The sequence below is a fragment of the Mesorhizobium sp. M0904 genome (genome assembly GCF_040319475.1).
Classification (GTDB): domain Bacteria; phylum Pseudomonadota; class Alphaproteobacteria; order Rhizobiales; family Rhizobiaceae; genus Mesorhizobium.
The window spans coordinates 1-185,007 of record NZ_JAMYOC010000013.1 but is presented as its reverse complement, the minus strand read 5'-3'; the positions used below and the strand labels follow the sequence as shown (position 1 = coordinate 185,007).

The 185,007-nt window shown below is 61.1% G+C and carries 151 protein-coding genes, 16 pseudogenes, 1 riboswitch and 1 other annotated feature; of the genes and pseudogenes, 101 read left to right on the top strand and 66 right to left on the bottom strand.

The features are described 5' to 3' along the window. Positions 1-129 precede the first annotated feature (129 nt). Together NKH80_RS16055 and NKH80_RS16050 are read left to right on the top strand one after the other, a co-directional pair. Positions 130-468, top strand: a complete 339-nt coding sequence (locus NKH80_RS16055; RefSeq protein WP_352992469.1) for a transposase — start codon at positions 130-132, stop codon at positions 466-468. After that, complete coding sequence (locus NKH80_RS16050; RefSeq protein WP_352992467.1) at positions 410-724, top strand: transposase; 315 nt, start codon at positions 410-412, stop codon at positions 722-724. Before NKH80_RS16055 ends, NKH80_RS16050 begins: the two co-directional genes overlap by 59 nt. 414 nt (positions 725-1,138) lie before the next feature. On the opposite strand, the pseudogene NKH80_RS16045 reads toward NKH80_RS16050, so the two are convergent. The 3 genes and pseudogenes from NKH80_RS16045 to NKH80_RS16035 form a co-directional block, all read right to left on the bottom strand. Beyond that, positions 1,139-1,577: pseudogene (locus NKH80_RS16045) on the bottom strand (DUF1403 family protein); the annotation flags it as partial. A gap of 413 nt (positions 1,578-1,990) precedes the next feature. After that, the gene (locus NKH80_RS16040; protein WP_352992465.1) at positions 1,991-2,584 is read right to left on the bottom strand and encodes a type II toxin-antitoxin system VapC family toxin; all 594 of its coding nucleotides are present in this window, start codon (positions 2,582-2,584) and stop codon (positions 1,991-1,993) included. After that, positions 2,574-2,870 carry a hypothetical protein gene (locus NKH80_RS16035; RefSeq protein ID WP_352992463.1) on the bottom strand — a complete coding sequence of 99 codons (297 nt, stop codon included), beginning with the start codon at positions 2,868-2,870 and terminating at the stop codon, positions 2,574-2,576. The genes NKH80_RS16040 and NKH80_RS16035 overlap by 11 nt, the downstream gene beginning before the upstream one ends. A 269-nt stretch (positions 2,871-3,139) precedes the next feature. Between NKH80_RS16035 and NKH80_RS16030 the strand changes: the two genes are divergently transcribed. Next, complete coding sequence (locus NKH80_RS16030) at positions 3,140-4,270, top strand: site-specific integrase (protein WP_352992461.1); 1,131 nt, start codon at positions 3,140-3,142, stop codon at positions 4,268-4,270. 41 nt (positions 4,271-4,311) lie between these two features. On the opposite strand, the gene NKH80_RS16025 is transcribed toward NKH80_RS16030, so the two are convergent. Both NKH80_RS16025 and NKH80_RS16020 read right to left on the bottom strand, forming a co-directional pair. Continuing rightward, a complete protein-coding gene (locus tag NKH80_RS16025) occupies positions 4,312-5,004 on the bottom strand; it encodes a nucleotidyl transferase AbiEii/AbiGii toxin family protein (RefSeq protein ID WP_352725240.1) in 693 nt (230 codons plus the stop codon). Beyond that, on the bottom strand, positions 5,004-5,234 hold the full coding sequence (locus tag NKH80_RS16020) for a hypothetical protein (RefSeq protein ID WP_352992489.1): 231 nt from the start codon (positions 5,232-5,234) through the stop codon (positions 5,004-5,006). The genes NKH80_RS16025 and NKH80_RS16020 overlap by 1 nt, the downstream gene beginning before the upstream one ends. Before the next feature lie 702 nt (positions 5,235-5,936). Here NKH80_RS16020 and repA point away from each other — a divergent pair. From repA to NKH80_RS16000, 4 genes are all read left to right on the top strand, one after another. Then, positions 5,937-7,151, top strand: a complete 1,215-nt coding sequence (gene repA, locus NKH80_RS16015; RefSeq protein WP_352725238.1) for a plasmid partitioning protein RepA — start codon at positions 5,937-5,939, stop codon at positions 7,149-7,151. Positions 7,152-7,168: 17 nt separating this feature from the next. Then, positions 7,169-8,248 carry a plasmid partitioning protein RepB gene (gene repB, locus NKH80_RS16010; protein ID WP_352992458.1) on the top strand — a complete coding sequence of 360 codons (1,080 nt, stop codon included), beginning with the start codon at positions 7,169-7,171 and terminating at the stop codon, positions 8,246-8,248. A gap of 157 nt (positions 8,249-8,405) precedes the next feature. After that, positions 8,406-9,611, top strand: coding sequence for a plasmid replication protein RepC (repC, locus tag NKH80_RS16005; protein WP_352992456.1), 1,206 nt, complete (start codon positions 8,406-8,408; stop codon positions 9,609-9,611). Between the two features lie 119 nt (positions 9,612-9,730). Next, complete coding sequence (locus tag NKH80_RS16000; RefSeq protein WP_352992487.1) at positions 9,731-10,000, top strand: type II toxin-antitoxin system Phd/YefM family antitoxin; 270 nt, start codon at positions 9,731-9,733, stop codon at positions 9,998-10,000. 178 nt (positions 10,001-10,178) lie between these two features. On the opposite strand, the gene NKH80_RS15995 is transcribed toward NKH80_RS16000, so the two are convergent. After that, positions 10,179-10,319: a hypothetical protein gene (locus NKH80_RS15995; RefSeq protein WP_352992454.1), complete on the bottom strand. Its 141-nt coding sequence runs from the start codon at positions 10,317-10,319 to the stop codon at positions 10,179-10,181. Between the two features lie 145 nt (positions 10,320-10,464). Between NKH80_RS15995 and NKH80_RS15990 the strand changes: the two genes are divergently transcribed. Continuing rightward, positions 10,465-11,463, top strand: a complete 999-nt coding sequence (locus tag NKH80_RS15990; protein WP_502900962.1) for a DUF1403 family protein — start codon at positions 10,465-10,467, stop codon at positions 11,461-11,463. Positions 11,464-11,467: 4 nt separating this feature from the next. Then, positions 11,468-12,157, top strand: a complete 690-nt coding sequence (scpB, locus tag NKH80_RS15985; RefSeq protein ID WP_352992453.1) for an SMC-Scp complex subunit ScpB — start codon at positions 11,468-11,470, stop codon at positions 12,155-12,157. Positions 12,158-12,270: 113 nt separating this feature from the next. Here the strand turns inward: scpB and NKH80_RS30120 are convergent, their stop codons facing one another. Together NKH80_RS30120 and NKH80_RS15980 are read right to left on the bottom strand one after the other, a co-directional pair. Then, the gene (locus NKH80_RS30120) at positions 12,271-12,471 is read right to left on the bottom strand and encodes a hypothetical protein (protein WP_502900963.1); all 201 of its coding nucleotides are present in this window, start codon (positions 12,469-12,471) and stop codon (positions 12,271-12,273) included. An 89-nt stretch (positions 12,472-12,560) separates the two neighbouring features. Further along, positions 12,561-12,830 (bottom strand): hypothetical protein, encoded by a 270-nt coding sequence (locus tag NKH80_RS15980; RefSeq protein WP_352992451.1) that lies wholly within the window; start codon positions 12,828-12,830, stop codon positions 12,561-12,563. A 46-nt stretch (positions 12,831-12,876) separates the two neighbouring features. On the opposite strand from NKH80_RS15980, the pseudogene NKH80_RS15975 reads away from it, so the two are divergent. The 4 genes and pseudogenes from NKH80_RS15975 to NKH80_RS15960 all read left to right on the top strand — a co-directional run. Further along, positions 12,877-13,190: pseudogene (locus tag NKH80_RS15975) on the top strand (Mu transposase domain-containing protein); the annotation flags it as partial. Then, a pseudogene (locus NKH80_RS30115) lies at positions 13,190-13,426 on the top strand (ATP-binding protein); the annotation flags it as partial. The pseudogenes NKH80_RS15975 and NKH80_RS30115, both read left to right, overlap by 1 nt. A gap of 221 nt (positions 13,427-13,647) precedes the next feature. After that, a complete protein-coding gene (locus NKH80_RS15965) occupies positions 13,648-14,685 on the top strand; it encodes an SIR2 family protein (protein ID WP_352992447.1) in 1,038 nt (345 codons plus the stop codon). Further along, positions 14,682-16,430: an ATP-binding protein gene (locus NKH80_RS15960; RefSeq protein ID WP_352992445.1), complete on the top strand. Its 1,749-nt coding sequence runs from the start codon at positions 14,682-14,684 to the stop codon at positions 16,428-16,430. The genes NKH80_RS15965 and NKH80_RS15960 overlap by 4 nt, the downstream gene beginning before the upstream one ends. 78 nt (positions 16,431-16,508) lie before the next feature. Here NKH80_RS15960 and NKH80_RS15955 read toward each other — a convergent pair whose 3' ends face one another. Then, a complete protein-coding gene (locus NKH80_RS15955) occupies positions 16,509-16,922 on the bottom strand; it encodes a hypothetical protein (protein ID WP_352992443.1) in 414 nt (137 codons plus the stop codon). 736 nt (positions 16,923-17,658) lie between these two features. Between NKH80_RS15955 and NKH80_RS15950 the strand changes: the two are divergent. Then, positions 17,659-17,880, top strand: a pseudogene (locus tag NKH80_RS15950) (transposase); the annotation flags it as partial. A gap of 295 nt (positions 17,881-18,175) precedes the next feature. On the opposite strand, the gene NKH80_RS15945 reads toward NKH80_RS15950, so the two are convergent. The 10 genes and pseudogenes from NKH80_RS15945 to NKH80_RS15900 all read right to left on the bottom strand — a co-directional run bounded on the left by NKH80_RS15945 (position 18,176) and on the right by NKH80_RS15900 (position 33,538). After that, positions 18,176-21,565 carry a UvrD-helicase domain-containing protein gene (locus NKH80_RS15945; RefSeq protein ID WP_352992441.1) on the bottom strand — a complete coding sequence of 1,130 codons (3,390 nt, stop codon included), beginning with the start codon at positions 21,563-21,565 and terminating at the stop codon, positions 18,176-18,178. Continuing rightward, positions 21,565-24,221: pseudogene (locus NKH80_RS15940) on the bottom strand (PD-(D/E)XK nuclease family protein). Before NKH80_RS15940 ends, NKH80_RS15945 begins: the two are co-directional and overlap by 1 nt. Before the next feature lie 217 nt (positions 24,222-24,438). Next, positions 24,439-24,879 (bottom strand): ubiquitination-like system serine protease family protein, encoded by a 441-nt coding sequence (locus NKH80_RS15935; protein WP_352992439.1) that lies wholly within the window; start codon positions 24,877-24,879, stop codon positions 24,439-24,441. Next, complete coding sequence (locus tag NKH80_RS15930; RefSeq protein WP_352992437.1) at positions 24,876-26,048, bottom strand: ThiF family adenylyltransferase; 1,173 nt, start codon at positions 26,046-26,048, stop codon at positions 24,876-24,878. The genes NKH80_RS15935 and NKH80_RS15930 overlap by 4 nt, the downstream gene beginning before the upstream one ends. Continuing rightward, entirely contained in the window at positions 26,023-26,769 is a 747-nt protein-coding gene (locus tag NKH80_RS15925) for a multiubiquitin domain-containing protein (RefSeq protein ID WP_352992435.1), read from the bottom strand. Before NKH80_RS15925 ends, NKH80_RS15930 begins: the two co-directional genes overlap by 26 nt. 80 nt (positions 26,770-26,849) lie before the next feature. Further along, the gene (locus NKH80_RS15920; protein WP_352992433.1) at positions 26,850-30,248 is read right to left on the bottom strand and encodes a UvrD-helicase domain-containing protein; all 3,399 of its coding nucleotides are present in this window, start codon (positions 30,246-30,248) and stop codon (positions 26,850-26,852) included. Between the two features lies 1 nt (position 30,249). Continuing rightward, positions 30,250-30,828 (bottom strand): hypothetical protein, encoded by a 579-nt coding sequence (locus NKH80_RS15915; RefSeq protein WP_352992431.1) that lies wholly within the window; start codon positions 30,826-30,828, stop codon positions 30,250-30,252. After that, a complete protein-coding gene (locus NKH80_RS15910) occupies positions 30,825-31,682 on the bottom strand; it encodes an RNA polymerase sigma factor (protein WP_352992429.1) in 858 nt (285 codons plus the stop codon). Before NKH80_RS15910 ends, NKH80_RS15915 begins: the two co-directional genes overlap by 4 nt. Continuing rightward, positions 31,679-32,741 (bottom strand): annotated as a pseudogene (locus NKH80_RS15905) (nucleotidyl transferase AbiEii/AbiGii toxin family protein). Before NKH80_RS15905 ends, NKH80_RS15910 begins: the two are co-directional and overlap by 4 nt. After that, positions 32,738-33,538 (bottom strand): DUF6088 family protein, encoded by an 801-nt coding sequence (locus NKH80_RS15900; protein WP_352992427.1) that lies wholly within the window; start codon positions 33,536-33,538, stop codon positions 32,738-32,740. Before NKH80_RS15900 ends, NKH80_RS15905 begins: the two are co-directional and overlap by 4 nt. Positions 33,539-34,094: 556 nt before the next feature. Between NKH80_RS15900 and NKH80_RS15895 the strand changes: the two genes are divergently transcribed. Together NKH80_RS15895 and NKH80_RS15890 are read left to right on the top strand one after the other, a co-directional pair. Beyond that, positions 34,095-37,175, top strand: a complete 3,081-nt coding sequence (locus NKH80_RS15895; protein ID WP_502900960.1) for a class I SAM-dependent DNA methyltransferase — start codon at positions 34,095-34,097, stop codon at positions 37,173-37,175. A 797-nt stretch (positions 37,176-37,972) separates the two neighbouring features. After that, positions 37,973-40,552, top strand: a complete 2,580-nt coding sequence (locus NKH80_RS15890) for an AMP-binding protein (RefSeq protein ID WP_352992423.1) — start codon at positions 37,973-37,975, stop codon at positions 40,550-40,552. A 715-nt stretch (positions 40,553-41,267) separates the two neighbouring features. On the opposite strand, the gene NKH80_RS15885 is transcribed toward NKH80_RS15890, so the two are convergent. Together NKH80_RS15885 and NKH80_RS15880 are read right to left on the bottom strand one after the other, a co-directional pair. Next, complete coding sequence (locus NKH80_RS15885; protein WP_352992421.1) at positions 41,268-41,561, bottom strand: hypothetical protein; 294 nt, start codon at positions 41,559-41,561, stop codon at positions 41,268-41,270. 587 nt (positions 41,562-42,148) lie between these two features. Then, a complete protein-coding gene (locus tag NKH80_RS15880; protein ID WP_352992419.1) occupies positions 42,149-42,379 on the bottom strand; it encodes a hypothetical protein in 231 nt (76 codons plus the stop codon). A 362-nt stretch (positions 42,380-42,741) separates the two neighbouring features. On the opposite strand from NKH80_RS15880, the gene NKH80_RS15875 reads away from it, so the two are divergent. The 3 genes and pseudogenes from NKH80_RS15875 to NKH80_RS15865 all read left to right on the top strand — a co-directional run. Continuing rightward, entirely contained in the window at positions 42,742-43,941 is a 1,200-nt protein-coding gene (locus NKH80_RS15875) for an IS256 family transposase (protein ID WP_352992417.1), read from the top strand. A 539-nt stretch (positions 43,942-44,480) separates the two neighbouring features. After that, a pseudogene (locus NKH80_RS15870) lies at positions 44,481-45,462 on the top strand (HPP family protein); the annotation flags it as partial. A gap of 3 nt (positions 45,463-45,465) precedes the next feature. After that, positions 45,466-45,663, top strand: a pseudogene (locus NKH80_RS15865) (transposase domain-containing protein); the annotation flags it as partial. 199 nt (positions 45,664-45,862) lie between these two features. Here NKH80_RS15865 and NKH80_RS15860 read toward each other — a convergent pair. Further along, complete coding sequence (locus tag NKH80_RS15860; protein WP_352992415.1) at positions 45,863-46,798, bottom strand: LysR family transcriptional regulator; 936 nt, start codon at positions 46,796-46,798, stop codon at positions 45,863-45,865. Positions 46,799-46,906: 108 nt separating this feature from the next. Here NKH80_RS15860 and lysA point away from each other — a divergent pair, with 108 nt between their 5' ends. The 13 genes from lysA (at position 46,907) to NKH80_RS15795 (ending at position 63,790) form a co-directional block, all read left to right on the top strand. After that, positions 46,907-48,262 (top strand): diaminopimelate decarboxylase, encoded by a 1,356-nt coding sequence (lysA, locus tag NKH80_RS15855; RefSeq protein WP_352992413.1) that lies wholly within the window; start codon positions 46,907-46,909, stop codon positions 48,260-48,262. Further along, complete coding sequence (dapF, locus tag NKH80_RS15850) at positions 48,259-49,140, top strand: diaminopimelate epimerase (RefSeq protein ID WP_352992411.1); 882 nt, start codon at positions 48,259-48,261, stop codon at positions 49,138-49,140. The genes lysA and dapF (NKH80_RS15850) overlap by 4 nt, the downstream gene beginning before the upstream one ends. An 80-nt stretch (positions 49,141-49,220) precedes the next feature. Continuing rightward, on the top strand, positions 49,221-50,216 hold the full coding sequence (locus tag NKH80_RS15845; RefSeq protein ID WP_352992409.1) for a M14 family metallopeptidase: 996 nt from the start codon (positions 49,221-49,223) through the stop codon (positions 50,214-50,216). Positions 50,217-50,486: 270 nt separating this feature from the next. Beyond that, positions 50,487-51,737 (top strand): sarcosine oxidase subunit beta family protein, encoded by a 1,251-nt coding sequence (locus NKH80_RS15840; protein ID WP_352992407.1) that lies wholly within the window; start codon positions 50,487-50,489, stop codon positions 51,735-51,737. A 10-nt stretch (positions 51,738-51,747) separates the two neighbouring features. Continuing rightward, the gene (locus NKH80_RS15835) at positions 51,748-52,038 is read left to right on the top strand and encodes a sarcosine oxidase subunit delta (protein WP_352992405.1); all 291 of its coding nucleotides are present in this window, start codon (positions 51,748-51,750) and stop codon (positions 52,036-52,038) included. Next, a complete protein-coding gene (locus tag NKH80_RS15830) occupies positions 52,035-54,968 on the top strand; it encodes a sarcosine oxidase subunit alpha family protein (protein WP_352992403.1) in 2,934 nt (977 codons plus the stop codon). The genes NKH80_RS15835 and NKH80_RS15830 overlap by 4 nt, the downstream gene beginning before the upstream one ends. Continuing rightward, entirely contained in the window at positions 54,961-55,527 is a 567-nt protein-coding gene (locus NKH80_RS15825) for a sarcosine oxidase subunit gamma (RefSeq protein ID WP_352992401.1), read from the top strand. Before NKH80_RS15830 ends, NKH80_RS15825 begins: the two co-directional genes overlap by 8 nt. A 642-nt stretch (positions 55,528-56,169) precedes the next feature. Further along, positions 56,170-56,976, top strand: coding sequence for a diaminopimelate epimerase (gene dapF, locus NKH80_RS15820; RefSeq protein ID WP_352992399.1), 807 nt, complete (start codon positions 56,170-56,172; stop codon positions 56,974-56,976). A 92-nt stretch (positions 56,977-57,068) separates the two neighbouring features. Further along, complete coding sequence (locus NKH80_RS15815; RefSeq protein WP_352992397.1) at positions 57,069-58,172, top strand: ABC transporter substrate-binding protein; 1,104 nt, start codon at positions 57,069-57,071, stop codon at positions 58,170-58,172. Positions 58,173-58,270: 98 nt separating this feature from the next. Beyond that, complete coding sequence (locus tag NKH80_RS15810) at positions 58,271-59,257, top strand: succinylglutamate desuccinylase/aspartoacylase family protein (RefSeq protein WP_352992395.1); 987 nt, start codon at positions 58,271-58,273, stop codon at positions 59,255-59,257. A 115-nt stretch (positions 59,258-59,372) separates the two neighbouring features. Then, a complete protein-coding gene (locus NKH80_RS15805) occupies positions 59,373-60,464 on the top strand; it encodes an ABC transporter substrate-binding protein (protein WP_352992393.1) in 1,092 nt (363 codons plus the stop codon). 469 nt (positions 60,465-60,933) lie between these two features. Beyond that, complete coding sequence (locus NKH80_RS15800; protein WP_352992391.1) at positions 60,934-62,703, top strand: ABC transporter permease subunit; 1,770 nt, start codon at positions 60,934-60,936, stop codon at positions 62,701-62,703. Next, complete coding sequence (locus NKH80_RS15795; protein WP_352992389.1) at positions 62,669-63,790, top strand: ABC transporter ATP-binding protein; 1,122 nt, start codon at positions 62,669-62,671, stop codon at positions 63,788-63,790. The genes NKH80_RS15800 and NKH80_RS15795 overlap by 35 nt, the downstream gene beginning before the upstream one ends. A 135-nt stretch (positions 63,791-63,925) precedes the next feature. Here the strand turns inward: NKH80_RS15795 and NKH80_RS15790 are convergent, their stop codons facing one another. From NKH80_RS15790 to NKH80_RS15780, 4 genes and pseudogenes are all read right to left on the bottom strand, one after another. Then, the gene (locus NKH80_RS15790) at positions 63,926-64,387 is read right to left on the bottom strand and encodes a RidA family protein (RefSeq protein ID WP_352992387.1); all 462 of its coding nucleotides are present in this window, start codon (positions 64,385-64,387) and stop codon (positions 63,926-63,928) included. Between the two features lie 136 nt (positions 64,388-64,523). Beyond that, positions 64,524-64,664, bottom strand: a pseudogene (locus NKH80_RS30110) (IS1595 family transposase); the annotation flags it as partial. Between the two features lie 105 nt (positions 64,665-64,769). Next, the gene (locus NKH80_RS15785) at positions 64,770-65,777 is read right to left on the bottom strand and encodes a proline racemase family protein (RefSeq protein WP_352992385.1); all 1,008 of its coding nucleotides are present in this window, start codon (positions 65,775-65,777) and stop codon (positions 64,770-64,772) included. Between the two features lie 167 nt (positions 65,778-65,944). Next, positions 65,945-66,635, bottom strand: a pseudogene (locus NKH80_RS15780) (bifunctional hydroxymethylpyrimidine kinase/phosphomethylpyrimidine kinase). Between NKH80_RS15780 and NKH80_RS15775 the strand changes: the two are divergent. The 5 genes from NKH80_RS15775 (at position 66,634) to NKH80_RS15755 (ending at position 72,444) form a co-directional block, all read left to right on the top strand. Beyond that, positions 66,634-67,671 (top strand): IS110 family RNA-guided transposase, encoded by a 1,038-nt coding sequence (locus NKH80_RS15775; RefSeq protein WP_352907941.1) that lies wholly within the window; start codon positions 66,634-66,636, stop codon positions 67,669-67,671. The pseudogene NKH80_RS15780 and the gene NKH80_RS15775 sit on opposite strands and share 2 nt — an antisense overlap. Before the next feature lie 425 nt (positions 67,672-68,096). Continuing rightward, positions 68,097-69,527: a KamA family radical SAM protein gene (locus NKH80_RS15770; RefSeq protein WP_352992382.1), complete on the top strand. Its 1,431-nt coding sequence runs from the start codon at positions 68,097-68,099 to the stop codon at positions 69,525-69,527. 47 nt (positions 69,528-69,574) lie between these two features. Further along, positions 69,575-69,898, top strand: a complete 324-nt coding sequence (gene fdxA / locus NKH80_RS15765; protein ID WP_352992380.1) for a ferredoxin FdxA — start codon at positions 69,575-69,577, stop codon at positions 69,896-69,898. Between the two features lie 20 nt (positions 69,899-69,918). Then, the gene (locus NKH80_RS15760; protein WP_352992378.1) at positions 69,919-71,247 is read left to right on the top strand and encodes an aspartate aminotransferase family protein; all 1,329 of its coding nucleotides are present in this window, start codon (positions 69,919-69,921) and stop codon (positions 71,245-71,247) included. A gap of 141 nt (positions 71,248-71,388) precedes the next feature. Continuing rightward, positions 71,389-72,444, top strand: coding sequence for a GlxA family transcriptional regulator (locus NKH80_RS15755; protein ID WP_352992376.1), 1,056 nt, complete (start codon positions 71,389-71,391; stop codon positions 72,442-72,444). A gap of 41 nt (positions 72,445-72,485) precedes the next feature. Here the strand turns inward: NKH80_RS15755 and NKH80_RS15750 are convergent, their stop codons facing one another. Beyond that, positions 72,486-73,391, bottom strand: coding sequence for a LysR substrate-binding domain-containing protein (locus NKH80_RS15750; RefSeq protein WP_352992374.1), 906 nt, complete (start codon positions 73,389-73,391; stop codon positions 72,486-72,488). Between the two features lie 138 nt (positions 73,392-73,529). After that, positions 73,530-73,961 (bottom strand): Lrp/AsnC family transcriptional regulator, encoded by a 432-nt coding sequence (locus NKH80_RS15745; RefSeq protein ID WP_031194117.1) that lies wholly within the window; start codon positions 73,959-73,961, stop codon positions 73,530-73,532. Between the two features lie 128 nt (positions 73,962-74,089). On the opposite strand from NKH80_RS15745, the gene NKH80_RS15740 reads away from it, so the two are divergent. From NKH80_RS15740 to NKH80_RS15675, 14 genes are all read left to right on the top strand, one after another. Continuing rightward, a complete protein-coding gene (locus tag NKH80_RS15740; RefSeq protein WP_352992372.1) occupies positions 74,090-75,205 on the top strand; it encodes a saccharopine dehydrogenase family protein in 1,116 nt (371 codons plus the stop codon). 380 nt (positions 75,206-75,585) lie between these two features. Further along, positions 75,586-76,983 (top strand): 2-oxoadipate dioxygenase/decarboxylase HglS, encoded by a 1,398-nt coding sequence (hglS, locus tag NKH80_RS15735; RefSeq protein ID WP_352992370.1) that lies wholly within the window; start codon positions 75,586-75,588, stop codon positions 76,981-76,983. A gap of 436 nt (positions 76,984-77,419) precedes the next feature. Then, complete coding sequence (gene amaB, locus NKH80_RS15730) at positions 77,420-78,976, top strand: L-piperidine-6-carboxylate dehydrogenase (RefSeq protein WP_352992368.1); 1,557 nt, start codon at positions 77,420-77,422, stop codon at positions 78,974-78,976. A gap of 209 nt (positions 78,977-79,185) precedes the next feature. Next, positions 79,186-80,043 (top strand): CoA transferase subunit A, encoded by an 858-nt coding sequence (locus NKH80_RS15725; protein ID WP_352992366.1) that lies wholly within the window; start codon positions 79,186-79,188, stop codon positions 80,041-80,043. Next, positions 80,040-80,834, top strand: coding sequence for a CoA-transferase subunit beta (locus NKH80_RS15720; protein ID WP_352992364.1), 795 nt, complete (start codon positions 80,040-80,042; stop codon positions 80,832-80,834). The genes NKH80_RS15725 and NKH80_RS15720 overlap by 4 nt, the downstream gene beginning before the upstream one ends. Before the next feature lies 1 nt (position 80,835). After that, positions 80,836-82,041 carry a 3-oxoadipyl-CoA thiolase gene (pcaF, locus tag NKH80_RS15715; RefSeq protein WP_352992481.1) on the top strand — a complete coding sequence of 402 codons (1,206 nt, stop codon included), beginning with the start codon at positions 80,836-80,838 and terminating at the stop codon, positions 82,039-82,041. Between the two features lie 464 nt (positions 82,042-82,505). Beyond that, the gene (locus NKH80_RS15710; protein WP_352992362.1) at positions 82,506-82,796 is read left to right on the top strand and encodes a hypothetical protein; all 291 of its coding nucleotides are present in this window, start codon (positions 82,506-82,508) and stop codon (positions 82,794-82,796) included. Positions 82,797-82,892: 96 nt separating this feature from the next. Beyond that, positions 82,893-83,666 carry an SDR family NAD(P)-dependent oxidoreductase gene (locus NKH80_RS15705; RefSeq protein ID WP_352992360.1) on the top strand — a complete coding sequence of 258 codons (774 nt, stop codon included), beginning with the start codon at positions 82,893-82,895 and terminating at the stop codon, positions 83,664-83,666. Between the two features lie 196 nt (positions 83,667-83,862). Then, entirely contained in the window at positions 83,863-84,933 is a 1,071-nt protein-coding gene (gene torT, locus NKH80_RS15700) for a TMAO reductase system periplasmic protein TorT (RefSeq protein ID WP_352992358.1), read from the top strand. Positions 84,934-85,007: 74 nt separating this feature from the next. After that, positions 85,008-86,510: a sugar ABC transporter ATP-binding protein gene (locus tag NKH80_RS15695; protein WP_352992356.1), complete on the top strand. Its 1,503-nt coding sequence runs from the start codon at positions 85,008-85,010 to the stop codon at positions 86,508-86,510. Beyond that, positions 86,507-87,481, top strand: coding sequence for an ABC transporter permease (locus NKH80_RS15690; RefSeq protein WP_352992354.1), 975 nt, complete (start codon positions 86,507-86,509; stop codon positions 87,479-87,481). The genes NKH80_RS15695 and NKH80_RS15690 overlap by 4 nt, the downstream gene beginning before the upstream one ends. Further along, positions 87,474-88,463 carry an ABC transporter permease gene (locus NKH80_RS15685; RefSeq protein ID WP_352992352.1) on the top strand — a complete coding sequence of 330 codons (990 nt, stop codon included), beginning with the start codon at positions 87,474-87,476 and terminating at the stop codon, positions 88,461-88,463. The genes NKH80_RS15690 and NKH80_RS15685 overlap by 8 nt, the downstream gene beginning before the upstream one ends. Before the next feature lie 16 nt (positions 88,464-88,479). Beyond that, a complete protein-coding gene (locus NKH80_RS15680) occupies positions 88,480-90,540 on the top strand; it encodes a hydantoinase/oxoprolinase family protein (RefSeq protein WP_352992350.1) in 2,061 nt (686 codons plus the stop codon). A gap of 30 nt (positions 90,541-90,570) precedes the next feature. After that, positions 90,571-92,364: a hydantoinase B/oxoprolinase family protein gene (locus NKH80_RS15675; protein ID WP_352992348.1), complete on the top strand. Its 1,794-nt coding sequence runs from the start codon at positions 90,571-90,573 to the stop codon at positions 92,362-92,364. A 44-nt stretch (positions 92,365-92,408) separates the two neighbouring features. Here NKH80_RS15675 and NKH80_RS15670 read toward each other — a convergent pair whose 3' ends face one another. The 4 genes from NKH80_RS15670 to NKH80_RS15655 all read right to left on the bottom strand — a co-directional run bounded on the left by NKH80_RS15670 (position 92,409) and on the right by NKH80_RS15655 (position 96,388). After that, positions 92,409-93,092, bottom strand: coding sequence for a GntR family transcriptional regulator (locus NKH80_RS15670; protein ID WP_023685589.1), 684 nt, complete (start codon positions 93,090-93,092; stop codon positions 92,409-92,411). 172 nt (positions 93,093-93,264) lie between these two features. After that, positions 93,265-94,497: an aspartate aminotransferase family protein gene (locus NKH80_RS15665; RefSeq protein WP_352992346.1), complete on the bottom strand. Its 1,233-nt coding sequence runs from the start codon at positions 94,495-94,497 to the stop codon at positions 93,265-93,267. 35 nt (positions 94,498-94,532) lie between these two features. Continuing rightward, on the bottom strand, positions 94,533-95,510 hold the full coding sequence (locus NKH80_RS15660) for a transketolase family protein (protein WP_352611104.1): 978 nt from the start codon (positions 95,508-95,510) through the stop codon (positions 94,533-94,535). Further along, positions 95,507-96,388 (bottom strand): transketolase, encoded by an 882-nt coding sequence (locus NKH80_RS15655; RefSeq protein WP_352992344.1) that lies wholly within the window; start codon positions 96,386-96,388, stop codon positions 95,507-95,509. Before NKH80_RS15655 ends, NKH80_RS15660 begins: the two co-directional genes overlap by 4 nt. Before the next feature lie 98 nt (positions 96,389-96,486). On the opposite strand from NKH80_RS15655, the gene NKH80_RS15650 reads away from it, so the two are divergent. Together NKH80_RS15650 and NKH80_RS15645 are read left to right on the top strand one after the other, a co-directional pair. Beyond that, positions 96,487-97,866, top strand: coding sequence for an aminotransferase (locus tag NKH80_RS15650; protein WP_352992342.1), 1,380 nt, complete (start codon positions 96,487-96,489; stop codon positions 97,864-97,866). Between the two features lie 179 nt (positions 97,867-98,045). Continuing rightward, positions 98,046-99,503, top strand: coding sequence for an NAD-dependent succinate-semialdehyde dehydrogenase (locus tag NKH80_RS15645; RefSeq protein WP_352992340.1), 1,458 nt, complete (start codon positions 98,046-98,048; stop codon positions 99,501-99,503). Between the two features lie 151 nt (positions 99,504-99,654). Here the strand turns inward: NKH80_RS15645 and NKH80_RS15640 are convergent, their stop codons facing one another. Beyond that, a complete protein-coding gene (locus NKH80_RS15640; protein WP_352992337.1) occupies positions 99,655-102,195 on the bottom strand; it encodes an AMP-binding protein in 2,541 nt (846 codons plus the stop codon). Between the two features lie 439 nt (positions 102,196-102,634). Beyond that, positions 102,635-102,895 (bottom strand): annotated as a pseudogene (locus NKH80_RS15635) (transposase); the annotation flags it as partial. A gap of 949 nt (positions 102,896-103,844) precedes the next feature. Between NKH80_RS15635 and NKH80_RS15630 the strand changes: the two are divergent. The 5 genes and pseudogenes from NKH80_RS15630 (at position 103,845) to NKH80_RS15610 (ending at position 107,386) form a co-directional block, all read left to right on the top strand. Next, the gene (locus NKH80_RS15630) at positions 103,845-104,927 is read left to right on the top strand and encodes an HPP family protein (RefSeq protein ID WP_352992335.1); all 1,083 of its coding nucleotides are present in this window, start codon (positions 103,845-103,847) and stop codon (positions 104,925-104,927) included. A gap of 192 nt (positions 104,928-105,119) precedes the next feature. Next, positions 105,120-105,194, top strand: a pseudogene (locus NKH80_RS30105) (4-hydroxythreonine-4-phosphate dehydrogenase PdxA); the annotation flags it as partial. Positions 105,195-105,202: 8 nt separating this feature from the next. Then, a complete protein-coding gene (locus NKH80_RS15620; RefSeq protein WP_352992333.1) occupies positions 105,203-105,463 on the top strand; it encodes a pantoate--beta-alanine ligase in 261 nt (86 codons plus the stop codon). 292 nt (positions 105,464-105,755) lie between these two features. Next, positions 105,756-107,102 carry an FAD-binding protein gene (locus tag NKH80_RS15615; RefSeq protein ID WP_352992331.1) on the top strand — a complete coding sequence of 449 codons (1,347 nt, stop codon included), beginning with the start codon at positions 105,756-105,758 and terminating at the stop codon, positions 107,100-107,102. Next, on the top strand, positions 107,081-107,386 hold the full coding sequence (locus NKH80_RS15610; RefSeq protein WP_352992329.1) for an FAD-binding protein: 306 nt from the start codon (positions 107,081-107,083) through the stop codon (positions 107,384-107,386). The genes NKH80_RS15615 and NKH80_RS15610 overlap by 22 nt, the downstream gene beginning before the upstream one ends. 78 nt (positions 107,387-107,464) lie before the next feature. Here the strand turns inward: NKH80_RS15610 and NKH80_RS15605 are convergent, their stop codons facing one another. Beyond that, positions 107,465-107,869: a hypothetical protein gene (locus NKH80_RS15605; protein WP_352992327.1), complete on the bottom strand. Its 405-nt coding sequence runs from the start codon at positions 107,867-107,869 to the stop codon at positions 107,465-107,467. Here NKH80_RS15605 and NKH80_RS15600 point away from each other — a divergent pair. The 19 genes from NKH80_RS15600 (at position 107,849) to NKH80_RS15510 (ending at position 127,476) form a co-directional block, all read left to right on the top strand. Then, complete coding sequence (locus tag NKH80_RS15600; protein ID WP_352992325.1) at positions 107,849-108,253, top strand: hypothetical protein; 405 nt, start codon at positions 107,849-107,851, stop codon at positions 108,251-108,253. The genes NKH80_RS15605 and NKH80_RS15600 overlap by 21 nt on opposite strands. A 192-nt stretch (positions 108,254-108,445) precedes the next feature. Next, complete coding sequence (locus NKH80_RS15595) at positions 108,446-109,015, top strand: NAD(P)H-dependent oxidoreductase (RefSeq protein WP_352992323.1); 570 nt, start codon at positions 108,446-108,448, stop codon at positions 109,013-109,015. 29 nt (positions 109,016-109,044) lie between these two features. Next, positions 109,045-110,145, top strand: coding sequence for a dimethylsulfone monooxygenase SfnG (gene sfnG / locus NKH80_RS15590; protein WP_023722893.1), 1,101 nt, complete (start codon positions 109,045-109,047; stop codon positions 110,143-110,145). 55 nt (positions 110,146-110,200) lie between these two features. After that, positions 110,201-111,103, top strand: coding sequence for an ABC transporter ATP-binding protein (locus tag NKH80_RS15585; protein WP_352992321.1), 903 nt, complete (start codon positions 110,201-110,203; stop codon positions 111,101-111,103). Beyond that, positions 111,103-111,999: a branched-chain amino acid ABC transporter permease gene (locus NKH80_RS15580; protein WP_352531515.1), complete on the top strand. Its 897-nt coding sequence runs from the start codon at positions 111,103-111,105 to the stop codon at positions 111,997-111,999. Before NKH80_RS15585 ends, NKH80_RS15580 begins: the two co-directional genes overlap by 1 nt. Positions 112,000-112,002: 3 nt before the next feature. Continuing rightward, on the top strand, positions 112,003-113,040 hold the full coding sequence (locus NKH80_RS15575; protein ID WP_352992319.1) for a branched-chain amino acid ABC transporter permease: 1,038 nt from the start codon (positions 112,003-112,005) through the stop codon (positions 113,038-113,040). A 50-nt stretch (positions 113,041-113,090) separates the two neighbouring features. Next, positions 113,091-114,422 carry an ABC transporter substrate-binding protein gene (locus tag NKH80_RS15570; protein WP_352992317.1) on the top strand — a complete coding sequence of 444 codons (1,332 nt, stop codon included), beginning with the start codon at positions 113,091-113,093 and terminating at the stop codon, positions 114,420-114,422. 64 nt (positions 114,423-114,486) lie between these two features. After that, positions 114,487-115,278 carry an ABC transporter ATP-binding protein gene (locus NKH80_RS15565; protein ID WP_352992315.1) on the top strand — a complete coding sequence of 264 codons (792 nt, stop codon included), beginning with the start codon at positions 114,487-114,489 and terminating at the stop codon, positions 115,276-115,278. Then, the gene (locus tag NKH80_RS15560) at positions 115,275-116,522 is read left to right on the top strand and encodes an SfnB family sulfur acquisition oxidoreductase (protein WP_352992313.1); all 1,248 of its coding nucleotides are present in this window, start codon (positions 115,275-115,277) and stop codon (positions 116,520-116,522) included. Before NKH80_RS15565 ends, NKH80_RS15560 begins: the two co-directional genes overlap by 4 nt. Before the next feature lie 32 nt (positions 116,523-116,554). Further along, positions 116,555-117,730, top strand: a complete 1,176-nt coding sequence (gene ssuD / locus NKH80_RS15555) for an FMNH2-dependent alkanesulfonate monooxygenase (protein WP_352992311.1) — start codon at positions 116,555-116,557, stop codon at positions 117,728-117,730. Further along, positions 117,727-119,157, top strand: a complete 1,431-nt coding sequence (locus NKH80_RS15550) for an FAD/NAD(P)-binding protein (protein WP_352992309.1) — start codon at positions 117,727-117,729, stop codon at positions 119,155-119,157. Before ssuD ends, NKH80_RS15550 begins: the two co-directional genes overlap by 4 nt. A 27-nt stretch (positions 119,158-119,184) precedes the next feature. Continuing rightward, positions 119,185-119,691 (top strand): flavin reductase family protein, encoded by a 507-nt coding sequence (locus tag NKH80_RS15545; protein ID WP_352992307.1) that lies wholly within the window; start codon positions 119,185-119,187, stop codon positions 119,689-119,691. Between the two features lie 140 nt (positions 119,692-119,831). Then, positions 119,832-121,232 (top strand): LLM class flavin-dependent oxidoreductase, encoded by a 1,401-nt coding sequence (locus NKH80_RS15540; RefSeq protein ID WP_352992306.1) that lies wholly within the window; start codon positions 119,832-119,834, stop codon positions 121,230-121,232. A gap of 16 nt (positions 121,233-121,248) precedes the next feature. Further along, positions 121,249-122,016 (top strand): ABC transporter ATP-binding protein, encoded by a 768-nt coding sequence (locus NKH80_RS15535; RefSeq protein ID WP_352992304.1) that lies wholly within the window; start codon positions 121,249-121,251, stop codon positions 122,014-122,016. Positions 122,017-122,023: 7 nt separating this feature from the next. Next, on the top strand, positions 122,024-122,905 hold the full coding sequence (locus NKH80_RS15530; protein WP_352992302.1) for a branched-chain amino acid ABC transporter permease: 882 nt from the start codon (positions 122,024-122,026) through the stop codon (positions 122,903-122,905). A 2-nt stretch (positions 122,906-122,907) separates the two neighbouring features. Continuing rightward, positions 122,908-123,966 carry a branched-chain amino acid ABC transporter permease gene (locus NKH80_RS15525; protein WP_352992300.1) on the top strand — a complete coding sequence of 353 codons (1,059 nt, stop codon included), beginning with the start codon at positions 122,908-122,910 and terminating at the stop codon, positions 123,964-123,966. Positions 123,967-124,060: 94 nt separating this feature from the next. Continuing rightward, complete coding sequence (locus tag NKH80_RS15520) at positions 124,061-125,401, top strand: ABC transporter substrate-binding protein (protein WP_352992298.1); 1,341 nt, start codon at positions 124,061-124,063, stop codon at positions 125,399-125,401. Between the two features lie 28 nt (positions 125,402-125,429). Further along, positions 125,430-126,200, top strand: coding sequence for an ABC transporter ATP-binding protein (locus tag NKH80_RS15515; RefSeq protein WP_352992296.1), 771 nt, complete (start codon positions 125,430-125,432; stop codon positions 126,198-126,200). 46 nt (positions 126,201-126,246) lie between these two features. Beyond that, positions 126,247-127,476 (top strand): acyl-CoA dehydrogenase family protein, encoded by a 1,230-nt coding sequence (locus NKH80_RS15510; RefSeq protein WP_352992294.1) that lies wholly within the window; start codon positions 126,247-126,249, stop codon positions 127,474-127,476. A 75-nt stretch (positions 127,477-127,551) separates the two neighbouring features. Here NKH80_RS15510 and NKH80_RS15505 read toward each other — a convergent pair whose 3' ends face one another. From NKH80_RS15505 to queC, 10 genes are all read right to left on the bottom strand, one after another. Further along, positions 127,552-127,776, bottom strand: coding sequence for a hypothetical protein (locus NKH80_RS15505; RefSeq protein ID WP_352992292.1), 225 nt, complete (start codon positions 127,774-127,776; stop codon positions 127,552-127,554). 67 nt (positions 127,777-127,843) lie between these two features. Next, positions 127,844-128,608, bottom strand: a complete 765-nt coding sequence (locus NKH80_RS15500; protein ID WP_352992290.1) for a hydroxymethylpyrimidine/phosphomethylpyrimidine kinase — start codon at positions 128,606-128,608, stop codon at positions 127,844-127,846. Continuing rightward, positions 128,599-129,204: a thiamine phosphate synthase gene (locus NKH80_RS15495; RefSeq protein WP_352992288.1), complete on the bottom strand. Its 606-nt coding sequence runs from the start codon at positions 129,202-129,204 to the stop codon at positions 128,599-128,601. The genes NKH80_RS15500 and NKH80_RS15495 overlap by 10 nt, the downstream gene beginning before the upstream one ends. Next, positions 129,201-129,974 carry a thiazole synthase gene (locus NKH80_RS15490; RefSeq protein ID WP_352992286.1) on the bottom strand — a complete coding sequence of 258 codons (774 nt, stop codon included), beginning with the start codon at positions 129,972-129,974 and terminating at the stop codon, positions 129,201-129,203. Before NKH80_RS15490 ends, NKH80_RS15495 begins: the two co-directional genes overlap by 4 nt. A gap of 2 nt (positions 129,975-129,976) precedes the next feature. Next, positions 129,977-130,174, bottom strand: a complete 198-nt coding sequence (gene thiS / locus NKH80_RS15485) for a sulfur carrier protein ThiS (RefSeq protein ID WP_352992284.1) — start codon at positions 130,172-130,174, stop codon at positions 129,977-129,979. After that, a complete protein-coding gene (gene thiO, locus NKH80_RS15480) occupies positions 130,143-131,144 on the bottom strand; it encodes a glycine oxidase ThiO (RefSeq protein ID WP_352992282.1) in 1,002 nt (333 codons plus the stop codon). The genes thiS and thiO overlap by 32 nt, the downstream gene beginning before the upstream one ends. Next, positions 131,141-132,976, bottom strand: a complete 1,836-nt coding sequence (gene thiC / locus NKH80_RS15475; RefSeq protein WP_352992280.1) for a phosphomethylpyrimidine synthase ThiC — start codon at positions 132,974-132,976, stop codon at positions 131,141-131,143. The genes thiO and thiC overlap by 4 nt, the downstream gene beginning before the upstream one ends. Before the next feature lie 102 nt (positions 132,977-133,078). Next, positions 133,079-133,195, bottom strand: a riboswitch (TPP riboswitch). Positions 133,196-133,472: 277 nt separating this feature from the next. Continuing rightward, positions 133,473-134,210 (bottom strand): 7-carboxy-7-deazaguanine synthase QueE, encoded by a 738-nt coding sequence (queE, locus tag NKH80_RS15470; protein WP_352992278.1) that lies wholly within the window; start codon positions 134,208-134,210, stop codon positions 133,473-133,475. Continuing rightward, positions 134,207-134,563 (bottom strand): 6-carboxytetrahydropterin synthase QueD, encoded by a 357-nt coding sequence (queD, locus tag NKH80_RS15465; RefSeq protein WP_352992276.1) that lies wholly within the window; start codon positions 134,561-134,563, stop codon positions 134,207-134,209. The genes queE and queD overlap by 4 nt, the downstream gene beginning before the upstream one ends. Next, positions 134,563-135,261 carry a 7-cyano-7-deazaguanine synthase QueC gene (gene queC / locus NKH80_RS15460; protein WP_352992274.1) on the bottom strand — a complete coding sequence of 233 codons (699 nt, stop codon included), beginning with the start codon at positions 135,259-135,261 and terminating at the stop codon, positions 134,563-134,565. The genes queD and queC overlap by 1 nt, the downstream gene beginning before the upstream one ends. A gap of 1,131 nt (positions 135,262-136,392) precedes the next feature. Here queC and NKH80_RS15455 point away from each other — a divergent pair. Both NKH80_RS15455 and NKH80_RS15450 read left to right on the top strand, forming a co-directional pair. Then, the gene (locus NKH80_RS15455; RefSeq protein WP_352992272.1) at positions 136,393-138,351 is read left to right on the top strand and encodes a putative bifunctional diguanylate cyclase/phosphodiesterase; all 1,959 of its coding nucleotides are present in this window, start codon (positions 136,393-136,395) and stop codon (positions 138,349-138,351) included. A 22-nt stretch (positions 138,352-138,373) separates the two neighbouring features. Continuing rightward, a pseudogene (locus NKH80_RS15450) lies at positions 138,374-138,523 on the top strand (class I tRNA ligase family protein); the annotation flags it as partial. A gap of 1,313 nt (positions 138,524-139,836) precedes the next feature. Here the strand turns inward: NKH80_RS15450 and NKH80_RS15445 are convergent. Then, positions 139,837-141,492 carry an MFS transporter gene (locus tag NKH80_RS15445; RefSeq protein WP_352992270.1) on the bottom strand — a complete coding sequence of 552 codons (1,656 nt, stop codon included), beginning with the start codon at positions 141,490-141,492 and terminating at the stop codon, positions 139,837-139,839. A 334-nt stretch (positions 141,493-141,826) separates the two neighbouring features. Here NKH80_RS15445 and NKH80_RS15440 point away from each other — a divergent pair, with 334 nt between their 5' ends. After that, the gene (locus NKH80_RS15440) at positions 141,827-142,138 is read left to right on the top strand and encodes a hypothetical protein (protein WP_352992267.1); all 312 of its coding nucleotides are present in this window, start codon (positions 141,827-141,829) and stop codon (positions 142,136-142,138) included. A gap of 130 nt (positions 142,139-142,268) precedes the next feature. Here the strand turns inward: NKH80_RS15440 and NKH80_RS15435 are convergent, their stop codons facing one another. The 6 genes from NKH80_RS15435 to NKH80_RS15410 all read right to left on the bottom strand — a co-directional run bounded on the left by NKH80_RS15435 (position 142,269) and on the right by NKH80_RS15410 (position 148,674). Then, a complete protein-coding gene (locus tag NKH80_RS15435; RefSeq protein WP_352992265.1) occupies positions 142,269-143,744 on the bottom strand; it encodes an NAD-dependent succinate-semialdehyde dehydrogenase in 1,476 nt (491 codons plus the stop codon). 249 nt (positions 143,745-143,993) lie between these two features. After that, positions 143,994-144,194 carry a hypothetical protein gene (locus NKH80_RS15430; RefSeq protein WP_352992263.1) on the bottom strand — a complete coding sequence of 67 codons (201 nt, stop codon included), beginning with the start codon at positions 144,192-144,194 and terminating at the stop codon, positions 143,994-143,996. 52 nt (positions 144,195-144,246) lie between these two features. Continuing rightward, a complete protein-coding gene (gene nadC, locus NKH80_RS15425; RefSeq protein ID WP_352992261.1) occupies positions 144,247-145,128 on the bottom strand; it encodes a carboxylating nicotinate-nucleotide diphosphorylase in 882 nt (293 codons plus the stop codon). Next, on the bottom strand, positions 145,128-146,669 hold the full coding sequence (locus tag NKH80_RS15420; protein ID WP_352992259.1) for an L-aspartate oxidase: 1,542 nt from the start codon (positions 146,667-146,669) through the stop codon (positions 145,128-145,130). Before NKH80_RS15420 ends, nadC begins: the two co-directional genes overlap by 1 nt. Further along, positions 146,666-147,640: a quinolinate synthase NadA gene (gene nadA, locus NKH80_RS15415; RefSeq protein WP_352992257.1), complete on the bottom strand. Its 975-nt coding sequence runs from the start codon at positions 147,638-147,640 to the stop codon at positions 146,666-146,668. Before nadA ends, NKH80_RS15420 begins: the two co-directional genes overlap by 4 nt. A gap of 65 nt (positions 147,641-147,705) precedes the next feature. Further along, positions 147,706-148,674, bottom strand: coding sequence for an NUDIX hydrolase (locus NKH80_RS15410; RefSeq protein ID WP_352992255.1), 969 nt, complete (start codon positions 148,672-148,674; stop codon positions 147,706-147,708). Between the two features lie 323 nt (positions 148,675-148,997). Between NKH80_RS15410 and panB the strand changes: the two genes are divergently transcribed. Then, positions 148,998-149,822, top strand: a complete 825-nt coding sequence (gene panB / locus NKH80_RS15405) for a 3-methyl-2-oxobutanoate hydroxymethyltransferase (protein ID WP_352992253.1) — start codon at positions 148,998-149,000, stop codon at positions 149,820-149,822. Positions 149,823-149,838: 16 nt separating this feature from the next. Continuing rightward, on the top strand, positions 149,839-150,732 hold the full coding sequence (panC, locus tag NKH80_RS15400) for a pantoate--beta-alanine ligase (protein WP_352992477.1): 894 nt from the start codon (positions 149,839-149,841) through the stop codon (positions 150,730-150,732). Here the strand turns inward: panC and NKH80_RS15395 are convergent. Next, a pseudogene (locus tag NKH80_RS15395) lies at positions 150,682-151,598 on the bottom strand (substrate binding domain-containing protein). The gene panC and the pseudogene NKH80_RS15395 overlap by 51 nt on opposite strands. Positions 151,599-151,768: 170 nt before the next feature. On the opposite strand from NKH80_RS15395, the gene NKH80_RS15390 reads away from it, so the two are divergent. The 3 genes from NKH80_RS15390 (at position 151,769) to NKH80_RS15380 (ending at position 155,104) form a co-directional block, all read left to right on the top strand. Beyond that, the gene (locus NKH80_RS15390; protein WP_352992251.1) at positions 151,769-152,680 is read left to right on the top strand and encodes a DMT family transporter; all 912 of its coding nucleotides are present in this window, start codon (positions 151,769-151,771) and stop codon (positions 152,678-152,680) included. Between the two features lie 487 nt (positions 152,681-153,167). After that, positions 153,168-154,820 carry an MFS transporter gene (locus NKH80_RS15385; RefSeq protein WP_352992249.1) on the top strand — a complete coding sequence of 551 codons (1,653 nt, stop codon included), beginning with the start codon at positions 153,168-153,170 and terminating at the stop codon, positions 154,818-154,820. A 35-nt stretch (positions 154,821-154,855) separates the two neighbouring features. Then, on the top strand, positions 154,856-155,104 hold the full coding sequence (locus NKH80_RS15380; RefSeq protein ID WP_352992247.1) for a DUF982 domain-containing protein: 249 nt from the start codon (positions 154,856-154,858) through the stop codon (positions 155,102-155,104). A 177-nt stretch (positions 155,105-155,281) separates the two neighbouring features. Here NKH80_RS15380 and bioZ read toward each other — a convergent pair whose 3' ends face one another. From bioZ to bioB, 5 genes are read right to left on the bottom strand one after another with little or no spacing between them, the layout of a single operon-like run. After that, positions 155,282-156,265, bottom strand: coding sequence for a 3-oxopimeloyl-[acyl-carrier-protein] synthase BioZ (gene bioZ / locus NKH80_RS15375; protein WP_352992245.1), 984 nt, complete (start codon positions 156,263-156,265; stop codon positions 155,282-155,284). After that, the gene (locus tag NKH80_RS15370; RefSeq protein ID WP_352992243.1) at positions 156,262-157,527 is read right to left on the bottom strand and encodes an adenosylmethionine--8-amino-7-oxononanoate transaminase; all 1,266 of its coding nucleotides are present in this window, start codon (positions 157,525-157,527) and stop codon (positions 156,262-156,264) included. Before NKH80_RS15370 ends, bioZ begins: the two co-directional genes overlap by 4 nt. Beyond that, positions 157,524-158,162, bottom strand: a complete 639-nt coding sequence (gene bioD / locus NKH80_RS15365; protein ID WP_352992241.1) for a dethiobiotin synthase — start codon at positions 158,160-158,162, stop codon at positions 157,524-157,526. Before bioD ends, NKH80_RS15370 begins: the two co-directional genes overlap by 4 nt. Next, on the bottom strand, positions 158,159-159,307 hold the full coding sequence (locus tag NKH80_RS15360) for an 8-amino-7-oxononanoate synthase (RefSeq protein WP_352992239.1): 1,149 nt from the start codon (positions 159,305-159,307) through the stop codon (positions 158,159-158,161). Before NKH80_RS15360 ends, bioD begins: the two co-directional genes overlap by 4 nt. Then, complete coding sequence (gene bioB, locus NKH80_RS15355; protein ID WP_502900957.1) at positions 159,304-160,308, bottom strand: biotin synthase BioB; 1,005 nt, start codon at positions 160,306-160,308, stop codon at positions 159,304-159,306. The genes NKH80_RS15360 and bioB overlap by 4 nt, the downstream gene beginning before the upstream one ends. 255 nt (positions 160,309-160,563) lie before the next feature. Here bioB and NKH80_RS15350 point away from each other — a divergent pair, with 255 nt between their 5' ends. After that, positions 160,564-161,349 carry a GGDEF domain-containing protein gene (locus tag NKH80_RS15350; protein ID WP_352992237.1) on the top strand — a complete coding sequence of 262 codons (786 nt, stop codon included), beginning with the start codon at positions 160,564-160,566 and terminating at the stop codon, positions 161,347-161,349. Positions 161,350-161,638: 289 nt separating this feature from the next. Here NKH80_RS15350 and NKH80_RS15345 read toward each other — a convergent pair whose 3' ends face one another. Next, positions 161,639-162,457 carry an IS3 family transposase gene (locus NKH80_RS15345; protein WP_352948465.1) on the bottom strand — a complete coding sequence of 273 codons (819 nt, stop codon included), beginning with the start codon at positions 162,455-162,457 and terminating at the stop codon, positions 161,639-161,641. Next, the gene (locus NKH80_RS15340) at positions 162,436-162,786 is read right to left on the bottom strand and encodes a transposase (RefSeq protein WP_023680086.1); all 351 of its coding nucleotides are present in this window, start codon (positions 162,784-162,786) and stop codon (positions 162,436-162,438) included. Before NKH80_RS15340 ends, NKH80_RS15345 begins: the two co-directional genes overlap by 22 nt. Positions 162,787-163,323: 537 nt before the next feature. Between NKH80_RS15340 and NKH80_RS15335 the strand changes: the two genes are divergently transcribed. Beyond that, on the top strand, positions 163,324-163,536 hold the full coding sequence (locus NKH80_RS15335; RefSeq protein ID WP_352992235.1) for a cold-shock protein: 213 nt from the start codon (positions 163,324-163,326) through the stop codon (positions 163,534-163,536). A gap of 214 nt (positions 163,537-163,750) precedes the next feature. On the opposite strand, the gene NKH80_RS15330 is transcribed toward NKH80_RS15335, so the two are convergent. Next, the gene (locus NKH80_RS15330) at positions 163,751-164,068 is read right to left on the bottom strand and encodes a Ros/MucR family transcriptional regulator (protein ID WP_352992473.1); all 318 of its coding nucleotides are present in this window, start codon (positions 164,066-164,068) and stop codon (positions 163,751-163,753) included. Between NKH80_RS15330 and NKH80_RS15325 the strand changes: the two are divergent. Further along, positions 164,067-165,296: pseudogene (locus NKH80_RS15325) on the top strand (IS3 family transposase). The gene NKH80_RS15330 and the pseudogene NKH80_RS15325 overlap by 2 nt on opposite strands. Next, positions 164,351-164,467 (top strand) — a sequence feature (AL1L pseudoknot). Its footprint overlaps the pseudogene before it by 117 nt. A 36-nt stretch (positions 165,297-165,332) precedes the next feature. Here the strand turns inward: NKH80_RS15325 and NKH80_RS15320 are convergent. After that, positions 165,333-165,536, bottom strand: a complete 204-nt coding sequence (locus NKH80_RS15320) for a MucR family transcriptional regulator (protein ID WP_502900956.1) — start codon at positions 165,534-165,536, stop codon at positions 165,333-165,335. Positions 165,537-165,747: 211 nt separating this feature from the next. Between NKH80_RS15320 and NKH80_RS15315 the strand changes: the two genes are divergently transcribed. The 4 genes and pseudogenes from NKH80_RS15315 (at position 165,748) to NKH80_RS15300 (ending at position 170,608) form a co-directional block, all read left to right on the top strand. Next, positions 165,748-166,944: a DUF932 domain-containing protein gene (locus NKH80_RS15315; protein WP_352992233.1), complete on the top strand. Its 1,197-nt coding sequence runs from the start codon at positions 165,748-165,750 to the stop codon at positions 166,942-166,944. A 273-nt stretch (positions 166,945-167,217) separates the two neighbouring features. Beyond that, positions 167,218-169,365 (top strand): annotated as a pseudogene (locus NKH80_RS15310) (ParB/RepB/Spo0J family partition protein). Between the two features lie 118 nt (positions 169,366-169,483). Further along, entirely contained in the window at positions 169,484-169,876 is a 393-nt protein-coding gene (locus tag NKH80_RS15305) for a hypothetical protein (RefSeq protein ID WP_352992231.1), read from the top strand. A gap of 132 nt (positions 169,877-170,008) precedes the next feature. Next, complete coding sequence (locus NKH80_RS15300; protein ID WP_352992229.1) at positions 170,009-170,608, top strand: DUF1419 domain-containing protein; 600 nt, start codon at positions 170,009-170,011, stop codon at positions 170,606-170,608. A 187-nt stretch (positions 170,609-170,795) separates the two neighbouring features. Here the strand turns inward: NKH80_RS15300 and NKH80_RS15295 are convergent, their stop codons facing one another. Continuing rightward, positions 170,796-171,254: a hypothetical protein gene (locus NKH80_RS15295; protein ID WP_352992227.1), complete on the bottom strand. Its 459-nt coding sequence runs from the start codon at positions 171,252-171,254 to the stop codon at positions 170,796-170,798. Between the two features lie 229 nt (positions 171,255-171,483). On the opposite strand from NKH80_RS15295, the gene NKH80_RS15290 reads away from it, so the two are divergent. Further along, a complete protein-coding gene (locus NKH80_RS15290; RefSeq protein WP_352992225.1) occupies positions 171,484-172,164 on the top strand; it encodes a transposase in 681 nt (226 codons plus the stop codon). A 35-nt stretch (positions 172,165-172,199) separates the two neighbouring features. On the opposite strand, the gene NKH80_RS15285 is transcribed toward NKH80_RS15290, so the two are convergent. Further along, positions 172,200-173,393 carry a DUF1173 domain-containing protein gene (locus NKH80_RS15285; RefSeq protein ID WP_352992223.1) on the bottom strand — a complete coding sequence of 398 codons (1,194 nt, stop codon included), beginning with the start codon at positions 173,391-173,393 and terminating at the stop codon, positions 172,200-172,202. 185 nt (positions 173,394-173,578) lie between these two features. Here NKH80_RS15285 and NKH80_RS15280 point away from each other — a divergent pair, with 185 nt between their 5' ends. From NKH80_RS15280 to NKH80_RS15245, 8 genes are all read left to right on the top strand, one after another. Continuing rightward, complete coding sequence (locus tag NKH80_RS15280; RefSeq protein WP_352992221.1) at positions 173,579-178,117, top strand: strawberry notch-like NTP hydrolase domain-containing protein; 4,539 nt, start codon at positions 173,579-173,581, stop codon at positions 178,115-178,117. 12 nt (positions 178,118-178,129) lie between these two features. After that, on the top strand, positions 178,130-179,185 hold the full coding sequence (locus NKH80_RS15275) for a DUF7146 domain-containing protein (RefSeq protein WP_352992219.1): 1,056 nt from the start codon (positions 178,130-178,132) through the stop codon (positions 179,183-179,185). A 248-nt stretch (positions 179,186-179,433) separates the two neighbouring features. Beyond that, positions 179,434-180,375 (top strand): DUF2493 domain-containing protein, encoded by a 942-nt coding sequence (locus tag NKH80_RS15270; protein ID WP_352992217.1) that lies wholly within the window; start codon positions 179,434-179,436, stop codon positions 180,373-180,375. Between the two features lie 63 nt (positions 180,376-180,438). Next, positions 180,439-180,699: a type II toxin-antitoxin system prevent-host-death family antitoxin gene (locus NKH80_RS15265; RefSeq protein WP_057143280.1), complete on the top strand. Its 261-nt coding sequence runs from the start codon at positions 180,439-180,441 to the stop codon at positions 180,697-180,699. Beyond that, positions 180,689-181,087 (top strand): hypothetical protein, encoded by a 399-nt coding sequence (locus tag NKH80_RS15260; protein ID WP_352992471.1) that lies wholly within the window; start codon positions 180,689-180,691, stop codon positions 181,085-181,087. The genes NKH80_RS15265 and NKH80_RS15260 overlap by 11 nt, the downstream gene beginning before the upstream one ends. Positions 181,088-181,385: 298 nt before the next feature. Then, positions 181,386-181,913: a hypothetical protein gene (locus NKH80_RS15255; protein WP_352992215.1), complete on the top strand. Its 528-nt coding sequence runs from the start codon at positions 181,386-181,388 to the stop codon at positions 181,911-181,913. Between the two features lie 711 nt (positions 181,914-182,624). Continuing rightward, on the top strand, positions 182,625-182,948 hold the full coding sequence (locus NKH80_RS15250; RefSeq protein ID WP_006205585.1) for a DUF736 domain-containing protein: 324 nt from the start codon (positions 182,625-182,627) through the stop codon (positions 182,946-182,948). Positions 182,949-183,005: 57 nt separating this feature from the next. After that, a complete protein-coding gene (locus NKH80_RS15245; RefSeq protein ID WP_352992213.1) occupies positions 183,006-183,347 on the top strand; it encodes a hypothetical protein in 342 nt (113 codons plus the stop codon). Between the two features lie 117 nt (positions 183,348-183,464). On the opposite strand, the gene NKH80_RS15240 is transcribed toward NKH80_RS15245, so the two are convergent. Next, a complete protein-coding gene (locus NKH80_RS15240; protein WP_352992211.1) occupies positions 183,465-183,872 on the bottom strand; it encodes a hypothetical protein in 408 nt (135 codons plus the stop codon). Then, entirely contained in the window at positions 183,869-184,549 is a 681-nt protein-coding gene (locus NKH80_RS15235; RefSeq protein WP_024927363.1) for a nucleotide-binding protein, read from the bottom strand. The genes NKH80_RS15240 and NKH80_RS15235 overlap by 4 nt, the downstream gene beginning before the upstream one ends. Positions 184,550-185,007: the final 458 nt, after the last annotated feature.

The following is a 185,007-nucleotide window of genomic DNA, read 5'->3' as shown; positions in this document are numbered from 1 at the left end:
CAGCCGCGACAACTGACTGGGTCCTAGGACTTGAAGGAGACGACTTTTATACCTCGAAGGTTACGTCGAATGTGCTTGATCGCTTTCTCAAAGGGAAGCAATAACTCACAAGGGAATCGGGCTGCCTGGATGGCCAAGATCGGCAAGAAGACCAAAGTCTACTCGTCCGATCTGACGGATCAGGAGTGGGAGCAGCGCGGTCCGATGGTGCCCAAAGGAGGGCGTCGCAGTCGTCCGGGCGAGGTTGATTTCCGTGAGGTGATCAACGCGGTTCGCTACCTTGTGGGCTCGGGTTCGCGGCTGGCGGATGCTGCCGATCCTTTTCGGCGTGCCTGGCAGACGGTCTACGGCTGGTTCCGCGAGTTGGCGCGGCGGTTTTTTTTACAGACCGTCCAGGACATGGGCCCTGATGCTGGACCGCGAGCGACCCGGGCGCAAGGCCAGTCCCACGGCGGGCGTTATCGATAGCCAATCGATCAAGGCTCCGGAAGCGGCAACAAGAGGGTACGACGCCGGCAAGAAGATTGTCGGCCGCAACCGCCACATCGCCGTCGATCCGTTATGGGCGGCTGGTAATGGTCAACCTCACCCCTGCCGATATCTCCGACAGTGTCGGGGCTCAGTCGATTCTGGATGGCATCCGCAAGCGCTGGCTCTGGTGAAAGACCTGTTCGCCGACGGCGCCCACGATCCGCTCAAGCTGATGGAGAAGGCCCTACCTTGATTTTGTGGTCGAGATCATCGGCCGATCCGCTAACCACAAGCTCCTCGAAGTCTTGCCCCGCGGCCCGGTCGTCGAGCGAAGCTCCGGCTGGATGACGCGGTGGCGCCGGTTCGTGCGCGACTGCGAGAAGCGCATCGATGGTCTGCTAGAGAAATTCAAACGGTACTCACGCACCCTTGTCATCAATACAACGTGACGTAATGTTTGCAGTAAAGTCGCTCCTTCGTCAAGAAGCCTTAGTGTTTGAGTGTGCCGGTTTTCCCGCTGTGGCGGATGTGGTGTGTCGGGAAAACGGGCCTTCCTGTTGCGGACTACGTGACCTTGGCAAATATGATTTATGACCTCAGTCCAACGCCGCAGAATGAGGTCTTAGAGCACGCCGTCATATCCGGCGGCCCGAAAGTAGTTGGCGCATTCGGCCAGCACCGCGGCAAGGCTTTTCTCCTCCAGCAGCTCCTCTGCGGGCTGGGCGGCCACCCGGCGCCAGGCGAGGAGCAAAAGACCGGCGGGCCCGACATTGTCGCCCGGCCGCGTGAGCAGCACGGCATCGCGCAATGCCGCTTCATCCTCGACGGGGCCGGCCTGCCTCGGCGTTACCGCGGCAGCCGTTAGCGCCAGGCGCTGCCGCCCAGGCACCGGCCCACCGCCTTTGGCGGCGAACCACCGCGTCAAGCGCGCCGATGGCAGCGCCCGCTGTGAGCGCGACGTCCTCAACGTCTTTGCTCGCAAGGCTTTGCGCATCCGGGATGGCGCGGCGCAGCCAGGCCGGCACCGTTGCCATCGGCGCGTCGTTCGAAGGGGCACCGCCAAGCGTGGCGTAGTGGCGCGGAGAGGGTTTGGGACGCAGAATCATCGCAAACACGATGAATCATGGCGGCGCTTCTGGCAATTGATTTGCCTGACAACCGCCGCACCTGTCGCGTATTTAACACGAATGATAATGTTGCATTATCGGTCGTTTTGAAAAGCGGCCGCAAAATGCCTCAGCCGCCCTGATTTTTCACCGGAAATGAGATACATGTCGCGGCACGAAAGCTGCCGACTGTCGCCATCCCGCCGACATATTATCTTGCCTGGCGCTCGGGGTTGTCGGCTGCCAACAGCCTTGGACCCGACCAAGATGGAACGATCACAGCGTTGTCCATCTCAAGGCAGCGTATAGCGCATTTTTGGCTTTTTCGCAACCGTTCACCCTTTCATTGTTCGCTGCGTCACTCCCCTCCCCCACGGCGCCGATGTGCACGCGCCTATCTCCCAGCAATGCTTTCAACCTTGCGAGGGCAAGCCTGCAGCCGGCCGGTAGAAAATTACACGCACCGACGGGACAAGCTGATTGAGGGGATCGAAATCCCGGATGTTCCCGGTCAGAACCGTGGCTCCCAGCAGACCGGCCTGGTGAAAGATCAGCGCATCGTTGAGGAAGCGGCGTTCGTGTCCCTCCCCTTTCGGCAGATGGCTGAGCCGGAACAGCAGACCGGCAAGCATGCCAGCCCGTCCCCAGGCGGTGGCGTCGGGAGCATGCAGCCGGTGTGCTGGAATATCCTCGATCGTTTCCGCTACCACTTTCAGGACCGACTTCGTCGTGGGATGCACCGGGTCGAGCCTGCCGAAGAGGTGGCTGAGCTCGGCAAGGCAGACGGCCGAGTGGTGGCAAAGCCGATAGCTGAGAAGGTCATCAACCACTTCGGGCGTGCGTCCCTGCAGGACATCCAGATAAACGCTGGCGTCCAATAGCAGCGCGCCGCCGACAGGCTGCTGGTCCCCTGCCCAGGACAGTGCGGAATCCGGCCGCCGTTCCAGCCCGCCGGCACGCCGCTGTGGTTTGAGAGAACGCAACGCGCTCCCGAGATCAAACGCCAAGATCGATGTCCGCCGGGATGCTGCCCTTGCGGCCGACGAGCCGGATGCCAAAATCATCCTCGAGGGCTAGCCGCGACAAGGCGAGCTCAAGCAGCTCAGTATCGGAGGTGACATGAGCGCGCTTCTTTGCCGCCTCGATCAATTCCGCCGGCACCCTGCCGGAAAGGCGTGTGTTCTTGGCCGCGCCAAGAAGGCCGACCGCCCTCGCCTGCTCAAGCACCAGACGGTTCCGGGTGTGGGCGATCCGCTCCTCGCTTTCGGCTGCCGTTGCGCTACGTATGCTCATCCTGGATTCTCCTGTTGAACGAAACATAGAGAATGTTGAACGCAAAGGCAATGAACGGCAAGGGAGGCGAGCCCTGGAAGCAATCGCCGCTCGTCCATACGTGCCCGCCCGGCGCCGCGAGAAGCGTGCCCAGCCCATTGTCGTGCGTCGCGGGAAGTAAAACGCGGGGCTATCGTCAGGTGTCTCGCGGTGGACAATTCGGCGGTTGGGTCGCACGTTGTGCTCTTCGAATCGCACCACTGCGACATTCCAAGGAACGAGAGCCCCCAATGAGCAGTGCCCGTAATATCATGACGCCGCTCGACGCGATCGCCGCCGATGACCTGCCGGACATTGTCGACGTCGTCATGGAGATGGGGCGCTCGGATCAACCTCCCTCCCCTCCCCCGCAGGTCCTTGATTCGCGACAAGCATCACTGCCTTCGCATCTCGAAAAGCTGGCCGACCGTGCGCGCGATTATGTCGAGGCGGCAAGTTCGGCAAATACCCGTCGCGCCTATGCGGCCGACTGGAAGCATTTTTGCGCCTGGTGCCGGCGCCAGTCGTTTGATCCGCTGCCGCCAGATCCCCAAGTTGTCGGCCTCTACATCACGGCCCAGGCCTCGGGATCGGCAAGGGACAAAAAGTCTGTGTCGACTATTGAGCGCCGCCTGTCGTCCCTGACCTGGAACTATACGCAACGCGGTCAACCGCTCGACCGGAAGGACCGGCATATCGCCACCGTGCTCGCCGGCATCCGCAACAAACACGCCTCCCCTCCCCGTCAAAAGGAAGCCATCCTGCGCGACGATCTTGTCGCCATGCTGGAGACGCTCGACCGCGGCACGCTGCGCGGTCTGCGTGACCGCGCCATGCTGCTTTTGGGCTTCGCCGGCGGCTTGCGCCGCTCCGAGATCGTCGGCCTTGATGTTGCGCGCGATCAAACCGAGGACGGCCGCGGCTGGATTGAATTTTTCCCGGACAAGGGCGTGCTGGTTACGTTGCGCGGCAAGACCGGCTGGCGCGAGGTGGAGATCGGCCGTGGCACAGCGGACAGCACGTGCCCGGTCGTTGCCCTGCAGACCTGGCTGAAACTGGCCCGCATCGCGCATGGCCCACTCTTCCGCCGCGTCACAGGGCAAGGCAAAGCGGTGGGCACCGAGCGGCTCAACGATCAGGAGGTGGCGCGGCTGGTCAAGCGCGCAGCCTTGGCCGCCGGCGTGCGCGGCGACTTGTCGGAGGGGGAGCGCGGCCAAAAATTTTCTGGCCATTCGCTGCGCGCAGGCCTCGCTTCCTCCGCGGAGGTTGATGAACGCTATGTGCAGAAGCAGCTTGGCCACGCCTCGGCGGAGATGACACGCAAGTACCAGCGGCGTCGCGACCGCTTCCGGGTCAATCTCACCAAGGCGTCCGGGCTTTGAAAAGCCCTCCCCTTCCCCGGTCGATCCCTAGGGTGAGGCGGTCAGGTTCTTTGAGGTGATGACAACACCTCGTCGAGCACAGCGATCGCTGCGACCAGACTGTCGGCCGCCGACGCTTCGTAGTCAGGCATGATCATGAGTTGCGCAATGGCACGGCCCACGAATTCCGGGTTGAGCTTTTCCATCCGCTCTCTGGTGCGAGCGACGTGTTCGGGGAGCGTGCGCAGGGCGTTGACGACCTCGCTTAATTGAGACCGGGCAGCAGCAGCGATGTCGAAAATGTCACGCGGCTTGGCTTCCGATCCCCGGTAATAGACCTTCTTGGCGATAATTTCCGGAATGGTTTCAAGACGCACCGTCCTGCCTTCCACCACACGGGTTTCGAACGGCGTCGTCGTTAGCGCTCCGGCAACGATGAAGTCGATTTCGCCAATGCCTTCGAAGGCGAATTTCTGAAACCGAAGCCCATCACCCTGATAATCCGATGGCACCAGATCAAAACGCAGGCGGCTTTTGGACGGGTCAATGAAGCCGAGCAGTTGAGGGTCATCGAGGAAAATATCGATGTCATGGCTTTCACGATGACCGATCTGGATCATCATAGCCGTGCCGCCGCCAAATGACCATTCGAAGTCATAGCCGCCGGCATTCTCTCGAAGCTGGTCAATCAGATCGACGGCGATGCGAAAAAGCCGCCGCCATTCGGAAGGGCGCCGGCTATCCTGTTCGGCCATCACGCAGCAAGCGGATAGCTCTCGCCGGACCAGGCGGAGAACGCAGCGGCGAAGGCTTTCAGGTCGGGGACCTGGATATGATGCACCACAGCGAACTCGACCTGCAACGCGGGGGGAACTTCACCGAGAAAGGCGCTGACATGGCCGGGGTGCTGTTTGGCCAAATCGAGATCTGCAAGGCAATGCGCCAGCGTCGCGTCGCCCAGCTGCACGCTGTAGGGCCCGTTCACAGTCGTCAAGACAGATGCCAAATGCTTGCTCATGATAGCCGTAAGGTAGTCTTTTCGGGCCGATGACACAAGTTGCCACCTCTTTCGCCGTCGGGAATTGCGCGACGTTATCAAAGGATCGGGTATCCTGATCCCCTGTGTTTGAATCTCCGCCCTCAAGAGCGCATTCTCAGGCCCTCTAATCCAGGCAAAATCGCGGCAAATCGGCTACGCGCGGTTCTGTCACATTGAGCCCCGTCCTGCCTTACCGAGGTTCCTGCGCAATCTCGACGCCAGCGACGCCGGCGATGGTGCGCCTCGACCATCTGGCGTGCTAACCACCTGATCGAGACGATCGACGACTTCATAGCCAAGAATGCCCATTTCCGGCCACTTCGGGAGCCGATCGACACCACGGCAGGGCAGGCATGTTCTTGCTGCTGACCATCGGTGCTGTGGCGTAGCTTAAGCGCGCGCTCCGAACGCATCAAAGGCCGTAATCGTCGTGAAACGCCTACCCGTAGGCACGTTCCTGGACACCCCGGTGCGTTCCTGGGAATCGACGGCGTAGCTGCCAATGAGTTTACGGCCGTAAACGACGCCGCAGAGCAATGCGTTAAGCTTTCGTTAACTTTAAAGTCCTTGCAAGGATCCACAGAATCGGGCCTAAGTGCGATAAATGGACTAATGCGGATAAATATTCGCACTTACAGGTTTCAGCTTATGAATATCGCATTCGACGCCAATAAGCCTCTTTTGGATTTTGATCAGCTGATCCTGAAGCAGGGCGCGGCGCTTTCCAGCCGCCTTGAAAAGCATCGTCTCGACAACTTTCCTCCAGACGCGGTGAAAACGCTTCGGCAGTTCCAGTTGTCCGAAGTCGCCTCCTACCTCGGAATCAGCGCTGGCTATCTCAAAAACTTATCATTGAACGGCAAAGGGCCACAGCCGACTGTAACACCAACCGGGCGCCGCTCCTATACGGCCGAGCAGATGCTCGAAATGCGTCATTACCTCGACCAGAAAGGGCGGTCGGATTCTCGCATGTATGTTCCTCACCGCAAGGATGGTGAACACCTACAGATCGTAGCTGTCGTCAATTTCAAGGGTGGCAGCGGTAAGACTACCACCACTGCACATCTTGCCCAGCATCTTGCGTTGACTGGCCATCGGGTTCTTGCAATCGATCTCGATCCGCAGGCGTCTCTGACCGCATTGCACGGTATCCAGCCTGAACTGGATCAATTCCCGTCGCTCTACGAAGCCATCCGATACGATGAACATAAGAAACCAATTAGCGCGCTGATCCGGAAAACCAACTTTCCCGGTCTCGATATTATTCCGGCAAACCTCGAACTTCAGGAATTTGAATACGATACTCCGCTGATCCTCGCCGAAAAAGGCACCCGGGACATGGGGCGGCTGTTTTTCACGCGTCTCGATGCAGCTCTCTCCGATGTCGGAGACAAATTCGATGTCGTCGTCCTGGACTGCCCTCCCCAGCTTGGCTACCTGACCCTCACCGCCCTATCCTCTGCGACGGCGGTACTTGTAACGGTCCACCCGCAGATGCTGGACGTTATGTCGATGTGTCAGTTCCTGCTAATGCTTGGGGAGATACTCGATCCCATCAAGCGCGGCGGTGGAAACATGAGCCTTGACTGGATGCGCTATCTGGTTACCCGATACGAACCTGGCGACATCCCGCAGTCGCAGATGGTTCATTTCATGCGGTCGCTGTTCGGAGGTTTTGTCCTCAAGAACGAGATGGTGAAATCCACGGCAATCTCTGACGCGGGCATCACCAAGCAGACCCTGTACGAGGTCGAGAGGGGTCAACTCACCCGGTCAACGTATGATCGTGCCGTGGAATCCCTGCATTCCGTGAACGGGGAACTGATGTCGTTGATCCACAGAGCTTGGGGGAGGGCAAGCTGATGGCTAGGAAGGGTATCATGGCAGGCCTGCTGAATGAGGGCGCCGATGACGAGTTTACGCCCGTAAACTCATTCGGGAACAAGGCGTCTAATGAGCAGAACAGGGACAGCGACTCCCAACTTAACGTTGCAAACGCGATGGCTTCCAAGCCGACTACATCCGCCGGGGCTCCCGGACGCCGTGGCGCTTTCGGGATGATGAGCCGCGCCGCCGACGAGATGGCCGCCAAGGTTGCAGCTGCCGAGGAAATCGAGAAGCAGCTACTGTCCGGCACCCAGATCATCAAACTGGACCCCGACCAGTTGGAAGCCTCGTTCGTCGTCGACCGTCTTGATGGCGATGACGATTCAAGCCTACAGGAACTGATCCAGGCCATTGCGGAAAGGGGACAGGACAGCCCGATCTTGGTACGGCCGATATCAGGTTCCGAAGGTCGGTTTCAGATCGTTTTCGGGCATCGTCGAGCCAAGGCCGCGAAAGCGCTCGGCATCAAGGTGAATGCAGCAGTCAGGCAGCTCTCCGATCAGGAACACGTAATCGCTCAAGGGCAGGAAAACACTGCTCGTGCCGATCTCTCATTCATTGAGCGGGCGCTGTTCGCAAGGAAATTGGCCGAACAGTTTGACAACGCGACGATCATGTCTTCGCTGGCGATCAATAAGACCGTTTTGTCCAAACTGCAGTCTGTAACCACCAACATCCCGGAAGCCGTGATCTACAAGATCGGAGCTGCGAGGGGAGTTGGTAGGGACAGGTGGTACGATCTATCCATCCTCCTCAAGAGCAGCAATGTCGATGGCCTCGAACATCTGTTGGGGCAGGACAAGTTCAAGAAAGCCAGTTCCAACGACCGCTTTCTGATGGTCTTCAATCTCGCGAATAAGGCCAACAAGACAGCCTCGACGAAGAAGGTGAAGGCGGTAGCTGCCAACTGCTGGGCTCCTAGAGACAAATCAGTCAGCATCATCACCAAATCACGTCCCAAGGATTTCTCGCTCGTGCTCACGGAAAAGGAGGCGAAGCCCTTCGGCGAGTGGATTTCAAGCAATCTGGGCGAACTCTACGAAGCGTTCAGAAAGTCGAAACAGGAGAACTGAAACCGCAAAAGAAAAAGGCCCCCGAACGTCACCGTCGCGGAAGCCCTTCTCAACCATAAGCAAGCTGAGAATCACATTTTCGCGAATCAGTGTCAAGAGTTTTAAGCGTCGGTTCGGCGGACGGATTTCTTTTGCCTAATTGAAGGCGAAGGAACAAATGGAGACGGGTATTGCAACGACGCCCTTTGGGCGGCGGCCGATGTCGCTTGCCATGCTGGCAGCGCAAAACGAGTCACGTGAGATCCCCAAGGGCAGGGTCGTCGACAAATGGCAGGTCTATCGCAACCTCTGCGAGGGCAAGAGCATCGTCGGCATCGGCGATCGCGCTCTGGCCGTCCTGAATGCGTTGCTATCATTCTATCCTGACAGCGAACTGAGTGAGGAAAACAGCCTCATCGTGTTTCCCTCGAACGCACAGCTGTCCCTTAGAGCTCATGGAATGCCCGAACCCACGGCCAGGCGACACCTGGCGGCTCTTGTTGACTGCGGGCTGATCATCCGTCGAGATAGCCCGAACGGTAAGCGCTACGCCCGCAAGGGCAGGGGAGGGGAGATTCAGGAAGCGTTTGGCTTCTCCCTGGCGCCCCTGCTGGCGCGTGCTCACGAGTTCGAGGCGGTGGCTGAGCGTGTTCGCGCCGACAGCCGGGCGCTCAGGCTTATGCGGGAGCGGATTACCTTGCACCGCCGTGACATCCACAAGCTGATCGAGGCGGCGGTTGACGAAGATGTGCCGGGCGACTGGGGAGGCCTGTGGAAGCGTTTCCGCGGCATCGTGGAGGCAATTCCGCGCCGAGCCTCCATCATTGAGCTCGAGCCGATCGTGGGCGATCTGGCCGTATTGCATGACGATGTGGATAAACTGCTGGAAACTCATATGAAATCCACGAATCCGAACGGCAATGACTCTCAAAACGAGCGGCAGCAATCTGATTCAAATACCGACTCTACTTTTGAATTTGAACCTGCTTTAGAGAAAAGCGGGGCGACGGCCGAGCCCAGGACGAGGACCGCAGAGGCGCCGAAAACATACCCGCTGGGGATGGTGCTGAAAGCTTGCCCGGAAATTGCTGACTATGCAGTCGACGGGATCAGTAACTGGCGCGATCTCATGATAACCGCCGCCCAGGTGCGGGGATATCTCGGTGTTTCGCCGTCAGCGTATGAGGAAGCCTGCCATGCGATGGGTCAGGAGACTGCGGCGATGGTGATCGCCTGTATCCTGCAACGTGCTCAGCACATCAATTCCGCCGGCGGCTACCTTCGGGCGCTGACTGATAAGGCCAAGGCGGGGACTTTTTCGGTCGGGCCGATGCTGATGGCGGCGCTCAAGGCCAAGGGCGCCACAGCAAGGATGACGGGATGATGATCGCCAATCCCGCAGCTTATCGCTTTGCGCCCAGCTCGAGCGCGAACTACGATGGCCGGCTGATACCTGTGGAAGCCCGGAAAAGCCGTATCTTCCGGAAGAAAAGAGTTCAGCCGATGACCACCACCGTCGCCGCCGCCGCCGTCTCGAAAGACTTCGGCGCCTATCAAGATGCCGCGGTTCGCGACCCTGTCATCATCACCAAGAACGGCCAGCCGTGCACCGTGCTGCTGGCTTACGAGGATTTTGTCCGGCTGTCGAAGCGCGACCGCCAGGTCGATCTGACCGCGGAACTCAGCGCGGACGAAATCGCCGCTGTCGAAGCCGTCGAAATGGACCCGGGCCTTGACCATCTCAACAGCGAGCTTCCTCCGGCAAAGGTCTGACGGATGGAAGCTCGCTCCTCTCCGGCTCTTTCCAGCGCTAGGCTGGTCTTGCCAAACCTGACGCGGTCCGCGCAGCGACACGGTGTCCAGCGATTCCGTGAGTTCGGCCGCGGAGCGGCGCCCAGTCATCCTTGCAATCGTGGAGTGCCACTCCTATTTTGCAAGGAAAAATCGAAGCTCACGCCGCGTCGGCTGCTGCCGTCGAGCATTCCAGAATCGCGATCAGATCATCCGGCGGCACCCCCTCTTCTGAGGCGAGTGCGGCGTGTTTGTTGCGCCTGCCGGCCATGACCGCGACGATATGATTGTTCTTGCCCAACGCGCATTTCCGGGTTTTGATCGACGAGAGAGAGCATCTCCTCTAGAAAGATCAAAAAGAAAGGGCGGTTTATCGTTCGTTTTTAACTGTCGACGGGCACGGCGGCTTTCGGCCATTTTCGTTGCCAGAAGCGCCGCGATGATTCATGCTGTCGACGATGATTCTGCGCCCGAAACTGCTTCGCCATGCACCTGTGGTCGTCACCTGTGCAGCCCCGGCTGTGCTGGCCACTCCCGTGCCGACCTGGCTGCGCGCCGTGGCGGCCGGTCCGGACTCGATTGAAAACGCTGCGTTTGCCGCGGCCGCGGCGCTGACCGCCCTCGATGCGGTGGTGCGCCGGCAGGAGCGATGGGCCGGCGCCTGGCGGCAGCGCCTGGCACTCGGGGCAGCGGCGGCAACGGCCAAACGCGCCGGCCGGGTCGAGGACGAGGCGGCGCTGCGCGACGCGCTGCTGCTCACCCGTCCCGGCGACGACGTTGGACCCGCCGGCCGTATGCTGCTTGCCTGGCGAACGCTGGCATCGCGTCCGGTCGCGACGTTGGTCAGCGAGGCGGTATTGGTCGATGTCGCCGCGGATCTGGGGAGCGCGCTTGACGACGCGGCGGCCGGCCAAATCGGCGACGAAATCCAGGCGATGGCTGGCGCGGTCGGTAACGCAGTCGCTGGCGCGGTCGACGCGATGGCCGTGCTCGAGCGTCATCACGGTCGCGCCGCGCGCGAGCTTGGACCGTGGCTTGCCGACGCTGTTCTGGCCGACCGGCTAGGGTGGGCGCATGCGGTGCCCCTGTCCGGCTTGCACCCGGTGGCGGGCGGTCGTCGGTCACCCCATGCCCAACGGGAATCCGGGCAGGCGTCCCGGCAACGCATTTGGGCGGCTTATGCCCAGGCGGCGCTGCAGGCGATGGATCTTGCGGCCGAGCTCGGCCGCCGCGCCGACCGCCTGCTGGCTGTCGCCCCAAAGCTGCGGGCGAAAGGGGCGGACAATGTCGTCGAGAAGCTGCTGTCCGACGACGCGATCGTCGCATCCTCAAACATCGCCGGCATAAGCGACCGCGGCCTGCGCCGCCTGTTCGACCGGCTGATCGAACTTGGCGCCGTGCGCGAGCTGTCCGGCCGTCCGACCTTCCGCATCTACGGGCTGTGAGACGATGGAGCAGGCGAGGGGGAAAAGGGCGAAGGAGCGATCAGATGACCACCTGTTCGACCGCGAACTGGATCACCTGCCGCCAGAAGTACGTTGGCGCGAATGGATGAACCGCGTCGAAGCAACCATCTTCGCCGCCAGCGAACCGGTCAGCCGCGAGGTGCTTACCCGCATCGTCGGCAAGACCTGCAGCATCGACCTTTTGATCGACGACATCCGCGAGGAGCTGCGGGGCCGGCCCTACGATCTGGTCGCGGTCGCCAGCGGCTGGAAGCACCTGACGCGGCCGGCCTATGCCGACGCCATCCGTACGGCCGTAGGCTCTAGCGAACGCGCCGTCGACCTCACGCAATCCGAAGTGCTGGTCTTGATGTGCATTGCCTTCTTTCAGCCGATGACGCGCGCCGAACTCTCGTCATTCTTCGGCAAGGAGATCAGCCGCGACCTGATCGGCAATTTGCGCTCCTTCGGCCTGATCGCCTCAGGCCCGCGAAGCCCGACGCCCGGCGCCCCTTATACCTATGTGACGACGAAACAGTTCCTGCTGGAATTCGGGCTTGAAACCTTGCGCGATCTTCCCGACTTCGAGGCTCTCGAGGATGCGGGGCTGCTGTCGAAGGAAAAGCTTCTGGCGGGCGACATCATGCCGGGGTTTTTCGCCCCCGGCGAGAGTGATGCCGACGCCGACGAATAGAGCGCCTGTGCCTGGCCGAATGAACGCCATCGTCACCGCAACGAGCGATATGACGGCGAGATCGATTTTCCGCACGAGGTCCCTCAACGGCGCACAATCCGGATAGTGTTGCATCAGCATGGACTGTGCGAGGCGGAGGTCCTCGATGTGTTGTTCGCCAGCTTCTGGCGTTCCTCCGGCGGAATTCTCTCCGCAGTAGAGGTCGAAAACACCTCATCGGGCATGGCCGCCCGATCGTGTTCGCATTGAGCCCAGTCATCAAGCTCGCTTCGGACTGCATCAACGCGCTTGCACACGCCCGCGCGCGCCCGCATGTCGGTCAGCACACCCTTCAGCAGGGTTGTCTATCCTGGCATGCCCGTCCACGGGCATCGCCGCCTCCGGACGCCGCCGCCGCTTGCAACTAGCTAAACGGCAGCCGGTACTCGACAGCGGTATTGGGACCGCCTGGCGCGGTAGCTTTTCGTTGAACGTTTCTCGCGAGCTTCGCCTCGGCTTTAGCCTTCTCTCCCGGAGTCACAAAAGGAGCGTGACCGTCGATGGCGACCCGGTCACAATTCGCGGGCACGATCGGTGAAGGGCCTTTGGAAAGCGCCTTGAGAAGCCCATCAAGCGAATATCCCTTCGACGCATCGGCATACAGGTAAAGTTCACAGCTTCCCGGATAGTACATCCGCGCCCATTCCGGCCTTGCGAGCGACCAGTTGTGTCGCCTCGCCCAGCTGCGGGATCTAGTCCGCAACGCCTGCAATCGACCTGGATACGAACAGCTACTCGGTCCCTTGGCGCCTGATCGGTGAAAGCGTCCAGGTCGTGGTGCTGGCAGGCCGCGTGATCATCCGTCATGCCGGCCAGGTAGTGGCCGACCACGCCCTGTGCCGAAGGCGACGACAGCGCATCGTGGACCGAATGCATTTTGTCGGCGTTGCCGGCTTCGAAGGGCCGGTGCGCGCCGAGCGCATCGAGATCACCCCCGGCCACCTTGCTGCGGCCACTCGCCGAGTACGAAGCGGTGGTCGGAGGGGGCTGGTGATGACGACCCTAGATCATGACCTGCTGATCGCAATCCTGGATCGGCTGAAGTTGACGGCGATCCGCGACCAGCTCGACACGCTGCTGGACGAAGCGGCCCGTTCAAAGATGACCTTGCGTGAGGCCTTGGCTTTCCTGGCGTCGAGCGAGATCGCACGGCGCGACGAGCGACGCATCTCCATGTCGAGCAAGATCGCGCAGTTCCCGTTCGTCCGCGAACTCGACGGCTTCGACTTCACGCGCAGCCATCGGTCTGCTTCAGCCAAACGTATTCATAGTTATAGGACAGGCCTTGCTATGTCCGAACGTCACTGCGCGGCAAAAACGTTGGAATTCTCGAGAAATAAGGTATTGGACAGTGCCCAATTTACCCTCGGAAAAGTTGGATATGGCGTTTCGTTATCGATGAGGGCGGTGTAGAGCCCAAGTCAATTTTAACAAGTATCTCGGGGGAGATCTTGGATCTGCACGACCTAAAGTCGCTGTTGCAGCGGCATTTCAGCGATGGGCTTGTGACCATCGTCGGCTCAGGCTTGTCTTGCGCTGAGGGTCTGCCAGGCATGGCCGAAATCGCGCAACATCTTCAGGCTGTACTAGTAGACGATCTCACCCCCTTCGATGCAGAACAATGGGCGGTTCTTAGCCCACTCATCGCTGACAAGGGACTGGAGGCCGCTTTATTGGAAGTGGCCCCAACTCCAGCACTGGAAACGGCAATCGTTGCGCGGACGGGGCAGTTTATCGCAAATCGGGAGCGCGAAATCGTCGAAGAGGTTTTTGCAAAGTCCAGAACGCTGCGTTTCACGCGACTGTTGGCGCATCTCCTTAAGCCGGATAGCGGCACCCCAATCATAACCACGAATTACGACCGATTGATCGAGATTGCCGCCGAAGAAGCAGGACTTGGCGTGGATACGATGTTTGTCGGCCAGTTTGCAGGCATCCTCAATGAACATGAAAGTCGTCTCGGCTTTTGTCGCGAAGTGAGCCTCCGCGGAAAGCAGGTTCAATGGAGATACCGCCAGCGGGTGAATGTGTTTAAGCCGCATGGCAGTCTCGATTGGTACCATCGAGACGGTCGGCCAGTGCGCTATGCTGGCGATTTGACATCGCCACGTCTGATCATAACTCCTGGATTGAATAAGTTCCGCAATGGCTACGAGAGCCCTTTTGATCGGCATCGAGAGAGGGCGAATTCTGCAATCGATCGCGCTAGCCGTTTTCTGGTCATTGGCTACGGGTTCAACGATGATCACCTCGAGACTCACCTCACGCCTCGTATTCGTAGCGGTGTTCCGACGCTGTTACTGACGCGCGGGTTGTCTCCCAACGCGATGAAACTCGTTGAAGAGTGTCCGAACGTAGTAGCGATTCAGCACGCCGTGGTCGGAGGCAGTCAAGGTTCATCGGTGTTTGTGGATAGGGCGGAAATGCAGGTACCGGACCTCGCCCTTTGGGAACTGAACTCCTTCATTTCTGAGGTGCTTGAACCATGACCGAAGCCGCATTGCAGTTTTCCGATGGCGACCGAATTGGGCGTGTCGCCTCCGTCGATACCAGCCGTGTTGCAGTCGACGTCACCAATTCGGTCCTGCTCACCCGCATTGGCATAGGCCAACTCGTTGCCATTCGGGGGGCGACTGAGAGGGAGTACCTGATTGCGATGACAGAGCGGGTTACGCGCAGCATGCGCGAGGAACTGCCTGCGCAGGGCAGTGACGACGAGACTGGCGCACTTCTCGCCGCAGTGCCGACCGACATTCTGCAAGGTGTCCTTATAGGCACATTCCGAACTGTCGAAGGGGCGAAGATCAATACATTCAAACGAGGTGCCGACAGCTTCCCGCAGATTGATCGTGAATGCTACGTGATCGAAAGCCTAAACCTACAAAGGTTTATGGGAATCTTGGGTGCGGGATTCTCCGAAGACGAAAGGCTAAAGCTAGGTGTCTTCGTTGCTGATCCTTCGGCCGATGCCATTGCCAGCGGCGATAAGTTTTTCCAGCGCCATGCCGCAATCCTCGGCAGTACAGGGTCAGGAAAGAGTTGGGCCGTCGCACTGATCCTTGAACGCGCAGCCAAGCTCAAATTCCCAAATATAATCGTATTCGACATGCATGGGGAATACGCACCTTTAGCGGACAAAGCCGCTGGCGGATTCGCCGAGCGTTTCCGCATCGCTGGTCCAGGCGATCTTGAGAAACCCGGGGATGATGTCCTGTTTCTTCCGTACTGGCTGCTAAACCGCGACGAAATGTTGTCGATGATCCTCGATCGCAGCGATCAGAATGCGCCAAATCAGGCTTCACGGTTCACGCTACACGTTCGCAATCTGAAAGGGCGAACGTTGGATAACGAGGGCAAAGCCAGCGTGAAGAAAACTTTCACCGTGGATTCGCCTATCCCATACAACGTAAGAGAATTGTTCGGATTATTAGATGCTGACAACAGCACCAAGGGAATGGGGAAGACGGGTCCTATTAAGGGTGAATGGGAGGATAAGCTGACCCGCTTCCTTTCACGTCTAGAAGCCAAATTAGATGATCGACGCTACGGATTCATGTTCGCGCCCTCAGAAGCAGCCTCTAGTTACGAGTGGCTTGCAAAACAGGCGCTGAAGCTTCTGAGTGCCGGAGATGGATCTGGAATCAAGATCATCGACTTTTCGGAGGTACCTGCGGATGTGCTACCTGTCGTAACTGGCACGCTCGCTCGGCTCCTGTATGATGTCCAGTTCTGGATGGGTGGGAAAGCGCGCACGCCAGTCACCCTGCTTTGCGACGAGGCGCATCTGTACCTTCCTGTTCGCGACGATGCCGATGCCGTGCAACGACAGGCGCTGGGTTCTTTCGAGCGCATAGCAAAGGAGGGACGAAAGTACGGCTTCTCTCTGCTGGTGGTGAGCCAGCGACCCTCGGACGTAAGTCGAACGATCCTCAGTCAGTGCAACAATTTTCTTGCGTTGCGGCTTACCAATGAGACTGACCAAGGTGTGATCAAGCGTCTCATGCCGGATTCGTTAGCTGGCCTCACGAGCATCCTTCCCTTGCTTGACGTGGGGGAGGCGCTTTTGCTCGGGGACGCAGTACTGTTACCCACCCGAATTCGGCTTGATGTTCCAAAGATCAGGCCGGACAGCGCGACGCGCGATTTTTGGACCGAATGGGGCTCGGTTAGGCCAGATGTCGCTGCGATAACGGCAGCGGTGGAATGCCTACGTAGCCAATCACGCAGAGAATGAACTTGGGTAACACTCCCACCTCCGGCAACTATAGAGGCGCAGGTACGGCATCGGACTTTCCATCGGCCGTGTCGGCGTTCAGCCCCGTTTAGATTGGTCCGTAATGATTTTTAAGAGGTAATCAGCGTCTACGACGTGGATGTGTTGTGCGCCAGCGCGCTCCACGATTCCGTCCAGTACGATTTCCAAATTCTCCAATTCGCCAGTCAGCGAAAACACTGCTCCGCCGCTGTAGCCATCGACAACCGGCCGCTCGCGAACATTAAGGTAGCGCCGGTAAAATTCGACATTTGTGAGGTAGCTCTTGTCTAGATCGCAGTCAGAGATCGCTCGCTTGATGTGAATGGAGCCAGGTTGTTCGGGGACGAAACCTTCTAGGTACTCATCCATCACGATTGTCGGGTAGCCGACCAAGAAGGACTTGACCCGGTTGGCCCTAGAGAATGGCGCAAGAGGATAGAAAAACGGCTGGTCAGAATGCTGAGTTTCCAAGTGTCCGCCGCCTTGAAAAGCAGGACGTCGTGGTACTCTTCGTCCTCATTCGAAAGTTCGAAGATGCAGGCCTTTAGTGGGATGTTTGAAAGTAGCCGCTTGCCGCTCCCTATCCTGATCGTATCGAGAATGTCCGTTGGCACGCTTGCACCACGGGCTATGCCCAACTGATGTCTCGTGGCGACGACGTAGTTCACACCCGTATCGGACCAACGTTGCTGAGCCAGCGCGGCCTAGTGGAAGCGACCGGTCGCTGGCCTCATGAAAGACCATGCGACAGGATTGCGTGATTGTCTCGTAGACATCTCCCGGCTTAAGAAAAAGCCGTCCTACTTTGACGGCATTGATGCCGGGGTAATCTCGAATGAACATCACGGTCGACTTTCCAAAGGCGGGCCTTTGTCGACGATCTTCCCCGCTTCCTTCCGAGATTGATCAGATCTTCGCGAACGCATTCGGTCGCAATCATCACGCTGTAGCAAATCTCCGAAAGATCGTGCCGACTGAGGCGAATTTGCTCCCGAGGCTAAACACCGTTGTCCGCTCAACTTCGCGTAAAGGATCGCTTCTCCCTTTTCGACATAAAGCGTTCGTCACGATACGGCGCTGAGGTTGCATCTTGTCCATCCTCCAGCATCAATGACCTCGTGCGCCAGCGTAGCACGAACGGCTTGACGTTGCCCCTTTGGCTTAATCCGGTTTGAAGTTCGCTCTGGCCCAACGCGAGGACCAGAGAATGAAGCGCAGCCGTTTCAGTGAAGAGCAGATCATCGAGATTTTGAAGGAGCACGAGGCCGGAGTTTCGGTGGCCGATCTATGCCGCAAGCACGGGGTCAGCGACGCCAGCATCTACAAATGGAAGGCGAAGTATGGCGGCATGGACGTGTCGGAAGCGAAGCGGCTGAAGACGCTGGAGGACGAGTACGCTCGTCTGAAGCGGCTCCTGGCGGATGCCATGCCGCCATACTTTGCCTGCCAAATCGCTCCCCCAAATGTACCAGTTCATGCCTTTTGTCGACGGCGTGCTGAGGCTCGGTTAAGCCGACCAAATCAATGCAGACAATGTTGCTCTTCAAGTCCGCCATCGTGGGGGGCTGCGGCAGAACTCGGCCAATCAGTGAGATCACGGCAGCTGGTATTGAGCCTTAGCATTCGCAAAAAACCGAGAGGAGGCGGCAGATCGTCGATAACGGCGGCAAGCCCTCAATGCGTCGACCGTCGCTAAGCGTTGACGGCATGCACAGTCCCTCCAATCAGGCCGCCATTGGCTGGGCTGTCGGCCCGACACCGATCACCGCACCTGTGGTCATTAGCACGATCAGACCGCGCTCGGCTCCGGTCATGTCGAGATAGGCCCGAACCTGCGCGCGGTAGTGGTCGAGTGTCTGGGGATCGGGGGCCACATCGCTCTTCCAATCGACGACGACGGCTGGACGGCCTTCAGACGTCAGAGTTAGGGCATCCGCGATTCCGGTCGTTGCCGTTTCCATCCGATCGTCCGCATGCGCGGCGTAGACGGGAAACTCGGCCAAGAGTGCCGGCCGCAAGGCCGCGATTTGGGGCAGGGCAAGGGTCTGGACGACACAGCCCGCCAGTTCCTCGGCAGACAGTCCCGTCGCCGGGTCGGCGACCGGAAACCGGCCGAGGGCGCGGATGAGTATGGTGGCTCGGTCTGCAAGGGCTGCCTTTGCCTCATTGGTTTCCCTGGTCAGCATCTCTTCCATGAGCTTGTGCAGGATCAGTCCGCGTTCGCGGCTTCCTTGAACCAGAACAACGGCTTGCAGTTCGGCTGGCTGGTCATCAGCCGATCCGGTCCAGATCCCGGCCTCTTCTTCCTGCAGCACGACTCCGGCGGTGTTCTCATCCCGGCTTGGCGCAAGCCAGATCAGCCGCGCCTGGCGCTCGGTAATGGCTTCGGCTTCCGTGGCGAAGATTGCGCGAGTTTGGGTATTGGCCGCTCTGTTGGCTGTCGCGACGTCGGCGGGTAGATGCGAGAGGTCCAGGCCGGGGAGTTCGGCCAGCGAAAGATCGACGAGACCGATCCAGGCGGACTTCGACGGCGTTGTGTCCAGCCGGGGCAGGACGAGAAGTTCGCGGGCGCGCGTGGCGGCCACGTACCAGAGGCGGACGCGCTCCCGATCCAGCTCGTCTTTCTCAGCCTGGCGCGCGGCTTCGTAGCCGTCCGGCGCGACGCCCAGGACCGGGCAATAGAAGGTGTCCGTCTGACGGTCAATGACCGCACTGTCGGGCGCCATGACGCCCGTCATGGTGTTGACCGGGATGACGATTGGCCACTCGAGGCCTTTGGCCGCGTGCATGGTGAAGAGCGCGACGGCTTCTTCCTGCGCATCTGGCCGACCCTCCACTGCGCGCGCCTCGTCGGTCCAGGCTGCGGTCATCGCCTCGGCGAAAGAGCGAAGGCCGCGAACGGAGTAGCTGGTCGACAGGCTCAAATAGAGATCAACATTGGCGAGCGCGCGTTCGGCCTGGCCGCGATGACGCGCGAGAAGGAGCGGCTGAACCCGCATCATGTCCACGGCCTGCGAGAGCAACTCGTGGGGCGTCGTGCTGTTGCTGCGGCGGTAGAGCGTCTGCAGCTTTTCGATGGTCTCTCGTGCAAGCGGATGAACGATGGCGGCGGGATCGACGCCGAGGTCGAGACGGGGAATTCGGTCGGGCTGTTCTTCGGAACGCGGCAGCGCCCAGACAATGTCGAGAAGTTCCTCTTCGGTGAGGCCGACTAGCGGGCCGCGCAGCAGTGAGCCAAGCGCCAGCGTGTCGCGCCGGTCGGCGAGAACGCGGGTCAGCGCGATCAGGTCCTGGATTTCCTGGCCTCGGAACAGTCCCTTGCCGGCTTGTGTCGCCACCGGAATGCCGCGACGTTCGAGCGCCTCCTCATAGCGCCACAGCTCTGCGCCGGTCGGGGCCAGCAAAGCGATATCGCCGGGCTGGCAAGGACGTTCCGTCCCGCTGCGCCGGTCGACAATCGGGCGGGTATCAATCAGGCGCGCGCACAGATGGGCGACGGCATCGGCCTCGGCATCGCGCTGCCGCTCGGCGCTGGCCTTGCCGTTTTCGTCCGCCACGGCCACGTCGAGGGCCGCCACGCACAGGTCGCCGCGATCGTCGTGAAAAGGGTCGAGAGCGGTAAAACCGGGCTGGCCGTCGGCCGAGAGCACCGTCTCGAAGCGCTCGTTGACGAAGGTGAGGATCGAGGCGCAGGAACGGAAATTGGTGGAGATCGACAGAAGGCTGTCGGGGTCCTGCGTGCGAAAGGCATCCCGAGCCTGCACATAGGCGCCGATGTCGGCGCCGCGGAAGCGATAGATTGCTTGCTTGGGGTCGCCGACCAGAAACAGCGCACCCGGCCGGATCCGGAACCGTGTCCAGTCGCCAACGTCGTCGACCGGATCGCCGCACAGCCGCCAGAAGATCTCGGTTTGCAGGGGATCGGTGTCCTGGAACTCATCGACGAGGACACGCGCGAAGCGCTGTCCCAGCGCGCGCCGGACATCGTTATGGTCGCGCAGCAGGTCGCGCGCCGCGAAGATCAGGTCATCAAAGTCGAGTTGGGCGCTCGCCCGTTTGTAGTCGCGATAGCGCTGCAGGATCGGACGCGCGTCGTCGATCAGCGCCTCCAGAACCTGGCCGGCCGCAGCTTGAAGAAGCAAACCCCAGGCCTCGCAGCAAGCGTTGTAGCAGACCTCCGCAGCATCGTTCAGCCGATCTCCATCGGCCTTGGAGAGGCCGGCCTGCTTCGCCGCGGCAGCCCATTTTCCCTTCTTGCGATAGGAGGCGAAAGCGCCTGCCTTGGTACAAAGATCCGGGTGCGGACGCAAGGTCAGAAGCTGGACCAGGCCGGAGGGCGTCGCGGGATCGGGACCGGCAGCCAACGCAGTCGCCATCTCGGCCAGCCGCTGGACGATCGCGAGCGTTTCCGGCTCGGTCGCCGCCGCCCCACGCATGAAGGCCGCGAAATCCGCCGTCGCCTGCCGAAAGGCTGTCAGATGACCGTCAAGCGGCGAGACGGGTGGCGCTGCGAGGGTGCGGCAGCGGCGCAGGTTCTCAGCGACTTTGTGGACGAGCGCCACGGTTTCACCGGGGTTGTGCAGCACCATTTCGGCTAGGATGCCGTCCTGATCGCCGGACAGACGCTCGCGCAGCCAGCCATCGACGATCTCAAGGAAGGTGAGATCGGCCTGGTTGCGGTCCATGACGCCAGCGCCAGGATCGATGTAGGCTTCGGCCGGATAGGGCTTTATCAGACGCTGGCAGAAGCCGTGAATGGTCGAGCAGGTGATTTCGTCGATCACGGCGGTCGCGGCGGCCAGATTGTCGCGCTGCGCCTGCGACAAGCCACCGGGCAGCGCCACGCGCAGCTCGGTCGAGATGTTGCCGACCGCAAGATCGGCAACAATTTCGCGCACCCGCGAAAGCAGCTCACTGGCTGCTAGCTCTGTAAAGGTGACGGCGGCGATGGCGTGTGGGGGAACGCCCTCCGCGAGCATCACGGCGATGCGTCCGGCCATGACGGCAGTTTTGCCCGAGCCTGCGCCAGCTTCGACCAGGATCGAGCGATCATGGAGACTGAGCGCGTAGCGTCGCGCGTCGTCATCCTTAAGGGCCCTAGACACGCTGCTCATTATTCCGCCTCCCAGATTTGAGCGACCTGACCGAGCCGTTCGGTCGCGGCCGGCATCTTGCGTTTGCAATAGGTGGCGCTGGCATTCGCCGGCAGGGCAAAGGCGAGATCGTCGTAGTCGCCGCCGGTGTCGGGGCCTGGCAGCGCGGCACCACCGGCGAAGCTGCTCCTCGCCGCGCGCAGATAGTCAGTGATCTCAGCGAGGACCGCGTCCGGATCTTCGAGCTGGAGGTTAATTGGCTCACGCGGGTAGAGCAGCGAGGCGCTGATCGTGACATCATCGCCCAGCAGCGCCTTCACCGCGAAGGCATAGAGGCAGCGCTGAAGCTCGCGGCCGCCGTTCAGCCGGATGTCGCCTCGCGGAGGACGGCCGGTCTTGTAGTCGCGGACCAGCGCGCGCTTGCCGTCGCCTGCGATGTCCAGCCTGTCAATATAGCCGGCGACATTCAAACCCGTGTCGGGAATCGTGACCGGCACATTGGGGTCCCACGGCGTCTGCGCGTCCGACTTGGGCTCGGCCCCGCCGAACGGCACCTCGCTATAGGAGCGGGCACCCAGCAGAAGCACATCGCCATAGGCAAGAGCCCGCTCCGCCGTCAGCCGGGCATCACCCAGGGTGCGCCCCCAGATGACGGCCGGCGGGACCGCACGTTCGCTTTCCCAATCGGCGCGACAAGCGCCGCGGCCCGGTCAACCGTCGCTGTGATCGCCGCGGCGTCGGCGGACACCAATCCACCGGCGCTCTCCAGATCGCGTAAGGCGCGATCGAGAACCATGTGAACCAGATCGCCGACGCCGAGTGCGTCGAGCACGAGCGGTTCGATGGTGCTTTCTGGCACGCGCCAGCCGAAGGCATAGACCCAGGCAAAGCTCAGCGGGTTGCGCAGCAGACGCCGGAGTGAGCTGGCCGATTGGGTGCGGGCCAAGATCGCGAGAATGAGCGGATGATCGGGCCGGATGAGGCCGTCATGCGGTGTGATCTCGGTGCGCCGCCAGTCGCGCCAGCAGCCTTGCGCGCTGAGCGCCTGCTGGTCGGCGCTAAACTCCTGCGGCCTGGCCATGAGGCGGTCGGTTTCGCTAAACGCATGGATCGGAACGGCGTTGCGACGGAGATAGATTTCCGGACCGTGCGCAGAGAGGAGGGGGCTGCGTCCCAGCAGCCGTCCGTCGCTGTCGCGACGGGCGCGCGAGAGGACGATTTCGCCGGTCGTCGTTGCCAGGATCGTCTCGAAGTCTCGGCGATCGGCCAGGCTCACCGGGAGCGGGTCGAGCTCGGCAGTGGGGATGATATGGTCCGGGATCAGCCGGTCCTCGGCAATTCCGCGCGGCCAGTGCGAAGAGTTGAGGCCGATCAGCCGCACAAAGCGCCGCGGCGAGACTGCTAGCGCGCTCGCAGGCATCCAGCCGACGGACACGCACGCCTCCAGCCCGTCATCCTGCTTCAGGGTTTCGAGGGTGGTGTCGATCGAGACCGCCGGCCCGGCGAGGAGGCCCTTGCGCCAGATGGCGAGCGCACGGCCCTTAAGAAAGGCCTTACCGATCTCCGGTGCTGCGTCGGCCCCCTTGGCGAGCAGGTCGATGGCCGCGCGCAAGGCCGGGGCGTGATCCGCGTCGTGCGGCCAGTCTTCGGGCTTCAATCGCGCCAGCAGGCGGTCCCAGGCGTTGGGCGTCGACATCGGCGCATCGGCCGGCAGGATCCGCAGCCAGCCTTCGGGAAGTGACGCAAAAGGCGTGGAATCCCGACACAGGGCGGCGAGACGACGGATCCGGGACTGCGACAGACCGCGAACGACGATGTCGGCTAGCGCGGCGGCGGCCTGGCCATCGCGGGTGGTGACGATCTTGACGCCTTGGACGAAGTGCAGGTCGATGTTGGCGTCCGCGCGCAGGCCGAGGAAGTGATCGTCGTAGTCGGCGGGCGAGGCCGTGGCGATCGCGATATCGGACGGCGCCGCACGCCCGGAGGCGAGAAGCGACCGCGCCCAGCGCATGGCCTCGATGGCTTCGTGATAGGCCGTAGCCGCGCTGACGGTGCTGACTTCCGGAGTCTGCGACGGCGCGCGCAGCACCCCGATACCCGTGCCCTCCAACCAGGCCGGCGCCGGCCTCGGCCCGGCCGTCCATCGCACGGGAATGTGTGCGGTGAGCGCTTTCAGGAGCGGCCGCCAGCAGGGCGAGAGTTCGGTGAGGCCAGCGATCTCCATCGGGCCGAGAACGGCGGGCGCATGGGTGATACGGCTGGTAGCGCCGGCGACGATGTCGATGGGCCGCATCATGGCGGCTGGTAGCTGCGCCAGGACCGCCGACTCCAATCGAGCGATGGCGTCGAGTCGCGGATGCTCGACCGCGCGCGCTGCAAGGTCGATATCAGCGCGCCAGGCCTTGTGCAGGGTGTCCGCGGCTGCGTCTATCATCCCGGGCAGCGACTTGATGCTCTCCAGCTCGCCCATCGGCGTTGCCGGCAGGACCGTCTGGATCGCCACGCGAAGGCTTTCATCATCAATTGGGCGGACGAAACCTCCAGCGAGCCGCACCGCCGCCTGCTCGAACGACATGACCTGCAGGCCATGACGGCGGTCGCGCGCCGCCGCCAGGCGGCCTTCCCGCATGGCGAGGCGGCCGTGAACGACGAGGGTGGATCGGCCCGAGATGGCCATGGTGGTTCCCTCCTTTCGAGGTCAGTTCTCATTCGGGCGCCGGCTCAGAGCCGGCGCTGCCGCGCTGGCGAGCGCGTGAATGTTGCGTCGCGGTATTTTGTGGCAGGCTACTTTGTGGGAAGTCTGTCAAACCCGCTCACAGGGGCTCTCTATAGCAGGTAAACAGTAGAATACCGGGCGAGATGCTTCTGATGGAATGTAATCCACAAGTTTATCGTTAGAATCGATTGGATATACGGCTCCAAAGGCGCCGCCAGAAGCCTGGTGTCGCTTTGGGCGGAACGGGTCGAGCAGAAGGTTCGACCGTGGGCGACTGCCCGTAGAAACGAGCTTTAGCAGCGCGATCACGGCGACGCTCTGACTCCACTTGCTCGTCGCTCCACGGGCCGGCTTCGACCACCTTGCCGCGGTCGATCACATAATGTGACCGGCACTTCAACGTCCAGTTGCCGATCGACGGATGAAGGGAGATGGCCTCACCGTCGAAGGTCATCTTCCAGTCTGTCGGCGTGAACGGCGTGACGAGTTCCTCGCCGCAACCGCAGCAGCAGCTGTGGGCCGATGTCGCATATTGCATCGACACGTAAAGCACGCCTGCCCCAAGGCGCTCGGGGATATGGTCGACGAAACGATGCTCGAGTCGCTTGTGCCGTATCACGTGAGATCCCCATTGATCAGCATGTTGCCGTCGGTGGTGTAAGTGCAGTGATGCTCCTGTTCGAGGTCTCGGTAGAAGCCGCGGATTTTCTTCCACTTCACCACTGCCAGGACAGCATTGAGGGCATTGAGATCCGCAACCTGAATGTTGGACGCATAGATGTCTTCCACGCCGCCACCGACGAATGAAATGCGCTGAGGCACATGATCCCGCTTCTGAGGCGTGCTGGCGGTCACCCGCAGGATGCCGCCGAGTGATCCTTCGTCGAGCTCAAGGCCCATGCCGACATCGACGAACGCAGCGCCAATCGTCTCGAGCTTCTCCACGATTAACCGCTTCGCGTCACCGGCATCGAGGGACAGGAACGCGAAGGTGACGCTGTTGAGAAGCTCGAGGTTGGCCGGGCCAAGCGCCACATCATGCGCCACAATGTTGCGATGCATCCGGCTATAGATACCCTTCAGATATTCGACTTTCTTTGGCGCCTCTCGCAGTTCCTCCAGGCTCGGAGCGCCCGGCGCCCGAAACGCGTTGTGGGTCAAGAACTCGTCGCTTTCGAAGAGTCGGATCTCGCGAACCGGCGTCTTGGCGACGAAGTCCAGAATGTAGCCGCCAGTGCCGCCGACGCCAATGATGGCAACCCGCTCGCCGGCCAGCCGCTCGGCCAAGGCGCCGATCCCGACACGGTCGGAGGCGGTCTCGACATAATTGAAGACGCTGTCCTCCTCCGCTTCAGGCTCACGGATGGTGCGGGCCGTCGTGCCGGGGTTCAGCACCGCGGCCGGACCGGCGATGATGTTGGCGTAGCTGGTCATCTTGTGGTGATAGTCCGTATAGGCCTCGGCCGGCTTGCTTGAGAAGGCATGGGTCGCCTTCAGGCCATGGCCGAGATCGAAGGCGCCGGTCTGGTGCGCGATGCCCTGGATGGGCGACCCATCGGCGTGACACGGGAAGTCGCCATTCCAGTGGGCGACATGGGTGTCAGGCTTGCGCGTCCGGTCCCCGGCCAGCGTGAGGCTGGAGATCAGCGTGCCGATGCGCAATTGCCGGTGCGCATCGACATAGGGTACCTCGCGCATGACGAGATACCCACCGCGCTGTTGGACAAAGTAGCCCTCGTCCCGCAGCCGCTTGAGGTCCGGATTAAGATTGAACAGTGCGTGTGACATTGAAAACCGTCCCCTTCTTCTTGACGTCGACAGAGCCGCCAGCGCCGAGCTCACCGGCGTGCGGTATCGATGCCGCGTGCCGGTAGGTCATCGAGAAGACGACGTTGGATTCGTGCTGGCCCGGGAAGGCGAGCTGGACGATCTGTTCGAACGTCACCGTGCGGGCGTTCACCCTGCGCGGCCGCGAATTGACGATGATCTCGAACGTCAGCCGCGCGGTGATGAACCGCTCGATTCCGGGCTCGGCCAGATCGATCAGCTCACTAAGCTCGATCAAGCGGTCTTCGCCGCCGGGGACCACAAGGAAAACGCCATCGCCATCGCCGGGCTTGGCAAGGCCATAGAGCACCGCCCCGCTGATGACGGGCTTGCCCCAGCGCAGCTCGTCGTCGTTGAGCGTCAGCTTGAAGTCGCGATCAGTCAGGAAGGCGACGAAGCGTTCGGTACCGTGCTCGCGTAGGTCGAAGGGTTCGTCCAGCCGCACGTCCTCAAAATCGCCCGAGGGCAGGACTGCGAAGAGGCTGTAGCCATCCTGAGGGTCCAGAGCGGCGGCTTCGAGCAGCTGGCGGCCGAGCGGCACAGGATCGCTCACTTGGCGTGACAGGAAGTTGAGATCGCCCTGGGCGAGGAGGAAGCGATATCCCCGCGCCGGACGCAGCGACCGCCCTTCGCGCAGGGCGTCGCCGACGTCGTCGGAGTCGAGAAGTTCTTCAGTGTTCATACGATTGGTCCTTAGGTTGGGCCGAGGCGGGGCCACGGCTCTAAGGGTCCAATCGGATCGAGTTTCGCCGACCGGTAAGGTCAGGCGAACTTTTTTTGCAGGGGGCCGTCGGGTGTCGGTCCGCAGATGAAGAAGGCCGGGCAGTTGGGGCAGGTGCGCGACGAGACCTCGGCCGGGAACCGTCCAGCGCGGATGTCGGCGAGAAACTTTGAAAGCTTGTCCGTGCGTCCCTTCAACTCGCGGTCTGAGAGGGAAAGCTCGGATGCCTCGCCATCGGAGAGATGGACAAGCTCGGCAACAGCGCCGGGATAGGCCTGTTTGACCGCCAGGATCAGCGCCGCGGCGGCGCCATCCTTGCTCTCGGCCGATCGCATGTGACCCGTGCGGACGCGGCGCACGGCCCGGATACCGTCGGGCCGCATCAACACCTCGTCCGGCTGGACGAGGATCTCTTCGCCGCCGAGGTTGATACTGACCGCCACCGGCGCCTCAGCGATCGCGCCTGTGCGGCCCGACAGAAAGAAGCGCAGCATCGCCAATGCGAGATCGCGGAATTCAGCGCGGAAGCCATGCTCCCCCAGTCCCTCGCCGGCAAGCGCAGTATCGGTGCGATCAGTGAGTTCCTGCTCGGTCACAGGCACGTCCGACACGATCACCGCCTCGACTACCTGGCGAACCGCCTCGTGCAAGTGCATAAAGGCCGTAGTGGTTCGGCGCCCACCGACATGCAGGACATGGGTGTAGAAAAAGCGTCGCGGGCAGGATTCATAAAGCGCAATTTGCGGGGCTCCGAACCGCAGCCGTCCGTTGACCATCAACTCGATGCCCTGCGCTTCCGCCGCCATGGGAAGCGGCCGCGCCGGCACGACCGAGCTGCGCGTCAGGGTTGCTCCGAGACGGTCGAGGAAGGGCGACAGCGGTCGATTGTGGCCGTTGCTCTTCTCGGTCGGGGCATAGAGGATCAGGCGATCGCGGGCGCGCGATTGCGCCACATAGAATAGGCACTCCTGCTCCTCGGCCTGGCCCGCGCGGAACGCCTCCAGCCCGCTGCCTTCGGCCCCAGCAATCAAGCCCTCGGGCGCCGGACAGGGCGGTGCCGGTGGCGTGCGCGGGATCGTATCGCTGTTGAGCCCCGGAATATGCACACCGCCGAACTCCAGGCCCTTGGCACCGTGGATGGTCATAAGCCGCACGGCGTCGAGATGCTGGGCAGCTGCCGGAAGCTGACGCAGGTCGCGATCGTCGCCGAGACGGACAAGCCTGCGCACCCGATCGAGCACACGCGTGATCGGCAGGCCGCGGCCGGCCGGCTGGACGCGCATGAAGTTGAGGAACTGCCAGATCGCGATGCCGCGCGTACGGTCGGCGAGCTCTGCGGATGCGCCAAGGCGCGCCGCGATGCGGGTACGATCAAGCAATAGCATCGCGAGCACGGTCCAGGGCGAGGCTGTCTGGTCGAAGCCGTTGAGCGCGATCGCGAGCTTGGAGAGTGCCTGATGGCCGGCGTCGCTTACGCCGGGGATTGCATCCACCTGCTGAAGCCAGCTGCCAGGGTGCTCGGCTGGCCGCAGGTGCTCAAAGATCGCCGCCACGTCAGAGAAGGAAGTTGTGAAGTCTGGCCAGCACGCAATACGCAGTAGGCCCATGGCGCGCCGATCGACGAGAACGGAGAGCAAGGCCAGGAGATCCTTGACCTCGGCCCGCTCGAATAGGCTGCCCAGAAACAAGACGGGGACACCAAGCCGTTCGAGGTCCTGCCCGATCGTCGACAGCTTCTCGTTGCCCGTGCATAGGACCGCCTGGTCACGGTAGGCAAAGCCCTCACTGCGAAGCTGCTCGATCGCGTCTGCAAGAGCAACTTGCTGCTGCTCGGCCCGCTGCACGGTCCGCAGTTCGGGCTTTTGACCATTGCCGTCGCGATCCGCGTCGAGACCGCTGTCCGGGTCGCCCGCGCGCATCATGTTCCCGAAGCCGGAGAAGCTGGCGACGATCTCCGGCGCCGAACGATAGTTGCGCTTCAGCCGACCGCGCTTGCCGCCAAGAAAATCGTCTTTGCCAAATCGGGTCATATTGAAGGACGACGCGCCCCGAAACCGATAGATTGACTGCTTGGCATCGCCAACCATCCAGAGATTGCGGCCATTTTTCCGCAGCGCGCTCAGCAAGCGCACACTGCTGCGGTTCACGTCCTGGTACTCATCTACCAGCACATGGTCATATTGCGCCTGTAGCGTTGCGCAGATGGCCGCGTCGGTCTCAAGCAGCTGTACCGGCAGAGTGACGAGATCGCCGACATCAACACAATGTGCGTCGCGCTTGAGCTGTTCATAGGCGGCGTAGACGCGTGCAACTTCGCCGGCGCGTTCAGCGACCTCGCGCGTATTCGAGTCCCCGGCTTTCGCAAGCATGGCGTCGGCCAGCGTGGCGTAGGTTTCGGCGTCGACCACCTCGTCTTTTGCCCGTGAGACGGCGGCCAACATGTCGGCGATGATCTGGGTCGGATCGTAGAGATTGCGGTAATGAACAAGCCTCAGGCGCGGGAACTCCTCCTCGAGGAGCTCGACCGCCTCGCTCCGATCCATCATCCGCGGGTCTTTCGGCAGGCCCAGTTCTACATGGAAACGACGGATGATATCGAGACCGGATGCATGGAACGTGCCGATCCACATCGCTGCAGCAGCCTCGGGCCGCTTGCGGGCGATCCGCTCCGCCATCTCGCCCGCCGCCTTGTTCGAGAAGGTCAGAAGCAAGATGCGCCGCGGATCGACACCCTCGTCCAGAAGGCCTTCGACGCGAGCGATCAACGTCTGCGTTTTGCCAGTGCCAGGACCGGCCTCAAGCAGATAGGCTTCGCCGCGATGTGCCGCCGCCGAGGCTTGCAGTGAATTCAGCGGCCGCTCGACATGCGTCGTGACTGTCGCGGGAGGCACCGGCGGCAGCAGCAAGGCGTCGAACAGCTGCTGCGCGACGACCTCGAACGGTGCGCCGAATTTCGCGGCAATGGCAGACGCGGAGAGCCCTTCATCGATATGAAGTGCGCGCGCCAGGGTGCGCGGTAGCAGCAGCTCGCGTGCAAACAGGTCCATCTGGACCTCACGGCGTTGCCTGCGGCCATAGTCGACAACCCGATCCATTCCAACCGGCGACGGCTCTGCGGCGCGGCTGGGATCAATCGTCGGTACTGGCTCGCCCTCAGGATCGTCGCCGAGCTCGACATGGCCAATCTCGTGCGCGACCAGGAAGGCCTGCTCGAACGGCGAGCCGACACTCTCGTGAAGGATCAGATCGTCGGCGGCGACGAAGGTCGCGCGGCCGCCATTGAGGACGGCTGCCCCGGCGGCCGTCGGTTCGACATCAATCCCCCGTCGCTTGGCCTCGGCGACAGCAAAGTCATAGGGCGACCATGGATCGGTGCCGGAAGCAACGAGGCGAGCATGAAGCTCGGCGGCGACTTGCCTGGCGAGCTCCACGCTGTCCATATCAATCCGCCTCTGCCAACAACCGAGCGCGCTTCTCTACCGGGACGCCTGCGTCGATCAACACCTGCTCGAACGTGACCTGCCCGCCGACCGCCGGCTTGCCGTCGGCCTTGTAGCTGCGCCCGGCAGCTAGCTGCGCGGGCCCCCAGGACAATTCCAACTGTGTGACCGAACTGCTCACCGCCTCGGCCAACATCCCGAGAAACCGTCGCGGGATACTGATGAGGGAGATCCGTCGCTCGCGCAGCGCGGTTACGACCTGCCGGGGCACGTCAAGACGCTGGGCGACGGCACGCCAATCGGCGACCGTCAGCGCCGCGAAGGGGTCGGTCATCGGCGCCGGCATGGCCGCCGCGTGTTGCGACCAGGCAGCGTCGAGGAGGGCCTGATCGGCAGCGGCCAGCGGCGCGTCATCGTCGTAGACTTCGCGGCTAAGCTCGCGCGACAGGTCGACGAGCTCTCGGGCATATTCCGGATAAAGCCGCAAATAGCGATCCAACGTTGACCGGCCAGGCTCGCCTTCGACCGCGAACGCGTCGAGCACAGACTCGCGGGTTGGACGTTCTCCTGCGGGGCTCACCGCTCTTCTCCATCGGCCATGGCGGCCCGCAGGGTGGCGAAGGCTTTGTCGCGATAAGTTCGAACGGTCTTTTCGGAGCGGCCTAAGGCCTGCGCGATGGTCATGACGTCCGGCTCCTTTGAGTCAATGGGGAAGCCCTGTCTCAGCATGTGAATGATCCTGCTTTGTTCTATCGGTAGAGCCGCAATCGCCGCATCTAGGCGCAACCGGTAAGCCGGATCGTCTAAATCCGACAAGGCGAACGGGTCGTGAGCCCCGGCAGCCGCCTCGACCTCCGGTGACAGCTCACCGCTTTCCTCGCCATATTCGAGCGGTCGGGAACGGTTCTCGTCGCGCCAGGCCTGCTCCTGAGCATCGCGCCGCAGGCTAGCCAGCGCGCCGTCGAAACGCACCTCGAAGTAGTCCACCTTGTCGACATAGGCGGCGCGATCCGCCGACAGCAGCTCGACGAACCGGCCGAACACCTTGTCGCGCACGACCCCCCGCGTCAACGATACCGTCTTGCCATCAGGGCTTTCAGCCCTGGACAAACTACGCATTACCCGTTCAATCAGGATCCGATAGAGGCGCTCAAACCACATCTCGTTGTTGTCGCGACGGCTCGCGCGGATGAAATAGACGAGACATTCGCTGGGGATGTAGGCTGGGTCGGAGCGCCTCCTGATTGCAGCCCTGGCGATCAACTCGTCACGCGACAGGGCCGCCAGTTCGGCGATGAGCGCTTCTACCCTCTGGTCGCGCTTGTAGAGTTCGCCGCTGAGGCGTCGCTTGCGCAGCGGTGTTACTGCCGCTTGGCGCATGCGCTGCGCGTCTGCCTCTTGCCCTGCGTCGGCAGCTCCCTCCAGCTGGTTCATCGCGCCGCCTCCCTTTCCATATCGCCCCTCTCGTTCAGACTCGCCTCAAGCGAGCGGATGCTGTCGAGCACCGCCTCGAACTCAGGAGGATCGCCGAAGACCATACCCTTCATGGCTCTGTAATCGACGCGCAACTATTCTATCATGGCGTCATGCGGTGCAAGCGCGAACGAGCCAGGCACGGCGCTCGCGAGATCGAAGTCCGGTCGATTGAAGAACATCCGGGCATGCGCGACGCAGTCCGCGAGCGCGCTGTTAGCGATGGCGGCGTCGCCCACCGGCGTCGCGCCGAGTTGGTGCAGATCATAGTAGTGTCGAGACACGCGCTGGCCTCTCCGCGCTTGTCGAACCAGCGTCGCAGCCCATGGAGGATGACGATCTTATCCCAGAAGGTGCGTTCAGGGTCGACCGTTCGCACGGCCGGCACGGTCAGGTCGAGGGTCGGCAGATCATCATCGACATAGGGTTTGATCGGCACTTCGCTATTGTGGTCAAGCGCGGATTTCGCGCCAGACTCGATCTTGATCGCCACTCGTACATAATCCGATCGCGGTGTCGCCGCCGGATACCAGATCAGCAGCGTCTGCCCATCGGGATCGGCATCGTCGGCGTCCACTCGTCCCGCCCCGGTATTGAGGCCGGCGGCCTTGAGCCTTTCTTGTAGGATCAGAGTCAACTCAGCGCGCAGCGGGCCGTTGATGTAGGCTTGGCAGGCGTCCTTGATCGCATCAAGGCGCGCCTTGCGTTTCTTACCGCTCAGCGCGTCGAGCTCCTCGATGGTCGCCGGTTCGCCAATGTCGTCCCGAAACACCGTGACGTCGATATCTTCTGAGAAGCGGTTGATCAGGCCGAAGCCTTTGGACAAGGAGGTTCCGCCCTTGAAAAGGAGGCGGGGTCCCCCTCTTTCAGTCCATTGAACAAGGCATCCAGCGTCCAGCAGACCCAGAAGTCCTTTTCGATATTCTGGGATGCCGTGCCGAGGCGCAGCGCTGTCGTATCGAAGGCGCTTAACATCGTGTCCGACCCTGCCGCCAGGAGCTCGTCGAAAGCCGCATTCATGTCTTCGCGGTCCGGGTTGCGCCGCGCTTGGCGGTTCGTGTCTTATCGGTAGAGTGCCGTTTCGGCTTCCGTCGGCCGATGGCTGCGTGATCATCGTCGCCGTCCCTCGTTCGTTGTCGCTGACGATCATGATCAGCATCGGCACCAGCATGATCATCATCACCGACATGCCAACGACCAACGCAAGCGTCGTTTTCGACAAGCGGCTTGAGAAACACCCACATCCAGGTTGGCAGCGCCGTCACACCCGTATTGATGTCAGCTTTCAGCGCTAGGCCCGCAACGGGATCCTCGAAGAGCTTGGCGAGCTTGCGCTTGACGTGGTCACTCTCTCCTTCACGGACCAGGAGATCGCGGAGCCAGTGAAGCGCCTGGACGACGCGCATCGCCGGTCGCCCGGCCCAGAACAGCTTGCTGGCCGCCGTCGGACGGAAGGTGATCGTGACGTTACCGAGCTTGATCGCGCGACGGCGGGCGTCTGTGTGCACCACGATTTTTGCCGGGACCGCGTCGGTCAGGCCCAGATCGTTTGCTGCTGTCATGCCATCGACAAGCATCCGGGTTTGGTCGCGTCGACCAACGGCATCGATGACCGAGCGCGGATCGGGCGGGTTGGTTTTTTGGGTGAGCTTGTTGAAGCCAGGCTGATCGTAGAGTCCTCGATCGATTCGCCTGAGGATTTGCGCCTTCGTCAACCGCTGCAACGCCTTATCGACGGCGTCCCGCGAGGCGAGATCCACGAAATCACTGGGCGTCCATACCTTGCGCGGCGCGTCGGCACGGATGCGGTCAAGCATGGCTGTCTTCAGATTGGGTGAGTCGCTGCGCATGTCCGAAAATTGTAGAGGTTTTTCGGACGGAAGGCAAATCGGCGTCCGAAATACCTCTACAAACTTCGGACATGGCCTAAGAAAGCCGCCTGCCAAAGCGCACCTTCCATATCGCGCAGGGGTCTCTCTATCTGGGCCAGTGACACGCCGTCCGCACCTGAATTGAGCCTTCCCATACACCACTTCGAACTTGCGAAATTATCAGCGAAGGAGCTAAACAAGCGGGGTTGTGACTCCGCGACCGACCTCTGATGATCACTTCGCCCCTCACGTCGGCAAGCGGATTGCTCACCGATGTCGAAAGCTGCCATTGCCGTATGCCACTCTGTTGCATAGTTGATCCTCAAACAGTCTTTTCGTTGTTCGCCAAGCCGAATACACGACCAAGAGCCATGAATAGCAATAACGGAGGCGTTTAGATGCGCGGCATGATAGTTCGCCTACAATGCTCTTGAGGCCACCAGCAACGGATAGGGTGCCGGCATCTGTCGATGCCTTTATCCAGCGATGGAGCGGCACTGGCTTGAATGAGAAGCAGGCCGCGCAATCCCATTTCATTGAACTATGCCGTGTTCTCGATGTCCCTACCCCGACTGAAGCCGATCAGTCTGGGACCTCCTATTGTTTCGAAAAAGGTGCCACGAAGGCGACAGGTGGCGAGGGTTGGGCTGATGTCTGGCGTCGCGGGCGATTCGCCTGGGAATACAAGGGGCCGCGCAAGAACCTTGCCGAAGCCTTCCGGCAGCTACAGCAATATGTAGGTGCGCTTGAGAACCCACCATTGCTCGTGACATGCGACCTCCAACGGTTCGAGATCACGACCAACTGGACCAACACGGTCAGCGAAAAGCACGTCCTGACGCTTGAGGATCTGCGCGACCCAGAGAGCCTCAATAAGCTTAGGGCCGTCTTCTCCAATCCCGAACAGCTCCGGCCCGGCCGCACGCGCCAAAAGCTGACTGAGGATGTGGCAGGCGAGTTCGCAACCCTGGCCCAACGGCTCCGTGAGAGACCCTTAAAGGATGGCGCAGAGCCCACCGCGCTCGACGTCGCACATTTCGTTATCCGTCTTATGTTCTGTATGTATGCTGAGGACGCCGAATTGCTGCCCAAGCGGCTCTTCAACGAGCTGCTGATCTCCTTGAAGCAGGATCCATTGGAATCCGCTGATGCCTTCAGGAACTTGTTCGCTGCGATGCGGCGGGGCGGACGGTTCGGTGCTCACCGCCTACGTCACTTTAACGGAGGTCTGTTTGGCCCCACGAAAGCTGCCGAGCATCCAGACGATGTGGCTTTTGCGCTCAATCCGGGCGATCTTGATATCTGTATCGCGGCCGCGGAGGAGGATTGGAGTGAGATCGACCCATCGATCCTCGGAACGCTCTTCGTCCGAGGTCTCGACCCGACCAAGCGAAATGAACTCGGTGCTGAGTATACCGACTACGACACGATCAAGCGAATCGTAGATCCCGTGGTGGTGCGCCCGCTCCTTAACGAGTGGCATGATGTACGCCGTTTGATGAAGAGCCTCATAGACCCGGCACAGGCAGCACTGACCGCTGAGATCGAGGCCTCCATGGATGTGCCCGAACTGGAGGAAGAGGTGCGCGAAGTACGCACGCGCATCGGAGGCAAGACGCAGATGGAACTGTTCGAGGAACAGCCGAAACAGCGCCGCGTTCGTTCCGTCGATCGTCTCCGCAAGGGCCTGCGTTCTGCGGCTGCCGATCTCGATAAGGCACGCAGCCAAGCCGACGAACACTACCACACCTTCATGGCCCGTCTTCGTGCAATCCGGGTGCTAGATCCAGCCTGCGGTTCGGGCAACTTCCTCTACGTCGCGCTGGCCGAGCTGAAGAACATCGAGCGCCGCGTAATGATTGAGGCCGAGCAGCTAGGCTACGAACTTGGATTCCCTCGGATCGGGCCGGAGAACGTGTTCGGCATCGAAAAAAACGCCTTCGCAGCCGAACTCGCGCGTGTCTCCGTCTGGATCGGTGAGATTCAGTGGATGAAGCGCAATGGCTTCAGTGTCGGGCGCGACCCGGTTCTGCGCCCACTGGAAGACAACATCTGGCACCGCAACGCGCTCGTCGATGAGGACGGCACCAAAGTCGTGTGGCCCGAAGCGGAGTTGATCATTGGCAACCCACCCTACAAAGGCGCTAAGCTGATGAAGCGTGACCTCGGCGTTGCCGAGACCGAACGAATCCGAACCGCCTTCAAGGGTCGCTTACCCGGTTTCACGGATCTTGTCTGCTTCTGGTTCGAGAATGCGCGGGAGATGATCGAGCGCGGTATCGCCGAACGCGCTGGATTCGTGGCGACAAACTCGATCCGCAAGAATACCAATCTCACCGTCATGCTGCGGATCGCTGAAACCACTACGATCTATGACGCTTGGCCGGAGGAACAGTGGATCAACGAGGGCGCGCAGGTTGACGTGTCACTGATTTCGTTCGGTAACTCTGGAGGAGAGCCCCTTCGTCTGAAGGGAGAGACCGTTAACCAGATCAATCCGGATTTGACGGCCGGTATCAATCTTACCTCGGCTCGTGATCTGCTTGAAAACAGGGGACTTGCTGCGCTCGGCATCCAGAAAAGCGGCCCTTTCGACGTTCCTGGTGACGTAGCAAGGACTTGGATGGCTGAGCCGGCGAACGTGAACGGGGCGCGAAACTCCGAGATCCTTAAGCCTTTCCGGAACGGGGACGACCTTACGGAACGCCCACGCGACATGTGGCTTATTGATCTTCCGCTGAACCTGAACTGCGAGCGAGCTCAAGAATATGCTTCAGTCTACGAATACTTGAGGACCGCAACAAACGACGATGGACTGACGGTCGCGCAGACGCGTGCAGCTCTAGGCGATCGCGCCCACGAGCGCTGGTGGGAACCCCATTGGCCACGTCCCGAGATGCGAACGAGGATCCAGCAGCTCTCGCGATACGCGGTTACGGCCCGAACCTCTAAGCATCACATTATTCAGTGGCAGGCGTGGCCGACCCTGCCGGATGAAAATCTTGTCTTGTTCCTGCGGGAGGACGACCTCATGTTTGGCCTACTCCAGAGCCGGTTCCATGCGCTCTGGGCATTGCGTAAGGGTTCCGACTTCGAGGATCGGCCGCGTTACACACATACCTCTGTAACGATGACATTTCCGTTCCCCCCGGGGATGACGCCCGACGTACCCGTCGCAATCGCGCGGGCGCATAAACATGCAGCTTCTATCGAAGAGGCTGCTCGTGAACTATATCTGAAGCGTGAGGAGTGGCTCTGGCCCGAAGGCTCATTCATTGAGGTGCCCGAGGACGTAGACGCCCTTGCGGAGGTGGGGCCCAATGGCTACCCCCTACCGAAACCGGAAGCAGAACGCCTCCTTCCTTTGCGGCGAATTCCAGCGAACGAGCGATCGGCTAAACAACTTGCGTCCCGCGGATTCACTAAACTCTACAACGAAAACCCGGCATGGCTGCAGTCCAAACACTCCGCGCTCGATGACGCGGTGGCCTCGGCCTACGGCTGGAACCCGGGTATTTCTGGCGAGGCCGCTCTCGAAGAGCTACTCAAGCTTAACCTTCAGCGCTCAGCCCATCAAAGCTAAGTTCGTTGGTGATAACTGGACTAGGATGTTGGCGGTGATTGGCCGCAAATTCGCGTGGCTGCTGTTCGGTTCGTCTTTCGGACGGGCACGTCTAGCCCTTCGACCTATCAAGATATTCTGGTCAAACTCCCACGAGCGTCCGATCGGTGAGGAGTGCGGAAGAATATCGGGCTATGCAACGTGCGGGTCTTTAGTTCGGTCACTTCCAAGTCCCTGGTCGCAACTGATGTTCGCTTTTGTGCTTAAAATGTTGCATAAAAGGGCAATGTGGAAATCAATCCCAGACGTCGATGCCCCGCCTGATCTGCAGCAAGTGCTAATCTAGCGCGTCGCCATCGCCGCAGCGGCCGTGCCGCTCTCGTGGCTCCGGCCAAGCGCCAAGATGTAGATCCTGTGCGGACAGCTGAAACGACTGCGATCGGTTCTGGCGACGCGCCGGAGACGGCGCTGCTGGTTGGTGCTGGCCGCATCGACCGACTGGTTTGAAGCTGGCCCATGCCGAACCAGTGTGGCTGTTCAGACCTCCAGGTGATGTTTGGCGACTACACTTTGGCAGAGCGCTGGTCGCCTTCCATCCCCATAGGATGTTCAGCAAGTCGGTCATTGAGGTGATCTTTGCTGTTGCCCGCTAGCAGACGTTGCCGGCGACCACGCTGGACATCGTAGTTTCGCCCTCCGCTCGCGTGCGAAGACATCCCGTAAAAGTTGATGCAAGCAGTCAAGAAATGTGATAGCCGCCGTCCCCGACTGCACTAATGGCTGCAATAAGCCTCTTCAGATTGACGGAGATCAGGGGAATGGGGTTAACCCGGCGCTTGGAAGAACACGGCGATCGTCCGGCGCTGATCTTTCCCGGACGCACGCCGATCACTTACCGCGATCTTGCGCGGCGTGTCACAGCGTTGGCAGCCGAGTTCGGACCGGAGAAGAAGCTGGTCGCGGTAGCAGCCGAGCCGACGGAACACGCGGTCATCTCTTATCTGGCAGCCATGCACGGCAAGCACGCCGTCGCATTGATCCCGCCCTGCAACGCATCGGCTCTGGACGACTTCGTCGCCGACTATTCGCCCGAAATCATCTGCAGACGCGTAGACGCCCGCTGGCGCTGCCGCACGGAAGCTGGGGAGTCCAATGGCCCACTGCATCCCGATCTCGCCGTGCTGCTCGGCACCTCCGGCAGCACCGGCAAGAGCCGGTATGTTCGCCTGTCAGCCGCCGCAGTCGAGGCCAATGCTAGAGCAATAGTCAGCTATCTGGAACTCAGCCATCGGGACCGGGCGGCGCTCATCCTGCCATTCCACTATTCTTACGGCCTCTCGGTCCTGAACTCTCATCTAGAGGCAGGTGCCAGCATTTATTTCCCGAAACACGGTGCCTCCCACTCCGCCTTTGCCCAAGAGACGCGCGAAGCGAGCTGCACCAATATCAGTGGCGTTCCCTACTCCTTCGAAATGATGGACCACGCCGGCTTCCGGAGGCACGACTTGCCTGAGTTGCGTTTCATGACGGTAGCCGGCGGACGCATGCAACAAGCTCTGGCCGAGACCTTTCGGCGCCATCTCGCGGACAACTCTGGCTGCTTCTTCATGATGTATGGGCAGACCGAGGCAACCGCTCGCATCGCCTATGTTCCCCCCGGCGAGATCGAGGGCAATCTGGGCAGCATCGGCATTGCCATCCCGGGCGGCAAACTCTGGTTGGCTGATGAAGACGGCCGGCCAATCGAACAAAATGGGGAGCCGGGCGAACTCATGTACAGCGGTCCCAATGTGATGATGGGCTATGCCCATCGACGGGCGGATCTGGCAACGGCGCACGAAGTCGCGGATTTGCCTACAGGCGACATCGCAAAGCGTGATGATCGCGGGTTCTATTCGATAGTCGGTCGCCGCAAGCGGATGTCGAAGATCGCGGGCCTACGCCTGAGCCACGACGCGATCGAAACGGCGCTTGAGAAAGCTGGGATCGCCGCAGCAGTCGTCGGAGACGATGAGCGCATTCTGGCGATGGTGACGACACCCAATATCGACGACAACGAGGTGCTCCAGGTCATGATGGCTGCAAGCGGACTGCCAAGGCCGCAGCTCGAAGTCGCCAGGGCGACGTCGTTGCGGAAACTCGCCTCGGGGAAGATCGACTATGCTTCACTCCAGGCTCGCCTGCTAGCTCCGCGCCAGCAGATGGCCACGAATGTCCTGGACGCCTTCAGGAATGCGTTCTATCCGCGTCAAGTTGGTCCCAGCGACACTTTCGAAAAGCTCGGCGGCGACTCGCTGCTCTATGTGCAGCTCTCGCTGACCCTCGAACGTGAACTCGGGAGCCTGCCGGAGGGATGGGAAACCATGCCCCTTGGCGACCTTGCCCGAACCGCCGAACCCAGGAACCATAATCGGTCCATCGATAGTCAACTGGTCCTGCGTGCTGCCGCGATCCTGCTGGTTGTTATCCATCACGCAACGCTCTGGCCCATTCCGGGCGGAGCCGCCACACTCGTGATGCTGGTCGGGTTCAGCCTGGCTCGCTTTCAGCGCCAGCGGCTGTTCGCCGGCGATGGTCTAGCGGTGTTGCGGCCGCTGGCAGCCAACCTTGCACTCTATGCGCCCATCGTCGCGGGCTTCTCCCTGGCGCGTGGCGAGGTGCTATGGCCTTCGGTCTTCCTGGGTGGCAATCTCGGCTTTGCCGCACCGCCGCACATGGTGCCGTATCTCTACTGGTTCGTTGAGGCCTATGCGCAGACCATTCTTCTATGGGTGATCCTGTTTTCCATTCCGCAGGCGCGGCGCATCGCACATGCAATGCCGCTCGTTTCTGGCATTTTCGCGCTGGCAATTGCTGTAGCAGCCAAGTTCCTCACGCCCCTCGTCTGGTACATCGGCGGGCCGCAGATATTCACACTGCCCGACATCCTTTATTTGGCCATCCTAGGCTGGTGCCTGTACTTCCTCGACACGCCGCCGAAGCGGAAGGCGTTCTTTGCCGTCGCCACTGTTCTTTGCCTGGTGCTGGCCTGGTGGGGCGGCAATTGGACAGGTTCCTGGGTCAAGTTCATGCTGGTGCTCGGCGCGGTGTTCGTCCTGCTTTTCATTCCGCGCATTACATTGCCCGGTTGGGCGGCGCGCCTCATCCTGCCGGTTTCTGCCGCCAGCTATCACATCTATCTTTTTCACCGCGTAATCCCCGACTGGCTGCTTCCGCAACTCGACCTGGGCACGCAGCAGCCTTCCGGGCCGGCAGCGGCCATTTCGATTGGTCTCGCATCAGGCCTGGCAGTATTCTGGTTGCAAAAACAATTTATTGGCTGGCTTGCGTATCGGCGAGCCTCCCGCCTCGGTTGGCGGAGCCATGGCGTCGGTGGCCCATTGGAAGCAGCCGAATAAGACAGATTGGCCGGAGAACGGGGACGCCACTTCGACAAAGTCGGCTTGGCCGATCTTGGCCATGGCGACGAACAGGAGGAATTGGGAAATGGTTCGCGCAGAACGCCGGCAACAACCGTCAGCGGATCAATCACCACGCGATCATGCAGGATGTCAGCTTCGGCTCCGCTTGCGGGGCCTCGATATCCGCGTCCAGCCGGTGCCGAGAGGTGCCGGACCCGCTTGGCTTTGGAGTTAGCTCCAGGACTTAGCGTTGAAAAATCGGCTCACAGCTCGGCCACGACGTGAGTGTTCTCGGGTGCGAACGCCCGACGCGAAGGACGCCAGAACCTGCCGATTCGCTCTCGGCCCCTAGGTCGCGGAGCAGCAATGCGCCCAACGCCGACATGGCGTGGCAGCGCCGTCTATACCACAAGCTACCGTTGGCCAATACGAGGTTCTGATTGAACGCGGTCATTGAACAAACGTTCGGAACGTCGGAAAAGCCTTCACTTGTCCTTCGGGCAGAATGCTTGCGAAAAACTGCCGAACGACGATGGCCTTACTCCGGTGGAGGCGATGTGGTGTACCGTATGAGCTTTTGGTCGCGCGGGGATGTAACCTTCAGCTTTTGCTTGATCTGCAAAGCTGAGATCAGAAGCTAATTCGCGAGCATTGCTACGCACAGAGCGAACCTTGTGCGTGGCGTCATTTGCTCCGGCCCCATACCGATTAGCTAAATGGTCGACAGTTCGTTGCATTGCTTGGCGATGTCCTCGTCATCGAACGAGAGCTGTAGATGGTGGTGTGCGACCGTATTGCGGATTTCAGCAAACTTTCCGTAGGTCGTTGTACCAACCCTTGGTATCAGCCCCAGCACATAGCAAAGGTCACCTCGGGCGCTCAGCGCACCGAGAATGCCTGTATGCCCCAGCATGCGTTCGCTCGTGCTACCTTCTAAAAAGTGGTTTCCCAGGATGGATTTCAGGCAGGCATCTAAGAAGCTCGTGGCTATCAGAATGACCGCCAAGTCCGCCCGTGATTTAACAGGTCGAAAAGCTCCCTCGTCTCCTGTGAGAGCTGTTCGGGTGGGATTATCGGCTTTGGTGCCATCTCTAAATCATTCCGCCGCCTCTCGAAGGGGTCTTCACCCGTTGAGCGGCCATCCCTGACGCGCAGTGGGGCCGTTCCACCACATCAGCTTCGGGCCGGTCAGGTCTCATATGAACTAGGACCCCTCATAGTGCGTCGCAACATTTTGATGCTGCACTGCGGAACTTTCCGGTAAAGATGCAGTTCTCTAAGCTTCTAGCACGCGAGGGCTCGATGAGGCGCTACAAGATTCTGCCGTCGGAATCAGGGTTGTGGTCGGTGATCGATAGCCTGACAGGGCTTCCCGCCGAGAGATACGGTCGGCCGCTCACCGGGCTGACCCGGTACGAGGCTGAAGAGGCTGCCTTTAACCTCAGCGAGAGCACTCCGCCATGGATGGCCGGGGTCAAACATCGCACACGTTAATCAAGGCAGCCGATTCCACAGATGGTCGGACGCGATGCGCCTCCACTCTCATCACACCCGATCGCGTAGCCTCTCACCTCTTCCTTCTGGATGAGCGCATCATGGCAGGGGGGCGCATGTGCTCTCCAGTTCGCCGTGCCATAAGAGATCCGGATCGCGGTGCGCCATCACATGGTTGGCGATCTGGCCGGAACCGTCGCCCGTTCTCTTGTCGATGAAGTGCGGGGTGACCGACACCGAAATGGCGCGCGAGCTCCCGAACCTTCTGCCGATCCTGACACGGGCGATCGACTTGAACCTGATCGAGCAGCAGTCCGGCGCGAAATCCACGAGGGGCCGACAGCTTCCTGAGCGCGAAGCGGACCGTCCGTTTCTCAGGAGCCGGCTTTCGGGCTCATTCGGCTTTCGGCCGAGTCCCATCATGTTGGCGAGGGCACGGCGAGCTGCATCAGTGTTGTCGTCGCTTTCTGCTTCACAAAAAACTCTCTTGGCAAGCGAAATTAGCCGGCTTAGCGCCGTCTCATAGTCGCGCTCGGTCGCGTCCCCACAGGTGGTGTAGCTCGGCGGTAGCGAAGCCGCTCGCGAGCGCGCTCTCGATAGCGCTGTAGCGAGCGAGTGGCTTTGCGGTGGTCATCGACGGTTCGCCGGTAAGGTCGGGTTGCTGACACCAACCTGATTCGAAGGAACCATCGATGACCGACGACATGATGAACCTGCGCGCGCTCGTGGAGAAGACTCCGGATTCCGATCTCTTGCGCGAGATGATCGGCTTTGCCGCCGAGCGGCTGATGGAGCTGGAGGTTGGGGCCGCCACCGGCGCCGCCTATGGCGAGAAGAACCCATTGCGCACGGCCCAGCGCAACGGCTATCGCGAGCGCGACTGGGAGACGCGGGCCGGCACCGTCGAGCTGCGCATCCCCAAGCTCAGGAAGGGCTCCTACTTCCCCGGTTTTCTCGAACCGCGCCGCATGGCCGAGAAGGCTCTGACCGCCGTCATCCAGGAAGCTTATGTGCAAGGCATCTCGACCCGGTCGGTTGACGACCTGGTCAAGGCCATGGGGATGAGCGGCATCTCCAAGAGCCAAGTCTCGCGGCTGTGTGAGGAGATCGACGGCAAGGTCAAAGCGTTCCTTGAAAGACCCATCGAGGGCGACTGGCCATATCTGTGGATCGACGCCACCTACCTGAAGGTGCGCCGCGGCGGCCGCATCGTCTCGGTCGCCGTCATCATCGCTGTCGGCGTCAATGCGGACGGCCGACGCGAGGTGCTGGGCATGGAGGTCGGCACGTCTGAGGCCGAGCCGATCTGGACGGAGTTCCTGCGCAAGCTGACCCGCCGTGGCCTGCGCGGCGTCAAGCTTGTCGTCTCCGATGCCCATGAAGGCATCAAAGCGGCCGTCACCAAGGTGCTGTGCGCGACATGGCAGAGGTGCCGCGTCCACTTCATGAGGAACGTGCTGGCCCATGCCGGCAAGAGCGGGCGCCGCGTCGTCTCCGCTTTCATCGCCACCGCCTTCGCCCAGGAAACGCCCGGGGCCGCAAGCACGCAATGGCGCGCCGTCGCCGACCAGATCAGGCCGAAGGTGCCGAAGCTGGCGACAATCATGGACTACGCCGAGCCCGACGTGCTTGCCTACATGACTTTCCCTAAGGAGCACCGCGCCAAGCTGCACTCGACCAACCCGATCGAGCGCCTCAACGGCGAGATCAAGCGGCGCACCGAGGTCGTCGGCATCTTCCCAAATGATGACGCCATCGTCCGCCTGGTTGGCGCGATCCTGCTCGAACAGAACGACGAATGGGCCGTGCAGCGCACCAGATACATGACGCTGGAAACCATCAGCCAAATGAGCGATGATCCTCTGATCAGCCTGCCAGCCGTGGCACGCTGATCAGCCCGGCCCCATGCCGGAGAACGCGGCGACCAAGCCGTCAGCTACACCACTTCCTGGGACACGATCTCGCGCTCTTTTTTCGAATGCAACGAACCGCGGTAGACGGCAATTTGTGGCTTTGAATTTCACCGTGGAATGCTGTGAGGATACACGTCCGCGGCGGCGGCATGAATGGGCTCGGCGCGCAGGGCCGGTCGAGCCGGAATGGCCGAAGCATCAAATCCGCTGACGTCCGCAATAAGCTCGGTCGCGTCGTTAGTCGCCGGTTGGCAACGGCCGCAAAGGGTCCGAAAGCTGGATTTAAGCTTCCGGCTGCCCGGGGCACGGTAGCCCTTCGCCTCTTGCTGCGCTCGAGCGGATCAGCGTGCCGTCCGCCTCTCCTCTGGCTGATCAAATGTCTGCACCCATTTGGGAATGGCCGCTGCGCGCAAAAGTATTCCCCCGTGAGCCGACTTTCCGAATTGGCTTAACTTCCAAATCTGTGGCTTTGCCTGCATTGCGGACCTCTTAGTTCCCGACCACTCGCAGGGCATGCCATGGCGTTTCGTCTCTTTGTTCCGATCCTTGCCGGTGCAACGCTGCGCGAGCGGCTGCTCGCCTGCATCGGGGCTATGATCGGCATCGCCTTGACCGGAGTGATCAGTGCGCTGGCGAACGGATCTGGCCCACATGTCGCACTGCTGGTTGCTCCAATGGGAGCATCGGCCGTGCTGCTCTTTGCCGTGCCTTCAAGCCCGCTGGCGCAACCTTGGTCGATTATCGGTGGCAATACGATTTCGGCGCTGGTCGGGGTGATCGTGGCGCATTTCGTGGATGAACCCGTCCTTGAACTGGCATTGCGGTGGCGCTGGCCATCGCCGCTATGTCATTCTCGCGCTGCCTGCATCCGCCGGGCGGCGCCGCCGCCTTGACCGCGGTGTTCGGCGGACCGGCCGTCTTCAGCTCCGGTTTGCTGTTTCCCTTCGTTCCGGTGGCGCTGAACTCGATCATGCTGGTCGCACTCGGCTACGGCATCCATAAACTGTCACGGCGCAACTATCCGCATGTGGCGGCGCCTACCCTTAAAAGCTCGCATGGAACCCTCGACCCGCCGGCGCGGGAGCGGGTCGGCTTCCGGCCCGAGGATATCGATGCCGCGCTCGGCGCGCTGGAGGAAACCTTCGACATCGACCGCGACGATCTCGAGCGGCTGCTGCGGCAGGTCGAGTTGCAGGCCATGGTGCGCTCCCACCGGACCCTGCTGTGCGAGGACATCATGTCGCGCGATGTGATTTCGGTCGATGAACATGCGCCTGCCGACCAGGCGCGTCATTTGCTGCTCGATCACAACATCCGGACGCTGCCGGTGACCGACACCGAAGGCGGGCTGGTCGGCGCGAGCTGACGAAGGCGACCGACACGGCGAGGGCTGTGATGTCGACAGCTGGCACCACCTCTCCCGACACGCCGGCGATGAGCCTGCTGCCGGTGCTCACCGACGGCCGCAGCCATGCCGTGGTCATCGTCGATGCCGAGCGACTCGCTGGCTCGGACGGCGGCGCCGAGCATTGGGCCGTCATCGCTTCGCTGATCGAAACCTGCAAACTCAACGGTGTCGAGCCGCTCGGCTATCTCGCCGACGTACTCACCAGGATCATCGACGGCCATCCGAACAGCCAGATCGACGACCTGCTGCCTTGGGCCTACATCCGGGCGGCCGAGCTAAAGGCCGTGGCCTGAGAACATCGCTTACCATAGGAAATTGCGGGCGTCGTCACATCGTGGTCTGGGGCCCTGTGGATCGGTCAGATCGACCCAGCATCTGCTGGCTTGTTCTCTGGCGCCCAGGTCCCACGGGGTTGTCCGCGGCGATGCGGTTGAAGCATTTAACACATAGCCCTCGGGCGGGAGGGTTGCGCCGTGAGGTGTTCTGTCTCGATCAATCTGCCAATAACAGCTTGATTCGCTGCTTCATCTCTTCAGTGACCTGGCGCAACACTCGAACAAACTGATCCGCCAGCGCAGAGCGAAGTCCCTTTGCGGGTCTCCATAGGTACACATGGTAGGGCACACGAACGCTCAGCTTGCGCAAGACGATGCCTCTCTTCGCGTAATGCGCGGCAGTGAACGGATTCACAATCGAAACGCCCACTCCAGCGGCCACCATTGAGCAAAGCCCGGTGGCAGTGGTCGTTTCGACGGTGTAGTGACGCGCAACCCCTGCAGCATCGAAGACCTCGTCTAGCTTGCGCCTGTAAGGATCATCCTCGGAGTAATAGACGAAGTCGACCCCTTCGAAGTCCTGTGGATCGATAATTGCCTTTGCCGTCAAACGATGTCCCGCAGGAAGAACGCAGAGGAGTTCACCCACATCAATGTTTTCAGAAGTCGCCTCGTCATAGTCGTAGCTCCCTTCAGTTAGACCGATGTCGAACAATTGCGTCGTCATGTCATGCCGGAGTGCTACTTCACCCAGCGAATGCACTAAAAGATGAACTTGGGGACGGGTCTTTAAAAAACGGTGTGCCACATCAGGCAAAAGCGCTTCCGCGTAGGCCGGAAGGCAGGCGATTCGAAGGTGCGCGGCGTTGCGTCCTTTGATAGCTGTGGCTACCCGGCTGATTTCTTCCATCCCAACAAATGATCGTGCAACAGCCGAATGCAGCAGTTGCGCCTGGTTTGTCGGCGTTAGGCGCTTGCCGAACCTGTTGAACAGATCAAAACCTATTTGCTTTTCAAGTTCGCGCAACTCGCGACTTACGGTTGGCTGAGACGTTCTCAAAACCGCCGCCGCTGCCGTCACGCTCTTATGCACCATGATGGCATTGAAGATTTCTATCTGGCGCTGATTAAGACGCACGCTGTCGCCCCCCATATATCAAAACTAAATTAGAGCCCTATGACAATCTATTTTTCTGGCCAAGGGTTTTCTGCAATCATCTCGTCGAGAATGCAAAGCAAGCGCAAATTGACAGGACCCCGGATGGCTGAACATGCCATAGCAATGGTTGCCGCCGCAGGCGCGGGGGCCGGCTCTAAACAGCTGGCCTATCGCGATCAAGCCCTGCACATGGAGCGCGTTTGCATCGACACAATCGCGACGGCAGTTCCCACGCCATTCTATTGCTACTCCTCTGACGCGATTAGAACGGCATACCTTACACTAAGCGCCGCGCTTAAGCCTATTGGCGCCTCAGTCTGCTTCGCGGTGAAGGCGAACGGAAACCTGTCCGTTCTCGGACTGTTGGCAGCTTTAGGAAGCGGCATGGACATCGTGTCGGGCGGCGAACTCGAACGCGCGGTATCGGCGGGTGTCCCTGCATCGAAGATCATCTTCTCCGGTGTTGGTAAGAAGCGTTCCGAAATCGCCAGCGCACTGGAGGTGGGCATCCACCAGATCAACGTCGAATCTGAAGCGGAACTCGACGCTGTCATTGAAGCAGCGGGGGTATTGGGCGTGCGTGCAGCAGTTGCGCTGCGAGTGAATCCAGATGTGGACGCCGGGACGCATGCCAAAATCAGCACAGGCAAGAAGCATGACAAGTTTGGTATCCCCTTCGAAGACATACCGGCTCTTTATGCCAAAGCCTTAGCTGCTCCAGAGCTCGATCCGGTAGGGCTTGCCATACATATCGGATCGCAAATTCTTGAACTTTCGCCTTATCGCGCGGCTTATTCTCGCATTGCTGACCTTGTAAGATTGCTGCGTTCCCAAGGTATGCCCGTTCGTCGCCTTGATCTGGGTGGCGGCATCGGCATACCGTACGATCATGGCAGCGGTCCTAACTTGGGCGAGTACGCGACGATCGTGCGCGAAACAGTTGGCGGTCTCGATTGCGAGCTGACGGTCGAACCAGGACGTTGGTTGGTTGGGCCGGCCGGGATTCTTGTGACCGAAGTGCTTTATATAAAAGAGACCGCCGACCGGCTTACCGCCATTGTCGACGCGGGCATGAACGATCTTATGCGGCCTGCGATGTATGGGGCCGTTCATCCAGTTTTTCCTCTGAAGCAGGTTCGGCAAGGCTCGCACACCTATCAGATTGCCGGTCCCGTTTGCGAGAGTTCGGACATCTTCGGTACCTATAGAGATCTGGCTTCGCTGCGATCCGGTGACCGCTTGGCTTTCGGATGTGCCGGCGCCTACGGCGCCTCAATGGCATCAACCTACAATGCGCGCGATCTAGCAGCTGAAGTCCTTGTCGACGGGGATCAGTTCCGGGTGATCCGGCGTAGGCAGACCACCGAAGCCTTGCTGACGCTCGAGGAAGAGACAGAGTGGCAAGGATCTTCTGTCCAATCGGCGACAGATCTCAGACACGAATGGAAAGAGATATGAAGCATACGGATCTTCTCTCGCTACCTTCTCCGGTTGAGTTGCCGCTCCAGTGGCCATTCATCAAGATGCACGGTCTGGAGAACTACTTTGTTATTCTCGACCGGCGCGACGGCAACAAACCTCTAGATGCTGACGACATAGTGCGCATATGCAGCACCAACATCGGCGTCGGGGGCGAGCAGCTGCTAACCATTGAACGGGCCTCACACGAGGGCGCCTACGCAGCAATGAGGATTTTTAATATCGACGGCAAGGAAGTTGGCGCATGCGGCAATGCCACTCGCTGCATGGCATATCTGCTGCTCGAGGAATCCGGCAGGGATGAGGTGGTGATGGAGTTGGCGGGGGGCGTTGTCCTCTGCCGCAGGGCAGGGCCAATGGAGGTCAGCGTCACGCTCGGACCGATCAGCATGGATTGGCGCAAGATTCCATTATCGCGAGAGGTTGATACGCTGCATTTGCCGATCGAAAGCGGGCCGCTCTCGGATGGCGTCGCCCTCTACATCGGCAACCCGCATGCCGTCTTCTTTGTCGATCAACTCGATGGCGTCGACCTTGCTCGTTATGCGCCTCCAGTGCATAACGCCCCTCTTTTCCCAGAGGGAGCCAACGTGGGCGCAGCTCAGGTCCTTGACGGACAGACCCTTCGGCTCGAGGTCTGGGAACGGCAAGGAATAATAACCAGGGCCTGTGGAACTGGCGCATGCGTTGCTGCTTATGCGGCGCTTAAACGAGGCCTCGTCACCTCCAAGACAATCGCAGTCCATCTTCCGGCCGGGAAGCTCGATATCGAACTTCTGGAGGACGATAGAGTCCGCATGACCGGACCAGTCGCATTTTGCTGTCATGGTTTTCTCGAAGCGGGCAAGAAGCCATAGCCGATATGCCATAGGCCAGCATCGTAGGTGCAGAAGCACCCCGCCAGTAAAGCGCGAGCATCAGACCGGAAGATAAAACAATGGAAATTACCCCTTCAAACGATAGCTGCGCCTATGGGCAACCTGGCATTTTCCGAGGGCATTTGCGTTTCGAGAATCCCCGTCTCGCGGATTACAGCTGGCCACTTTGTGAAATCCACGGGAGAAAACCCGGCCCGCGGCTATGCGTATCTGCTGGAGTTCATGTCAACGAGGTATCCAGCATCGAAGCTGCTGTTCGCTTGCAACGAATGATCGATCCGGAGGCGATCCAGGGTTCTGTCTCCATTATTCCGCTGATCAACCAGCCGGCGTTCTACAAGTATACCGAATTAGTCTGTCCGATTGATGGCCGAAACATCAATTTCACTTTCCCAGGCGATAGCGAAGGAACCTTCTCCCAAGCGCTGTGCGATTCTATCATGAACGAATGGTGCGTAGGCGCTGATTGCTACGTCGATATGCACGGCGGAGACCTGCGAGAGAACGTCTCAAAATTCTCGATCTTCCAGCGCACTCATAATGTCGAGCTCGACGCTATGGGACGGCGGATGGCAATGTGCTTCGACGCCGAGATAGTGATGGGTTTACCGACTGCGCATATGGAGAAGTCGGGTCGGGCTCCGACGGGTTTTGCTCGTCACAACCGGCTCGCCTTGATGTCGGAAGCAGGTGCGAATGGACTTCTGGATGAGGGTTCGATCTCCTTCCATCTCGAAGGAGTCCTCAACGTCGCGCGCACTCTTGGGATTATCGATGCGCCCCTGGCACCGTTCCTGAACGCCCGAATTTCATGTGATGAGTATCTCTGGCTTGAATGCCCGGTGGATGGGGAGTTCCACGCTGAGGCCGAGCCGGGAGATCGGGTCACCAAGGGCCAACGTCTCGGCACGATCCGCAATCTCTTCGGCGAGACGCTGGCTGAAGTCGCCGCGCCGGAGACAGGTTTTCTTCTGTGGCGCATGACTCATCCCACGATTCCAAAGGGATCGCCCATAGGCGCGGTTGCAGTCGAGGAAAGAACGGTTGGCCAGTAAAGATGATGAACTTCAGGATTGCTTCCAATAACTCGCTGGAACTCAGCACCATCGCTGGGGAGCGGCCTGAGGCTGGCAGGCATCGCGATGGAACGGCCGCTCATCCGGCATGCCCGGCATAGCCGACAAACAACTCAATCGGGTTGAGAAAAACGAAAGGCCGCGAAGAACCGAGGGCCGGCCCGTCGGGCTGCTCCCCAACGTAGATTGGCACTTCATTTGCTCGACTGTCACCAATTCGGAGCGTGTCGAAAAAGAGGACTTTTAGGAATGAAATTCTCGGGCTTCCGCGTATTTGCCGAAGCGCTCAAAGGGAATACGGGGTGGCGCCCGCTTTGGCGCAATCCTGAGCCCAAATCACACTATGATTATGTGGTTGTCGGAGGAGGCGGTCACGGTCTAGCGACTGCCTACTATCTGGCCAAGACGTTTGGGCAATCCCGTATCGCTGTCCTGGAGAAGGGCTGGTTGGGGTCGGGGAATATTGGCCGCAACACGACCATTATCCGTTCAAACTACCTGCTTCCCGGTAACCAACCATTCTACGAATTTTCGATGAAGCTTTGGGAAGGTCTTGAGCAGGAGCTGAACTTCAACGCGATGGTCTCACAGCGCGGAGTAATCAACCTACTCCACTCGGATTCGCAGCGCGATTCATTTCGACGCCGCGCAAATGCAGTGATACTCGCCGGAGCTGACGCCCGTCTGTTGAGCCGTGAAGATTTGCGCGCGATGGTTCCCTTTCTGAATTTCGACAATGCGCGCTTTCCAATCCGTGGCGGTTTGTTGCAGCCGCGCGGGGGAACGGCGCGTCATGATGGTGTCGCGTGGGGATACGCTCGTGGCGCCGATCTGCATGGTGTGGACCTGATCCAGAAGTGCGAGGTGACAGGCTTCCGGATTGTCGATGGCAAGATCCGCGGTGTCGAGACCTCGCGCGGCTATATAGGTGCCGGTAAGGTGGGTGTTGCGGTGGCTGGCTCTTCGGGTCGGGTCATGGCGATGGCGGGGATGCGACTTCCGATCGAGAGCCATGTCCTGCAGGCGTTCGTCTCGGAAGGTCTAAAGCCCATCCTTCCCGGAGTAATCACCTTCGGGGCGGGGCATTTCTACATCAGCCAGTCGGACAAGGGCGGCCTCGTCTTCGGTGGCGATATAGATGGCTATAACTCCTACGCCCAGCGCGGCAACCTGCCTGTGGTCGAGCATGCGGCCGAATGCGGCTTGGCGCTGATGCCAATGATCGGGCGCGCACGGCTCCTGCGCATGTGGGGCGGCCTGATGGATATGTCGATGGACGGCTCGCCCATCATCGACCGCACGAACATTGACGGCCTCTTCTTCAACGGCGGCTGGTGCATTGGTGGCTTCAAGGCGACACCCGCCAGCGGCTATGCCTTCGCTCATCTTCTTGCGACCGGCTCCCCCCACGAGACTGCGCGCGCTTACCGGCTCGATCGGTTTGCGCGCGGGTATGTGGTTGATGAAACCGGCACCGGGGCGCAGCCCAACCTGCATTGAGGTCAACTAAATGCTAATTCCCCATCCGCTTCTGGGCCCGCGCGATGCGCGCGAATTCACCTATCTGGGCGACGTTCGCCTCATCGACCGTCCAAATCCTGACGCGCCCGATGCCGCTGACGCTTTTTGCGATTACGTCTTCCTGCGCGACAACCCCGCAGGGGTGCATAGCGAGTTATGGTTTCACGAACAAGGCGACCGGTCTTGGCTCGTGGTCATACGCAACACAGTTACCCATGAAATCCTCGGCGCTGACTTGGCACGCGATGTGGCGGTGGCGCGGAAAAGGAGTGGTCAATGACCCGGTTGTCCGGCGGGCTGGTCGACCGCTCGCAAAGCCTGAACTTTAGCTTCGACGGCAAACGGTATCGCGGCCATCCAGGCGATACGCTCGCCTCCGCACTTCTGGCCAGTGGCGTGCGCCTGATGGGTCGCAGCTTCAAATATCATCGTCCGCGCGGTGTGCTCTCGGCGGGGTCCGAGGAACCGAACGCATTGGTCGAGCTGCGGTCGGGCGCTCGTCAGGAGCCGAACACGCGTGCCACCGTCGTGGAACTGTTCGAGGGGCTCGTGGCGCGAAGCCAGAACCGCTGGCCCTCACTCAGCTTCGATGCATTTGCGGTCAATGATCTGCTTTCGCCGTTCTTCACGGCTGGATTCTATTACAAGACCTTCATGTGGCCGAAAGCCTTCTGGGAAAAGCTTTACGAGCCCGCGATCCGCAAAGCGGCAGGCCTCGGAAGCTTGTCCATGCAGGCGGATCCGGATGCCTATGACAAGGGCTTCCTGCATTGCGACCTTTTGGTCATTGGCGGGGGGCCGGCCGGACTTGCGTCGGCACTGACGGCGGCGCGCTCGGGCGCCCGTGTGATCTTGGCGGATGAAGACTTTCGTTTGGGCGGCCGACTGCTGGCCGAAACGGAAATGCTGGACGGAGCGTCGGCGACCGGCTGGATCTCCGCGTTGGAGGCTGAATTTGAGGGTCTACCTAACATTCGTGTGCTGCGTCGCACCACAGTGTTCGGCGTCTATGATCACGGAATCTACGGCGCGGTGGAACGGGTTTCCGATCACCTTGCGGAGCCGGGCGCCAACGTCCGTCAGACACTTTGGCGCATTACTGCCAAACGCGCGATATTGGCGGCGGGCGCGACGGAGCGTCCTATAGCCTTCGCCGACAATGACCGACCAGGCATCATGTTGGCCGGTGCGATGCGGGCTTACGCCAATCGCTGGGCGGCGTGCCCGTCTAAGACGATCGCGGTATTCACCAACAACGATGACGGTCATCGCACCGCCCGTGATCTCGCCGCCAAGGGCGTTCATATTGCGGCGGTAATCGACGCGCGCCTAGAGGCCAGAGCCTCGGCCGACTACCGGGTGATCGCAGGTGGGATGGTCACCGCCTCACGCGGGCGCCTCGGGCTGACAGCGATAGAGGTTTCCGCGAACGGCCGCCGCGAATGGATCGAGTGCGGCGCGCTGGGTGTTTCGGGGGGCTGGAACCCGAATGTTCATCTGACCTCGCATCATCGCGGTCGGCCTGTTTGGAATGAACCGCTGCAGGCGTTCCTACCAGGCGAGGATGGTCCTCTGGGATTAATATCGGCAGGTGCGGCGGCGGGCCATTTTTCGACAGCCAAGACACTTCGTTCGGGCGCGGAGGCGGCACTACGCGCCCTTGACGAACTCGGAATCGCGGCAGCCCTGCCCATTCTGCCAGGATCGGAAGAGTCGCGTTACGGAATCGCGCCGATCTTCCACGTGCCGGGCAAGAAACGCGCCTGGGTCGATTTCCAAAACGACGTGACGGTGAAGGACATCAAGATCGCCGATGCCGAGAACATGCGACCGGTAGAGCATTTGAAACGCTACACGACTCTCGGCATGGCGACCGACCAGGGCAAAACCTCAAACGTGACCGGACTAGCCGTGATGGCGGAGCTCACCGGGAAATCGATTCCCGAAACTGGAACGACAATTTTCCGCCCGCCCTACACTCCAGTGACGATCTCGGTTTTGGGCGGGGGCGATATAGGCCCGCATTTCCAGCCGCGCCGCCTGACGCCAACGCACGGTTGGGCTGAAGCGCAAGGTGCAGTATTCGTTGAGTCCGGTCAGTGGATGCGAGCGGAATATTTCCTGCGTCCGAACGAAACTCACTGGCGCCAAAGCGTGGATCGTGAGACCAAGGCGGTGCGCAGCGCGGTGGGCTTGTGCGACGTCTCGACACTCGGCAAGGTCGACGTGCAAGGCGCCGATGCGGGCGCATTTCTCAACCGGCTCTACAGCAACGTGATGGACACGCTGAAGGTCGGTCGGGTCCGCTACGGGCTAATGTTGCGCGAAGACGGCTTTGCCTACGACGACGGCACCTGCGCTCGGCTGGCCGAGGATCACTATGTGGTCACCACGACGACCGCCAACGCCGGGCTGGTTTACCGCAACATGGAGTTTGCGCGGCAATGCCTTTGGCCGGATCTCGATGCGCAGATCATCTCCACTACGGACGCTTGGGCGCAGATCGCCGTCGCTGGACCAAAATCGCGCGCCTTGCTTGCCCGCATCGTAGACGGGTTCGACCTGTCGAACGAGGCGTTCCCCTTTATGGCCTGCGCAGAATTGACCGTTTGCGGTGGGTTGCGCGCGCGGCTCTTCCGGATCTCGTTCTCCGGTGAACTCGCCTACGAAATCGCGGTGCCCGCCCGCTACGGCCATGCGCTGATGGAACGGCTGATGGCGACGGGAGCCGATCTGGGAGTGACCCCCTACGGAGTTGAAGCGCTATCCGTTCTGCGTGTCGAAAAGGGCCACGTCGGTGGCGCCGAACTGAACGGCCAGACCACGGCCGCCATTCTTGGGCTCGGCAAGATGGTGTCGCAGAAGAAGGACTCCATCGGCGCGATCATGTCCCGGCGTGAAGGCATGGTGGCAGACATGCGCCGTCTTGTGGGTCTGCAGCCGGTCGAGCGTGCGGGCAAAGTTGTTGCAGGGTCACATCTCTTCGCCGAGGGCTCAGCACAAAATCTCGACACCGACCAGGGCTGGATCACCTCGGCCTGCTACAGTCCCCATGTCGGATCTATGATCGGACTCGGATTTCTGGAAAACGGCGATATGCGCATGGGCGAGGTAATCGTTGCGGCGAACCCGGTCGAAGGCGAAAGCGATCGCCTGCGCATCGTGCCGGCGCCTTTCATCGATCCTGAAGGAGCACGTCTGCGTGACTGACCTTAGAGCCCTCCCGGCGCTCGGCGCCGCCCCGCCGCCCGTGGCATCTTTTGGGGCATTGGACATTGGGGAGAATCCGGATCTGGCGCTTGCTTCTTTGGCGCTGCGCCGCGGTGCCACAAAGCCCAAGGCCTTGGGGCTGGATCTTCCGGGGCCGGGCGCCTGGGTCGCAGGGCAGGGGGCGTCAGCCTTTTGGGTCGGCCCGGACCAATGGATGATCGAGGCCGAAGGCCGTGCCAAGGAAAATTTCGCTGCCCATCTAAAAGAGACCGCGCCCAACTTTGCGGTAACCGAGCAGACCGATGGCTGGATCGTATTGGAGATTGTTTCGCGAGCAGGCACGGCGCCTCTCGAAGCGCTGTTGTCGAAGCTCGTCAACATCGATTTCGCGCAGTTTGGTCCCGGCCGCGCGACCCGTACCGGCCTCGAGCATATAAGCTGTTTCGTAATCCGCCGGAGCGAATCCCATGTCGCTGTGGTGGGCTCGCGCTCGTTCGCCGCATCGCTCTGGCACGCGGTGGAAATGGCGGCAAAGCGGTTGGAGGAGAAGGTAGCGTGACCACATAGGCGACATGTCTGGACGGCAGGCGCGCGTTTCGGCATCGTGCCGCGGTAAGCTGGACGTGCCGCAAGGTTTGGTTGTTGCGGACGATCTGCCGGCGTCTGCTCGATGTGCGCCAGAGGCGTTGCTGCGTGATAATCCGGCGGCCATTGTATTGGGACAATTAATTCGCTGTCCGCGGATGAACCCCGGAAAACCAAGCAGCGCTGTAGTCACTGAAGCGGCAGATTTCCGCTGATCGGAACCGTTCGGTCTTGGTCGCCGCGAGTGCGGTGACCAGCTCCTGCGCGCTTCGGCCACGGGATTTGTTCCTGTTGGCAAGCCACTTCCGGCACCCTGACTCTGCCGCCGCTTCAAGGGCCAATTGCGTTGATCGGCTCAGGTTGGCAGCCGAGTTGCGATAACCCTCGTTATATATCGAGATTGAATTAAAGGGCCATAAAATTCTATTTTCCAACCTAAGAAATCTATGGAAATCTCTGGCTTGAGCTCGAGGAAAGAAACGCAGTGGCAACTATCTCGCTCCGCCCTTGCCGCGGATGCTAGCCACGAAGGTTGGTTGATTGGCCGATGATACACACGGGTCTTCTCTCGCTCCCTTCCCCGGTCGGATTACCGCTCCAGTGGCCATTCATCAAGATGCACGGTCTGGAGAACTACTTTGTTATTCTCGACCGGCGCGACGGCAACAAACCTCTAGATGCTGACGACATAGTGCGCATATGCAGCACCAACATCGGCGTCGGGGGCGAGCAGCTGCTAACCATTGAACGGGCCTCACACGAGGGCGCCTACGCAGCAATGAGGATTTTTAATATCGACGGCAAGGAAGTTGGCGCATGCGGCAATGCCACTCGCTGCATGGCATATCTGCTGCTCGAGGAATCCGGCAGGGATGAGGTGGTGATGGAGTTGGCGGGGGGCGTTATCCTCTGCCGCAGGGCAGGGCCAATGGAGGTCAGCGTCACGCTCGGACCGATCAGCATGGATTGGCGAGAGATTCCATTATCGCGAGAGGTTGATACGCTTCATCTGCCCATAGAAAGCGGGCCGTTCGCAGATGGCGTCGCCCTTTACATCGGCAACCCACATGCCGTCTTCTTTGTCGATCAATTCGATAGCGTCGACATGGGCCGCTACGCGCCCCCCGTGCAGAATGATCCTCTTTTCCCAGAGGGTGCTAATGTGGGCGCAGCTGAGATTGTCGACGACCAAACACTCCGGCTCCAGGTCTGGGAACGGCCAGGCGTACTCACGAAGGCATGTGGAACCGGCGCATGCGTTGCCTCTTATGCGGCGCTTAAGCGGGGTCTCGTCACCTCCAAGAGCATCGCCGTTCATCTTCCGGGCGGGAAGCTAGATATCGAACTTCTGGATGGCGATAGGGTCCGCATGACCGGACCAGTCGCATTTTGCTGCAATGGTTTCATAGAAGGAGGCAAGTAGCGCCACCGATGTGCCGCAGGTCAAGGCTCAGATCGTGCGGGACCGACAAGAGGCAGTGAGAGCCACCATTACAAAAACAGGGGAATGAGATTATGAAAACAACGACAACGTATTTTGCACTCAGTGCGGCGCTGCTATGGGTTGCGTTGCCCTTTTCGGCGCAATCTCAGGAGATTCCTGATAACCTCAAAGGTACCGGGGAAGTCGTTTTTGGATCCCTCGGAGGGACTTTAGAAGCAGCGGAAAAGAAGGCGTTTTTCGATCCGTTCGCGCGCGACACCGGCATCAAGGTCGTACTAGTTGCAGAGGATAGCGCAAAGCTGTTGGCCTCGGTGAAGCTCGGGCAGCCCGCATATGACATCGCTGACATTGCGGGCGGTCAGCTTGCGAGTTGGGTCGCCAACGGCGCTATTGAGAAGATAGACTACAGCTACTTCAGCAAAGAGAGCCTGGCCAGTATACCGGAGTTGTTGAGAACCGAGTTCGGGGTCGGTAACTATACTTATTCGTCCGTCATCGCCTACAACACCAAAAAATACCCGGAGGGCGGGAAGCACCCAAAAAACTGGGTGGACTTCTACAATGTCAAGGACTTTCCAGGGAAGCGTGGGCTGTCGAAATGCGAAAAGATTGTTGAGGGTGGCTTGCTCGAAGGGGCGCTCCTTGGTGACGGGGTCCCAGTGGACAAACTGTATCCTCTCGATATGGATCGCGCCTTTGCCAAAATCAAGGAGCTGATGCCGCATGTGGGTCGGTGGATGGTCGCCGGTGGCGACGGGCCCCAGGCTCTTATCGACGGCGAGGCCGACATGGTTTCGAGTTTCAACGGGAGAATTGTGGCTGCGAAGAAGGAAGGCGCGCCGGTTGCGATGTCGTGGGATCAGTCGCTACTGGAATATGGATACTGGGTAGTCGCAAAGAACACTCCCAATAAGGAAAATGCCGCGAAACTGCTGGCCTACATGTCCCGCCCCGAGGCGCAGGCAGTATTTGCGGAGGCGATTTCCTACGGTCCGGTGAACCCAGATGCGTTCAAGTTTCTTCCGAAGGAATTGGCCGAGACGTTGCCCGGCGCCCCTGACCTTGTGAAGAACCAAGTCTTCCAAAATTACGAATGGTGGGGCACGAACGGCCCCGATGGCCGCACCAACTACGATGCTGCGATGGAACGCTGCGTTGCTCTTCTAACGCAATAATCGACCTGCCGCTGCAGGCGCGGATGTGCCTGCAGCGGCGATCATACCAGCGGCATAGCTCGGGTAAGCGAACGCTGTACATTGAAAGTAAGAGGAAAATGGAAGTCATCGCACTCAACAATAGCTGCGAATACGGTCAACCCGGCATTTTTCGTGGTCACCTACGTTTCGAGAGTCCGCGGCTCGCAGGCTACAAATGGGAGATTTGCGAGATCCGTGGAAAAAAGCCCGGTCCGCGACTTTGCATATGCGCCGGTATTCACCCCAATGAGGTGTCGGCGATAGAAGCCGCCGTGCGACTTCAAAGATTGTTCGACCCGGAAAATATGGAAGGCAGCGTTTCGATCATTCCCCTCATAAATCAGCCGGGGCTCTTTCAATATCCCCAATATGTTTGCCCGCTTGACGGCAAAAATATTGAGCACACGTTTCCTGGCAAAAAGGACGGAACGTTCTCCGAAGCGCTTTGCGATGCCATCATGAACGAATGGTGCACCGGCGCGGATTGCCTTATCGACATGCATGGCGGCGACTTGCGAGAGAATGTCTCGAAGTTCGTCATGTACCAACATACGGATGACCCTCAGCACAATGCCCGGGGGCGACAGATAGCGATGTGCTTTGACGCCGAGTTTGTTCTTGCTCTGCCGACGCGCTTTATGGATAAACCAGGAACGTATTCTCCCTCGGCTTTCGCCCAGAATGGCCGACTCGCCGTGCTTCCAGAGGCTGGAGCGAACGGTCTATTGACCGAAGATACGATCTCGTTCTTTGTCGAGGGAGTTTTGAACGTTGCACGCACTCTCGGTATCATCACCACACCCCTTTCAGAAATCCGAAACGCTCGGATCCATTGCGATGATTACCTCTGGGTCTATTGCCCAGCGGGCGGGGACTTTCACTCTGCGGTAGAACCCGGTGACCGGGTGACTAAGGGCCAGCGTCTTGGCACGATCAGTGATCTGTTTGGCGAGACATTAGCCGAACTTAGCGCGCCAGATGCTGGTTTCGTTCTCTGGCGTATAACGCACCCCTCAATCAAAGAAGGTTCTTTTGCGGGAGCAATAGGTATCGAGGAAAATTGATCGTTATGATTTAGACGCAGAAACTTCCGCCACCGCGCACGACGGTTCGGGATGTCGCGGCACAGACAACGAGGCAGAGCAAACAAAAAAGGGGAATGAGGTTATGAGAGCAACGATGACATATTTTGCATTCAGTGCGGCGCTGCTGTTGGCAGCATTGCCCTTTGCAGCGCAATCGCAACAGATTCCTGATAACCTCAAAGGCTCCGGCGAGGTTGTTATCACGTCGGGTGGCGGGACCTGGGAAGCGGCCCAGAAGAAGGCGTTCTTCGATCCTTTCAGTCGCGACACCGGTATCAAGGTTGTGCTTGTTCCCGAGGATCAAGCGAAACTGCTGGCATCTGCAAAGCTCGGACAGCCCGAAGCCGACATTACCTCAATTGAGGGGGGGCAGCTTTCGAGCTGGGTGACCAAAGACGCTGTCGAGGATATGGACTACAGCTTCTTCGCCAAAACAACACTGGCGAGCATCCCCGAGAAACTGAAGAACAAAGATGGCGTCGGAGCCCTTCTCTATTCCTTGGTTGTTGCCTACAACACCAAAAAGTTTCCAGAGGATGGGAAGCACCCAAATAATTGGGTCGACTTCTATAACGTCAAGGAATTTCCCGGGAAGCGCAGTCTGCCCAAATGCGAAAAAATAGTTGGTGGCGGTTTGCTTGAAGGGGCGATCATGGGTGACGGCGTGCCCGCCAACGAGGTGTATCCGATCGACATGGATCGAGCCTTCGCCAAAATTGCAGAGTTGAAGCCTGATGTCGGGCGCTGGTGGGTGGCTGGCGCTGATGCTCCGCAGAGCCTCATTGACGGTGAAGTCGACATGGCAGCAGCCTACAACGGCCGAATTTTTGGCGCAAAGGCCCAGGGCGCGCCGCTCGCGCTGTCTTGGGAGCAGTCCCTACTGCAATACGACTACTGGGTGATCGTGAAGGGATCGCCTAATAAGACAAATGCAGCTAAGTTTCTGGCTTATATCTCACGTCCTGAACCGCAGGCGACTTTCGCGGAAGCGATTTCCTATGGCCCGGTAAACAATGACGCGTTCAAGCTCGTTCCGAAGGAAATGCTCGATGTTCTGCCTGGCGCGCCAGAACTCGCGAAAAAGCAGCTCTTCCAGGATTATGATTGGTGGAACAAGACGGGTGCCGACGGCCGTACCAACTATGACGTTGCGCTGCAACGCTGCGTAGCGCTGCTCTCGCAGTAAACAAGGTGCCGCTGCGGGATATTGACTTCCCGCAGCGGCAGTCAACGTGTGGTCGGATTGCCCTGGTGTCGAAGGCGGGGCGAACGGGCACCGGGATGAGGCGGCATATCCTTCCCGTCGAAGACTGCCGAACATCGCGCGCGCCTTGGGCATCTTCGATACGCCCAGGTGCTGCAGCTCACCACAGTGGTGAAGGTCGGCGGCCACGTGACGAAGCGCTAGCGTCTTGGCACGATCTGTAGCCGGTTTGATGAGACGCTGATGGAAATCAGCGCGAGAGGAGGCGATCCTACGCGCAAGACGCGTCGAGGTGTCCCGAAAGGAGGTTCGGTGCTGGCCGCCGCCGTCCCGGAAATATTATTGGCGGTATGGGATGAAAACCAGGAGCGACATTTGTATGAGTGTGATGTTGACAACAGAAATAGCCACTGGTTCGGCCGCATCACTCGCGGACAAGAGGCGAAATCGCATGAGCATCTTCCTGGCAAAGCCCTTGATTCGCGGCAGCATCATTGCTGGTCCGCTCGTTGTGCTTTTGATCGGTTTCCTCGTCATTCCGCTGTCGTTTATCCTGTGGGGCAGCGTCGAAGGTACCAAGCTGAACTTTGCGCACTACGCGCGCACACTCTCCAACGAGACCAACCTTAAGATCCTGTTGTATACCCTGAAGATTGGGCTGATCGTGACCGTAGTGTCACTGGCCGCAGGATACCCGGTTGCGTATCTGCTCACGAAGATGAGGCCGCGCGCATTATCGATTGTGACCATATTCATTCTGATCCCGCTATTCACCGCCTTTCTTATCCGGACCTATGCTTGGATCATAATCCTTGGCCGCGAGGGGATTATCAACAACGCACTTCTCCGGCTCGGCTTTGTCAGCGAGCCACTGCCCCTCCTTAATACGACCTTCGCAGTGATCATCGGCATGACACACGTGTTCATCCCCATGGCGATCTTCACGATGTATTCGTCGATGGTGCGGATCGATCATGATTTCGCTCGTGCAGCGCAAATTCTTGGTGCGAAACCGGCGCAGGCATTCCTGCGCGTCTATTTCCCGATGTCGCTTCCGGGCGTCTTCTCCGCCGGGATCCTGATCTTCATCGTTGCGATCGGTTTCTACATCACGCCGGCCCTTCTCGGCGGGCCGAGCGACACCATGATATCGCAGCTGATAGTCACGCAGATGACGACGCTGCTGAATTTCGAACTCAGCTATGCGTCGTCGATCGTGCTCCTGCTAGTGACAATCGCCACGCTCTTCCTCGCAAGCCTCTTCATTCCGCTCGAAATGATCTGGTCTCCATCGATCGCCGACCTATCGAACCGGCCGCCTGGTGCGAGAACCCGCGCCTTAAAGGGCGCGAAACGGACTTTGGACCCGCTCCTGGTTGCTGCCGAAACTCTGGTTCATGCGATGACTAAGCCGCTTTTGACCCGCAAATCGCGCTGGCTTTGGATCTACACGATCGTCGTCCTCGTGTTTCTTACGGCGCCCCTGATCGTCATTGTCGTCCTTTCGTTCAGTTCGTCCCCTTTCGTCGTCTTTCCTCCCCCAGGCTTCTCGCTGCAGTGGTGGCAGAAGTTGGCGAACGCCACGGACTGGCAGGCATCCTTCCTCTTCTCGACTAAGCTCGGGCTCACCTCTGCGCTACTCGCGACGATCATCGGCACCATGGGCGCCTTCTGGCTGGTCCGCACTACGCTGCCAATCAAGAGGGTACTTTTCCTATTCTCGCTTTCGCCTCTCATGGTGCCGGTCGTCATCGTCGCGACGTCGCTCTACGTCTTCGAAGCGCGCATTCACCTGCTCGGCAGCTTCATTGGGCTGGTGATTGGACACGTTCTTCTGTCGGTGCCCTATGTCATTGTAGTCATGGCTGCCGCGTTGCGTGGTTTCGACCAATCGCTCGAGAGGGCTGCGGCGGTCCACGGCGCGCGTCCAACGCAGGTGCTTCGCCTAGTGACGTTGCCGATCCTCAAGCCGGCGCTGATTACCGCGGGTCTTCTCGCCTTCTTGACCTCGTTCGACGAACTGCTCGTCAGCATCTTTCTGCTTGGACGACAGACGCCAACGCTGCCGATGAAATTCTGGGGCGACATCAAGTTTCAGGTTAACCCGCTACTCAGTACCGCCTCGACCTTCATCGTCGCGCTCGTAATCGTATCGATCCTGACCGTTCAGTGGATCAGGGTACGGCATGAAAACCGCACCTCAATCAGTGCCAGAAAATGAACGATCGGAGGCAATGATGTCCACCAGCCTTGAGATGAAGAAAATCCAGAAGTGGTATGGGGCGCTCCACGTCGTGCGCGACTTCGACCTCTACGTTAAGCCGGGCGAGTTCCTGACCTTTCTTGGTCCGTCCGGTTCCGGCAAAACCACCGCGCTGAAAATGATCGCCGGCTTCGAATCGCCGAGTGGTGGCGACATGTTGCTCGGCTCGCGCTCCATCGTGGACGTGCCGCCTTATGAGCGCGGCATCGGCATGGTGTTCCAGAACTATGCGCTCTTTCCACACATGACCGTGGCCGAAAACGTCGCGTTTCCCCTTACGGTCCGAAGGGTTGGGCGCGCCGAGACGGAGGAAAAAGTCCTGCGCGCTTTGCAATTGGTCAAGATGGTCGAGTACCGCGACCGCTACCCTAATCAGCTTTCCGGGGGACAGCAGCAACGCATTGCCCTTGCACGCGCCGTCGTCTTCAATCCGAGCATCCTGCTCATGGACGAACCGCTCGGTGCTCTCGACCGCAATCTGCGCGAACACATGAAAATCGAAATCATGCGCATCCAGAACGAACTGAATATGACCGTCGTCTTCGTTACCCACGATCAGGACGAAGCGCTTACCATGTCCGACCGCGTAGCTGTCATCAATGAAGGCAGGCTCGTTCAAGTAGCCGACAGCAGGAGCCTCTACTACAGTCCGCAAGACCGCTTCGTCGCGTCGTTCGTCGGTGAGTCCAACCTACTCCCCTGCCGTGTCGACCATATCGAAAATGGCGCGGGCAAAGTGACTATCGGCGGCCTTACCTCAGGCGTCGCTCGCTTGTCCGGGCAATTGGGGGGCGAAGCGGGATGGCTCTTTGTGCGGCCGGAGCATGTTGATATTAGCCCGCGGGGCCTAGTCCCAACCACCCAGAATTTCCTCAATGGGGTCGTTGAGGATGCACTGTTTCTGGGCGAAATGACGCGATATGCGGTTCGCTGCGAACATGAAACCATTACGGTCAAACAGCAGAATCGGGGGCAGACCCAACTTGCCGACGGAACTCCAGTCACTGTATCCTGGGATGCGGAAAACTGCATCGTGTTGAACTGAAGCGGCTCGGGAGCGTTGCACGACAGCTTTTTAGAATCGCTCATCTGCTATGGGAATGCGGTCACTCCCTTTTAACTTGTTGGCATAGCGGGGAACATTATCCTTGAGGACCTGGGTACTCATCACTGTCCCCCTTCAGTCCCGGACCAGGAGAATGGCTTCGATTTCGACGGTCATTTGGTTGGGCAGTGAGCCCATGCCGACGGCCGAGCGGGCGTGCCGGCCGGCATCACCTAGCACCTCGACCAAAAGATCAGAGCAGCCGTTAATGACCTTGGGGTGTTCAGGGAAATCAGGTTCGGCATTCACCATACCAAGCAGCTTTGCTACGGAGTCGATGCGGCTGAGCTCGCCCAGAGCCGATTTCGCGACCGCCAGCAGGTTGAGCCCGGTCAGGCGTGCATCCTCATAGGCCTCCTCGATGGTAACATTGCGGCCGAGGCGGCCTGGCCGATAGCTGCCGTCGGCTCGTTTGGGCCCTTGGCCCGAGAGGTAGAGGAGATTGCCGGCAAAGCGGTAAAGTACATAATTGGCGGCCGGTACGGGAGCCTTCGGCAGCACAAGACCAAGGGAGGCGAGCTTCTCTTCAGGCGTCATCGATGGATTTTTCTCAGTTTTGTGATTTCATATTCAACGCACCAAGTACGGGCACTGCACAGGAATTCCGCCAAGCGGGGACTCTTAGTGTTGCAGAAGATCTCCGAAGGAGCCCTGCTATCAATTATCAATCGGCGTCAAGGGCCTGCTCGCGCCCGACCATAAGGCGCAAGGCAATGGCCCATGTGCCAAGCCTTCGGCTGACTGACACCGAGGGCCTCGGCCAAGATGGACGAGTTCCCTTGTCTATTGGTAGCATCAGCCAGAGGCCTGATAACCGGATCGTAAAGTGAGCTGGTAGTAAGAGCGCCGCACTGAGTGCACAATTCACTGCGGTAGTTTCCCTCGTCTATTCCCTGTCATTGATGGTGCCTCTTTGGTGTTAGGCGGGCATGATGAACCCGCGCGCAAATGGATCTGCCGGGTCGATCACGAAATGGCTGATCCCCATCATATAAGACTTGGTTCCTACCACGGGATTTATGCCCAACCCGCCTCGGCTGAGGGTGCATGCTGTAAAATGTCCTCGGAATGTCATCCCGAGCACGCTCTCCTGGATAAACAGATCACCGTCCTTCAGTTCGCCCTGAGCTGCGCGTAGCGCCATATGTGCACTGGTACCGGTTCCGGAAGGGGTGCGCCCCATACTACCTGGAGGGTACACATTCGCGACAAGATAGTGGCAGCCTGTCTCCGAACTCTGGCGCCTTACAAACGTGAAAAGATCCAACTTTGCATTACGGTCCATCTCATCGTCCTTGATGGCCAACTCTTGTCCCAGATTGCGCCAAAGTTCCTGAGCGATAGAGACTATTTGGGGTTCAGCTTCCGGCGCCAACTCAAGCCCGAGCGCGTCGGCGTCGATAAAACCATAATAAAGACCGCCGAAAGACACATCTATGGTGATCCTCCGTCTATCTTGGAGTGCTGCTTCGAAGCTACCAACGCAGTACGAGGGAACATTCCCAAAGCGCACCTCGGACACCACTCCACCGTTCACGTCGGCTTCGATATGCAACGGTCCAAGGACGCTATCGATAGTAAAGCGAGTGATCGGTTCTACGGCCTTCACGAGACCACTCTCAATGGCGGCCGTGGCGGTCGCAAACGTGCTGTCACCACAGCCGTCGAACATCCCTGATGGGTGCAGGAAAATGACTCCGAATGCAGCCTCGTCGGAAACCGGATCTGTGACAATGGATCCGAGCATATTGCGATGCCCACGCGGCTCACGGAGTAGGCTTTCATGAATCCAACTCATGTTATCGGAGTAATACGCAGCTTTCTCCCGCATAGTGGCGCCGCGTATAGATGGGTAGCCAGACAAAATCGTCCGACTTGCCTGACCGTGGTGATGATCAATCGCGAATACCTGGTTACAAATATGCATTGTATAAGCGCCCCACTGTTCAAGCCGTCATAGCAGCTCAGTGTTATTTCATATCCACGAAAGTATGACCCCGGTCGGAGTTCCCGACGTGTCGCAGATGCGCTTTCTCAGCGCTGTGGAATCATTTCAGAAATGAAACAGCCTGGAAAATATATAGTCGGCATGGGTTAATTCATTCCTGATATATGCATAGCTTGAAAATAAGCGTGGCGTGATGCGGCCTCCCATCCGGTGCGAACCTCGTGGTTCGCGGCTCCTATCGCGCTAGCCAGGGCACAGCCGGTGCCGCGGATTGCTGCCAGTCGGGGAGTATCGAAGCGCATGGGTCCTTGATTGGGACGAATGAGAATGTCTACCGAACGGGGTCCCGCAGCGTGCTCCCACTTGATCAGCAGGGCTTGCGTGCCAGCTGCCAGCAATTTCCGTCCCAGGCTCACCGCTCTCGTCTGCCGCCAGTTCCGCGTCAATAAGGAGCGCCAACTCGATGAGATTGGGGGATGAGAGAGCAAAGCGGTAACAGATCACGTTTCGTGGCGGCGATGGCGCCTGTTTCCAAACAGAGCCCGGCCTGAAGTCAGCCACCGGGTCGAGCACTGCCGACACCTGCGGAACGTCGCGCAGCACGGTGGCAACGGCAGCGATGATCTCGGCCGTTGCGAGCATGCCGATCTTGATGGCCGCCACCTTGTTGGCTTGCAACGTAACGCGCATTTGAAGGCTGACTGTATCATCGCCATTCTGCCAACGGATGGGGTGATTGGGGTCTCGGCCGACGCCGGAAGAGGGCGGCTGCTCCTGTCGTGATGTGAGAACGTGGTCGATGTGGAATCGCCACAAACATCGGGAAGGAGCAGCCATGAAGTACTTTGCCGGACTGGACGTGTCTTTGGAAGAGACCGCGATCTGCGTCGTCGATGAGAGCGGTCGCATCATGAAGGAGGCTCGAGCGGCGAGCGAGCCGCAGGCTTTGGCCGAGGCATTGCGTAAAGTCGACCTGGTGCTGGAGCGCGTCGGGCTGGAAGCCTGTTCACTGACGGCATGGCTTCACGACGGATTGCGCGCCGAAGGGCTGCCGGCGATCTGCATCGAGACGCGGGCTGCCAATGCGGCCATGAAGACGATGCCGAACAAGACCGACAGGAACGATGCCCGCGCGCTGGCGCAGATCATGCGCACCGGCTGGTACCGGCAGGTGCATGTGAAGAGCAGACAATGCCGGCTGTGGCGCTCGTTGCTGGTCGCCCGCCGGACGGTTCTCAACGAAATGCGCACGATCGAGAACGTGGTGCGTGCCATGCTGCGCGAAGCCGGCGTCAAGCTGGGCCTGCCGTCGCGGTCCGCCTTTGCCGGGCGGGTGCGCGAGCTGGTCGGCGCCGACGCCGAAGTGATGGCGATGGTCGAGCCGCTGCTTGCGATCCTCGGCGCCATGCTCAAGGAGTTCGCCCGGCTGACCAGGCAGGTTCTCGACATCGTGCGCAAGGAGGAGGTCTGCCGGCGGCTGATGTCGGCGCCCGGCGTCGGCCCGATCACGTCGCTCACCTTCCGCGCCACCATCGACCGGCCGGAGCGGTTCGGCTCCAGCCAAGCGGTTGGGGCGCATCTGGGGCTGACGCCCGCGCGCTACCAATCGGGTGAGACCGACATCCAGGGCAGGATCAGTCGCTGCGGCGACGAACTCGCCCGCACGGCCCTCTACGAGGCAGCGCATTCGCTGCTCGTACGCTCGAAGAAATGGTCGAGCCTGAGGGCATGGGGCATGAATGTCGCCAAGCGCCGTGGCATGGCGCGGGCGCGTGTGGCGGTGGCCCGTAAGCTGGCGGTCATCCTGCACCGGATTTGGGCCGACGCGACCGAATTCCGCTTTGGAAAGGAAATTGCCACCCCGGCGGCGTGAACCCGCCGCAAACATTGAAGGAGTAAGAAAGGAGCTTTCGCCCGAACGGGCGACGTCCAGATCGTTCCGTGGGGACGATGGGCGAGGCGATCTCGTTGAGAGACCCGAACCTGCCGCTAAACCCGGCAAGGTCGTGAAACAGATTGAGACACCTCGCTCTCCTGACCCCATCATGCGGCGGCCAAGGCGCCGACCGCGAAGAGAAGCGAGTGACCTGCGGAACGGCCCAGGAAAAAAGTACAGGAGCACCTTGACCTCAACCACCCCAATCAGAGAGGTCTCTCATGAGTGCTGGTCACTGAATGGTGACATATATGCGTTTGTAAGTCGGTCGGAGGCATCTGACACTGAGGCAGTAAAAGTAAGACGTCGCTCCGGAACCTTCTGCGCCGGAATGGAATACTTCAGCTTTGGAGGTGCGCGCTGTGAATACCGTCGAAAAATACATGCCCACGCAGCGTGAGCAGTCGTTTCTGGAAAAAGTGGTCAATGGCAAATACGACCGGCAGATCATCACTGGCATAGCCAAGTTCGCTAGCGGTGACGTGTCCCAGGACATGCGGGGGTTCTATTCCCAAGAAGAACTCGACCGGATCCTCGAACTGAAAGGCACCGTGAAAGATCTGGAGGCCCGGATGCCGATCAAGATTACGCGGCACTACTATGAGCAGGCGCAATACAGCCGACCCATGCAGACGCTGGTGAAAGCCAGCCCGAAAGAAACCTACGATCTCGACGGTGCCGAAGATCCGGGCAAGCAAATGACCTACAGCCCGCGCGAAGGGCTGATCCATAAGTATGAGCTTGGTCTGCTCTACGTGGCGTCCACCTGCTCCGCCCACTGCCGCTTCTGCTATCGCGAGGAACTGATCGGCCGCAAGGAGATCGCCCGCGAGGATGGGACGGTTGCTCCTAAAGGCTTGGCGCAGCTCGGAGAGATTGTCGAATACATCCGCGAACACAATAGGGCGGTGGCGGCGAATGGCGGTCGCCATCCAGAAACCGGCCGTGAGAAACTTCGCGAGATCCTGATGTCAGGCGGCGATCCCATGGTTCTGGGCAACAAGAACATCGCTGCATGGTTGGCCGGGCTCACGGAAGCCGGTGTCGAGAATATCCGCATCGGGACCAAGGAATTGGCTTTCCATCCGCAGCGGTTCGACCAGACTTTCTTTGCGATGCTCGACGCCTTCCATGAGGCCTATCCGGACGTCAGCCTGCGAATGATGGTGCACTTCAACCATCCTGACGAGTTTCTCCGCAAGACACCGGATGGCGGTTATCTCGACAATCGTGGTGGTGGGCTCGAATGGATTGCTGACACGCGGGTTGCGGTCAAGGAACTCGCCCGGCGCGACTGGATCACCATCCACAATCAGTCGCCGATCATCCGCGATATCAACGACGATGCCGAAGCGCTGCGGATTATGCAGCGCGAGATGGTTCGAAACGGCATCAACAACCATTACTTCTTCTGTGGTCGCGACATAGTCGGGCACAAGGCGTTCAATGTCCCGATCGAGCGTGCATGGCAGATTCTGAACGAATCGCAGAAGGGCCTGTCGGGCGTCGAGGCCCATGCGCGGCTTTCGATCACTCACTACAAGGGCAAGACCGAAGTGGCTGCGGTCACCAACGAGCCCGTGCCGGGTGTCCCTGGCGGTGAAAAAGGCGTCGTGATCTTCAAGCTGTTGCGTTCGGCTGCTGATGCCCACGACCGGTGCAAGGTGACCATCGTCGGCCGAAACCCGGACGCTATCTGGTTCAACGGCTATGATGATCGCGTCATCTTCGACGAGGCTGGCCTCTATTCCATGTATGGGATCAACCCCGCATTCCTGCAGGCGGCGGAGTAGCTGCGCGGACAAGATATCCGGGATTTCCAAACGGATGGGGACCAGACATGACCTATGTCGTCACCGAGAACTGTATCAAGTGCAAATTTACCGACTGCGTCGATGTGTGCCCGGTCGATTGCTTTTACGAGGGGCCGAACTTTCTCGTTATTCACCCTGACGAATGCATTGATTGCGATGCCTGTACACCAGTGTGTCCGGCAAAAGCGATCTATCGGGATACGGACCTGCCGGCGGATATGAAGCACTTTTTGGAGCTCAACGAAGAGCTTTCGCGATTGTGGCCCAACATAACTGATTCCAAGGAACCACTTCCCGACGCAGCGGCCTGGGATGGGGTGCAAGGCAAGTTCAGCCATTTGGACCGCTAGCTGCTATCGGGAGATGCCTTGTGGACGCGAATTTGCATACGGATATTTCGAAAAGCGCAGCCCTGTTTGAGCGCGCCAAGTCCATTTTGCCGGGCGGATGCAGCCGAAACACGATTTTGCGCAAGCCGCATCCGATCTACGCCGAGAGGGGGCAGGGGTGCTACGTCTATGATGTGGAGGGCGTCCGTCGCACCGACTTTGCGAATAATATTGCCTCGCTGATTCACGGGCATGCACATCCGGCGATCACTGCTGCTGTCAGCGAACAGCTGCAGAAAGGAACCGCGTTTACGCTCGGCACCGAAGTCGAGATCGATTATGCCGAGTATATTCGCAGCCGCAATCCTGCCTTTGAGCGAATCCGCTTCGTCAATTCGGGAACCGAAGCGGTCATGGCGAGCCTCAAGGCTGCCCGGGCATTCACCCGGCGGCCCAAGATCGCAAAGGTCGAAGGGGCGTATCACGGCCTCTACGACTACGCCGAGGCAAGCCAGACAGCCAAGCCGGACAATTGGGGACAGCCGGAGCGCCCGTCTAGCGTTGCAGTGTCGCGCGGGACGCCTCAGCGCTTACTCGACGATGTCGTTGTGATCCCATTCAACGATGTGCAACGCGCGCTCCAAATACTCGACGAACATCGCGACCAATTGGCGTGCGTGCTGGTCGACCTGCTTCCTCATCGCATAGGAGTAGTACAAGCGGCCGAAGATTTCATTCAAGCGCTGAGACGCTGGACCGAGCATAACGGGGCGCTCTTGATCTTCGACGAAGTGATCACTTTCCGGTCCAAATTTGGAGGGGCGCAGCAATGGTATGATGTCCAGCCGGACATCACGGCCTTAGGCAAGATGATAGGGGGCGGCTTTCCCGTCGGGGCCATTGCCGGTAGTACTGAGGTGATGGAAGTCCTGAACCCCCTCAATGGTCCGGCGCCTTTCCCGCTTTCTGGCACTTTCTCGGCAAACCCAATCACGATGATCGCCGGCCATACGGCGATGAAGTTGTACGACCGGGAAGCTGTTGACAGGCTCAACGCACTGGGCGACCGCGCACGCGGCTCGATCGGCGAGGCTATCAAGACTGCCGACGTGCCTGCTTGTGTTACCGGCAGAGGCTCGATGTTTCGTATCCACCTATCCGCGGACGCGCCTGAGAACTACCGGCAAGCTTACCTGTCGCCGGAGAAAGCTGCACTTCTTTCATCATTCGTCGGACATCTCTTCGACGGCGGCCTGCTCATGGTCGAAACGGGTACTGGTTTCCTGTCAACGGCAATGTCTGAGCATGACATCGATGACATGGCGGCTGTGGTTCTCATCGCTCTACGAAAGATGAAGCCTCATTCGTAACACGCCTCTGGGGCGCGGAATGTGGAGGCAACGTGCGGCTGGAAGGTCAAGGTCGCTGACCGTCACGCCGCTGCTAAGTGGGGTCTGAGCCTACAACCTTAGCGACCTTATAGCAGCGAGGCGGAAACGAAGGGCCTGACCATGGTTGAAACCGCCAATATAGGCTTGCCCGCACCAGACCTCGACTACGACGCAGTCTCATCGGAAGGAAAGGCATCATCTGAGAGCACGCTCAGGCTCAACATCCTTGTTCTGCCAGGGTTCTCGCAGCTTAGCCTTTCTTCGTTCGTAGAACCGTTTTATCAAGCGAATTGCAGCGCCGGCGAAAAGTTATTTGGCTGGCGAATCATCGGCACAGATATGTCCCCCGTGCTGAGCTCGAGCGGCATCGCAATTTCGCCCGACATCGACATCAATTGCTACAGAAACAACGATGACGATTCACCGATTGTAATAATCGGTGGAGAGCGCATCGAAGAGCAAAAATCACGTCTGCTCTCCGCTCTCTTGCGCTCGAAAAGTCGCCGCAAATTGCCAATCTGTGCGATTGGAACCGCTGCTTGGTTGCTGGCTGACGCAGGGATCTTACATGGCAGCATGCGATGCACGATTCATTGGTCGAAACTTGCAGCTTTAGGGGAAAAGTTCTCGGACTTGGTCACCGAAGATTGCCTCTTTGTCCAGCATGCCTCCGTTACAACTTGCGCCGGTGAGTTCGCAGCGTTCGATCTTGCAGCTGAAATGATCCGCCTTCGGCACGGAGAGGACCTGGCCCGGCGAGTTTGTGGTCAGTTGAGTGCGGACAGATTTCGTACAGGTAACCATTGCCAATCGGTGCCGCTTGGAGTGCGCTATAGCGGTGCCGTCGAAAAGCTCATTCGCGTGATCAGGCTGATGGAGGGGCATGTAGAGGATCCGTTGCCACTCAAGAAAATCGCTCACTCAGTGAGTTTATCGCGCCGCCAAATCGAGCGTCTATTCTCAAAGCATCTGAAAACTACCCCGATGACTTATTACTCTCAGGTTAGGCTCAAAAAGGCGCGGCAGCTTCTCGAGACGACAGACATGTCGGTCATCGAGGTGGCAATAGCCTGCGGATATGTTTCATCTTCGCATTTTTCGAAAGCCTTCAAAGATCATTTCGGAAGGCTGCCAAGTCATGTTCGTCCCTGGGCATGCTCGGTCGTGTCGAGATAGGCATCCTAAATGCAGCGCAGTCTTAGGTGAATTGTGAGAAGCTATGCTGGTGGCCGGTGGGCGCGTTTGGCCGCCGCCATCAGCCAGCGTGTAAAAGCGTTTACCTGTGGATTGACGTCGCCAGCCGCGCTGACAACAAAATAGCTGTTATGCGTCTTTAAGGCCATGTCGCTTAGCGGGATCAGAATTCCCCCCTCGAGCTCAGTTTCGATCAGATACTTGGGTAGAAGCGCGGCGCCAAGGGAGGCCACGGCAGCCGAGATGATCATGGAAAACTGATCGAAATGCCGGCCGGTCAGCAGCCGCTTGTCGCGGATGTTGTTCATGGCAAACCAGTCAATCCATGCGCTCTCGCGGGTAATGAGGTGCAGCAGCGGAGCCTCCGCGAGACGCGCCGGCTCGGTGGCCATGCGCGTGTCGCGGAATTTGGGAGATGCTACCGGCAGCATTTCCTCATCAAACAGCTTGGTCATACGGGCGTCTGGCCAGTCGGCCCTTCCAAAATGGATGGCGACATCGAAGCGTTCTCGGGTGAGATCGAACGGTACGGTGCGGGTTTCCAGCCTGATTTCGATATTGGGATGATCGCCCAGGAACGTCGCTAGTCTGGGGATCAGCCAACGACTGGCAAATGTTGGCAGTATGCCGATGCGCAACGTCGACATTCGCTCGCCGACTGCAATCGCCCGCACCACCGATTGCTTGAGGTTCTCGAGATCGATCGCCAGGTCCGCCGCAAACCGCCTGCCAGCCTCGGTTAATACGACCCGTCGTCCAACCCGCCTGAACAATGTCGCGCCCATCATGTCTTCAAGCTCTTTGACTTGTCGGCTGACTGCGCTTTGCGTGAGATGAAGCTCCTCGGCCGCCTGTGTAAAGCTTTCGTGACGCGCAGCGCATTCAAAGCTGCGCAACAGGGCATAGGAGGGGAGATTGTGGTGACCCACCGAATGCAAACCCTACCACCTTCTGTGAGCGGAACTCATGCTTCGTATCTAGTACGTTCATCCAGTTCATTTCAACAGCTCTCGGCAGCTGTTGGCTGCTTGGGTCGCCGGCGCCGCCGCACGGCACCAGTCCGGTGCCTATCGCTGGAATCGCGTCGAAAGGATGATCGACGACTGGGTTTTTTCGACACCCTCGACGTCACCAATCACGTCGATAGTCTTGTCAAGCTCGCTGATCGATGGCGCGGCAACGTCGGCGATCAGGTCGAAGCCCCCGCTGACCGAATGGACGGACATGACTTCCGGAAGAGCACGAAGCGCGCGAACGACCGCGCCGAGCGCCTTGGACTTGAGGACAATCATGACATGAGCTCGAACCAGGCCGTGCTCGTAAGTGTCTGACAGCCGCACGCCATATCCGGCGATGACCCCCTCCTGTTCAAGGCGGTCCAACCGAGTCTGAACGGTTGTTCGTGAGAGGTCCAGCTTGCGGGCAAGCACGGCGATGGGCGTGCGCGCGTCTTCGGCAAGCAGCATCAGAAGTTGGCGATCTTTTGCCGAGACCTGCATTTTGTCAAACTGTCCCTGCGATATGCCCAAAATGAATAGGAGTTTTATGAAATTCATCGCTGCAAATCAACCGCGCGACCTGAGAGACATGACGCGCTCGGACCTAAGTCGTGTTGCAGGAGGAAACAATGAAAGACGTCGTCGTCATCGGATCAGGAAAGATCGGATCCACGATCGCTCGGTTGCTCGCGGATACCGGGGACTATCATGTGACAGTCGTTGACCGAAGCGCGGATCAACTGGCGGAAATTGAAAGTGGTCCCGCCCTTTCGACGGCAATCCTCGATATCACCGACGAAGCAGCTTTGTCGGCCCAGTTGACCGGCAAATTTGCTGTGCTAAGCGCGGCGCCCTTCCAGCTTACAGTTTTCATCGCCACTGCCGCTGCCAAAGCTGGGGTGCATTATCTGGACCTCACGGAGGATGTAGAATCTACTCGGCAGGTGAAACAGATCGCCAAGACAGCCAAGACAGCGTTTATTCCACAATGCGGTCTGGCGCCCGGTTTCATCTCCATCGTGGCGAGCGACCTTGCCCGCAAGTTCGACAGCCTCGACAGCGTGCGGCTGCGCGTTGGCGCACTCCCGCAGTTTCCGAGCAACGCCTTGAACTACAACCTCACCTGGAGCACGGACGGGGTCATCAACGAGTACATCCAGCCCTGCGAGGCCGTCGTCAACGGCGAGTTAATTGAAGTGCCGGCACTGGAGGAGCGGGAAGAATTCTCGCTCGACGGCGTAACCTATGAGGCCTTCAACACCTCCGGCGGATTGGGGACGCTGTGCGAAACGCTGAAGGGCAAGGTCAATACGCTCAACTATCGAACCATCCGCTATCCTGGCCACGCCGCGATCATGAAGGCGCTTTTGCACGACTTGGGGCTACGGCACCGCCGCGAGGTATTGAAGGATATACTCGAAAACGCCCTGCCGACGACGTTACAGGACGTCGTGATCGTGTTTGTCACGGTTTCCGGGCGCAGAAGCGGCCGCCTGATCCAAGAGACCTATGCGAACAAGATCTACAGCACGCAGATTGGCGGCCGCACCACGAGCGCGATCCAGGTTACGACCGCTTCCAGCATCTGCGCGGTACTCGATCTGCTTGCTGATGGCGATATTCCGGCCTCCGGCTTCGTTCGCCAGGAAGACATTGCCCTCGATGCATTTTTGCGAAACCGCTTCGGCGTCTATTACCGCCAGGGAGAACCGGTGAAGGGCTATGGTGTTACTGTCGCCGCATGACCAGGCGTCTCCCCCTTCCTTCCTTGTCGGTCGGCGGAAGTTCCACGCTTAGACCTCGCCTTAACCCCAGGCGGGGGGCCTGGTGTTCACGGCGAAATTGCTCCGGGCTCAAGCTGTCAAATCGACGCGTGAACGCGGTGCAACATGTAGATTAATCTGAAGTTGCGTGACGCTGTCGATCGAGCCGTCTCAATTTGTATTCATTCCAATTCGGAATGAACTTCTGAATAGATGTCGATATCGAAGCCGGCAGAAGGATGGTTTGATCGCATCCAGATCCCTCGAGCAGTCGCAAGCGTCGGCTGCTTCTTTCTCCGGTTGGCATTCAGGAGGTCCGTATGACCGTGCATGCTCAGATAAAGTCGTTCAGGATATCTTCGATGACGGTACACGCCGACGAGATCCGGTCGCTGTTTTCGAACGCCATGTCGGAGATGTACCGCACCGAGGTGCCGCAGTATGGCACCCTCATTGGGCTGGTAACCGACATCAACACTGCAACGATGGCGAGTGACCCGGAGCTGGAACAGGCATTGCGCCGCAGCCACGAGTTGGACCGGCTCGGTGTCGAGCGTCACGGCGCCATTCGTCTCGGCACGCCGGAAGAACTCTTCAACATCCGCCGCATCTTTGCGGTGCTCGGCATGCATCCGGTCGGCTACTACGATCTGTCGGTCGCTGGCGTGCCTGTCCATTCCACGGCCTTTCGCCCTGTCGAAGACGAAGCGTTGCGAAACAACCCGTTCCGCGTTTTCACCTCGCTTCTTCGCCTCGAGCTGATCGAGGACGAAGCGCTGCGCAAAATGGCGGCGTGCATACTAGCGCAGCGACAGATCTTCACCCCGCGCTCACTCGAACTCGTCGAGGTCTTCGAGGCCGAGGGCGGCCTTGAGCAGGCTGAGGCCGAGGAGTTTGTACGCGAGGTTCTGGAGACTTTCCGCTGGCATAGCGACGCCACCGTGACGCTTGCCACCTACAACAAGCTGCACGGCGCTCACCGGCTGATTGCCGACGTCGTGAGTTTCCGCGGACCGCACATCAACCACCTGACGCCGCGCACGCTTGACATAGACGCGGTGCAGGCCAGCATGCCCAAACGCGGCATCACGCCCAAGGCGGTCATCGAGGGCCCGCCGCGTCGCGAGTGCCCGATCCTGCTTCGCCAGACCAGCTTCAAGGCGCTCGAGGAGCGAATCGAGTTCAAAGCAGCAGAAGGGGCCTTGGTAGAGGGCAGGCACACGGCCCGGTTCGGTGAAATCGAGCAGCGCGGTGTTGCGCTTACGCCGAAGGGACGCAAGCTCTATGACAGGCTCCTGGCGTCGGCTCGCCGCCAGGTCCAGGTTGGCGTGGCAGGCTATCATGCCGGTACCTACGAGAGCCAACTGACAGAGCGGTTCAAGGAGTTTCCCGACAGTTGGAACGCACTTCGCGAACAAGGGCTCGCCTATTTTCGCTACGCACCGACTCGGGAAGGCCTTGCCGCTGCTGCAAGCAAGCAGATCCTGCGATCAGTCGATGAGCTCGTCGCGAGCGGCCATTTGCATTTCGATCCGATCATCTATGAAGATTTTCTGCCGGTCAGCGCCGCGGGAATCTTCCAATCGAATCTCGGTACCGACGAGCAACGGAACTATTCGGAATGTTCCAATCGGGGCGTTTTCGAACAAGGCTTGGGAGTTAAGGTCGCCAACGAACTTGATCTCTACGCCGAGGCGCAACAGGACTCGATCGACGAGGCATTGGCGCAGTTGAGCAAAGCAGCACGCAAAGCGCCATGAACACAGTGCAGCGGATCGGAAAGGCCGCGACGGCCGATTTATTGCGGATCTTTGGCGCGCTGGGGCGCTCCGGTTGCTGTGGCGACTTCCCGCCCAGCCTCGCTAGCCGAATTCTGCTCGCCGCCAACGACAGCATCTTTCTTATCGTACCGGTCACGGTTCTTCATCCACGTGAGGAAGACGACTTAGACCGCGTTATTACTCCTGCCGCTTCAGGCGATTTTGAGCGCACACCGCTTTCGGGCCGTGGCGGTGGAAACCGGCATCAACAGTCAGTTGCCGACGTCGGTGTGGCCATTGAAAGGTCGCGGAACAGGAACCTGCTCAAGCGAGGCTTCTTGCTGAAGCAGGTACGCTCCCGGTGCCACCAACTTACCGCATCTCTGTCACGCACCTGTCGCCGCCAATACGCATTCCTAACATTTGGAGGAACACCATGACTTCCCACGCCACGCAGATCGCCCGTCCATCGCTCGCCGACGAGGTCGCCGCGATCCTCAATCGCTGCGGGGTCGATGTCGCCGCCCTGACCGCTGGCGAGCTCATCGTGAGATCACCCATTTCGGGCGAGACGCTAGCGCGAGTGAAGACGGTCGATACCGCAAACGCCAACAAAGCCATTGAGAACGCGCATTCGGCCTTCCTCGAGTGGCGACTGGTGCCCGCGCCTAAGCGCGGCGAACTGATCCGTTTGCTTGGCGAGGAGCTCAGGGTGGCCAAGGCTGACCTCGGACGTCTTGTCTCGATAGAAGTGGGCAAGATCCCTTCGGAGGGCCTGGGCGAGGTCCAGGAGATGATCGACATCTGCGACTTCGCGGTCGGCCTGTCCCGTCAGTTGTACGGCTTGACGATCGCTACCGAGCGTGCCGAGCACCGCATGATGGAAACCTGGCATCCACTCGGCGTCACCGGCATCATCTCGGCATTCAACTTCCCTACCGCCGTCTGGTCGTGGAACGCGGCGCTTGCCCTGGTCTGTGGGAACTCTATCGTCTGGAAGCCGTCGGAGAAGACGCCGCTAACCGCGCGAGCGACTCAAGCCTTGTTCGGCCGGGCGGTCAAGCGCTTCCAGGATGAAGGCGGAAGCGTGCCACATGGACTTGCGAGCGTGCTGATCGGCGCCCGGGATATCGGCGAGGTGCTGGTCGACCATCCGATGGTGCCGCTGCTCTCCGCCACCGGTTCGACGGCGATGGGCCGCGCGGTCGGTCCTCGCGTCGCCTCCCGTTTCGGTCGCTCAATCCTGGAGCTGGGTGGAAACAACGCGGCAATCGTCACCGCCACCGCGGATCTAGACCTGACCCTGCGCGGCATCGCCTTCTCAGCGATGGGCACCGCCGGGCAACGCTGCACCTCGCTGCGGCGCTTGTTCGTGCATGACAGCGTCTATGACAGCTTCATTCCGCGACTGAAGAAGGCCTATGCCTCCGTTTCGGTCGGCAACCCTCTCGAATCGGGAAACCTCATCGGCCCCTTGATTGACAAGGCAGCCTACGACGCACAGCAGGCCGCCCTTTCCGACGCAAGGGCCGCTGACGGCAAGGTCTTTGGCGGCGAGAGGCTCGATGCCGGCTTCGGCAAGGACGCCTACTACGTCCGCCCTGCGCTGGTCGAGATCGCCGAGCAGACAGGTTCGGTTGAAAAAGAGACCTTTGCCCCCATCCTCTACGTGATTCGTTACAGTGATTTCGATGAGGCCCTGCGGCTGCACAACGCCGTTCCGCAAGGCCTGTCGTCGTCGATCTTCACCAATGACCTGCGCGAGGCCGAGACTTTTCTTTCCGTGCGAGGTTCAGACTGCGGCATCGCCAATGTGAATATCGGCCCATCCGGCGCCGAAATCGGTGGCGCGTTCGGCGGCGAAAAGGAAACTGGCGGCGGGCGCGAATCCGGCTCGGACGCTTGGAAAGCGTATATGCGCCGGGCCACCAATACCATTAACTACGGTCGCAGCCTGCCGCTCGCTCAGGGCGTGACGTTCGAAGTCGAGTAGGCAGCGAAGAGGTCGCCGCCCGAAGCCACGCTTGGCTGTGATGTCCAGGCGCCACGGTCGCGATGTATGGGCGGTGAGCCCTGCCGGTGTCCTCCCCACCGGCAGGGCGCTTCTAACATGAGACGACATCGAAGATGGCGCGAGCAACCGCTTTAAAAAGCGTGCAGATCCCCTGCACGCATGTTCCACTTTTTTGGAGTGTTCCTGCGATGGTCAAGTTCCTGCCGCTGAAACAAGCCGTTGCGGAGAACTTGAACAATGGCGACTCCGTTGCCTTCGAGGGTTTCACCCATCTGATCCCGACAGCCGCCGCGCATGAGGCGATCCGCCAGGGGTTTCGCGACCTGACCCTGATCCGCATGACGCCGGACCTGATCTACGACCAGATGATCGGGATGGGCATGGCGAAAAAGATCATCTTCTCCTATCTCGGCAATCCCGGCGTCGGCCTGCTGCGGCGCGCCCGCGACGCCATCGAGAACGGTTATCCGCGCGCGCTCGATGTCGAGGAGCACAGCCATGCCGGCATGGCCAACGCCTATGAGGCAGGTGCTGCCGGTCTGCCTTGCGCGGTGTTTCGCGGCTATCGCGGCGCCGGGCTGGCGACGGTCAATCCGAACATCAAATCGGTGGCTTGTCCGTTCACCGGCGAGGTGCTGGCGGCCGTTCCTTCGATCCGGCCAGACGTCACCTTCATCCATGCGCAGAAGGCCGACAGGAAGGGCAATATAATGGTCGAGGGCATCATCGGCATCCAGAAGGAAGCTGTGCTGGCGGCCAAACGTGCTGTGGTGACGGTCGAGGAAGTGGTCGACAATTTCGACGATCTGCACCCCAACCTGACCGTGCTGCCGCGCTGGACGATCGCGGCGATATCCGTCGTGCCCGGCGGTTCGCATCCGTCCTACGCGCATGGCTACTATGCGCGCGACAATGCCGCCTATCTCGAATGGGACGAGATCGCCGCCGACCGCGAGAAATTCCAGGCGTGGATGCAGGCCAACGTCATCGAGAAGAGCGCCGACGATTTCGCGGCCCGCGTCGCGCATCTGAGGAAAGCGGCATGAGCGAGCTGTCGTTCAGCCCCAACGAGATGATGACCATCGCCGCCAGCCGTGCGCTGCGCAATGACGATGTCTGCTTCGTCGGAATCGGCGCACCGTCGGCCGCTTGCAATGTGGCGCGGCTGACGCATGCGCCCGACATCACCTTGATTTACGAGAGTGGCACGATCGGCACTGCGCCAGACGTGCTGCCGCTGTCGATCGGCGACGGCGAATTGTGCGAGACCGCCGTGACCACCGTCGCGGTGCCGGAGATGTTCCGCTACTGGCTGCAGGGCGGCCGTATTTCGATCGGCTTCCTCGGGGCGGCGCAGCTCGACAAGTTCGGCAACATCAACACCACGGTCATCGGCGACTATTTCCACCCCAAGACCAGGCTGCCCGGCGGCGGCGGCGCGCCGGAAATCGCGACGTCGTCGAAGGAGATCTACATCACCATGGCGCAGACCAGGCGCGGCATGGTCGAGAAGATCGATTTCTTCACCTCCTTCGGCCATGGCGAGGGCGGCGATCATCGCAAACGGCTTGGCATCGACACCGCAGGCCCCACACTATTGATCACCGATCTCGCCATCTGGAAGCCGGATCCGGTGACGAAGGAATTCACTGTCGTCTCGCTGCATCCCGGCGTCACGCGCCAGCAGGTGCAGGAGAGCTGTGGCTGGGTGGTTAGGTTCGCCGAGGCGCTTGACGAAACGCCGACGCCAAGCGAACTCGAACTCACGACATTGCGCGACCTGCAGGCCCGCACCAGGGCGGCGCATGAAGGAACCGGAAAAGCAAAGGCTGCATGACATGGCCGAGGCCTATATCTGCGATTACATCCGCACGCCGATCGGCCGTTTTGGCGGTTCGCTGTCTTCGGTACGATCAGACGATCTCGGCGCCATCCCGCTAAGAGCGCTGGTCGAGCGCAATCCCGGCATCGACTGGCAGGCGGTCGACGATGTCGTCTATGGCTGTGCCAACCAGGCCGGCGAGGACAACCGCAACGTGGCGCGCATGGCGTTGCTGCTGGCCGGACTGCCGAAGGAGATTCCCGGTTCGACCGTCAATCGCCTGTGCGGCTCCGGCATGGATGCGCTGACCATTGCAGCCAGGGCCATCAAGGCCGGCGAGGCGGAGCTGATGATCGCTGGCGGCGTCGAATCGATGAGCCGCGCGCCCTTCGTCATGCCCAAGGCCGACACGGCGTTCTCGCGCAATGCCGAGATCTACGACACCACCATCGGCTGGCGCTTCGTCAACCCGCTGATGAAGAAGCAGTATGGCGTCGATTCGATGCCGGAGACCGGCGAGAACGTCGCGGAAGAGTTCGCCATCTCCCGCGCGGACCAGGATGCCTTTGCCGCGCGCAGCCAGGACAGGGCAGTCGTCGCGCAAGCCAATGGAAGGCTGGCCAAGGAGATCACCCCAGTGACGATCCCGCAGCGCAAAGGCGATCCGGTTGTCGTCGCCAAGGACGAGCATCCCCGAGCCGGCACCACCGTCGAGGCGCTGGCCAAGCTGCCGACGCCGTTCCGGCAGGGCGGTACGGTGACGGCCGGCAACGCGTCGGGCGTCAATGACGGGGCGGCGGCGCTCATCGTTGCCTCGGAGGCCGCCATGAAGAAATATGGCCTGACGCCGATCGCTCGTATCCTTGGCGGTGCCGCCGCCGGCGTGGCGCCGCGCATCATGGGCATCGGCCCGGCGCCGGCGACGCAAAAGCTCTGCGCCCGTCTCGGCCTGACGCCGCAACAATTCGATGTCATCGAGCTAAACGAAGCCTTCGCCTCCCAAGGCATCGCCGTGCTCCGCCAACTCGGCATCGCCGAGGATGCCGAGCACGTCAACCCGAATGGCGGCGCCATTGCGCTCGGCCATCCGCTCGGCATGTCGGGGGCGCGCATATCAGGCACCGCGGTGCTGGAATTGCGCGAACGCGGCGGCCGCTATGCGCTCGCCACAATGTGCATCGGCGTCGGCCAGGGTATCGCGATCGCGTTGCAGCAGGTGTAACTCTCCGGTGATCAGTACAGCGGACCGACGTAATTCTCCGCAAATAACTTTGCGTTATTTGCCAAACCGGCGTTCCTTGAGCGCATCGCCGATTGGCATTCGATCAATCCGCAGCCAAGATTGCCGCCATTTCAGGGTGGTCTTGGTAGCGCTGTCGGGTCGTCAGTCACTCGATGGGCCGGGTTGTCTTCAGGTGGAGTTTGAACCAAATACCGGTCATCCCATGTTCATGGTCTGTGCCTCGAAAGTCGCATAAAAAGGCAGTGTGGAACGCGCTCGCGCGGCACCGTCGTCATGTTCCCGGCAGCCGTCGCAGGCCGAAGGCGCCCCTATTCCAATCTGGAAAAACGCTCCCGTTGACAGAGAGCGTATAAGTTATAAGTTGGGCATGTCGCAGCGTTTGTTCCTTACCCGCAGTGGGGCCGCATCTCGTGATCCTCGCTTTCAGAAGCTATTCGTGGCGAATGATGAGCAGCATCGTCGGGATCGTCGAGCATCAGCGGGGTCTTCGTCGCATTCCGGCGAATGAGCGGTTCCACGAGAACAATTTTCAGTGGTTCGGCCTGACGATGGATTCCTTCGAAGCTTACGATCGTGATGCCAACGTCGTGCTATTCCCGGATAGGCAAGGCAAGGTCACTGAACGTCCGGGTTTCACCATTTTCTTCGGTGCCTTGGCGATGCCGGACCGCCGCGGTTCGTCATGCCACGACGCGGGACGCCACGCCCTTCAACACGATCGGCGCGCGCCGTGAGCCGCCCCAACGTGGGCGGGAACCGAATTGCGCGAGCCTCGCTAGAAGCGTCACAGCGCAATCTGGCTCGTTGAGCCGATCATTCATAGGACTACCATGAGCGAGACAGAAAACATCTATGTCGTAACCGGCGGTACGCATGGCATTGGCGCCGCCTGTGTCCGGCGCCTTGCCAAGCAGGAGAACGCGGCCGTCGTCTTCATCGGTCGCGACCAGGCTGCCGCGCGAGAAATCGTGTCCAGTGTCGCCAATGCGCGTTTCATTGCCTGTGATGTGCGCGACGAAGGCGAATGCCGAACCGCCATCAATGCCGCGATGACACTCGGGAATGGAAAGATCGCCGGACTGGTCAACAACGCCGGCATGACGGGGCGAGGGGCTTTCGAGAGCGCCACCGTCAGTGACTGGGACGAGATCATGACGGTGAATGCACGCTCGTCGTTCATCTTTACCAGCGCGGCGCTGCCAGGACTGCGCGCTGCGCGTGGATCGGTGGTAATGATGTCATCGGTGGCCGGGCTGATGGGCGAGGAGGGTTTGGCCATCTACTCGGCCTCCAAGGCCGCGCTGATCGCCTTGACCCTATCGCTGGCATTGGAAATCAGCGACGTGCGCTTCAACGCCGTCTGCCCCGGCCAGATCGCAACCCGGATGATGGCGGGCACGCTAGCCATTCCTGGCCGCAAGGCTCTGCTGGAAAGCCGCATTCCAGTGGGTCGTTTGGGAACTCCCGAAGACGTCGCCGAGGCCGTGGCCTGGCTGTTGTCGCCGGCTTCATCCTTCGTCAACGGCATCGTCATGCCGGTCGACGGCGGCGAGAGCGCGGGGTTGAAGGCGCTCACCCTGCCTGAAATCAGCAACGGCTTGTGAAAGCCAGTTGACTTATAACTTATAAGTAGTACGGTGGCTTTGTGAGTGAGCGACAGCGCGGACGAACCCTAAGGCGCATTCGCCGAAACGGTGACTTCCACGCATCAGCAGGTATCTCTGCTCCCAAGGCAGACCGGGGAGCCGGCGAATTTGCCGGCTCCCCACCCGGGAACACACGAAACAAATGGGGAATCACATGACCAAGACTCGCGCTTTCCAATCCATGCTCGCGGCGGCTTTCGTCACCAGCGTGGCCGTCCTGCCCAACGCCGCCCAGGCCAAGGATTGGTGGCCCTTCAAGATCAACGCGGCCAAGGGCGGCGATCTGAAAAAAGTCGAGGCACTCGACTATGTGCCGCTGGAAAAGGCCGAGAAGCCCTGGAACCTGTGCGTCTTGTTTCCGCACCTCAAGGACAGCTACTGGGTCTCGGTGGACTACGGTATCGTTGAGGAAGCAAAGCGCCTGGGTGTCAAAGTGACGGTCCTTCAGGCTGGCGGCTATGACGCGCTGCCCAAGCAGCTGTCGCAATACGACGATTGCGTCGCATCCGGTGCCCAGGGCATCCTCGTCGCAGCCATCTCGGAAGCCGGTCTGGCGGCCAAGCTGAAGGAGGGCGACGCCAAAGGCCTTGTCCAGATCGCCGTCGCCAATCCCATCCTGCAAACTCCGATCACCGCGCGCATCACTCCCGATACCTACCAGAAGGGCTTTCAGGAGGGTGAGTACCTCAAGAAGTACCTCGGCGACAAAAAGACGACCGCGATCGGCCTGCCGGGTCCGCAGGGATCGGGCTGGGCGGAGAGCTATATGGCGGGCTTCCGCGACAGCACCAAAACCGGCAACATCAAGCTCGCGGCCGAGCTCTATGGGGAGCCCGGCGTTCCGCAAAGCCTGCGCATCGTCGAGGACGCGTTGCAGACCTATCCGGATCTCAATGTCATCTGGGGCGGGGCCGCGGCGGCGGAAGCGGCCGTCAGTGCCGTCGCCGACGCCGGCCGCGACGATGTCGTGATCATGTCGTCCTACGAGAACCAGACGATGCTGAAGCTGGTCAAGGAAGGCAAGGTGCTTGGCTTTGCCGCCGAGTATCCGGTCATGATGGGCCGCATCAGCGTCGACCTCGCGGTGCGCGCCTTGGAAAAGAAGGACTACGAGAAGGTTCTGCTGGTGGCGCCGGGTATCGTGACCAAGGACAACGTCGACAAGATCGACCCGACGCAGATTTTCGCGCCCGATGGGTGGAAGCCTGAATTTTCGGTACAATAGTCCCATCTTCGATGGGCGGCAGACCTCGGCCTGGCCTGCCGCCCTTTTTGCTTCGATCTCGGTGGTGTCAAAAGATGCTTGAACTTACGGGTATGACGAAGCGTTTCGGGGGTGTGGTGGCGCTTGACGGCGTTGATTTCACGCTGCTGAGCGGTGAGGTCCATGCCCTTCTCGGCGAAAACGGCGCCGGCAAGTCGACGCTCATCAATCTGATAGCGGGAACCTACGGCTGGACCGAAGGCTCTTGCCGTATCGACAGCCAAACCGTTTCCGCGCTGACCCCACAGAAATCCCGCGATGCCGGCGTCGCGGCGGTATTCCAGGAATTCAGTCTCGTCCCCGACCTCACGGTCGAGGAGAACCTGTTTCTCGGACGCGAGTTGAAAGGGCGGCTTTTCCTGAACCGGCGCTCGATGCGCGCCCGCGCCGAGGAACGCTTCCGCGAAATTGGCTTTCACGTCGAGCTGGACAGCAAGATCGAAACGCTGACCCGGGCGCAAAAGCAGATGGTCGAGATTGCCAAGGGCATGCTTTCGGATGCCAAAATCCTCATCCTCGACGAACCGACCGCGTCGCTCACCGACGGCGAAGCGGAAAAACTGTTCGCCGCCATCGCAGGCCTCAAGGCCCGCGGCGTCGGCATCATCTATGTGTCGCACCGTATGGCCGAGATCCGTCGGCTCGCGGATCGTGTCACGGTGCTGCGAGGAGGGCGTAAGATCGACACCGTGGCCATCGCCGCGGCATCGGACGCGACCCTGATCGAGATGATGGTCGGCCAGCCGGTCGAACGACTTTATCCGTCAATCAGCCAGCGCCCCGCCGAAATCGTGCTGGCGACCAAGGGGCTGCGCGTCTCCGGCACCGTATCGGATGCCTCCATCACGGTCAGGGCTGGAGAAATCGTCGGCCTGGCGGGCCTGGTTGGCTGCGGTCGTAGCGAACTTTGCCGGGCCGTGTTCGGCCTGGAGCGGGTGTCGTCCGGTGAGATCGAACTCCATGGCGCGGTGGTTCGAGCGCCAGTGCCGCATAGCATGTTGCGTGCTGGACTTTGTTACTATCCGGCGGATCGCGGCGCCGAGGGATTGGCGCTTGGCCGTCCGGGCCGCGAGAATGTGACCATGGCGGCGCTCGACGATCCGAGACTGTCCCAGGGCGGACTGCTCAAGTCTTGGCGCGAGCGCCGGGCGATAGCCGCTCCGTTGAAGAAACTGGGTCTACGACCGATGGCGCCGGAACGCGCGGCGTCGTCGTTTTCGGGAGGAAACCAGCAGAAACTCGTGCTGGCGCGCGGTCTGATGCGCCCGGTCTCGGTCCATATCTTCGATGAACCGACGGTCGGCATCGACGTCGGCGCCAAAAGCGAGGTCTACCGGCTTATGAAAAGCCTGGTGGAGAATGGCGCGGCTATTCTGCTGTCCTCGTCCGAATTGCCAGAGCTCGTTCACCTGGCCAACCGCGTCTATGTCATGCGCGAAGGGCGCATAGTCGCCGAACTCAAAGCCGACGGCATCACCGAGGCCACTGTGCTGCGTCACTATTTCGACGCCGAAACCGGCGCCACGGAGGCGGCATGAGCGCTGACACGCTGCGGCGCCGTTTTCTGGAAACAGGCGGGATCGTCATCCTGCTTCTGGTCGCGGTCGCGGCGGCGGCCGCGATCGTCGAACCGCGTTTTCTGAACCGCCTGAACATCCTCAACGTCCTGCGCAATTTCTCCTTCCTGGCGGTTCCGGCGATCGGCCAGATGATCGTCATGACCACCGGTGGCTTTGATCTGTCGGTCGGCGCCACCATGGCCTTGGCCTCAGTGGTCACGGCCGCGGCGATGGCCACGATGCCCGATGCGCATGGGCTCCAGCTGCTGGTGCCCGTGATGCTGGCCTTGGCCAGCGGCGCCTGTGTTGGCCTGGTAAACGGCACGCTGGTGGCGCGCCTTTCCCTCTCACCTTTCATGGTGACATTGGCATCGTTGTCGATCGTCTTGGGACTTACGCTCTATTACACGCAGGGTATCCCGATCTATGGCGTTTCCGACGCTTTCGTCGATGCCATCGGGCGAGGCCAGGTGCTTGGCCTGCCGCCGGTCTTGCTGCTGGCGATCGCGGTGATCGCCATCGCCATCATTCTGCAGCGTCGGACCGCGCTCGGGCGTCACTTCTACGCCGTCGGCGGCAATGTCGGTGCCGCCCGGCTGTCGGGAGTGCGCACACACCGTGTGCTGATAACCGCCTATGTGCTCTCCGGTCTCCTGGCCGCGCTCGCCGGCGTGCTGATCACCGCCCGCATCGGTTCCGGCCAGTCGGCGATCGGCGGTACGCTGGGACTGGAGACGATCGCCGCAGCGGTGATCGGCGGCGTTTCATTGCGCGGCGGCTCAGGCCGCGCCGAGAACGTCGCCATGGCGGCGCTGTGCCTGGCGATCATCGCCAATGCGATGAACCTCACGCAGATCGACAGCAAGTACCAGACGCTGGTGCTGGGCTCGGTGCTCATCGGCGCACTGGCTTTCGACCGAATTGTTCAGGGGAGGCGGGCCAATGTCTGATCGTCCAGACATGGCGGCTCCGGTTGTTCTTGACCGCGCTCGCCCGGACATCCGCCAGTTCGCGGCGCAGGCCAAGCTGCCGGGGCTTGTATTCCTGGCCCTGCTGGTTCTCGGTCTGCTTGACCCGCGCATTGTTTCAAGCGGCAATCTCTGGAACATCGCGATCCAGACCAGCTATCTCGCACTCTTCGCCATGGCGCAGACCATGGTGCTGCTGACGCGCGGCTTCGACCTTTCGCTTGGTTTTACTGTCTCGCTCGTCAGCGTCATATCGGCGATGGTGATGACCGGAAGCGGCGATATGCCGATCCTGTGGGGAATCGTCGCCGGCCTTGGCGTCGGGCTGCTGATCGGCGGGCTGAATGGCTTCCTCATCGCCGGTGTCGGCATCAATCCACTCGTGACGACGCTTGGCATGGCCAACATTGTCATGGCACTGGCATCGACCGTCAGCGGCGGCTTTCCCGTGCCGGGCGTTCCCGAGGCCTTCACGGACGCCTTGGCGGAGGGACGGCTGATCGGCATTCCGGTGCCCATCCTGTTCGCCGCGCTGTGTTTCGCACTGCTGTTCCTGGTCCTGCGCTTCACCGTATTCGGGCGCGGCCTGTATCTCATCGGCGCCAATCCTCGCGCGGCGAAGGCGGCGGGCGTTCGAACCGGACGCGTCGTTGCGACCGACTACGTGGTCTGCTCGCTGCTGGCCGCGATTGGCGCCATGCTGCTCACCGCGCGCACCGGATCGGGCGAGCCCAATCTCGGCGGCAACCTGACCCTGGAATCGATAGCGGCGGCGGTGGTCGGTGGCGTCCGGCTGACCGGCGGAGAGGGAGGCGTCACCGCGGCTCTGCTCGGTGCCCTGTTCATCACGGCCATTTCCAACGCCATGAATCTCATGCAGGTCGACGGGTATCTGCAGCAGGTTCTTTTGGGCCTCATCATTCTGGCCAGCCTGATACTGGGCCGCGATCACAAGAAACGCTAACAGCTTCGGACCTTAAATGGCATATCAAGTCTGCATCGATATCGGTGGAACCTTCACCGATTGCCTGGTTTCCGAGCCCGGTGGGAACATCTCGATCTTCAAATCGCCCACCACGCCCGGCGAATTCGAGAAGGGTTTCATCAACGTGCTGCACGTCGCGGCCGCCGGATACGGGCTCGATCCCGCGGCGTTCATGACCGCGATCGAATTGATCGTACACGGCTCGACCGTCTCGACCAACGCGCTGGTCGAGCGCAAGACCGTCAAGGTCGGCCTGATCCTCAACGAAGGACATCAGGACATCCTCGTCCTGCGCGAAGGCCCGCGCAAGGGTGCCTTCCAGTGGCGGCTCGACTATCCCGAGCCCTACGTTCCGCGCCACCTGACGAAGACGGCGCGGGGCCGCGTCGATGCGCGCGGGCGGGAGCTCACGCCTTTGTCGAGATCCGATGTCGAGGCGGCGATAGCGGACTTCCGGCGCTATGGGGTCGAAGCGATAGCGGTCGGTCTGCTTTGGTCGGTCGTCAATCCCATCCATGAAACAACGGTGCGCGATATCATCGCGCAGGCATGGCCGGAGATCCCGGTGACGCTTAGCCATGAAGTCAATCCGATGTCGCGCGAGTACAAGCGCATCATCGCGGCCGCCATCGACGCGTCGATCAATCCGATCGTGCGAACCTATATCGAGGACTTGCGGCAAGCACTTTCGCAGGCTGGTTTCCAGGGCGAGCTGCTGCTGGCCAACTGCGTCGGTGGAATGATGCCTCCCGCCGAGATGCTGCGGCGGCCAATCTACAGCGTCATGTCGGGGCCGACGCTGGCGCCGATGGCGGCGCTGGCGCTGAGCGACGAAGCCAATGTCATCGTCGGTGACATGGGCGGCACCACATTCGACGTCTCGGCTTTGCGTGACCACCAGATCATCGTCACCCCGGACAGCATGATCCACGACGACTCGCTGGGGATCGCGAAGGTGGATGTGAGATCGGTCGGCGCCGGCGGCGGGTCGATTGCCTGGGTCGATGATGGCGGCCTGCTGCGGGTCGGACCTCAGAGCGCTGGAGCGCGGCCGGGGCCGGCATGTTACGGAGCGGGCGGCACCGCGCCGACGGTCACCGATGCCAATGTCGTGCTCGGCATCATCGACCCGGATTATTTCCTCGGCGGCCGGATTAAGATCAGCCGCGATCTGGCCGAGAAAGCGGTCGCGAGCATCGCGACGCGGCTCGGCATCCCGCTGCTCGACGCGGCTTACGCCATCCAGACCACCAGCAACCACAACATGGTCGGGGCCATCGAGGAAATCACCATTCGCGAGGGCATAAACCCACGCGACAGTTTCTTTGTCTGCGGCGGCGGTGCAACCGCCATCCACATCGCCGAGATGGCCGACATATTGGGCTTGAAACGCTACATGATCCCGCGCTTCATGGCCGGGCTGAGCGCGTTCGGCGGGTTGATCTCGGATATCACGCGCGAGGAAAGCGCGGTTTTTCTAACCTCGACCCGGCGCTTCGACGCCGCCGGCGTCTCCAACATCCTGGCGCGGTTGAAGGTGTCGGGCGAGGCATTCCTCGAACAGGCCGGCGTTGAGCCAGATCTCCGGCGTTTCGAGTTCTCCTTTCTTGGTCGCTACGAATACCAGTCCTGGGAGATCGAGGTCCATTTCGAAGCCAACGAGGCGCGTCTCGACGCGGCGAAACTGCCAGGTCTCGTCGAAGCGTTCCATCAGATGCACGAACGCATCTATTCGATCAGATCCGACCGCGACATTGTCGAATTCACCAACTGGAAGCTGCGCGCGGTGGGCAAGCGGGCCAATCAGGATGCCTGGAAGGATTTCAGGCTGGCCGACCAGGCGACGGCGCCGGTCGCCAAGACCCATCGGTCAGCTTATTTGCATGAAACCCGGCGGACGAGCTCTCTGCCTGTTTACGACATGGACCAGCTGGGCGCGGGGGCGGCGCTTGATGGGCCATGCCTGCTGGAGGCGACGACGTTCACCGCCTTCCTGAAGGACGGACATCGCGGGCGCGTCGACCCGCAAGGCAACATCGTAGTGACCGTCGATTGACACCAACCTTCCCGAACAAGGCATCATAAAATGAATTCACCTGTGATTCGCCTGGAGACGCCAACGCGCCGCGTCGATCCGTTCCTGATGTCGGTTCTGAAAAGCCGGTTCGAGGCGGTGGTGCGGGAAATGACGCTGGTCGTGATGCGGGCCAGCCGCTCGGCGGTGATCAAGAACGCCCGCGACCTGAGTTGCGCGATCCTGACCTATGATCACCGCCTCGTTTCCACCGAGGACGCGCTGCCGATCCACGTCATGTCGATGGATCTGGCGACCCGTCCGATGACGGAGTTGTTCGACGATATCGCCGACGGCGACATCTTCCTCAACAACTGCCCCTACACGGGTGGCACCCATCATGCAGACCTGATCATGGCGATGCCGATCTTTTTCGATGGCAAGCCGCTGTTCTGGGCCGTGGCGCTCTCCCACCACGCCGATACTGGCGCGCCGACGCCTTCGACCTATCTGCCATTCGCCAAGAACGTTTATGAGGAAGGGATCCACTTTCCCTGCGTGCGCGTGGTCGAACAGCACAGGGAGAAGCAGGATATTCTGCGCATCGGCATGATGCGCAACCGTGTTCCAGACATCTGGCTGGGCGACGTGCGCGCCCAGATCGGCGCCTGCAGGACCGGTCGACGCCGTCTATTGGAACTGTTTGAAAAATACGGCCGCGACACGCTGCTGGATTTCGTCGAGGACTGGTTCGACTACGGTGCGCGTCGCGCCATGGCCGAGATCGCCAAATTGCCGAAGGGCAAGTTCTCCTACGAAGTCCGCCATGACCCGGTCCCCGGCGTGGCGGAGGAGGGCATCCCGGTCAGGATCACCATCGATGTCGACCCTGAAGCCGGCGAGATCACGGTCGATGTGCGTGACAACATGGACAACGTCCCTGGCGGTCTCAACCTGTCGGAAAACACCTGCACGGGCTCGTGCCGCATTGGCGTCTTCAACAATCTCGACGACGGCATCCCGCACAACGAGGGTGCCAAGAGCCGGATCAAGGTGTTGATGCGCGAGGGAAGCGTGGTTGGCAAACCCCGCTACCCCGTAGGCACTTCGGTGGCGACCACCAATGTCAACGACCGCTTGATCATCGCCGGCAATTGCGTGTTCTCGACCATGGGAGAACCCTACGGCCAGGCCGAGAGCGGCTCGCACCTGCCGGCCGGCATCGGCGTGATTTCAGGCAAGGATCCGTTCAAGGATGGGCAGCCCTACGTCAATCAGGTCTTCATTGGCTACGCCGGCGGCGGCGCGCGTCACGGTTACGATGGCTGGCTGACATATTGCGGGCCGGCGAATGGCGGCCTGATCGCGCTGGATTCCGTCGAGGTGGACGAATCCATGTACCCCATCATCATTGAATCGCGCGGCGTGGTGGCGGACACGCAAGGCATTGGTGAGTTCGAGGGCGCTCCCGCCGTGGGCGGTGTCTTCTATCCCGTCGACCACGAAATGACACTGGTCTACTCGGCCGATGGCACAACCTTTCCGCCGCGTGGCGTGCTCGGCGGCGGTGACGCCAAGGCCAGTCATAGTGCCAAGCGCGGCACGGACGGCAAGCTGGTGGAATTGCCTGCGTTCCATGAGGAGGCGTGTCGCGCCGGCGAGCGCATCGAGTTCGTTGCCTGTGGCGGCGGTGGCTACGGCGACCCGACCAAGCGCGATGTCCGCCGTGTCGCGGCCAGCGTTGACCGCGGCTGGCTGACGGGCGAAGCGGCTCGCCAATCCTACAAGGTGGCCCTGGTGCTGGACGCCGAGCAGGGCGTCTGGGTCGTCGACCAGGATGCCACCGCGCGCCTTCGGGCGGCCTGAGCCAGCGCGAAGAGAGGTCGCCAGCAAATGACCGGCGGCTTCGATCACGCCCGCTTGGCGGCCGCGTCCTGCTCGTCGAAATACCGCAACAGGTTCATGCCACCGCGCACGATGTCGCGTTCGATCGCCTTACGCGCCACCTTCTTGTTGCGGGTCCGGAACGCTTCGATCAGCGTCTCGTGCTCCTCCGCGCCGATGTAATCGTTCTCGGCCTGCAGATAATACACGTTGAGGATAGGGCCCATCGAGACCCACAGGCTTTCGATCTGGGCGATCAGCATATCCATCTTGGACAGGCGGTAGACGCCGAAGTGGAATTCACGATTGGCGCGACGGGCGCGGTCAGCATCGCCGGACGTTTCGCCGGCCACGAAATCGCGATGGATCTCGACAAGCTTTTCGATGTCGGCCTCCGAAACATGTTCGACAGCGAGTTCGGCCGCTAGTCCCTCGAGCGCGATGCGAATGAGCCGGACCTGCCAGTAACGCGACCGCGTCAGCTCTGGAACGGTGATGAACCGCCCGGACCGCAGTTCCAGCGCCTGCTCGCTGACGAGCCTGAAACAGGCCTCGCGCACAGGCGTGACGCTGGTGCCCAGCCGTTGCGCCAGATCCTGCATCAACAGCCTTTCGCCCGGCCGGAAATTGCCGGCGATCAGGGCTTCGCGCAGCGAGATATAGGTTCTCGCCGACAGACTGCCCTGCTCGATTGGCTGCATCGTGCTCATGGTCCACCGCTGCAATGTTGGCCGCACCGAATCGGCAACGATAGGGTACGAGACGCTCTTATATCCTATAAGTCCGGTTGCGAAACATGGCTAGGAGCTGGCGGGTTTCCGAGCGGAGAGCTTGCGCAGGATTGTCTCGATGATATCCAGCGACTTCTCGACCGTCGCCCGGTCATGGCTCCCTGATAGGTAGAGACGCTTGAGCGGAAGCGGCTGACCGATCAGCCGGTTCACCACCATCTCCTTGCGGAATGCGAGATCGAAGACATCGTCGTTGCGCAGCAAGTCCTGGTAAGTCGCGGTAAGGACCGCTGAGGAAATAGATCAACCAGACCGAGCCAAACCCGGCGCTCTGCGCGGGCAGGCGGAGGCGAGTTATTATTCCGTCCAACTCCGTCCGCATGAAAGCGCCAAGGGCGAAAAGACGGTCGTAGAAGCCTGGTTTCGCCAGCTCCTCCATCGTCGCCTGCATGGCGGCGAGCGTCGACGGCGTGCCGTTGAAAGTACCGCCCATGAACACGGATCCTTCCCCGGTCCGGCCGACGAGCTCCATGAGATCGCGACGACCGGCCACCACGCCGACCGGATAGCCTGACGAGGCCGCCTTGCCGAAGGTCGCGAGATCAGGCGTGACGTCGGCGATCGACTGATAGCCGCCGAGCGCGTGGCGAAAGCCGGTGATGACCTCGTCGAAGATCAGCACGACACCATGATCGCTGGTCAGGCGACGCAGGTCGCGCAGGAAAACATCCGTCGCCATCACCGACCCGATATTGTGAGCGATTGGCTCGATGATGATCGCCGCGACCTTGCCTGGATTGGCCTTGAGATAATCCTCGACGGCGCCGGCATCGTTGTAAGGCAGCACGATTGTGTGACGGGCGGCATCATCGAGGATGCCGGCGCTGATCGGGTCGTACTTGCCGATCGCCTGCGCGTGCGACTGTACGTTCATGGCGACATAGTCGTGCCAGCCGTGATAGCCGCCTTGGAACTTGATGATGCGCTTGCGACCGGTGGCGGCACGGGCAAGGCGCAGGGCGTGATAGGTCGCCTCCGATCCGGAATTGCAGAAGGCAACGAGATCCGCGCAAGGGATGCAGTCGACCAGCGCCTCCGCCACCTCGATCTCCAGCCGCATCGTTCCCGCACCGACAAGATCGATGTCCTGGGAGACCGCAGCGATGCGTTCACGCACCGCCGGATGACAGTGGCCAAGCACATTGGCGCCGAAGCCGCAATGGAAGTCGGTGTACTGGTGTCCCTCGACGTCGTAGAGAAACGCACCCTGCGCCCGGGCAAAGACATGCGGCGCGCCGAGCCTGCGGCTCGGGCTGAGCAATCCGCCCGGCATCACCGCACCGGCGCGCTCGATGAGTGAGGTGGTGTTATTCTGATCGTTCATCGTAATGTCCGTGCATGCCCATGGTTGTCCGCCGCTCAGCCGAGGGCCTCGCGGACGGTGGCCTCGATTCCCGCCGCGTCCAGACGGTAGTGCTTGTAGAGATGCGTCGGCGGCGCGATCAGGCTGTATTCGTCGCGGATGCCATGGCGTATCAACCGCGCCGGGCTGCCCGCCTCAGCCAGGATTTCCGCCACGGCGCCGCCCAGACCGCCGAGGATATTGTGTTCCTCGATGGTCAGAATGAAGCGGGAGTGAGCCGCGGCCGAGAGCACTGCCTTGGTATCCAGCGGCTTGATCGTATGCATGTCGATCAGCCCGACGGATTTGCCCGCCGCGCGCAGCGCGCGGTAAGCCTCCCGCGAGGGATGGACCATCGAGCCGCAGGCGATGATGGTCAGGTCCGATCCTTCGCCGTGAACGATCGCCTTGCCGAACTCGAAGTGGACGCCGTCTTCATAGACCACCGGTTCCTGGCCGCGGCCAATGCGGAAGTAGATCGGCTGCGCATGATTGACAGACGCCTTGACCGCGGCCGCCAGTTGCGGGCCGTCGGCCGGCGCGACGACCGTGAGGTCGGCAATGCTTCGCATGATGGCAAGATCCTCCGTCGCATGGTGGGAAGTGCCGTAGAAGCCGAGTGAAATACCGGCATGATGACCGATCAGCCGCACCGGCAGTGCCGAATAGGCGACGTCAGTTCTGATCTGTTCGCAGCACAGCAGCGCGAGGAAAGAAGCGAATGTAGCGACGAACGGCATGGCGCCTGTGCTGGCCATGCCGGCAGCAGCCGAAACCATATTCTGTTCGGAAATGCCAAATTGGGTGAAGCGTTCGGGAAAGCGCTGCGCGAACCGCACCAGCCCGTTCGAATACTGCAGGTCGGCCGTACCCGCCACGACCGGATAACCCTCTTCGACCAGATCAATAAGCGCATTGGCCAGGTAACTCAGGCCAGGCGCGCGCGCGTTGATCTGGCGGTACTGCCAGGAGTTGGTATCGATCGGGCCGTTCATTGTGCTTTGCCTCCGCGCTTGATCTCTTCGGCGGCCAGGGCCTCGTCCGATGGCGCGAGATAGCCCAGATGCCAGCCGGGTTCGGTTTCCATGTAACCAACGCCCTTGCCTTTAGAGGTCTTGGCAATGATGCAGACGGGCCGGGTGCGATCTGCCTCGGCCTTCAACTGTCGCAGCAGCGTCGCGAGAGCGACGACGTCGTGCCCGTCGACCTCGTGCACCCGCCAGCCGAACGCCGCCCATTTGTCGGCCAACGGTTCGATGCCGATGATGTCGTCGACCTGCCCGTCGAGCTGGTATCCGTTACGATCAACGATGGCGATCAGATTGCCGGCCTTATGGTGGGCGGCAGATAGTGCCGCTTCCCAGACCTGGCCCTCCTGCATCTCGCCGTCACCGAGCAGGACATAGACATCGAAGCGCCGGTTGGCCGCACGGGCGCCGAGCACCATACCGAGGCCGCCGGACAGGGCATGGCCGATCGACCCGGAGCTGAAGTCGACGCCGGGTACCTTGCGCATGTCGGGATGATCGCCAAGCGGATTGCCGAGCCGGGTGTAGCCATCGAGGACATCCTTGGAGAAGAAGCCCCAGTCGACCAGCAGCGGGTAAAGGCCGACCGCGGCGTGTCCCTTGCCCATAAGGAAGCGGTCGCGGTCCGGCCATTGCGGCTCGCCGCGCCTCAGCCGCATCGCATCGTAGTAGAGCGTGGCGAATATTTCCGCGCAGGAAAACACTGACGAATAATGCCCAACCTTGGCGATCTGGATGAGGCGCAGCGTCTCGAGCCGGACGAACTCTGCCCTGTCGCGCAACAGGGCGATCCGCTCCGCGTCGGGTCGTAAGGCGATATCTGATGGGGTGGGTGGCTTGGGCATTGAGCGCGACTCCGAGGATCATTTTTTCTCGACAACTTATAAGTTATAAGATATTCCTCGCCGAAGCAACCGCCTATCTGGTCGCAAGGAGAATTTTGATGAACAACGAATCGCGCGTACTGGATATGGCCAGGCACTTTCATTCCCAAACCGATCCACGCCTGCATGAGGATCATGGGCCGTTGACGATCGTCGCCGGCGAAGGCGCGACCGTCACGGATGACGCGGGCAACCGCTATATCGAGGGCATGGGCGGACTCTGGTGCGCCTCGCTTGGCTTCAGCGACAGCCGGCTGGCTGCCGCTGCTGACCGCCAGATGCGCAAGCTGGCCGTCTACCACACTTTCAATCACCGCTCGAATGAGTCCACCGTCGAACTCGTCGAACAGCTTACCGCGTTGGCGCCGTTCGACAACGCGCGCGTCTTTCTGGTTGGCTCCGGTTCGGAAGCCAATGATACGATGGTCAAGCTCGCCTGGTATTACCAGGCCGCGCGGGGGCGTCCGGAGAAACGCAAGATCATCAGCAGGTTTGGCGCCTTCCACGGCAGTACGATCATGGGTGCGGCGCTGAGTGGCCTGCCGCATATGCACAAGTCCTTCAACCTGCCGCCGCTTCCCATCATATTCGCCGCGCGTCCGTTCCACTATCTCGATAGTCTGCCGGGCGAGGCGGAGCATGACTACGCCACGCGCCTGGCCCAGGAACTCGAGGCCCTGATCCTGGCGGAGGGGCCAGAGACGATCGCCGCGATGATCGCAGAGCCAGTCATGGGCGCCGGCGGCGTGCTGGTGCCGCCGGAGGGTTATTTTCCAAAGGTTCAGGCGGTGCTGCGCAAATACGACATCCTCATGCTGTCCGACGAGGTGGTCTGCGGCTTCGGACGCACCGGAAACTGGTTCGGCAGCCAGACATTTGGCATGGAACCCGACATGCTGTCGGTCGCCAAGGGGCTTTCATCCGGTCACCTGCCTATTGGCGGCGTCATCATCTCCGACAAGGTCTACCAGTGCGTCGCCGACGAGGCACACAAGGTCGGCGTGTTCGGTCACGGCTTCACCTATTCCGGCCATCCGGTGACAGCGGCCGTCGCCGCCGAGGCGATCAGGATCTACCGCGAGATCGATCTCGTGAGCCAGGCGCGCCGTCTCGGCGACTACCTGCATGCAGCGCTCGCGGACGCGCTAGGCGACCATCCGCTGGTCGGCCAGGTCCGCGGCCGCGGTTTTATAGCGGGGATCCAGATCGTCGAGGATCGCGCCACCCGTCGCGCCTTCGCGCCGGAGCTCCGGATTGGCACGGATGTCGAGCGGCGGTGCCGCGATCATGGCGTCATGATCCGCAACATGGGCGACGTGCTGGCGATCTGCCCGCCCTACGTTATCACCCCGAATGAGATTGATGCCATGGTCGATGGCATTCGCGCGGCTCTTGATGAGACGCCAGCGGCATATCCGCGGACCGACCAGTTGGCATGAAGACGTGGGGGCGGCGCGAGACGTCGCGCATAGGGCTGGAGCGCGGCCGGGGCGTCGCTACGCGATCGCCCGCCAGCAGGCTCTCGAGCGCTTCGTTCTGCCGCGATAAGGCGCTTCGCTAAGGCGCGAGCCGCAGCATATCGCATCCTGAACACAATAAGCCGAGCGGAGGCTAGACCATGCTTCAGAAAACCAGCCATTTCATGCGGCAGGCCAATCTCATCAATGGCGAATGGGTGCAGGCCGATTCAGGCCAGACGGTCGACGTCAACAATCCTGCCACCGGCCTCAAGATCGGCACAGTGCCGAAGTCGGGCAAGGCCGAGACCCGCCGCGCCATCGAAGCCGCCGACGCTGCCTTCCAGACATGGCGCAAGACCACCGCGCTCGAACGCTCGAAGCTGTTGCGCAAGCTGCACGACGCGATGATGGACAATCAGGACGTGCTGGCCGAACTACTAACCATCGAGCAGGGCAAGTCGCTGTTCGAATCGAAGGGCGAGATCGGCTCGGCCGCGTCCTACATATTGTGGTTCGCCGAAGAAGGCCGCCGCACTTATGGCGACGTCGTGCCGTCGCCCTGGGCGGACCGCCGTATCCTGGTGACCAAGGAACCGGTCGGCGTCATCGCCGCTATTACGCCATGGAATTTCCCGTCCTCGATGCTGGCCCGCAAGCTCGGTCCGGCGCTTGCCGCCGGCTGTACCGCCGTGGTTAAGCCGGCGTCGCAGACGCCTTATTCCGGCCTCGCCTGGGGCGCGCTCGCCGAGGAAGTCGGTTTCCCCAAGGGCGTCATCAACATCCTGACGGGCGCCGCCGGCGAGATCGGCGACGAGATCTGCGCCAACCCGTTGGTCAAGAAGATCACCTTCACCGGCTCGACCGAGGTTGGCAAGATCCTGATCCAGAAGTCGTCGGTGACCGTCAAGAAGGTGTCGATGGAGCTCGGTGGCAATGCGCCGTTCATCGTCTTCGACGACGCCGACATCGAGCGGGCCGTCGCTGGCGCCATCACCGCCAAGTACCGCAATTCCGGCCAGACCTGCGTCTGCACCAACCGCTTCCTGGTGCAGGCCGGCATCTATGACCAGTTCGTCGAAAAGTTGGCTGCCGCGAGCGACGGACTGAAGGTCGGTTCCGGCCTCGAAGACGGCGTCCAGCAGGGGCCGCTGATCGACGAAAAGGCGGTGGAGAAGGTCGAGGAGCTGATTGCCGACGCTACCGCCAAGGGCGGCAAGGTCGTCGCCGGCGGCAAGCGCCACGCGCTCGGCGGTTCGTTCTTCCAGCCGACGGTGATTGCCGATGCGACGCCGAAGATGCGCTTCATGAAGGAAGAGATCTTTGGCCCGGTTGCGCCGGTGTTCAAGTTTGAAACCGAAGAGGAAGCCGTAGCACTCGCCAACGACACCGAATTCGGCCTCGCCTGCTATTTCTACACCGGCGATCTCGGTCGCGCCTTCCGGGTCATGGAAGGGCTGAAATACGGCATGGTCGGCGTCAATGAAGGCCTCATCACCACGCCTGAGGCGCCGTTCGGCGGCGTCAAGGAATCGGGCCTCGGCAAGGAAGGCGGACATCAGGGCATCGAGGACTATCTCGACACCAAATATGTCTGCATCGGCGGACTTGGTCTCTAACGGGGCTGGCTTTGCTAGCGCACCCACATCCCCGCCGGCGACCAGCCGCTTGAGGCATCACCAAAATCGCTGGCCGGCAAGCGCCGGAAGCGGACGTTGGTGCAGCTGTTCCGAACAGCGACGTAGAAACTTTCGAGCTACCGTCGATGTCTCAGCTGATCGGCTTGGCTGTCGCCAGCCACTGGAGCGCGATTTTCAGAATTTCGTGCACCAGCAGTCCGATAGTAATGCCGCCGATGATCGCCGTGGTCGTCAACAGCGCCGCAGGCAGGTTCCCATCCATTGGCAGCAGGATCAGTTCGGGGACGAATCTGTGGAACAGGTAGATGTGATAGCTCGCCGCGGAGATCGGCAATACCCACGCGACAATCTTTCGCGGTAGCTCGATGCGCGGAGCAAAGAGAAGCGCCGCAAGGCAGGCAAATTGCAGGAGATATTTTATCCAGGAGCCGATCCAGTTCCCGCCGAAATAAGCGACGAGCGGAAAGATCGCTGCTCCGGCGCCGAGCAGCAGGAGTTTCTTCGACAAATTGTCTGCGAAGAACAAGGACCATCCGAATGCCGACAAGTAGAGCACCCAGGGAACCGTGAAAATCTGCCGGTCCCCGGTCGGCCAAGCCAAGGGGCCTATAAAACGAAGAGCCAGCGCTGCGACGAGAAACGCAACGCCGAACCAAAAGGGGTCCTGGCGCGCGAAGCGTCTGACGGCCGGAATGGCGAAAAGCCCTGCCCAGATCAGCGTCATTTGGACGTAGGCTTCCACGAACCAATAGAGGAACGGAAGCATCGTGTGATCGGCCGGATCGGCGGTTCCGAAGTTCCCGACCAAAAAGACTGATGCCCAAGGTACTTCTCCCCACGCAATAGTGTACCCGGCAACAATCAGGTAGTACGGCGCAAGGACCGCCGCCAGCGGCCGAAAGACGCTGGCATGATGGCCGGCCAATAAGTTGCCACTCTGGAAACGGGCCAGACTGTAACCGATCAGCATGACCATGGCCGCGGCACCACCGGGCACAGGCCAAAGGGCGGCGTGCTGGATTACAACGAGTAGAATTGCCGAGACCCGGATGATCAGATCTGTCCCAAGCGACTGCGTTTCGGTCTTTTCCCGGCGCATCACGGCAAGTTTTGCGATCGGCTCGCGTTCCCAGTCCTCGGGGAGGTAGCCGAGAATGCGCTCCAGGCTGAGCGACAGCTGGACATACCGGAGAGAACCGCCGCCCAGTGATACGAAACTGTCGTCATCGCAGACGCGGTGCGGGAAAAAGGCCTCGCGGAATGCGTCATGCACACTTTTGACGTGACGGACTTGCTGCTGGCCCAAGCTTGTCCGAAGAGGTTCATAGTCAATCTTGCCGGACGCGAGGCGCGGCAGGGCCTCGACTGATTGGGCTCGGATATGCAATGCGGTCAAACCGCTCGCATCGAGCAGAGCCTGACGCACCGCATCCTCTGAATGCCCTGATGTATAGACCGCGTGGATCGATTTGTCGTCGCCGCTAACCGCCGCGTTGATGCCACGCACAGATAGTGCGTGCTCGAGCGCGTCATGGCCGATGCGAAGCCCTGCAATCTTCGACAGCCTGCTCCGGCGGCCCACGATCCGATAGAGCCCGCAGTTCTTGCGTACGGCCAAGTCACCCGTCTTGAGTATCGTCAGTTCCGCACCGCGGCCGAGATCGGCCCGGCTCGAAGCGTAGCCCATCGTGACATTGGGGCCGGAATAGACAAGTTCACCGACGGTATCCGCCGCACCAATGGTTCTTCCGTTCTCGTCGACCAGGCTTAGTTCACCATCGGGGATCGCAACGCCAATGCTGTCAGGATTTTCGCCCACCAGCTCTGGCGGAACAAAGGCAATCCTAGCGGTCGCTTCGGTCTGACCATACATGACAAACAGTTCCTTGTCGTCTTTGGACAGGTGGCTGTGGCAAAGCCGAACAAGGTTTGGTGAGAGTTTGCCGCCGGCCACGGTCATCATTCTCAGGTCCGGAAGAGACTCGTCCCGGAACCCGATTTGTTCAAGCAGTTCGAATGAATAGGGAACGCCGGCAAGATTGGTGCAGCGGTTTTGGCGAAGGCCCTCGATGAAGCCGGGCTCAAGGATGGACTTCCCTGAAACGAAGAGGCTGGCGCGCGCTGCCAGATGCGAATTGAGGACGGACAGCCCGTAGGAGTAATGCAACGGTAGGATCAACGCGCCGCGATCGCTAATGGTGAGACCCAGGTACTGGACGATAGCCTCGGCGTTAGCGGAGATATTCTTCTCCGACAGCCGCACAAATTTGCCGAGCCCCGTGCTGCCCGATGTCGAAAGAAGAACGGCGAGGTCCGGGTGTAAGCGATCAGCGGATGGAATCCCTGAGTGGTCGGTGCGCCACCGTTCACCGATTCTGCGGAAACCAATATCGGGGTGATATTGCTCTTCGAAGCGGGAAGCAGCCGCCACATCGCCCGGAGGCAGAAGTGCCACGGCATGCCCTCGCTTCAGGGCTGCCAAATATGCGATGATGGCATGCTCGGAAAGATAAGTTTCGATGGCTATTAGGCGTTTTTCTGAGCCAAACAGCTCAGCCTGTTCCCCGACCCGGCGCGCGAGCTCACCGTAGGTGATTACCGGTCGGCAGGGAAAAAGCAGAGCCGGCGCATTGCCGCCGCTTGCGAGGGCCTCGACGAAACTTGGCACCATCGATCGCCTAACCTCATATTTCGAAAAACAAGTCGCCTCTAAAGCGTCAGCTGCGCGTTAGATAACTGGAGTAGTGTAGTCAACTATCGTTGACCCGATCACTCTCGCGTGCGCGTGATTACCTTCGCCCCCGTAGAACCGCATCAGGCAGCAACATCTCGGATGGCGTGGGGCGAAATTAATTCTGCGCAAACCTCGACGCAGCGTGCGGTCAAAGTCTTCTGGACAATTGGCCGCCCCTTGCCCGACTAGGCTACATCTGGGCTGACGCGCACGGTGTTGGCCGGCCGGTGTAAGGGGACCTGTGCGCGGGAAGCGTTTTGTGTCGATTTTGTTTGACTTTTTGGGCTTTCCGGGAAAGTGCGCAAGGCCGTCAGCAGCAACGTCGTCGGCTGTGGTTTGTGACAATCTCGTGTGAGCGTCAGCGGTGTTTTGGCTGCTATCCAGCCATAGCGATGACCTTCAAACTGCGTTTCAAATTGTAGGCGATGGCAGTGAGGCGAATTTGAACGCCTGCCTTTGCAAGCCCTCGCCATCGCATCCGGCGAAGGCCGTAGCTTCGTTTCCATGTGCCGAAGATCTTCTCGATACGGCCACGAACACGGTGGATCGGTTGGGTTCCAGGCCTCAAGACGTGCAGTTGTTTCAGCTCCGTCCCCACATACCGGTAGCGACGATGCGTGGCATTCCTCCCTTGGCGCGCACCGCATCGCCGAAATGGTTGCCTCGAAAGGGGCTGTCGGCAAACACCTCGCCTGAACTGTCGGGCAGAGCATCAGTACCGGCCTTGCCGTCGTTGATGTGGGCGGGCGTGACGGCGATCTCCTCGACCAGAGCCGTGTAAGCGTCGGCGCGACATTGGCTTTGAAGCCATGAACCGCTGGTCGGCCTTTATGCCTGACCGATGGCCCTCTTCATCATCCTCACTGGCCGAGGCGAAATCGTCGCATCCATATACGTGCCGGTCTTCACCTGGATCGCTTTGGCCTGAGCAGGCGGGTGATCTCGGTCGAACCGGGCCTTGTCCTACGTCGGTTCATGCCGCGCGCCGCATGGCGAGACTGGTTCGGAGCGGTGCCGCGAACAGTTCGACTGCGTCGTAAGCGCAGTGCCGATGTTGAGCTTTGCAATGGAACAGCGCGTTTCATTGCTCGGGAATCGAGCCACCTAAATTGTGCACGAGATTGCCATGTCATCGGACCCGCCGTCGCCGGAGGCATCAATGGGCTCGGCGCGCAGCGCCTATTCGGGGCAGCAGCGGTTGTCTATCTGACGGCGCTCTGCGGTAGCCTGTCGCTATTCCGTGCGGTCGAGCCGGAATAGCAGAAGCATCAAATCCGCTGACGTCCGCAATAGGCTCATCGCAAGGTTCATAGCCGGTTGGCAACGGCCGCAAAGGGTCCGCAAGCTGGATTTGGGCTTCCGGCTGCCGGGGCACGGTAGCCCTTCGCCTCTTGCTGCGCTCGAGCGGGTCAGCGTACCGTACGCCTCCTCTGGCCGATCAAATGTCTGCACCCATTTGGGAATGGCCGCTTCGCGCAAAAGTATTCCCCCGTGAGCCGACTTTCCGAATTGGCTTAACTTCCAAATCTGTGGCTTTGCCTGCATTGCGGACCGCGGAGTTCCGAACACTCGCCCAAGGGCATGCCATGGCGTTTCGTCTCTTTGTTCCGATCCTTGCCGGTGCAACGCTGCGCGAGCGGCTGCTCGCCTGCATCGGGGCCATGATCGGCATCGCATTGACCGGCGTGATCAGTGCGCTGGCGAACGGGTCTGGCCCACATGTCGCACTGCTGGTTGCTCCAATGGGAGCATCGGCCGTGCTGCTCTTTGCCGTGCCTTCAAGCCCGCTGGCGCAACCTTGGTCGATTATCGGCGGCAATACGATTTCGGCGCTGGTCGGGGTGATCGTGGCGCATTTCGTGCATGAACCCGTCCTTGCTACCGGCATTGCGGTGGCGCTGGCCATCGCCGCTATGTCATTTACGCGCTGCCTGCATCCGCCGGGCGGCGCCGCCGCCTTGACCGCGGTGTTCGGCGGACCGGCCGTCTTCAGCTCCGGCTTGCTGTTTCCCTTCGTTCCGGTGGCGCTGAACTCGATCGTGCTGGTCGCACTCGGCTACGGCATCCACAAACTGTCGCGGCGCAACTATCCGCATGTGGCGGCCCCTGCCCTTAAAAGCTCGCATGGAACCATCGACCCGCCGGCGCGGGAGCGGGTCGGCTTCCGGCCCGAGGATATCGATGCCGCGCTCGGCGCGCTGGAGGAAACCTTCGATATCGACCGCGACGATCTCGAGCGGCTGCTGCGGCAGGTCGAGTTGCAGGCCATGGTGCGCTCGCATCGGACCCTGCTGTGCGAGGACATCATGTCGCGCGATGTGATTTCGGTCGGTGAACATGCGCCTGCCGACCAGGCGCGTCATTTGCTGCTAGATCACAACATCCGGACGCTCCCGGTGACCGACGCCGAGGGCGGGCTGGTCGGCGTAGTTGGCCTGCGCGAGCTGACGAAGGCGACCGACACGGTGAGGGCTGTGATGTCGAAGGCTGGCACCGCCTCTCCCGATACGCCGGCGATGAGCCTGCTGCCGGTGCTCACCGACGGCCGCAGCCATGCCGTGGTCATCGTCGATGCCGAGCGACGCACTCTTGGGCTGATCACCCAGACCGACCTGCTGGCGGCGGCAGCGCGCGCGCACATGGCAGACACAACGCTGGCAGCGGCATAAAAGTGTGATCCGGATTGCTCAATCCGGGAACCCGATGGGGTGCCAGTGAATATCGGGATGGCGCGGAAGATAGTCCGGAGATTACTGACGGCCTAGTCAAGTCCGGCGACCGCTACGATGTACACGAAAAGCCCGTCGCGCTGACGATGGGCGAGCCTGTAGGGATAGGAATGGAGATATCCCTCTGAAGACCTAGATGTCGACAGCGGCGTCAACGTCACGATGGGCCTTCCATTCGTGCGGACGTCGCTGGACCATGGAACGGCTCCGACCGGGTGATCGTGACGCTCTTCGTCAATCCGAAGCAGTTCAACAGCCAGGCCGAGCTCGCCGCATATCCGCGCACCGAGGACGAGGATGCCGCCAAGCTGGCGCCGCTTGGCGCACCTGCTTTATGCGCCGGATGGCATCGAGATAACCCGGAAGGATTCGCCACCACTGTTGCCGTGAACGACATCAGCGAAGGGCTGTGCGGCGCGTTCCGTCCGAGATTGGAACAGCTCTTGTTCCGCCACGATCTATCCCGGTTTCAATAAGCATGCTGGCCGCAGGCAATTTATTGCGTGTCCATGTTCCGCTGGTCCCTAAGATGGGGCGAACCATCAGGGAACCGCCGTGATAAGACCGCCACGGAAGCCTTCAAGGCTGTTCCGCTGTCGCGGCCGATTTGATCCCCCAACGCAATTTGAAAGAGCGAGGCCGGCATGGGCACCCCAATCAAAGAATCTGACAGTCGAGCAACGACGGTCTCGATCGTACAGAGCCGCTCAGAAGTCCGGCGCGACTTCCAAGGCCGATGTGCTAGTAATCGGCAGCGGCGCCGCTGGATTGTCGGCAGCGCTCTACGCTGCGAAGGCCGGGTTGCGGGTCGTTGTCTGTGAGAACTCGGCAAGGCTTGGTGGCACGACGGCGCTTTCGAACGGTATGATCTGGATTCCGCGTTCGCGTCAGGCGGCGGCCGCGAAAATCGACGATACAATTGAGAAGGCCAACGTTTATCTGCAGCACGAACTGGGCAACTATTACAGGCCGGATTTCATCGACGTCTATCTCAACGATGGACCGACTGCCATAAAGGAGTTGGAGAACGACACTGAGGTCGAATTCACGCTGGCGTCGGCGCCCGACTATCATTCAAGTCAGGTCGGTAAGGGCCGGGCGCTCAGCCCAGCACCTTATGACGGCCGCAAGCTAGGCAAGGACTTCGACCTCATCGGCGATCCTATTCGCGTGGAGCTCGGTGGCATGATGATCTCCTCCAGCGAGGTCGGAAAGTTCCTCAACCCGTTCCAGTCGTTTGCCGCCCTCAGCCATGTCACCCGCCGCGTTGCACGCTACATCACGGACCGGTTTGGTTATCGGCGTGGAACCGAGCTCAGCGGCGGCAACGCGCTGATTGCCCGGCTGCTCGTCAGCCTGCGTCAGCGAGGCGTAGAGATATGGACGAACTCGACTGCCACCGAGCTCCTCACGACAGGTGATCGCGTCACCGGCGCGGTGGTCAGCCGCAGCGGTCAGACGTGGCACGTTAACGCATCAAGTGGCGTGGTTCTGGCGACCGGTGGCTTCGCGCGCGATGCTCGCCTCAGACGCGAATTGAGCGGCGCCCACCAACATGACGAAACACTCGCGCATCCGGATGTGACCGGCGACGGCATTGACCTCGCGGTTGCTGTCGGTGCTGCGGTCGACAACGATGTCGCCAGCGCCGGCTTCTGGACCCCGGTGTCGTTACTTAAGACGCCCAAGGGCAATGAGATCGTCCCTTATGGTTGGCTGGACCGGGGAAGGCCCGGAGTAATCGCTGTCGGACCGAACGCGAGACGTTTCGTCAACGAGTCAAATTCATATCACGATATCTGCCTGGCGATGTTCCAGCACGGCTATCCAGAAGACCGACGGTTTTACTTCATCTGCGATCATGACTTTGTCCGCAAGCGCGGCATGGGCCATCTGCTGCCTTGGCCCTGGACTTTGAGCATCGGCAAGTACGCGCGCAACGGCTATATCCAGGTCGCCCAAACGATCAATGCGCTCGCTCTCAGGATCGGTCTCGATCCGGACTCACTGGAAAAGACAGTCAAGCAACACAATCGAAATGCCGAGACCGGTTTGGATCCCGATTTCCACGAGGCGAATCCGCCTTCAACCGCATGCTCGGCGACCCGACTGTAGGCAAGAAGAACCCTAATCTGGGCCCAATCCGAAATGGACCGTTTATCGCGCTGAGAATTGTACCTGCGACGCTTGGCACGGCGACGGGCCTGGCGACCGATAATGAGGCCAGGGTTTTGGACACAGCGGGAAAACCAATCGCTGGTCTTTATGCCTGCGGCAATGACATGACCTCCCCCATGCGCGGGCTCTATCCCGGGGCTGGAATCACGATCGAGCCGGCAATCGTCTTCGCCTACCGGGCCGCAATGAGTTTGAACACCGCCGCAACTGAAGCTGCCTGAAACCTAAGATACCTGAGCCGCCTACAACCCTTAGGGTAGTACGAACAGAGGATCCAAGGTGCGTCCCTTTGCATCTGGTCAACGCTCGGACATCAGCATGTGGGCGCCATGCTGAGACCAGCGCATCTGCTGCTTCTTCACCATGCGCTTGGCGACTAGCGAATTGACCGCCGACTCGGCAAGGGTCGTGGCGACGCGAAGACCGGCTCGGTAGCGTTTGCCGTAGTTGATGATCGCACCGCGGTTCGAGCGGATGTAGGTGAGGAGCTGCGCGCCAAGGTTATGAAGGCGCGCGACTGCGAGTGCCCCTTCTTCCTGCCAGGCCTTGAATTCCGCTACAAGCCGCTCGAGATCGCGGATCGCTCGATCCACGCGACCGTGCCACAGACGCCACTTCACCGCTCTGATGTCCCTGTCGATGGACGGGAGCACGCCGGCGAGATCAGAGCGGGATCGAATCATGTGATCCGCGATCTGCTGCATGGGCTGAATATTCATGGCGATGTGAAACCAGTCGATGATGTGGGTGTCGGCTTCGGCATCGCACGAGGTAACCGTTTGAGGATCTCGCAACGATGTCGAAATTTCCTGCTGAGTGTGCATCCCAATATCAGGGAAACGATCCTCATCGAGTTCGTCACCCGGCTGGGATATGCGTTCTTCTCGATCGCGACGCTGAGTTTTCTCGGTCTCGGCATCCAACCGCCTTCCGCCGATTGGGGGCTAGCCGTCGCCGACGGCTACGGCTTCCTGACCGGCGGAAAATGGTGGGTCGTCGTCTTCAACTCCGGAGCCATCGTCTCACTGGTCGTGGCAACGAACCTTATTGCCCAAGGCATAGGCGCGTTTGAAAATGTCGATGGATGAATGCGAGCCGTTTTGATCCTTCTTGGCCATCGCCAGATGGACGTTGCTACCGAACATTAGCAGAACTGGATTTTTCTCCTCAAAGGCGAAAAATCGAAACCTTGTTCCTTATCTCTATAGATTTTGTCGAATATCGTCTGCCCCGGTTTGGAAATGACCCAATGCGCATGCAGGGTCTGGGAGATTGACGAATTGGCACGGCTATCGGTTCTCGGGATATCTGGCGGCGTAAGCACGCCGTCGCGCACGACTGCGGTAGTGAACGCGCTGGTCAAGGCAGTCGCACTGCGCCTCCCGGCAGACACCGGCCTGATCGAAATCACCGAGGCGGCGCCTTCGATTTTCGCCGGGCTGTCTCGTGGCGCGCTTGGCGCGTCTGGCGAAGCGATCATCCAGCGTGTCGAGAAGGCCGACCTTCTCGTGGTCGGAACGCCCGTCTATCGGGCTTCCTACTCCGGGGCCCTGAAGCACCTGTTTGACCTCGTCGACTATCGTGCGCTGGCTGGCAAGACCGTGCTTCTCGCGGCAACAGGCGGAAGTCCATACCATGGCCTGGTTCTCGAACACCAGCTCCGGCCATTGTTCGGTTTTTTCGGGGCCGTCACCGTCCCGACCGGCGTCTACGGCGCGCCCGACGATTTCGTCGATGCCAAGATCGTCGGCGCGACGATTATCGATCGCATCTCACGGGCCGCTACCGAAGCGGTCTCCTTGCTTAATTCCAGTCGTGCAAACGCTGCCGTCGCCACGCGCGTCGGTTGAAGCCAATCAAAAGGGGAAAACGAAACGAAATGACCTCGAATTCCGACAACGTGAAATTCGCTTACTGGGTCCCGAACGTTTCGGGCGGCCTTGTCATCTCCAACATCGAGCAGCGGACGGGTTGGGACATCGACTACAACCGCAAGCTCGCCCAGATCGCCGAGGCCAACGGCTTCGACTATGCGCTGAGCCAGATCCGCTTCACGGCCGGCTATGGGGCCGACAACCAGCACGAATCCGTATCGTTCAGCCACGCCTTGCTTGCCGCGACCACAACGCTGAAAGTCATCGCGGCGATCCTGCCCGGCCCATGGAATCCAGCGCTGGCGGCCAAGCAGATAGCCACCATCAACCACCTGACCAATGGCCGTGTCGCGGTCAATGTCGTGAGCGGCTGGTTCCGCGGTGAGTTCGCCGCCATCGGCGAGCTGTGGCTCGACCATGACGAGCGCTATCGCCGCTCGGAGGAATTCATCCGTGCGCTGCGCGGCATCTGGACCGAGGATAATTTCACGTTGAAGGGCGACTTCTATCGCTTCACCAACTACTCGATGAAGCCGAAGCCGATCGATCCGCAGCCGGAGATCTTCCAGGGCGGCTCATCGCGCGCGGCGCGCGACATGGCTGCGCGGGTTTCCGACTGGTATTTCACCAACGGCAACACGCCGGAAGAGATCAAGAAGCAGGTTGACGACATCAAGACCAAGGCGAAGGCCAATGGCCACAAGGTGAAGATCGGCGTCAACGCCTTTGCCATCGCTCGCGAAACCGAGGCAGAAGCGCGCACCGTGCTCGACGAGATCATCGCCAAGGCCAATCCGGAGGCGGTTCAGGGTTTCGCCGATCAGGTCAAGAATGCCGGCAAGGCCTCGCCGGAAGGCGAGGGTAACTGGGCGAAATCCTCCTTCGAGGACCTTGTCCAATACAATGACGGCTTCCGCAGCAATCTCATCGGCACGCCGGAACAGATTGCCGAACGCATCCTCAAGCTGAAGGATGCCGGCGCGGATCTGATCCTGCTCGGCTTCCTGCATTTCCAGGAAGAGGTCGAGTTCTTCGGCAAGCGCGTCATCCCACTGGTGCGCGAACTGGAAGCGGCGCGCGACAGGGAGCTCGTCGCCGCGGAATAGGACAGGCGCGGCCTTCAGGCCGCCGCCCGCACGCCTTCAAAATCAGGAACGTTTCATGATTGGTGCTTCGCTGGGAGCCGCCGCATACGAGCGCGCGCCCGAAATTTCCGGCATTCTTGCTGGTGCTGGTCCCGTCGAGGACACGCGCCCGGCGCGCCTGTCGGCAAAGGCTGATGCGATCCTGGCGCTGGGCGGGATCAGCATTTCCTTTGGTGGCGTCACGGCACTGCGGGATGTCGACCTCGAGGTCAAAAGCCGCGAGATTCGCGCTGTGATCGGTCCCAATGGCGCCGGCAAATCCTCGCTGATCAATATCATCAGCGGCCTCTATCACGCCGATCAGGGCAAGATCGCGATGGATGGCCAGTCCTTTTCCCGGGTGTCGGCAAGCCGTCTGGCACGGCTCGGCGTCGCGCGCACCTTCCAGAACTTGGCACTGTTCGGTGGGCTTTCAGTGCGCGACAACATCGCGTCGGGCCGCGTCCACACCCGGCGCGCCAGCTTCGTCGAACATATTGCCGGTCTGCCGCGCGCCCGGCGCGAAGATGCCGCGATCGCTGAAAAGGTCGACCAGACAATCACCTTCCTGCATCTCGAGGCCGTCGCCGATCGCCTGGTCGCGACGCTGCCCTACGGCCTGCAGAAGCGGGTCGAACTGGCGCGCGCGCTCGTCGCCGAGCCGAAGATCCTGCTGCTCGACGAGCCGATGGCCGGCATGACGGCGACCGAGAAGGCCGAGATGGCCGGTTTCGTGCGCGCAGCGCGCGACCGGCACGACGTCACCATCATCCTGATCGAACACGATATCGGCGTGGTCATGGGGCTCTCCGACCGCGTCGCCGTGCTCGACTACGGCCGCAAGATCGCCGACGGGACACCGGCCGAGGTCAGGGCCAATCCGGCGGTGATCCGGGCCTATATCGGCACCGCCGAAGGCGAAGATGGCGAGGGCATCTGATGAGCTACTATGATTTCCTCTTCGTCATCGAGGTGCTGGTCGGTGGCTTGCTCTCAGGCGTCATGTATTCGCTCGTCGCCATCGGTTTCGTGCTGATCTACAAGACGTCGGGCGTGCTGAACTTCGCGCAAGGGTCGATGGTGCTGTTCGCCGCACTCACCTTTGTCAGCCTTGTCGAACGCGGCATCCCGTTTGCGCTTTCGCTGCTCATTACCCTCGCGGCCATGGTTGCGCTGGGCTTCACCATCGAGCGAACTGTGCTGAGGCCGCTGGTCAATCGCTCGCCGATGACGCTGTTCATGGCCACGCTTGGCCTGTCTTACATCATCGAAGGCGCTGCCCAGTTGGTGTGGGGCACGCAGGTGCACGGGCTCGATCTCGGCATCGACGACACGCCGTTCGAGGTCGGCGGCATCCTGATCTCGTCGTTCGATCTTCTTGCTGCAGGCATTGCCGCGGCGATGGTCGCCGGCTTGAGCGCATTCTTCTATTGGACCCGCATCGGCCTAGCGTTTCGCGCCGTCGCAGACGACCAGTTCGCGGCGCTCGCCGTCGGGCTGCGGCTGCCCCGGATCTGGGGAACGGTGTGGACGGCCGCGGGGTTCGTGGCGCTGGTCGCGGGGCTTTTGTGGGGCGCGCGCCTCGGCGTCCAGTTCTCGCTGTCGCTGATCGTGCTGAAGGCGCTGCCGGTGCTGGTGCTTGGCGGCTTCGATTCTATCCTCGGCGCCATCGTCGGCGGCCTCATCATCGGCGCCAGCGAGAAGCTCGCCGAGGTCTACCTCGGACCCTTTGTCGGTGGCGGCATCGAAGGCTGGTTCGCCTATGCGCTGGCGCTGGTCGTCCTGCTGGTGCGCCCCTCCGGCCTGTTTGGCCAGAAGACTGTCGAAAGGGTCTGACCGATGGCCGTCCAAGCGCTCGATGCCGCAAGGCGTCCAATCGACTGGCAGAAGTTAGCTCTGCCGGCCGCCCTGATTGCCGTCGCTTACGGCCTGATCCCCGCCTATGCGTCGAGCTATCTCGTCGAGGCGATCCTGTTGCCGTTCCTGGCGCTCAGCCTGGCGGCGGTCGGCCTCAACCTTTTGACCGGCTATTGCGGCCAGCTTTCGCTGGGCTCCTCCGCCTTCATGGCGGTCGGCGCTTTCGCCGCCTACAATTTCAACCTTCGGGTCGAAGGACTGCCGCTGGCTGCAACCACGATCCTGGCCGGGATTTCGGCCGCCGGCATCGGCGTCGTGTTCGGATTGCCGAGCCTGCGCCTGCGCGGCTTCTATCTCGCCGTCTCGACGCTCGCCGCCCAGTTCTTCGTGCAGTGGGCGCTGACCAAGTTCGGCTGGTTCTCCAACGACAACCCATCCGGAGTGATCTCGGCGCCGCACCTTGCCGTCGCCGGGCTGTCGCTCGACGGCGCGACAGGCCGATACCTGCTCTCGGTCACCACGGTCATCGTGCTCACGGCGCTGGTCTGGCGCCTGGTCAACAGCGCGACCGGCCGCAATTTCATCGCCGTGCGCGACAACGAAACCGCCGCGCGGGTGATCGGCGTCCCTGTGCTGAAGACCAAGCTGCTGGCGTTCGCCATCTCGTCCTTCATCATCGGCGTCGCCGGCGTGCTGTGGGCCTTCACCTATCTGCGCACTGTCGAGCCGGCCGGCTTCAATCTAGACCGCTCGTTCCAGATCCTGTTCATCATCATCATCGGTGGGCTGGCCTCGATACGCGGCGCGTTGCTGGGGGCGGCGTTCATCGTCGTCCTCCCGCTCTTTCTGTCCCGGCTCGGCGCCTTCGTGTTCGGTGGCCTGTTCGATTCGGGTGTGCTCGACATGAGCCAGCGCATCGTCCTCGGCGCGCTCATCATCATCTTCCTCATCGCGGAACCGAACGGGCTGGCGGCCCTCTTCGACCGCCTGAAACGACGGATCGGCTCAAGGTCCAGCTGAGCGTCGCTCGACATCCTCTCACGGACCACAAACCTCAGGAGACGCAACCCATGACCCTCTTCAGTCACCTACGAAAAGCGGCGATCGCCACGGCCTTCGTCCTCGGCGCGACGGCGGTTCACGCCGACGAACAGTATTTTCCTCTGCAGAGCTACCGCGTCGGCCCCTATGCCGCCGGCGGCACCGGCTTCTTCGGTGGCTTCATCGACTATCTCGACCTGATCAACATCCGCGACGGCGGCGTCAACGGCGTCAAGCTGACCTGGAGCGAAGGCGAGACGCAGTATGAGGTCGAGAAGGGCGTCGAGGTCTATGAGCGGTTGAAGAGCAATCCCGGCATCGCTGCCTGGAACCCGCTTTCGGTCGGCATCGCATACGCCATGATCGACCGTATCACCGACGACAAGGTGCCACTGATCACCATCAACCACGGCCGCACTGACACGACCGACGGGCGCGTGTTCCCTTATGTCTTCCCGCTGCTGCTCAATCCCTACAGCGAGACCTCCGGCATCGTGAACTACATCGCCTCCAAGGAAGGCGGCCTGGACAAGCTCAAGGGCAAGAAGATCGTGGTGCTCTATCACGGCTCGCCCTACGGCAAGGAGACGATCCCGATCTATGAATTGCTGTCGCAGAAATACGGCTTCGAGCTGTCGCAGATCGAGGTGCCGCATCCCGGCAACGAACAGCAGGCGCAGTGGCTGACGATCCGGCGCGAGCATCCCGACTATGTCGTGCTGCGCGGCTGGGGCGTGATGAACCCCGTCGCCCTGAAGACTGCCCAGAAGACCGGCTTCCCGGCCGATCACATCGTCGGCAATGTCTGGTCCAACTCCGAGGAGGACGTCATCCCGGCCGGCGACGCCGCCAAGGGCTATACGGCCATCACCACCCAGGCGTCTGGCGAGCAGTATCCGGTTGTCCAGGAGATCGTCAAAACAGTCTACGGCGCCGGCAAGGGCAATCTCGAGGACAAGAGCCGCATCGGCTCGGTCTACCACAATCTCGGCATCGTCAACGGCATCCTCAATGTCGAGGCGGTCCGCATCGCACAGGCCAAGTTCGGCAACCGCACGCTCACTGGCGACGAAGTGCGCTGGGGCTTCGAGCATCTCAAGCTTGACCCGGCCCGTGTCGAGGCGCTGGGCGCCAAGGACCTGTTCCACTCGATCAACGTCTCCTGGGACAATCACGAAGGTGACGGCTACGTGACCTTCCAGCAGTGGGACGGCAAGAAGTGGAACGTCGTCTCCGACTGGATCGCGCCCGACTGGAAGCTGCTGCGCCCGATCATCGAGAAGTCGTCCAAGACCTATGCCAAGGAAAAGGGCATCAAGATCCGCACGGCCGAGGATGCCGAAGCGGTGGTCAGCAACTGAGTTCGGCATGGCGCGGCCGACAATCTGGCCGGCCGCGCCATCCATCCTCCCAGCGGAGTCAACAATGTCCAGCCCGGAAACCCCGATCCTGTCGGTCACCCGCGTGGAGGCCGTCTACAACGGCGCCATCGCCGCGCTCCACGGCGTCGATCTATCAGTCGGCAAAGGTGAGATTGTCGCCTTGCTTGGGTCCAACGGCGCCGGCAAGACGACGCTGTTGCGCGCCGTATCCAATCTCCTCCCGGCCGAACGCGGCACTGTTACCGCCGGCCGGATCACCTTCGATGGCGAGGATGTCTCGAGGGCAAGCCCCTCGCACCTCGTTCGCCGTGGCCTGGTCCAGGTTCTCGAGGGACGGCACTGTTTCCGCTCGCTAACGGTCGAGGAGAACCTTCTGACCGGCGCGCTCGGGCGTTCGTCCTCCCGCACCGGCGTCAAGGCCGACCTCGACCGCGTCTATGCGCTTTTCCCCAGGCTCGCCGAGAAGAGGCGAACTCGGTCCGGCCTCACCTCCGGCGGCGAGCAGCAGATGACGGCTATCGGCCGGGGCCTGATGTCGCGGCCGAAACTCTTCGTGCTGGACGAGCCGTCGATGGGGCTCGCGCCGCTGATCGTCGATGAGATCTTCAGCGCCTTGAAGCGGCTCAACCGCGACGAAGGCCTGTCGATCCTTGTCGCCGAACAGAATTCGGCGGTTGCGCTGAAATATGCCGACCGCGCCACAGTGCTCGAAAACGGAAAAAGCGTGCTGGAAGGATCGGCTGCCGACCTGCGCCAGCGCGACGACATCAAGACCTACTATCTCGGCGGCGCGCCGCTCCCATTGCAACACTTTCCCCAGGAGACAGCAGCATGACCATCCAATCGAAGCAGCCGTCCGATATCCGCAGCGCCGTCCCCCCGGTCGAGCGTCCGTCGGCCAGAGCGCATGTCATCAAGACCGACGCCGAGGCGATCGCTGTGGCGGAAAAACTGGCCGCAGACTTCGCCAGGGACGCCTCCAGGCGGGACCGCGAGCGCATCTGGCCGAAGGAAGAGCTCGATGCGTTTTCGCAGAGCGGCCTGTGGTCGATCAACGTGCCGAAGGCCTATGGCGGACCGGAACTCTCCTATGTGACGCTGTCGAAGGTGATCACCGTCATCTCGGCGGCCGATCCGTCGCTCGGCCAGATTCCGCAGAACCATTTCGGCGTCGTCGCCGCCATCCGCACCGTCTCTGACGAGGCCCAGAAGAAGTTGCTCTTCGCCGAAGTTCTGTCCGGCACGCGGTTCGGCAACGCATTCTCCGAGTTCGGCTCCAAGCGGGCGGCCGACTTCGAGACCAAATTCGTCGACGCTGGCGACCACGTCGTGGTCAATGGCCAGAAATTCTATTCGAGCGGCGCGCTGCTCGCCCATCTGGTGCCGATCGTGGCGCTCGATGACGAAGGCCGCGCCTGGTATGCCATCGCCGACCGCGGTGCGCCCGGACTGACTGTCATCGACGACTGGTCGAGCTTCGGCCAGAAGACGACACTGTCCGGCACCGTTCTGCTCGACAATGTCAAGGTGCCGAAGACGCATCTCGTCCCCGGCTACAAGGGCTACGACAGGCCGACGGCCGACGGCGCCATCTTCCAGATCATCCAGGCCGCGGTCGATCTCGGTATCGCCAAAGCGGCGATAGACGAAACCGTCAACTTCGTGCGCACTAAGTCGCGTGCGTGGATCGACAGCGGCGTCGATCATGCCTGGCAGGATCCCTATACGATCCAGGCGGTCGGCGACCTCCGCCTGCGGGCCAACGCGGCCGAGGCGGTTCTGGACAAGGCCGGCCTTGCGGTCGATCGCGCTGTGCTCGACCCCAACGAGAAGACCGTCGCGGAAGCGCAGATCGCTGTGGCGGAATCCAAGATCCTCACCACCGAGATCGCCATCAACGCCACCAACAGACTTTTCGAACTCGCGGGCACGCGCTCGACATTGGCCGAGCACAATCTCGACCGGCATTGGCGCAACGCCCGCACCCACACGCTGCACGATCCGGTGCGCTGGAAATACGCGATCCTCGGCAATTACTACCTGAACGACGTCAATCCGCCGTTCCATGCCTGGAGCTGAGCGAGACGCCGTCAAGTCATAGAGGACTATTCATGAGCATTGCCATCCCCGACAGGATCAAGGTCCTGTGGTTTCTCCCGACCCATGGCGACAGCCGCTATCTCGGCACCTCCAAGGGGGGCAGGGCGGTCGACTTGCCCTACCTCACCCAGGTCGCCAAGGCGGCCGACGCCATCGGCTACTACGGCGCGTTGCTGCCGACCGGGCGCAGTTGCGAGGACAGCTGGGTGGTGGCGTCGGCGCTGGCGCCGCTGACGCAGCGGTTGCGCTTTCTTGTTGCCGTCCGTCCCGGGCTGCAGTCGCCGACGCTCGCGGCGCGGATGACCTCGACGCTCGACCGCATTTCCGGCGGACGCCTGCTCATCAATGTCGTCACCGGCGGCGACCCGGTCGAGAACAAGGGCGACGGCATCTTCCTCAGCCATGACGAGCGCTATGAGGTAACACGGGAATTCCTCGACATCTACAAGGCGGTACTCAGTGGCGAAACTGTCGCCTTCGAGGGCAAACATTTCCGCATCGCGGACGGCCGGCTGCTGTTCCCGCCGGTGCAGACGCCGCACCCGCCGCTCTATTTCGGCGGCTCGTCGGAAGCGGCGAATGCGGTCGCCGCCGAGCAGATCGACAAATATCTGACCTGGGGCGAGCCGCCGGCGGACGTCGCCGCCAAGATTAGTCACGTGCGCGACCTTGCCGAAAAAGCCGGCCGCGAAGTGAGCTTCGGCATCCGGTTGCATGTCATCGTCCGCGAAACCAATGACGAGGCTTGGGCCGATGCCGACCGGCTGATCAGCCGGCTCGACGACAAGACGATCGCCGAGGCGCAGAAGGTTTTCGCGCGCATGGATTCGGTCGGCCAGTCGCGCATGAGCCGCTTGCATGGCGGCAGCCGTGACAAGCTCGAAATCAGCCCGAACCTGTGGGCCGGCGTTGGCCTGGTGCGCGGTGGCGCCGGCACCTCGCTGGTTGGCGATGGGGCAACCGTGGCGGAGCGGATCGACGAATACCGGCGCATTGGCATCGATACGTTCATCCTGTCCGGCTATCCGCATCTGGAGGAAGCCTATCGCTTCGGCGAACTGGTGCTGCCGCTGTTGCCGCTGGATCATGAAATCTCGACCCGGCCGACGACTGTGAACATGGGACCGTTCGGCGAGACCGTGGCCGGCGATCACCGACCATCGGCGCTGCGCGCGAGCCAGTCTTGAGCGCTTCCGACATGGTCAGCAAACCGGCGGTTGCCATTATCGGTGGCGGCTTTTCCGGCGCCGCAACCGCCTTTCACCTGGCGCGGCTTTTGCCGACCGGCACGGCCGATATCGTTGTCGTCGAACCGCGCGAGGCGCTCGGCCACGGATTGGCCTATTCCACGGCCGATCCTTCGCACCGCATCAACGTGCGGGCGTCCAGGATGACGCTGATCTCCGCTGAGGCCGGCCATTTTTCCGACTGGCTGGAGCAGACCGGCGCCATTCTGGACGACATGGAGGCGGTCGTCGCCAGCGGCGCGATCTACCCGCAGCGTCGGGTCTTCGGCCGCTATGTCGAATCCCACCTGCAGCCCTTCCTGCAGAGCAAAGCGATCCGCCATGTCAGGGCCGAAGTTGCTTCGGTCGAGCGCAATGGCGAGGGCTACCGGCTCGTCCTGTCCGATGGCGCAACGCTTGCCGCCGAGGCTGTGGTGATCGCCGCTACGCATCCATTGCCGGCAGTGCCGGCGCCGCTGCGCAGTGTGGCCGCCGTCGCCGGGTTGGTGGCCAATCCCTACGATCTCGAACGACTGCAGGCGATCGGCCGCGATGACCATGTTCTCATCGTCGGCACCGGGCTGACCTCGGCGGACGTCATCGCCACTCTCGACCGCAGGGGACATCGCGGCCGCATCACGGCACTGTCGCGCCATGGCTATCGCTCGCATGTGCAGGCAGCGATGCAGGGCGACCCGGTCGGCGATTTCACGACCCTGCCTTCGCGCAGCGCCACGGTGCTGCTCAGGCAGATCCGGGCTACGATCGCAGCAGCAACGCAACAAGGTGAAGGCTGGTATCCCGTCCTCGACGCTGTCCGGCGTCAGGGGCAGTTCATCTGGCAGACCTTGCCGCTGGCCGAGCAGCGCCGCGTGGTGCGCCATCTTCGCGCGCTCTGGGACGTGCATCGCTTCCGCATCGCGCCACAGGTCGCGGCCGTGCTGGATCGCCGCCTTGCCGAGGGCACGCTCGCTTATCGCGCCGCGTCGATTGTCAAGGCCGAAGAAGCCGATGGGCGTATTCGCGTCACGCAGCGGCCACGGCGCCAACATAACCTCATCGTCGAAGCGTTCCACAGCGTGATCGTGACGACTGGGCCGGCGCACGCCGATATTCTTCGCACCAACACGGCGATTGCCACCCTTGGACATCTGGGCTTGGTCCATCTTGACCCGACCGGTCTCGGTCTGGAGACCGACAGGCAGGGCCGCGCGGTCAGCGCGTCAGGCAATCCGACCGACAATATTTTCGTCAGTGGACCACTGGCGCGCGGCAGCGTCGGCGAGCTGATGGGCATCCCCGAAGTCACCGCCCATGCCGAGAGGATCGCCGCCGAAATTCACCAATGGTTGGGATACCAAACCGCGTTGCGTCGCAAGGCGTCGTGACGCTGCAAACACGATGAGGCTGTCCAGATGACACTGACCGAACGCATTCTGCTGGATGAAACCCCCATCCCGCTCAAAGTAGCGATGCGACACCTGGCCGGAGCCGTGTCCGTGGTCACCGCAGGTATCGGCGACGAGCGCACCGGCGCAACCGTTACCACCGCCCATTCCTTATCGGTCGAACCGGAGGTGATGGTCGTCAGCATCAACCTGAGTTCGTCGACATGGGCAGCAATCAGCCGGTACCGGCATTTCTGCGTAAATGTGCTGCGTGCCGACCAAATTGGGATTGCCGACCGCTTCGCCGGGCGCGGCGGCCTGAAGGGGTCTGCGCGCTATGATGGCGCTGGCTGGTCCAGTCTTGCAACTGGTGCACTAGCACTCGACGGCGCGCTTGCCGCCGTCGACTGCACAGTCCAGGACACGATTGTTCGTCACAGCCACGCGCTGATCCTCGGCAGCGTCAGGCATGTGGTGAGCGGCGAACCCGGGCCAGCGCTGATCTACCATCACGGCACATATGGATCGTCGTGAGTCCGCGCCGCTTATGGGTACCACGATCCGACCCAAGGACAGAATAATAATTCTCCATCAAATCTATAGAAAACATCTGATATCTTAATCGGCCCTCGCCTTGTCGGTAGTGTCCCCGCAGTCTATCAAAGGAGTGAGGGATGGGTCGTCGTATTCGCTTCAACGCTTTCGACATGAATTGCGTTGGCCACCAATCCCCGGGCCTGTGGAAGCATCCGCGCGACCAGTCGTGGAAATACAAGGATCTGGACTACTGGCAGGACCTAGCCCGGACGCTCGAGCGCGGTATTTTCGACGGCATATTCATCGCCGACGTCATCGGCTATTACGATGTCTACAAGGGCTCGAACTACCACGCGATCGAGCAAGCGGCGCAAATTCCGGTCAATGATCCCTTGCAGCTCGCCGCGCCGATCGCGCTTGCCACCGAACATCTCGGCATCGGCATTACCGCCTCGACCTCGTTCGAACACCCTTACACATTCGCCCGCCGCCTTTCGACCGCCGACCACCACACCAAAGGTCGTGTCGGCTGGAACATAGTCACTTCATATCTGGAAAGTGGCGCCAAGAATGTCGGCCAGGGCGGCTTGAAAAGCCATGACAACCGATATGAGGTCGCCGCCGAGTATGTCGAGGTGCTCTACAAGCTGTTCGAAGGCAGTTGGGAAGAGGGTGCGGTACAGCGTGATCCGGTCCGAGGCATCTTCGCCGACCCAAGCAAGGTTCATGAAATCGGCCACAAGGGCAAATTCTTCGACGTGCCTGGCTACCATCTGTCGGAGCCGTCGCCGCAGCGCACCCCGGTTCTCTATCAGGCGGGCGCCTCCGGTCCCGGCAAGGCCTTCGCCGCTGCCCATGCCGAGTGCGTCTTCGTCGGCGCGCCGACCAAATCACTGCTCAAGGCCTATGTTTCCGAAATCCGCCAAAAGGCCGCTGCGGCCGGCCGCGATCCGAAGAAAGTTCTGATCTACAACCTCACCACACTGATCATCGATGAAACGGATGAAAAGGCCCGGAAGCGTTTCGAGGAGTATCAGAGCTATACGTCCTATGACGGCTCGCTGGTGTTCATGTCCGGCTGGAGCGGCATCGACTTCGGCCAGTATGCGCCGACCGACGCGCTCAAGAAGGTCGAGACCAATGCCATCGTTTCGATGGTCGAGCATTTCGCCGGCAAGGACAAGGCCTGGACCGTCGAGGAATTGGCGAAATGGGGCGGCATCGGCGGCGTCGGGCCGGTCTTCGTCGGCTCGCCCGGCACCATCGCCGACATCCTGCAGGAATGGGTTGATGAAACCGGTGTCGACGGCTTCAACCTTGCTTATGCGGTGACGCCCGAAAGCTTCGAGGCCGCCGTCGACTTGCTCGTACCGGAATTGCAGAAGCGCGGCGTCTATCCCACGGCCTACAAGCCCGGCACATTGCGTGAGAAGCTGTTCGGCGACGGACCCTATCTTCCTGCGACGCATCCCGCCGACGGCTACCGTAACATCGAGGCCGTCAAGCGTCGCGAAGTCGACCGTGCTTCGGCGGCCTGAAATACGTGAATGCGTGATGAGAGGCTTGCTGGAACTCCACGACGTGTCGCTGTCCTTCAAGGGCGTACGTGCCCTGAATGAACTGAGCTTCAGCGTCGCCAAGGGTGAAATCTGTGCCTTGATCGGGCCGAATGGCGCCGGCAAGAGCTCGCTTCTCAATGTCATCAATGGCGTCTATCGCGCCGACGCCGGCGACATTGTCTTCGACGGTTTGCGCTTCGAGGCGATCCATCCGCAGAAGGCAGCCCATCTCGGCATCGGCCGGACCTTCCAGCACAATGCGTTGTTTCGGCGCCTATCGGTGCGCGAAAACGTGCTGGCCGGTCTTTCTCGTCATGGCACCGCCAGCTTTTTCGAAAACATCTTCCGGCTGGGCAGGGACAGCGCCGAGCGCCACGGCTTCCTTGCCCGTGCCGAGCGCACCATGGCTTTCCTCGGGCTCGACCGTCACGCGGACAGCATAGTTTCGACACTTCCTTACGGACTGCAGAAACGCGTTGATCTCGCCCGCGCACTGGTCTCAGGCCCCAAGCTGCTGCTGCTCGACGAACCGATGGCCGGCATGAACCAGGAGGAGAAGGAGGAGATGAGCCGCGTGATCCGCGAGGTCAATCGCGTCTTCGGCTCCACCGTGGTGCTGATCGAACACGATGTCGGCATCGTGCTCAATCTCGTCAGCCATGTGGTGGTGCTCGACTACGGCCGCAAGCTCGCGGACGGGGCACCCGACGAGGTGCGCAAGAACCCCGACGTGATAGCCGCCTATCTCGGCACAGTTCACTGAGGAACTCATGTCCTATTTCTTTGAAACATTGGTCAGCGGTCTGTTTGCCGGAGTGATGTACTCACTCGTCGCGATTGGCTTCGTGCTCATCTACAAGGCATCGGGAGTCTTCAATTTCGCGCAAGGGGCGATGCTGCTTTTCTCGGCGCTGACCTTCGTCACCCTGACCGAGAAAGGCATGCCCTTCGCCCTGGCCTTCATCGTCACATCCCTTGTCATGGTGGTGATGGCGATGCTGATCGAGTGGCTGGTGCTGCGGCCGTTGCGAAACCGTGATCCGTTGACCCTGTTCGTGGCCACTTTGGGATTGAGCTATGTCATCGAGGGCCTTGCCCAACTGCTGATGGGCATGGATGTTCACATGCTCGATCTCGGCATCCCCGATGTCGCCGTACCGGTCGGCAGCATCTACGTCAGCCAGTTCGATATCATTGCCTCGTTGATTGCACTGACGCTGGTCGCCACGCTGGCCATCGCTTTCAACAAGACGCGCATGGGCATCTCGCTTCGGGCGGTGGCTTGCGACACGCTTGCGGCGCAGTCGATCGGCATCCGCCTGCCTGTCATCTGGCGCATCGTCTGGAGCGTCGCCGGCATCGTGGCCCTGGTTGCCGGCCTTGTCTGGGGATCGCGCCAGGGCGTGCAGTATTCGTTGTCGCTGGTGACGCTCAAAGCGCTGCCGGTGCTGATCATCGGCGGCTTCTCCTCCATCCCAGGCGCGATCGCCGGTGGCCTGCTTGTCGGCGCGACCGAGGCGTTGGCCGACATCTACGTCGGCCCGCTGGTCAATGGCAGTGTTTCCACCTGGTTTGCCTACATCCTCGCTGTCGGCTTCCTGCTGATACGCCCGGCCGGTCTGTTCGGCGATCGCGAAATCGAAAGGGTGTGATCATGACCACGCTGCAGGAATCTGCTCCGTCCAAGCCGCTCCGCCAGCCTGCATTCGGGGTTGGCACCCTTGCCGTCGTCGCTGGCCTGATTGTCGCCTTTACGGTGCCGACCATTGCCGACGACTACTGGCTGAGCTCGATCATCATCCCGACGGTGATCATGGGGCTTGCCGGGATCGGCCTGAACCTGCTGATGGGTTATACCGGGCTTGTGTCGATCGGTTCGGCTGCCTTCATGTCGATAGGTGCCTTCTCGACCTACAATCTGCTGCTGCGCGCGCCATTCTTGCCGCTGCCGGCGGTTCTGATCATTGCCGGTCTGATCGCGGCGATTGCCGGCGTCATCTTCGGCTTGCCGTCGCTGCGCATCAAGGGCTTCTATCTCGGCGCATCGACCCTCGGTGCACAGTTCTTGTTCGAATGGCTGTTCACCAATTTCAGTTGGTTTTCGAATGACAGCCAGTCGCTGACCATCTCGGCGCCTCGACTGCAGATCCTCGACTACGATCTGCAGACGGCCACCGGCCGCTACTATCTGGTCATTGCAACCACGGCGCTGCTCATCGCTCTGGCCTTCGCAATCGTCAAAAGCCGAGTCGGCCGCGAATGGATGGCGATCCGCGACATGGATGTTGCTGCTTCGGTCATCGGCATCCGGGTTGCGCGCCGCAAACTGCTGTCCTTCGGCATAAGTTCATTTTTCCTTGGTGTCGCCGGCGCGCTCTGGGCGTTCGGATATCTCGGCACCTCGGATGCGCATGCGTTCAATCTCGATAAATCGTTCCAGATCCTGTTCATCGTCATCATTGGTGGTGTGGCAACCATCTTCGGCAACTTTCTCGGCGCCGCCTTTATCGTGCTGACGCCGATCCTGCTCGACCGGCTGTCGCTGATCATTGATTTGTCATTTCTCGGTGATCAGGGCGCGCTGGCAAACCTGCAGCACATCATCTTCGGCACGATCATCATCGTGCTGCTGATCAAGGAACCGGATGGATTGTCAAGCCTCGGAAGGCGCGGCGTGGAAGCCCTTCGCTCGCGAGCACGATCATCCAACTGAACTCAGACAGACGAAACACCTCGGCGCCGGGTCTTTCGCCTCCTCCCAAGCATCAGTCGTCACTTTCTCAAACCAATCAAACAAGGGTTGCACCATGTCATTGCTAACCAAGACCATGTCGCTGGCGGCCGCTGCCGCGATGGCCGTCACGCTGATGAGCAGCGCGTCCTTCGCCGAAGACGGCACGGGCCAACAGCTCTATCCGCTGTTTACCTACCGCACCGGACCCTATGCCCCATCGTTCATTCCGTTCGGTGCCGGCAACATCGATTATCTCCGCTACATCAATGAGGTCGAGGGCGGCGTCGATGGCGTCAAGATCCTGGTCCAGGAATGCGAGACGGCCTACACGATCGAGCGCGGCATCGAATGCTACGAGCGCTACAAGAATGGCTACAACGGCGCGCTGACGGCGGCAATTTATCCGCATTCGAGCGGCCTCGACGTCGCCCTCACAGACAAGGCTCGCATCGACAAGATCCCGATCGTCAGCCCTGGCGGTGGCCAGAACATCGCCACCGACGGTCGCGTCTTTCCCTACCAGTATCCGTTGGTATTCGACTATTGGAGCGAAGCCCAGATCATCGTCGATTACATCGCCCAGCAGGCGGGTGGCTATGACAAGCTCAAGGGGCTGAAGATCGCGACGCTCTATCACGATAGCGGCTATGGCCGCGATACGATCGAGCCGCTCGGCATCCTCGCCAAGAAATATGGCTTCGAGGATATCCAGATCCCCGTCCCGCATCCCGGCGAACAGCAGCAGACACAGTGGCAGCAAATCCGCCGTGCAAACGCCGACTGGGTCTTTCTGCGCGGCTGGGGCGTGATGACGCCGGTGGCGATCAAGACCGCGGCCCGCGTCGGCTTCCCCGCCGATCGGATCATCGGTGATATCTGGAGCGGTTCGGAAGACGACGCCCGCCCGGCGGGTGCCGCCGCCAACGGTTACCTCGCAGTCTCGGTTTTCCCGCCGGGCACCAACTACGGCATCTTGAAGACGCTGAAGGACAATATCCTCGACAAGGGCAAGTCCGACCTGAAGGACAATTCGAAGTTCGGCACGGTCTACTACAATTATGGCGTGATCGAAGCCATCACCTTCGTCGAGGCGCTGCGCACCGGCCACAAGAAGTTCGGCAACAGGCCATTGACCGCCGCCGAAGGCCAGTGGGCGCTCGAAAACCTCGACATCGATCAGAAGCGGATCGCCGAGCTTGGCGCGGAAGGCCTCATTAGCCCGCTGAAAACCTCCATCGACAACCACAAGGGCGAAACCATCGCTGCCAAGATCATCCAGTGGAACGGTCACTCCTGGGACACCTGGACCGACTGGATAAAGGCCGACGCCTCGCTGTTTGCCGACCTCATCAAGGCAAAGGCAGCCGCCTACGCCAAGGAAAAGGGCATCGAGCCCCGCGTTGCAACGAACTGACACCAACCCGCACGGACAGGATCGACCTATGACCATTGCAGCAAAAGGCTTCCTTGAGGTCCAGAATATGGAAGCGCTCTATGGTCAGGCGATCCTCGCTGTCCGCGACGTGTCGCTAAAGGTAGAGCAGGGCAAGGTCGTTGCCTTGCTCGGCGCCAATGGCGCGGGCAAAACCACCACGCTGAAGGCGGTTTCCAATCTGCTTGGACCAGAGCGCGGCAAGGTCAGCCGCGGCAGCATCCTCTGGCAGGGCGAGCCGGTCAGCGGCCTTTCCGCTTCTCGGCTCGTCGCCAAAGGTGTCGTGCAGGTGCTGGAAGGCCGCCATTGCTTTGCGCAATTGACGGTCGAAGAAAATATCCTCTCCGGCGGCTTCGTCCGCAAGCCGAGCCGGGCAGACCTGCACGGCGACGTCGAACGGATCTACACATGGTTTCCGCGTCTCAAGGAGAAGCGCAAGGTCAAGGCCGGCCTGACCTCCGGAGGTGAACAGCAGATGTTGGCCATCGGCCGCGCGTTGATGACCAAGCCGAGCCTTGTGCTGCTGGACGAGCCCTCGATGGGTCTCGCGCCGATCATCGTGCAGGAGATCTTCGAGATCATCCACATCCTCAACCGTGAGCAGGGCGTCAGCTTCCTGCTTGCCGAGCAGAACGCCAATCTCGCGCTTCGCTATGCTGACTTCGGCTACATCCTCGAAAACGGTCGCGTCGTTCTGTCGGGAACGGCAGAGGAATTGCGAGCCCGTGAGGATGTCCAGGACTTTTATCTGGGCGGTGCCAATGTTGCCAAACGACACTGACCGCCTCGCCCGGCCCGGGTGGAAGGCTAATTCCAGGACAATGAAAATGACACAGATCGACACGGCCTGGGGTGCAGGCCCCAGCGCTCGCTATGAGACGCTGGCCGAACGGTTCCGGCCGATATTTGCACAGACTGCCGCCGGCGCGGTTGAGCGGGAGCTTGGCCGCGAATTGCCAGTGGCGGAGATCGCGAAATTGAAGCAGGCGGGTCTGGGCGCGCTGCGCATACCCGAAGCCGAAGGTGGTCTTGGCGCGACGCTGCCTGAATTGGCCAACATCCTGATCGAACTGTCGGAGGCCGATTCCAATATCACCCAGGCGCTGCGCGGTCATTTTGGGTTTGTCGAGGATGTCGTCAACAAGACGGCCGGCGAGAGCCGCAAACGCTGGACCGAGCGCATTGCCCACGGCGAGATCGCCGGCAATGCCTGGACCGAGATCGGCGATGCCAAACAGGACGTCTTCTCGACCCGCATCTCGAAGAAGGGCGACCGGCTGGTGCTCAACGGCACCAAATACTACACCACCGGCTCGCTGTTTGCCGACTGGATCGATGTCGGCGCGACGGGGCTTGACGGCGAAGGCATCGTCTTGCAGGTGCGTCGCGACGATCCGGGCGTCGATGTCATCGACGACTGGGATGGTTTTGGCCAGACGCTCACGGCCAGCGGCACCACGATCTTTACCGATGCCACCGTCGACCCCGAGGATGTCGTAGTCGACGATGACAAGTTCCGCTATGGCGCCGCCTTCTACCAGCTGGTGCATCTTGCCACCCTTGCCGGTATCGGCCGGGCGATTGCCAACGAGACTGCTGCCGCCGTTGCCGTGCGCAAGCGTTCATACTCCAATGCCGCTGGCCCGCGCTCAAGCCAGGATCCGCAGGTGCTTCAGGTCGTCGGCCGCATTCGCAGCAACGCCTATGCGGCTGGCGCCATCGTTTTGCAGGTCGCGCAGGCCATCGAACGCGCTTACCAGGCACACTTCGCCGGCAACGCCGACGCGGAGGAAAAGGCCAACGCTATCGCCGAACTCGAGACATCGCAGGCGGTGACGGTTGTCACAAACCTGGTTCTTGAGGCATCGACGATTATCTTCGATGCGTTGGGTGCATCCTCGACCAGGAAGCCGATCGGCCTCGATCGCCATTGGCGCAATGCCCGTACCCTGTCGTCCCATAACCCGCGCATCTACAAGGATCGCATCGTCGGGGACTACGCAGTGAACGGCACGCCACCACCCTATCAATGGCGGATCGGGCGCAGCCCGCTGTAGGCTAGGACGTCATTGTAGTAGCACCCCCGGCCGGCGCCGGTGCACGAGGAGCAATGACGGTACTCTTCGAGACGGCTAAGGCGCGCAGTCGAACGCCGCAAGGTGCAAAAATCGCACGATTGATCCCAATGGTTGGCGAAGCCTTAAAATGTTTTTTGTGGCGATTTTCCCTGTAAAATCAAGTGCGTAGCGCTCATCGACCATTGAACGCCGTGGGTCCTTGGTGGTGCAGCGCGAAAAATGCCGCGCGACAGGATTGATATCGCCATTCTCGAGCCTTTGCAGAAGGACGGCGGACATCTAACTATGCGCGGACAGAGCGCTGGATATTGTTGGGCGGTCGCGATTAAGATTGGCTGAGGCAACGTCAATGTCTCCGGCTAAATTTCTTTTGAAGCTTCTCGAACACAAACAGCTTGCCTTTGCGCACGCTGTCTTCGAGTGAGCTCGCATTCGCCAGATGCGCCGCAATCGCACTGGCCAGCATGCAGCCCGTCCCACGCATCGATACGGCAAGGCGGGGTGTCTCGAAGCGGATTGGTTCTTGATCGGAGCACAACAGAATATCGGTCGATCGGGGTTCCGCCGCGTGGCCGCCCTTGATCAGCAGGGCCTTCGCGCCGGCTGCCAGCAATTCCTTGCCTTGCCTGATTGCGCCGTCCTCGTCGGTCGCTTGCTTCGCAGCTAGAATCGACAGTTCGATGAGATTGGGTGTGACGAGGCGGCAAAGCGGGAGTAGATCGCGTTTCATGGCCGCGATGGCGCCTGCTTCCAGCAGCGCCCGGCCTGACGTCGAGGCCAGCACGGGGTCGAGTACTGCCGGAACCTGCGGATTTTCGCGCAGCACAGCCGCGACGGCAACGACGATCTCGGCCGTTGCGAGCATGCCGATCTTGATGGCCGCCACCTGGTTGGCCTGCAGCGCAGCGCACATCTGATCCGCCACCAGGCTGGCTTGCATATGATGGATTTCCGTGACGGCTTCGTGAGTCTGCACCGTTAGCGCGGTGACAGCAAGGCAGGTGCGCACGCCAATAGAAGAGATCGTCTCGATGTCGCGCGCAATTCCGGCACCCCCGCTGGAGTCCGACCCACCGACGACAAGCACATGCGGTTCTCGCCTCAGCGCCATCGGTCTGTCTTTTCGATCCATTCTCGCGTGCGCGCTTCGGGATCGGCATTCAACGTGATGTCGGTGACCACCGCCGCGCTGTCCGCACCAGCCTCGAAGACACCGTCGAGCCGGTCGGGGTTGAGGCCGCCTATTGCGACCAATGGGATCGGTGCGACCCGGCGCTTCCACTCGCTGATCCGTTCGAGCCCTTGCGGCGCCCATTTCATCTGCTTCAGGATGGTGGGATAGATGGGGCCGAGCGCGATATAGTCGGGCTCGGCAGCGATAGCCGTTTCCAGTTCGAGATGATCGTGCGTGCTGAGCCCGAGCTTCAATCCGGCGTACTTAATCGCCAGCAGGTCGGCCGCAGCCAAATCCTCTTGGCCGAGATGGACGAAGTCGCAGCCTTCCTCGATTGCCGTGCGCCAATGGTCGTTGACGATCAGTTGGCAACCATGGACCGCGCAGACGCCGTTCGCGCGGCGGATTTCCGTCCGCAACGTGGCCTCGTCCCTATCCTTGATGCGCAACTGAACCAGCTTGACGCCAAGCGGCACCAGCCGTTCGATCCAGGCGGCGCTGTCGACGATCAGGTAGAAGGGGTCGAGCTTCATGAAAAAACTGCCCTGCCAATTGTCGGCGTCGACGGCACGGCGACGTCGCGCGGTTCGAGCATTCCCGAGTTGAAAGCTTCACGACCGGCCTCGACCGCCTTGCCGAACGCACGCGCCATGCCGACCGGATCGGCCGCCTTGGCGACCGCGGTGTTCAGGAGTACGGCGTCAAAGCCGAGCTCCATGACGGTTGCCGCGTGCGACGGCCGTCCGAGCCCCGCATCCACGATCAGCGGAACGCCTGGGAAATGTCCGCGCATCGAGCGCAGCGCCGTGATGTTGATCGGTCCGAGAGCGGAACCGATCGGCGCGCACCACGGCATCAAGACCTTGCAGCCCGCCGCAAGCAGCCGCTCGGCAACGACAAGGTCGTCGGTAGTATAGGGGAATACAGCAAAACCGTCCTCGCACAGGATGCGGGCGGCTTCGACCAGACCGAACACATCCGGCTGCAGGGTGTCGTGGTTGCCGATCACTTCGAGCTTGACCCAGCTCGTACCGAAGACTTCGCGCGCCATTTTCGCAGTCGTGACCGCTTCCTTGACGGAGTGGCAGCCAGCAGTGTTGGGCAGGATTCTGACGCCGAGCGAGCGGATCAACGACCAGAATTTTTCGCCGTCCCTGCCGCCGGCCATTTCACGCCGCAGGGACACGGTCACCACCGACGTGCCCGATGCCTGGACCGCATCGGAAAGGATAGCCGGCGAAGGATATTGAGCCGTGCCGAGAAGCAGGCGGGAGGGAAGCGTCGTCCCGAGAAGATCGAACATGGCTAGCCTCCCTGCATGGGCGAGAGGATTTCGATCCGGTCGCCGTCGTTCAATTGGAATTCCGCCCGGCTGGCTTTGTGCACGAGGTCGTTGTTGACGGCGGTCGCGAGCCAATCGCCCTCATAGTCAAGCGCGGCAAGCAGCTCGGCCAGCGTGGTGGCGGCAACCTCATGCGCTTCGCCGTTGACCATCAGTTTCATGAGCAAGCTCCTTGCTTCTGTCTTGACTGAAAACCAGGTCGGCAGCCTGGCGCGCCATGGCGGGGGCGAGGAGAAAACCGTGACGATAGAGCCCGTTGATCGCGATGATCTCACCGTTCGTTTCGACGCGCGGCAAATTGTCGAGAAAGGCTGGGCGGACGCCGACACCGGTTTCAACAATCTCTGCCTCGCCAAAGGCCGGATGGACGACATAGGCAGCACCCAGCAGCTCCATCATGGAGCGAGCCGTGACTGGTCCGGCGGACTGGCTTTCAATCATCGTCGCGCCGATCATGAAACGGTGGTCGGTGCGCGGCACTGCATAGAGTGGAAAGCGCGGATGCAGCAGCCTGACCGGGCGCGACAGCGAGATATCAGGCGTGCGCAGGATCAGCATCTCGCCGCGAACGCCGCGCAGCCTATTATCGGCTGCTGCCATTCCGGTGCAGTCGAGCTGACCATCGAAACCGCAAACATGCCGGGCATCGGCATCGAAGCGGAATTCGACGCCCATCGCCGCCAGCTTGTCATGAAGTTCCGCCATAGCCTGGCGCGGGTCGAGATGGGCCTCATCGGGGAAGAGCAATCCACGGCGGAAGCGGCCGGCGAGGTCGGGCTCCAGCAAGGCAATTTCATCTTCCTCGACGTGCCGATGGCCCGACGTGCGGCTGGCGAACCGGTCGAGCTCGCCAGCATCGCGCGGCGCGGCCACGACCAGCGTTCCGGCCCGCGTCACCTGGCCGGGCGTTGCGGCATCCCACCAGTCGGCGGCACCGCGCCCGAGATCCAGCACCGGCTGCTCGGCGCTTTCGCGCTCGCACCATGGCGCCAACATGCCGCCGGCGAACCACGACGCATTGCCCCCAAGGCCAGGCCTTGTCTCGGCAACGGAAACCGCCGCGCCGCGTGCGGCGAGCTCGAAGGCGGCGGTGAGGCCGGCAACGCCGGCCCCTTTGACCAGCACCTTCATGATGGCTCACCTGGCTGAGGTATGAGCGGTGCGCCGGTCTCGTCCGCCGGCAGGTAGAGATCGCCGCCCTCGCGGTATTTCGCCGCCATCGCCGCCATGCCCTCCTTCTGCGCTTCGGCGCGGATGTCGTGGGAAATTCGCATCGAGCAGAATTTCGGTCCGCACATCGAGCAGAAATGCGCCAGCTTGTGCGCCTCCTTGGGCAAGGTCTGGTCGTGGAAGGACCGCGCTGTTTCGGGATCGAGCGACAGGTTGAACTGGTCCTCCCAGCGGAACTCGAATCTGGCCCGCGACAGCGCGTCGTCGCGGATCTTCGCCGCCGGGTGACCCTTCGCCAGGTCGGCGGCATGCGCCGCGATCTTGTAGGTGATCACGCCGGTCTTGACGTCGTTGCGATCGGGAAGGCCGAGATGTTCCTTCGGCGTGACGTAGCAGAGCATGGCGGTGCCGAACCAGCCGATCATCGCCGCACCGATGCCGGAGGTGATGTGATCGTAGCCCGGCGCGATGTCGGTGGTGAGCGGTCCAAGCGTATAGAACGGCGCTTCGCCGCAGACCGCGAGCTGCTTGTCCATGTTCTGCTTGATCTTGTGCATCGGCACGTGGCCGGGCCCCTCGATCATCACCTGGCAATCTTTCGCCCAGGCGATCTTGGTCAGCTCGCCGAGCGTTTCCAGCTCGGCGAATTGCGCGGCGTCGTTGGCATCGGCGATCGAGCCGGGACGAAGGCCGTCACCGAGCGAGAAGGACACATCATAGGCGCGGCAGATGTCGCAGATTTCGGCGAAATGCTCGTAAAGGAAGCTTTCCCGGTGATGGTGCAGGCACCATTTGGCCATGATCGAGCCGCCGCGCGAGACGATGCCAGTGACCCGGTCGACGGTCAGCGGGATGTAAGGCAGCCGCACGCCGGCGTGGATGGTGAAATAGTCAATGCCCTGTTCGGCCTGTTCGATCAGCGTGTCGCGGTACACCTCCCAGGTCAGATCCTCGGCAATGCCGCCAACCTTCTCGAGCGCCTGGTAGAGCGGCACCGTGCCGATCGGCACCGGCGCATTGCGGACGATCCAGTCGCGGATGTTGTGGATATTGCGGCCGGTCGACAGGTCCATCACCGTATCGGCGCCCCAGCGGATCGCCCAGACCATCTTTTCGACCTCTTCGGCCATCGAGGAGGTGACAGCGGAGTTGCCGATATTGGCGTTGATCTTCACCAGGAAATTGCGGCCGATGATCATCGGCTCGCTTTCGGGATGGTTGATGTTGGCGGGAATGATCGCCCGTCCGCGCGCCACCTCGTCGCGGACGAATTCGGGCGTGACGAAATCGGGCAGCGTCGCGCCGAAAGCCTCGCCGTCGCGCTCAAGCTTGCCGTGCAGGATCTCGCGACCAAGGTTCTCGCGAATGGCGACGAACTCCATTTCGGGTGTGATGATGCCGGCGCGTGCATAGGCAAGCTGCGTCACCGCCTTGCCTGCTTTGGCTCTGAGCGGTCGGTGGCGGATGGGAAATTCCGGTGTCAGGCGTTCGCCCACCGCAAATCCATTGTCTTCCGGCCGGATATGGCGGCCGTCATAGACTTCGACATCGCCCCGCGCCGTAATCCATTCGTGGCGAAGCCGTGCAAGGCCATTTTCGATGCTGGTTTCGACAGTCGGGTCTGTATAGGGGCCGGACGGATCGTAGACGGTGACGGGCGGTTCGCCGGCCGTCGGATGGACGGAGATTTCGCGCATCGGCACCCTGAGCTGCGGGTGGATGGTACCGGATTTGTGGATTTTGCGTGAGGCAGGCAGCGGTCCCGTCGACACGGCGGGGGTGAGGGCATTCATCTTAAGGCTCCTTTGCTCGTGCATTGGAGACCCAGTTCTGTGCCGGAAGATGAAAAGACGCTTCTGTCGACCTGCCGAAACAGGACCTCGGGCGTAAACTCCCGCAAAGCGCTTGCACCGTCCCTACGCCAGTATGAACTGGATCAGGTTCAACGGGTCACTGCGCCGCGAAAGCCAGCAGTATCTCAGCCCCTTGCCGGGACTCCCCTGGTGAATGACTTACGTTGAACAAGCCGACGCTATTTTGTCAAGCGCATTTGGCCCATGGCGGCGATCGGCGACCACTCAAACCCAGCGGAAGCGCGCGCACGTATCGAGAGCAAGTCACGCCCCAGAGGAGCGCTGAAGCGCCCACAATAAGGCCAGCCCATGCGGATTCGGAACCTTTTCCAGCACGGCATTTTCGGGCTTGCCGAACCGACGTTGCTATCGCCCGATTGGGTGAGTTTGCTTTAGATGTCTGTCTTGCTCGTCATCGGCAATCCTTCCGCGTGGGCTAGACGCCCCGTTTGTTTCCCCACAGCAGAACATGAAGCTGCGGCAGTACACGCGCCTCGAACCACCTGTCGCGGGTCACCTTTTCGACCAGCCATTCCATGCGTTTCATCACACCGGCCATGTCGATCAACGCGTCTTCGTTACCGGGACGCGGCGGCGTGTGATTGCCGGGCTGGAGATAGACGGGCAATTGCGGATAGCGCGCCGCAGCGTCCTTGGCATAGGCATAGTCGTCATCGTCGAAGACGACGAGCTTGAGCGCCATCTGCGGCTTATCCTGCGCCGCCTCGATGCAGGCGTCGAATGCGGCCCAATCCGTCGTCATTCCGCTTGAGGGCGGCTTGGGGCTGAGCACAAGCACGTCGAGATCCGCGAACCATTGCTTGGACACCGATCCTTGGGTTTCCAATGCAAAGCGGTAGCCCTCACCATGCCCGCGGTTGATCAGCTGGCCAAGCGGCTGGATGGCCGGATTGCCGCCCGACAGCGACACCATCACGGGCTGGCCGCCGGAAAGCGCAATGACCTTTTGCCACACCGCGTCGGCAGACATCATCTCCCAATCATGGCGGAAGCGACTGTCCACCGCATACAGGCTGTCGCACCAGGAACAGCGATAATCGCACCCGCCCGTTCTTACGAACACCGTCGGCAAGCCGATCAGCATGCCTTCGCCCTGAATGGTCGGCCCAAAAATCTCGCTGACGCGAATTCCGGGATGCATTGCGCACGTCATGGCCGGTATTCCGCCCAGGTTTTCGGCGTCTCGCTCACCCGCACGGCGGAGGTTTGTGGTAGCCGCACCTTGCACCAGTCGTGGAAGTGCCTGGCCAGACATTCCGCCGTGACACGGTCATGCCCCAGGACGTCGTTAAGATGGCGATGGTCGAACGTCCCGTCGATGTAGTGCTTGAGCGCCGCCAGGTCTTGGTAGTCGCGCACAAAGCCATGTTCGTCCAGTTCGCCACCTGAAAGCTCCACTACGACGATGTAGTTGTGGCCGTGTAGACGCGCGCACTGATGATCTGGTGGCAAGGAGGTGAGCTGATGCGAGGCCGAGAAGTGGAACTCTTTGGTAATGCGGAACATCACGCGCTCCTTGTCTGGATAGCGTGGAGCCAGAAGTCCGCGTCCTCATAATCTGTCGGGTCGGCAATGCCGGCCAGATCGAATGCTTCGCGCCGTTCGACGCATGTCCCGCAGCGACCGCAATGACGTGCGCCGCCCTTGTAGCAGGACCAAGTCGCCTCGAACGGCGTGGCGTACTTTGCCCCCTCGCTGACGATGTCAGCCTTCGACATATTCACATAGGGAGCATAAAGGCCGATATCGGCGTAGCCTGCGAGTGCATGGTTCTGCATCGCCTGAAAGGCGTCGATAAAAGCGGGCCGGCAATCGGGATAGATGAAATGATCTCCGCCATGGACGGCAGTGGCCACCGCATCGGCCTTCCGCGCGGCGGCAACCCCGAAGGCGATAGCCAGCATGATGGCGTTCCTGTTCGGCACCACCGTGATCCTCATGGAGTCTTCGGCATAGTGCCCGTCGGGCACGTCCACACTATCAGTCAGCGCCGAGCCGCCTAGGTTCCCGCCGACATCGCGGATATCGACGATCTGGTGCGGAACACCCAGCCGTTTGGCGCAGATAGAGGCAAAGCCGAGTTCCTTTTTGTGCCTCTGGCCGTAATCGAACGATAGCAGGCCAATGAGTTTCTGCTCGGTCGCCACCTTGTGAGCGAGCGAAACAGAGTCCAATCCGCCGGAGCAGATGACGAGGGCATTCATGGTTTGAGTCCTTGTTTTGACCGGGTAAGGCTGCGACCGGAGATTTCTCTGCGCTCCCAGTACTCCAAGGGGGCGGTTTTGTGAATGCGTAAGGTGCAATTTAAACGCAACGATTCTGCCGCTCTTGGCGCCCAAAGGGAATACTGCGCAAGTTGTCCTTTATGCGCGATTGGGTGGCCAACAGGCAGAAGCAGCTGGTGTTGACTGTGTCGCCGTCAACCGTCGATAGCGCGGCGCCCTCTGGCCGCGGACCTTGAAGCTGCGATGAGAGGCGAAAGAAACGCCCGGGTTAGGTAGCCATCGGCGCTGGCCAAGGGCCGCTTGCAGGCGCTGACGGTCACCTCGATCACACCCGACTGGGCTTGCTTTCAGTTCTGCTTCGCTGTCCCGGCCGCCGTGATCCGACGCGTAGAGTTTATCCGGAGGTCAATTGGGGATTTGTGGCGGAATAACTCGGCGTGGATTGTCAGTATGGGTGCGATCCGAACTACAATGTTGTTGGGCCGGAATCCTCCATGCGCAGCCCGTCATCTGACGGCTCGACAAAGGGCAGCTTTCAATCCTAACGCAGTCGGCCCTACCGCCCACGCCGGCTTTGGCGCAGCACCCATGGTAGGCGCCGCTTCCATCGTCCCCTCGTCGCAAAGGCACATGTTCCTGCCCGCCGCTTCCTTCTACCGGTCCATCTGAGTGCAGCCGATGGGTGCGATGCCTCCGGATCCCACGCTTCCTCGACCGTCGGCGAGGTGCCGACACGGTCTTTCGTCGGCGCCGTGCGGCGTATGCGGCGCGCATAATCAGGGCCATGTTTTCGGCACCATCGGCGGATGATCTCGTAGGAACGACGATCCCGCGATCGCAGCATTTCCTCGACATCGCGCAGGCTCAGATTGAAGCGGAAGTAGGGCCAGACAGAACGGGTCACGATTTCGCTCGGATAGCGAACATGGACCATGTTAGGTCGGCGTTTGGCAAGGGAGCGTTGCGGTTTTCGGTATCTTCGATTTTTCGCCGCAGACCTTTCCCTACTGGATTTGCCAAAATTTGCGGTTGAAATTTACTTTTTCCGAATTGTTCGGTGATAGGGGACCAACACGCAGCTACTACTCTAGGACGGGGGAGTGAAAGAGTATGCAGCGCCTGTCTACCGCAAGGTTCGGTGACCTTCTGGCGGGAGATCTGCGCGCTTTTGGCGGGCCCTCGACGATCGAACCACTTGCCGGCCGAATCAGGGCGGAGCAGGTCAGTATCGTGCTTCGCAACACGCTTGTGGGCATGGTTGCGAACATATTCAATGCGGCCACTTTTGTTATGGCGGTTTGGGGCTCGCCCGACCAAACGAAAGCCGTCCTCTGGGCGAGTGCCATCATCGTCGCCGCTGGGTTCGTAGGCCTAAGAGCGAGATCATCGTTTCAGTCAGTCAAACCAAAGTCAGTGTCTCGCCGGACAACGCAAAACCTGGTGCGGAACGCGTTCTTGTTCGGCACCTGGTGGGGAGCACTTCCCGTTCTGTTCTTCAGCGGGGCAACAGGCGCAGCCCAGGTCGTCATTACCTGCCTGAGCGCAGGGATGATCGCAGGCGGTGCCGCTTCTTTTTCCACGATTCCTATTGCGGCCGTCGCGTACACGCTACCGATCTTCCTCGGTTCGGCGGTTGCGATTGTGGGGGTGGGGGACGCCGTCAATCTGCCCGTCGCAATCCTGATAGTGAGCTACGCCATCACGCTGTTTCGTGCAGTGCTTGCCCACGCAGTCGGATTCACCCAACGCTTCATTCTGCAAGCCGAAAGCGAAGATGCCATTCGCAGGGATGTTCTAACGCGTTTGCCAAACCGGTTCAGCTTCAATGAGCGGTTGGAGAACGCGTTGGTGGACGCAAAGCAGTTTGACCAACACTTTGCGTTACTTTTGTTCGATCTTAACAATTTCGACGAGATGAATGATCACTTTGGCCGAGCAATAGCGGATGCCCTTTTGGTCGAAGTGGCTGCGAGACTTCGGAAATCGACGCGGGAGAGCGATAGCATCGCGAGATTGGAGGGGGATGAATTTGCAATAATCGCTGCGCGCGATATCCGGCCAGATCAAATCAGGTCTTTGGCCAAACAGATCATAGATGCCATGCGGGGCCCCTTCTTGATCGAAGGGCGGGAGATATACTGCAGGCCCTCTCTCGGCATCGCTTTGGCGCCCACTGATGGTTTGGATGCCAACCAACTCCTGCGGTGCGTCGACACCGCGCTACACCGGGCGAAGACGCTGGGGGCGGGCTCCATCCAGTTTTTCAGCCCAGGCGACGATGAAGCTGCTGCAAGGCGCCATGCCCTTGAAAGAGATCTGGCTTCTGCGCTGGCCAATGACCAGCTTTCGCTCGCATTTCAACCCTTTCTCGATCTCGCGAGCGATCGCATTCGAGGTTTTGAAGCCCTGCTGCGGTGGCAGCATCCGACCCTTGGCGCGATCCCTCCATCGGAGTTCATATCTATCGCTGAAGAAACGGGTTTGATCCACTCCATCGGACACTGGGTTGTCAAAACGGCTTGTTCGGCGGCTGCGCGCTGGCCGCGCGACGTGCGGGTCTCCGTCAACTTGTCGGTAGTGCAGCTTAAGAATAAAGCCTTGCTGGATGGAATTGAAGTGGCCTTGGCTGAAGCCGGGTTGGAGCCCCGAAGACTGGAGGTCGAGATCACGGAAACTGTGCTGATTTCGAATTTTGAGGAAATGATTTCATTATTACAATCCTTAATTACGTTATCCGTCACAGTTGCACTTGACGATTTTGGCACCGGCTATTCGTCACTCACTTACCTTCGTAAATTGCCTCTTTCGCGGCTCAAGATTGACCGATCTTTTGTCCAGGATATGCTGACCGATGCGGACTGCGCCGCGATTGTAAGATCATTGATTGAACTGGCGCATGAGCTTCGAATTGAGGTAACAGCCGAAGGCGTGGAAACTCCACAACAGCTCGACTATCTGCGCCGCGTCAGATGCGATGAAGCTCAAGGCTATTTGATCGGGAAACCTGTGCGGATAGACGACATTCCGGGCATTGCCGCGGAGCCGTCTAGTCCGGACCTAAATACTTGAATTGCAGGCCCCGTTGCCCTTCGAACGCTTCACCATGGACGAGGGTCTGTCGAAGGCCGTTCTGGAAGTCTTCGTCACGGTCTACAGGCAAGGCTTGATCTATCGCGACACACGACTGGTCAACTGGGATCCGATGATGCTGACCGCGATTTCGGATATCCAAGTGTTCTCGGCGCGTCCTGCTACTGGTTGCGCGAGCGCTTGTACGCGGCATGCCCAACCGGCCCATCGCCGCCCTGTGGTCGCCGCCGAACGTGAGCGTCTCAGCGAGCTGGAGGGACAAAAAGGCCAACCACAAGATTGCGTCGGCCCGGATCTGCGAAGCAGCCTAAGGAAGATTTCAAACTCAGGCTCGGCACGCGGCGATAGTCGCGTGCCGTTGCGGTCTCAGGCTCCGCCAGCAGAAAACAAGCGATTTCCTACGTTTGTGGACAGTTCGGCAGAGCAGCTTCAATCCTGGCGCTGTCGACCTACCGCTCAGGCCGGCTCTGGCGCAGCATCCATGGCAGGCGCCGCTTCCATCGTTCACCTCGCGGCAAAGGAACGTCTTTCTGCCATCGCTTCCTGCTGCGTGTTCGTCGATTTCCATGCGGTGCGTGCGATGCATCCGGAACCGGTGCTTCCTCAACGGTTGGCGGCTCAGAAAGCGGTACGTCAGGCATGCTCAAGCGCCGGGCGTCGGATATTACTTCAGCGGTGGTGAACACGGGCAGAGAACGAACATCTTCGCTTGGAACAATCGGCTGCCGCACCGCGTCATCGGCCGCATCTTTCGTGGTCGCTTTCGCGACATCGTTCGCGACGGCGGCCAGGTCAATGCCGGCCCAGATCGACTCTGGCCGCTTCACCAGGCCACGCTTCTGTTTTATCTCGACGACAAAAGGTCGCTGCTGCTTCATCGCGCTCTCGGCTGATTTGGGGGATTTGCGAACGTCGTCTAATCCTATCGTACTCCTTCGTCCACCCGTCCCCACGCATTTATCTAGTCCGCCCCTATAGTGTCCGCTTCCGGCACGCTCTAGAGAAGCCAGGTCCTGCCGGATAGAATTGCTCGTCGCCTTCTGAAGGGCGGACACAGGATGTTGCGTAACTGCTCGTGCGCGAGATTGATGGTGTTGGCGCAGCCCCAAGCTCGGCTGCCGATCATTGGCGTTCGCCTCACCGCTCTGCGGTGAGGTAAGTCGCTCGTTGCAACCCGCAGCGGAGCGAAACCCGAGTGTATACAAAGGGGGCGGCGAAAAGCCTCTCGCACCGAAACGTGGCTGGCCCGCAACTCCTCGACGAGATGGTCCTGCCGGAAAGGCGCGACCGGCTCCGCCTGACCAGAAACGATCCATGCCGCGAGTGCTGAGCGATGCGGACGGGGAGTGTGTCCACTGCAGTCCTGTTTCATAGACAACTCGCGGCGGCTTCTTTCACGGCGGGGCTGATCGATCGCGCTCGCAGTCAACAATTGCTGAGCCCCAGATTTGTGCCGGTCGGGGTTCAATGACGGGGAAGGTGAAGGATTGACTGATAGGGTTTGCGGACCGAGCTTGTCGGTCTTTCGATCGAAATTGTGATCTGAGGCGCTTCCTCTCCCGCGTGCAGCTGAAAGACACGCTCGTCCAACTCCTTGTCCACTTCCGTCAGACGATGATTAAGGCGAAGGTAGTCCGTCCAGGTCGGCGTGCGGAACGTTTCTGTCCAATGCATAGGCTTCTGCAGGTTCCGCTGGAGCGTCCAATTCCGAGCACCGACGCGGCTGTGGACATGACGCCGCTCGCGCATGAGGTCGAGGAAGGCCTCGAGATCTGTCTCGGCTATCAGATATTCGACCTTGACCACGATCGGGCCGCTTCTCGGCTTCAGATTGAGAGCGACTGCTGGGGCATCGAATTCCTCCAAGGGATCGGGCTCGGAGTCGCGGCGCTCGCGAAGAGGAAACAGAACGCCGGCTGCAGCGACGATCAACAGGGCTGCAGCGGAGCCCTCCAGCGCCCAGGTCAGGGAATGGTTCTGGGAAACCGTGCCCCACACCCAGCTGCCGAGCGCGATGCCACCATCTATCAAAGCATAGTAGATCGAGATTGTGCGCCCCACGACCCAGCGCGGGCTCGCCAGCTGCACGCTCACACCGACCCCCGACCAGGCGGTGACCCAGCCCGCGCCGCCCAAGGCGAGTGCAATTGCCGCCACCCCGACCGAACTTGTCAGTGCCAGGGAGAGAGAACACGCCGCGCAGGCGACGCACGCAAGCCTCATCAGCCGCTCCTGCGACAAGCTCCGTCTGAACAGGCTGTTGGAGAGGCCGGCGAAGACGGCACCGGTCCCGAAGCCGGCCATGAGCGCGCCATAGGCAAGCGGGCCTCCTCCCAGCTGGTCGCGGACAACCACCGGCAGCAGCGCGAGTATGGCGATGCTCGCCAGGCCAAAGAGGGTTCCGCGCGCGATCGCTGCCTTGATCTCCGATGACATCGCCGTGAAGCGCAGCCCGTCATAGATGGCCGTCCTCATCGACTCGCGTGGAAGAGGGGACGAGCGAGCCTTCCACTTGCAGCGCCAGATAGTGGCCAAGGGTACGAAATAGGTGAGCGTGGTCACGGCGAATGCCGCCATAAGGCCGAATGAGGCAACCACAATGCCGCCGAGCGCCGGACCCACGGTCCGGACGGTGTTGAAGCCAACAGAAAGCAGGGTGACGGCAGCGGGAACATCGCGTCGATCCACGATATCGCCAACCGACGCTTGCCAGGCCGGATCATAGAGAGCACCGCCGCTTGCGATCAAGAAGCTGAAGCCGAGGATCATCCACGGACTGACAAAGCCCAGCGCCACGGACGCGGTCAGCATCGCTGACGCAATCACCATAAGGCACCGACCGGCGAACATGACCCTGCGCCGGCTGAAATTGTCGGCGAGAGCCCCGGCAAAGACGGACAAGACGAAGGCGGGCAGGTTCGATGATGCCTGCACCAACGCAACCATCAGATCGGAAGTCGAGATCGTCGCCATCAGCCAGCTGATGGCGACAGTCTGCATCAACCAGCCGAGGCTTGAAACCTGCGTCGCGAGCCAGATCGAACGAAAGGTGGGCTGCAAAAGTGGCCCAAAGGTCGTTGGTGCAGCCAAATCTTCGTTTGATCCAGCCACCCTACTCATTTTGCGAACCTTTGCTTTCCGTTATTGTCGCTTCCCATGTAATCTAGGCTGAACCGTGGCGGCTGGAAGAATAGATGGAACCCATTTGCCCCCGACAAATGGGGCCACAGTTCCTCCTGACCAATGGTTAGGCGGCCGAGACGCAGACGTGGCCGGCTCTCGCCTTCGCCGACATCCTGGTGAGCCGGGATTCACTAGTCGTTTGGCGTACCATGCTTCATCGACGCGCTGCCGAGCGATGCCTTTTCGCGAAACGCGACCCTGTTCTTTCGTTGAAAACTCACTCATCAGCGGCGTTCGATGCGCTGCGTGTGGCTTGGGAGAGTGAGGACGCTTGCAGATCTTTGACAGGATCGATTCACTGATAGACCTAGACGATTGCCCGGCCGCGATCGCAGAAGCGCGCGCCTTGCTCCTTCGATTCGAACAGAGGTCTGATGCGCTCACACATGCGATCGACGACTTTCTGCTCGATCTGATAACGCCCGAACGCTTGCCCGCAGAAGGCTGGCGAAGGTCAGACTTCTATCGGGAGGAGTCGATTCCGCCGGGGAAAAATGACGCCCAAAGCTTGTTGCTGACCGGCTATCGCGCCGCGTTCCACCACACGACGAAGGCAATTGACGACGTTCGGCCGCCAAAATAATAGGCGGAAAACCGGGCCCTTTATGAGGCAGACTGGGTGTGGATTGTTCCGCGAATCTGAAACTAAGGGTCGAATCGTGGCGTCCGGCCGTTTCCGCTGGCCTTTATCGCGGCAGGCGCCGCCCGCCGCCTCAGATACCACCCATGCAGAGGTATTTCATTTCAAGGTAGTCCTCAAGTCCATGACGCGAACCCTCGCGCCCGATGCCGGACTGTTTTATCCCACCAAAAGGCGCGGCTTCAGAGGACATGCGTCCTGTGTTGATCCCCACCATGCCGTATTCCAGGGCCTCCGCTACACGCCAGACACGCTTCAGGTTCGAAGCATAGAAGTAGGCGGCGAGGCCGTATATCGTATCGTTGGCGTCACGCACGGCCTGATCGGCATCCTCGAAGCGAATGATCGGCGCCAAGGGTCCAAAGGTCTCTTCTTGCGCCACGATCATTTCCCTTGAGACGTTGCTGAGGATCGTCGGCTGGAAAAAGTTGCCATCGCTGCCGATCCGGCCGCCGCCACATCGGATCGCGCCGCCCTTGGCGAGGACATCTGCAATGTGAAGTTCGATCTTGGCCAGGGCGTGCCTGTCGATCAGGGGCCCGATCGCGACACCTGGATCGAAGCCGTCGCCGACCCGAAGCTCACGGACACGCTCCACGAATTTGGCGACGAATTCGTCATGGACGCCCGACTGGACGTAAAGCCGGTTGGCGGAAACGCAGGTCTGGCCGGCATTGCGGAACTTCGCCTGGATCGCACCGTCGACGGCAGCATCGATGTCGGCATCATCAAAGACGATGAAAGGCGCATTGCCACCCAACTCGAGACTGACTTTCTTGATCTGGTCCGAGCACTGGCGCATGAGCAACCGGCCGACCTCGGTCGAACCGGTGAAACTGATCTTGCGGACCTTGGGGTTGAAGCAGAGTTCGCGACCGACCGCATCACCCTCGCACGCATAGATCAGGTTGACGACGCCTTCGGGAAACCCGGCAAGGTGGGCCAGAGCAAACATTGCACCCGCCACCAGCGGCGTCTGTTCAGCAGGTTTGAGCACGATCGTGCAGCCGGCGGCGAGAGCCGGCGAGATCTTGCGCGCAACCATTGAGGCGGGGAAGTTCCAGGGCGTGATCGTTCCAACGACGCCGATCGGCTGTTTGATCACCAGCATGCGACGGTCTGTAGAGGGCGGCGAGATCGTCTCACCATAGATCCGGTTGGCCTCTTCGGCGTACCATTGCAGATATGCGGCCGCATGCGCCACCTCAGACTTCGCTTCGGCGAGCGGCTTGCCCATTTCCGCGGTGAGAATGGCGGCAAGATCATCGGTGTGATCGACGATCAGTTGGTGCCAACGCCAGAGGATGTCGCTGCGCTCGCGCGCGGTCAGTGCGGCCCATTCAGGTTGCGCCACATGAGCTTTGTCGATTGCGGCGCGCGTCTCCTCAACACCCATGTCGGGCAGTTCCGCGAGCACTTCGCCGGTCGAAGGGTTTGATACCTCGAAGGTCCGCTCGCTTACTGGCATGCCAAGAGCCGGCACCCGGTCAATGGCTCCGAACAGCTCGCGCGATTTCAGGTGGCAAAGCAGTGGCTCGTACAAAGGCAAACGCGTATCCTCCTCGACGCATGCAAACCTGACGTATTTTGGATTTATTCGCGCGCCTCAGCTTCGCATAGGGCCTCAGGGAAGGGCCACTAGACCCACTCGATTCCACTCTATACAGGGCATCGAACCCAAGCAGACAAAGTGAGCCTGCCGCGCTGTCAAATACTCCAACTGATCGTTGCCGCCAAACCGCTCAAGGTTGGATCGTGTGAGCTGAAGCTGCCACAGGGCTCAGTTCGCACCGCGGGGCTATCCCTGATCTACGATCTTGCTTTGACGATAAGAGCGTTCCTTGCGGACCATATCGTACGATTCGATGTAGGCCATCCCAAGAAAGTATCCCAGCAAGTGCAGTTTGTGAGAGGCTGCCACCAGATGCAGTTCTTTGAGATTGGCACTGATGAAGGCAAGTGCCTCGCCACGGTTGGTAACCGGTCCCTTCTTTTTCATAGCACGAACCCTGCTGCCACAATTGACCCCACCTTGATTGAACGCGCTCTCATCAGTTTAGATGCTTCTGGATGCATGCGTCGATCGGAACATCCATGCCGATGTCGAGGATCGGCGCGCTATGCGTAAGCCACCCAACAGAAATGAGGTCGACCCCCGTTGCCGCTATGGCCGGTGCCGTTGACGGCGTTATGCGCCCCGAGGCCTCGGTGGTCGCGCGGCCGTCGACCATTGCGACCGCCCGGGTGAGTTGCTTGACGGACATATTGTCCAGCAGGACGGCGTCGACCCCGGCGGCTAGCGCGATCTCGAGCTGGTCCAGTGTGTCGACCTCGACCTCGACCTTGACCATATGCCCAACGGCGGCGCGCGCCCGCTCAATAGCCGTGCGGATGTCGCCGGCAATCGCGATGTGATTGTCCTTGATGAGCACCGCATCATCGAGCCCGAAGCGGTGGTTGGCGCCGCCCCCGGCGCGCACGGCGTATTTTTCCAGCGCGCGCAAGCCGGGCGTCGTCTTTCGCGTGCACACGATCCTTGCTTTCTGTCCACGCACCGCCTCGACGATCTCGGCTGTTGCCGTCGCAATGCCGCTGAGATGGCAGAGAAAATTGAGCGCTGTACGCTCGGCCGCAAGCATCCCACGCGCCGGTCCACTCACCGTTGCAATAGTCTCACCCGCCGCGACCCTGCTGCCGTCCAGACGTCCAAAATTTATGTCGATTGACGGATCAACAAGCATGAAAGCGTAAGCCACCAGATCAAGACCGGCAAGAACGCCAGACTGCCGCGTTCTGAACGCAAAGGTGGCCTTGCAGTCAAAGGGCACAATCGCATCGCTGGTAAGATCGCCGGCTTTGCCCAGATCCTCAAGAAGAGCGCTACGCACGGTCGGTTCGATCACGATCCCGGGAAGGGGTGGAGGTGACGTCATCAGGCACTCCGTTCCGTGGGTCGCAGGCTGAGTGCGGCCGCAGCTTTCATTGCTGTCGCGAGCGTCAGGCGTGAAGACCGGGCCTGCGCGCTGCGTGTGGGGAAATCCGACCTGTAATGCGAACCGCGGCTTTCCTCGCGCTGAAGCGCTGCGATGGCGATCATCAGCGCGATCAAAGCAGGATCGGAAGCGGTAGTGTTGCGAACCGCGATCGGCAGCAGCGTTTCCACGGTGTCGGATAGTGCTTGCCCGTCCCGGATAACACCGAGCCCATTCGAGACCACGTGGCGAACGGAGGAGGGGTCGGGCCGCGGGGGTGCCGTGGCGACAAACCTTGGCCACTGCCAGCCTGCAGCGGCGGCAGCTACGCTTTGGGCGACCCATAACGAGGTCGTCACGGCCTCAGTCAGCGAGTTGCTGGCAAGCCGGTTGGCTCCGTGGAGACCGGTGCATGCAACCTCGCCGCAAGCCCACAAACCCGGCACCGTGCTGCGGCCCGCGGCATCCACGGCCACCCCGCCCATGTGATAGTGTGCCGCCGGACGTACCGGGATCGGCTCAAGGGCAGGGTCGATCCCGGCATCGCGGCAAAGCCGGGCAACAGCCGGGAAGCGCTTGGCGAATCGAGGGCCAAGGGACTGCCGGGCGTCAAGGTAAACACGATGTCCGGTGGCAAGCTGGTGCCATACGGCCCGTGCCACGACGTCGCGCGATGCCAGCTCGCCGCCAGGCGTATCGCCTAGAAAGCGGTGCCCGCACTCGTCGATCAGCACTGCGCCTTCGCCGCGAACCGCTTCGCTCACCAACGGCATGGGCCGATGCGAAACGTCGAGTGCTGTCGGGTGGAACTGGATGAATTCCAGATCGGCGAGTTCTGCACCGGCGCATGCGGCGAGCGCCAGGCCGTGCCCGAATGAGCCGGCCGGATTGGTCGTGTCTCTGAACAGGGCGCCGATACCGCCGGTCGCAAGCACCACGCGGCGCGTCGGAAAGACAATCGCCTGTGCGCCTTTTGCCGCCAGAACGCCGTTGATTGCGCCATTTTCCACAATGAGCCGGCGGGCATCCATGCCTTCCAGAATTGTGATGGAAGGCGTTCGCCTCACAGCGATGATGAGCGCGCGCACAAGCTCGCGACCCGTAGCGTCGCCCCCGGCATGGACAATCCGACGACGCGAATGCGCTGCCTCGAGCCCGAGCCGCAGTGTCCCGTCCCACGAGCAGTCGAAGGCGACGTCCCGATCCATCAAATTCTCGATGGCACGGTCTGCCGCATTCAAAACGCGTCTGGCCATACTCTCGTCGCAAAGGCCATCGCCGGCAGCAAGCGTGTCTGCAAGATGCAGGTCTGGACTGTCGTCGGCGCCAAGGCTTGCCGCCAGCCCGCCTTGCGCCAGCATGCTGGAGGCTTCGGTGCCGAGCCGCGTCGGGGACAGAAGGTAAACGGGATGCGGCGCCAGATGAAGCGCGGTCATCAGCCCGGCAACGCCAGCGCCGATGATCACAGGCGCTCCCTTGATGTCGCCGACCTCTGGCGTCATACGGCAAGCATCCGCTCAACTGCGAGCCGAGCCCGATCAACGACTCGAGGATCGATGGTGACGACGTGGCGGGTTTCTTCCAGCGCCGTGCGAATGTTGGCGAGCGTGATACGCTTCATGTGCGGACAGAGGTTGCAGGGGCGCACGAACTCGACGTCGGGGTGCTCGATGGCAACGTTGTCGCTCATCGAGCATTCGGTCATCAACACGACGCGCGCAGGCTTGTGCCGTCCGACATAGTCTGACATCGCCGCCGTAGACCCGGCAAAATCCGCAACCGCGACAACTTCCGGCGGGCATTCTGGATGGGCAAGCACGGTAACGCCAGGGTAGGCGCCGCGCAGCTCGCGAATGTCGGCTGGCGTGAAGCGCTCATGCACTTCGCAATGGCCGTTCCAGGCGATGATCTCGACCGAAGTCTGTGCCGCGATATTTCTGGCCAGGTATTCGTCAGGCAGCATGATAACCCGCTCAACGCCAAGCGACTCCACGACCGCCAAGGCGTTGCCGGAGGTGCAGCAGATGTCCGACTCGGCCTTCACGGCAGCGGACGTGTTGACGTAGGTCACGACCGGCACGCCAGGATAGCGTTGCCGCATCAGCCGCACGTCGTCCGCCGTGATCGAGTCAGCCAGCGAGCAGCCCGCGCCGAGATCCGGAATGAGCACCGTCTTGTCCGGATTGAGGAGCTTTGCCGTCTCAGCCATGAAATGCACGCCGGCCAGCACGATGATGTCCGCATCGACGGTCATTGCCTTGCGAGCCAGCGCCAGGCTGTCTCCGACGATATCGGCCACGCAGTGGAAGATCTCGGGTGTTTGATAGTTGTGGGCTAGAATGACGGCCTTGCGATCACGCTTGAGCGCCAGAATGGCCTCGACGTCATCGCTGAAAGCTGCCCATTCCGCCGGCGGGATGATGCGCTGGACACGCTGATACAGGGACGCGGCCGAAGGTAGCGTGCCACTCACCGGCGCCTCCCGATTATAATCTGTTCGACTATAAGGGGAATATATCTACGTTGACTATAAGCGTGTCAACCCCGAGCCAGCGGCAATTTTGTGCCCGCCACGGCTGTTTCGTCCAGCACGGCATGGCGGAACTGATAAAGCTTGGCCGGCCGCCCGCCCGTATCCAGGGACGTCTCGCCAGTCTCCTCGACCAGCTCTTGCTGCTCTATGAGCCGGCGGAAGTTCGGCTTGTTGATCAGCCTGCCGGCCAGGGCTTCCACGGTCCGTTGCAGCTGCAGCAGCGTGAACACCGGAGGCATCAACTCGAAGACGACCGGCCGGTATTTGATTTTCGAGCGCAGGCGCGCAATGCCGGTCGCAAGGATGCGGCGATGGTCGGCAGACATTGCTGTACCGGCTGTTGAGTCGGATGCGATCGACCGTCCGTCGCGGGTGGCCTCTGCCACCAGACCCGCCTCGTAAAGCAGCTCATAGCGCTGGAGCGCCAGCTCTTCATTCCAGGGGCCGTCCTCCAACCCAAAAGCAATCGCAGCCCGCCGCCGCCGTTCACGGACAATCGCAGCCTCCTCGGCCTCGGCCGCCCAGGCAAGCAGACGCGGCTTCAGAACATCGGCTATCACTTTCGGTGTACCGAGGCGGTGGTCCTCCCACGGAAAATAGTCGTACCAGCTCCGCCACGCGCAGGTAGATGCGCCGGTGGCGTGTTCCTTCCGGGTCAAAGCGAGATAGCTGATGGAAATGACGCGCTGCTGACGCGCGTGATCTGCGCGGTCCCGATCAGCGAACGTATAGAGCTGCTCAATATAGCCTAGGGGATGACCGGTCTGCTGCTCGACCCACGTCCTTAAACCTGACTGCAGCGATCGATGCTCCAGCGCGAACGGCCCCGAGGGCAGCGAATCCGCCTGCCCGATGGTGAGGACCGCTGGTTCACCGTCATTGACGGACACAACCACGGCAATCAGCTCCGCTTCGACTTCTTTGGCCTTGGCGGCGGCCCTACCGTTCCGTGGTGCTTTTGGGCGATCGTCCATGGTTGCCGGGTTGGGCAGAGTTCCGCTGTGAAGTCTCAATCGATTTAACCAGCGTGTAGCAGCCCCTTTAGCCTGTCAACACCTCACACCAGTGAAGGCTTAGAACTTCGGTCTACACAACAGTGTCGCAAACGTGAAGCCACCCGGGCGTGACGCAAGGGAAGCAAACCTGGCGCGAGATGAAGAACGAACAATCGCCACTTTCGCACACGCGCTCATTCGAAAAAATAGTCAGCAAATTATTGTGCACTGCAAATTTCTCCTTCGCATCTGCACAAAAATGTGGCAGATGGCTCCGGGTTGACGTTAGGTGAGGGAAGTCGGTGAGCGCGACGCGAGGAACCAGGGCCTTGACTCCGCCGGAGATTGCGGCCCGCAAAGGTCGAACGCCGCTGGTCTGTCTGACCGCCTATACGACGCCCATTGCACAGTTGGTCGATCCTCACTGCGATGTCGTGCTTGTCGGTGACAGCGTCGGCATGGTGCTTCACGGCTTGCCTTCGACGCTTGGCGTCACGCTCGAGATGATGATCATGCACGGGCAGGCGGTGCGGCGGGGTCTCGAACGGGCGCTGATGGTCGTTGACATGCCGTTCGGCTCCTATGAGCAAAGCCATGGGCAGGCCTTTGACAATGCCGCCCGCGTGATGGCGCAAACAAGCTGCGCGGCGGTCAAGCTCGAAGGCGGCGAAAGCATGGCCGAGACGATAAGCTTCCTTGCTGCGCGCGGCGTGCCGGTGATGGCTCATGTCGGGCTGACGCCTCAGGCGGTCAATGCATTCGGCGGCTACCGCGTCCAGGGGCGAGGCGACGATGCCGACCGCATCCAGCGTGACGCGGTCGCGGTAGCCGAAGCAGGGGCGTTTGCGGTCGTGCTGGAGAAAATACCCGAAGCCTTGGCTAAGCGCATCACGCAGGAGATCGCCATCCCGACCATCGGCATAGGGGCCTCGCCGGCCTGCGACGGCCAGATCCTGGTCGTTGACGACATGCTGGGCCTGTTCGGCGCCTTTCGTCCAAAGTTCGTCAAGCGATACGTCGAACTGGGCGAGGCGGCTTCCGCGGCAATAGCGGCCTACTCCCATGATGTTCGTGAGCGCCGCTTTCCAGCGGCAGAACACGTGTTCGGCGACGAGCCGAAGACCTGAAAAGAGGAGATGCAGCATGGGCATTCCCATTATTCGGACAGTTGCTGAACTGCGCAGCATAGTAGCCGTGTGGCGCCGGGATGGTTTGAAGGTGGCGGTCGTACCGACCATGGGGGCTCTCCACGAGGGTCATCTCAGTCTTGTGCGTGCCGCCCTCGCAAAGGCCGATCGGGTGATCGTCACGCTCTTTGTCAACCCCAAGCAGTTCAACAGCCCTGCGGATCTGATTGCCTACCCGCGCACCGAATATGACGATGCCGCCAAACTGGCGCCGCTCGGCGACCACATCCTCTATGCGCCCGACGCGGCGGATGTGTATCCGCAAGACTTTGCCACGACGGTTTCGGTGAGCTCGGTCAGCGAGGGGCTTTGCGGCGCGTTCCGGCCCGGCCATTTCGACGGGGTGGCGACAGTTGTTACCAAGCTTTTTCTCCAGACCGGCGCCGATCTGGCATTCTTTGGCGAGAAGGATTTCCAGCAACTGCATGTGGTGCGCCGCCTCGTTCGCGATCTCGACATCCCGATCGACATCATCGCGTGCCCGACAGTGCGCGAAGACGATGGCCTGGCGATGTCTTCGCGCAACGCCCGGCTGTCGGCCGCTGAACGAAGCGCAGCACCCCGGCTGGCCGAAATCTTGTTCGAAACCGCCCGACGGCTGAACCGCGACCACTGCATCGATCGCTTACTCGACGAAGCGCGGCAGGCGATCCTCGCTGCAGGCTTTTCGCAGGTCGAGTATCTTGAGTTGCGGGCGGACGAGGGCCTGGCTGTCATCAGTACGCCGAACCGACCGGCGCGACTGCTCGTCGCCGCCTGGCTTGGCCAGACGCGGCTGATCGACAATGTCGAGGTGTGGTCACCACAAGGCAAGGTCGAAGGTTTCGTGGAGGCCGCGGCTGCCGCGTAGGCCTCCTGTTGCTCGAGGCACAGTAGGAGCGCCTGCAAGCTGGTCACGAACAGGGTGCCCTGCAGCCCACCGGCGGAACGATCCTACGCAGCACGCGGGCGGACTAACTGCCCCCTTGAAGTAGGCGCCCATCACCAGCGCGTCGCCGGTCGTTGCAAAACAGGCCTGACGGTTGACTGGTTTATTGTGATCCCGAAAGGCCATACATGCGACCAATCGGTGACCGCCGCAGGGGGCCCGCCCTGATCCGAATTGCCCGTGAAGTTTTTCTGTGACCGCGGCCAAGTCGATCAGGGCGTCCCAGCTGCGAACCGTGAAAAGTCGATTATTCACACAGTCGCGAAATGCCACTTGCGCCTTGGAGTGGTTCTTCAGGTGCGGGAAAATGAGCGTCATTTCATAGGGTGGGATTCCCCAGCCCGGGAATAATTGTACGAGCCGGCCGACGGCCACGGACGGCTGGCACACATAAGCGGGGAGGAGTGCAATCCCGTCTCCGGCGATGCAGGATTGCAACAAGAATCCCATTGAATCCGAGGTCGCGGCAGGCGGCGGCCGTAGAACGAGCGGCGTGTCGTCCGACGAGAATACCCATTCGGGTTGCGCATCATGCACCAGGCAGCGGCGATGGAGCAGATCGGTCGGTTTGCGAAGAGGATGCCACTCGCCAAAAATGCTGGCGCGGCGACGAGAACCCGTTTTATGAAGGAGATGCGCCGAATGATTATGTCCTGGCCCGTGGTTGTGCCAACGCGAAAGGCGAAATCAACCCGCTCGCGGATGATGTTGAGATGCCGGTTTGTGGCGATCAATTCGATGGCGATGCCAGGAAACTGGGTAGTGAACCCGTGTAGAAAGCTCGGCATGAAATACGTGGCTGTCACCTCCGAACAGGTGATCTTCAGCTTCCCGACAGGTTGTTCCCTCAGATTGGTCATCGCCATATTCGCGGCCGAAACCTCTGCACGAACGCGGCGGCAGTATTCGAGATAGACTTGACCGAGCGTCGAAGTGGTAGCGAAAAGGGAATGTGGACATGTCGATCCGTCAGATGATCATCGGGACGGACAGGGTAGGCATCGCCGTGACGGTGATGATCTTGACTGACCTGACGCTTTCGATCGCGGATGCGATCATCAAGATCACGATCTCGGTCATGCCACTGTCGCAATTCATCTTCTTGCGGTCCTGCGTCACCATCCCCTTGTTGATCTCGATGATGAAATGGAGGTTGCCTCAGGTATCGCTGAGCCCAGCCAGTCCTGGCTGGGCCATGGTTCGAAGCAGCCTGCTCCTGTCCAGTCTGCTGATCTACTACGCTTCGCTTTCGCGCCTCGATTTCTCGATAGCGGCGGCGGTTTATTATACGATCCCGCTGTTCATTACCCTCTTTGCGGCCTTCTGGGTCCGCGAGCCTGTCGGCCTGCAAGGTTGGCTCGGCGTTGCGCTCGGATTCGTAGGGGTATTGCTCATGCTGAAGCCGCAGGCCGGCGACATCAGTAAGCACACCCTCATGCCCCTGGCTGCTGCTATTCTCTACGCCTTAGCGATGGGGCTGACGCGGACCAGGACGCGTGCTGAAAACCCGTTCGTCCTGGCGCTAACATTCAACCTAATCGCGATCGTTCTGGCAGGTGGAGCAAGCCTAGCGGCAATCATTGCTGGGACCGATGGAGGGCAAAGCCTGTTGATAGGCGAGTGGGTACCGATGGGCTGGAGTCAATGGGCGCTGATGGTGCTGCTAAGTATCACAATGTTGATCGGCAGCGTCTGCACTGCTGTCGCGTACCAGTGCGCACCGTCAGCGATAATCTCAACCTGCGACTTTTCCTATCTGGCATTTGCGGTGTTGTGGGGCGTCCTGCTGTTCTCGGAACGTCTGGACGGCGCTTCCATGCTCGGCATAGGTCTCATCGCACTCGCCGGCATCATCGTCATTCGACCCTAGCCGGACTGGAGCACCCAGTTCAGTGATCTTCGGTTGGAACGGTCGCTGCTGGTGCCGCTGCGCATGCACACGACGGTGTAACGAACGCGGCCGAGGTGCGCTCAAGCCAGACTCACCGTTGAATGCCGGGATCCGGGGAAAATGGCCTGAAGCAGGGTTTGAAGCACCGCGATTTCGTGACGCTGACGCAGCGCGTGTTCGGCATACGAAGGCGGCAGATTGTCTAGCGCGTTCTTAAGCAGGCTGTGCCACGCCACACCTTCCCAGCAAATGTGCGGCTGGTTCAAAACGACCGTCGAGGAGCAATTTCCATAAGTCTGGACCAGCATTTTTTGCCAAATGAAACGATCTCATCGGCCACACACCGAATGCCCAAGAAATAGCCTTGCGCTGCATGACTTGAATCCGCTTATGGTGCCAGTCCTCCAATGGCCTTCTGGGCCGAGGCGTTACTAACACAAGACACATTGAGGGAGGGCTCAGCCTCATGAGCAGGGTGGCGCGCGAAGATGCGACTTCGGCTTCGTCGCCGACATTTGCGCCTCTAGAGAACCCAACCTTCCGGTCGATCTGGCTTGTCACGCAGGTATCAAGCCTTGGATGGCTGATGCAGACCGTTGCCGTCAGTTGGCTGATGGCGACGATCTCGAACTCGGACGTGATGGTCGCCTTGGTGCAGGCGTCGACGACGTTTCCGATATTCATCCTGTCGATCTTCGCTGGCGCCCTTGCGGACAATTTCAGCCGCCGCAGCCTGATGTTCGCCGGCTGGTCGGTAATAGCTTTGTCCTCAGCGATGCTGGCCATTCTTGCAGGTCTTGGGATTCTCGACCCGTGGACGGTTCTTGCATTCAGCTGTCTGGCTGGCGTCGGCGCCGCTTTTACCGATCCCGCATGGCATGCTTCGGTCGGCGACATTTTGCGAAAGCGCGAGGTCCCAGCTGCGGTGACGCTCATCTCGATTGGATACAACGCAGTTAGAAGCGTCGGCCCAGCATTTGGCGGCATCGTCGTCGCCTCATTTGGGCCTCTGACCGCCTTCGTTGTGGCGACCCTGACCTACTTGGCGCTGCTGTGGACCATCGGACGCAGGAAGTGGGATGTTCGCGCCTCACCGCTCCCGCGCGAGCCGTTGACCACGGCCATCCATGACGGTGCGCGCTTCACGGCCCTTTCGACAGAGATCAAAGCGGCGATTGCGCGTGGCACGCTCTTCGGCCTGACCAGCATTTCCATACTCGCGCTGCTGCCTCTTGTTGCTCGCGACCAGCTAGGCGGTGGGCCGATCGCTTATGGCGTCCTGATGGCGGGCTTTGGCACAGGGGCCTTGGGCGTCGGCATCTGTAACAATATGTTGAGACGCTCTCTGTCCCAGGAACGGCTGACCACTCTTGCATCGATTGCCTGTGCGGCTTGTTGCCTCTCTCTCGCCTTCACCTCTTCAGTGACCGTCGCGGCCATCGCGCTGGCACTCGGGGGCGCAGGTTGGGTGGTCACCTGGACAGGGCTTGACGTCAGCGTTCAGTTGTCAAGCCCCAGGTGGGTCGTTGGCCGCACGCTCTCGATCTACTATGCCTTGTCGTCAGGCGGCATGACAGCCGGTAGCTGGCTGTGGGGCACGGTAGCGGAGAACTATTCGCTGGCCACAGCGTTGGAAATGTCCGCCGCTGCATTGGTGGTGGTCGCTGCTTCCGGCCTTCTGCTGCCGATCCGGCAATGGCAAGACGCCGATCACGATCCCTTTGGCTTCGAAACCCCGCAGCTTGCACTCGAACTGAAACCGAGAAGCGGGCCAATTGTCGTCAAGATCGAGTACGCAATAGCGGAGACAAATGTCGAGGCGTTCTTGGGCTGGATGCAGGAACGACGACGGGTACAAAGCCGTGCCGGCGCCCGGCATTGGCATCTGCAGCGCGATCTTCAAGATCCCTCGCTTTGGACCGAGACTTTCCGCACGCCGACGTGGATGGACTATTTGCGCCTCAATCACCGCCTGACGACTGCCGACCAGGCGTTGGACCGGCAGCTGCTTGAATTGAACATGGGCGGAACTCCGCCTCATGCCAAGCTTTCAATTGAGAGGTCGACGGGGGCGACCCGCAGGCGAGATCAAGCGACGAGCTTCTTCTCGCGGCTATGATTACAGGCTCGGCAATGGTCGAAAAAGGAAGCCGCATGACTGGCCTGGTGAAATTTGCAAGGCCGGTCATCATCCAAATTGGGCGCCATGGCAAAGAGCGTATTGTGGTCGATGTCACTGACGCAGCCTCCATCTTGATGCGAGACTTTGGCACTCAGACGATCAAACGCAGGGCAGCTATGGACGTTTGCCTGAAGGTGCTGCGGGGTGAAGCTCATTCCACCGCCGCCCGAGGCGCGTTTGTGACGGCCGCGCGCGAAGCAAACATTTTGCGCGGCGATTGATGGATGCCGGGAGCCCGCGCCAGACTGTTCCAGGCGCCGAGGAGTGTCTTCCGACGGACATTCGCTGTTCCTTATGGTGCAGGATGACAGCTGGCCGCTCACTTCGCTAGTAGGCAAACATCAACGCCGCAGGAGCCGTTCGCCGCCACTCCTTTGCAAGCGCACTAGTCATTACCCCTAGACGCCGATCACGAGTGCGCCGCCGGTAAGCCCGGCGCCGGCCGCGGCGAGGAGAAGCCTTTCGCCCGCCAAAAACGGCTTGGCCTGATGGGAGAGGGACAGCGACAGAGCGATTGTTGCGGCAGAGGAATTGCCGAACTCTGCAATGCTTCTCACCACCTTCTCAGGGCCAATATCGAGTTTGTCGGCGACGGCGTCGAGAATGCGGGCGTTGGCCTGGTGTGGAACAAACCGGTCCACGGACTGAGCTGAAACGTTCGCTACTTCCAGCGCCTCGGCCGAACACCGCGCCATCATATCGACCGCCTTGGCGAACACGGCGCGTCCGTCGGCGATCGTCATGCGGGTTTCGGCTATGTCGAAAGCTCCCGCGAATGGCCGGCTGCTGCCGCCTGCCGGGATCTGGATCAGGCCATAACCGGACCCGTCGGAATCCAGCGAGGCGCCGAGGACACCGTGATCAGGATCGGACGACGGGACCAGCAAAAGCGCACCCGCGGCGTCGGCGAACAGCACCGCACTGGCGCGTTCGGCCGGGTTGATGCGGCGGCTCAGAATATTGGCGGCGATGACCAGCGCCGGTTTACGGTGGGTGCGCACGAAGGCGTCGGCGAAGGTGAGCGCATAGACGAAACCGGCGCAGGCGCCGGCAAGATCGACGGCTCCGGAATGAGCAAGGCCGAGACGGTGCGCAACCAGCGGCGCGCTCGGCGGCAGCAGATGATCGGGTGTCGATGTTGCCAGCAGCAGCAGGCCGACCGCGGCCCGGTCGATGCCGGCCATGTCGAGCGCCATAGCTCCCGCCTTCCCGGCCAGCCCCGACAATGTGTCGGAAGGCTCCGCCCAGCGGCGGGACCGGATGCCAGTCCGCCTCTCGATCCAGCCGGCCTCCAGGCCAAGCGAGGTTTCGATCTCGGCATTCGGCACGGTCCGCGCAGGCGCGTGGTGGCCGAGACCAATGATTTTCGCACCTCGGATCATCGGGCTTGCCCAACAAGGTCGGCGGCGTCATCGATTGCGTCATACAGGCGACCAAGCTCGCTGGCGCTTACGCAATAGGGCGGCAGGAGATAAATCACATTGCCGAGCGGGCGTACCAGGAGATCGCGCTCAAGGAAGAAAGCGCGCAGCTTCGGGCCGATTTCAGCCAGGTAGCCGGAGTTGGCGACCGCCAGTTCGAAGGCAGCAACCGTGCCGGTCACCCGGACATCGGCGAAGCGGGGATCTTCGGCAAAGCGGCGAGCCCCTTCGGCTTGCAGTCGCGACAGTGTTGTCACGCGCTCGATGACCGGCTCATCGCGCCAGACAGCGATATTGGCCAGCGCCGCCGCGCAGGCGATCGGATTGGCGGTATAGGAGCTCGAATGAAAGAAGGTGCGGCTGCGATCCGGCGAATAGTAGGCCCGAAAGATGGCGTCAGTGGCGAGCGTGGCGGCAAGCGGGATCGCGCCGCCGGTCAGCCCTTTCGACGTGCAAAATATGTCGGGCGCAATACCTGCCTGCTCGCAGGCAAACAGGGTACCTGTCCGGCCCCAGCCGGTCATCACCTCATCGGCGATGAACAGCGTCCCGGAGGCCTCGGCAATACGTTTCAATTCGGCCAGGATGCTTGGCGAATACATCCGCATGCCGCCGGCCCCCAGGACCAGCGGTTCCACGATCAGCGCCGCCGCCTTGCGATCACGGCTGAAGGCCTCGAAGGCGTCGAGCGTTTCCTGCTCGCGGCCCTTGGCAGGGAAAGGGATGGTGTCGACGTCGAAGAGCAGGGGTTCGTAGGCGGCGTTGAAGACGCCGCGGGCCCCGACGCTCATCGTGCCGATCGTGTCGCCGTGATAACTCGATTCCATCACAACGATACGCGAGCGCGGGGCGCCGATGTTGCGGAAATAGCCGAGCGCCATTTTGAGCGCCACTTCGACACTGGTCGAGCCGCTGTCGGAATAAAAGACCCAGTCCAGGCCCTTCGGCGCCAAGCCAATGAGCGCGCTCGCCAGTTCCTCGGCCGGCGCGTGGGTGAGACCGGCGAATATGATCTGGTCGAGCGTTTCGGCAGTTGAGCGGATCGCCTCGACGATCGCGGGATGGCGATGGCCGTGGGTCACCACCCACCATGAGGATATTGCATCGAGAATGCGTCTACCGTAATCCGTCTGCAGGTAGGCCCCTTCGGTCCGGACGACCTTCGGCAGGGCCGCTTCGACGGCGTGCTGGGTGAAGGGGTGCCAGACGGCTGAGCGGCTCATACGCTGGCCTGCTGAAAAGGCACCATGTCGAAATGCGCTGCCATGGCCGACAGGAGAGTGTCGGGCGCCAGCGGATCGAGGAAAGGCAAGCGGCAAAGCACACGCACCTTGCCGATCGCAGCGATCGTGCATTCGGTGTCGGGCATAGGGTCGCCGATGAACACGACGCCTAGAAGCGGAATATCGCGCCGGCGCAGCGCCTCGATGGATAGAAGCGTGTGGTTGATCGTGCCGAGCGCCGTGCGAGCACAAAGCACGACCGGCGCCCGCCAGCGGGCGAACACATCGATGAACAGGAAGTTGCGCGTGAGCGGCACCATGAGACCGCCGGCTGCCTCGACGATCAGCGGGCGCGCCATTACGGGCAGAACGAGGCGGTCGGGATCGATCAAAACGCCATCGAGTTCGGCAGCGCGATGCGGCGAGAGCGGTCGCACGAGCCGCCAGGCTTCCGGAACGATCCGCTCTGGGGGCAACTCAACAAGCCTCGCTACCGTCTGGGTATCGGTTTCGCCATCGAGCCCCGACTGCACCGGTTTCCAGTAGGCGCCGTTGAGCAGAGCGGTAAGACCGGCCGCAACAACCGTTTTGCCGATGCCGGTGTCCGTGCCGGTGATGACGAAGGTTTGATTCATGCCGCCATTCGCTCCCATTCCTCTGCCAGTGCCTTGATCATCGCTGCAACGTCGGCCTGGTCGACATTGAGTGTCAGCGAAATCCTGAGCCGAGCGGTGCCCTCGGGCACCGTTGGTGGGCGGATGCCGCGCACATCGAAGCCGCGCGCCTGCAGCACGTTGGCGAGCGCCATGGCCCGGGCGTTGGCGCCGACGATCACCGGCAGTATCTGCGAGCCGCTCGGCGCGACCCCGCAGTAGGCTTCGATCTCCCGGCCGGCGAAGGCGACGAGTGCTGCCAGCCGCTCGCGGCGCTCGGGTTCGTCACGCAGGATGGCGAGCGCCTCGGTTGCAGCCACCGCCATCAGCGGCGACGGGGCGGTCGCATAGATGAAAGGCCGGCAACGGTTGATGAGATAGTCGCCGATTACCTTGGGTCCGGTCACCAGCGCACCGGAGGCGCCGAGCGCCTTGCCGCAAGTGTGCAGCACGACAACGTTGTCGCGGCCTTCGAGATCGTGCGCAAGGCCGCGTCCGTCGGGACCATGCACGCCGGTGGCATGCGCCTCGTCGATCAGCAGGAAAGCGTCGTGACGGTCGGCAAGTGCTGCCAGCTCCGCCAGGGGCGCGTGGTCGCCGTCCATGGAATAGAGGCTCTCGACCACGATCCAGGGGCGACCCGTGCCCCCCAAATGCCGCCAGGCCAAGATGGCGTCTTCGAAGCCGCTGGCGTCATTGTGGGGTGCCTCCACCACCGCCGCCCGGCCGGCCCGCGCGCCCTCGTGGGCGCTGGCATGGATGAGTGCGTCAAGGACGACGAGGTCGCCCTTTTGCGGAAGGGTCGTCAGGATGGCGAAATTGGCGACATAGCCCCCACTGAAGAAAAGCGCACGTTCGACAGCGAAGAAGCGCGCCGCTTCGGCTTCAAGCGTCTCGTGCTCGGGCGTATTGCCGCGCAACAGGCGTGACCCCGTGGCGCCGATCGGCGTGCCGGCTGCGAGTGCTGCTGCGACGGCTTTGGCCAGGCGCGGCGAGGCTGCGAGTCCCAGATAGTCATTGGAGGCGAAATCGAGACCGGCACGCGGCGACAAAGCGCGCAAACGGTTCTTGCGCGCGAGCCCACTTAGCGTCGTCTCGTAGCGGTCGAGCAAGCCCCCTGCGCTCACAAGCTGGAAAGCTCCATTGGTTCAATACCGAGCTTGCGAAAGAGCGCAGTGTCCTTATCCTCACTCGGATTGTCCGCCGTCAGCAGCGTATCGCCGACAAAGACGGAATTGGCGCCGGCAAAGAAGCACAGCGCCTGCATCTCCTCGCTCATTGCCGTGCGGCCAGCCGAAAGGCGCACATAAGATTGCGGCATCAGGATACGGGCGAGCGCAATGGTGCGGACGAATTCGATCGGCTCTATTGGCCGCTCATGACCAAGCGGTGTGCCTTCAATCGGGATCAGCATGTTGATCGGTACACTGTCGGGCGGCTCCGGCAGATTGGCGAGCGTCACCAGCATGTCCACGCGGTCGACCGGTTCCTCGCCCATGCCGACGATGCCACCGCAGCAGACTTTGATGCCGCTGTCGCGAACATTGGCCAATGTTTCGAGCCGGTCGGCGAACGAGCGCGTCGTGATGACTTCGCCGTAATAGCGCTCGGACGTATCGATGTTGTGATTGTAGTAGTCGAGGCCCGCTGTCTTTAGCTGCTGCGCCTGCTCAACATCGAGCATGCCTAATGTCATGCAGGTTTCCATGCCGAGCGCCTTGACGCCTTCGACCATGGCGACCACGACATCCATGTCGCGCGCCTTTGGGCTGCGCCACGCCGCGCCCATGCAATAGCGCGTCGCACCCGCATCGCGCGCCTTGCGGGCTTCCTCCATGACGCGTTCGACCGCCATCAGCTTCGAGGCCTTCAGTCCGGAATTGTGGTGCGCGGACTGGCTGCAATAGCCACAATCCTCGGGGCAACCGCCGGTCTTGATGCTCAGCAGCCGGCTGAGCTGAACGCGATTGGGATCAAAGTTCGCACGGTGGACGCAATGAGCGCGAAACAGCAGTTCGTTAAAGGGAGACTCGTAGAGGGAGCGGGCTTCGGTTTGGCTCCACAGGCGGCGGCTTCTGGCAGCTCCCCTATCTGCGGCCGAACCTTGCATGGGCGAAACAAGCGTCATGATTTCCCCTATCCGTGAGCAGGCCCGCGCTGTTTACAGGACGCGACGGGTTTTTCCAGCCGAAATCTGAAATTCACTGCGGGTCAAAATGTCAGTTCCCTCGCAGCCAGCACAATGGGCCCAAGAACCGACCGAGGCGAAGTGTCGGCAGGATGCCTTGAGGACCGCGCCGGTTCGGCTCCTCGCTGGTGTGTCCAGAACAATCCTAATCAAGCTGGTAACACGTCATTCAGCCGGATTGTCTATAGCAACAACATGACGCCGCGCGGCAAACGTATTCTGGGCAAATCTACAGTCGTAACGATAATTGCAGTCGTCGCGACTTTCGGGCTGTCGTTCACGGCAAGACTTGGCCTGCAGATGCCGATCGACTGGCTGAGTTGGGTGGAATGCACCTTCATCCCGATTCTGATCGGACTGCCGGTCAGCGCCTTTATCTTCACCCAGGCGGAAACGATCCAGGAAACATGTGACAAGTTGGAGAAATCATACACAGCCCTGAGAGAGGCGCACGACAGGCTCACCTTCGTATCCAGTCACGACCCGATGACAGGCCTTCTCAGTCGCGGTGAATTTATCGCAAGGATGGACAGAAAGCGTGACGAAGGTGAATGCGACACACTGCTCCTGATCGATCCGGATCACTTCTCCTTGATCAACGACCAACACGGCCATTCCAAAGGTGACGAGGCTTTGGTTCGAATTGCAAAGGCGCTCGTTTATCTGACACGCCCGGGAGACTCGATCGGTCGTCTTGGCGGAGAAGAGTTTGGTGTGTTGTTACGCAGCGCGCGTAAAGAGCAGGCAGCTACCATCGCGGAAAACATACGCCGTCTTGTCGAGGCGGGCCCGATGGCGAAAGGCCAACAGGACGGCGTGAAAGTGACTGTCAGCATCGGCGGCGCGGAAATCTCTCCCGATGCAGATGCTCAAGACGTCCTTCGCACCGCCGGACGATGCCTTTTTGAAGCGAAACAGCGTGGACGAAATCGTGTTTCGTTCGACTATGAAGCAACCAGGTTGCGGGCCATGACGCCATAACCCAGCTTAGGCCCAGCCTGACGCGGGCAGAATATTACCCGAAATCGGGCCTGCCTTCGGCCTGCCCATTCGCACGACCAGCCCCAGCCACATTACAAGCCGCACAGCCTTGCGGACCGTTTTCCGGTAGACGGCATTGTTGGAGTCCAGTGACACAAGAAAGCCCGCCCCATTGTCTGGAGCAGGCCTTTGTGTGCGCGGTACTCAGAACCTTGCCGCTACGCGAAAGATAGAAGCCAATGGTAAACACCGACTGAAGGTTGGAGTGCGCCCCTCGGACCGGACAGGGTCAAGCCGCAGTTTTGACCATCTGCCGGGCGTGTTGGTCCTCGAACTGTTGCGGGCTGAGATAGCCGAGCGCTGAGTGCAATCGGCGGGTGTTGTAAACCTCATCAATGAAGCGGGGAAGGTCCTCAGCGACGTCGGCGAAGGTTTCGTAGGCCATCGGATAGACGGCTTCGACCTTCATCGTCTTCATGAAGCTTTCCGCTTTCGCATTATCGTAGGGATTGCCGCGCCGGCCCATCGATCCAATAAGATCGTGCTCGGCGAGAACGTTGCGGTAGAGGAGTGCGGCATATTGCGACCCTCGGTCCGAGTGATGGACGCAGCCCGGCGGGGGTTTTCGTCGTTCGATTGCCGCCTTCAATGCTGCAACGGTCAAGCGCGCGTCGATCGACCGACCGATGGCGTAACCAACGACCTTGCGTGACCAGGCATCCAAAATGACCGCGACGTAGACGAAGCCCGCCGCAATCGTCACGTATGTTATGTCGCTCACCCAGAGCTGGTTCGGGCCGTCGGGTGTCACGTTCTTCGCCAGGTTCGGGAAGATCGGCAACTCGTGATCGCTGTCCGTAGTGGCGATGAAGCGCCGCCTGATCCTGGGCTGCAGATCGTGCTCGCGCATCAACCGTCTGACCTTCTTGTGGTTGACGACGATGCCGCGCTGCCGCAGCGCCGCCTGCATGCGGCGATAGCCGTAAGCTTCGAAGCTGTCGGAGATCTCACCCATCGTCTCGACGAGCGCTGTGTCATCCACGGCGGTTTCGGGCTGATCGTAGTAGGTTGATCGCGCGATCCCCATCAGCCGGCATCCTTCAGCGATGGAGACACCGCCGGGCCGGTGATCACGGATGTAGTCCCGCTTCTCGGACGTGGTGCGCTTTTCAGAGCCCCCTTTAGAAACTCAATTTCCAAGGCTTGCCGGCCTACCAGCCGCTCCAGCGCTGCGATCCGCGCCTCATAGGTCTGCATCGTGTCGGCCGCCGCCACGTCTTCGTCGAAGGAGCCGGCCTCGTATTTCTGAACCCAGATGCGGATCAGGTTACGCGGCAGTTCGTGCCGCTTGGCGAGACCATGCAGCGTCTCGCCGGACAGGAACTCCTGCACTACCTGACGTTTGAACTCGATGCTGTGCGTGCGATAAGTCACCATGGGCTTCCATCCTTCGAAAGCCCGGCTTCCAAGTCAATTCTGCTTGTTCATCCCGTCCGGTCCGAGGGGCGCACTCCAGGTCAGTGGCACTTTGATGGCCTTTGGCTAGGTTCCGGCCCTCGCCAGCCGAGCTCGCGAGGGTGACAGCTTGGTCAATGCAGGCCGAACTCGCGCAGCAATTCCTTCCCTAGCGGCAGCGCACAAACCAGCTTTCGCTGCGCTCGCCCGGCTGAGTAACCATGACCATGGATCGGCAGCCACTCGCTGCTTTCAATCCAGCTCCGCCACGCGGGAAGCTGGCTTTATCGTAGGTTCGGTTGACAGCCGCTCATTGGCTGATGCACCCGGCGTACGGCTGGCCCAGCAATTGCGCAGGGTCGCGATGTTTGTCGAAAGTGAAAAATCGGTCGTGACGCGATCCGAGAATTCGGGGTCTTGCATATTTTTCGTTGCTGCGTCTAATCCAAAGCTTTAATATGAACGGGACTGGCAAGATGGCCAGGCGACACTGCAAGTATGACGAAGGATTCTGTAGATATGGCGACCGGGACCGTGAAGTGGTTCAACAGCACCAAGGGATTTGGATTCATCCAGCCCGACAACGGCGGGCAGGACGTTTTCGTCCACATTTCCGCTGTCGAACGAGCGGGCCTCTCGACCCTAGCTGATGGGCAGAAGATCAACTACGAGATTGAACAGGACCGCCGTACTGGCAAGTCCTCCGCGGGCAATCTCAGCAAGGCTGTCTGATTTCAGCTGACTCCCTCAAGAGCCGGACGGACGCGGCAGGCCGGGATGGCGGGCCGACCGTACGGATACGAGCGATAGCACATGGCTGAGCTCAACCCTTTGGCAACAGATGGCTGCCAGGGGTGCGAGTTGGCTAGCAACCCAGGCTTTTGGACAAGCGTTGGCCCGAATATCCGCACACTTAAGTGGACGGCTGCAGAAGCTCGATCGGGGATCAGGCTGAGACCTTCTTGCGGCTCGGCTTCGTAGGCTCTGGCGCTTCCGGCTCTTGCCGTTTGCGGCCAAGCCCCATCGTCTTGGCTAATGCTGAGCGCGCGGCGGCGTAGTTTGGCGCGACCATCGGATATTCGGCCGGCAGCCCCCATTTAACGCGATACTCATCCGGAGTCAGCCCATAATCGGTAGACAGATGGCGCTTCAGCGACTTGAATTTCTTGCCGTCCTCAAGACAGATGATGTAGTCCGGCGTCACCGACTTCCTGAACCGCCCCGGGTTGATCGGAGGCTCCAACTCCTGAGAAGGTGGAGCCATGACAAGCAAGACGACCAACAAGTTCTCTCCCGAGGTCCGAGCCCGTGCGGTGCGGCTGGTTCTGGATCACGAAGGCGAGCATGCCTCGCGGTGGGCGGCGGTCTCGTCGATCGCCGCCAAGATCGGCTGCACGGCGCAGACGCTGCATGAGTGGGTGAAGAAGGCCGAGCGCGACAGTGGCGTGCGAGCCGGTGTGCCTACGGATGTGGCGACGAAACTCAAGGCTTTGGAACGCGAGAACCGCGAGCTTCGCCAGGCCAATGAGATCCTTCGCAAGGCTTCCGCGTATTTTGCCCAGGCGGAGCTCGACCGCCGGTTCAAGCCATGATCGCGTTCATCGACGATCACCGCGAGGCGCATGGGGTGGAGCCGATCTGCAAGGTGCTGCCGATCGCCCCGTCGACCTACCACGACCATGTCGCCAAGCGCATCGATCCCTCCCGGCTGTCGGCTCGGGCGAAGCGGGATGAGGCTTTGAAGGATGAGGTCCGACGCGTGTTCGAGGCTAACTTCCGCGTCTATGGCGTTCGCAAGATCTGGCGGCAGTTGCAACGCGAGGGCTTCGATGTCGCCCGCTGCACGGTTGCCCGCCTGATGAAGGCCATGGGCCTCGAAGGCATCATCCGCGGCAAGCCGATCCGCACCACGGTGAGCGACAAGGCGGCACCATGCCCTCTCGATCACGTCAATCGCCAGTTCCACGCCCCGGCGCCGAACATGCTGTGGGTCTCCGACTTCACCTACGTCGCGACCTGGACGGGCTTCGTCTATGTCGCCTTTGTCATCGACACCTATGCGCGAAGGCGTCGGCTGGCAGGTGAGCCGCACGGCGCATGCCAGCTTCGTTCTGGACGCTCTGGAACAGGCTCTCCATGATCGGCGGCCCGTGCAGGGAGGCGGGCTCATCCATCACAGCGATAGAGGCAGCCAATACGTCTCTATCAGATACACCGAGCGCCTGGCGGAGGCCGGCGTCGAACCTTCGGTGGGCAGTGTCGGCGACTCTTACGACAATGCTCTCGCCGAAACGATCAACGGTCTTTACAAGGCCGAGGTGATCCATCGACGCGGACCCTGGCGCTCATTCGAGGCCGTCGAGTTCGCCACGCTCGAATGGGTCGACTGGTTCAACAATCGCCGGCTGCTGGAGCCCATCGGCAACATCCCGCCGGCCGAAGCCGAGGAACGCTACTACGCCATGTTGGATGAGCCAGCCATAGCCGCGTGACTCAAACGAAACGGCCTCCGGAAAACCCGGGGCGGTTCATCCTGATCGGACCGCCGGCTTGAGAGTCTCCGTCAATTCGGCGGGAACGTTGCCCAATGTTGCTTTGAGTGATGCGTGTACTTGGCCGATAAGGGCAGATAGCTCGCTCACCGGGACAGGATTGTTGGACACATAGGCTGAGACGACATCAGCGGTGAGCCCGACAAGGGCGCCGATGTTGCTGTCAGCTTCTTCTGTCATAAAAAACTCTCCGGGTGGGCCGAAAGACAGTCGACGAAGTGTTGCTTCGTAGTGGCGGTTGTCGCTGAAAGCAACAAAGCGGGCATTGCGGCGGTGCGGCTGCGGCGTTTGCGGGTTGGCCGGAACCGGCAGAGGGAGAGGATGAAGGGGCCGCCGTGACGGGTCGAGGGCTGGGAGAGAGGCTTCCGGCGCCCGTCGCGGAGAAAGTCCAATGACTGAGTTGCAAGTTCTAGCTCCCACCGCGAATCCCCGGAGTGGCTTTAAGGTGGATGTCAGCCGGGGGCAACGCGTTGGTCGCGTTTCCTCGGAGTGGTTTAACCGACCGGCCGACGAGCGGTTCCTGTCCCTCACCGACCTTGGGAATTCGGTGAAGAGCCGGTCGGAGCGCAGCAAGACCCGCATCGTCGAAAGTGAGCTGATCCGCGTCGAGGCAAGCCGCGACGATCCGGAGCGGCTGAGGCTAATGTTGCCCGATGCGCCTGGCCCTGTTGCCCCTACGCATTGGAGTTTTGGCCAACTCGCCTCCTTGGTCAGCGCACCGGCCACCTATTTGCGGCAGCTTCCAGCCCCGCTCGCGGCGATAAACCTTCAGCACGGTCTCCTCAACCACCGCGTCGAACAGGTGAAGACGCTGGAAATCGAGAACGGACGCATTGAGTTGCGGGCGGTAACAGGCCCTGATTACGGCAGGATATTTGACTCAGAACTGGTGGACGCCGTGCAGAAGATCGCCGGCAACGGTACCGGCGACACCCGCTGGAAAGTGCCCGGTGTGCTCGACTGGTCGACAGGCATCTACAATCCGCACGTCGACATCTCCCGGGACACCACGACGCTCTACGCGTCAGATCGCGATGTCTTTGTGTTCCTCGTCGACGATCTGAACCCGATCGAGGCCGGCCGATTGCCAAATGGGGAACCGGATCTTTATTTTCGCGGCTTCTACTGCTGGAATTCGGAAGTCGGAGCCCGCACCCTCGGGATCGCCAGCTTCTATCTTCGCGCAGTGTGTCAGAATCGAAATCTGTGGGGCGTGGAAGATTTCGAGGAAATCACCATCCGCCATTCAAAATACGCAGCCTCCCGTTTCGCCCTCGAAGCCGAGCCGGCGCTGATCCAGTTTGCCGATTCCTCGCCCATGCCGTTCGTCAACGGCATCAAGACGGCGCGGCAACGGATCGTTGCCAGAGACGACGAAGATCGCCAGGGTTTCCTGCGCAAGCGGGGCTTCTCCAAGTCCGAGACCACGAAGATCATCGATACTGTCCTCATGGAGGAAGGCAGACCACCGGAATCGATCTTTGATTTCGTGCAGGGCATCACGCGGGTCGCGCGCGACAAGCCCCATCAGGATGTTCGTCTGGAGATGGAGGGCAAAGCCAAGAAGCTGCTCGATCTTGCTAACTGATTCCGCTGCAGCGGGCGGCGAAAACTCTCGTCGCCGGCCTCGCCTCCGGGCCGTCTTCATCAAACCCAGCGCGGTCCTCCGAAGGAAGAGGACGGCGCTTTAAACTGGTAACGCCAACATGCTGGCGGCCCCTCGGGCGGCTCGGCCGCGTCGAGATCCGCGGGCAGGGCCGGGTCCGCGCGGGGCCTAGAGGCAGAGGGGGGAGGGGAGGGTTGTGACGGGCCTGGAGGTTCGGGGAAAGGCCCCGGGCCGCCCGTCATGGAGAACCTGACCATGGCAAAGAACGCCATTCAGAAGATCGCGATGAACGCCGCGGAGAACATTGCCTATGACAAGCTGATGCTATCGCAGAAGAATGTTCGCCGCATCAAGGACGGCGTGTCGATCGAGCAGCTGGCTGAGGACATCGGACGGCGAAAGCTGATCCAGAGCCTGAACGTCCGTCCCGTGCTCGACGGCGAGGGCGAGGAGACCGGCACGTTCGAGGTGCCCGCCGGCGGCCGGCGTTATCTCGCGCTCGGCATCCTCATCAAGCAAAAGCGCCTGGCCAAGAACGAGCCAATTCCCTGCATCGTCAACCGCGGGCAGGAGACCTCGGCCGAGGAGGATTCGCTTGCCGAAAACCTGCGGCGCGCCGACCTGCATCCGCTCGACCAGTTCCGGGCCTTCAAGACGCTCAGCGATCAGGGCCTCGATCCGGAAGAGATTGGCGCCCGCTTCTTCGTATCGCCTGCGACGGTGAGGCAGCGCCTGCGGCTGGCATCGGTGTCACTGAGGCTTCTCGAGCTCTACGAGAAGGACGAAATCCGGCTCGAGCAAATCATGGCGTTTTCGATCTCGGACGATCACGCGCGCCAGGAACAGGTCTGGGAGCGGATTTCCAGCTCGCACATGCAGGAACCCTAGTACATCAGGCGCCTGCTGACGGAGACCACGGTCCGGGCCGATGATCGACGGGCCGTCTATGTCGGGGCCGAAGCCTATGAAGCAGCTGGCGGCGTCATCCTTCGCGACCTATTCGAGCAGGATTCCGGTGGCTGGTTCCAGGATGCCGCACTTCTCGAGCAGCTTGTCTTCGATAGGCTGAAGGTGGATGCCGAGGCGATCCGCGCCGAAGGGTGGAAATGGGTCGAGGCGGCGATCAGCTTTCCCTACGGCCATACCTCCGGCATGCGGCGCATCTATGCCGAAGCGCAGGAACTGAGCGCCGAGGAGATCGAACGCTACGACGCGCTGAAGGCCAGATACGACAAGCTGGATGCGGACTATGCCCAGGCCGAGGATGCCGACGAAGCAATCGAGGCGAAGCTCGACCAACTGGGTGCCGAGCTCGATGCGATCGATGATCGTCCTCAAAGCTACGATCCCGCCCAGAAGGCCATTGCCGGTGTGTTCGTTACGCTTTCCGCGAACGGCAAGCTCCAGGTCGACGCCGGTTTCGTGCGGTCCGAGGACGAGCCGCGGACCGAAATCGGCGAGGTCGATGAGGGGGAGGAAGGGGGCGCCGACGGCGGAACCCGATCCAATGGCGACGACGATGGCGACGGTGTTGTCGTCAACGGCAAGCCGGTGAACGACACCTCTGGCGACGACGGCGAGGACGATGGCATCAAGCCACTGCCCGATCGGCTCGTCTTCGACCTGACCGCGCAGCGGACGCTGGCACTGCGCAACGCGCTCGCAGCTGACGTCGACATCGCCTTCGTCGCCGCACTCCATGCCTTCGTCCTGCAGGTCTTTTATCCCTTCGCGCCGGACACGTGCCTGGAGATCAGCCTGAAGAGCGGCAGCTTCAGCCAGGTCGATGGCCTTGCCGAGACGCCGTGGGCCAAGGAGATCGCCGAGCGCCACGAAGCGTGGGACCGCGATCTTCCCGATGAGGCGGAAAACCTGTGGGACTTCCTTCTCGGCCTCGACGAAGCAAGCCGCAAGGCGCTGTTCGCGCACTGCGTCTCGCTGACACTCAACGCGGTGGTCGAAGCCTGGAATAGGCGACCGAAGGCGCTCGATCATGCAGACGTGCTTGGCCGCTGGCTCCAGTTCGACATGGTCGACGCCGGCTGGACGCCTACGGTCGAGTTCCTCGGGCGGCTCACCAAGGCGCGGATTCTACAGGCTGTCCGCGAAGCTCGTGGCGCAGACTCCGCGCAGCTGATCGACCACATGAAGAAGGACATCATGGCCCGTGAAGCCGCCCGTCTTCTCGAAGGATCGAACTGGCTGCCCGAGCCGCTGCGCCTTGAGGTCGATGAGGCTACCGATGCTGGCGACGCGGTCGCCAGCGACATGTCGGACCAGGCGGCTCTCGACGGCGATGCCACCGAGCTGCCGGCCTTCCTCGCCGATGATACGAATCCGTCCTCCGATGAACCGGTGACCATCGACGGCGACGAGGCGGACCACCTCCAGGCCGCTGAATAATCGGCCTCACACTCGCACCGGGCCCGGCACTCCGCCCGGGCCCAATGCAGTTCCAACTCACTCTCAAGCCCGGGATCGCCGTAGCGCGCCCGGGCGCTTTCGTTTCATGGAGATCGACATGTTCGACTGGAACAGAAGCTGCTCCTATGACGAGCAGCAGAAAAGACGTTTTCACACGACAGCCCGTTCACGGCTGAAGAAACTCGCCGCCGAACTTGCCCTGCCGCAGGGAAGTTTTGACCTGCGCTCAAACAAGGCGGGCATAGCCGTTTCCGGTGAAATTACCCTGCACCATGACCGCGCCTACATCCAGGTCGGCCAGTTCGGCTTATCCTCAGGTCACGGCATCCTGATCCGCACCTGCAAGGGCCGCAAGGACTATACCGGCGGGGCCAACCACTTCGTTGCGCTCGGCATGCTCGACGACATCCCGGCGCTCGCCGCCGCCGTCCGTGCCATCACCGGTGTTGGTCGAGACACTTCGCGTTCCTACGAACGACGCGCCGCCTGAACCCCTGCAAACCCCATCATCGCCGATGGACGCGCCGGCCGCAGGCTCGGCCCGTCGCCAGCCACAACACACCAGGCAGTTGCCATGGCGCGGCGATGCCGCGCGTGGCCGACCTGCGTTCAGGAGAACCCCATGACCGCACATCCACCGTTCAGGAAGGTGCTCGACGGCGTCGCCACCCGCGAGCAGATGTTCCAACTGTTCAGCCGTCACAAAGACACTCCCGGCATCGATCCGCTTTCCGGCACTCCCTATTCAGCCGAGTGGTTCGAGATCACCGCGTCAGAATATCACTTCATGCTCGATTTGCTGCCGCCGCTCTTCATGCGCACCGGCATGTCCGGAATGTCTGAGTATAAGGCCGGCAACGTCACCAGCGTATTCTTCGCGATCCGGATCCGCGGGCGCGAGCGCTGGTTTCACGGGTTCTGCGATCTCACGGATCGGCAGTCGCCAGACAAGATGCGCGCCGCTATCATCGCCCACGAGACCCGCGCGAGCGACAGCATGACGCGCGAGGAAAAACTCGAGGCGATCTGGAACATAATCCCTGTCGAGCTCAGGGGGACCGCTCGCAACGCAGACCCCGAGACCGGGTGGGCCGAGCATCAAGGCAAACGCACGATTCTCGTTAACGCCGGAAGGCGTGATGCTGCCTTCAGGCTGCTCGATGATCTGTCGGAGCTCGAAATCGAGGAGTTCCTGTCCAAAGTCCGATTGCGTCGGAGCTGACGAAGGAAGACGACGATGGGCATCTATAAGAACCGCGCCTCGGCGGTGAAGCGTCTCCATCACGGTGACCGACTTTCGCTCAATGGATGCACCCGCGTACGGCCCATCCTCAAGTTGTTGAGACATGCGAGACCGTATGGCCAACTGCCCCGACGATGCAAACATCCGGCCTCAGCAAAACTTGGGGTCAGTGCCCACCACGCGGGAGGTACCAGGCATTGCGTAAAGCGCCGATGGACAGGCTGGCCGGGCCGGCGATCGTCGTCCTGGCCTGAGTCGCGAGCGGCAGCGTGTTCCAGTCCTCCAACGGAGCGATAAAGCAGGAGAAAGTGCCATTGACCATGCAATGGCTGGTCAACAAGCCTTGCTTATCCAGCACCAGAACGCCTGTCTGATTGCTTGGATACCGGATGGCGGCAACGCGCTGAAATTCCATGTCGCCATCGATGCGCAAATTGAAAAGCAGCACGCCGTGGCTTCTGTGGGCGATTTCCGCGACTTTTTCCGCGAAAGGAACAGAAAGCGCCCGAACGCTGTCGACCGCCATCCCGAAAACAAGCGCGTCCAGCTCATCCGCCGCCATGAGAAGATTAGTTCCCAAGAAAATAAGGATTGCAATCGCTCCAGCCGGATTGTGCACAGTCATCGCACACCCCCGGCTAGACGCCTGAGCATCGCGTGTATCAGGCAGCTCTCTCTCGTTAGGCATGTTTGCCCCCGTCGATTGAGCCGGCTGCCCAAGCCCCATGACACACCGCTTGCTCGTTGCGGGGCTTATCCGATAAAGCACGGCGAAAGCGATATGATACGTCGGGTACTCGCTAACCCAAACTGCGACTTGGCTAGCAAGTCATGCTCACATCAAGGAACAGACTATGAAGCGCCAGATCCGGCCATTCATCGTGGAACTGAAACAGAGGCGCGGCAAGCAGAAGCCAAGCCATTCGATCTGGGGCGATCTCGACCTGTCCAAGATTGCCACGGAGATGACGCAGCCGGGCTATGCTGCTCCGCTCCCAAATTCAGAGGTTATTGACTTCAGTATGAGACCCCTTGATGCTGAAGAAGGGGATAAACCACAAGCGGAGTATATGATGGCCGATTTTCAGGACGCTCAGACTGTTCAGACAGTAGCGCCAGCCAAAGTGGAAGTGCCTGAATCGAAGAAGAAAGTTCCGCGAGCAAAGAAAGCGAAGGCAGAACTCGTCAAGCCGGTCCGCAAGAACGGAGCGAAACCTGCGCCCCAGGCCGCGGAAGCTCCGGTGGCAGCGAAGACCGCCCGCAAGACATATTCCGAGAATGAACGCGCCCAGAAACTTGCCCAGATCGAGAAATCGATCGCTGGCGGTGCGACCAGCAAGATTGCGGTCGGCCAGGCCGGCATATCGGAGCAGACCTACTATTATTGGAAGAGGGCTGCCGCACCTTCTTCAGACAGCGGCGATCTCCGTGATCTTGTCGCGCTCGAAGAAGAAAACAAGCGCCTCAAGAGCCTGCTTGCCGACCGTCTGCGCAAGGAAAATGCCGAGCTCAAGAAGAAGCTGGGCCTGGCCTAAGACATACTGAGCCTCGTTGGAAATTCCGCCGACGCTCAAGGCGGTAGCGGCGGCATATCGCCTTCGCCGACGCGCCACACCCAGGAGCCGATCTCGGGACGCGCGGCGATCATTTCGTTTAGCGACGCTTCGTAGTTCTCGTCCGCTCCGGCCGGAACGACAAAGAGCGCTGTCGGCTCGTCCCTGTTCTGAAGCAACGCATTGGCGATCGGCTGGTCGGGTTGCAGGTCAAAGCGCAATCCCTTCACGCTCTTCTCGCGAAGACGAGCCAGCCCATCGACGAGCCTTTTCTCCGGGACCGTCTCATAAGGAATCCAGTTCTCGGACACCACCATCAACGCGATCTCCTCGACGATGGCGAGGCCGGCCGGGTTCAGTCCGAACGTCGCGATCGTCATGAGATGTGAGCTGGAATCCGCTCCCCACAGCGACAGTTCATTTTCGAAACGTACCTGCAAACGCCGATGCAATGCATCGTCGATGATAAAGGGAAAGCCGGGCAAATGTCTGATGACAAGTTTTTGACCGGAGCGGGCGGGCACGATCTCCTTCACCTCGCCGACCAGGACGAGCAACTTTCGGGGGCCGGATTTCGGCGGGAGCGCTGTGCCGAGAACCGCGTTGCGGCGATGTTCGATCGCTTGCCTGTTCTCGGCGCGAAACGGCTCGGGCACGAACAGGATATCCGCGAGCGCTCCGCCCCTCACCGTCATTTGCCCGGCAGCCTCGAGAAGGTGCCAGCGGACATTCCACCAATGTCGCTTGCCGGCCCATCGGGATGTCCAGACCGTCAATTCGGCCTCGTGCCAGAGATAGTGGAGGAGGCCACGCAGCGACATCCTCCTGGGATCGGCGGTTACGCTGGCGGAACTTTGCCCCGCAGGCACGGATGCTGCCCGGCTCCCTGTCTTCGACAGGCTGAAGTCCAATTTGAGGGCCGCCATGCCGCTTTGCGGATCGAGCTGTATCGCGCTGCCCATCAGCGCGCCCAGCCCGGACAGTTCGTAAGGTGATTCATAGGAATCGCAGGACAGATCATGCCCGCCGCCGCTGAGCGGCATGCGCTTGATCAGATGAAGGTCGCCGATGCGGGCGATGTACATCGGGCAGCCCGGCTCGCGGCACAGGCATAGCGGACGCTCGGTGCGGGCATATGCGTTCGCCAGAGCCGCCTGCAGGTCAGGCGCTCCGTCCTCGTAGACCGCACTGCCAATTCTGAACCGTCGCATCACCTCCGCAGCTCCAGGTCGCCGCCGCATCCCTGTGCGCGCATTCAAGTCATGGGTTTGCGCTGAGTGCAACCCCTTTGGTGCATCGGCGCTGGAGGCAGAGGGGAGCCGGGAGGAGTGCGGCTCGGCTGGCGCGGAGAGAGTGCCGGCGCGGGCGCCACTCCCCTCTCGCGAAGGACATTTCCATGAACATTGTTTCGACCACCTCAACCGTCGCACGTACGGCCGGTTCCCTCGCCGCGCTGACGCCGGCCTCCATCGACACCGCCCAGGCAATCTATCAAGCGGCAACGCTGCTTTTGCCTTTCCTGGAACAGGGCAAGCCTGTCACCACCGCCGCACTGCGTACCGCCATGACGACAAGTTTTGGCGGCAGCGATGCGCAAGGGTTCTGGGTCTGGAAGGACGCCTATGAGGCGCTCGAAGTTGCCCAGGTGCTGTTCTTGCGCCGGTTCGGCCCGGCGATCCTGTCCCGGTCCACCACGCCGCAGGCAACGCTGGCGATGATCAAGCGCATCGTTGACCTTCTTCCCACCCATACGCGACGGTCGGACGAGAGCCAGGCCATGCAGCAACTGTCGACGCCCTTGCCGCTGGCCTTCGTCACGGCGCACGCCGCGGCGATCGCATCTTGCGACCTCGTTCTCGAACCCTCGGCCGGCACCGGTCTGCTCGCCGTCCATGCCGAGATGGCGCGCGCCTCGATCGCCCTCAACGAGCTTGCCGCGACGCGGGCCGATCTCCTCGGCCTGCTGTTTCCCGGGGTCCCAGTCTCGCGGCACGACGCCGCCCATATCGACGATCATCTCGACGCGGCCATGGAGCCGTCCGTCGTGCTGATGAATCCACCCTTCAGCGTCGGCGCCTATGTCGACGGCCATGTCGCCGATGCGGCATGGCGGCACCTTTCTTCCGCATTCGCACGGCTGCGTCCGCGCGGGCGCCTGGTCGCCATCACCGGCACCGGGCTGTCTCCGGAAAATCCCAAGTGGCGGCCCGCCTTCGAACGCCTGCAGCAGCAGGGCACCGTCATTTTCACCGCAGCGATCGACGGCTGTGTCTACGCGCGCCATGGGACGACGGCCGAGACCCGCCTGACAATCATCGACAAGGTACCGGCCGCCGACCCGACCGGCTTCATCCCATCCTCCGGCAAGGCCACGGATGTCGAAACGCTGCTCTCCTGGATCACGGATCTGCCGCCCCGCACACCGGGCGGCTTTCCGAACTCGATCGGTGCATTGGCCAACGTCATCGTGCGCAATGCCGCCATGCACATGGGTGCCCGATCTGGAGCGAGAGCCGCACCCCTGGGTGTCTCAACGGCTGCTCCGAAGGCCATCCAATCGGTCCGCCCGATTGCGCGGGCGAAGCCCGCCCGCCAGGTCATGGCAAACAGCACGCCGGCTGTCCCCCTCACCTATGAACTGCGCGACTGGATGCCAGAAGAGGGCGGCCGGCTCACCGATACGATCTACGAACCATATGCGCTCCAGTCGATCGACATTCCCCGCGCAAAGCCGCATCCAACGCCGCTCGTGCAGTCGGCCGCAATGGCCGCCGTCGCGCCGCCAAAACCTTCCTATCGGCCGCTTCTTCCTGATGCGATCATCGACGAGGGCCTGCTGTCGGACGCCCAGCTCGAAAGCGTCATCTATGCCGGCGAAGCCCATTGTGGCCATCTCACCGGCGCCTGGACGGTTGACGGGACCTGCGATGTCGTCTCGGCCGCGTCAGAAGGTGCTGCGAACGCTGTCCGCTTCCGCCGTGGATGGTTTTTGGGTGACGGAACCGGCTGCGGCAAGGGACGGCAAGTCGCAGCCATCATCCTCGACAATTGGCTGCAGGGTCGCCGCCGTGCGATCTGGATCTCCAAGTCGGACAAATTGCTTGAAGACGCCCAGCGCGATTGGGCAGCCCTTGGCCAGGAAAAACTCCTCGTGCAGCCACTCTCGCGCTATCGGCAGGGCACGCCGATCCGCCTTGCCGAGGGCATCCTGTTCACGACCTACGCAACCCTGCGCTCGCAGGAACGGGAGGACAAGAAATCCCGGATCGCCCAGATCCTCGACTGGGTTGGACAAGACACGGGAAGGGCCGAAAGCCTGACGGGGATTAAAGAAAGCCAGACAGGGATTGGAGAAAACCCGTCGGGGGTGAAAAAATCTTTTGATGGCGTCATCGTCTTTGACGAGGCCCACGCCATGGCCAATGCCGCTGGCGGCAAAAGCGAGCGCGGCGACGTCGCGCCCTCGCAGCAGGGCAAGGCGGGACTGCGGCTGCAGCACGCGCTGCCCGACGCCCGCGTTGTCTACGTCTCCGCGACCGGTGCGACCGCCGTCGAGAACCTCGCCTATGCCCAACGTCTCGGCATCTGGGGCAGCGAGGATTTTCCATTCGCCAACCGCGCCGAATTCGTCGCCGCGATCGAGGACGGCGGTGTCGCGGCGATGGAAGTGCTCGCCCGCGATCTCAAGTCGCTCGGCCTCTATGCGGCGCGTTCGCTTTCCTATGACGGTGTCGAATACGACCTTCTCGAGCACGCGCTGACCGACGAACAGATCCGCATTTACAACGCCTATGCGGACGCCTTCCAGGTCATCCACAACAACCTGACCGCCGCACTCGATGCGGCCAACATTACCAGTGAGTCCGGCACGCTGAACCGCAGCGCAAAATCGGCGGCGCGCTCAGCCTTCGAGAGCACCAAGCAACGCTTCTTCAGCCATCTCATCACCTCGATGATGACGCCGACGCTCATCGGCGCGATCGAGCAGGACCTCGCCGACGGGCATGCGGCAGTCGTGCAGATCGTCTCGACCGGCGAAGCGCTGATGGAACGGCGGCTTGCCGAGATCCCAACAGAGGAATGGTCGGATCTGCATGTCGACGTGACGCCGCGCGAGTACGTCGGCGGGTATTTGATGCACTCCTTCCCCACCCAGCTGTTTGAAGAATATTCGGACGCTGAAGGCAATGTCTATTCGCGGCCCGTTCACGACGAAGATGGCAACCCGGTCCAGTGCCGCGAGGCGGTTCGCCGGCGCGACGAGATGATCGAAAAACTTGCATCGCTGCCGCCGGTCGCCAGCGCGCTCGACCAGATCATCCATCATTTCGGCATAGACACCGTCGCCGAGGTGACCGGCCGCTCGCGGCGCATCGTGAAGAAAACCGGCCGCGACGGCATCGACCGGCTGGCCGTGGAAAACCGGCCGGCCTCGGCCAACCTCGCCGAAACCCAGAGTTTTATGGATGACGATAAGCGCGTACTGATCTTTTCCGACGCCGGCGGCACCGGCCGCTCCTATCACGCCGATCTCGGGGTCAGGAACCAGAGGCTGCGCAAACACTATCTGCTCGAGGCCGGCTGGCGCGCCGACAACGCCATCCAGGGTCTCGGACGGACCCACCGCACAAATCAGAAGCAACCGCCGTTGTTCCGGCCGATGGCCGCCAACGTGAAAGCCGGCAAGCGCTTCCTGTCGACCATCGCACGACGGCTCGACACGCTGGGCGCGATCACGCGTGGCCAGCGCCAGACCGGTGGGGCGGGGCTGTTCCGTGCCGAGGACAATCTGGAAAGCCCCTATGCACGGGCCGCACTTCGCCAATTCTATATGCTGCTGCACCAAGGCAAGATCGAGGGCTGCTCGCTCGCGACCTTCGAGACCGTGACCGGGCTGTCTTTGACGACGGACGAGGGCGGGTTGCGCGACGAGCTGCCGCCGATCACGACCTGGCTCAATCGCCTGCTGGCGCTGCGCATCGAGACCCAGACCCTGCTGTTCGAGGTGTTCGAGCAGTTGATGGCGGGAAGAATAGAAGGCGCCATAGCCGCCGGCAATTATGACAAGGGTCTGGAGACGATCACGGCGGAGAGCATCGTCGTCACCGATCGTAGGACCGTCTATACCCATCCAGTCTCCGGCGCGCAGTCACATGTGCTCACCGTCGCGCGCAAGGACCGTATCCGGCCGCTCGGCCTCGTCGACGCGCTGGCCATCGTCCGGGCGGAGCCCCAATCGGTTCTGTTGGTGAACACACGGTCGAGCCGCGCGGCGATCCGGCTGCCGACGGCGAGCCTGATGCTCGACGACGGAACCGTCGAGCATCGCGCGCGCCTGCTGCGGCCGACGGACGAGCTGCGCTTCGGCCTCGACGCACTTGCCGAAACACTCTGGCAGCCCGCCGACCGGAAATTGTTCTGCGAGCTGTGGGACTCGGAAGTCGCCGCCGTCCCGGAGTTCACCACCAGCACCTTTCACATCGTGACGGGTTTGCTATTGCCGATCTGGCGTCGGCTGCCAGACCATGATTGTCAGGTCTACCGGATCCAGACCGATGCCGGCGAACGCATCATCGGCCGTCACATCGCGCCGACGCTTGTCGCGACCATGTTCCGCAATCTCGGGCTCGATGATGTACCCAAGTTCGCGCCGGAAGATGCCTGGACCGGGCTTGTCGACGGTCGGATTGGGCTGCAACTCGCCGATGGCCTGATTCTGCGCCGCAGTCGGGTCATGAACGACCACCGTATCGAGCTGATCGGCTTTACCGACGCTTTTGTTCCCCGGCTGAAGGCGCTAGGCCTGATCTCCGAGATCATTTCCTGGAAGCTCCGGCTGTTCATCCCGACGAGCGAGCAAGGACCGTCCATCCTCGCCGGGCTCCTCGACCGCCACGCACTGGTCGGCGTCACCGACCGCGCGGCAGCGGCGTGAGGGGAGACGATCATGACCGTCTCGCCCTCCGAGCTGGCACGCCGCCTTGGCGAACATGCCGAGGCGGTGTGCCGCGAATATCTCTCCAACGGCCGTCGCTCCGGCAATTACTGGATGGTCGGCGATGTCCGCAACACGCGCGGCCGTTCCATGCATGTGCGGCTCAAGGCGGTTGGCAGCAAGGCAGCCGGAAAATGGACCGACGAGTCGTCGGGGGAATATGGCGACCTGCTCGACGTCATCGAGCAGAGCTGTGGCCTGGTCGACTTCCGCGAGGTCGCGGATGAAGCACGTCGCTTCCTCTCCATGCCGCTGCCACCGCCCCAGCCCCCGCCCCAGCCCCTTGGCGCGCAGCGCCAACTTGCCGCGGCACGCGGCTCTCCCGACGCCGCGCGTCGCCTGTTCGCCATGTCGCAGCCGATCGCTGGCACGCTGGCCGAACGATACCTCGCTGGCCGCGGCATTCTGCTCTCCGCGCATGAGCGCGCGCTACGTTTCCATCCCGGCTGCTACTACAGGGATCTCGTATCGGGCGAGACGCAGGCGCTTCCTGCCCTGATCGCCGCAGTGACGAGCCTTGATGGTCAGATTACAGGCCTGCAGCGCACTTGGCTCGATCCTTCTGGGGACGGCAAGGCGCAACTCGCGGATCCACGCCGCTCACTGGGTCATCTCTTTGGCAACGCCATCTGGCTTGGCCTTGAGCCTGGTGCGCCCGTCCCGGTCATGGCCGCCGGCGAGGGCCTCGAGACGATGGCGTCGCTCAGGACTGTGATGCCGGTGCTGCCGGTGGCCGCCGCCACCTCGGCCAATCACCTTGCCGGCCTGAGGCTTCCGCCAAGCTGCCGCCGCCTCTACGTCGCAGCCGATGCCGACGCCGCCGGTCGGCACGGCATCGAACGTCTCAGCCAACGCGCAGGCGAGGCCGGGATCCTCGCCCTGGTGTTGCGGCCGCAGCTCGGCGACTTCAACGACGATCTGCGCCATCTCGGCCCGGCCCATCTCGCGGCATGGCTCAGCGATCAGCTCGTCCCGGAGGATGTCCGTCTCTTCCTGCCGCCCGGATGAACGCTTCGGGCCGGCAGGCGGGCAGGGGCGGCGTCGCCGGATAGCCTGCAGGGCGTGGCGGCGGTCCACCGCAGAGGCCGCGCCCGCGGCCTGCCCGAGAGGCGACCCCTGCCACCCCACGGCCACGGCCGCAACGGCTGCGCCGTCCTCCGCTCGCGCTCCGGCCTTCGGGGCGACCGCGCCCGCGGCGCGGCCGGGATGCGCTGTCAGGCCGCGATAGGCGCGGCCACAACCGATGGAGACACGCCATGACCTACGAGCCTGCTTTCGACGACGCCTACGAGCCCTACCACGCCTCCTCGCCGACCGACCGCGTCATCCTCGAACTGCAGATGTACGGCCATCGCCCGCATCAGGACGAACCTGACCCTCGGCCGCTTCCCGACGACGAGGTGATCCGGGCCGGCCTCGCCGGGATCGTAGAAACCTTCGCCGGCATGCTCGGGGACACCAGGCTCGAACCCGATCTCGACGACCTGCTCTGGTCGTTCGCAAACGTCTTCCACCGCGCCGCCGAGCGCGTCGCCCGCAGCCTCGACCGCAATGAGGAGGCGCAGCGTTCGAGTCAGCAGGAACAGGACGGTTCCGAGGTGAAGTCGGTCGAGCTGGAACGGCTGACCGCGGAAGGCATCACCTACATCGAGCGCCGCAACGTGCTCGAAATCATGCGCGATGAGGCCGCCGACCTCTACGAGGCGCAGACCGGATCGGCATGGCGGCCGCGCACCGGCTCCAAGGTCACCCACCAGGCGATGACAGCGGCGGTGATCGACTCCAGAGACTTCCTCGCCGCCCGCCGCCACGCCGAAACCGAGGTGCTCGTTCCGGCCGGCACCAAGATCGCCTTCGCCGGCGGCCTCGACTGCAACGATCACGACCGGATCTGGGACGCGCTCGACAAGGTCCGCGAAAAGCATCCCGACATGGTCCTGCTCCACGGCGGCAGCCCGCGCGGCGCCGAGCGCATCGCCGCTTGCTGGGCCGAGAACCGCAAGGTCACCCAGATCGCCTTCAAGCCGGACTGGAACCGATACGCCAAGGCGGCTCCGTTCCGCCGCAACGACCAGCTCCTCTCGGTCATGCCCTACGGCCTGATCGTCTTTCCCGGCTCCGGCATCACCGATAACCTCGCCGACAAGGCCCGCAGGCTCGGCATCCCCGTCTGGCGGTTCGCGGAGGGCGGCGCGTGAGCGCCGTTTTCTTGCAAATCCAGAAAATCCAGATAATATGGAGGCTGATCAAGGAGTCCAGACATGCGCCAGTTCACGACGGGGGATCTCAACAAGCAGGTTGGCGACGTCACCGACGTTGCCAGCCGCGAACCCGTTATTCTCACCAAGCACCGGAAACCCCGGTTCGTGCTGATGAGTTACGAGCACTACGAACGGATGCGCATCGGCGGCGATCCCCGCCGCGCATACCATGTCTCCGAGATGCCGGAGGAACACACGGAACTCTTCGCCGCCGAGATCGACCGATTGGCGCGCGGGGAAGGATACGATGATGAGCGGTAGATATCTGCCTGGTCAGGTGATCTCTTACCCGTATCTTTGGTCATGGCAACACGAACGCGGCGAAACGGAAGGCCGTGTCATAGCTGTCCGTGGCGCAAGAGATGGCCTGACCCATCTCGCGCTCCTGGCGATAACCACCCAGCCACCGACCAGCGATCGGGTCGGTTTGGAAGTCTCCGCTATCGAGTGCCGCCGCGCCGGTCTGACCGATCTCAAACGCTGCTGGATCGTGGTTGACGAATACAACTACGATATTGCCAAACGCTCCTGGTACATCGAATCCGGCGGTAAGCCCCTCGGTCGTTTCAGCAAGGCATTCATGATGAAGATCGCAGGCGCCTTTATCGAAGCGCGCAGCGAGGGCCGCCGCGTCAGCCGTCTGGATTGACGTCCTCTTTCGCGGCCATGCGCTCGATCCAGGACGTGAGCCTCTGGCTGGCCCGACAAAGACCACTAGCTCCAGGCGCGAAGCGCCACTAGCCAGATGCGCGTAGCGCCTCCGGCAGCTGCAGGATCCGGGCGCGCCGGCCTGCGGCCGGCCGGGCTCTCGTCGCGGCGTCCCGCCGCTTCCCGAGCCGGCTTTGCCGTCTCGGCCTTCGGGTGACGATCCCTCGCGCAGGGCGAGCGGGAGAGGGCGGCCGGCGCGGGGCGGGGGACGCGGGAGAGAAGGGAAAGTCACCCGGTCGATGATATTCATAGGTGGATCACGCGAGATATTCGAGCTGCCGGAACCTGCCATCGCTCGCATCGGCGCAATCGTTGCTGCCGAGCACGGCGTGCTGGTCGGCGACGCGTCGGGAGCCGATGCCGAGGCGCAGGGCCTGCTCGCGGGCTACAAGTACGAGCATGTCGGGGTCTTCCATGCCGGCAAGGAACCCCACAACAATCTGGGCGACTGGGCCGCCTACCATGTCCCGTCACCTGGAGGCACTCATGGATCTTGGAACGACGCCGCCAAGGACCGGGAGATGGCGCGGCGCGCCGACTTTGGCATGATGGTCTGGGACCGCGCATCACCCGGTACGGCCGTCAACGTGCTTCGGCTCGCCATCGCGAACAAGCCGTGCGTCATTTACGATCTGGCCAGGGGCCGGATGGCGACGACGTACAATGTAGAGGACTGGTGCGCCATGCTCGGCCATGCCGGTTCGGACATTCGCCGCCAAGCCGAAGCCCGCATGATGCCGGAGGAGCGTCTAACGTTGCCAGGATGATGGATGCGGTCCTGCCGACAGCCCGACGGGTTCAATCCGATATGTTGATCCGGCTCCTCGCCGCCTAATCCACTTGTATGAGCGGACGGAGCCGGCCCCTTTCGAAACCGGTCCACGCGCAGAGCCGCGGGGCGTTGTGCGGATGATCATCTTGACCCGTCTCGCCTCTGAAGCGGGTGCAAGCGTGCCGAACAACATCCTGGCTTGCCGGGTCATCCAACCTGACTGCGCGGTATCGTCCCCGAGGGGCGTGAAGGCCGCTGCCAGCCGGCCCCGATCTCGAAACTGCTATGCCGCCATACCGAACACGCAAGGCGGTCACGCGCCGGGCTGCTGTTCGATGTGTTGGCAATGCCGACGATATGACCCGAGAGGCTGCAGCATGTTCCTGCGATCCGGCAGCGTTGCGTCGGCGATCTAGCGATGGTGGCCTGAGTTCTTTTCCTTCGGTCGCATCCGGGGCCATTCCCGTTTCATGTCGCCTTTGTAGACGACCGCCTGCTTTGTGCGGTCAACCCCCGTTGGGGGTACACTCGGCGAATATTCAGGAAAATTCGATTTCTGTTTTTGTCTGCGGGCAGGCGAAGGACCTGCCCGCAATTTTTCGGCAAATAGAATTTTCCAGAATTTTCGCCGAGATGACCGCAGCAGGACGGCCCTCTCCTTTGGCGCCATCGGGAATGGTCCCGATGCAACCGAAGGAGAACTACCATGGCCACCACGATCGCAAACCTCACCACCAAGGCCGACGGCTCGATGGAAGGCGTCTTTGCAACGCTCCGGGTCAATGCCCCGATCACCCTTATCCCGAACACCAACAAGTCGCGCGAGGACGCCCCCGACTACCGGATCGTCAACAAGCGCACGGGCTTCGAGATCGGAGCCGGCTGGCACCGCATCTCCCAGCGTTCGGGCGAGGAATACCTCTCGGTCAAGCTGGAGGCCCCCGAGATCGGCGTCATCTTCGGCAATCTCGCTCCCGCCCCGGGTGGCGAGGAAAACAAGAAGGTCATCCTCTGGAACAACCCCCAGTGAGGCATCGGTGGCCGCCCCCGCAACGGGCCGGCTCCCCACCGGCAAAACGAGCTTGCAATGAGCCGCTACACCATCACTGTCACTGGCACCGTCACCGGACAGGGCCGCTCGGACCCAGACGCTGTCATCGGCTACGATCCACCACTTCGGACCTACTTCCTGCAGGCGTTCCCGCACGAAGAAACCGATGAGCCCGGTCTTTGGCTCGGCACCCACGATCGCGCGTTCGAAACGCTTGAGGATCTTCGCCGCGCAGCCATCTCACAAGGCTACGACTTCATGCCGCTGTCGCCCAAACTGGCCGCAAAGCTGGTCGACGACAAAGCGGCAGCCAGCGGGCGTCCGGTGCGAGACACAATCCTCGGCCAGGTGCTGAAACACCTCAACCAACCCAAGTAGGCAATCACGTCTCGGGGCCCGCGACGGAGTGTTCCGTTGAGGGCCCTTTTTTTGCGCGTCGCAAAAGAGCCACGAACATCACCCGCTACAGTATGCGACAGCACTCCAAACCGCCGATTATTCCTTCGGCAGTTTGTGTTTATAAATGCGGATATAGTCCTGGACAGCCTTTCGCAGCAGTTCGGTCATGCTGTGCCCGTTGCTGATCGCCAGCAACTTGAACTGCCGCTGCTCCACGGCCGTCAGATAGTAGCCGCAGCGGATCATCTCCTCCTCGCGGATCTTCTTTCCGGCAATGGGGTCCTTTTTCTGACCCTGCCGCAGCAGCTTGCGGAAATCGGGCCCGACTGCCGGGGACGGCTTTGTCGGCTCCTGCATCTGTGGCGCAGCTTGCTCCTTGATCCCTGACGGCTCGGCCTTCGGTGGGATGAACATGCTCGGCAGCGCGGGCGGCTGCGTAGAGATCGCCTTCATCATGCGGGCTTTCTTGTCGTCACCGGGTTTCGGTGCGGTTTCTTCACTCATGCCGCGTTCCTTGTGGCTTCGATGAAGGTTTGCAGAAGGTCGTCAAAGACCCCTTCGCTCTCGGCAATCGCCTTCGCGTCAGGCACCTCGGGGCTGTAAAGGGTCTGCCCGGTCTGAAGGTCGCGGTAGGCAACGCGATTATGCAGGACGTGTTCTGCAATGGGCGTGCCATTGGCCTGGATGATGGCACGCAGTTCGGTCAGGGCTCGTGCTCTGCCATCGATGATGGTCTGCTTGGTCAGCACGAATATCGCAGGCAGCGGTCTACCCCGGCTCTCGACCGCCAGCGGAATATAGTGGTCGGTGATCTGGATGGCGGCGGTCACATCGTCGAGGGCAAAATAGACCGGCACGACGACAATATCGGCGGCGAAGAGCCCGGCCATGAGGTTATCGTTTGTGGTGCCTTCCGTATCGATCAAGACGACCGAGCGTTCACCGTTGTGAGTGGCTGCGGCGCGGAGGATTTCCTGCGGGGTCATCGCGCTCACCATCTGGAGCCTGTCAGGACGATTGCCAGCTTCGCCCAGCATCTGGAACCAGCGGTTCATGTTCTGCCGCCGGTCGCCGTCGATAAGAGTGACCGAATAGCCCCTATGCAGCGCGACGGATGCGAGGGTGCGCAGCATCGTCGATTTGCCAGTGCCGCCCTTCGGGATCGCGGCGGAGATGATCATGGGGCCTCCTTCCGGTGTTGTTTTCTTGTTTCCATGTTAACATGGAAACAAGTCATCATGGATACATGAAACAAAATCACGGTCGAAACATGGGGACATAGTCAACGGGGAAGACTGGTTTGGCAACCCAGGCGCGCATAGATAAGGGCTCGCTAAAGGTGCAGTTTTTGCGCAGCTGCTATCTTCAGGAAAGAAGGGGTCCGTGGCCCATCGACTGCGCATTTCCGACTACCGCATCAGAGGGTTGATGTTTCCATGTTAACATGGAAACAAGTTCTCATCGCATCATAGACACATGGGATCAAATCACGATGGGAACACTTCGATCGCACCCCTGCCGCCGACAACTGCGCTGGTGAGAAAACGCGCGCGAGGAAGACTGGTTTGGCAACCCAGGCGCGCATAGATAAGGGCTCGCTAAAGGTGCAGTTTTTGCGCAGCTGCTATCTTCAGGAAAG

Coding starts and splice junctions, on each gene's coding strand:
- NKH80_RS16055 (WP_352992469.1), top strand. CDS start 130: ATGGCCAAGATCGGCAAGAAGACCAAAGTCTACTCGTCCGATCTGACG.
- NKH80_RS16050 (WP_352992467.1), top strand. CDS start 410: ATGCTGGACCGCGAGCGACCCGGGCGCAAGGCCAGTCCCACGGCGGGC.
- NKH80_RS16035 (WP_352992463.1), bottom strand. CDS start 2,870: ATGAGCATACGTAGCGCAACGGCAGCCGAAAGCGAGGAGCGGATCGCC.
- NKH80_RS16030 (WP_352992461.1), top strand. CDS start 3,140: ATGAGCAGTGCCCGTAATATCATGACGCCGCTCGACGCGATCGCCGCC.
- NKH80_RS16025 (WP_352725240.1), bottom strand. CDS start 5,004: ATGGCCGAACAGGATAGCCGGCGCCCTTCCGAATGGCGGCGGCTTTTT.
- repA (WP_352725238.1), top strand. CDS start 5,937: ATGAATATCGCATTCGACGCCAATAAGCCTCTTTTGGATTTTGATCAG.
- repB (WP_352992458.1), top strand. CDS start 7,169: ATGGCAGGCCTGCTGAATGAGGGCGCCGATGACGAGTTTACGCCCGTA.
- repC (WP_352992456.1), top strand. CDS start 8,406: ATGGAGACGGGTATTGCAACGACGCCCTTTGGGCGGCGGCCGATGTCG.
- NKH80_RS16000 (WP_352992487.1), top strand. CDS start 9,731: ATGACCACCACCGTCGCCGCCGCCGCCGTCTCGAAAGACTTCGGCGCC.
- NKH80_RS15990 (WP_502900962.1), top strand. CDS start 10,465: ATGCTGTCGACGATGATTCTGCGCCCGAAACTGCTTCGCCATGCACCT.
- scpB (WP_352992453.1), top strand. CDS start 11,468: ATGGAGCAGGCGAGGGGGAAAAGGGCGAAGGAGCGATCAGATGACCAC.
- NKH80_RS30120 (WP_502900963.1), bottom strand. CDS start 12,471: ATGCGGGCGCGCGCGGGCGTGTGCAAGCGCGTTGATGCAGTCCGAAGC.
- NKH80_RS15980 (WP_352992451.1), bottom strand. CDS start 12,830: ATGTACTATCCGGGAAGCTGTGAACTTTACCTGTATGCCGATGCGTCG.
- NKH80_RS15960 (WP_352992445.1), top strand. CDS start 14,682: ATGACCGAAGCCGCATTGCAGTTTTCCGATGGCGACCGAATTGGGCGT.
- NKH80_RS15945 (WP_352992441.1), bottom strand. CDS start 21,565: ATGAGCAGCGTGTCTAGGGCCCTTAAGGATGACGACGCGCGACGCTAC.
- NKH80_RS15930 (WP_352992437.1), bottom strand. CDS start 26,048: ATGTCACACGCACTGTTCAATCTTAATCCGGACCTCAAGCGGCTGCGG.
- NKH80_RS15925 (WP_352992435.1), bottom strand. CDS start 26,769: ATGAACACTGAAGAACTTCTCGACTCCGACGACGTCGGCGACGCCCTG.
- NKH80_RS15920 (WP_352992433.1), bottom strand. CDS start 30,248: ATGGACAGCGTGGAGCTCGCCAGGCAAGTCGCCGCCGAGCTTCATGCT.
- NKH80_RS15910 (WP_352992429.1), bottom strand. CDS start 31,682: ATGAACCAGCTGGAGGGAGCTGCCGACGCAGGGCAAGAGGCAGACGCG.
- NKH80_RS15900 (WP_352992427.1), bottom strand. CDS start 33,538: ATGCTTGACCGCATCCGTGCCGACGCGCCGCGCAAGGTATGGACGCCC.
- NKH80_RS15890 (WP_352992423.1), top strand. CDS start 37,973: ATGGGGTTAACCCGGCGCTTGGAAGAACACGGCGATCGTCCGGCGCTG.
- NKH80_RS15875 (WP_352992417.1), top strand. CDS start 42,742: ATGACCGACGACATGATGAACCTGCGCGCGCTCGTGGAGAAGACTCCG.
- NKH80_RS15860 (WP_352992415.1), bottom strand. CDS start 46,798: ATGGGGGGCGACAGCGTGCGTCTTAATCAGCGCCAGATAGAAATCTTC.
- lysA (WP_352992413.1), top strand. CDS start 46,907: ATGGCTGAACATGCCATAGCAATGGTTGCCGCCGCAGGCGCGGGGGCC.
- dapF (WP_352992411.1), top strand. CDS start 48,259: ATGAAGCATACGGATCTTCTCTCGCTACCTTCTCCGGTTGAGTTGCCG.
- NKH80_RS15845 (WP_352992409.1), top strand. CDS start 49,221: ATGGAAATTACCCCTTCAAACGATAGCTGCGCCTATGGGCAACCTGGC.
- NKH80_RS15840 (WP_352992407.1), top strand. CDS start 50,487: ATGAAATTCTCGGGCTTCCGCGTATTTGCCGAAGCGCTCAAAGGGAAT.
- NKH80_RS15835 (WP_352992405.1), top strand. CDS start 51,748: ATGCTAATTCCCCATCCGCTTCTGGGCCCGCGCGATGCGCGCGAATTC.
- NKH80_RS15830 (WP_352992403.1), top strand. CDS start 52,035: ATGACCCGGTTGTCCGGCGGGCTGGTCGACCGCTCGCAAAGCCTGAAC.
- dapF (WP_352992399.1), top strand. CDS start 56,170: ATGCACGGTCTGGAGAACTACTTTGTTATTCTCGACCGGCGCGACGGC.
- NKH80_RS15815 (WP_352992397.1), top strand. CDS start 57,069: ATGAAAACAACGACAACGTATTTTGCACTCAGTGCGGCGCTGCTATGG.
- NKH80_RS15810 (WP_352992395.1), top strand. CDS start 58,271: ATGGAAGTCATCGCACTCAACAATAGCTGCGAATACGGTCAACCCGGC.
- NKH80_RS15805 (WP_352992393.1), top strand. CDS start 59,373: ATGACATATTTTGCATTCAGTGCGGCGCTGCTGTTGGCAGCATTGCCC.
- NKH80_RS15800 (WP_352992391.1), top strand. CDS start 60,934: ATGAGCATCTTCCTGGCAAAGCCCTTGATTCGCGGCAGCATCATTGCT.
- NKH80_RS15795 (WP_352992389.1), top strand. CDS start 62,669: ATGAAAACCGCACCTCAATCAGTGCCAGAAAATGAACGATCGGAGGCA.
- NKH80_RS15790 (WP_352992387.1), bottom strand. CDS start 64,387: ATGACGCCTGAAGAGAAGCTCGCCTCCCTTGGTCTTGTGCTGCCGAAG.
- NKH80_RS15785 (WP_352992385.1), bottom strand. CDS start 65,777: ATGCATATTTGTAACCAGGTATTCGCGATTGATCATCACCACGGTCAG.
- NKH80_RS15775 (WP_352907941.1), top strand. CDS start 66,634: ATGAAGTACTTTGCCGGACTGGACGTGTCTTTGGAAGAGACCGCGATC.
- fdxA (WP_352992380.1), top strand. CDS start 69,575: ATGACCTATGTCGTCACCGAGAACTGTATCAAGTGCAAATTTACCGAC.
- NKH80_RS15755 (WP_352992376.1), top strand. CDS start 71,389: ATGGTTGAAACCGCCAATATAGGCTTGCCCGCACCAGACCTCGACTAC.
- NKH80_RS15745 (WP_031194117.1), bottom strand. CDS start 73,961: ATGCAGGTCTCGGCAAAAGATCGCCAACTTCTGATGCTGCTTGCCGAA.
- NKH80_RS15740 (WP_352992372.1), top strand. CDS start 74,090: ATGAAAGACGTCGTCGTCATCGGATCAGGAAAGATCGGATCCACGATC.
- hglS (WP_352992370.1), top strand. CDS start 75,586: ATGACGGTACACGCCGACGAGATCCGGTCGCTGTTTTCGAACGCCATG.
- amaB (WP_352992368.1), top strand. CDS start 77,420: ATGACTTCCCACGCCACGCAGATCGCCCGTCCATCGCTCGCCGACGAG.
- NKH80_RS15725 (WP_352992366.1), top strand. CDS start 79,186: ATGGTCAAGTTCCTGCCGCTGAAACAAGCCGTTGCGGAGAACTTGAAC.
- NKH80_RS15720 (WP_352992364.1), top strand. CDS start 80,040: ATGAGCGAGCTGTCGTTCAGCCCCAACGAGATGATGACCATCGCCGCC.
- pcaF (WP_352992481.1), top strand. CDS start 80,836: ATGGCCGAGGCCTATATCTGCGATTACATCCGCACGCCGATCGGCCGT.
- NKH80_RS15710 (WP_352992362.1), top strand. CDS start 82,506: ATGATGAGCAGCATCGTCGGGATCGTCGAGCATCAGCGGGGTCTTCGT.
- NKH80_RS15705 (WP_352992360.1), top strand. CDS start 82,893: ATGAGCGAGACAGAAAACATCTATGTCGTAACCGGCGGTACGCATGGC.
- torT (WP_352992358.1), top strand. CDS start 83,863: ATGACCAAGACTCGCGCTTTCCAATCCATGCTCGCGGCGGCTTTCGTC.
- NKH80_RS15695 (WP_352992356.1), top strand. CDS start 85,008: ATGCTTGAACTTACGGGTATGACGAAGCGTTTCGGGGGTGTGGTGGCG.
- NKH80_RS15690 (WP_352992354.1), top strand. CDS start 86,507: ATGAGCGCTGACACGCTGCGGCGCCGTTTTCTGGAAACAGGCGGGATC.
- NKH80_RS15685 (WP_352992352.1), top strand. CDS start 87,474: ATGTCTGATCGTCCAGACATGGCGGCTCCGGTTGTTCTTGACCGCGCT.
- NKH80_RS15680 (WP_352992350.1), top strand. CDS start 88,480: ATGGCATATCAAGTCTGCATCGATATCGGTGGAACCTTCACCGATTGC.
- NKH80_RS15675 (WP_352992348.1), top strand. CDS start 90,571: ATGAATTCACCTGTGATTCGCCTGGAGACGCCAACGCGCCGCGTCGAT.
- NKH80_RS15670 (WP_023685589.1), bottom strand. CDS start 93,092: ATGAGCACGATGCAGCCAATCGAGCAGGGCAGTCTGTCGGCGAGAACC.
- NKH80_RS15665 (WP_352992346.1), bottom strand. CDS start 94,497: ATGAACGATCAGAATAACACCACCTCACTCATCGAGCGCGCCGGTGCG.
- NKH80_RS15660 (WP_352611104.1), bottom strand. CDS start 95,510: ATGAACGGCCCGATCGATACCAACTCCTGGCAGTACCGCCAGATCAAC.
- NKH80_RS15655 (WP_352992344.1), bottom strand. CDS start 96,388: ATGCCCAAGCCACCCACCCCATCAGATATCGCCTTACGACCCGACGCG.
- NKH80_RS15650 (WP_352992342.1), top strand. CDS start 96,487: ATGAACAACGAATCGCGCGTACTGGATATGGCCAGGCACTTTCATTCC.
- NKH80_RS15645 (WP_352992340.1), top strand. CDS start 98,046: ATGCTTCAGAAAACCAGCCATTTCATGCGGCAGGCCAATCTCATCAAT.
- NKH80_RS15640 (WP_352992337.1), bottom strand. CDS start 102,195: ATGGTGCCAAGTTTCGTCGAGGCCCTCGCAAGCGGCGGCAATGCGCCG.
- NKH80_RS15630 (WP_352992335.1), top strand. CDS start 103,845: ATGGCGTTTCGTCTCTTTGTTCCGATCCTTGCCGGTGCAACGCTGCGC.
- NKH80_RS15610 (WP_352992329.1), top strand. CDS start 107,081: ATGCTCGGCGACCCGACTGTAGGCAAGAAGAACCCTAATCTGGGCCCA.
- NKH80_RS15605 (WP_352992327.1), bottom strand. CDS start 107,869: ATGCAGCAGATCGCGGATCACATGATTCGATCCCGCTCTGATCTCGCC.
- sfnG (WP_023722893.1), top strand. CDS start 109,045: ATGACCTCGAATTCCGACAACGTGAAATTCGCTTACTGGGTCCCGAAC.
- NKH80_RS15585 (WP_352992321.1), top strand. CDS start 110,201: ATGATTGGTGCTTCGCTGGGAGCCGCCGCATACGAGCGCGCGCCCGAA.
- NKH80_RS15580 (WP_352531515.1), top strand. CDS start 111,103: ATGAGCTACTATGATTTCCTCTTCGTCATCGAGGTGCTGGTCGGTGGC.
- NKH80_RS15575 (WP_352992319.1), top strand. CDS start 112,003: ATGGCCGTCCAAGCGCTCGATGCCGCAAGGCGTCCAATCGACTGGCAG.
- NKH80_RS15570 (WP_352992317.1), top strand. CDS start 113,091: ATGACCCTCTTCAGTCACCTACGAAAAGCGGCGATCGCCACGGCCTTC.
- NKH80_RS15565 (WP_352992315.1), top strand. CDS start 114,487: ATGTCCAGCCCGGAAACCCCGATCCTGTCGGTCACCCGCGTGGAGGCC.
- NKH80_RS15560 (WP_352992313.1), top strand. CDS start 115,275: ATGACCATCCAATCGAAGCAGCCGTCCGATATCCGCAGCGCCGTCCCC.
- ssuD (WP_352992311.1), top strand. CDS start 116,555: ATGAGCATTGCCATCCCCGACAGGATCAAGGTCCTGTGGTTTCTCCCG.
- NKH80_RS15545 (WP_352992307.1), top strand. CDS start 119,185: ATGACACTGACCGAACGCATTCTGCTGGATGAAACCCCCATCCCGCTC.
- NKH80_RS15540 (WP_352992306.1), top strand. CDS start 119,832: ATGGGTCGTCGTATTCGCTTCAACGCTTTCGACATGAATTGCGTTGGC.
- NKH80_RS15535 (WP_352992304.1), top strand. CDS start 121,249: ATGAGAGGCTTGCTGGAACTCCACGACGTGTCGCTGTCCTTCAAGGGC.
- NKH80_RS15530 (WP_352992302.1), top strand. CDS start 122,024: ATGTCCTATTTCTTTGAAACATTGGTCAGCGGTCTGTTTGCCGGAGTG.
- NKH80_RS15525 (WP_352992300.1), top strand. CDS start 122,908: ATGACCACGCTGCAGGAATCTGCTCCGTCCAAGCCGCTCCGCCAGCCT.
- NKH80_RS15520 (WP_352992298.1), top strand. CDS start 124,061: ATGTCATTGCTAACCAAGACCATGTCGCTGGCGGCCGCTGCCGCGATG.
- NKH80_RS15515 (WP_352992296.1), top strand. CDS start 125,430: ATGACCATTGCAGCAAAAGGCTTCCTTGAGGTCCAGAATATGGAAGCG.
- NKH80_RS15510 (WP_352992294.1), top strand. CDS start 126,247: ATGACACAGATCGACACGGCCTGGGGTGCAGGCCCCAGCGCTCGCTAT.
- NKH80_RS15505 (WP_352992292.1), bottom strand. CDS start 127,776: ATGTCCGCCGTCCTTCTGCAAAGGCTCGAGAATGGCGATATCAATCCT.
- NKH80_RS15500 (WP_352992290.1), bottom strand. CDS start 128,608: ATGGCGCTGAGGCGAGAACCGCATGTGCTTGTCGTCGGTGGGTCGGAC.
- NKH80_RS15495 (WP_352992288.1), bottom strand. CDS start 129,204: ATGAAGCTCGACCCCTTCTACCTGATCGTCGACAGCGCCGCCTGGATC.
- NKH80_RS15490 (WP_352992286.1), bottom strand. CDS start 129,974: ATGTTCGATCTTCTCGGGACGACGCTTCCCTCCCGCCTGCTTCTCGGC.
- thiS (WP_352992284.1), bottom strand. CDS start 130,174: ATGAAACTGATGGTCAACGGCGAAGCGCATGAGGTTGCCGCCACCACG.
- thiO (WP_352992282.1), bottom strand. CDS start 131,144: ATGAAGGTGCTGGTCAAAGGGGCCGGCGTTGCCGGCCTCACCGCCGCC.
- thiC (WP_352992280.1), bottom strand. CDS start 132,976: ATGAATGCCCTCACCCCCGCCGTGTCGACGGGACCGCTGCCTGCCTCA.
- queE (WP_352992278.1), bottom strand. CDS start 134,210: ATGACGTGCGCAATGCATCCCGGAATTCGCGTCAGCGAGATTTTTGGG.
- queD (WP_352992276.1), bottom strand. CDS start 134,563: ATGTTCCGCATTACCAAAGAGTTCCACTTCTCGGCCTCGCATCAGCTC.
- queC (WP_352992274.1), bottom strand. CDS start 135,261: ATGAATGCCCTCGTCATCTGCTCCGGCGGATTGGACTCTGTTTCGCTC.
- NKH80_RS15455 (WP_352992272.1), top strand. CDS start 136,393: ATGCAGCGCCTGTCTACCGCAAGGTTCGGTGACCTTCTGGCGGGAGAT.
- NKH80_RS15445 (WP_352992270.1), bottom strand. CDS start 141,492: ATGAGTAGGGTGGCTGGATCAAACGAAGATTTGGCTGCACCAACGACC.
- NKH80_RS15430 (WP_352992263.1), bottom strand. CDS start 144,194: ATGAAAAAGAAGGGACCGGTTACCAACCGTGGCGAGGCACTTGCCTTC.
- nadC (WP_352992261.1), bottom strand. CDS start 145,128: ATGACGTCACCTCCACCCCTTCCCGGGATCGTGATCGAACCGACCGTG.
- NKH80_RS15420 (WP_352992259.1), bottom strand. CDS start 146,669: ATGACGCCAGAGGTCGGCGACATCAAGGGAGCGCCTGTGATCATCGGC.
- NKH80_RS15410 (WP_352992255.1), bottom strand. CDS start 148,674: ATGGACGATCGCCCAAAAGCACCACGGAACGGTAGGGCCGCCGCCAAG.
- panC (WP_352992477.1), top strand. CDS start 149,839: ATGGGCATTCCCATTATTCGGACAGTTGCTGAACTGCGCAGCATAGTA.
- NKH80_RS15390 (WP_352992251.1), top strand. CDS start 151,769: ATGTCGATCCGTCAGATGATCATCGGGACGGACAGGGTAGGCATCGCC.
- NKH80_RS15385 (WP_352992249.1), top strand. CDS start 153,168: ATGAGCAGGGTGGCGCGCGAAGATGCGACTTCGGCTTCGTCGCCGACA.
- NKH80_RS15380 (WP_352992247.1), top strand. CDS start 154,856: ATGACTGGCCTGGTGAAATTTGCAAGGCCGGTCATCATCCAAATTGGG.
- bioZ (WP_352992245.1), bottom strand. CDS start 156,265: ATGATCCGAGGTGCGAAAATCATTGGTCTCGGCCACCACGCGCCTGCG.
- NKH80_RS15370 (WP_352992243.1), bottom strand. CDS start 157,527: ATGAGCCGCTCAGCCGTCTGGCACCCCTTCACCCAGCACGCCGTCGAA.
- bioD (WP_352992241.1), bottom strand. CDS start 158,162: ATGAATCAAACCTTCGTCATCACCGGCACGGACACCGGCATCGGCAAA.
- bioB (WP_502900957.1), bottom strand. CDS start 160,308: ATGACGCTTGTTTCGCCCATGCAAGGTTCGGCCGCAGATAGGGGAGCT.
- NKH80_RS15350 (WP_352992237.1), top strand. CDS start 160,564: ATGACGCCGCGCGGCAAACGTATTCTGGGCAAATCTACAGTCGTAACG.
- NKH80_RS15340 (WP_023680086.1), bottom strand. CDS start 162,786: ATGGTGACTTATCGCACGCACAGCATCGAGTTCAAACGTCAGGTAGTG.
- NKH80_RS15335 (WP_352992235.1), top strand. CDS start 163,324: ATGGCGACCGGGACCGTGAAGTGGTTCAACAGCACCAAGGGATTTGGA.
- NKH80_RS15330 (WP_352992473.1), bottom strand. CDS start 164,068: ATGGCTCCACCTTCTCAGGAGTTGGAGCCTCCGATCAACCCGGGGCGG.
- NKH80_RS15320 (WP_502900956.1), bottom strand. CDS start 165,536: ATGACAGAAGAAGCTGACAGCAACATCGGCGCCCTTGTCGGGCTCACC.
- NKH80_RS15315 (WP_352992233.1), top strand. CDS start 165,748: ATGACTGAGTTGCAAGTTCTAGCTCCCACCGCGAATCCCCGGAGTGGC.
- NKH80_RS15305 (WP_352992231.1), top strand. CDS start 169,484: ATGTTCGACTGGAACAGAAGCTGCTCCTATGACGAGCAGCAGAAAAGA.
- NKH80_RS15300 (WP_352992229.1), top strand. CDS start 170,009: ATGACCGCACATCCACCGTTCAGGAAGGTGCTCGACGGCGTCGCCACC.
- NKH80_RS15295 (WP_352992227.1), bottom strand. CDS start 171,254: ATGACTGTGCACAATCCGGCTGGAGCGATTGCAATCCTTATTTTCTTG.
- NKH80_RS15290 (WP_352992225.1), top strand. CDS start 171,484: ATGAAGCGCCAGATCCGGCCATTCATCGTGGAACTGAAACAGAGGCGC.
- NKH80_RS15285 (WP_352992223.1), bottom strand. CDS start 173,393: ATGCGACGGTTCAGAATTGGCAGTGCGGTCTACGAGGACGGAGCGCCT.
- NKH80_RS15280 (WP_352992221.1), top strand. CDS start 173,579: ATGAACATTGTTTCGACCACCTCAACCGTCGCACGTACGGCCGGTTCC.
- NKH80_RS15275 (WP_352992219.1), top strand. CDS start 178,130: ATGACCGTCTCGCCCTCCGAGCTGGCACGCCGCCTTGGCGAACATGCC.
- NKH80_RS15270 (WP_352992217.1), top strand. CDS start 179,434: ATGACCTACGAGCCTGCTTTCGACGACGCCTACGAGCCCTACCACGCC.
- NKH80_RS15265 (WP_057143280.1), top strand. CDS start 180,439: ATGCGCCAGTTCACGACGGGGGATCTCAACAAGCAGGTTGGCGACGTC.
- NKH80_RS15260 (WP_352992471.1), top strand. CDS start 180,689: ATGAGCGGTAGATATCTGCCTGGTCAGGTGATCTCTTACCCGTATCTT.
- NKH80_RS15255 (WP_352992215.1), top strand. CDS start 181,386: ATGATATTCATAGGTGGATCACGCGAGATATTCGAGCTGCCGGAACCT.
- NKH80_RS15250 (WP_006205585.1), top strand. CDS start 182,625: ATGGCCACCACGATCGCAAACCTCACCACCAAGGCCGACGGCTCGATG.
- NKH80_RS15245 (WP_352992213.1), top strand. CDS start 183,006: ATGAGCCGCTACACCATCACTGTCACTGGCACCGTCACCGGACAGGGC.
- NKH80_RS15240 (WP_352992211.1), bottom strand. CDS start 183,872: ATGAGTGAAGAAACCGCACCGAAACCCGGTGACGACAAGAAAGCCCGC.
- NKH80_RS15235 (WP_024927363.1), bottom strand. CDS start 184,549: ATGATCATCTCCGCCGCGATCCCGAAGGGCGGCACTGGCAAATCGACG.